This window comes from Mammaliicoccus sp. P-M58 (assembly GCF_022386165.1).
Taxonomy (GTDB): domain Bacteria; phylum Bacillota; class Bacilli; order Staphylococcales; family Staphylococcaceae; genus Mammaliicoccus; species Mammaliicoccus sciuri.
Genome location: NZ_JAJNJI010000004.1, coordinates 1 through 230,686 on the forward strand (window position 1 = coordinate 1; position 230,686 = coordinate 230,686).

At 32.0% G+C, this 230,686-nt stretch carries 213 protein-coding genes, 5 pseudogenes and 1 riboswitch; of the genes and pseudogenes, 42 read left to right on the forward strand and 176 right to left on the reverse strand.

Features of this window, described 5'->3' with window-relative positions; all coding sequences use genetic code 11:
- Nucleotides 1-105: 105 nt before the first annotated feature.
- Together LQ694_RS05220 and LQ694_RS05225 are read right to left on the reverse strand one after the other, a co-directional pair.
- The gene (locus LQ694_RS05220; RefSeq protein ID WP_070368912.1) at nt 106-831 is read right to left on the reverse strand and encodes a DUF3169 family protein; all 726 of its coding nucleotides are present in this window, start codon (nt 829-831) and stop codon (nt 106-108) included.
- Nucleotides 828-1,031 (reverse strand): helix-turn-helix transcriptional regulator, encoded by a 204-nt coding sequence (locus LQ694_RS05225; RefSeq protein WP_239771837.1) that lies wholly within the window; start codon nt 1,029-1,031, stop codon nt 828-830. Before LQ694_RS05225 ends, LQ694_RS05220 begins: the two co-directional genes overlap by 4 nt.
- 205 nt (nt 1,032-1,236) lie before the next feature.
- Between LQ694_RS05225 and LQ694_RS05230 the strand changes: the two genes are divergently transcribed.
- The gene (locus LQ694_RS05230; protein ID WP_218696572.1) at nt 1,237-2,751 is read left to right on the forward strand and encodes a Na+/H+ antiporter NhaC family protein; all 1,515 of its coding nucleotides are present in this window, start codon (nt 1,237-1,239) and stop codon (nt 2,749-2,751) included.
- Nucleotides 2,752-2,783: 32 nt separating this feature from the next.
- Here the strand turns inward: LQ694_RS05230 and LQ694_RS05235 are convergent, their stop codons facing one another.
- Nucleotides 2,784-3,920: a glycerate kinase family protein gene (locus tag LQ694_RS05235; protein WP_096791406.1), complete on the reverse strand. Its 1,137-nt coding sequence runs from the start codon at nt 3,918-3,920 to the stop codon at nt 2,784-2,786.
- A gap of 72 nt (nt 3,921-3,992) precedes the next feature.
- Nucleotides 3,993-5,264, reverse strand: coding sequence for an SLC13 family permease (locus tag LQ694_RS05240; RefSeq protein ID WP_239771839.1), 1,272 nt, complete (start codon nt 5,262-5,264; stop codon nt 3,993-3,995).
- Nucleotides 5,265-5,378: 114 nt separating this feature from the next.
- Here LQ694_RS05240 and LQ694_RS05245 point away from each other — a divergent pair, with 114 nt between their 5' ends.
- Nucleotides 5,379-6,473 (forward strand): tartrate dehydrogenase, encoded by a 1,095-nt coding sequence (locus LQ694_RS05245; protein ID WP_196968240.1) that lies wholly within the window; start codon nt 5,379-5,381, stop codon nt 6,471-6,473.
- A 108-nt stretch (nt 6,474-6,581) separates the two neighbouring features.
- Nucleotides 6,582-7,289, forward strand: coding sequence for a GntR family transcriptional regulator (locus LQ694_RS05250; RefSeq protein ID WP_058611333.1), 708 nt, complete (start codon nt 6,582-6,584; stop codon nt 7,287-7,289).
- A gap of 58 nt (nt 7,290-7,347) precedes the next feature.
- On the opposite strand, the gene LQ694_RS05255 is transcribed toward LQ694_RS05250, so the two are convergent.
- The 4 genes from LQ694_RS05255 to mqo form a co-directional block, all read right to left on the reverse strand.
- Nucleotides 7,348-7,761, reverse strand: coding sequence for a VOC family protein (locus LQ694_RS05255; protein ID WP_172965064.1), 414 nt, complete (start codon nt 7,759-7,761; stop codon nt 7,348-7,350).
- Between the two features lie 113 nt (nt 7,762-7,874).
- Nucleotides 7,875-9,095: a Y-family DNA polymerase gene (locus LQ694_RS05260; RefSeq protein WP_218696575.1), complete on the reverse strand. Its 1,221-nt coding sequence runs from the start codon at nt 9,093-9,095 to the stop codon at nt 7,875-7,877.
- Nucleotides 9,096-9,235: 140 nt separating this feature from the next.
- Complete coding sequence (locus LQ694_RS05265) at nt 9,236-9,640, reverse strand: sporulation protein (protein WP_025905962.1); 405 nt, start codon at nt 9,638-9,640, stop codon at nt 9,236-9,238.
- 127 nt (nt 9,641-9,767) lie between these two features.
- Nucleotides 9,768-11,252, reverse strand: coding sequence for a malate dehydrogenase (quinone) (gene mqo / locus LQ694_RS05270; protein ID WP_058591313.1), 1,485 nt, complete (start codon nt 11,250-11,252; stop codon nt 9,768-9,770).
- A gap of 393 nt (nt 11,253-11,645) precedes the next feature.
- Here mqo and LQ694_RS05275 point away from each other — a divergent pair, with 393 nt between their 5' ends.
- Both LQ694_RS05275 and LQ694_RS05280 read left to right on the forward strand, forming a co-directional pair.
- Complete coding sequence (locus LQ694_RS05275; protein WP_218696576.1) at nt 11,646-12,659, forward strand: cation diffusion facilitator family transporter; 1,014 nt, start codon at nt 11,646-11,648, stop codon at nt 12,657-12,659.
- Nucleotides 12,659-12,844, forward strand: coding sequence for a 2-hydroxymuconate tautomerase (locus LQ694_RS05280; RefSeq protein WP_037560206.1), 186 nt, complete (start codon nt 12,659-12,661; stop codon nt 12,842-12,844). Before LQ694_RS05275 ends, LQ694_RS05280 begins: the two co-directional genes overlap by 1 nt.
- Nucleotides 12,845-12,915: 71 nt before the next feature.
- On the opposite strand, the gene LQ694_RS05285 is transcribed toward LQ694_RS05280, so the two are convergent.
- Nucleotides 12,916-13,893: an LCP family protein gene (locus LQ694_RS05285; RefSeq protein WP_058611337.1), complete on the reverse strand. Its 978-nt coding sequence runs from the start codon at nt 13,891-13,893 to the stop codon at nt 12,916-12,918.
- Nucleotides 13,894-14,047: 154 nt separating this feature from the next.
- Between LQ694_RS05285 and msrA the strand changes: the two genes are divergently transcribed.
- Complete coding sequence (gene msrA, locus LQ694_RS05290) at nt 14,048-14,548, forward strand: peptide-methionine (S)-S-oxide reductase MsrA (protein ID WP_218696577.1); 501 nt, start codon at nt 14,048-14,050, stop codon at nt 14,546-14,548.
- Nucleotides 14,549-14,641: 93 nt separating this feature from the next.
- Nucleotides 14,642-15,259, forward strand: a complete 618-nt coding sequence (locus LQ694_RS05295; protein ID WP_204253490.1) for a DedA family protein — start codon at nt 14,642-14,644, stop codon at nt 15,257-15,259.
- Between the two features lie 99 nt (nt 15,260-15,358).
- Here the strand turns inward: LQ694_RS05295 and LQ694_RS05300 are convergent, their stop codons facing one another.
- Nucleotides 15,359-16,258, reverse strand: coding sequence for a LysR family transcriptional regulator (locus LQ694_RS05300; protein WP_231493047.1), 900 nt, complete (start codon nt 16,256-16,258; stop codon nt 15,359-15,361).
- Between the two features lie 93 nt (nt 16,259-16,351).
- Here LQ694_RS05300 and LQ694_RS05305 point away from each other — a divergent pair, with 93 nt between their 5' ends.
- Nucleotides 16,352-16,915, forward strand: coding sequence for a LysE family translocator (locus tag LQ694_RS05305; protein ID WP_058611340.1), 564 nt, complete (start codon nt 16,352-16,354; stop codon nt 16,913-16,915).
- Between the two features lie 65 nt (nt 16,916-16,980).
- Here the strand turns inward: LQ694_RS05305 and mprF are convergent, their stop codons facing one another.
- The 4 genes from mprF to glcT form a co-directional block, all read right to left on the reverse strand.
- A complete protein-coding gene (gene mprF, locus LQ694_RS05310; RefSeq protein WP_218696579.1) occupies nt 16,981-19,506 on the reverse strand; it encodes a bifunctional lysylphosphatidylglycerol flippase/synthetase MprF in 2,526 nt (841 codons plus the stop codon).
- A gap of 121 nt (nt 19,507-19,627) precedes the next feature.
- Entirely contained in the window at nt 19,628-20,833 is a 1,206-nt protein-coding gene (locus LQ694_RS05315) for an AI-2E family transporter (RefSeq protein ID WP_096791399.1), read from the reverse strand.
- Nucleotides 20,834-21,129: 296 nt separating this feature from the next.
- Nucleotides 21,130-23,196, reverse strand: a complete 2,067-nt coding sequence (ptsG, locus tag LQ694_RS05320; protein WP_058591317.1) for a glucose-specific PTS transporter subunit IIBC — start codon at nt 23,194-23,196, stop codon at nt 21,130-21,132.
- A 123-nt stretch (nt 23,197-23,319) separates the two neighbouring features.
- The gene (glcT, locus tag LQ694_RS05325) at nt 23,320-24,156 is read right to left on the reverse strand and encodes a glucose PTS transporter transcription antiterminator GlcT (RefSeq protein WP_096791398.1); all 837 of its coding nucleotides are present in this window, start codon (nt 24,154-24,156) and stop codon (nt 23,320-23,322) included.
- Between the two features lie 101 nt (nt 24,157-24,257).
- On the opposite strand from glcT, the gene LQ694_RS05330 reads away from it, so the two are divergent.
- Nucleotides 24,258-25,241 (forward strand): DUF1002 domain-containing protein, encoded by a 984-nt coding sequence (locus LQ694_RS05330; protein WP_218696581.1) that lies wholly within the window; start codon nt 24,258-24,260, stop codon nt 25,239-25,241.
- A 47-nt stretch (nt 25,242-25,288) separates the two neighbouring features.
- On the opposite strand, the gene alsT is transcribed toward LQ694_RS05330, so the two are convergent.
- The 3 genes from alsT to parE all read right to left on the reverse strand — a co-directional run bounded on the left by alsT (nt 25,289) and on the right by parE (nt 31,353).
- A complete protein-coding gene (gene alsT, locus LQ694_RS05335) occupies nt 25,289-26,851 on the reverse strand; it encodes a glutamine transporter AlsT (RefSeq protein ID WP_048543117.1) in 1,563 nt (520 codons plus the stop codon).
- An 84-nt stretch (nt 26,852-26,935) separates the two neighbouring features.
- On the reverse strand, nt 26,936-29,350 hold the full coding sequence (parC, locus tag LQ694_RS05340; protein ID WP_049318950.1) for a DNA topoisomerase IV subunit A: 2,415 nt from the start codon (nt 29,348-29,350) through the stop codon (nt 26,936-26,938).
- Nucleotides 29,350-31,353 carry a DNA topoisomerase IV subunit B gene (gene parE, locus LQ694_RS05345; RefSeq protein ID WP_058611347.1) on the reverse strand — a complete coding sequence of 668 codons (2,004 nt, stop codon included), beginning with the start codon at nt 31,351-31,353 and terminating at the stop codon, nt 29,350-29,352. Before parE ends, parC begins: the two co-directional genes overlap by 1 nt.
- Before the next feature lie 201 nt (nt 31,354-31,554).
- On the opposite strand from parE, the gene plsY reads away from it, so the two are divergent.
- Together plsY and LQ694_RS05355 are read left to right on the forward strand one after the other, a co-directional pair.
- The gene (gene plsY / locus LQ694_RS05350; RefSeq protein ID WP_048543123.1) at nt 31,555-32,136 is read left to right on the forward strand and encodes a glycerol-3-phosphate 1-O-acyltransferase PlsY; all 582 of its coding nucleotides are present in this window, start codon (nt 31,555-31,557) and stop codon (nt 32,134-32,136) included.
- A gap of 13 nt (nt 32,137-32,149) precedes the next feature.
- The gene (locus tag LQ694_RS05355; protein WP_048543125.1) at nt 32,150-32,449 is read left to right on the forward strand and encodes a HesB/YadR/YfhF family protein; all 300 of its coding nucleotides are present in this window, start codon (nt 32,150-32,152) and stop codon (nt 32,447-32,449) included.
- Nucleotides 32,450-32,502: 53 nt separating this feature from the next.
- On the opposite strand, the gene menI is transcribed toward LQ694_RS05355, so the two are convergent.
- The 3 genes from menI to LQ694_RS05370 form a co-directional block, all read right to left on the reverse strand.
- A complete protein-coding gene (menI, locus tag LQ694_RS05360; protein ID WP_058591322.1) occupies nt 32,503-32,949 on the reverse strand; it encodes a 1,4-dihydroxy-2-naphthoyl-CoA hydrolase MenI in 447 nt (148 codons plus the stop codon).
- Between the two features lie 163 nt (nt 32,950-33,112).
- The gene (acnA, locus tag LQ694_RS05365; RefSeq protein ID WP_048543131.1) at nt 33,113-35,821 is read right to left on the reverse strand and encodes an aconitate hydratase AcnA; all 2,709 of its coding nucleotides are present in this window, start codon (nt 35,819-35,821) and stop codon (nt 33,113-33,115) included.
- Between the two features lie 247 nt (nt 35,822-36,068).
- The gene (locus LQ694_RS05370; RefSeq protein WP_096791396.1) at nt 36,069-37,694 is read right to left on the reverse strand and encodes a glycine betaine uptake BCCT transporter; all 1,626 of its coding nucleotides are present in this window, start codon (nt 37,692-37,694) and stop codon (nt 36,069-36,071) included.
- A 200-nt stretch (nt 37,695-37,894) separates the two neighbouring features.
- Here LQ694_RS05370 and mscL point away from each other — a divergent pair, with 200 nt between their 5' ends.
- Nucleotides 37,895-38,254: a large conductance mechanosensitive channel protein MscL gene (mscL, locus tag LQ694_RS05375; protein WP_025905918.1), complete on the forward strand. Its 360-nt coding sequence runs from the start codon at nt 37,895-37,897 to the stop codon at nt 38,252-38,254.
- A 66-nt stretch (nt 38,255-38,320) separates the two neighbouring features.
- Here the strand turns inward: mscL and LQ694_RS05380 are convergent, their stop codons facing one another.
- The 3 genes from LQ694_RS05380 to LQ694_RS05390 all read right to left on the reverse strand — a co-directional run bounded on the left by LQ694_RS05380 (nt 38,321) and on the right by LQ694_RS05390 (nt 43,189).
- Nucleotides 38,321-38,941 (reverse strand): SCO family protein, encoded by a 621-nt coding sequence (locus tag LQ694_RS05380; protein WP_239771841.1) that lies wholly within the window; start codon nt 38,939-38,941, stop codon nt 38,321-38,323.
- Nucleotides 38,942-39,036: 95 nt separating this feature from the next.
- Complete coding sequence (gene sbcC, locus LQ694_RS05385) at nt 39,037-42,060, reverse strand: exonuclease subunit SbcC (protein WP_239771843.1); 3,024 nt, start codon at nt 42,058-42,060, stop codon at nt 39,037-39,039.
- Between the two features lies 1 nt (nt 42,061).
- On the reverse strand, nt 42,062-43,189 hold the full coding sequence (locus LQ694_RS05390; protein ID WP_218696588.1) for an exonuclease SbcCD subunit D: 1,128 nt from the start codon (nt 43,187-43,189) through the stop codon (nt 42,062-42,064).
- Between the two features lie 75 nt (nt 43,190-43,264).
- Between LQ694_RS05390 and LQ694_RS05395 the strand changes: the two genes are divergently transcribed.
- Nucleotides 43,265-43,771 (forward strand): DUF2621 family protein, encoded by a 507-nt coding sequence (locus tag LQ694_RS05395; protein WP_025905909.1) that lies wholly within the window; start codon nt 43,265-43,267, stop codon nt 43,769-43,771.
- A gap of 20 nt (nt 43,772-43,791) precedes the next feature.
- Here LQ694_RS05395 and LQ694_RS05400 read toward each other — a convergent pair whose 3' ends face one another.
- From LQ694_RS05400 to sosA, 6 genes are all read right to left on the reverse strand, one after another.
- Complete coding sequence (locus tag LQ694_RS05400) at nt 43,792-44,262, reverse strand: CcdC family protein (RefSeq protein ID WP_025905907.1); 471 nt, start codon at nt 44,260-44,262, stop codon at nt 43,792-43,794.
- Nucleotides 44,263-44,300: 38 nt separating this feature from the next.
- Nucleotides 44,301-44,987 carry a cytochrome c biogenesis CcdA family protein gene (locus tag LQ694_RS05405; protein WP_078104443.1) on the reverse strand — a complete coding sequence of 229 codons (687 nt, stop codon included), beginning with the start codon at nt 44,985-44,987 and terminating at the stop codon, nt 44,301-44,303.
- A gap of 185 nt (nt 44,988-45,172) precedes the next feature.
- Nucleotides 45,173-45,403, reverse strand: a complete 231-nt coding sequence (locus LQ694_RS05410; RefSeq protein ID WP_025905903.1) for a YneF family protein — start codon at nt 45,401-45,403, stop codon at nt 45,173-45,175.
- Between the two features lie 126 nt (nt 45,404-45,529).
- Nucleotides 45,530-47,518, reverse strand: a complete 1,989-nt coding sequence (gene tkt, locus LQ694_RS05415; RefSeq protein ID WP_058612226.1) for a transketolase — start codon at nt 47,516-47,518, stop codon at nt 45,530-45,532.
- A gap of 85 nt (nt 47,519-47,603) precedes the next feature.
- Entirely contained in the window at nt 47,604-47,840 is a 237-nt protein-coding gene (locus LQ694_RS05420) for a DUF896 domain-containing protein (protein ID WP_025905900.1), read from the reverse strand.
- A 77-nt stretch (nt 47,841-47,917) separates the two neighbouring features.
- Nucleotides 47,918-48,127, reverse strand: a complete 210-nt coding sequence (sosA, locus tag LQ694_RS05425) for a DNA damage-induced cell division inhibitor SosA (RefSeq protein WP_058591456.1) — start codon at nt 48,125-48,127, stop codon at nt 47,918-47,920.
- A gap of 144 nt (nt 48,128-48,271) precedes the next feature.
- Between sosA and lexA the strand changes: the two genes are divergently transcribed.
- The gene (gene lexA, locus LQ694_RS05430; RefSeq protein WP_058612227.1) at nt 48,272-48,892 is read left to right on the forward strand and encodes a transcriptional repressor LexA; all 621 of its coding nucleotides are present in this window, start codon (nt 48,272-48,274) and stop codon (nt 48,890-48,892) included.
- A 305-nt stretch (nt 48,893-49,197) separates the two neighbouring features.
- On the opposite strand, the gene LQ694_RS05435 is transcribed toward lexA, so the two are convergent.
- From LQ694_RS05435 to LQ694_RS05445, 3 genes are all read right to left on the reverse strand, one after another.
- Nucleotides 49,198-50,214: a CAP domain-containing protein gene (locus LQ694_RS05435; protein WP_096791392.1), complete on the reverse strand. Its 1,017-nt coding sequence runs from the start codon at nt 50,212-50,214 to the stop codon at nt 49,198-49,200.
- 18 nt (nt 50,215-50,232) lie between these two features.
- Nucleotides 50,233-51,216: a GMP reductase gene (gene guaC / locus LQ694_RS05440; protein WP_025905892.1), complete on the reverse strand. Its 984-nt coding sequence runs from the start codon at nt 51,214-51,216 to the stop codon at nt 50,233-50,235.
- Between the two features lie 91 nt (nt 51,217-51,307).
- Entirely contained in the window at nt 51,308-51,682 is a 375-nt protein-coding gene (locus tag LQ694_RS05445; protein ID WP_239771845.1) for a metal ABC transporter substrate-binding protein, read from the reverse strand.
- 160 nt (nt 51,683-51,842) lie between these two features.
- Between LQ694_RS05445 and rpmG the strand changes: the two genes are divergently transcribed.
- Both rpmG and LQ694_RS05455 read left to right on the forward strand, forming a co-directional pair.
- Nucleotides 51,843-51,992: a 50S ribosomal protein L33 gene (gene rpmG / locus LQ694_RS05450; RefSeq protein ID WP_049318964.1), complete on the forward strand. Its 150-nt coding sequence runs from the start codon at nt 51,843-51,845 to the stop codon at nt 51,990-51,992.
- Nucleotides 51,993-52,195: 203 nt separating this feature from the next.
- Nucleotides 52,196-53,638, forward strand: coding sequence for an amino acid permease (locus LQ694_RS05455; protein ID WP_058612229.1), 1,443 nt, complete (start codon nt 52,196-52,198; stop codon nt 53,636-53,638).
- A 164-nt stretch (nt 53,639-53,802) separates the two neighbouring features.
- Here LQ694_RS05455 and LQ694_RS05460 read toward each other — a convergent pair whose 3' ends face one another.
- Genes LQ694_RS05460 through LQ694_RS05470 form a run of 3 tightly spaced genes read right to left on the reverse strand, consistent with a single transcriptional unit; the run spans nt 53,803 to nt 56,366 of the window.
- A complete protein-coding gene (locus LQ694_RS05460; protein ID WP_218696590.1) occupies nt 53,803-54,741 on the reverse strand; it encodes an alpha/beta hydrolase in 939 nt (312 codons plus the stop codon).
- Nucleotides 54,742-54,772: 31 nt separating this feature from the next.
- Nucleotides 54,773-56,002 carry an NADH:flavin oxidoreductase/NADH oxidase family protein gene (locus LQ694_RS05465; protein ID WP_370688568.1) on the reverse strand — a complete coding sequence of 410 codons (1,230 nt, stop codon included), beginning with the start codon at nt 56,000-56,002 and terminating at the stop codon, nt 54,773-54,775.
- Between the two features lies 1 nt (nt 56,003).
- Nucleotides 56,004-56,366 carry an ArsR/SmtB family transcription factor gene (locus tag LQ694_RS05470; protein ID WP_058612231.1) on the reverse strand — a complete coding sequence of 121 codons (363 nt, stop codon included), beginning with the start codon at nt 56,364-56,366 and terminating at the stop codon, nt 56,004-56,006.
- 388 nt (nt 56,367-56,754) lie between these two features.
- Here LQ694_RS05470 and LQ694_RS05475 point away from each other — a divergent pair, with 388 nt between their 5' ends.
- Together LQ694_RS05475 and LQ694_RS05480 are read left to right on the forward strand one after the other, a co-directional pair.
- Nucleotides 56,755-57,069 carry a hypothetical protein gene (locus tag LQ694_RS05475; protein ID WP_049318968.1) on the forward strand — a complete coding sequence of 105 codons (315 nt, stop codon included), beginning with the start codon at nt 56,755-56,757 and terminating at the stop codon, nt 57,067-57,069.
- Between the two features lie 12 nt (nt 57,070-57,081).
- Nucleotides 57,082-58,479, forward strand: coding sequence for a phosphoribosyltransferase domain-containing protein (locus LQ694_RS05480; protein ID WP_049318969.1), 1,398 nt, complete (start codon nt 57,082-57,084; stop codon nt 58,477-58,479).
- Between the two features lie 52 nt (nt 58,480-58,531).
- On the opposite strand, the gene LQ694_RS05485 is transcribed toward LQ694_RS05480, so the two are convergent.
- The 4 genes from LQ694_RS05485 to LQ694_RS05500 form a co-directional block, all read right to left on the reverse strand.
- Nucleotides 58,532-59,338, reverse strand: a complete 807-nt coding sequence (locus tag LQ694_RS05485) for an HAD family hydrolase (RefSeq protein WP_196968233.1) — start codon at nt 59,336-59,338, stop codon at nt 58,532-58,534.
- Between the two features lie 68 nt (nt 59,339-59,406).
- On the reverse strand, nt 59,407-60,318 hold the full coding sequence (thrB, locus tag LQ694_RS05490) for a homoserine kinase (protein WP_058612233.1): 912 nt from the start codon (nt 60,316-60,318) through the stop codon (nt 59,407-59,409).
- Entirely contained in the window at nt 60,315-61,379 is a 1,065-nt protein-coding gene (gene thrC, locus LQ694_RS05495) for a threonine synthase (protein WP_218696591.1), read from the reverse strand. Before thrC ends, thrB begins: the two co-directional genes overlap by 4 nt.
- A 1-nt stretch (nt 61,380) precedes the next feature.
- Nucleotides 61,381-62,658, reverse strand: coding sequence for a homoserine dehydrogenase (locus tag LQ694_RS05500; RefSeq protein WP_048542729.1), 1,278 nt, complete (start codon nt 62,656-62,658; stop codon nt 61,381-61,383).
- 197 nt (nt 62,659-62,855) lie between these two features.
- Between LQ694_RS05500 and LQ694_RS05505 the strand changes: the two genes are divergently transcribed.
- On the forward strand, nt 62,856-64,229 hold the full coding sequence (locus LQ694_RS05505) for an aspartate kinase (protein WP_065381146.1): 1,374 nt from the start codon (nt 62,856-62,858) through the stop codon (nt 64,227-64,229).
- Nucleotides 64,230-64,277: 48 nt separating this feature from the next.
- Here LQ694_RS05505 and LQ694_RS05510 read toward each other — a convergent pair whose 3' ends face one another.
- The 3 genes from LQ694_RS05510 to LQ694_RS05520 all read right to left on the reverse strand — a co-directional run bounded on the left by LQ694_RS05510 (nt 64,278) and on the right by LQ694_RS05520 (nt 66,171).
- A complete protein-coding gene (locus tag LQ694_RS05510; RefSeq protein WP_049318975.1) occupies nt 64,278-64,871 on the reverse strand; it encodes a hypothetical protein in 594 nt (197 codons plus the stop codon).
- Nucleotides 64,872-64,952: 81 nt separating this feature from the next.
- Nucleotides 64,953-65,282, reverse strand: coding sequence for a nucleoside triphosphate pyrophosphohydrolase family protein (locus tag LQ694_RS05515; protein WP_096791387.1), 330 nt, complete (start codon nt 65,280-65,282; stop codon nt 64,953-64,955).
- 4 nt (nt 65,283-65,286) lie between these two features.
- The gene (locus tag LQ694_RS05520; RefSeq protein ID WP_196968231.1) at nt 65,287-66,171 is read right to left on the reverse strand and encodes an NAD(P)-dependent oxidoreductase; all 885 of its coding nucleotides are present in this window, start codon (nt 66,169-66,171) and stop codon (nt 65,287-65,289) included.
- Between the two features lie 253 nt (nt 66,172-66,424).
- Between LQ694_RS05520 and LQ694_RS05525 the strand changes: the two genes are divergently transcribed.
- Complete coding sequence (locus tag LQ694_RS05525; RefSeq protein WP_218696592.1) at nt 66,425-67,249, forward strand: hypothetical protein; 825 nt, start codon at nt 66,425-66,427, stop codon at nt 67,247-67,249.
- A 51-nt stretch (nt 67,250-67,300) separates the two neighbouring features.
- On the opposite strand, the gene LQ694_RS05530 is transcribed toward LQ694_RS05525, so the two are convergent.
- On the reverse strand, nt 67,301-67,849 hold the full coding sequence (locus LQ694_RS05530; RefSeq protein WP_218927047.1) for an N-acetylmuramoyl-L-alanine amidase: 549 nt from the start codon (nt 67,847-67,849) through the stop codon (nt 67,301-67,303).
- 118 nt (nt 67,850-67,967) lie between these two features.
- Here LQ694_RS05530 and LQ694_RS05535 point away from each other — a divergent pair, with 118 nt between their 5' ends.
- Together LQ694_RS05535 and LQ694_RS15630 are read left to right on the forward strand one after the other, a co-directional pair.
- Nucleotides 67,968-68,891 carry a diacylglycerol/lipid kinase family protein gene (locus LQ694_RS05535; protein WP_196968229.1) on the forward strand — a complete coding sequence of 308 codons (924 nt, stop codon included), beginning with the start codon at nt 67,968-67,970 and terminating at the stop codon, nt 68,889-68,891.
- 102 nt (nt 68,892-68,993) lie between these two features.
- The gene (locus tag LQ694_RS15630) at nt 68,994-69,098 is read left to right on the forward strand and encodes a PriCT-2 domain-containing protein (RefSeq protein ID WP_366518344.1); all 105 of its coding nucleotides are present in this window, start codon (nt 68,994-68,996) and stop codon (nt 69,096-69,098) included.
- Here LQ694_RS15630 and LQ694_RS05540 read toward each other — a convergent pair.
- The 6 genes and pseudogenes from LQ694_RS05540 to LQ694_RS05565 all read right to left on the reverse strand — a co-directional run.
- Nucleotides 69,057-69,200 (reverse strand): annotated as a pseudogene (locus LQ694_RS05540) (TM2 domain-containing protein); the annotation flags it as partial. The gene LQ694_RS15630 and the pseudogene LQ694_RS05540 overlap by 42 nt on opposite strands.
- 153 nt (nt 69,201-69,353) lie before the next feature.
- Entirely contained in the window at nt 69,354-69,563 is a 210-nt protein-coding gene (locus LQ694_RS05545) for a hypothetical protein (protein ID WP_048542719.1), read from the reverse strand.
- Nucleotides 69,564-69,717: 154 nt separating this feature from the next.
- A complete protein-coding gene (locus LQ694_RS05550; protein WP_164960624.1) occupies nt 69,718-69,882 on the reverse strand; it encodes a hypothetical protein in 165 nt (54 codons plus the stop codon).
- 88 nt (nt 69,883-69,970) lie between these two features.
- Nucleotides 69,971-70,339, reverse strand: coding sequence for a YbgA family protein (locus LQ694_RS05555; protein WP_096791383.1), 369 nt, complete (start codon nt 70,337-70,339; stop codon nt 69,971-69,973).
- Nucleotides 70,340-70,343: 4 nt separating this feature from the next.
- Nucleotides 70,344-70,817: a pyrimidine dimer DNA glycosylase/endonuclease V gene (locus tag LQ694_RS05560; RefSeq protein WP_218696593.1), complete on the reverse strand. Its 474-nt coding sequence runs from the start codon at nt 70,815-70,817 to the stop codon at nt 70,344-70,346.
- 18 nt (nt 70,818-70,835) lie between these two features.
- Complete coding sequence (locus tag LQ694_RS05565) at nt 70,836-71,576, reverse strand: sulfite exporter TauE/SafE family protein (protein ID WP_096791381.1); 741 nt, start codon at nt 71,574-71,576, stop codon at nt 70,836-70,838.
- Between the two features lie 219 nt (nt 71,577-71,795).
- On the opposite strand from LQ694_RS05565, the gene LQ694_RS05570 reads away from it, so the two are divergent.
- Together LQ694_RS05570 and LQ694_RS05575 are read left to right on the forward strand one after the other, a co-directional pair.
- Nucleotides 71,796-72,257 carry a MepB family protein gene (locus tag LQ694_RS05570; RefSeq protein WP_049318986.1) on the forward strand — a complete coding sequence of 154 codons (462 nt, stop codon included), beginning with the start codon at nt 71,796-71,798 and terminating at the stop codon, nt 72,255-72,257.
- Between the two features lie 62 nt (nt 72,258-72,319).
- Nucleotides 72,320-72,958, forward strand: coding sequence for a sugar O-acetyltransferase (locus LQ694_RS05575; protein WP_196968228.1), 639 nt, complete (start codon nt 72,320-72,322; stop codon nt 72,956-72,958).
- A gap of 39 nt (nt 72,959-72,997) precedes the next feature.
- Here LQ694_RS05575 and LQ694_RS05580 read toward each other — a convergent pair whose 3' ends face one another.
- The 5 genes and pseudogenes from LQ694_RS05580 to hflX form a co-directional block, all read right to left on the reverse strand.
- The gene (locus LQ694_RS05580; RefSeq protein ID WP_196968227.1) at nt 72,998-73,411 is read right to left on the reverse strand and encodes a CCDC90 family protein; all 414 of its coding nucleotides are present in this window, start codon (nt 73,409-73,411) and stop codon (nt 72,998-73,000) included.
- 409 nt (nt 73,412-73,820) lie between these two features.
- Nucleotides 73,821-75,161 carry a type I glutamate--ammonia ligase gene (gene glnA / locus LQ694_RS05585; protein WP_048542707.1) on the reverse strand — a complete coding sequence of 447 codons (1,341 nt, stop codon included), beginning with the start codon at nt 75,159-75,161 and terminating at the stop codon, nt 73,821-73,823.
- Nucleotides 75,162-75,298: 137 nt separating this feature from the next.
- Nucleotides 75,299-75,536, reverse strand: a pseudogene (locus LQ694_RS05590) (MerR family transcriptional regulator); the annotation flags it as partial.
- A gap of 76 nt (nt 75,537-75,612) precedes the next feature.
- Nucleotides 75,613-76,869, reverse strand: coding sequence for a methionine gamma-lyase family protein (locus LQ694_RS05595; RefSeq protein WP_096791377.1), 1,257 nt, complete (start codon nt 76,867-76,869; stop codon nt 75,613-75,615).
- Nucleotides 76,870-76,880: 11 nt separating this feature from the next.
- Entirely contained in the window at nt 76,881-78,119 is a 1,239-nt protein-coding gene (hflX, locus tag LQ694_RS05600) for a GTPase HflX (protein ID WP_196968226.1), read from the reverse strand.
- 108 nt (nt 78,120-78,227) lie between these two features.
- Here hflX and LQ694_RS05605 point away from each other — a divergent pair, with 108 nt between their 5' ends.
- The gene (locus LQ694_RS05605; RefSeq protein ID WP_231493044.1) at nt 78,228-78,701 is read left to right on the forward strand and encodes a glutathione peroxidase; all 474 of its coding nucleotides are present in this window, start codon (nt 78,228-78,230) and stop codon (nt 78,699-78,701) included.
- A 66-nt stretch (nt 78,702-78,767) separates the two neighbouring features.
- Here LQ694_RS05605 and hfq read toward each other — a convergent pair whose 3' ends face one another.
- From hfq to LQ694_RS05700, 19 genes are all read right to left on the reverse strand, one after another.
- On the reverse strand, nt 78,768-78,998 hold the full coding sequence (gene hfq, locus LQ694_RS05610; protein WP_048542700.1) for an RNA chaperone Hfq: 231 nt from the start codon (nt 78,996-78,998) through the stop codon (nt 78,768-78,770).
- Nucleotides 78,999-79,011: 13 nt separating this feature from the next.
- Nucleotides 79,012-79,941, reverse strand: coding sequence for a tRNA (adenosine(37)-N6)-dimethylallyltransferase MiaA (gene miaA / locus LQ694_RS05615; protein ID WP_096791375.1), 930 nt, complete (start codon nt 79,939-79,941; stop codon nt 79,012-79,014).
- Nucleotides 79,934-80,881: an alpha/beta hydrolase gene (locus tag LQ694_RS05620; RefSeq protein ID WP_239771847.1), complete on the reverse strand. Its 948-nt coding sequence runs from the start codon at nt 80,879-80,881 to the stop codon at nt 79,934-79,936. Before LQ694_RS05620 ends, miaA begins: the two co-directional genes overlap by 8 nt.
- Before the next feature lie 136 nt (nt 80,882-81,017).
- The gene (locus LQ694_RS05625) at nt 81,018-82,694 is read right to left on the reverse strand and encodes a glycerol-3-phosphate dehydrogenase/oxidase (protein ID WP_058612251.1); all 1,677 of its coding nucleotides are present in this window, start codon (nt 82,692-82,694) and stop codon (nt 81,018-81,020) included.
- 114 nt (nt 82,695-82,808) lie between these two features.
- Complete coding sequence (gene glpK / locus LQ694_RS05630; protein WP_058612252.1) at nt 82,809-84,302, reverse strand: glycerol kinase GlpK; 1,494 nt, start codon at nt 84,300-84,302, stop codon at nt 82,809-82,811.
- 26 nt (nt 84,303-84,328) lie between these two features.
- On the reverse strand, nt 84,329-85,147 hold the full coding sequence (locus LQ694_RS05635; protein ID WP_048542691.1) for an MIP/aquaporin family protein: 819 nt from the start codon (nt 85,145-85,147) through the stop codon (nt 84,329-84,331).
- 190 nt (nt 85,148-85,337) lie between these two features.
- Entirely contained in the window at nt 85,338-85,871 is a 534-nt protein-coding gene (locus LQ694_RS05640) for a glycerol-3-phosphate responsive antiterminator (RefSeq protein WP_058612253.1), read from the reverse strand.
- A 9-nt stretch (nt 85,872-85,880) separates the two neighbouring features.
- A complete protein-coding gene (gene mutL / locus LQ694_RS05645; protein ID WP_204190344.1) occupies nt 85,881-87,848 on the reverse strand; it encodes a DNA mismatch repair endonuclease MutL in 1,968 nt (655 codons plus the stop codon).
- A 14-nt stretch (nt 87,849-87,862) separates the two neighbouring features.
- Entirely contained in the window at nt 87,863-90,388 is a 2,526-nt protein-coding gene (gene mutS, locus LQ694_RS05650; RefSeq protein WP_058612255.1) for a DNA mismatch repair protein MutS, read from the reverse strand.
- Nucleotides 90,389-90,528: 140 nt separating this feature from the next.
- A complete protein-coding gene (gene thiW / locus LQ694_RS05655; protein ID WP_070373142.1) occupies nt 90,529-91,029 on the reverse strand; it encodes an energy coupling factor transporter S component ThiW in 501 nt (166 codons plus the stop codon).
- 65 nt (nt 91,030-91,094) lie between these two features.
- Nucleotides 91,095-91,186: riboswitch (TPP riboswitch) on the reverse strand.
- Between the two features lie 8 nt (nt 91,187-91,194).
- On the reverse strand, nt 91,195-91,626 hold the full coding sequence (locus LQ694_RS05660; RefSeq protein WP_058612256.1) for a YlbF/YmcA family competence regulator: 432 nt from the start codon (nt 91,624-91,626) through the stop codon (nt 91,195-91,197).
- Nucleotides 91,627-93,162, reverse strand: coding sequence for a tRNA (N6-isopentenyl adenosine(37)-C2)-methylthiotransferase MiaB (miaB, locus tag LQ694_RS05665; RefSeq protein ID WP_058612257.1), 1,536 nt, complete (start codon nt 93,160-93,162; stop codon nt 91,627-91,629).
- A 117-nt stretch (nt 93,163-93,279) separates the two neighbouring features.
- Complete coding sequence (locus LQ694_RS05670) at nt 93,280-93,789, reverse strand: GNAT family N-acetyltransferase (RefSeq protein ID WP_048542675.1); 510 nt, start codon at nt 93,787-93,789, stop codon at nt 93,280-93,282.
- Between the two features lie 14 nt (nt 93,790-93,803).
- A complete protein-coding gene (locus tag LQ694_RS05675) occupies nt 93,804-95,648 on the reverse strand; it encodes an ABC transporter ATP-binding protein (protein WP_049319008.1) in 1,845 nt (614 codons plus the stop codon).
- Nucleotides 95,645-97,369 carry an ABC transporter ATP-binding protein gene (locus LQ694_RS05680; protein WP_096791371.1) on the reverse strand — a complete coding sequence of 575 codons (1,725 nt, stop codon included), beginning with the start codon at nt 97,367-97,369 and terminating at the stop codon, nt 95,645-95,647. The genes LQ694_RS05675 and LQ694_RS05680 overlap by 4 nt, the downstream gene beginning before the upstream one ends.
- 67 nt (nt 97,370-97,436) lie before the next feature.
- Complete coding sequence (locus LQ694_RS05685) at nt 97,437-97,727, reverse strand: thiamine-binding protein (RefSeq protein WP_025905601.1); 291 nt, start codon at nt 97,725-97,727, stop codon at nt 97,437-97,439.
- Between the two features lie 72 nt (nt 97,728-97,799).
- Complete coding sequence (locus tag LQ694_RS05690; RefSeq protein ID WP_218696594.1) at nt 97,800-98,666, reverse strand: 2-oxoacid:ferredoxin oxidoreductase subunit beta; 867 nt, start codon at nt 98,664-98,666, stop codon at nt 97,800-97,802.
- Nucleotides 98,667-100,424 carry a 2-oxoacid:acceptor oxidoreductase subunit alpha gene (locus LQ694_RS05695; protein ID WP_058612259.1) on the reverse strand — a complete coding sequence of 586 codons (1,758 nt, stop codon included), beginning with the start codon at nt 100,422-100,424 and terminating at the stop codon, nt 98,667-98,669.
- Between the two features lie 105 nt (nt 100,425-100,529).
- Nucleotides 100,530-101,321: a TIGR00282 family metallophosphoesterase gene (locus tag LQ694_RS05700; RefSeq protein ID WP_037587854.1), complete on the reverse strand. Its 792-nt coding sequence runs from the start codon at nt 101,319-101,321 to the stop codon at nt 100,530-100,532.
- A gap of 159 nt (nt 101,322-101,480) precedes the next feature.
- On the opposite strand from LQ694_RS05700, the gene LQ694_RS05705 reads away from it, so the two are divergent.
- Entirely contained in the window at nt 101,481-101,699 is a 219-nt protein-coding gene (locus LQ694_RS05705) for a hypothetical protein (protein WP_048542667.1), read from the forward strand.
- A 74-nt stretch (nt 101,700-101,773) separates the two neighbouring features.
- On the opposite strand, the gene LQ694_RS05710 is transcribed toward LQ694_RS05705, so the two are convergent.
- Entirely contained in the window at nt 101,774-104,080 is a 2,307-nt protein-coding gene (locus LQ694_RS05710) for a CDP-glycerol glycerophosphotransferase family protein (protein ID WP_096791369.1), read from the reverse strand.
- A 209-nt stretch (nt 104,081-104,289) separates the two neighbouring features.
- On the reverse strand, nt 104,290-104,793 hold the full coding sequence (locus tag LQ694_RS05715) for a Rossmann-fold NAD(P)-binding domain-containing protein (RefSeq protein WP_218696595.1): 504 nt from the start codon (nt 104,791-104,793) through the stop codon (nt 104,290-104,292).
- Between the two features lie 168 nt (nt 104,794-104,961).
- On the opposite strand from LQ694_RS05715, the gene LQ694_RS05720 reads away from it, so the two are divergent.
- From LQ694_RS05720 to LQ694_RS05730, 3 genes are read left to right on the forward strand one after another with little or no spacing between them, the layout of a single operon-like run.
- Nucleotides 104,962-105,288: a hypothetical protein gene (locus LQ694_RS05720; protein WP_058611048.1), complete on the forward strand. Its 327-nt coding sequence runs from the start codon at nt 104,962-104,964 to the stop codon at nt 105,286-105,288.
- Entirely contained in the window at nt 105,275-105,685 is a 411-nt protein-coding gene (locus LQ694_RS05725; protein WP_065381131.1) for a YolD-like family protein, read from the forward strand. The genes LQ694_RS05720 and LQ694_RS05725 overlap by 14 nt, the downstream gene beginning before the upstream one ends.
- A gap of 56 nt (nt 105,686-105,741) precedes the next feature.
- Nucleotides 105,742-106,269 carry a GNAT family N-acetyltransferase gene (locus LQ694_RS05730; protein ID WP_218696597.1) on the forward strand — a complete coding sequence of 176 codons (528 nt, stop codon included), beginning with the start codon at nt 105,742-105,744 and terminating at the stop codon, nt 106,267-106,269.
- Nucleotides 106,270-106,341: 72 nt separating this feature from the next.
- Here LQ694_RS05730 and LQ694_RS05735 read toward each other — a convergent pair whose 3' ends face one another.
- The 3 genes from LQ694_RS05735 to LQ694_RS05745 all read right to left on the reverse strand — a co-directional run bounded on the left by LQ694_RS05735 (nt 106,342) and on the right by LQ694_RS05745 (nt 108,851).
- Nucleotides 106,342-107,076 (reverse strand): class I SAM-dependent methyltransferase, encoded by a 735-nt coding sequence (locus tag LQ694_RS05735; RefSeq protein WP_218696598.1) that lies wholly within the window; start codon nt 107,074-107,076, stop codon nt 106,342-106,344.
- Nucleotides 107,077-107,099: 23 nt separating this feature from the next.
- On the reverse strand, nt 107,100-107,897 hold the full coding sequence (locus tag LQ694_RS05740) for a Cof-type HAD-IIB family hydrolase (protein ID WP_218696599.1): 798 nt from the start codon (nt 107,895-107,897) through the stop codon (nt 107,100-107,102).
- Between the two features lie 75 nt (nt 107,898-107,972).
- On the reverse strand, nt 107,973-108,851 hold the full coding sequence (locus LQ694_RS05745; RefSeq protein ID WP_218696600.1) for an AraC family transcriptional regulator: 879 nt from the start codon (nt 108,849-108,851) through the stop codon (nt 107,973-107,975).
- A 106-nt stretch (nt 108,852-108,957) separates the two neighbouring features.
- Here LQ694_RS05745 and LQ694_RS05750 point away from each other — a divergent pair, with 106 nt between their 5' ends.
- Nucleotides 108,958-109,872 carry a DMT family transporter gene (locus LQ694_RS05750; protein ID WP_070368930.1) on the forward strand — a complete coding sequence of 305 codons (915 nt, stop codon included), beginning with the start codon at nt 108,958-108,960 and terminating at the stop codon, nt 109,870-109,872.
- A gap of 58 nt (nt 109,873-109,930) precedes the next feature.
- Here LQ694_RS05750 and LQ694_RS05755 read toward each other — a convergent pair whose 3' ends face one another.
- A complete protein-coding gene (locus LQ694_RS05755; protein WP_058611055.1) occupies nt 109,931-110,416 on the reverse strand; it encodes a GNAT family N-acetyltransferase in 486 nt (161 codons plus the stop codon).
- 473 nt (nt 110,417-110,889) lie between these two features.
- On the opposite strand from LQ694_RS05755, the pseudogene LQ694_RS05760 reads away from it, so the two are divergent.
- Nucleotides 110,890-111,890, forward strand: a pseudogene (locus LQ694_RS05760) (amidohydrolase family protein).
- Nucleotides 111,891-111,906: 16 nt separating this feature from the next.
- Nucleotides 111,907-112,740, forward strand: coding sequence for an alpha/beta fold hydrolase (locus LQ694_RS05765; protein ID WP_058611057.1), 834 nt, complete (start codon nt 111,907-111,909; stop codon nt 112,738-112,740).
- Between the two features lie 285 nt (nt 112,741-113,025).
- Here LQ694_RS05765 and LQ694_RS05770 read toward each other — a convergent pair whose 3' ends face one another.
- The 27 genes from LQ694_RS05770 to LQ694_RS05900 form a co-directional block, all read right to left on the reverse strand.
- Nucleotides 113,026-114,261, reverse strand: coding sequence for a Fic family protein (locus LQ694_RS05770; RefSeq protein ID WP_231493043.1), 1,236 nt, complete (start codon nt 114,259-114,261; stop codon nt 113,026-113,028).
- 177 nt (nt 114,262-114,438) lie between these two features.
- Nucleotides 114,439-115,998, reverse strand: a complete 1,560-nt coding sequence (gene rny, locus LQ694_RS05775; protein ID WP_239771850.1) for a ribonuclease Y — start codon at nt 115,996-115,998, stop codon at nt 114,439-114,441.
- Nucleotides 115,999-116,215: 217 nt separating this feature from the next.
- Entirely contained in the window at nt 116,216-117,229 is a 1,014-nt protein-coding gene (gene recA, locus LQ694_RS05780) for a recombinase RecA (RefSeq protein WP_049319417.1), read from the reverse strand.
- A gap of 209 nt (nt 117,230-117,438) precedes the next feature.
- Complete coding sequence (locus tag LQ694_RS05785) at nt 117,439-118,587, reverse strand: CinA family nicotinamide mononucleotide deamidase-related protein (protein ID WP_096791364.1); 1,149 nt, start codon at nt 118,585-118,587, stop codon at nt 117,439-117,441.
- A 57-nt stretch (nt 118,588-118,644) separates the two neighbouring features.
- Nucleotides 118,645-119,226 (reverse strand): CDP-diacylglycerol--glycerol-3-phosphate 3-phosphatidyltransferase, encoded by a 582-nt coding sequence (pgsA, locus tag LQ694_RS05790; protein ID WP_037587820.1) that lies wholly within the window; start codon nt 119,224-119,226, stop codon nt 118,645-118,647.
- A gap of 64 nt (nt 119,227-119,290) precedes the next feature.
- Nucleotides 119,291-119,686 (reverse strand): helix-turn-helix domain-containing protein, encoded by a 396-nt coding sequence (locus LQ694_RS05795; RefSeq protein WP_058611059.1) that lies wholly within the window; start codon nt 119,684-119,686, stop codon nt 119,291-119,293.
- Nucleotides 119,687-119,706: 20 nt separating this feature from the next.
- Complete coding sequence (locus LQ694_RS05800) at nt 119,707-120,522, reverse strand: YmfK family protein (RefSeq protein WP_025905363.1); 816 nt, start codon at nt 120,520-120,522, stop codon at nt 119,707-119,709.
- A 16-nt stretch (nt 120,523-120,538) separates the two neighbouring features.
- The gene (gene ymfI / locus LQ694_RS05805) at nt 120,539-121,243 is read right to left on the reverse strand and encodes an elongation factor P 5-aminopentanone reductase (RefSeq protein WP_065381123.1); all 705 of its coding nucleotides are present in this window, start codon (nt 121,241-121,243) and stop codon (nt 120,539-120,541) included.
- Entirely contained in the window at nt 121,236-122,525 is a 1,290-nt protein-coding gene (gene yfmH, locus LQ694_RS05810; protein ID WP_239771852.1) for an EF-P 5-aminopentanol modification-associated protein YfmH, read from the reverse strand. The genes ymfI and yfmH overlap by 8 nt, the downstream gene beginning before the upstream one ends.
- Nucleotides 122,518-123,792 (reverse strand): EF-P 5-aminopentanol modification-associated protein YfmF, encoded by a 1,275-nt coding sequence (gene yfmF / locus LQ694_RS05815; protein ID WP_204253507.1) that lies wholly within the window; start codon nt 123,790-123,792, stop codon nt 122,518-122,520. The genes yfmH and yfmF overlap by 8 nt, the downstream gene beginning before the upstream one ends.
- A 77-nt stretch (nt 123,793-123,869) precedes the next feature.
- Nucleotides 123,870-124,583, reverse strand: a complete 714-nt coding sequence (locus LQ694_RS05820) for a GntR family transcriptional regulator (protein ID WP_048542619.1) — start codon at nt 124,581-124,583, stop codon at nt 123,870-123,872.
- 9 nt (nt 124,584-124,592) lie between these two features.
- The gene (locus LQ694_RS05825; protein ID WP_058611063.1) at nt 124,593-126,884 is read right to left on the reverse strand and encodes a DNA translocase FtsK; all 2,292 of its coding nucleotides are present in this window, start codon (nt 126,882-126,884) and stop codon (nt 124,593-124,595) included.
- Between the two features lie 209 nt (nt 126,885-127,093).
- A complete protein-coding gene (gene rnjB / locus LQ694_RS05830) occupies nt 127,094-128,767 on the reverse strand; it encodes a ribonuclease J2 (RefSeq protein WP_048542615.1) in 1,674 nt (557 codons plus the stop codon).
- Nucleotides 128,768-128,910: 143 nt separating this feature from the next.
- Complete coding sequence (locus LQ694_RS05835; RefSeq protein WP_058611064.1) at nt 128,911-130,131, reverse strand: M16 family metallopeptidase; 1,221 nt, start codon at nt 130,129-130,131, stop codon at nt 128,911-128,913.
- A 440-nt stretch (nt 130,132-130,571) separates the two neighbouring features.
- Nucleotides 130,572-132,686 (reverse strand): polyribonucleotide nucleotidyltransferase, encoded by a 2,115-nt coding sequence (gene pnp, locus LQ694_RS05840; protein ID WP_058611065.1) that lies wholly within the window; start codon nt 132,684-132,686, stop codon nt 130,572-130,574.
- 120 nt (nt 132,687-132,806) lie between these two features.
- A complete protein-coding gene (gene rpsO / locus LQ694_RS05845) occupies nt 132,807-133,076 on the reverse strand; it encodes a 30S ribosomal protein S15 (RefSeq protein ID WP_025905354.1) in 270 nt (89 codons plus the stop codon).
- Nucleotides 133,077-133,177: 101 nt separating this feature from the next.
- Nucleotides 133,178-134,134 carry a riboflavin biosynthesis protein RibF gene (gene ribF / locus LQ694_RS05850; protein WP_025905353.1) on the reverse strand — a complete coding sequence of 319 codons (957 nt, stop codon included), beginning with the start codon at nt 134,132-134,134 and terminating at the stop codon, nt 133,178-133,180.
- A gap of 12 nt (nt 134,135-134,146) precedes the next feature.
- Nucleotides 134,147-135,058: a tRNA pseudouridine(55) synthase TruB gene (gene truB, locus LQ694_RS05855; protein WP_096791359.1), complete on the reverse strand. Its 912-nt coding sequence runs from the start codon at nt 135,056-135,058 to the stop codon at nt 134,147-134,149.
- A gap of 271 nt (nt 135,059-135,329) precedes the next feature.
- Complete coding sequence (gene rbfA / locus LQ694_RS05860) at nt 135,330-135,674, reverse strand: 30S ribosome-binding factor RbfA (RefSeq protein WP_048542606.1); 345 nt, start codon at nt 135,672-135,674, stop codon at nt 135,330-135,332.
- Between the two features lie 97 nt (nt 135,675-135,771).
- On the reverse strand, nt 135,772-136,938 hold the full coding sequence (locus LQ694_RS05865) for a MalY/PatB family protein (RefSeq protein WP_218696604.1): 1,167 nt from the start codon (nt 136,936-136,938) through the stop codon (nt 135,772-135,774).
- 20 nt (nt 136,939-136,958) lie between these two features.
- Nucleotides 136,959-138,524, reverse strand: coding sequence for a maltose/glucose-specific PTS transporter subunit IIBC (malX, locus tag LQ694_RS05870; protein WP_065381118.1), 1,566 nt, complete (start codon nt 138,522-138,524; stop codon nt 136,959-136,961).
- A 115-nt stretch (nt 138,525-138,639) separates the two neighbouring features.
- On the reverse strand, nt 138,640-139,413 hold the full coding sequence (locus LQ694_RS05875) for a MurR/RpiR family transcriptional regulator (RefSeq protein WP_065381117.1): 774 nt from the start codon (nt 139,411-139,413) through the stop codon (nt 138,640-138,642).
- A gap of 55 nt (nt 139,414-139,468) precedes the next feature.
- The gene (locus LQ694_RS05880; RefSeq protein ID WP_048542598.1) at nt 139,469-139,912 is read right to left on the reverse strand and encodes a hypothetical protein; all 444 of its coding nucleotides are present in this window, start codon (nt 139,910-139,912) and stop codon (nt 139,469-139,471) included.
- Between the two features lie 313 nt (nt 139,913-140,225).
- Nucleotides 140,226-141,077, reverse strand: coding sequence for an aminoglycoside 6-adenylyltransferase (locus LQ694_RS05885; RefSeq protein WP_096791355.1), 852 nt, complete (start codon nt 141,075-141,077; stop codon nt 140,226-140,228).
- An 11-nt stretch (nt 141,078-141,088) separates the two neighbouring features.
- The gene (locus LQ694_RS05890; protein WP_058611072.1) at nt 141,089-141,505 is read right to left on the reverse strand and encodes a GNAT family N-acetyltransferase; all 417 of its coding nucleotides are present in this window, start codon (nt 141,503-141,505) and stop codon (nt 141,089-141,091) included.
- 12 nt (nt 141,506-141,517) lie between these two features.
- Complete coding sequence (locus LQ694_RS05895; RefSeq protein ID WP_048542593.1) at nt 141,518-142,081, reverse strand: dihydrofolate reductase family protein; 564 nt, start codon at nt 142,079-142,081, stop codon at nt 141,518-141,520.
- Nucleotides 142,082-142,149: 68 nt separating this feature from the next.
- Nucleotides 142,150-142,650: a methylated-DNA--[protein]-cysteine S-methyltransferase gene (locus LQ694_RS05900; protein WP_231493042.1), complete on the reverse strand. Its 501-nt coding sequence runs from the start codon at nt 142,648-142,650 to the stop codon at nt 142,150-142,152.
- Nucleotides 142,651-142,782: 132 nt separating this feature from the next.
- On the opposite strand from LQ694_RS05900, the gene LQ694_RS05905 reads away from it, so the two are divergent.
- Entirely contained in the window at nt 142,783-143,346 is a 564-nt protein-coding gene (locus tag LQ694_RS05905) for an Ada metal-binding domain-containing protein (RefSeq protein ID WP_096791353.1), read from the forward strand.
- An 81-nt stretch (nt 143,347-143,427) separates the two neighbouring features.
- Here LQ694_RS05905 and arsB read toward each other — a convergent pair whose 3' ends face one another.
- From arsB to ylqF, 27 genes are all read right to left on the reverse strand, one after another.
- Nucleotides 143,428-144,717, reverse strand: a complete 1,290-nt coding sequence (gene arsB, locus LQ694_RS05910; RefSeq protein WP_218697464.1) for an arsenite efflux transporter membrane subunit ArsB — start codon at nt 144,715-144,717, stop codon at nt 143,428-143,430.
- A 113-nt stretch (nt 144,718-144,830) separates the two neighbouring features.
- On the reverse strand, nt 144,831-146,930 hold the full coding sequence (infB, locus tag LQ694_RS05915; RefSeq protein WP_058611076.1) for a translation initiation factor IF-2: 2,100 nt from the start codon (nt 146,928-146,930) through the stop codon (nt 144,831-144,833).
- A 4-nt stretch (nt 146,931-146,934) separates the two neighbouring features.
- Nucleotides 146,935-147,261, reverse strand: coding sequence for a ribosomal L7Ae/L30e/S12e/Gadd45 family protein (locus LQ694_RS05920; protein ID WP_025905336.1), 327 nt, complete (start codon nt 147,259-147,261; stop codon nt 146,935-146,937).
- Entirely contained in the window at nt 147,258-147,542 is a 285-nt protein-coding gene (rnpM, locus tag LQ694_RS05925) for an RNase P modulator RnpM (protein ID WP_049319083.1), read from the reverse strand. Before rnpM ends, LQ694_RS05920 begins: the two co-directional genes overlap by 4 nt.
- A 17-nt stretch (nt 147,543-147,559) precedes the next feature.
- Nucleotides 147,560-148,627, reverse strand: coding sequence for a transcription termination factor NusA (gene nusA, locus LQ694_RS05930; RefSeq protein ID WP_037587793.1), 1,068 nt, complete (start codon nt 148,625-148,627; stop codon nt 147,560-147,562).
- 18 nt (nt 148,628-148,645) lie between these two features.
- Nucleotides 148,646-149,113 carry a ribosome maturation factor RimP gene (rimP, locus tag LQ694_RS05935; protein WP_037587791.1) on the reverse strand — a complete coding sequence of 156 codons (468 nt, stop codon included), beginning with the start codon at nt 149,111-149,113 and terminating at the stop codon, nt 148,646-148,648.
- Nucleotides 149,114-149,234: 121 nt separating this feature from the next.
- On the reverse strand, nt 149,235-153,554 hold the full coding sequence (locus LQ694_RS05940; protein WP_370688569.1) for a PolC-type DNA polymerase III: 4,320 nt from the start codon (nt 153,552-153,554) through the stop codon (nt 149,235-149,237).
- Between the two features lie 97 nt (nt 153,555-153,651).
- Nucleotides 153,652-155,355 (reverse strand): proline--tRNA ligase, encoded by a 1,704-nt coding sequence (locus LQ694_RS05945; protein WP_065381113.1) that lies wholly within the window; start codon nt 155,353-155,355, stop codon nt 153,652-153,654.
- Between the two features lie 17 nt (nt 155,356-155,372).
- Nucleotides 155,373-156,659 (reverse strand): RIP metalloprotease RseP, encoded by a 1,287-nt coding sequence (gene rseP / locus LQ694_RS05950; RefSeq protein WP_058611079.1) that lies wholly within the window; start codon nt 156,657-156,659, stop codon nt 155,373-155,375.
- 2 nt (nt 156,660-156,661) lie between these two features.
- The gene (locus LQ694_RS05955; RefSeq protein WP_058611080.1) at nt 156,662-157,792 is read right to left on the reverse strand and encodes a 1-deoxy-D-xylulose-5-phosphate reductoisomerase; all 1,131 of its coding nucleotides are present in this window, start codon (nt 157,790-157,792) and stop codon (nt 156,662-156,664) included.
- Between the two features lie 15 nt (nt 157,793-157,807).
- Nucleotides 157,808-158,590: a phosphatidate cytidylyltransferase gene (locus LQ694_RS05960; protein WP_048542570.1), complete on the reverse strand. Its 783-nt coding sequence runs from the start codon at nt 158,588-158,590 to the stop codon at nt 157,808-157,810.
- Nucleotides 158,591-158,601: 11 nt separating this feature from the next.
- Nucleotides 158,602-159,354: an isoprenyl transferase gene (locus LQ694_RS05965; protein WP_058611081.1), complete on the reverse strand. Its 753-nt coding sequence runs from the start codon at nt 159,352-159,354 to the stop codon at nt 158,602-158,604.
- Nucleotides 159,355-159,494: 140 nt separating this feature from the next.
- Nucleotides 159,495-160,049: a ribosome recycling factor gene (gene frr / locus LQ694_RS05970; protein WP_025905326.1), complete on the reverse strand. Its 555-nt coding sequence runs from the start codon at nt 160,047-160,049 to the stop codon at nt 159,495-159,497.
- Between the two features lie 17 nt (nt 160,050-160,066).
- The gene (pyrH, locus tag LQ694_RS05975) at nt 160,067-160,789 is read right to left on the reverse strand and encodes a UMP kinase (protein ID WP_025905325.1); all 723 of its coding nucleotides are present in this window, start codon (nt 160,787-160,789) and stop codon (nt 160,067-160,069) included.
- A gap of 84 nt (nt 160,790-160,873) precedes the next feature.
- Nucleotides 160,874-161,761 carry a translation elongation factor Ts gene (gene tsf / locus LQ694_RS05980; RefSeq protein ID WP_171992080.1) on the reverse strand — a complete coding sequence of 296 codons (888 nt, stop codon included), beginning with the start codon at nt 161,759-161,761 and terminating at the stop codon, nt 160,874-160,876.
- Between the two features lie 93 nt (nt 161,762-161,854).
- On the reverse strand, nt 161,855-162,631 hold the full coding sequence (gene rpsB / locus LQ694_RS05985; protein WP_025905323.1) for a 30S ribosomal protein S2: 777 nt from the start codon (nt 162,629-162,631) through the stop codon (nt 161,855-161,857).
- Between the two features lie 158 nt (nt 162,632-162,789).
- Nucleotides 162,790-163,563: a GTP-sensing pleiotropic transcriptional regulator CodY gene (codY, locus tag LQ694_RS05990; RefSeq protein WP_025905322.1), complete on the reverse strand. Its 774-nt coding sequence runs from the start codon at nt 163,561-163,563 to the stop codon at nt 162,790-162,792.
- An 18-nt stretch (nt 163,564-163,581) separates the two neighbouring features.
- A complete protein-coding gene (gene hslU / locus LQ694_RS05995; RefSeq protein WP_048542780.1) occupies nt 163,582-164,964 on the reverse strand; it encodes an ATP-dependent protease ATPase subunit HslU in 1,383 nt (460 codons plus the stop codon).
- A 37-nt stretch (nt 164,965-165,001) separates the two neighbouring features.
- A complete protein-coding gene (gene hslV, locus LQ694_RS06000; protein WP_037560086.1) occupies nt 165,002-165,544 on the reverse strand; it encodes an ATP-dependent protease subunit HslV in 543 nt (180 codons plus the stop codon).
- Between the two features lie 13 nt (nt 165,545-165,557).
- Nucleotides 165,558-166,439 carry a tyrosine recombinase XerC gene (xerC, locus tag LQ694_RS06005; RefSeq protein ID WP_048542559.1) on the reverse strand — a complete coding sequence of 294 codons (882 nt, stop codon included), beginning with the start codon at nt 166,437-166,439 and terminating at the stop codon, nt 165,558-165,560.
- A gap of 62 nt (nt 166,440-166,501) precedes the next feature.
- On the reverse strand, nt 166,502-167,806 hold the full coding sequence (gene trmFO / locus LQ694_RS06010; protein WP_048542557.1) for an FADH(2)-oxidizing methylenetetrahydrofolate--tRNA-(uracil(54)-C(5))-methyltransferase TrmFO: 1,305 nt from the start codon (nt 167,804-167,806) through the stop codon (nt 166,502-166,504).
- A 185-nt stretch (nt 167,807-167,991) separates the two neighbouring features.
- Nucleotides 167,992-170,064 (reverse strand): type I DNA topoisomerase, encoded by a 2,073-nt coding sequence (gene topA, locus LQ694_RS06015; protein ID WP_218696608.1) that lies wholly within the window; start codon nt 170,062-170,064, stop codon nt 167,992-167,994.
- A gap of 88 nt (nt 170,065-170,152) precedes the next feature.
- Nucleotides 170,153-171,043, reverse strand: a complete 891-nt coding sequence (gene dprA / locus LQ694_RS06020; protein WP_058611083.1) for a DNA-processing protein DprA — start codon at nt 171,041-171,043, stop codon at nt 170,153-170,155.
- 1,125 nt (nt 171,044-172,168) lie between these two features.
- Nucleotides 172,169-173,077: a succinate--CoA ligase subunit alpha gene (sucD, locus tag LQ694_RS06025; protein ID WP_025905314.1), complete on the reverse strand. Its 909-nt coding sequence runs from the start codon at nt 173,075-173,077 to the stop codon at nt 172,169-172,171.
- A 17-nt stretch (nt 173,078-173,094) separates the two neighbouring features.
- Complete coding sequence (sucC, locus tag LQ694_RS06030) at nt 173,095-174,261, reverse strand: ADP-forming succinate--CoA ligase subunit beta (protein WP_239771854.1); 1,167 nt, start codon at nt 174,259-174,261, stop codon at nt 173,095-173,097.
- Between the two features lie 104 nt (nt 174,262-174,365).
- The gene (locus LQ694_RS06035) at nt 174,366-175,142 is read right to left on the reverse strand and encodes a ribonuclease HII (protein WP_058611086.1); all 777 of its coding nucleotides are present in this window, start codon (nt 175,140-175,142) and stop codon (nt 174,366-174,368) included.
- The gene (ylqF, locus tag LQ694_RS06040; RefSeq protein ID WP_058611087.1) at nt 175,123-176,007 is read right to left on the reverse strand and encodes a ribosome biogenesis GTPase YlqF; all 885 of its coding nucleotides are present in this window, start codon (nt 176,005-176,007) and stop codon (nt 175,123-175,125) included. Before ylqF ends, LQ694_RS06035 begins: the two co-directional genes overlap by 20 nt.
- A gap of 72 nt (nt 176,008-176,079) precedes the next feature.
- On the opposite strand from ylqF, the gene LQ694_RS06045 reads away from it, so the two are divergent.
- The gene (locus LQ694_RS06045; RefSeq protein ID WP_096791347.1) at nt 176,080-177,009 is read left to right on the forward strand and encodes a glycosyltransferase family 2 protein; all 930 of its coding nucleotides are present in this window, start codon (nt 176,080-176,082) and stop codon (nt 177,007-177,009) included.
- Nucleotides 177,010-177,027: 18 nt separating this feature from the next.
- A complete protein-coding gene (locus tag LQ694_RS06050; RefSeq protein WP_218696610.1) occupies nt 177,028-179,628 on the forward strand; it encodes a YfhO family protein in 2,601 nt (866 codons plus the stop codon).
- Between the two features lie 143 nt (nt 179,629-179,771).
- Here the strand turns inward: LQ694_RS06050 and rplS are convergent, their stop codons facing one another.
- The 11 genes from rplS to LQ694_RS06105 form a co-directional block, all read right to left on the reverse strand.
- Nucleotides 179,772-180,122, reverse strand: coding sequence for a 50S ribosomal protein L19 (rplS, locus tag LQ694_RS06055; protein WP_025905308.1), 351 nt, complete (start codon nt 180,120-180,122; stop codon nt 179,772-179,774).
- A 128-nt stretch (nt 180,123-180,250) separates the two neighbouring features.
- On the reverse strand, nt 180,251-180,973 hold the full coding sequence (trmD, locus tag LQ694_RS06060) for a tRNA (guanosine(37)-N1)-methyltransferase TrmD (protein WP_096791345.1): 723 nt from the start codon (nt 180,971-180,973) through the stop codon (nt 180,251-180,253).
- On the reverse strand, nt 180,973-181,473 hold the full coding sequence (rimM, locus tag LQ694_RS06065) for a ribosome maturation factor RimM (protein WP_231493041.1): 501 nt from the start codon (nt 181,471-181,473) through the stop codon (nt 180,973-180,975). Before rimM ends, trmD begins: the two co-directional genes overlap by 1 nt.
- 66 nt (nt 181,474-181,539) lie before the next feature.
- Nucleotides 181,540-181,767, reverse strand: a complete 228-nt coding sequence (locus LQ694_RS06070; RefSeq protein ID WP_025905305.1) for a KH domain-containing protein — start codon at nt 181,765-181,767, stop codon at nt 181,540-181,542.
- Between the two features lie 13 nt (nt 181,768-181,780).
- Entirely contained in the window at nt 181,781-182,056 is a 276-nt protein-coding gene (rpsP, locus tag LQ694_RS06075) for a 30S ribosomal protein S16 (protein ID WP_016910739.1), read from the reverse strand.
- Nucleotides 182,057-182,248: 192 nt separating this feature from the next.
- Nucleotides 182,249-183,613, reverse strand: a complete 1,365-nt coding sequence (gene ffh, locus LQ694_RS06080; protein WP_049319125.1) for a signal recognition particle protein — start codon at nt 183,611-183,613, stop codon at nt 182,249-182,251.
- Between the two features lie 12 nt (nt 183,614-183,625).
- Complete coding sequence (locus LQ694_RS06085) at nt 183,626-183,958, reverse strand: putative DNA-binding protein (protein ID WP_049319420.1); 333 nt, start codon at nt 183,956-183,958, stop codon at nt 183,626-183,628.
- Nucleotides 183,948-185,120, reverse strand: coding sequence for a signal recognition particle-docking protein FtsY (ftsY, locus tag LQ694_RS06090; RefSeq protein ID WP_058611092.1), 1,173 nt, complete (start codon nt 185,118-185,120; stop codon nt 183,948-183,950). The genes LQ694_RS06085 and ftsY overlap by 11 nt, the downstream gene beginning before the upstream one ends.
- Nucleotides 185,117-188,683, reverse strand: coding sequence for a chromosome segregation protein SMC (gene smc, locus LQ694_RS06095; protein WP_058611093.1), 3,567 nt, complete (start codon nt 188,681-188,683; stop codon nt 185,117-185,119). Before smc ends, ftsY begins: the two co-directional genes overlap by 4 nt.
- A 10-nt stretch (nt 188,684-188,693) precedes the next feature.
- The gene (gene rnc / locus LQ694_RS06100) at nt 188,694-189,413 is read right to left on the reverse strand and encodes a ribonuclease III (protein ID WP_058611094.1); all 720 of its coding nucleotides are present in this window, start codon (nt 189,411-189,413) and stop codon (nt 188,694-188,696) included.
- A 167-nt stretch (nt 189,414-189,580) separates the two neighbouring features.
- Entirely contained in the window at nt 189,581-190,204 is a 624-nt protein-coding gene (locus LQ694_RS06105; RefSeq protein ID WP_096791340.1) for a CHAP domain-containing protein, read from the reverse strand.
- 466 nt (nt 190,205-190,670) lie between these two features.
- On the opposite strand from LQ694_RS06105, the gene LQ694_RS06110 reads away from it, so the two are divergent.
- The 3 genes and pseudogenes from LQ694_RS06110 to LQ694_RS06120 form a co-directional block, all read left to right on the forward strand.
- On the forward strand, nt 190,671-191,543 hold the full coding sequence (locus LQ694_RS06110; RefSeq protein WP_049319129.1) for an SDR family oxidoreductase: 873 nt from the start codon (nt 190,671-190,673) through the stop codon (nt 191,541-191,543).
- A gap of 306 nt (nt 191,544-191,849) precedes the next feature.
- A complete protein-coding gene (locus tag LQ694_RS06115; RefSeq protein WP_179296632.1) occupies nt 191,850-192,503 on the forward strand; it encodes a DUF421 domain-containing protein in 654 nt (217 codons plus the stop codon).
- 551 nt (nt 192,504-193,054) lie between these two features.
- A pseudogene (locus LQ694_RS06120) lies at nt 193,055-193,262 on the forward strand (IS256 family transposase); the annotation flags it as partial.
- A gap of 101 nt (nt 193,263-193,363) precedes the next feature.
- On the opposite strand, the gene LQ694_RS06125 reads toward LQ694_RS06120, so the two are convergent.
- The 11 genes from LQ694_RS06125 to LQ694_RS06175 form a co-directional block, all read right to left on the reverse strand.
- Nucleotides 193,364-193,597 (reverse strand): acyl carrier protein, encoded by a 234-nt coding sequence (locus LQ694_RS06125; RefSeq protein ID WP_017000113.1) that lies wholly within the window; start codon nt 193,595-193,597, stop codon nt 193,364-193,366.
- An 87-nt stretch (nt 193,598-193,684) separates the two neighbouring features.
- Nucleotides 193,685-194,422, reverse strand: a complete 738-nt coding sequence (fabG, locus tag LQ694_RS06130) for a 3-oxoacyl-[acyl-carrier-protein] reductase (RefSeq protein WP_048542526.1) — start codon at nt 194,420-194,422, stop codon at nt 193,685-193,687.
- Nucleotides 194,422-195,342: an ACP S-malonyltransferase gene (gene fabD, locus LQ694_RS06135; protein ID WP_196968203.1), complete on the reverse strand. Its 921-nt coding sequence runs from the start codon at nt 195,340-195,342 to the stop codon at nt 194,422-194,424. The genes fabG and fabD overlap by 1 nt, the downstream gene beginning before the upstream one ends.
- On the reverse strand, nt 195,335-196,321 hold the full coding sequence (gene plsX / locus LQ694_RS06140) for a phosphate acyltransferase PlsX (RefSeq protein WP_049319133.1): 987 nt from the start codon (nt 196,319-196,321) through the stop codon (nt 195,335-195,337). The genes fabD and plsX overlap by 8 nt, the downstream gene beginning before the upstream one ends.
- Nucleotides 196,314-196,883 carry a transcription factor FapR gene (gene fapR / locus LQ694_RS06145; RefSeq protein ID WP_049319421.1) on the reverse strand — a complete coding sequence of 190 codons (570 nt, stop codon included), beginning with the start codon at nt 196,881-196,883 and terminating at the stop codon, nt 196,314-196,316. Before fapR ends, plsX begins: the two co-directional genes overlap by 8 nt.
- A gap of 641 nt (nt 196,884-197,524) precedes the next feature.
- The gene (locus tag LQ694_RS06150) at nt 197,525-198,145 is read right to left on the reverse strand and encodes a class A sortase (protein ID WP_206166302.1); all 621 of its coding nucleotides are present in this window, start codon (nt 198,143-198,145) and stop codon (nt 197,525-197,527) included.
- 58 nt (nt 198,146-198,203) lie between these two features.
- Nucleotides 198,204-200,243, reverse strand: a complete 2,040-nt coding sequence (gene recG / locus LQ694_RS06155) for an ATP-dependent DNA helicase RecG (protein ID WP_218696614.1) — start codon at nt 200,241-200,243, stop codon at nt 198,204-198,206.
- A 143-nt stretch (nt 200,244-200,386) separates the two neighbouring features.
- A complete protein-coding gene (sdaAA, locus tag LQ694_RS06160; protein ID WP_218696615.1) occupies nt 200,387-201,256 on the reverse strand; it encodes an L-serine ammonia-lyase, iron-sulfur-dependent, subunit alpha in 870 nt (289 codons plus the stop codon).
- 13 nt (nt 201,257-201,269) lie between these two features.
- A complete protein-coding gene (gene sdaAB / locus LQ694_RS06165; RefSeq protein WP_025904553.1) occupies nt 201,270-201,935 on the reverse strand; it encodes an L-serine ammonia-lyase, iron-sulfur-dependent subunit beta in 666 nt (221 codons plus the stop codon).
- 127 nt (nt 201,936-202,062) lie between these two features.
- Nucleotides 202,063-203,709 (reverse strand): fatty acid kinase catalytic subunit FakA, encoded by a 1,647-nt coding sequence (gene fakA / locus LQ694_RS06170; protein ID WP_218696616.1) that lies wholly within the window; start codon nt 203,707-203,709, stop codon nt 202,063-202,065.
- Between the two features lie 15 nt (nt 203,710-203,724).
- The gene (locus LQ694_RS06175; RefSeq protein ID WP_016911554.1) at nt 203,725-204,099 is read right to left on the reverse strand and encodes an Asp23/Gls24 family envelope stress response protein; all 375 of its coding nucleotides are present in this window, start codon (nt 204,097-204,099) and stop codon (nt 203,725-203,727) included.
- Nucleotides 204,100-204,409: 310 nt separating this feature from the next.
- On the opposite strand from LQ694_RS06175, the gene rpmB reads away from it, so the two are divergent.
- Nucleotides 204,410-204,598: a 50S ribosomal protein L28 gene (gene rpmB, locus LQ694_RS06180; RefSeq protein WP_017000124.1), complete on the forward strand. Its 189-nt coding sequence runs from the start codon at nt 204,410-204,412 to the stop codon at nt 204,596-204,598.
- Between the two features lie 54 nt (nt 204,599-204,652).
- Here the strand turns inward: rpmB and LQ694_RS06185 are convergent, their stop codons facing one another.
- From LQ694_RS06185 to def, 13 genes are all read right to left on the reverse strand, one after another.
- A complete protein-coding gene (locus LQ694_RS06185) occupies nt 204,653-205,297 on the reverse strand; it encodes a thiamine diphosphokinase (protein WP_218696617.1) in 645 nt (214 codons plus the stop codon).
- A 2-nt stretch (nt 205,298-205,299) separates the two neighbouring features.
- Complete coding sequence (gene rpe / locus LQ694_RS06190; RefSeq protein ID WP_231493039.1) at nt 205,300-205,947, reverse strand: ribulose-phosphate 3-epimerase; 648 nt, start codon at nt 205,945-205,947, stop codon at nt 205,300-205,302.
- Nucleotides 205,947-206,822 (reverse strand): ribosome small subunit-dependent GTPase A, encoded by an 876-nt coding sequence (gene rsgA / locus LQ694_RS06195; RefSeq protein WP_218696619.1) that lies wholly within the window; start codon nt 206,820-206,822, stop codon nt 205,947-205,949. Before rsgA ends, rpe begins: the two co-directional genes overlap by 1 nt.
- A 59-nt stretch (nt 206,823-206,881) precedes the next feature.
- Nucleotides 206,882-208,267: a sensor histidine kinase gene (locus tag LQ694_RS06200; RefSeq protein ID WP_218696620.1), complete on the reverse strand. Its 1,386-nt coding sequence runs from the start codon at nt 208,265-208,267 to the stop codon at nt 206,882-206,884.
- Entirely contained in the window at nt 208,257-208,937 is a 681-nt protein-coding gene (locus tag LQ694_RS06205; protein ID WP_218696621.1) for a response regulator transcription factor, read from the reverse strand. The genes LQ694_RS06200 and LQ694_RS06205 overlap by 11 nt, the downstream gene beginning before the upstream one ends.
- Before the next feature lie 255 nt (nt 208,938-209,192).
- The gene (locus LQ694_RS06210; protein ID WP_058612520.1) at nt 209,193-210,482 is read right to left on the reverse strand and encodes a cytochrome P450; all 1,290 of its coding nucleotides are present in this window, start codon (nt 210,480-210,482) and stop codon (nt 209,193-209,195) included.
- Nucleotides 210,483-210,557: 75 nt separating this feature from the next.
- A complete protein-coding gene (locus LQ694_RS06215) occupies nt 210,558-211,754 on the reverse strand; it encodes a hypothetical protein (RefSeq protein ID WP_096791334.1) in 1,197 nt (398 codons plus the stop codon).
- A 130-nt stretch (nt 211,755-211,884) separates the two neighbouring features.
- Nucleotides 211,885-213,885, reverse strand: a complete 2,001-nt coding sequence (gene pknB / locus LQ694_RS06220) for a Stk1 family PASTA domain-containing Ser/Thr kinase (protein ID WP_196968199.1) — start codon at nt 213,883-213,885, stop codon at nt 211,885-211,887.
- Nucleotides 213,882-214,628 carry a Stp1/IreP family PP2C-type Ser/Thr phosphatase gene (locus tag LQ694_RS06225; RefSeq protein ID WP_058612517.1) on the reverse strand — a complete coding sequence of 249 codons (747 nt, stop codon included), beginning with the start codon at nt 214,626-214,628 and terminating at the stop codon, nt 213,882-213,884. Before LQ694_RS06225 ends, pknB begins: the two co-directional genes overlap by 4 nt.
- A gap of 3 nt (nt 214,629-214,631) precedes the next feature.
- Nucleotides 214,632-215,723: a dual-specificity RNA methyltransferase RlmN gene (gene rlmN / locus LQ694_RS06230; protein WP_049319422.1), complete on the reverse strand. Its 1,092-nt coding sequence runs from the start codon at nt 215,721-215,723 to the stop codon at nt 214,632-214,634.
- A gap of 1 nt (nt 215,724) precedes the next feature.
- A complete protein-coding gene (rsmB, locus tag LQ694_RS06235) occupies nt 215,725-217,035 on the reverse strand; it encodes a 16S rRNA (cytosine(967)-C(5))-methyltransferase RsmB (protein WP_218696623.1) in 1,311 nt (436 codons plus the stop codon).
- A complete protein-coding gene (gene fmt, locus LQ694_RS06240) occupies nt 217,032-217,964 on the reverse strand; it encodes a methionyl-tRNA formyltransferase (protein WP_058612516.1) in 933 nt (310 codons plus the stop codon). The genes rsmB and fmt overlap by 4 nt, the downstream gene beginning before the upstream one ends.
- Complete coding sequence (gene def / locus LQ694_RS06245) at nt 217,957-218,445, reverse strand: peptide deformylase (protein WP_058612515.1); 489 nt, start codon at nt 218,443-218,445, stop codon at nt 217,957-217,959. The genes fmt and def overlap by 8 nt, the downstream gene beginning before the upstream one ends.
- A 163-nt stretch (nt 218,446-218,608) precedes the next feature.
- On the opposite strand from def, the gene LQ694_RS06250 reads away from it, so the two are divergent.
- Nucleotides 218,609-219,493 (forward strand): nuclease-related domain-containing protein, encoded by an 885-nt coding sequence (locus LQ694_RS06250; protein WP_058612514.1) that lies wholly within the window; start codon nt 218,609-218,611, stop codon nt 219,491-219,493.
- A 512-nt stretch (nt 219,494-220,005) separates the two neighbouring features.
- Nucleotides 220,006-220,245 (forward strand): YrhK family protein, encoded by a 240-nt coding sequence (locus tag LQ694_RS06255; RefSeq protein ID WP_096791329.1) that lies wholly within the window; start codon nt 220,006-220,008, stop codon nt 220,243-220,245.
- 132 nt (nt 220,246-220,377) lie between these two features.
- Here LQ694_RS06255 and LQ694_RS06260 read toward each other — a convergent pair whose 3' ends face one another.
- From LQ694_RS06260 to gmk, 6 genes are all read right to left on the reverse strand, one after another.
- Nucleotides 220,378-221,268, reverse strand: a complete 891-nt coding sequence (locus LQ694_RS06260; RefSeq protein ID WP_218696625.1) for a serine hydrolase — start codon at nt 221,266-221,268, stop codon at nt 220,378-220,380.
- 284 nt (nt 221,269-221,552) lie between these two features.
- A complete protein-coding gene (locus LQ694_RS06265) occupies nt 221,553-222,257 on the reverse strand; it encodes an SDR family oxidoreductase (protein ID WP_201101342.1) in 705 nt (234 codons plus the stop codon).
- A 115-nt stretch (nt 222,258-222,372) separates the two neighbouring features.
- Nucleotides 222,373-224,781 carry a primosomal protein N' gene (gene priA / locus LQ694_RS06270; protein WP_204200884.1) on the reverse strand — a complete coding sequence of 803 codons (2,409 nt, stop codon included), beginning with the start codon at nt 224,779-224,781 and terminating at the stop codon, nt 222,373-222,375.
- Complete coding sequence (coaBC, locus tag LQ694_RS06275) at nt 224,778-225,980, reverse strand: bifunctional phosphopantothenoylcysteine decarboxylase/phosphopantothenate--cysteine ligase CoaBC (protein WP_152291682.1); 1,203 nt, start codon at nt 225,978-225,980, stop codon at nt 224,778-224,780. Before coaBC ends, priA begins: the two co-directional genes overlap by 4 nt.
- A gap of 165 nt (nt 225,981-226,145) precedes the next feature.
- The gene (gene rpoZ / locus LQ694_RS06280) at nt 226,146-226,346 is read right to left on the reverse strand and encodes a DNA-directed RNA polymerase subunit omega (protein WP_048542480.1); all 201 of its coding nucleotides are present in this window, start codon (nt 226,344-226,346) and stop codon (nt 226,146-226,148) included.
- Nucleotides 226,346-226,969, reverse strand: a complete 624-nt coding sequence (gene gmk, locus LQ694_RS06285) for a guanylate kinase (RefSeq protein WP_025904573.1) — start codon at nt 226,967-226,969, stop codon at nt 226,346-226,348. Before gmk ends, rpoZ begins: the two co-directional genes overlap by 1 nt.
- A gap of 173 nt (nt 226,970-227,142) precedes the next feature.
- On the opposite strand from gmk, the gene LQ694_RS06290 reads away from it, so the two are divergent.
- A complete protein-coding gene (locus tag LQ694_RS06290) occupies nt 227,143-228,834 on the forward strand; it encodes an Rqc2 family fibronectin-binding protein (protein ID WP_048542478.1) in 1,692 nt (563 codons plus the stop codon).
- Between the two features lie 86 nt (nt 228,835-228,920).
- Here the strand turns inward: LQ694_RS06290 and LQ694_RS06295 are convergent.
- Both LQ694_RS06295 and LQ694_RS06300 read right to left on the reverse strand, forming a co-directional pair.
- Nucleotides 228,921-229,133: pseudogene (locus LQ694_RS06295) on the reverse strand (VOC family protein); the annotation flags it as partial.
- 140 nt (nt 229,134-229,273) lie between these two features.
- The gene (locus LQ694_RS06300) at nt 229,274-230,653 is read right to left on the reverse strand and encodes an SH3 domain-containing protein (protein WP_239771857.1); all 1,380 of its coding nucleotides are present in this window, start codon (nt 230,651-230,653) and stop codon (nt 229,274-229,276) included.
- Nucleotides 230,654-230,686 lie beyond the last annotated feature (33 nt).

Sequence of the window (230,686 nt, forward strand, 5' to 3'; positions counted from 1 at the left end):
CAACTTTCAACTTAAATTCATCACTATATTTTGTCATATTAAAACACCCCTAAAGTTAGTTTTTTTACTCTAACTTTAGGGGTGCAGTACCTAACAGGCAGTTTTTTATATTGTTTCTGATACTTTTTTAGAGTAATACATTGTGTTGACTAAATATAAGATAATCAATAACGACACGCTGAAGAATTGATTATTGTTTGAAGAAACTGAGAATATTGATGATAATGCTATAAATCCGATTATTAATTGTTGGTTCAGTGCATAAGTTTTTTGTAAGGCAATTAATGTAATATATTGTTCTCCACTATCCATCATATTAATTATTTTTTCACTTAATTGTTTATCTCCAGGTTTAGGATAGTTTCTCTCTGGGTATAATTTTCTCATTTTAGATAAATGTAAATATGATATTGGTGCTGTTGCTATTAATGAAACGACTGCTATTAACAGTGACAGCATACTTGGTTCTTTTGTTAAGTTAATGACGATATTTAGTATTGTTAAAGCTATTGTCATAATGATACCAAGCAATATGGGTGGATAAATTAATGTTTTTTCTAACTGTATTTCTATTTCATCTTCATTTTCAGGATTTGTTTCAAATTTTCTATATTTTTCAGCTTTTTTATAAACGTTCAATAAAATGATAACTAAAATAACTAATACAATTGCTAGAATAATGGCTGTAATATCAGTTTGCACTGTCGTAAGTTCAATTTCTAAAAAGTCATGTCCTTTTTTAAAAATACTTGTAAGTAAGCCACCTACTAGACCACCAATCAGCATATATAATATTAAGTTACCAATTAACATAATTTTATTCTTTTTCATAATTCATCCTCCTCGAATATGAAAACATCTTCAACATTTTCTTTGAGTATTCTTGCTATTCTAACAGCAGTCAATACTGATGGCATAAAGTTATTCCGTTCTATCAAAGAAACTGTTTGTCTTGAAATACATGCTTTTTTAGCCAACTCAGTTTGGTTAAATCCTTCCCGAGCTCTTAACTCTTTTACCCTATTTCTCATTTGACCACCACCTACATTTATCAATATACACGATTTTAGTCATATTGACAAATATATTTGTCATTTTGTTACATATAATTGTCACACTTATATGTATAAGAATACATATCTTTGGTAATTTATTAATATCATATTTACTTATTCGTCATTATATGTGAAGATTAAATAATTACATATTTCAGAATATTTTGAAGGGGGTAATTTTATGGATCATTTTGGCTTTTGGTCGATTATTCCTCCAATTATAGCCATTATTATGGTATTACTTACGAGAAGTGTTATTGTTTCATTATTTTTAGGATTATTTTCAGGCATACTCTTGTTAACAAGCTTTCATCCAATATCTTCTTTAAAAAAATTACTTGGAGATTATTTGTACAGCACGGTTGCTGATGAATATAATGCGGGCATACTTATCTTATTAGTTTTTATCGGAGGATTTGTTGCGTTGCTTGAGAACTCAGGTGGTGCAAAAGCATTTGCAAATCGATTTATATCCGGTGCGAAAAGTCGTATCAAAATCCAACTTGCTGCTTGGTTCAGTGGTATTATAATATTCTTTTCAGAAATGGGAACACCATTAATTGTAGGTCCAATTTATGAAAGTTTATTTGATAAAGCAAAGATATCTCGAGAAAAATTAGCTTGGATTATTGATTCAACTGCATCGCCAGTTTCTGTGATGGTACCGTTTATTGGTTGGGGAGTTTATATTATGGGCTTAATTGATACAGAATTTAAACGATTAAGCATAGATATGTCCTCATGGGATGCCTTTATAGTTTCCTTACCCTACTTTATTTATCCAGTCCTTGCGGTATTAATCGTCCCTCTTATTATTTTATTAAAATTAGATTTCGGACCTATGAAAGCAGCCGAGGATCGTATAATGAATACTGGTCAAATTTATTGGGACAATGCGAAGCCATTAAGAGAAAGTGTAGAAGTTGATAAAGATGTAGAAAATAAAAGTAAACCCATTCTAATTTGGTTACCTATCGTCATTTTAATTGTTTCATTGTTCACTTTATTAGCACCTAAAGGATTCCCGTTCCAAAGTGTAGAGGGTAAAGATTTCAGAATAGCTTTAAGTTTATCTTATTTCTTTGCTGCTATTTCTATTATCCTATTAATGTTATTTTATAAAGTTAAGACAATTAGCCAATCATTAAATATTTATACTACCGGTATGAAAAATATGACAGATATTTTAGTTATTTTAGTATTAGCATGGTCTTTAGGAAGTGTATTGGACAAATTAGGAACGGCTAACTATATCGTTCAAGTTATCGATGGCACGATACCACCTGCTATAGTACCTGCTTTAATTTTCCTTGTTGGTGCATGTATGTCCTTCGCAAACGGAACTTCTTGGGGAACATTTGCTATTATGTTACCTCTCGCAATTCCATTAGGATATCATTTAGACATTTCGTTAGCAGTTTGTATAGGAGCCGTTATTTCTGGAGGTATCTTTGGGGATCATAGTTCTCCAATATCAGATACAACCATATTATCATCAACAGGTGCTGGTGCTGATCATAAAGATCACAACAAGACCCAAGTACCGATTGCAATATTTAACGGTATTGTAACAACGATTGCTTTACTTATTACAAGTATAATTGATTTTAAATTCACACTTATTTTAGCTATCTTATTCATGATATGTGGTGTCTTTATTATAAATCAAGTTCAGAAATATCGGTATAATCTTTAAAAAGAGATGGGATAATTTCCCACCTCTTTTTATTATTTCAATTTAAGCGCTCTAAAAATTTGTTCAGTTTGTTGTTCAATGAGTTTATCACCATTATTCATAGCATCTTCTAAAGTTATAGGACCATTTGCAATACTAAATGCCGCAGTTAAACCTTGTTCGTGAAGTGCTAATAATGGCATCTCTACCGTACCACCAATTGCGATAACAGGTATGTCATAAGATTTTGCAATTTGTGCAATTCCTGATATGACTTTACCACCAGAAGTTTGACCATCTATTTTGCCTTCACCAGTGATAATCAAGTCTATTTCATTTTCTTTAATAATATCTTTAAAATTCACAAAACCTACTACAAGTTCGATACCTCTTTTTAATTCTGCATTTAAGAACGCTAACATGCCACCTGCAGTTCCACCCGCAGCGCCAGCACCTTCTATATTGCTTATTTCTTTATCTTTAAATGACTTAATAACATCTGCAAAATGAATAAATGATTGATCTAGCCTCTCTACGATTTCTGGAGTTGCTCCCTTTTGTGGCCCAAATATATAACTCGCCCCTTGTTTACCAACGAATGGATTCGTCACATCGCAAGCAATTTCAAATTTCACATCATGTATTTGTGGCATCACATCTGATTGATCTATCGTTTCAATATTATGAATATGTTTTGCACCTAATGGTATTTCTACTCCATTTTCATCTAGAAATTGATAACCTAATGCTTGTAATAAACCAATTCCCGCATCATTTGTAGCACTTCCACCTAAGCATACAATAAAATGTTTAATACCTTTTTCAATGGCATCTTTAATAAGTAATCCTGTACCATAAGTGGTCGTATGTAATGGATTAAGTTCTTCTCGTTTTAGTAAATCAATACCAGAACTTGTTGCTAGTTCGATAATAGCTGTCTTTCCATCGCCAGTTATACCATAACTTGATTGTATTGGCCTTGATAATGGATCTATACTATTAACTTCAATTACTGTTCCTTTAGTTGCTTGCACTAAATTAATCATCGTACCTTCTCCACCATCTGCCATTGGAAGAAGAACCGTTTTAGTTTCTGGATCTACTGTTAAAATGCCACGTTCTATCGCTTGCGCAGCACTGAGTGCATCAATGCTACCTTTAAAAGAATCTGGTGCAATTAAAACTTTCATGAATAACGCCACCTTCTTATGATTTCGTTCTAATTATATGTTACAGAAAAAATATAAAATTAACAGATTTAATTAATAAAATGGGAAGAATATTGGTAACAGAATCATTGAAACAATGATAGATAAAATAATAAGTGGGATACCCGCTATAGCATAGTCTTTAAACTTAAATCCACCAAGACCATAAACCATTGTATTGGCAGGCATACCAATTGGTGTTGCAAATGCTAGTGAACCACCGATTACAGTCGCCATTAATACAGCGCTAGGATCAGCTCCCATACCATTTGCAATAGAAATACTAATTGGCACTAATAATGCAGTTGTTGCTGTGTTAGACATAAAATTCGTCATCGTAGCAGATAACACGAGTATAACAAATAATAATACATACGGAGATGGATCTTTACCTAATGTACTCATTAACGAACTGGCAATTAGCTTACCTGCACCAGATACTTGAATAGCATTTGCTAAAGCAAGTGACCCTAAAAATAATAATATTGTATTCATATCAATTGATCTCATCGCTTTTTTCTCTGGAATAACTCTTGTTGCCATTAACACTAAAGCACCGATCCACGCAGAAACATGCAACGCAATACCTATTTGCTGTTCAAAAATCATTGCAATAACGGTTAAAATCAATATGCCTAAAGACATAACTTGTTTCCATTTTGGAACCTTTGAATAATCAACTTCTTGAGCATATATTGAATCTTCTTCAAGATCGACTTCTTCTCTTTTAGGTAATAATTTATGTCCAATTAAAGTGAAATATAATATACCGATAATAAGAATTGGTAACCCTACTTTTGCATATTCAAAAAATCCAAATCCATCACCTATTTGTTTAAGCGCTGACTGTGCAATCATGTTACCAGGTGCACCAATTAAACTTAAGTTACCACCCATTGTAGCTGCAAAAACTAATGGTAATAGTAAAGTAGATCTTGAAAAACCGGATTTTGCTGCGATACCAATTACAACTGGTATTAAAACTGCTGCAGTACCTGTATTAGAAAGTACCCCTGACATTAAACCAGTTATTAACATAACAGAAATAATTAATTGTCTTTCAGTTTTAGCAAATTTTGTGACGATTCCCCCTATTTTTTGAGCCATTCCTGTCTCGAAAAACGCGCCACCAACAATAAACATAGCCATAAATAATAGTACGTTACTATCAACGAATCCTGCAAAAGCTTCTTCAGGTTTAAGTACGCCTGTAATGACTAATCCAATTGCGACGATCATCGCAGTTACTGCTAACGGTATTTTTTCCCAAGCGAACATAACTATTGCAAATACTAAAAATATTAAAGTAATTATTGAACTATCCATACTAAACACCCCTTATGCCAAAAATTTGATAGCGTTTTCATTTCAATCATCGTACATTAACGTATACATTATTTAATAATGGATGTATCACAAAGAAACAGGAGGTTATTTATCATGTCAGAACAAAAAACATTTAAAATTGCTGTCATTCCAGGTGATGGTATTGGTAAAGAAGTTATTAACGAAGGGGTTCGTGTATTAAATCATTTAGCAGAGCAATCCAATCATCAATTTTCATTTGATTTTGATTACTTCCCTTGGGGATGTGAGTACTATTTAGAAAATGGTCGTATGATGGCAGAAGATGGATTAGATACTTTAAAAGACTATGATGCTATATACTTTGGTGCTGTAGGGTTCCCAAATGTTCCCGACCATATTAGCTTATGGGGATTGAGAATTGCTATATGTCAAGGATTTGACCAATGGGCGAATATTCGTCCAGTTGAATTTTTACCAGGTGTTGAAAGTAAATTAAATCATCCTGATGTTGAATCTTTAAATTGGGTACTCATTCGTGAAAATTCTGAAGGTGAATATTCTGGCGTTGGTGGTCGTAACTTTACTGGTAGAGGTGAAGGAAATGAAGTAGCCGTACAATCATCTTTATTTACAGAAAAAGGCTGTGAACGTGTTATTAGATATGCTTTTGAAACTGCAAGAAAGCGTAAACGTAAAAAAGTAACAAGTGTTACTAAAAGTAATGCGCAACAATATGGGATGGTATTATGGGATGATGTATTTAAACGTGTGAGCAAAGAATATCCTGATGTTGAAACAGATCAATGGTTAGTAGATGCTATGGCGGCACACTTTGTGTTACATCCAGAAGATTTAGAAGTCGTAGTTGCATCTAACTTATTAGCAGATATTTTATCTGACTTAGGTAGTGCATTAGCAGGTAGTTTAGGTATTGCAGCAAGTGCAAACTTAAATCCAGATCGTCGTTATCCAAGCATGTTTGAATCAGTTCATGGTTCTGCACCAGATATTGCTGGTAAAGGTATCGCAAACCCTATTGGAGCTATTGGTAGTGCAGCATTAATGTTAGATTATTTAGGATTAAAAGAAGAAGCAAATCAAGTCAATGAAGGTATTAAGAAAGCGACAGGTTCTGGCGCACTTACAATAGACATCGGTGGTAATACAACAACTAAAGAAATGGCAGATTCAATTATTGAGAACTTACATTCAAATGTGAAGCAATAATTTTATTCGTAATCATTTTATATAACCGCACGTCTTTCTGTTATAATGAGAGAAACTCATTTTAAGAAAGACGTGTATTTTTTATTATTTGAATGAGGAGGATACGACATGTCAGAAGAGCATCAAATTGAATATGATTCTTTAAAAGGAAAACTTCTAGACATCGCTAAACAGTTAGATGAACAGCGATTACCTATTCGTGCTTATCATATATTACGTATTGCGATTAAAAATTTAATATTAGAGCCGGGGCAAACAATTTTAGAAAGAGAAATTGCTGAAGCTTTAGAAATGAGTCGCACACCTGTTAGAGAAGCATTAGTAAGATTACAAACTGAAGGATTACTGACTTTAATTCCAAGGCGTGGTTTTAATATCAATCCGATAAAAAAGCATGATTTAAAGGAAATCTATGAAATCACTGAAACATTAGATGGTTTGGCAGTAGAATTAGCGACAACAAAAGTGACAGAAGAAAATATAGCACATTTAAAGCATTTAATAGAATTACAACAAGAACAACTTGAACAGAATAATTTATACAAATGGTCTATATTAGATGATCAATTCCATGCAGATTTAATTAGTTTTGCAAATAATACACGCTTAAGCAGCGTTATTAATATTCATGCAGACCAATTATTTAGAGCTAGATTATTCACAATCAATGATCGTCCTGTTCCATATCAATCTATCGTTGAACATAAAGCGATTATTGCATGTATAGAAGCTAAGGATAAGCATGCAGCACGATTAGCTATGCAATCTCACAGAAAAAGATCGTGGGGAGAAATTGTTAATTCATTAAATGACTAGATTAAAAAACCATAAACTTTACTCAAAAATTGTTTATGGTTTTTCTTTATACTTTATTTTATTGATGAGTATAAGTTAAATCCCAACCTATACCAAATTGATCGATTACTTTCGCATATGTCTGACCCCAGAAAGTTTGTCCAAGTTCCATTTGAACTTGTCCACCTTCTTTAAAGATATTATATACTTCATTAATTTGTTCTTCAGTTTCAAATTCTAAAACAATATATATATTGTGATTCTTATGAAGTGAATCATCATCATTTGGGGTATCAGAAAACATAAATAAATGACCATTAACTTCTAATTGTGCATGTATAATTCTATTTGGATCTTCGGAGGCGTCTACACCTGCGTCACCATAAGTTTGTGATTCTCTTACACTTCCATCTAATGCTTCACTATAAAATGCTAATGCTTCCTCGCAAGTTCCGTTAAAGTAAAGATAAGGTGTAACTTGTTTAATCACCATGCACCACTCCCCATATTTGATTGTTAATCAAAACAAGTATATAAATGTGCAAAGAGTTTGTCAAATGTTAATAAAGTTTACATTTTTAACACATGGTGATTATATTCTGTATTTCATCTATGATCGACTAGATTATGAATACTTTCTTCTTGTCTTCTATTTGTGTGATTTACACTCATTTCATTTGTAACCAAAGCTAATGCTTCATCACGTTCTCGCTCAAATGTATCTATAAATAAATTCAGTTCACGAGCTCGTTCTGGCACGAGTTGCGTAAGTGAAATATTTAATGCTGAATACTGCTCATGTTTATCACTTAACTGTTCTGTAAAACTCAAGATTACTCTAAATATATCCATCGTAATATTCGTGCCGTCTTTTAAAGAATAAGATTTAGAGATTGTATTGGCATTACTTTTCAGTGAAAAAGCAATTGTCTTAACTAATAAATTTCTAGATCTTAATTGTTTCGTTAAACGTTCCACTTGTTGAAGTATAATTTCTTTCATTTCATAATATTGATATTGTTTTTCAAACGCTACTTCACATTTAATATCTGGATTATAAATACTATGAGTTTCCCTAACGTTATTTGTATCTATACCATTGCTAATTAGATTCAATTCATTACCCATAGTGCCATATGATTGTGTTAATTTATTAACTGGATAGCGTGCTAAATCTCCAACAGTATATAAACCAAGCTCATTTAATTCCTTTTCTAATCGATCATTTATCCCCCACACTTTATGCAATGGATGTATCGACCACACTCTATCTCTTATATCGCTATAATTTAATACTCCTATTGATTGATCATGTTGGTAAGACTCGTTATCTAAAGCCAACTTGCTCAGCAACATATTCGGTCCAATACCTATATGACAATTCAATTGTGTTTCTTGTTCAATTTCAGCTCGGATCATAGAAGCAAATTCACTTGGACTATCAGAATATTGTTTATAATAATGTGTAACATCAATAAAAATTTCATCTACACGATGTTGCTGGATATCAACTGCATGTACATAATTTAACAATACTTTATAAATAGCATTTGCATAGTTTATATATTGTTTCAAATTTGGATTAATGATAAAAATATCATTTCTATGTGGTATTTCAAATAGTCTTGAACCCGTCTTGATTCCTAGTTCTTGTAATGGCTCAGTAGCTGAAATAACGATGGCGCCTTGCCTTTTTGTATCGGAAATAACAGCTAATTTATATTCATTTGGGTTAATACCTTTTGAAACACACGACACATTTGCAAAAAAATTATGATGACTTAAACATAAAATATATCTCTCTTGGAAATCACTGTAATTGTACATCACATCACCTCCCAGAACATTTGTTTGTATCATCATTATATACGAACACTTGTTCTATTTCAAGAAATTTATTTGTATAAATAAAAAGTCCTACACAGATTAACCCCTTATAGGTCAACTTTGTAAGACTTCATTATTAATTATCGCACTATACTTAATTTTTCTTCGTCATCAGCGCCAATTGACTGATCGATATGAACATGTGTCTTTAAAAATATTTCTTCTGGCTCGCCTTTGAATTCAATTTGTTCTAATTTAAATTCAAATTCGTATTCTTGATGGTCTTTCTTCTTAATCAAGAAGGATTGATTAACTTTATGCTTATGCAATTCATAATCAAATTCCGAAAAATCACTATCCTCGTTTTGATTATTGACACGTTCAATAAGTGACAATTCAATATATTTAACTTCTAAATCACATGAACCACCTTTAAATATTACTTTACCTTTAATGGGTTCTTCTTCATTAAAAGTCATCTTTTCTAGACGCGTATCGATTGTTAGATTACCGACACCTATAGAGGTAAGTAATTTTTCAAACATAATACAAATCCCCCTTAATCTTCATTAAAGATAGTTTAACCCGATTAAACTAAAATTTAAAGTGATTAAAGAGAATTTTTTAATTATAGTTGATAATTTTTTACAATCATCAATATTTAAAATAACCTTACTTATATAAACCTAATGCTTTCGAAGTTGATGAATTAATTTCATTAAATAAATCAGGATTATCAGATAAGTTTGTTCTAAATGAAGGTATCATTTGTTTAATCTTATCTTCCCAGTTTACAAATTCATTAGGGAAACAGTTTTCAAGTAACTGCAACATAACATGTACAGCAGTAGAAGCACCTGGAGAGGCACCTAATAACGCAGAAATAGAGCCATCTTCACTTGTTACAAGTTCAGTACCAAATTGTAATGTACCCTTTCCGCCTTCTTGAGTATCTTTAATGACTTGTACACGTTGACCAGCGATTACGATATCCCAATCTTCTAACTTCGCAGTCGGTATAAATTCTTTTAGTTCTTCTAAACGCTTTTCATCTGACAATAAGACTTGTTCTACTAAATATTTCGTTAATCCCATTTCTTTTAAACCAGCTGATAACATCGTAAAGATATTATTCGGTTTCACTGAACCAAATAAATCTAAGTTAGAGCCAGTCTTCAAGAATTTAGGCGAGAATCCAGCAAATGGTCCAAATAATAATGAACGTTTACCTTCAATGTATCTAGTATCTAAATGTGGTACTGACATTGGTGGCGCTCCAACTTTTGCTTTACCATAAACTTTAGCATCATGTTTAGCAATAATTTCTTCATTATTACATACCATAAATAAACCACTAACTGGGAAACCTCCTATATTAGAAGCTTCTTTTATGCCTGTCTTTTGTAAAAGTGGTAAACTACCACCACCGGCGCCAATAAACACAAATTGAGTATTATGGTATTCAACCTTTTTAGTTTCGGCATTATAAATCTTTAATTGCCATGAATTGTCTTCATTTCTTCGAATATTCTGAACAGAATGATTATAATTTAACTCTACACCTTGGTCTTTTAAGTCACTTAATAATGAGCGCGTTAAATTCCCAAAGTTTACATCCGTACCAGATTCAATTTTAGTTGCGGCAATTCTTTCATCTTGAGAACGCCCTTCCATCATAAGCGGCATCCAATGCTTTAACGTTTCAAAATTATCTGTAAACGTCATACCAGTGAATAATGGATTTTTTGATAATGCATCACATCTATTTTTCAAAAATTGTACATTTTTGTCTCCATAAACAAAACTCATATGTGGTACAGGACGAATAAATGATTGTGGATCTGTTAAACTACCTTTGTTTACTAAATATGTCCAAAATTGCTTTGATAATTGAAATTGTTCATTTATTTGAATTGCTTTATCAATATTAACCGAACCATCCGCCTCTTCTTTAGTATAATTCAATTCACATAATGCTGAATGACCAGTTCCGGCGTTATTCCATTCGTTAGAACTTTCTTCAGCTGGTTTTGATAATTTTTCAAATAATTTAATTTCTAAATTTGGTGATAATTCTTTAAGCATAGTACCTAAAGTAGCACTCATAATGCCTCCACCAATTAATATTACATCTGTTTTCTTATGTAAAGCATTCATAATTAACTACAGAGCCCCTTTCAATATTAACCATTTCGACTAAATATATGTCCATAAAAATATACAAATGAATAATTTGTATGAATTAATCTATGTATTACTACTATTATAAACCTTATACTTTCATTTAAAAAGTGACAACAAGTACACAATGTGTAATAAGTTAATTTTAATATTAAGTTACATTAAAATAGTCGAGAATTAGTATAACTTAATTAATATATCCATATAAATAGTATAACACATTCCTTAAATGATGGTTTGAAAAATTTCATTTAACCTTTATAGTTTACATAATATTATTATGAATTTCACATAAAAATACTTATATTATAATAAAATTGGGTATTATAGTGGTATAATCAAAACAAAAATATTTTAAAGGAGTTTTTTATGAAACCTTTCATTAATTTACTTAAAAAAGGAAGCAAGTCTTCGCTTTCTGCTGCAGTTGTTAACTTTATTTTAGGTTGTTTAAAGTTATTCGCTTTTATCTTTACAGGAAACATCGCTATGTTTGCTGAAATGATGCACTCTTTTGGTGATGCAGCAAACCAACTTTTCGTATTTTTAGGATCAGCATTTTCTAAGAGAAGTCCAAATGAAAAATTCCCTCTTGGATATGGAAGATTAATTAACCTCGTTTGTTTAATAGCTGTTATTATTGTAGGTATTTTATCTTATGAGACAGTTAAAGAAGGTTTCCACCATATTGTCCATCCAAATGAAACTGGTGGACCAATATTATTTTTCTGGATTAATATCGCTGTTTTAGCTATCGGTATTATTTTAGAAGGTAGTGTTTTAAGAAAAGCTGGTAAAGAAATCTTAGAAGAAGCTGGTGAAAGCAGTAAAGGATTACTTACACCATTTACTAAAAGTTATTTACTGATTGGTAAAGCTAAACCTGCAACAAAATTAGTATTTATGGAAGATACTGTCGCAACTGGTGGAGGTATTATTGCCGTTCTCTCAATCATTATCGCAAGATTAACAGGTTTAGGTATGTTAGAAGGTATAGCCTCAGTTATCATTGGTGTGATGATGTTTATAGTTGTGGGTATTATCTTTATTGAAAATGCACAAGGGGTTCTTGGTATTGCAGATCATGAATCTGAAATACATGCTTCACGTGTCATATTAGATGATAAAGCAATTAGTGATATTAAAAGACTTGCTGTTATTAAAGAAGGAGAAGCACTTCATATAGAATGTTTATTAGAAGTTAATCACAATCATACACTTAAAGAGTTGTCAGATATCAGAAAACGGATTATATTAAAATTGTTAGACTTATCTCATGTTGAAGATGTGAACATTGAATTCATAGAAGATGACGGTCAAACAGACTGGAATGGAGATAGTGGTCCTTCAGCAAATATTCAATATAATAAGGAGCGTTTATAATGCCAATCGTTAACATTAAATTAATTGAAGGTAGATCTGATGAACAATTGAAAGGTCTTGTAAAAGATGTTACAGAAGCTGTTCATCAAAATGCAAAAGCACCAAAAGAAAATATTCATGTCATTATTGAAGAAATGAAACCTGAACACTACGGTGTTGCTGGTACACGTAAATCTGATTCATAAGCACTACATCAATATAAAAAGCAATAAATGGTCGAAGTGACCATTTATTGCTTTTTTAGTTTCCTTAATGATTAATCGTTAAGAAATTTTTTAATTGCTTCTTTATTTTTTTCTTTGTCGATTTTTAATACTGCCCCATTTTCTATATCATTCTCATTTGTATAAGAACCTTTAACAGGGACTGTTAACGTCTTAATATTTTTATCGCCTCTAGCTAAGAAGCTAGCTCCCGTTTTGTAAATTGTTTGATCATCTAAGTTGGTATTAACATAACCTCTAGCAATACCAGCTAATTTCGGTGCTTTAACAACTGAATCCACACTCATCAATTCTGATTTTAGTGCAGTCATAACTTGTTGTTGTCTTCTAACACGACCAAAGTCACCTTCTTCATCGTGTCTAAAGCGCGCATAACCTAATAATTCTTTCCCGTTTAAATTATGTTGCCCTTGTTTTAAAGAAACACCAATTTTTGCAGACATATCTTTTTCAACATCGATTGGAACGCCTTTAGGTGCAATTTCATCGACCATTTCTTCAAATCCATCAAAATCGATAATTGCATAGTATTCCGGATCAATATCAAGGTTCTTCTTCAATGTCTTACGTAATAATTCAGGTCCGCCTAATGAATATGCAGTATTAATCTTATAATTACGATAGCCACCTGGGATTTCTGAATAAATATCTCTCATGACAGATACAATTTTGAGATCTTTTTTCAAGTAATCGTATTGAACAATCATAATTGAGTCTGTTCTAGGTTGTGAATTATCTACTTTGCGGTCCTCACCTAATACGAGCACATTTACTTTACCATCATTCCGCGTTGTACTATTGAATTTATGTAATTGCTGCTTTTTACCATTATCTGATGAAACTTTCAAACCAGATTTATAAGAAGCATTAATGTAAAATCCAAGTCCAATTAAAAGTAAGATGATACCTAAGAAAATAAAAGGTCTTTTTTTAATTCTACGCTTTTTTCTTCTTGTAGGTATATTCGTTTGACGATTATCTTCAGTTTCTGATTGATTATGCGAAGTCATTGTTACCAACCTTTTATCTTCAAAATTGAGTCTAATTATATTATAATGAGACTCATACATTAAGTTAACCAATTTATATACTAAAAATCAAGAAAAATTGCAAAGCTAACTTAAAAATAAGACTTGAGACTGAATAAAGGATGGTAAAAATATCATGAATATGAATAAAGCGTATTTTGCAGGAGGATGCTTTTGGTGTATGGTTAAGCCATTTGACCAATATGAAGGAATAGATAAAGTGACTTCAGGTTATATGGGTGGAACTACTGAAAATCCAACATACGAAGAAGTAAAAAAGGGTGATACCGGACATTATGAAGTTGTCGAAATCCAATATGATGTAGCTTTATTCTCATATAATAGACTGCTAGAAATATTTTTTGCAATTATTGATCCTACTGATGCTCATGGACAATTCCAAGACAGAGGTACACAATACGAAACAGCTATTTTCTATACAAATGATGATCAGAAGAAACTTGCTGAACAGTATATCGAACAATTAAATAAAGAATTACCAGAAGGAAAATCAGTCGTTACAAAATTATTACCATATAAACCTTTTTACAAAGCTGAAGATTATCATCAAGATTTCTATAAGAAGAATCCTGAAAGATATCAAGAAGAACAAACAATTAGACAAAGTTTAAAATAAACAAGTATAGCATAACAGTATCGTATACAATTATGCTATACTGTTATTTTTATATAACATCTATCAGTATTTAAGATATAAAAGGAGAACATTATGGAACAATGGATTACTGATTTTATGACGCATTATGGATATATAGGTGTCTTCATACTCGTATTTTTAGAATATGTTATACACCCCTTCCCTTCTGAAATCATATTAACATTTGCAGGCTTTATGACTTCACAGTCAGAGTTGAATATCATAATTGTATGTTTACTTACAATTTTAGGCGCCGTACTCGGAGCACTTGTATTATATAGCATTGGTGCTCTTATAGGAGAAGAACGTTTATATAAATTTATACATAAACGTGGCAAATATATAGGTATCAAAACACAAGACTTAGATAAGACCATTCAATGGTTAGATAAATATGGACATTGGGCTATCTTTTTAGGACGCTTTATCCCAATTGTCAGAACTCTCATTTCATTACCAGCCGGTATAACTAAAATGAACTTACCCGTATTTATCCTATTAACGGCTATCGGAACAGGTATGTGGAATATATTTCTTATCATGCTCGGTAAAATGCTAGGCAATCATTGGCATCAAATCATCGTATACGTCGGTATGTATTCTAAAGTATTTATCGTGATCATCGCGATAGCAGTACTTTACGTCTTATACTTATGGTATAAACGCATTAAGGAAACACGCGTTAATTAAATAAAAAATAAAACTTTCATAACCCCTTTTTCTAAGGATTGGTTATGAAAGTTTTTTTGTATTATAAACAACAAATTTATTACTACTAGTATTAGTTATTCAATCTATTTTTTCCTTTTTCATATTTCTACCCATATATATTTTTGCTTCTTGAATAAATAAATCGATGAGATTGTTATCCCAATTTTTCTTCCTTGTTAAAGCGAATGAATAAAAAGTAGGAAATTGATCATTTCCCTCTATGATTTTTAGCTTATTTGAATTTATTTCTTTCTCTACAGTTCTATATGGCAATACACTAAATCCCATATCATCTATTAAAAATGTCTTAATTGCATCTATACTCCATAATTCTGTTATTTTAGAAACTTCCTTTAAGTTACTACTTAAAAAGTCTTCAAACATCGTGCGGTAAGTGCTGTCTTTTTCATTTATTACAAAATGATTATATCGCTTACTTCTTAATAACTCATCTAATGTATCTGGAGCAGAATGATGTGCCACAATAACAATTTCATCATCACTTATTTTATGTTTTTTTATTGTATTATTTTGGATTCCAGTATTGATCACAAAAGCTATATCTACTTCACCATTAATGAGTAATGCTTGATTTTTACTACAAGTATTATTAAGCAAATCAAATTCAGTATTTGGAAATTTTTCTAAAAACATTTTTATAACTTCACTTAATCCTGTTGTAACTAATGATTCGGGTGCTGCTACTTTTAATTTATTAGTCATGTCCTCGTTCGATAATTTAATAATTTGATCGTGTGTCGAAATATAGTCATTAACTAAAGGCAATATTTTTAAAAGAAACTCCCTTTCAATCAATTTTTTGTTTGAGTAAATAAATAATTCATTTTTCAATTCTGCTTCCAATTGATTAATTTGTTGAGATACATTAGATTGCGTATAGTTTAGTAATTCCGCTGTTCTTGTATAACTCTTAGTTTCTATAAGTGTCTTTAAAATTTTTAACTGCTTTATATTCATTCAATCACCTATTAATTTTATTAATGCATTAATAATAACATTAATTTCACTTATAACCAAAAAGACATTAAAATTTATATTGAGGTGAAGAATATGTCTGCGTTTTTAATTTATGTTTTTGTAACATCTATTACACCAGGTCCAAGTAATATTTTTATTATGAATTCTACAAAGAAACATGGTTTATTAGGTGCAAAAAAATTTATACTTGGTATATTAGCAGGGTTTTTATTTTTAGCTATTTTAGCTTTTATTTGTTTATACTTATTTGAAGAATATATTGAAGCAGTTGAACAAACACTGAAAATATTTGGATTTGTATATTTATTGTATCTATCCTATAAAACGTTTAATGCTAGTAAATACGATGAAATTGGTGATGTATATTCTACTTTTAAAGCTGGATTTTTATTACAAATTTTAAATATGAAAACTTTATTATTTTATATCACATTACTAGGTGTCTTTATTATACCTAATTCCAATAACAAACCATTTATATATATGCTACTAACTATTATTATCGGATGGGCTTGCCTTATTGTATGGGGCGTATTAGGACACTATTTAAAAAGATATCTCAATAAATATCATTATATATTTAATGCAGTTATGTCATTATTGATCCTATATTCCGCATTAAGTATATTCTATTAATGAATAAAAGTGAGATTTTACTAAAAAAACACCAAAACCACTTTTTTACAAGTGGTTTTGGTGTTTTATTTATGATTAATTGTTAAAGATACTCTTATTAAATTCCATAATAGTGAACTATATTTACGATATACTAAATATCTTGGTTCCCATTCTGGATAAAATTTTTGTTTATAATTTCGTAATCCTTGGAAGCTATATAAACCATTCATATTTTCGAATACTTTTGCTGCAAATTTTTCTCTTAAATATGCGTATTGATTATGTCCTACATTGGATAACGTAGCCATTCCCATATTAAATTGTTTGTAGCCTTGTTCTTGTGCCCATAACAACATATGGATATATAAAGCGTCCATCATTGGTAGTTCTACTTCTTTGTTCCATCTAATTAGATCTACGGATATGGAATCATTATAATTTGTATACATTAATGAACAGAAACCTACTATTTCATTGCTATCATTTCTTATAACTGCGATTGGTGCTTTATTTAAATAATCTTCATCAAATGACCCAACTGAAAAGCTCATTTCTCTCTTCTCACCTAACCAGCCGTCACTAATGGATTTCAACATGTTGATGTCATCTTGTGCATATGGTGCTTCTATAATTTCAAATTGATAGCCTTCTGATGCCATTTTATTATGTGTTGCACGCATACCACGTTTTTTCTTACCAGATAAACTGAATGTTTCGAGGTCTATGAGTGCTTCTTCACCTAATTTGAAAAAGACATTTCCATAATCATGATATAAAGATAGTAATTTACTTTGTACTTGATAGAAAATAATATCATGCCCTAAAAAATGCATTTGATCATAAAATTCTTTTAATACTTCATGATATTTATCAGAGTTACCGACTGGATCACCTAACACGATAACTGCATTCATCTTATGTCGATACATAATAAAGACATCTTCATCTTTATTAACATAAAATGATTTATCTCCTGTAAATGCTAAGTGACTCACATATGAACCTTGATTTTGGTCGATAATAGACTGTATCGTTTCATATGTAGCATTTGTATATAAACTTTTTTGGAATCTTTTTGAGAGTATATATGTTATGCACATACCGATTAAACATAAGATCGCAAGTGCAATTAAGAACATTGTAAACACAGCATATTTATCAAATTTAGTGACTTCATGTGGATATAAATTCAAATAATTTTTAGTGACAATTCTATTGAAAATAAACATTGTTAAAATTAATACACCACTTAAAACTATTTTCATAGGTGTAACAATCTTTTTGACAACGAGCGCATTTTTGTAGCCGATAAATAATAATACTAATAGTATCGCTAACCATAAAAATGCAATGATTGTACTATTCGTTAATATAGATACGACTAACATCACGATAACAGAAATTATGCTCATGAGAATAGATCGCATCGTACCAGACATAACACCTTTAGCACAAATCAGTAACATAAGTGTAGAAGCTGTATGTAGTGCTAATAAGCTTGAATAAAAAGTATAATGATGTGAGTAAATAGCATCATATAAGATTAAAATGTGATTAAAATAAAGAACAAATCCTGTAATACCTGATAATAAACCTAGCGCCAATGTTGGTACTTTGGTCATAAAATCACTCTGTATAGACTTTATGAATGATGTTGTATCAACTGCTGGTGTATAGAATTTACTTTCTTCGATGTATTTTTTAGCGATACTACCAAATTCAAATGTAGATAAACCAAGTGCTATAATAAATGGGAAGAAGTAATAAGCAACTCTATAGAGTAACAACGCTAATAATACTTTTTCTTCAGGTACACCAAGCGACTTAATACCTAATAAGATCACTAAATCAAATGCACCAAATCCCCCGGGTATCATACTTATTAATCCTGATAAGGCTGCAACAACAAATATCCCAACTAAGTGAGCAAAGTCTACATGAATATGTAATGCTTTCAAAATGACAAATAATAAATAGCTCGCCACAATCCATTCAAGTGCAGATACAATTGTAAATTTAAGTCCAAGCAATCTATCTCGACTTATAGAAGGTTTCAAATACGACACAACTATAAATAATGGAAGAAACAAACTACCAATATATATGACAATTTTAGCCCATGAAATATCAGCTAGTAATGCATCCGCATTGAAAACACGAAATACAATAAGTGCACATAATAAACTTAAACCGCTTAACATGGATAACAATAACAATGAAACACTTTTAACTAAATCTTTCTTATCTTCAACGTCATTTCTATAAGAATAAATTCTTAAACCGGCACCTATTAATCCACCAAATCCTAAAATACTGTTAAATGTATTGATAATATAGCTAATGGATAAAACTTTGTGAATCGGTAGACTGATTTTTAAAGATTGCTTTAACATCATGTCATATAATGATAAAACAGATACGGAAAACACACCTAATATAATGATACCTACAAAATAAAATGTATTCATTTCTCTAAAAAGCACGATTGTCTTTTTAAAGTCGATTTTTCCTAATTCATTATGCAATACAAAGACAACGATGCATAATATGATACATATAAATAATACTTTTAATATTGGCAAAATTTTCTTTCGATTTAATAGTCTCATATTCCAACCTTCTTTTATTTTGTAATACTCCCAAATAATACCATATAAATATAGAAATTAAAATGTTTAAAAAAGACTGCCATTAAGCTTCAAAAAGTTAAAGGCAGTCTATAGTTATAGTTTATTCTTTTTCATATACAACTTCTTCATCTTTAAACTCGTATGGACCTGAGTCATCTTGATAATACTTATTATAACGTCGTTTAAATAATGTGAAGAGATGTGTCACTGCTACTTTAATAATAGCATATGCTGGAATACCTAAAATAACCCCTAGTATACCTGCTAAATTACCTGCACATAACAATACAAAGATAATTGTTAAAGGATGAATTTGCATAGTTTTACCCATAATATTTGGTGAAATAAAATGTCCTTCTAAAAATTGAACTGCAGCCCAAACAATTGCAAGTTTCAATAACATAAACGGTGAATCAATAGCAGCTAAAATAATTGCTGGTGAAATAGCGATAATTGGACCTAAATACGGTACAACACTAGTCACAGCAGCAATACTTGCTAAAGTTAAAGCATAGTCTAATCCAATGATTGAATAACCGATAAATAGTAATACACCAATACAGAAAGCAACAATCATTTGACCTTGAATATAAGAACCAACTTGAACATTCATCTTATCAATTAAATCATGTGTATCTTTTCTGAATTTTGGTGGCATTAATCTAATAAAGTAATTTCTGAATTTCGCGCCATCTTTAAGTAAAAAGAATAATACAAATGGGAATGTAATAATGATCACAACAACATGTGTAATTGTAGATACAAATGTTTGGAATTTATTACTGAAATCCCCTACTGAATTAGATATTTTCTTAGGAATATCGCTAAAGTTCTGTTGGAACCAATTTTGAGCTTGTGTATAGTAATCCGCTACAAATGAATTTTGAGAAAGTTCTTTTAATTTATCACTAAATTCATCGAAATATGTAGGTAAATTTTTAGATAAACTCTCAACTTGATGTTGCACAACAGGTATTAATAACGTCACAATTAGTGTAAATGCTGCGATAATCACACATAATAATATGATGATTCCCCATAATCTAGAGATGTTAAACCTTTCCATAAAATTAATTAAAGGATTAAACAAATAAAATGCAATAAACGCAACAATAATTGGGCCAATTAAAGTTGTCGTAATCGTAACGATAGGTTCAAAAATAAATGAAACATGTTGGAAAATAAATATTGTTAACCCTATCAAAATCAATAATCCTAAAATAAAATAAATATCACGTCCACCGAAAAACTGGATAAAACGTGTTGTTTTATTCAAAGAATTATTGGAATTCTTTTCTTTTTCCAAAATAAGCCCTCCTCTTAAAGATTTATAATCTATTATACCCTAATCGTTTCACTTTAAAAACAAAAATTTACAATTATAGTTTACATAATAATATTATAATTGTTTAATTTAAGGTATAAAAAGAGGCTGGGACATAAATCATGTCTCAGCCTCTTTTAGTATCTTGGCAGTAGATGACTGAATTGAAATACGCTTGTTTCAAGCTTTTTCAACTCTAGTCATCCTTGCTGGGGCGGGACTACGAAATCTTTTTATACAAATTAGATTTCTGTCCCGCTCCCTCATCCATAAAAGTCTTATTTAACGACTAATATTTTATCACCTTGTTCAACTGTACCTGTTGTTAATACTTCTAATGAAGCATCGCCAAGATTAGTCACTACAATTGGCGTAATAGTACTATCAGCATTTTCTTTAATGAAGTCTAAATCTACTTTCATTAATGGTTGACCTTTAACGATATCTGTATCAGCTTCCGCTAAAATTTCAAATCCTTTACCTTCTAATTTAACAGTTTCTAAACCGAAGTGGATTAATAATTCAACACCGTCATTAGATTCTAAACCGATTGCATGTTTTGTAGGGAATGTCATTTTCAATTTACCATCAAATGGAGCAACAACTTCACCAGTTTCAGGAATAATTGCAACGCCATCACCCATCATTTTTTCAGAGAATACTTTATCTGGTACTTCAGAGATGTTAACAACTTCACCTTTAATTGGTGCATAAATTGTTGCGCCACCTTCAGCTAAAATAGCAGCACTTTCTTGATCGCCTTCTTCAGTAACAGTTGTTTCATCAGGTTTCGTAATTTCACCTGAAATGATACGTGCCATATCGTGTTTAATTTGATCTGATTTAGGTCCAAAAATAGCTTGGATATTGTTACCAACTTCAAGTACACCTGATGCTCCTAAGCTTTTCAGTTCATCTTTGTTTACTTCAGATTTATTTAATACTTCAACACGTAAACGCGTAATACATGCATCTAAATGTTTGATGTTTTCTTTACCACCCATTGCATCTAATACATCGAATGGAAGTTCTGCTACTGAACTATTGCGTGATTCAGATTCTTTATCTTCACGACCAGGAGTTTTTAAGTTAAATTTCTTAATCGCAAATGTAAATAAGAAGTAATAAACTAACGCATAAATAATACCTACTGGAATAACAAGTAGTGCATTTGTACGATCCCAGTTTAATAAACCGTATAATACGTAATCGATAAATCCACCAGAGAATGTCATACCGATTTGAATATGTAGTAGATGCATCACTAAGAATGATGTACCTGCTAAAATAACATGAATACCGTATAATACTGGTGCTACGAATAAGAATGAGAACTCTAAGGGTTCAGTAATACCTGTTAAGAATGATGTTAAACCTGCAGATAACATTAAACCGCCGACAACTTTTTTACGTTCTGGACGAGCTTGACGATAGATTGCATATGCTGCAGCTGGTAAACCAAACATCATAAATGGATATTTACCCGTTGTGAATGCACCCGCTGTAAATGGTACACCGTCTTTAACTTGTGCCATAAATATTCTTTGGTCACCACGAACTAATTCACCTGCAGAATTTACATAGTTACCAAATTCAAACCAGAATGGTGAGTAGAAAATGTGATGTAATCCAAATGGAATTAAAGCACGTTCGATAATACCAAATATAAATGTTGTTAAAGCTAAGTTCTTATCTAATAAGAATGTAGATAAGTTATTTAAGCCATCTTGAATTGGTGGCCATGCAAATGAAAGAATAATACCTGCAATAATTGCTATTACAGATGTTGCAATTGGTACAAATCTTTTACCTGCAAAGAATCCTAAAAATGGTGGTAAGTTGATATTATAATATTTGTTGTAACACCATGCTGCAAGAGCACCCATTATAATACCACCAAACACCCCTGTTTGAAGTGTTGGAATACCAAGAACTAATGCGTTTGCTGGATCTTTAGCAGTTTGCCCTAAAGTTTTAGCGCCTTCAGCATAGCTATAAATGTCATCAATTGAAATACCTTTAACAACTCCCATTGTTGTATTCATAATAAGGTAACCAACTAATGCTGCTAATGCTGCAACACCATCTCCTCCAGCTAAACCTAATGCTGTCCCGAGTGCGAATAGTAATGGTAAATTATCAAAGATAATTTGACCAGATGATTCCATTACTGAAGCTATCATGACAATAACATCAGATTTTAACCAAGGTGCAATTTCAACGAATTGATCGTTCTGCATTGCATTACCAAAAGCAAGTAAAATACCCGCTGCTGGTAAAATCGCAACTGGTAACATTAATGCTTTACCAATACGTTGCAATTGTCCAAAGAACTTTTTAAACATAATTAATACCCTCCTAATTGTTTAACTTTATAAATCACGGCATGAAAAAAGGCATGAGCAAAGAAACTTACCTTTACGGTAAAGTCTATTTGCTCATGCCTGATCGTATCAGTAACACGCAATTTATAAGTTATTATTAAAGTGCTGGATGTGCATTGTTAAATATGCCAATTCAGATTGATATACTGGCTTCTTCAACTGTGTTTGCATCATCTTCACTATCTTTACAGAAATATTATAGCACAATGGATATTGCGCTTTCAATAGTGTTTCGATATTAGTTGCATCTGGAATTCGTTCATCTGCCAATACTCTTTGAATCGCAAAGTGAAGGTGCCGAACAAAACGACTATAATTAATACTATTTTTGTTAATATCAACTTCTAGGCCTTCTTCTATTATAATGATTGCTTTTTGAATAATCGCTTTTATATTGTGTATATCATGAATTGAATGATTCACTTCTGCAGAGTGAATATGTAAAGCAATAAATCCAGCTTCTGATTCAATAAACTGTAAATTTAATTTTTCGTTTAATGCTTTAACAGCTTTTTCTGCTATTTGATATTCTCTTGGATAAAGTAGTTCTGTCTCTTTTAGAAAAGGGTTATGAACATGTATACCTTCTTTAATACGCTTGATCGCAAATAACATATGGTCCGTTAAAGATATTAATGTCTTTTCACTAACACTTCCACCCAACTGCTTATCAATACCATTCACAACTTCTAATACAATATTAAACACTTCATCATTTGTGCCATCTAATAATTGCTTATATTTATTTTTATCATTTTCAGATTCTAATAAATATATCTTTTCGATTAAATCTGTATTAATTTCTTCACCTTGTTTTTTTCCGAAACCAATCCCCTTACCAACTAATATAACTTCTTTATCATAATAATTAGCAACTAACACATTATTGTTTAATGCCTTTTCGATAATGTATTTTCCCATATATTAAACCTCATTCTGAAGACCTATTACATATTATACATTTGATGATAATATAATGATAGATATATTTTATATCAATAAATATGAGGATGTGCAAACATATGAAAAAGACGAAACTATATATAATAAGTGTTCTTGCTGTTTTATTATTATCTACTATTCTATATCCGAAACATCAAGCCCATGCGGTAACTGAAGAGGCTTGGGATAATGCCGTTACTGTTTATGGTGCAGCATTACAAAACAATACAAGTGCTAAAGATACAACTTCAAACTTATTAGGCACTAAAAACAGTGACAAGACAACTTACGTTACTGCTGATAATCTAAATAAATACTTAAATATGCAATCATCAAATGATGTCTTAAAATCAAGTATCCGTATTACAAAAACTTCTAAAGGCAGTGGTCTTAACTTAACGATCAATCAAGACCAAGGTCAAATTACAAAAGTAACAAAAGACACATATAAAAATGCTTTAATGACTGCTGGTATTAAAGATGCTGATGTAACAATTGCTTCAAGTGAAGATGTTACAGGTGAAAGTGCATTAGCTGGTGTATACAAAGCATTTGAAGAACAAGGTGAAGAAGTAGATTCAAATAGAACACAAGTTGCTCAAGAAGAATTATCAACAATTAACCAAATAACTGAAGAAAATAAAGGGCAAGAAGGATTTTCTCAATCACAATTAAACAAAACGATTGCGGAATCTAAACAAGCTGTAGCTGAAAAATCAGGTAATGTAACAATCAATGAAATTACAAATATCGTAAATCAAAAAATTGAAGATAATGGTTTAACAAATGTTATTAATGATAACCAAATTAATATGATTGTTAATGTTATTGATAAAGCACAAAAAGACGGTGTCTTTAGCGGTGAAAATGCAAAAGACTTTATTAATAACTCAAAAGATTATGTTAATGATTTAGTTAAATCTGATGAATTTAAAGATGCAAAGAAAAAAGCAGAAGACTTAGGTAACAATATTAAAGACAAACTTCAAGACGAAGGTTTCTGGGATAAACTTGTAAATGCTATTAAAGATATCTTCAATTCAATTGCAAACTTATTTAAATAAATTGGAAACGCCATGGGCACGAGCCCATGGCGTTTTTTCGTCATATATTATTTATCTTCGTCTTTAACATCATCTTTAATATTTTCAAATGTATCTTCTTTAGGTTCATCATACTTTGTTTTTACTTCAGATGATTGTTCTGTTGTTTCTTTTTTATTTATTGTTGCATAAGGGTTTTCACCCCATGCTTCGATATTATTAAAGTTAACTTTTAAGTTTTCAATCTTAAATACTGGATTTAACTTACGCTTTCTTTGTGCACGATAATCTTTAGCAACTTCAAATACGACAGTTGCAAGACCAAATAATGCTACGATATTGATAATCGCCATTAATCCCATAAATAGATCTGCTGTATCCCATACTGTTTGAACTTGTACTACTGAGCCAACAAAAACCATTGCTACAACTAAAAGTCTGAAGACAAACATAACAAATTTATTTTTAGTTAAATATTCAATATTTGATTGACCGTAGTAATAGTTACCAATTATTGAAGAGAATGCAAACATAAATACGGCTAGCGTTAAGAATATACCACCAAATTCACCTACATGTGTTATCAGTGCTTGTTGTGTTACGGCCACACCTTGTGGCGCATCAGCTCCAAATTGTAAATCTGTGTAAAGCAACAACATAATTGCCGTTGCTGAACAAATAATCATTGTATCAAAGAATACACCTAATGATTGTATTAAACCTTGCTTAACTGGGTGGCTAACTGCTGCAGTTGCTGCTGCGTTTGCTGCAGAACCCATACCTGCTTCGTTTGAGAACAATCCACGTTTAATACCTTGCATAATTGCAAATCCCATTGCCCCACCAAATGCAGGATGGAAACCAAATGCACTTCTTACAATATTTTGAATCATTGGCCAAATTTGATCAACATTCATAAATAGGATATAACCAACTAAACCAATATATCCAACTGCCATAATTGGAACGATAAATGAAGATACTGTTGCAATACTTCTTACCCCACCAAAGATAACTAATGCTGTAATAATAGCCAAGATAATGCCTGTGATCACATTTGAAAACTCATATTGTTCATTTAAAGAAGCAGCAATCGTATTAGATTGAACTGTGTTAAATACAAATGCAAACGTTACTGTTATGAGAATTGCAAACACAACACCAAGCCATTTCTGACCTAAACCACGTTCTATGTAATATGCTGGTCCACCACGGAACCCACCTTCTTTATCTTTTACTTTATATACTTGTGCTAATGTTGCTTCAAAGAATGCACTTGCTGCACCAATGAATGCAATAACCCACATCCAAAATACTGCACCTGGGCCACCTAATACAATCGCAGTTGCAACACCTGCGATATTACCAGTACCTACACGAGAAGCAGCACTTATTGCAAATGCTTGGAAAGAAGATATACCTTTTCTTCCATCCTCTAATGTTTCAGGCTTTTCAAAAATGACTCTAAACATTTCTGGTAACCATCTAAGTTGTACTACTCTAGAACTTATTGTAAAGAATACGCCAGCTAGTAGTAATAGGAAAATTAAGTTTTGAGTCCAAATTAAATCATTACCCCATTGAACAAAGTTATGAAACCAACCTGGGATATAACTATCAAAATCCTTCAAAGAAATCCCTCAATTCTAATAATATAGTCATAATAAATCGCTATCATGATTTTACCATGTGCCATTCATTATGACTATAATTTTTTAATCTATTGCTTTTTCTTCAAAATATGCATTAATTATGTGACCGAATTCATTTTCGTCAACAACAAATCGACCATTTGTATATCGTTCACTAAAGTTAAAGTCTTTAGTATTAACTTTGACTTGATCTTTTTCTGAAATCATCACACATGTTTCATCTTCTGCTATTGTTCTAGCAAATACGATTCTATGTGCTTTAGATTTTAGTTCTTTTAAAATCATTAAGCCACGTTGAGACCTTTTAGCAGGTACAAATTGTTCTGCTTTCATTCTTTTAACTGAACCACGATCTGTCACAATAAAGACGGATTGATCATTTGGTAATTTATCTGTCATCACAACTTTATCATTGTCTTTCAAGTTGATAGATTTAACACCTGCAGCTTTTAAACCAATATCGGATAATTCATCCGTATCATAAGTTAAGCTCATACCTTTTTCGGTAATGACTGTTATAAGTTCATCGTTTACTATTTTCAGTACGGAAACAACTTCATCGTCACCTTTAAGTTTAATGGCAACGAGTGGTTTTGTAATTCTGCTCGCTTTAAATTTATCATTTGTCGACTTTTTGATCATGCCGTTTTTCGTCGCAATAATATAATTAGACGATGGCTTGAAATCTGTTTCTTTATTAACAGAAATGACGCGTTCGTCATCATCAATTGGAATCATTTGTGAAATATGTTTACCAAGATCTTTCCACTTTAAGTCTACAATTTCATGTACAGGTATAAATAAGTAATTACCTTTATTTGTGAATACAATTAACGTATCTTGTGTATTCATTTTTTCGTGCATTAATAAGTAGTCACCGTCTTTGAGTCCAACTTCTTCAACACCACTTGCGATATAACTTCTATTAGAAGTACGTTTAATGTATCCATCATGCGTGACAGAAACAATTGTTTCCTCACTCGGAACTAAAATTTCTTTTTCAATTTTAATTTCTTCGATTTTTTCTTCAATTTCAGTTAAACGTTCATCAGCAAACTCTTTACGAACTGCTCTAAGCTCATTCTTAATCACTTTTAGTAATGATTTTTCATTTTCTAAAATATCTTTTAGGCGTTCAATTGTTTGTTTAAGTTCATCAAATTCATTTTCTAAAGAAACAATATCTGTATTTGTTAATCTATAAAGTTGTAACATCACGATTGCTTCAGCTTGTTCTTCAGTAAATTCATATTTCGCAATTAAATTTTCTTTCGCATCACGTTTGTTTTTAGAAGCTCTAATTGTTTCAATAACTTCGTCTAAAATAGACAATGCTTTAATTAAACCTTCAACGATATGCATACGTTTTTGTGCTTGAGATAATTCATATTGTGAACGTCTAGTTACGACTTCTTTTTGATGTTCAATATAACTTTCTAGAATAGGTTTAAGCCCTAATAATTCAGGTCTTCTATTATTGATTGCAACCATATTAAAATGATATAGCACTTGTAAGTCTGTGTTCTTGTATAGATAATTTAGAACACCTTCGCTATTAATATCTTTCTTAAGTTCAATTGCAATTCGTAAACCTTCTCTATCCGTTTCATCACGAACCTCTACGATTCCTTCTATTTTCTTATCAGCTCTGAGTTCATCAATTTTCTTAACTAATGTACCTTTGTTTACTTCAAATGGTACTTCAGTTACGACGATTTGTTCTCTTCCGCCTCTAACTTTTTCTATTTCTACTTTACTTCTAACAACTATTTTACCTTTACCTGTTTTATAGGCTTTCTTAATACCATCTAACCCTTGAATAATACCACCAGTTGGGAAATCTGGTCCTTTGATATGTTCAATTAATTCATCTACAGTTGTACTTGGTTTATCGATAAGCTTTAATGTCGCATCGATGACTTCTCCTAGATTATGCGGTGGAATATCAGTTGCATAACCTGCTGAAATACCTGTAGATCCATTGACTAATAAGTTAGGATACCTAGCTGGTAATACCATCGGCTCCATCGCTGTATCATCAAAGTTTTGTACATGTTCAACTGTTTCTTTATCTATATCTTGTAATAACACTTCGGCTAGTTTACTTAATTTAGCCTCAGTATAACGCATTGCTGCAGGTGGGTCATTATCAATACTACCGTTATTACCGTGCATTTCTATTAGTACATGTCTCAATTTCCAATCTTGACTCATACGTACCATTGCATCGTAAACAGAAGAATCACCATGTGGATGATAATTACCGATTACGTTACCAACCGTTTTAGCACTTTTTCTAAAGTTTCTATCATACGTATTACCGTCTTTATACATCGCAAATAATATTCTACGTTGTACTGGTTTCAATCCATCTCGTACATCAGGAAGCGCACGGTCTTGAATGATATATTTACTATATCTACCAAATCTATCTCCAATTACATCTTCTAAAGGAAGGTTTTGAATTTGTTCAACCATTATTTAACTTCCTCCTCTAATGATTCTACTTCATCATCAAGTACTTGAATGTCATCACTTTCAAGTATACTTTGATCTTCTTGCATACCAAATTGAACGTGTCTTTCAATCCATTCTCTACGTGGTTCAACTTTGTCACCCATTAATGTTGTCACTCTTCGTTGTGAACGTACTTCATCATCAATACTTACTCTAATTAATGTTCTTGTTTCAGGATCCATTGTTGTTTCCCATAGTTGATCGGCATTCATTTCACCTAACCCTTTATAACGTTGAAGTGTGAAACCTTTACCAATTTTCTTCATTAATACTTCTAAATCTTCATCTGTCCATGCATATTCAACTTGTTTTGACTTACCTTTACCTTTTTCTAATTTATATAAAGGTGGTAATGCAATATATACTCTACCTGCTTCTAATAGCGGTCTCATATACTTGAAGAAGAAAGTTAATAATAATACTTGAATATGCGCACCATCAGTATCGGCATCTGTCATAATAATCACTTTGTTGTAGTTACTATCTTCAATATTAAAGTCTGCACCTACACCAGCACCTATCGTATGAATAATCGTATTGATTTCTTCATTTTTAAAGATATCTTCAAGTTTAGCCTTTTCTGTATTAATAACTTTACCTCTTAACGGTAATATTGCTTGGAATTTACGATCGCGCCCTAATTTAGCTGATCCTCCGGCAGAATCCCCTTCGACTAAATAAAGTTCGTTTTTCTCTGTATTTTTACTTTGTGCTGGCGTTAATTTACCAGATAATAAAGTTTCTTTACGTTTGTTTTTCTTACCATTTCTAGCTTCTTCACGCGCTTTTCTTGCTGCTTCACGTGCTTGAGATGCTTTTATCGCTTTTTTAAGTAATGCTTTTGATAATTGACCTTTCTCTTCTAAGTAGAAAGGAAGTTGATCTGACATTACAGAATCAACAGCTGCACGTGCTTCTGTTGTACCTAATTTAGACTTAGTTTGTCCTTCAAACTGTAATAAATCTTCTGGAATTCTTACAGAAATAATAGCTGTCAGACCTTCACGAATATCGCTTCCATCAAGGTTTTTATCTTTTTGTTTAAGTTCACCGATTTTACGAGCATATTCATTAAACACACGTGTAAATGCTGTCTTTAAGGCTGTTTCATGTGTTCCACCATCTTTAGTACGAACATTATTAACGAAACTTAGAATTGTTTCAGAATATTGGTCATTAAATTGAAAACTAATATCTACTTCGATTCCATTTGATTCGCCACTAAACATAGCAACGTCATGCAACACGTCTTTGCCTTCGTTTAAATAATTCACAAATTCTTTAATACCATCTTCATAATGATAAAATACTTCTCTAGGTTCTTCTCCCCTTAAATCCGTTACTTTTATTTTTAGTGCTTTCAGTAAGAATGCTGATTCTTGAAGTCTTTCGCATAACGTTTCAAAGTTAAAATGTGTTGAAGCTTTAAATATTTTAGAGTCTGGTTTGAAATGGACCGTCGTACCTGTTTTACGTGTTTTCCCCTTTTTCTCTAATGTTGTTACAGGTACACCACCGTTTTTGAATTTTTGTTTATAAATATGTCCTTCTCTATAAATCGTTACTTCTAACCATTCACTCAAAGCATTAACGACCGAAGCACCTACGCCGTGTAGTCCACCAGATGTTTTATAGCCACCTTGACCGAATTTACCACCGGCATGAAGGACAGTAAATATAACTTCAGGTGTTGGTTTACCAGTCTTATGTAATCCTGTAGGCATCCCCCTACCGTTATCATAAACAGAAATACTATTATCTTTATGAATGGTCACTTCGATTTCCGTACCGAAGCCATTTAAAATTTCATCAACAGAGTTATCTACTATTTCATATACTAAATGGTGAAGTCCGCGGACATCTGTTGAACCAATGTACATACCAGGTCTTTTTCTTACTGCTTCTAAACCTTCGAGTACTTGTATTGAATCTTCACCATATTGAACTTTTGCTTGTTTATTCAATATTTCTCCTCCTACAAACGTACGTTCGTTTCTTTTACTTTACAATAGTTATTTTGTTATATATCCCTAGAAAATGCAAGTCCTATCGCTAATTGTGGTACAATTTCCCTTTACATTGTAATGACAATATCATATTTTTAAATAGTAACCGATATACAGTTATGGTAAACTATTAGTACCTGCTATCAAAGGAGTGTTTCAATAATGACATTTGTTGTTATTATACTTAGCTACTTAGTTGGATGTTTCCCAAGTGGCCTTGTGTTAGGTAAGTTATTTTATAAAAAAGATATTCGACAATTTGGAAGTGGCAACCTGGGTGCTACAAATACATTTAGAGTATTAGGAAAAAAAGCTGGATTTATCGTGATGTTTTTAGACATCTTTAAAGGTTTTATTGTAGTTTTCTTCCCAATATGGTTTAATGTAGATATTCCTAGCATATTTGTAGGTATTTGTGCGGTAGTCGGTCATGTATTTCCAATATTTTTAAAATTCAAAGGTGGAAAAGCCGTTGCAACAAGTGCAGGTGCAGTTCTAGGTGTACATCCGATACTATTAATTATACTAGCTATTATATTCTTTGTAATTCTATATTTAACTAAATATGTATCATTATCTAGTATTGTAGCGGGCATAAGTTGTTTTATAGGTGCTATTATCATTGGTGATATACCATTCTTAATCGTATCTATTGCAATATTGGTTATACTACTCGTCAGACACCAATCAAATATTATAAGAATATTCAAAGGACAAGAACCAAAAATCAAATGGATGTAAAGGAGAATGCACTATGAATTTAGAAATTACTGAAAAAGCTATCGAATGGTTTAAAGACGAATTAGAATTCAATGATGATCAAGCCTTACGATTTTTCGTTCGTTATGGCGGTGAATTTCAGTTAAAACAAGGCTTCTCACCCGCATTTACTGTAGAAGAATTAAGTTCTTCTGAAGTTGGTTTTAAAGACGTGAAAAACGATATTCCATTTTTTATTGATGAAAAAGATTTATGGTACTTCGATGATAATGACTTAGTAATTGATTTAAATGACAATGGAGAAATTAAATATGAAGTCAAAGCTTCAAGATAAACTATAAAAGCAGATGTATTTCGTGTATTTAGCGAAACACATCTGCTTATTTATTATAGTTTACGATCTACACCTTGTTCAGTTTCTTCGTGAATTTTTAAATATGCATTATGCCATTCAGGGAAACTTTTATCTAGTCTAATTGGTCTGTTTGAACCTTTTTTCAAGCATACATGTGTTGTAGATCCTGTTGACACAACTTCTCTTTGTTCATTTAATATCTCGTAAGAATAAATTGATCTTATTGGTGAATAATGAGAAATCCACGTTTTAATGATAACTTTTTCTGGATATGTTATAGACTTTTTATAAGTAATATTCAAATCAACAACAGGAGAAATAATACCTGCATTTTCCATATCTGCGTAACTAAAACCTGCTTTATAAATGTAGTCTGTTCTTGCTACTTCAAACCAAATGGCATAATTTGCATGATAAACAACGCCCATTTTATCCGTCTCTGCATATCTAACATCTATTGGTGTTTCACTATAAATCATGATTCAATCCCTCTTTCTAAATTCCTTAACCTAATCATAACATAAATATAATTACGCCTGTGATTATATTCTTTTAAATACATATATTAAATGTTTATATAAAAAGCAGTAGACATTCAATTTACAAAGAATATCTACTGCTCTTATATGAATTAGCTTTATATTATTGTGCTAGTTTGTTTCTTAATACCATTTGTAGAATGCCACCGTGTCTGTAGTAGTCAATTTCAACTTCAGAGTCGAATCTTGCTAAAGCTTCAAATTCAGTAACTTTACCGTCTTCGCTTGTAGCTGTTACTTTAAGAATATCACGTGGTTTAACACCTTCATGAATATCTACTGAAATTGCTTCTCTACCTGTTAAACCTAAGCTATCTGCTGAGTCACCTTTTTTAAATTGTAAAGGTAATACACCCATCATAACAAGGTTAGAACGGTGAATACGTTCATAACTTTGAGCAATAACTGTTTTAACACCTAAAAGATTTGTACCTTTAGCTGCCCAGTCACGAGAAGAACCCATACCATAGTCATTACCAGCAAGCACACATAAACCAATACCATTTTCTTGATATTTCATTGAAGCATCAAAGATAGGCATTACTTCTTCTGTTGGCCAGTAAGTTGTGAATCCACCTTCAGTTCCAGGTGCTAATTGGTTCTTAATACGAATGTTAGCAAAAGTACCTCTCATCATAACTTCATGGTTACCACGACGAGAACCGTATGAGTTAAAGTCTCTAATTGCTACATCATGGTCTTGCAAGTATTTACCAGCTGGTGTATCTTTACCGATTGCACCTGCAGGAGAAATATGGTCAGTTGTAACTGAGTCACCAAATTTACCCATTACTCTTAAATCACTTAAAGGTTGAATATCTTTTGGTTCTTTAGATAAACCTTGGAAGAATGTAGGGTTTTGGATATATGTTGAACTTGGATCAAAGTCATATAATGGTTGATCTGTCGTTTCAATTTGATTCCAAACTTCATTAGATTCAAATACTGTTTTGTATTCTTCTCTAAATAATTCAGGTGTAACAACTGATAATACAGTGTCTCTAACTTCTTCAATTGATGGCCAGATGTCTTTTAAGTATACATCTTCACCATTAGATCCTTTACCGATTGGATCGTTTTGTAAATCGATATCAACAGTACCAGCTAATGCATAAGCAACAACTAATTGTGGTGATGCTAAGTAGTTAGCTTTAACTAATGGATGAATACGACCTTCGAAGTTACGGTTACCAGATAATACTGAAGTAACAAGTAAGTCTTCTTCAGCAATCGCTTTTTCAATTTCAGGTAATAAAGGACCTGAGTTACCGATACAAGTTGTACAACCATAACCAACTAGGTTGAATCCAAGATCATCTAAATACTCTTGTAATCCAGCATCGCGTAAATAACCTGTAACAACTTTTGAACCAGGTGCCAATGAAGTCTTAACGTAATCTGGTACTTTTAAGCCTTTTTCGATTGCTTTTTTCGCTACTAAACCTGCACCTAACATTACATATGGGTTAGAAGTGTTTGTACAAGAAGTAATGGCTGCTATTGCAATGTCACCAGTCTTCATTGAAGTCTTCGTACCATCTTGTAATTCAATATCTACAGATTTATCAAACTCTGATTTATCGAAACCATGACCTTGGTTACCTGCAGGTGCAGTCACTGAATCAACAAATGATTTTTTCATGTCGCTTAATTTGATTAAATCTTGTGGACGTTTAGGACCAGATAATGATGCTTCAACTGTTGATAAATCTAGATCTACAACATCTGTATATGTTGGTTCTACATTTTCAGCATTGAAGAACATATTGTTTTCTTTTAAGTATTTCTCTACGACATTAACTTGTTCTTCAGAACGTCCAGTTAAACGTAAGTAACTTAATGATTCATCATCTACTGGGAAGAAACCACATGTAGCACCATATTCAGGCGCCATGTTAGCAATTGTTGCTCTGTCTGCTAATGGTAATTTTTCTACACCAGGACCAAAGAATTCAACAAATTTACCTACAACACCTTTTTTACGTAACTCTTCAGTTACACGTAAAGCTAAGTCAGTAGCTGTTGTACCTTGTGGTAATTCGTTTGTTAATTTAACACCGATAACTTCAGGAACTGGGAAGTATGAAGGTTGTCCAAGCATACCTGCTTCGGCTTCAATACCACCTACACCCCAACCTAATACACCAATACCGTTGATCATTGTTGTATGTGAGTCAGTACCTACTAAAGTATCTGGGTAAGTTACTAATTCATTTTCTTCTTCTCTAATGTGTACAACGCTTGCTAAGTATTCCAAGTTAACTTGGTGAACAATACCAGTAGCTGGTGGTACAGCACGATAGTTATCAAATGATTTTGTTGCCCAGTTTAAGAATTGGTAACGCTCGATATTACGTTCGAATTCTAATTTCATATTCATTTCTAATGAATTTGGTAATGCATAGCTATCTACTTGTACAGAGTGGTCAATAACTAAATCAACAGGTACTTCAGGGTTGATTTTAGAAACATCTCCACCAACATCATCCATAGCTTTACGTAAAGAAGCTAAGTCTACAACTGCAGGTACACCTGTGAAGTCTTGTAGAATAACACGTGATGGTTTAAATGGTACTTCTGCATTAGCATCGTTAGATTTACCCCATTTTGCTAAATTCATAATATGTTCTTCTTTAATGACACGTCCGTCAAATTGTCTTAATACTGATTCTAATAATACACGAATAGAATAAGGTAGTTTATCAACATTAGATAAACCTAATTCGTCTAATGTTTTTAAGCTATAAAACGTGTATGTTTTGCCGTTCAATTCAAAAGATTTTTTAGATTGTTCTTTTAAACTTGAGCTCATTATTTGTTCCCCCTTTAAAATTGTGCAAGTTAATGCTTCATATACAATTGTATAATCAATACTTTAGTAAAACAATACATTGCACTTAAAAATGAATGTATTTATCATTCAAGTTTATAATAGGATACTATAAGTTTTTCTTATGTATTTTTAAATATACATAATTTTTAGTTATTAATTGATAATGATTATCAACTATATATAAAAATAGGCTGAGACATCAATTTGTCTCAGCCTATCACTTATATTAATCTTCCATTTCTCTTGCTAAACGACGTTGTTCTTTTAGTTCTTGTTCATATTCTCGTTTAGATTTTTCTACATATTCTTTCATACGATGTTTATTCGGTGTAATTGATAATCCAAGATATTTTCTTTCTTGGTTTGCATCTTTGTAGAAAGCGACAATCATCATAATAATAATGAAACTAAACGGGAATGCTGAAATAATTGCAGCTGATTGTAATGCATTTAATCCAGTATCTCCACCAGATAATAATAATACAAATGCAATAAGTGATTGCGCAACACCCCATACAATCTTAACTCTTCCTGATGGTTCTAATGATCCATATGTTGTCTGCATACCTAGAACGAATGTTGCAGAGTCTGCAGAGGTAACAAAGAATGTACAGATTAATGCTAATGCAATAATAGATAGAATCGCACCCATTGGTAATTCATTAAATACACCAAACAGTTGTGTTTCTGTAGTCATTTTGAAGACTTCTGGTGTTGACTTACCAACTTCAATACCTGTTACACCAAATACACTGAACCAAATAAAACTAATGATTGTTGGTACTAGCATAACACCTAAAATAAATTCACGAATTGAACGTCCTCTAGAAACGCGGGCAATAAATATACCTACGAATGGACTCCAACTCATCCACCAACCCCAATAATAAAGCGTCCATGAATTTAACCATTCACTCTTTTGAGGATTTAATGGTGCGACGTCAAAACTATTGAATAAGAATGAATCAAATAACGCACCAGTTGATGATGTGAACATATTTAATATTAAAACTGTAGGACCGATAATTAATGTAACGATAAGTAAAAGTGAAGCTAAAACAATATTTAAGTTACTTAAATATTGGATACCTTTACTAAGTCCACTCCACGCACTCATTAAGAATAAAATCGTTACAATAACGATGATGATACCTTGTATAACGATATTATTTGGAATTCCAAATAAATATTCTAATCCACCATTGATCTGTAAAGCACCCATACCTAATGATACGGCAACCCCTACAACAGTTGCGAATACTGATAACACATCAATAATGATACCTATAGGACCATCTACTCTGTCCCCTAAAATTGGTCTTAATGTTTTAGATAATAAACCAGGTTCACCTTTTCTAAATTGAGAGTATGCTAATGCTAAAGCAACTACTCCGTAAATTGCCCAAGCATGGAAGCCCCAATGTAAGAATGTAGAACGCATAGACTCAGTCATCGCTGCTTTAGTTTCTGGATCAGCATTCGGTGGTGAAACAAAGTGAGACATTGGTTCAGCTGCACCATAGAACACAAGTCCGATACCCATACCAGCACTGAATAACATTGCAAACCAAGAAATCGTATTAAATTCTGGTTTATCATGTGGTCTACCTAATTTTAACTTTCCAATTGGGCTAAATATAATGAATACACAGAAAAATACCATACCAATTGTGATAATCATGTAATACCAACCAAAGTATTTTGAAATCCATGCACTGATATTACCAGTTATTTCACCAAAGTGAGTCGGAAAAATAACACCAAGTGCAACAATGATTGCAACAACTATGGCACTAATTGTAAAAACATTTGAAACTTTTCTTCCATTTGGATATGTTGGAATATTGGCCATTATAATTCTCCTTTCAAAATAACAAACTTTAAATTATGTATTCCCGTTTTAACTTATTTTATTCGTGATATTTTCAAATAGGTGATATATGAAAACAGCAACATTCAACACTTTAACAAATATTACACCTAAAATCAAATTGACTATTTCTTTTTGTGCCATATTCATGTATGATAAAATTCGATAAGGAGGTGTTTGATATGTCATTATTAAAAGAATTTAAAGACTTTGCTTTGCAAGGTAACGTTTTAGATTTAGCAATCGCCGTTGTTATTGGTGCTGCCTTTAACAAAATTGTTACATCTTTAGTTGAGAACGTCATAATGCCACTTATTGGATTAATTTTTGGAGAAGTAGACTTCGCTGAAAAATGGTCATTAATGGGTATCAAGTACGGTCTATTCATCCAGTCTATCATTGACTTCTTAATCGTCGCATTCGCACTATTTGTATTCATCAAAATTGCAAATACTGTTATGAAAAAAGGCGAAGAAGAAGAAGAAGTTGACGAACAAACTGTATTACTTACAGAAATCCGCGACGCTTTACGCGAAAAGTAAGTTTTACATAATTAAAAAACCATCGATTATTGATTGTTCAATAATCGATGGTTTTTTATATCTTTATTAATCTTCTACTGGACCTTCTTCTACTAATGTTTTAACATCAGCTACAATTTCAGATTTAGGGAACTTCTTATCCCCAGCATCCTGTCCGCTATATGATTTAATAATCTTTCCATTCTGATCTATTAAATAGAAACTTGTACCATGTGTAACTTGTGTACTACCTTTTGGTGGTGGCGCCACAATTGATTTAAAGTTATCTTGTGCGTATTGTTTAATAAATTTGAAATCGTAATTCGTTAATAACGTCCATTTATTATCTGGTACATTATATTGTTTAACGTAATTTTTAAGTTTTTTCGGTGTATCGTTTGCTGGATCCACACTAAAACTTAATACCCCATAATTTTTAACGCCATCTTTTTCAAGTTGATCAATGACAGTACTCATATTGTATGTCATTGGCGGGCATACTGTTTCACAATTCGTAAAGATAAAGTCAGCTATATACACTTTCCCTTTCATATCTTTTTGTGAAAATTTATGTCCATCTTGATCAGTTACATTGAATGACTGCATTTTATTGCCAAATTGACTGTCCGGTTCAATTGCATTATTACTACATGCACTCATTATCATCATCATACTTGCAACCAATATTAGAAATATTCCCTTTTTCATCCTAACACTCCCATAACTCTGTTAGTTAAAATATATCAAATAAAAATCACAACTTAAATACACAATTTAATCTATTTATGTCTTTGATGTGTCATTCAATTATTTGAGAATGCTGTTGTACTTAAAAATCCATTCTTGTTTACATTTAATATTATAGGAATTCTTGTCTTTAATTCAGATACGTGAGAAATAATACCTACTAAACGACCGGACATTTGGATATTAACGAGTGTATCGAGCGCAGTTTCTAAAGTTTCAGCATCTAACGTACCAAATCCTTCATCGATGAACATCGATTCTAAATGAATAGCACCCGCTTCTTGCTGCACAACATTCGACAATCCTATCGCTAATGACAACGACGCTTGGAATGTTTCCCCGCCTGATAATGACGTAATATGTCGCGTTCTATTTGAAAATCTATCAAACACTTCTATTTCCAAACCACTTAATCCTTGTGATTTCTCTTTTCTACGCACGAGCTGATAACGATTATTCGTCATTTTAAGAAAATGTCTATTTGCATTATCTAATATATGGTTTAAATAATAAATCAGCACATAGTTCTCCAATGATAATTTCTGGCTATTCTTCCCATTCATCGTTCTCGATAAATCAATCATTTTTTCTTGTTCTTTAAGGTCTTGATTAATCTTATCACTCACATAAAGAATTGCTTTAGATTTTTGATCATTTTGTTCAACCTTCAATTGAAGTTGATTCAATTGTTTAAGTAAATTGTTTAGGGAATCTTTAGCACTTACTAATTGTTCTTCCGTATTAGCGATATCAGGCATTTCTTGATCTTTTACCTTTTTACTAAGTTCTTTAACGACCGCTTCAACTTCTATATACTTTTTGTCATATTGCTGAACACTTTCTTCTAATCGATCAATATCCTCTACTTGTAATAACAACTCATCTAACTGAGCATATGAAGAAATGTCATGTTTGTTCATTTCAGCACTTAAATAGTCTTTTGTAGATTTAATTTGTTCTTCAATCATAGATAAACGTTCTTTAACCGTAGCATGTTGCATTTGTAATGTTTGCTTATCATTTTGATATTGTTCTTGTTGTTCATTTAATATTTTCATACTTTGATCAAACTTAGATAATGTTTGTTCTAACGTATTAACTCGTTCAACAAATGATGATACTTCAGTATACCCCGTCTCTTTATTAAAGTACGCTAAATCATTTTCATATGTAGATATTTTATGGTTTAAATCATTTAATTGTAATGTATGTTCTGTTATCTTTTTATCTACAGCATTTATTTCTTTTTGTAGACGTTGAATATGCTGACGATTCTCTTGATAAGTTTTTAATTTACTTACGATTTGTTCAACACTTTCGTTTAATGATGATATATCTTCTTGTACATCCTTAACATCACTTAACTTGTTTAATTGTTCATTCGTCAAATTAATTCTTTCTTGATAAGTCGTAATGTGTTGATTTACTTCTTGTAACTGCTGTTCAACTTCTAATTGTTTCGCTTTTTCTTGTTTTAAGCTTTCAAAATCAACATCTCCATTGATTGTTTCTATGATTGATCCACATATAGGACAATCTTCACCTTTATGAACATGCTTTTGAATTTTCAATATTTCATCTTCCACATTCAATATATCAAACGTCTTTTCAGCATCCATACGTTGTTCTAGTGATGTTTTTTCATTTTCATATTCTACTAATTGACGATTATATGCTTGTATTTTCTCTTCCAACGCTTGTTTATCTGCATACAGCTTTTGTGTTGTTTCTAGACCTTGTAATGTTAACTTCATTGTTTCTTGTTCTTTTAATTGATTTTGCTCATCTTGTTCGTCATAAGTAATGTGTCCAAGTTTACTATTTAATTGCTCTGTTTCCTTCTTATCTTCTTCAATTGCATTATTTAGTGCTTTTTGTTTCTCCTTATGTTTTACCAGGTTTTGTTCTGCTTCTATATATTTATCTATATTTACTTTTATATGTTTAGTATTTTGAACAAATGCTTTATATTCTTCGATTTGTTTATGTTCTTTATGCAGATTATTTATTTGTTGTACAATTGATTCTAATTGTTGTGCATTATCACTTATTTGTTTTTGAAGTACTTCATCATTTTTTAATTCGTTTGTATGGTTAGTTTCTTTATCTTTAAGTTGATGAAATTGATATGTTAAAGACTGTACACTTTTTAAGTATTTGACTTGTTTCTTTAAATCATTGATTTCTTTTTCTTCATTTTTCAACTGATTTAATTCTGCTTCTTTAGCTTTTAATGTTTCAAAGTTTTCTTTTAATGCTTTCTCATGTTCAAAGACATTTTCAATCTCACTAACTTGTTGCTGCTGTTTAGCTTTCAAATCTGTTAGTTCTTTTAACTTTTCTTGTCCTACCGCTTCATATGACGTTAATGCATCTTGAATCACTTCATAACGATAGCCTTCAACTTGTTTATGTTCTTGTAACGCTTCGTCATCAAAATCATGCATGTCATTTAAATATTGTGTGATTTTTCGATAGTGACTTTCGATTAATGCGATTTCTTTCTTCATTTCTAGTTCTAATTGTTCTTGTAACGACTCAAAACGATTACTATCGAATAGTGTTCTTAATATACTTCTTTTATCTGTGCTGTTCGAAACGAGAAACTGTTTGAATTCACCTTGCGGAAGAATCAATATTTGTCTAAACTGCTTAACATTCATATGTAATAACGCTTTTAAATAATCATTGCTTGTATTAATACTTTTCGTTTCTAATGACCACTTATCATTTATTTTTTTATATACTTCAACAGTTGCATTCGTTGGGTTTTTATTACCTTCTTTAATGTATTTCACAGTTCTTACGACGCTATATTGTTCATTTTTAATTTCAAATTCAAATTCTACTTTTGTAGGTAACTTAGGATCAGCAAAATGGCTTCGCAAATCAACTTCTTCACGCGATTCTGTCGATGTCTTACCAAACAAAGCATAAACCATCGCATCAAAGATCATCGTCTTTCCTGATCCTGTTTTACCACATATTAAAAATAATTGTGATTTAGATAAATGTGTAAAATCAACTTCCTCATTTATAAATGGTCCAAAATATTGCATCTTTAATAATAAAGGTCTCATCTTATTCTCGTGCCCCCTTATTTAAATCACTTTCTAACAATGCGATGATTTTTTCTTTTTTTATGCCTTCTAACGGTTCACCCGCTACATGATCATAAAATGATTCAATAATTTCTAAATCCGTCAAAGTATGAACATCCACATATATTTCATCATTTGCAACTTCATAATCTTGCCTAGATATTTGAAGTGTATTAGGATATATACTTCTTATCTTCATAAGTGGATCTGTCACATGGTCCATATCAGACAATTTAAAGTGAAAATAGTCTTCACGATGTTTAATGTCTAATTTTTCATGTATGACATCTTCATAACTTGCTTGTATCACTTGAAATGCTCTTCTAGGTTCTATTGGAATAAATGACTGTTTAAATGATTTATAACCAAAATCAAATAGTCTATATCCTTTAGATTGATTTGCCTCTGAAAATGAATATTGCATTGGTGTTCCAGAATAAAATATGTAATCAGACTTTATCGCAAACGGGTGATGTAAATGACCTAATAATACAGCATCGAATATTTCAAATGTATCGGCACTGACTGTCTCTATTGTTCCGATAGATAATGGTCTTTCAGAGTCTGTCGATTCACCACCAGCAACGAATAAATGACCTATTAAAATATTCGTTTCATCTTCTTTTATAACTTCTTTCATTTTATGAACAATAAATTCAGTCGCTTCCTGATGTGTATGAATATCTTTTACTTCAAACACATGTCTAATATCAGCGGGTGTAAAGTAAGGCATTACGTATATATTGACATCATTCACTTTAATAGGTTCAAGTAACTGATCATATCCCGTAATAATATTTAAGCCTGTTTTTTCGAACCATCTCTCTCCATAGTTTAAACGTTCTTTACCATCATGATTTCCGCTTATAGCTATTACTGGCGTGTTAAGTTCTAAGTTGATTGTTGAAAGCGCATCTTCAAGAACAACCATCGACTCTTTATTGGGATAGTGTAAGTCGTATAAATCACCGCTAATGACAACAATATCTGGTTGATGTTCTTTAATTGCATCGAATAATTTTGAAAGTATAAACTTTTGATCTTCTATTAATGATTGACCATTGATGGTTTTACCAATGTGCCAATCAGCAGTATGTAAAATTTTCATTTTAAAGCTCCTTTTATAATATTTATTAGACAGGTTGAAACGCTTCATTTATACTAAATCTAAGGAGTGATTTCATTGAGTAACGCATTTATATTTTTTATTATTTTATGGTGCATCGTATTTATTTCGTTACTTGCAATCGGTGGATTCTTTATGTTTCGTAAATTCTTAAAACGTATGCCTAAAGATAATGGTATGAGTGAACTTGATTGGCAAGACTACTACATTAATAAAGCTTTACCATTATGGAATGATGAAGCACGTAGTTTATTAAACGAACTCGTTTCACCTGTTCCAGAATTATTTAGGGATGTTGCGAAAGAAAAGATAGGTGGACGTGTCTCTAAAATTGCATTAGAAGAACATGCCACAACAATCGAACTTGACCATATCATGAGAGGATATATCGTAGCAACACCAAAAAGAGATCACAAATTCATGAAGAAAAAGCTAACCGAACTTAATATAGATTATACACCATATTTAAAATTGTTCGAATTAGCTGATGATGAGAAGAATAAATTTTCTATCTTTGATCATAGAGAAGAAATTTCAAATGCAAAAACAACGCACACTCAATAATTGAGATGTGCGTTGTTTTTTTAATTTACAATTGGCATACGGTCTTTTAATTTTTTATATTTTACATACATGGCTATTCTCCAAGGTACAATCATACTAAATGCGAGTAAGAAAAACATACCTGCTAATTGACCTGGATCGATTGAATCACTTAAGAAAAATTTACCGACTGATCTAATGATTAATAACGATATTAAAATAACCGGAAATAATTTAGAACGTTTCATATAAATTTCTGATCCTTTAACTTCAAAGTTAGAAGTAAAGATAAGAAATAGAGAAAAGAACAAACCAACTAAAATTGCTTCTATAATTTCACTGCCATTTAATCTAAAGTACGGTACAACATACATCAATGCACCTGTAGCCATAAAAAATGGCGGTAATACGATCTTTTTAGCATTCGTTGGATAATTTTGTGCTTTCATTCTAACAACAATAACTGCCAATCCCATTAAAGCTGCTATTACAAATGAAAAAAGGAAATACATATCTAAAACCCCTTATAAGTACGAAATATCAATATTATTTAATTTAAACCTAATGATTGGAAGAATATCGTGATCTCCGTTAATAAATCAAAGAACAGTAATATTCCCATAATTATCATAATTATACCACCAAACTTCATGATAGCAACATTGTACTTTTTAATAATTTGTAATTTAGTTATAAAGAATGTCAGTACGAAAAATGGTATGCTGAATCCTAATACATATAACAACATATAAAGTAATGCTTGTGATGAATTAGTAGCAGCTAACGTACCAATCGCTGCAATAATCGGACCATTACATGGTGTCCATCCTGCAGCAAATGCCATACCAATAAGAAAAGTACCTATATAACCTGTGGGTTTCGTCTTGAAATTTATTTTACGGTCTTTCATTAAAAATTGTGGCTGGAATACGCCTAATATAATGAGACCAAATACAATAATAATAATGGCACCTAATTGCCTGATCAACGTTTGATAATTAATCAGCATACCAGAAATATATCCTATACCCATTCCAAGTATCATATATATAACACTAAAACCAAGCAAAAAGATAATCGTATGTAGGATTGCATTACGACTAAGTCCTTTAGTTTTGATGTCGTCATAACTCATGCCTGTTATATAAGAAATAAACGCTGGATAAATAGGTAATACGCAAGGAGATACGAAACTTAATATGCCTGCACCAAAAGCTACAAATACTGTGATTTCCACAATGATCCCCCTCTCACTCATATTCTATTTTATCAAATAACAATTAAGTTAAAACACCTTTATTTGAACAATAAGTGAAAACTTAAACAAAATAAGAAACGAGCCTTAGACTGTAGTGTACGTCTGAGACTCGTTTAAAAATATCACGGTTATACGTTTTATTTTTACTTATGATTAATATAAGATTATTTAATTTTTTGATCCATATTCTTATTCATCATTGTCATCATTTGATTAATTTTCTTTTGAGATGGTTTTTGACCCATTTGCATCATCATCATACGTAACATTTCTTCGTTAATTGGTGGATTCTTTTTCAAGTAATCCATCATATATTTACGTGCAAGGAAGAATCCAAGTGCAAGCCCACCGATTAATGCCACGACGATTAATAATATTGCTAACCACGTTGCCATTATTTCACCCACTTTCTGTATCCTATAAAAGTTTACTAAATTCATTACATTTTATCAAGATGAAACTTAATGTTTAAAATGAAAAAGCCTCAACCAAGTTTCTTGGATGAGGCTTTTTAAGATTCTTTAGAAGCTTAATACTTGGTTTAATACATTTTCTTTTGTAAATCCGTATTTTTCAACTACTAAGTCGCCAGGCGCACTTGCACCGAATGTATCAATTGTAATGACTTTTCCTTCAATGCCAATATATTTATGCCAACCTAGAGAAGATGCCATTTCGATTGCTACACGTTTAGTGATTGATGCTGGTAATACTGATGCTTTATATTCAGCATCTTGTTGATCAAATGCATGCCAGTTAGGTAATGATACAACTTGTACACCTTTACCTTGTGCTTCGATATCTTTAGCTGCATCTACAGCTAATGAAACTTCTGAACCAGATGCTAGTAGTAAGTATTCAGGTTCGATTTCTGAACGATATACAACATATCCGCCTTTACGAACACCTTCTTCTAACACTGATTCTTCAACATCTAAAGCTGTTAAGTTTTGTCTTGTTAACACTAAAGCTGTTGGTGTCGTTTCAGATTCTAAAGCTACTTTCCATGCTACTCTTGTTTCATTACCATCTGCAGGGCGTATCACATTTAAGTTAGGAATCGCTCTTAATCCAGCTAATTGTTCAACTGGTTCATGTGTTGGACCATCTTCACCAACAGCAATTGAATCATGTGTGAATACAAATGTTGAAGGTACACCCATAATTGCTGAAAGTCTTACAGCTGGTTTCAAGTAGTCACTGAATACGAAGAATGTTGCACCATATGGTTTAACACCACCGTGTACTGCCATACCATTAACTGCAGCAGCCATACCAAATTCACGAACACCAAACCAAACATTGCGTCCTTCAGGTGTTTCACTACTAAAGTCAGCTTCATCTTTAACATTTGATTTGTTTGAAGATGCTAAGTCAGCTGAACCACCAAAGAATGCAGGTACTGATTTACTTAATGCTTGAATCACTTCACCTGAATCCGCACGAGTGGCACTGCTATTTCCAGCTTCATAAACTGGTAATTCTTTATCATAATCAACAGGTAATTCATTAGAAATGGCTTGTTTAAATGCTTGTCCTAATTCTGGATAATCATTTGTATAAGCTTCGACCAATTTTTCCCATGCTGCTTCGTCTTCGTTTGCACGTTTAAGCATTGTTTCACTGAAGATATCATATACTTCTTGAGGTACATTAAAGCGTTTAGAAGGATCTAAACCGTATGCTTTTAATGCTAATTCACGTTCTTCTTCTCCTAATGGAGCACCATGCACGCCATTAGTACCTGCTTTATTAGGCGCACCATAACCGATAACTGTTTTAACTTCGATTAATGTTGGGCTTTCTAATGTTTTTGCTTCAGTAATCGCTTTATCAATAGCTTCTAAGTCATTACCATCTTCAACTAAGATATAGCTCCAACCATAAGATGAGAATCTTTCTTTAACATTTTCAGAGAATGCTTTATTTAACTCACCATCTAATGAAATATCATTAGAATCATATAATGTGATTAATTTATCAAGGTTTAAGTGACCTGCTAATGAAGCTGCTTCATGAGAAATACCTTCCATTAAGTCACCATCACTTGCTAAAACATATGTGTAATGATCTACTACATCGTATTTATCTTTATTAAATTTACCTGCTAAGTGTTTTTCAGCCATTGCCATACCAACACTCATTGCAAAACCTTGTCCTAAAGGTCCTGTTGTAACTTCTACACCATCAGTATGTCTAAATTCTGGATGTCCAGGTGTTTTAGAATCCCATTGTCTGAAGTTCTTCACTTCTTCAAGTTCTAAACTACCTGAAACGTGTAATAAACTATATAGTAATGCAGAACCATGACCAGCAGATAAAACAAAACGGTCTCTATTAAAATAGTTCTTAGATTGTGGATTGAAATTTAAATGCTTAGTCCATAATGCATATGCCATAGGCGCAGCACCCATTGGTAAACCAGGATGTCCAGAGTTAGCTGCTTCAATAGCATCTATACTTAAAGCACGGATTGAATCTACTGCAAGTTGATCTTTTTCGTTAAACATAAATGTAGTCTCCTTTATTCTTGTAATCCCTTTTCATTATACATGAAATTTTTTCAAAAATTAATTATTATTACTTAATTTATACTTACTTTCTTATATTATTATTTTTTTGAATTTCTTTTACCTTATCAGGAGTTACATCATTACCTTCTGGATCAATGATTTTAGTATTCTCGATTGTATTTTTAAAATTCCCGCGGAAAGCTTGTAAATACTCGGCGCGTAATTTTGTTTGTTCTTTAGCTTCACTATCTGTTAAACCTTCAGATTTCTTTTTGTTCGCTAATTCATTAATTCTTTCTATTTTTGCTTTATCTAGCATAATATCCCCACTTTCTTTATACATAAAAGATACCAAAAAACACGAGTAAATCCAAATGGATTTACTCGTGTTTAAATTCAATCTATTGACCCTACTAATGTATTGGAATCAGATATATGGTTATGTTGTTTATCGCTTTGTTGTTTAATTTGATGATCGGTCATTTCGTACGTTTGTTCTGTATTATAAAGATCATTAGACTGGGCTAAATATAAATATCCAATTAATAAAGTCATTAAGAATACTGCTATATACACTAATATTGTCTTCTTAATTGTAATTGTCATACTCAATTCCTCCTAGAACGTTTGTTTGTATTATTATAATAACAGAACAACTGTTCGTAGTCAATAAAAATACGAACAAATGTTTGTTCAAAGGAAACGTATGTGCTATAATAAATTTAAATAATTAATTGGGAGCGTGCGACTATGAAAGAATTAACTAAACGTCAATCTGAAATATATCAATTCATCAAACATATAGTACAAACGAAAGGCTATCCGCCTAGCGTACGTGAAATTGGTTTAGCAGTCGGCTTAGCGTCAAGCTCTACAGTACATGGTCATTTATCAAGACTAGAAGAAAAGGGCTACATTAAACGTGATCCAACTAAACCACGAGCAATAGAAATCACAGAAACAGTTGGAGAGAACATTAACCAAGAGAACACCATTCACGTTCCAGTTATCGGTAAAGTTACAGCAGGTATACCTATTACGGCTGTAGAGAATGTAGAAGAATACTTCCCATTACCAGCACATTTCACATCAACACATAATAGCAATATCTTTATATTAGATGTTATCGGTGATAGCATGATTGAAGCTGGTATACTAGACGGCGATAAAGTAATCGTACGTAGTCAATCAATCGCTGAGAATGGTGATATCATAGTTGCAATGACAGAAGATGATGAAGCTACAGTTAAACGTTTTTACAAAGAGGAAACGCGATATAGACTTCAACCAGAGAACAGTACAATGGAACCTATTTATTTAGATAACGTTACAGTATTAGGTAAAGTTGTTGGATTGTTTAGAGAAATGTAACATAACAAAAAGGAGATGCGATTGCATCTCCTTTTTTCATATTCCCTTTATCGAGTTCTTTCTTTACTTGTCATATATTTATGATACATCTTTTTTATTTAATAATTCTTTAATACGTTCTAAGACATCTAAATCTTTTCGTTTTATTTCTTTATTTTCCATGTAAAACTACCCCTTTATATGTTATTTCACCAATCAAAATTACTAGAAACAACATGTGTTAAACATTTAAGGAAATATGAAATATTGACTTTTCTCGATTTAATTATATCAACGTTGATAAGATAATATCATTTATCTCTTTTCTATTGTTGCGTGATGTAGTTCTCCGTCCAATATGGCTGTAATTCTTCACCAATATCAACACCTACACCTAATTCTTTATAATCTTTATTTAAAATGTTTTTTCTATGTCCAAGTGAATTCATAAGACCATGATGTGCATATATACTACTGATTTGACCATAAGCCAAGTTTTCCCCAGCAGTAACATAATTAAAACCATCTCGATCTAATCTATCAAATGGAGACATACCTTGTTTGTTATTATGATCAAAATAATCATTATTCACCATGTCTTGACTATGCTTTCTTGCAGTTTCACTAACACGCTCATTATAAGCTAATGTAGGTAGTCCAAACTGTACACGCTCAGCATTTACAAGGTCAAAGTTTTGTAATTCTAAAGCTTTTTTGTATTCATCAGAAGCTGCATGATACTGATTCGTTCGTTTATCTTCAGTTGATGATGCAATCTGCATGATACCTTTAATTTGATTATTTTCATGTTTATCATAAAACACGGTTGTATAGATGTTATCAAATTTGAAAACATCATAATCTTCATCATTTTGTATGAGTTTCACTTTGTCTTTTTCTATTGCTTTTTCAGGTTCGCCAAGTATAGAACGGACTTTATCTTTGTTCATTTTACTTGTGATACCTTTTTTAGAAGTTATAAGGTCTTGGTTTGTATATATACCAGTTACTTTGTCATGATCATAACTTACCATCACAAATTCATGATAGTCGTTATGATACACATGCCATTTCTCGTTATATTCATTAGCAGTTATACGCTTAGGTTTACCAAGTTTCTTTTCTACTTCATTCTTTGTTTGATTGATTTGAATATTATTAATCGCAAATTCTTGGTCATCTGGTGTCTTCAGTTCAACTTTCTTAGCTGTTTCTTCGTGTTGTAATCCTTGTTGAACATTCAATACTTTTTGCCCAATTTGTCTAGACAAATCTGATTCTGGGACTGGCTTGATAAGTGTTAAGCATAATAGCAACATAAATAAAAAGAATACTTTTCTCAAGTCGTCACCTCACTTGTTTTAGCCGCGATCACTGTCACCATTAAATATTGAATTACGAACAATTACATAGTCTACTTTTGTAATAGAATGTAGATCTTTTCCTCCTGCATAAGAAATAGAACTTTGTAAATCTTGTTCGATTTCAATTAACGTATCTTTTAGAGAGCCTTTATGTTCAACAAACATCTTTTTACCCTCTACATTTTTACGTTCACCTTTTTGAAATTCAGATGCACTACCGAAATATTCTTTATATAGTTTACCTTCTAATTCAACTGTTTCACCTGGAGATTCTTCGTGCGCAGCAAATAATGAACCAACCATTACCATACTTGCACCGAATCTAATAGATTTAGCAATGTCACCGTTCGTTCTAATACCACCATCAGCAATCATTGGTTTTCTAGCAGCTTTGCTACAAGCGTTAATTGCAGCTAATTGCCAGCCACCAGTACCAAATCCAGTTTTAATTTTTGTAATACATACTCTACCTGGTCCGATACCAACTTTGGTTGCGTCAGCACCCGCATTTTCAAGTTCACGAACACCCTCAGGCGTACCAACATTACCTGCAATTACAAATGATTCAGGAATATGTTGTTTAATATGTTTAATCATTCTAATAACTTGCTCAGAATGACCATGTGCAATATCTATTGTTATATATTCAGGAACAAGCCCTTCATTAGAAAGTTGTTCTATAAAAGTATATTCATTGTCTTTAACACCTACAGAAATTGAGGCGAATAAGTTTTGGCTTTGCATTTTTTTGATAAAAGGAATACGTCCTTCTTCATCAAAACGATGCATGATATAAAAATAATCATTACTAGCAAACCATTCAGCTAGTTCTTCATTCATGACTGTTTGCATATTTGCAGGTACTACTGGTAATTTAAATGTCTTTGGACCAAATTTTACAGTAGTATCACATTCAGAACGGCTTTCTACTATACATTTATTTGGTATTAACTGTACATCTTCATAATCAAAAATTTTCATATCAATAACCTCTTTCACAACTATTAATAATAATCCATTAGTTACTATACATGGTTAAGTAGTAAAAGTAAACGAAATAATACTATAAATATTATTTATTTAGAGCTTTATCAAGAGTTTTGATATTTTCTTCCATTAAAGACTGATATGAAATATTTTTTTGTATAGTAGAACTAATTTTTTTACCTACTGGATCTAATTCATTTGAAGAATAAATAAATAGATCACTTTTAGCGATATTGAGCATTTCTTTTTGAGTCGGCTCATAGTTATGTAAATCTGTACCGCTTGGGTAAATAGAATTGGCATCTACATATTTGCCACCAATTTGTTTAGCAAAGCTTTCATATGGAAAGTTTGTTGCATAAATTTTAATTTTGTCGTCTTTAGATGTTTGGTTGTTACAACCAGATAGGATGAGCGCCATCGTTAATAGTGCACCAACTATAATATATATTTTTTTCATATTTTAACTCCTACGTTATTATTTGTTTTAATTATAACAATATACGCTTTTACACATCATATCGCAATTATATAATACACATATTTTTGCATTGAAAACTCATTTGTATTATGCTAAAATTATAAAACGTAACGATTACTGAATAGAAAGGCTGATGAACATGCGTGTCAATATCACGTTAGCATGTACTGAATGTGGCGACAGAAATTATATTACAACTAAAAACAAACGTACAAATCCTGAACGTATTGAAATGAAAAAATACTGTCCAAGATTAGGTCGTCACACTTTACACCGCGAAACTAAATAATTTCTTATTTTATAAGAAAATATACGACAAAGAAGTCAATTCATACTTTTGAAATGACTTCTATTTTTATACATCGATACTTTATGGCTTTAAAGCATTTATGCGTTAAAAGTTTTTGTTGCTTATTTACTGAAATACTAATAAAATAATATGTATATTTTATTTACAGATAAATTGTACTATTAGAAAGCAAGGTGAATTATATGGAAGAAATGAAACGAGGATTAAAGACTAGACACATATCAATGATCGCCATTGGTGGTTCGATTGGTACTGGTTTATTTATGGCGAGTGGTGCAGTCATCACTCAAGCAGGACCTGGTGGTGCACTTATAGCTTATTCTATTATTGGTGTTATGCTCTACTTTTTAATGACAGCTATAGGAGAACTTGCAACTTTTTATCCAGTATCTGGGTCATTTAGTGCATACTCAAGTAGATTTATTGATCCATCAGCAGGATTTACTGTTGGTTGGCTTTATTGGGTGATTTGGGCTCTTGTAACAAGCGTCGATATATTAACTGCAGCAAAAATTATTACATACTGGGATATATTCCAAAATATTAACCCGTTTGTATGGAGCATTATTTTCTTAGTTATTCTATTCTTATTAAATGCATTTACTGTTAAAGCATTTGGTGAAGCTGAATATTGGTTAAGTTTTATAAAAGTCGCGACTATTATCATCTTCTTAATAGTTGGTGTTCTTGTGATATTTGGAATATTAGGTGGTAACGAACCACTTGGACTATCAAACTTCACTTATAAAGAAGCACCATTCGTAAATGGTATTTCTGGTTTCTTAGGCGTACTACTTGTTGCTGGATTTAGCTTCGGTGGAACAGAAGTAGTAGCCGTAACAGCTGGTGAATCTGAAAACCCTAAAGAATCCATGCCAAAAGCAATTAGACAAGTATTCTGGAGAATTTTATTATTTTATATTTTAGCAATCGCTGTGATTGCAGCAATTATTCCATATACTGATCCATTGTTATTAAATAAATCAAACACTGTAACTCAAAGTCCGTTTACAATCGTATTTGATAGAGTTGGTATAGCATTTGCTGCTTCCATTATTAATGCGGTTATTTTAACAGCACTTATTTCAGCTGGTAACTCAGGCTTATATGCTACAAGTAGATTACTTTACTCACTTGCTCAACATAAGCAAGCACCTAAGTTTATCAATAACTTAAATAGAAACAATATGCCGTTCGTTTCATTATGCGTCACAATCGTATTAATTTTCGCGTCTATCGTATATGCAACGATTAACGCTGATGGTTATTATAGATTGTTGAATATGTTAGGCGCACTTGTTACTTTAGTTTGGCTAATGAGTATTATCAGTCATATTCGATTAAGGATGGCCATTAAGAAACAAGGCAAATCAGCGACAGATACACTTGAATATAAAGCACCTTTATATCCATTAGGACCAATCATCGTAATCGCTGTTATAGCATTCTTATTAATCGGTCAATCATTTGATAGCATTATGACATTGAACTTCCCAGTATTAATCGAATCATTCTTACCGATTATATTAGGTTTCGTAGTATACTTTATTCATAAATTCACAACGAAATCAAAAATTATCAAACTTGAAGATATTGATTTAAGAAAACACCAATATAAGAAATAATTTTTAAAAGCGCCACTCAATCAACTTGAGTGGCGTTATTTATATCTAAAATTTTGTTCGTGCATGCTTTCCTTAGTTACAATTCTGCTGAGTGTTGTTACTATGGCGCCTCTTAGTTACAATTCCATCGACTTTTGTTACTACAAACTCTATACAAAATATCATTATTTATATTTTTTTATAAAATTATCAATAGCTTCTACTAACTCATCTAATGCAGGTTGTTCTACAGGATAGTGACCTCCATTTTCTAAATCTATAATCTCGTGTTCGACTTTTTTTAATTCGGATAAAAATGGAACACTCAAATATTTTGGTGTCCATCGGTCTAAGCTTGGTTGTGTTAATAACACGGGACAAGTATCGAACATTTCAGGTTCCACTTCTGGTTTATAATTACCATATGAATCTAAGAAAGTCATTGTTGCTAAATTTCCCGCAGACGACTTATCATCTAACATTATTTTTAGTATTGTATCATTGTTAACTAAAGTGTACATCTTAGAAGCAATTTTCATAGGAATTTTTATAAATCCAAGACCGATTTTTCTCATTAATCCTGCAGCTGGGATACCTATTCTGCTCATTAAAATATCATGAGCAGTCGCATCTCTTATCATTTGTTTACGCTGATCTAAAAATGTCATACCAATAATACCGTTAACTTTTTTATTTTTGGCAGCAACATGAAATGTTTCCATACCACCAGCACTTAACCCATATAAAAAGATAGGGCGTGCATCTTTTTTACTTTCTTCATCTATATAATCAGAAGCTAAATTTACCCAATCATCATAAGTGACAATCTCTCCCTTTTTAACCTGGGTCATGCCATATGTTGGCATATCAATTGCTATTGTCTCATAATTTTTCTTTGCTAATGGCCCTCCTGCTATTAAAGACAGTTGTCTACCATTAGTGCCAACACCATGTAATAAAATTATTTTGACATCTGCGTTTTCATTTCTAAACGTGTCCAAATGTACATGATGTCCTTTCCAATCCCACCACTCTTCATTCGGCTGATATTCTTCTGTAAAATGAAATTTTTCAGGTAATTTAGATTCAATTTTTTTCCATGCAATTTGATGTTTATAATTCATAATTATTCTCTCCTTTTTAAAATTATTAAATTTAACGTCTTTTAGTAAAGGAAATTATCCCATTTTTCTTAAAACTTATCCATAAAGCTCTCCATATTTTCAATTTAAGATTAGGATTTTTTCCATGTGCCATTAAATAAAATTGAGCCTCATACCAACTAAGTTCTAACATTGACCCTAATTTTTTATCTATAAATTTAACGTTAGTTGTAATTCTTGGTAAGTCCGGTGTTATATATGTCCCATTTATTATTTGGTTTGGTAAATCAGGATTAATTACTAAAGGTTTAGCAATACCTACCATATCAATCGAACCACTATTAATTGCAGCCTCCATACCTTCAGCCGATCGAAAACCACCAGTTACAACAATTGGTGTATTCACTAATTTTCTCGCTTTATCTGCATAATCTAAAAAATAAGCTTCACGTTTTTTGGTACTCTCACGGATATTACTTCCTTCAAACATAACAGGATTTTCATAATTACCCCCTGAAATTTCGATTAAATCAATTCCAGCTTTATCGATAGCTTTTAGAACTTTCATTGAGTCTTCTTCTGTAAACCCACCACGTTGAAAATCTGCAGAATTTAACTTAACAGCAATAGGAAATTTTTCACCTGTACGACGTCTTATTTCATGATAAACTTCCATTAAAAAACGCATACGATTTTCAAGGCTGCCTCCCCAAGCATCATTTCGTTTGTTGTGATAAGGTGATAAAAATTGATTAATAAGATAACCATGTGCGGCATGAATTTGTACACCTGTAAAGCCTGCTTTTTTTGCAATATATGCTGTGTTTCCAAAACGCTTTATAATTCCTAAAATTTCATCATGCTTTAATGCGCGTGGGTGATTAAAAACATTCGACAAACTTCCTCCTACAGGAATTGAACTAGGGGCTACTGGTTCTTTAGATAAATTTTTAGGTGATTGTTTACCTGGATGATTAATCTGCATCCACAAATGATTATTGTTTTGAGTTCCCACTTTTGCCCAATTTTTCAACAAAGTTATATCTCTTTCATCTTCTATAACAATGTTTCCTGGTTCGCCTAATGCATTACGATCTACCATAACGTTACCGGTCATCAGTATGCCCGATCCACCATTAGACCAACGACTGTATAAATTCACTATATTTTTTGTTGGACTATTATATCGATTACCTAATGTTTCACTCATTGATGCTTTATAAAAACGATTTTTAGACATAAAATTTTTCGTTTCTAATTTTGTTTCTAGTTTTTTCATCATATTAAAACTCACTTTCCTTTTTTGGAATATGATAACTCTCAATATATTGATTCATATGATTAATCATTACTTGTAATGATTTAATACTAGTATTTTCAGGGTTAATATAATAAAAATTTTTTGTACCTATTTTTTCTACAGTTACAATATTGGCTTCTTTTAAGATTTTTAAATGATACGATACTGAGGGGCGAGATAAGTGGGTTTTCTTAGTAATTTCTCCGACTCGCATCCCTTCATTACATCCTACTCCAATCAGAGCTAACACAATTGATTGACGTGTTTCATCACCAATTGCTACAAGTATGCTCTGGCATTCTTGAAACTCATCCGCTAATTTCTTTAACTCTTCAGTATTTTTCAAGATTTTCCTCCCATCTGTTTAATAAATTAAACGATTAAATGTTTACACTTTAACATAATAATGCTCTGAAATTTCATTGAGAAAGAAAGTCTAGACCAATGCGAATTATATTACTATGACCGTCCTTAGTTACAATTTTGCTGACTTTTGTTACTATGGCGTCCCTTAGTTACACTTCTGCCTACTTTTGTTACTATGGCGTCCCTTATTTGCACATCGAACTACTTTTGTAACAATAAATCCTACACAAAATATCATTCCCCCTAATGCCGAACTCCCTTGTTCAAAACGTTTATAAAAATTTACTAACTATAATCTACTTTTTCATATTGCGATATATATAGTATAATAAATATTAATGATAATTTTAGAAAAAGAAGGTGTAAATATGACAGGTCAAACTAATTTATTTGATGATGTTATGGAACAAGATGAACGCTTTGTCATTGTTGTTCAAAGTATTTATGACACACATGCTCAACTCGTTAAGAAAACACTTAGAGAATATACAAGTTTAACTCGGGAACAGATGCAATCATTATTTAATCATCTTAAAGATTTATATTTAAATGAACCATTTGAAGAGAATCAAGCATTTTTTGATATTACTGTTTATACGAACCAAGACTATGCAGCGGACCAAATTTATGCGCATATTAAGAGAAAGAAATTCAGCCATGAATGGACGCATACAAGTAAATAAAGGAGTAATCACATGTCCCAAGTAAGTAAAGTTTTTCCTTTAGATAATGAACAGCAAGTTGAAGTGAAAGTTAAAGAAAATAGATTCGAATTTGAAATAGATGAAATGCTCGCAATTACACAAGAAGAACATTCAGAATTTCCATTTATACCAGTATCTCCTTGTTTAGGATATTCTAGAGGATTATATCCAGAGCATCCTTTACTTGTTGGTTTATTATTAGGATTCTTATATCATGAGTCGTTAACAGGCGAAACGGATGAACGTATTCAAACGATCGCTAAAGCTATTAACAGTAAAAATCGCAGTAAAATGATTCAAGCCTTAAATATGGTTGAATCTAATAAACTTGGTCACTATCCACCGACAAGATTTTTAGGCTTAAGTGAACGTGCTGTCAATTTAGGACAATCGATTTTTAGTTTATTTGATGATGATGTGATGTTCTTAGCTTCTACACGAGATAAGATTATTTCTCATCCACCATTATTAGATCATAGCGATATTGTTGATCCTCAAGAACGTTTATATTTCTATACGAAAGATAAAGACTTCTTCGATAATGATGAACGTGTCGCAATCATTGATAATCATTTATTAAATGGTAATTCTGTACTAAATCTCATTAAAAAGATTTATGATAAATGTCCTGAAAGAGAAACATTCACTGTATTAACACCTATTGATTTAAGATCTCAAAGTGTTAAAGAAGCATTCTCAAGTTTGGAAAAATCTTTAAATATTCAAATCAACATCATTTCACTTATGTCGTTTGATGTAGAAATTACAGCTATTGACCATGAGACGAAAGATTTAATTCAAAATGAACTACTAGATAATCAAAAACACGATACGAAAGTTCAATATTACTCATTAAGAAATGTCATAAATGATCATTTTATTGTAAAAGCACAAAACATGCTGCGTGATGGTACTATTCACGATAATCCATATTTTATTTCAACAGGTAGATTCACTTTAAATGGTAAAGAACAACAAGTATCTGAAGATCTATTTCAACGTATGGGAGAATTATTGAATGACTTTTTAGATGATTCACCTAAATTTGTCATTGGTATAGGAGAATTCTTATACGTTCCACTTCAAATTGCTCGTTATTTACCTGGTAAAGAAATACGTGTACAAGGTACTACTCGCTTTAATTTTGATTCGAGTACATTAAGACACTCTAATAAAAAGATTAGCTTTATGTCTCCATTGGAAAGAACAATCACACATTATTTATACAATTTAGAGATTGATCAGTACGAACAAATCATCGTATTTGTTGAAAGACTGAGACATAAAACTGAAATTGATGATATTGTACAACAATTAAAAATTCTTGGGGCAAAATCAATTCTAGTAATTGAAATGACTTCAATCGCATTTAATGAAGATCGTCACTAATAATAAAAAGCAGTTCAAATCTTAAAAATTTAAGGTTTGAACTGCTTTATTTTTATGTATTTAATATTTTTTCTAACGCTGTTACAATACCATCATGGTCATGGTCATCTGTAACAACATCTGCAATACCTTTAATCGTATCGTTCGCATTTCCCATAGCAACACCAACTGCTGCTCTTTCTAACATGTCAGAATCATTTAAACTATCACCAAAAGCTATCACTTCTGAGAAATCCACATCAATTTGATCAAACAATCTTTGCAACGATTTTCCTTTAGAAACTTCACTATTCATGAATTCTAAAAAGTACGGTTTACTTATTGTTGATGACACTTGGTCATTAAATTTACCATTCAACGCTTCATTTGCACTTGCAATATTTTCCTCGAAATCAACACCCATTATTTTTGGAACGTCACCTATAATAGCTTCTTTAATATTATTAACTTTATTCATTGGAAGACCTGTTAATTCACTTTCAATGTTCATATAATCATGTGTCGTATCATGAATAATTTGGTCATTTAAATATGTTAAATAAAAGAAATTATGACTTCTACAATAATCAATAATATCGTGTGCATCTTTTTGACTAATTGTTTGATTAAATACGATACTTTGGTCTTCAGCATTTATAACAAAAGCACCATTGTAACTTACAATATAACCACCATAGCTTTTTAAATCTAGCACTTCTGCATGCTTAATCATACCTGCAGTTGGTCGCCCCGATGCAAGTATTAACTTCATGCCTTCTTTTTGTTTCTCCATTAAGTATTGATATGTTACTTCACTTATTTCATTCTTAGAAGTCAAAAGTGTATCATCCATATCCATTACGATGTATTTATATGTCATGTTGTTCTCCTTAAATATAATAATGCTTATATTCTATCATACATAGAATATAAGCATCTCACTTTTGTTTATAAGTTTATGATTTTTTGACTAATACCATAACGATTAATGGTTACCAATTCTGATTCGCAATCTTCAAATTCATCTTGTAATGCCCTTACAAGTTTACCACTCAATTCTTTTTTGACGAGCGTTAATACAGTTGGACCAGCACCACTAATAACAGTCGCATACGCGCCATGTTCTATAGCTAATGCTTTAATACGTTCAAAATCAGGGATCAAATGTTGACGATAAGGTTCATGAAAACCATCTTTCATCATCATCTTTCCAGCTAATTCATAATTATGTTGAATTAAAGCACTGATCATCGTGTTGCTTATTGCACTATATTTAACGGCATCTTTTAAAGATAGTGTTTCTGGTAATACTTTACGCGCTTTCTCTGTTGATAGCTCATACTCTGGTATTGTAGCAATCACATCGACTTTTGGTATATCTATATATGATACATCCGTATGTTTAGCTTCTGGATCATATACGCCTAAGACTAATCCACCATAAATTGTTGGGGCAACATTATCTGGATGTCCTTCAATTTCAGTTGCAAGTTGTAGTAACTCATATTTAGATAACTTTAAATTTGCAAAATAATTTGCAAGAAATAACCCTGTTACGAGCGCAGATGCTGAACTACCTAATCCTCTCGCAAGTGGAATATCGCTATACATTTTTAAATTTAATGCGGGCATTTCTTTCGAAAATTTCTCTGTAGCAGTTTGTGCAATTTTAGTAATATAATGTTCCTCATTATCAGGTAAACCTTTCAGATGAGGTCCAACATGCTCAAAATGCCATTTTCCATCTTCGGACAGATACGCTTCTACTTCTAAATATTTATCTAGAGCCATTCCGATTGAGTCGAAACCAACCCCAAGGTTAGCAGTTGAGGCTGGTACTTTAAGCTTTAATTTCTTCATTTTAATGCACGCTCAATATAATCAATAATTGCTTGTTCGTCATTTTCTAATGGTGTAATTGGCGAATCAAGTAAATCAATAGCAGTATCAGGATCTTTCAATCCATTTCCTGTTAAAATTGCTACAACAGTTTGATTTGGCTCTAATTTACCTTGTTCATGCAATTTCAACAAACCTGCAATTGAAACATTACTTGCCGGCTCACTGAAGACGCCCTCTTTACTTGTCATAAGTTTGTATGCTTTAAGGATTTCTTCATCTGTCACACTATCTATTAATCCATTTGATTCATCACGTGCTGCCTCGGCCAATTTCCAACTAGCTGGATTCCCAATTCTAATTGCAGTCGCAACTGTTTCTGGATTTGTTACAACTTTACCTTGTACGATTGGAGATGCACCTTCAGCTTGGAAACCGCACATAACAGGTAGACCTGATTGATTTAATTGATGATATTCTTTGAAACCTTTCCAATATGCTGTTATATTTCCAGCATTTCCAACAGGTATCGCAAATAAGTCTGGTGCTTTACCATCTAATTGCTCTACAATTTCAAATGCACCAGTCTTCTGCCCTTCAATTCTATATGGGTTTACAGAGTTTACAAGTGCTATTTCACCTTTTTCTGCAACTTTTTTAACGATATTTAATGCTTCATCAAAATTCCCTTTAATTGATACAATTTCAGCACCGTACATAACTGCTTGTGCTAGTTTACCAAGTGCTATTTTACCTTCAGGAATAACAACAATTGCTTTTAAACCTGCTCTAGCAGCATAAGCAGCAGCTGAAGCTGATGTATTACCAGTAGAGGCACATATCACGATTTTTTTACCTTCTTCTTTCGCTTTTGCAACTGCCATTACCATACCTCTATCTTTAAAAGAACCTGTAGGGTTAAGACCTTCAAACTTAGCGAATAAATTAATGTTCAATTTATCAGATAAATAAGGTAAATGAATTAATGGTGTATTACCTTCATTTAAAGTCAATTCTGGTGTTCCTTCGTTCACTGGTAAATATTCTTTATAATTATGAATTAATCCTTGCCATCTGCCCATATTACTTATCTCCTTCAATTGGATAATATTTCAAAATATTAATGCCATTTTCTTTTAATTGATCAACTGGTAATTCATCAATACCTCTGATGACAATACCATACGTATTTTCAGTACGTTGTTCTACTTTAACACTTCTATGAAATTCAATTGTCGCTTTAATATCATCTCTTAAGACATCTTCATCTTTGTCACTTTCAACGATAATAAAATGACTATTTTTCAGTGGGAATTTAACTACTTCATCTTCAACGATCTCTTTCGTACGTTCTGTTTTAAGTTCAAAGTGTGGAGGTAATGTATGTAAATCTGATTCAAATTGTAATGAAACATTTAATAAATCAGAAACAACAGCACTACCAGTAGCTAAACTACCAGCACCTTTACCATAAAACATTGTGTCTCCAACAGCATCACCAATTACATATATTGCATTATATTCATCTTCAACATGCGCCATTTGATGACTATTTGGTAACAATGTCGGTTTAACACTTGAAATAACACGACCATTCTCGTATTTACCTTGACCAATTAATTTAATTTTATAGCCTAATTTTTCTGCAACTTTAATATCTTCGATTTCAACATCTGAAATACCAACTCTTTCAACATCATTTAACGAAATCACTCTATTAAATGATAAATAGCTCGTAATTACAACTTTACGAGCTGCGTCAATTCCTTCGACATCGTCAGTTGGATCCGCTTCTGCATACCCTAAATCTGTTGCAAGCTGTAATGCTTCATCATAAGATTTTCCTTCACGGGTCATTTGACTAAGAATAAAGTTAGATGTGCCATTAAAGATACCCATAAATTGATTAATATTATTGGCATTTAAACCATTATTAATCGCATTCACAATCGGAATACCACCTGCTACACTCGCTTCATATTTGAGTGCAACTTTATTTTTCTCAGCTAAATCTTCTAAATCTCTTAAATGTACGGCTAATAAATCTTTATTTGCAGTAATGACGTGTATACCTTTAGAAAGAAATGCTTTCAACCATTCTACTGTTGGTTCGATACCACCCATTACTTCAACAACGATATCTAATTCTTCATCTTCTAAAATTTCGTTAATATTTTCAGTTAAATGATAGCTAGAAGTATTAATTGCACGTTTCTTGTTCACAGAACTCACAAGAATATGTTTAATATGTATAGATTTCCCAATCGTGTCTTCTATTTGCTTTTTATTTTCTTCAACAATCTTCACGACACCTGTTCCAACAGTGCCGAGACCTAATACTGCTACATTTAATACTTTCATTTCCTCACTCACCTTAAATATATTGTTCTTGTTAAAAATACAAATGTCTACTTGAAATAGACTCAAGTTTATTATAGTATAAATTCATTAAAGTTTTTTGTAAAGTTTGAATAATTAGAATTAATAGTAATATTATCATTATTTCTCGCTTTGTAAAGAGCTACAATTACATTACCCCCAGTAAAAGGACTGATAAAATGAAAGTTTCAAAATTTGGCGGAAGTTCCGTCGCTAACAGTGAGCAAATTAAAAAAGTCGTTAACATCATTAACTCTGATGATGAAAGAAAAATTGTAGTCGTATCTGCACCTGGAAAAAGATTTAAAGAAGACATTAAAACAACGGATTTGCTCATACGCTTATACGAAAAAGTTATTAATCAATTAGATTATTCAAACAAACTCAATCAAATCGTTGGTCGTTATGAAGAAATTGTGACTGAACTAAACATGAATCGTTCTATTTTAGTTGAAATTAAAAACCACTTATTAAATTTGATAAACGTGTATCATGATAAACCTGAACGCTTACTAGATGGTTTAAAAAGTTGTGGAGAAGATTTCAATGCGCAACTCATCGCACAATATAATAGTCAGTTAGGTTTCCCTACACGTTACTTATCACCTAAAGAAGCTGGCATAATCGTGACTGATGAACCAGGAAACGCCATGATATTAGAATCGTCGTATGAGAAGATTTATAAATTACGTGAATATGATGAGAAATTAATTATTCCTGGATTCTTTGGTTATTCTGAAAATGGTGATATCGTGACTTTCCCTAGAGGTGGATCTGACATTACAGGCGCAATCTTAGCTAGAGGCATTAAAGCAAGCTTGTATGAGAACTTTACAGATGTATCAGGTATCTTTAGAGCAAATCCAACAGTTGTATCTCAACCTGAAGTGATTCCAGAAATCACATATAGAGAAATGCGTGAATTATCATATGCTGGTTTTGGTGTATTTCATGATGAGGCACTAGAACCACTTTATAAAGATCGTATTCCAGTTGTCATCAAGAATACAAATAGACCAACTGATAAAGGTACTTACATTGTGAGTGAACGTAACATCTCTCATTTATCTCATATCGTTTCAGGCGTTAGCTGTGATAAAGGATTTACAATTATAAACGTCAAAAAATACTTAATGAATAGAGAAGTTGGATTTACACGTAAAGTACTTAGTATCTTAGAAGAAGAAAATATTTCAATTGAACATATCCCATCTGGTATCGATAGTATTAGTATTATTATGAGATCGACTCAAATTAAAGGAAAAGAAGAAAGAGTTTTAAGTAAAATTCGAGAAAACATACCTGTAGATGAATTAACAATTGATTATGATTTAGCTATTTTAATGATTGTAGGAGAAGGTATGAATAAAGCAGTTGGTACAGCAGCTGGAGCAACTGCAGCACTCAGCAAGAGGAATGTTAACTTAAATATGATTAACCAAGGTTCATCTGAAATTTCTATGATGTTTGGTATTGATGAGCAATATTCTGATATAGCCGTTCAAGCGATTTATGATGAATACTTCGCAAATAAAACAACACAACTCGCATAGTAACTATAAGTAACTAAAAGAAGCCAACGATTAAATCGTCGGCTTTTTTTATGTATCTGATAAAATAATCTGATTGAGTTTATCTTTTCCAATCACTTTTCTAAGCATAAAGAATTGATAATAACTTAAATGTTGAATTAACTTTTGATATTTATAAATATCATCTTGTCTCAGTTCATGATATAGCTTATACATCATTTGAATTTCCGGTCGCAAATACTTCACATCATGTTCTAAACTATGGAAATATATTTTATAATCTTCCACTTCTATATTGTGATCATGACTAAATTGCCATTTCTCATCTTTCGTTTCATATATATAAACTTTAAGAATTTTACATTCGTTCTTCTTATTATAAATATAATATTTCTTATATTCTCCAAGTTCTTCAACAGTAATTTCTTTTAGTTCATTCAATGGTGTCTCAACTACTATTTGATAATGGCGTTCTAAAAAGTAGTTTGCTAAAGTAAGCACCTCTTCTCTGCTTACTGTTATGCTCATGATTTCCTTAGTGTGCGTATATTCATTTAAAAATAAATCAATCGCACTTTGTCCACAAACAATATATTGAAATGGATAGTCAGACATTAACTGTTTTAGTTCATCTATAGATAAATATTGTTCGTTTCCTTCCAATATAGCTACCTCCTACGAAAGCGTTTTCACTCCTTTTCATTCTAACAGTTTTGTCATTATTATCCAATAGATAATTGTTTATTATTCTTTACGATTTAGTGAATCTTCTTTTGAAAATCCATTTGGATATCTATTTTTTAGTTTTTCAATATTTAATTGACCAATTTCATCTAAATCTACATCAAGAGCAGAAGCGCAACATGCGATATACCAAAGTACATCACCTAGTTCTTTCTTTAATGATTCTTTGTCTAATTCATGACCATGAAATACGTATTTCTTAACAACATCTGCAACTTCACCAGATTCTCCTGTTAACCCTAATGCACCATTAATCAAGCTTTTATCAGGATCTCTTTTAATATCAGACATTGTTCTTAATGCAAGGTTTTGATATTCATTTAAATCCATTGTATTACCCCTTTTTAATGTGATTTTTTAATAATTGAATAACAGATTGAGTACCATTATCTTCAAAACCTGCTTCACTTAGTGCATCATATACTTCTTTGGCTTTTAATAATCCAGGCATATATAAGTCTCTTTTTTCACTTTCTTCTATCGCAATTCTCATATCTTTAATGAAATGTTTAACATAAAATCCTGGTGCATAGTCTCCTTTAACCATTCTTGGCCCTAAATTGGATAATGACCAACTACCTGCTGCACCGTGTTCAATAGAACTGAACACTTTATCTATATTTAATCCCGCTTCTTCAGCATATATAATGGCTTCTGCTACACCTAACATACCTGCTGCGATTGCAATTTGATTAGCAAGTTTCGTATGTTGTCCATTGCCACTTTTACCTTGATAGACGACATTTTGTCCAATAACATTAAAAATATCTTCAACTTGATTAAATACTTCTTCATCTCCACCGACCATAATGGTTAATGTAGCATTTTTCGCACCGACATCACCACCAGATACGGGTGCATCTAAACTGTTAATATTTTTTGTTTTTGCTTCATTATAAATTCTCTCTGCAAGAGCAGGACTTGAAGTTGTCATATCTATAATAGTTGTGCCATCTTTAGCGTGGTTTATAATCCCACTTTCATCTAAATAAATAGATTCAACATCTTTAGGATAACCAACTATAGATATAATCACATCACTAGTCTTAGATAAATCTGCAATAGTGTCACACCAAGTCGCGCCGATTTCTACCAATTCATCTGCTTTAGATTTCGTTCTATTATAAACGTTTACTTCATAGCCTTTATTAATTAAGTGTGTTGCCATAGATTTACCCATAACACCTGTACCTACAAACCCAATTGTTTTTTTAGTCATTTGAATTCCTCCTGCATATTCTAATCATATAAACATTATACAGATTTATCAGAAAAATCTAAACAAACACACTTAGTCTTTTAGCTTAAATTAATCATTATAAAAAGGACATTTAACTTTTTTAATACTGTTATTAAAACGGCATAAAAAGTTTAAAAAAATTATAATAAATTTTGTTTGAGATTAATATTTAGTGGTATTGAATTATTGTTGATACATAAGTGTCAAACAAAAAAAGAAATGGGGTTTATATATGAAGAAATTTATAATCTTGTTACTATCTTCATTTTTATTCTTAGCAGCATGCGGTAACGATGATAGTGACGGCAGCAAAGATAATTCATCTGCAAATAAAGATTCTTCGAAATCTGATGATGCATCTAATTCAAAAGACAGTAAGTCTGATAAAGATTCAGATAAAAAATCTGATGATAGCTCAGACAGTAAATCAGACAGCAGCAAGGACTCCGATAGTAGTTCTGATGATGTCGCTTCAGGCGATTCTGCTAGTACAGATTCAGATAGTAATAACTCCGATGATAACGGGTCTAGTGACTCTAATTCAAATGGTACTAATGACTCAGATGATAGTAGTGGCACAGACGGTAATAGTGCTTCTAACTCTGACTCAAGCAATTCAAATGCTAATAGTGACGATAACACAAATAACAATAATTCAGCTAATTCTGATAGATCAAACAATGGTGCTAATAGCAACGCTGACCAAAACAGCAATGGCGCTTCAAATGCTGATAATTCAGCAGCTAATGACGCTAATAACGCAGCTAGCAATGATGCTAATAACGCAGCTAGCAATGATGCTAATAATGCTGCAAGTAATAGTCAGTCAAATTCAGCACTTGGTGCAGAACAAGCTCAACAAATTTACAATGAAACAGGGCAAAATCCTTACTTAAATTCTATCAATGCAGATTGGAGACAAAAATACGAAGGTGGATTAACAAATCCTGAAAAAGCTTCATTAACTGCATTAGAAAAAGGAACATATAATGGTCCTGAACAACCTGAACTATTCTATAATGCATTAGTTCAAATACAACAACAATATGCACAATAAATTAAAAAGCGTGGGATAGAAATCAAATGATTTCACATCCACACGCTTTTTTTAATTCAACATATATTGCTTAATTTGTTCAATAAAATAATCTTTCATTTCATTTATAATCCACTCATCCGGCATGCCATCTATTGTCGTCTTCCAATTCGTATGAATTTCTAATGAACGATGCGGACATTCAGTTTCACTAAACTCCAAATGTAATCTAACAGTATCACGATTAGGTGTTAAATTATAATCAATCATATCTGAAGCGATTGCTCTTAATGTTTCCTGCTCATTTAACAAAAATTCTTCATCCGTACTTGAGAGAGATTCTAATACTTCATAACCTAAATATTGTTCATTACCTATTGGATTAGCGGTATGCCATGCAATACGCTCAGTATCAATCGCTTGCCATTGTTTATTTCTATCGATGTAATAATGCGCGATACCTTGGACATATCTTTCTTCAGGTGCGTCTATTAATACTTCACGCCATTCATTAGCATTTAACTCACTTGCATCGTTATGGATCACAACACCTAGTAAAGGTTGCTTTCTTTTTTCCATTTCATAATGGATATAATCATTTTGTGAAGCGATAATAATCATCCCCTTTTCACAGTACTTTTATTTATTTTAACATATTAAATTATTTTATTTAAAATTGTTTATCAATCATCATACATGGTATTGTAATAAAAGGTACAATACAGGAGGTATTACGATTATGACACAACATTTTCATAGAGGGATTTTATTTTACCACGAAGCTGCTGGCCAAGGTAATATATACAAAGAACTCGGACAAGTTACAGAAAATTTAACCCAGCTTTGTGATGAATTAACAATAAAATTAAGTAAAGAAGAAGGACAAATTCGTTCTTATTGTAAAACATTATCTGCCATTACAAATGAGCATGCTTATGATGTTATTTTTATACTGGGCGGCGATGGAACATTAAACGAATTAATAAATGGTGTCGTAGAAAATAATCTCCAAATACCAATTGGCGTCTTACCTGGTGGAACATTTAATGATTTCACTAAGACTTTAAATTTATCTCAAAAACCAATGCAAGCTTCTCAAGACTTATTATCAAGTCAAATTAAGTCGTTTGATGTATTAGATGTCAATGGTACATATGCACTTAACTTTGCGGGTATCGGCTTAATGGTACAAAATGCTGAGAATGTAGAATCCAATCAAAAAGAATTACTAGGTAAATTCAGTTATATTTTTTCTACTATCAAAACGGTAGCTAACCCAGAAATTTATCAATATGAATTAACTGCTGATAACGAAACATATTCAGGAGAAACATCAATGATTTTGATTGCGAATGGTCAACATGTTGGTGGTAGCAGAATTCCTTTAGAAGATTTATCACCTAATGACGGGAAAATGAATATATTTATTTTCGACAAACAAAATTTCAGTATCATCAATGACTTCTTTAAAGTAAAAGATAGCATGAATTGGAATGAAATTAGTGACAGCATACAACACATATCATGTGAATCAGCAACGTTATCTACTAATCCATCAGCCAAATTAGATATAGATGGTGAAATTCTGTTCGAAACGCCTGTTGAAATAAAAATATTACGTGACCAAGTTAAATTGTTCTATGTAGATTTGAATAATGCATAAACAAACCGCTTCACTGAACATATACAGTGAAGCGGTTTTTACGAAAAATTATTTATAAATATATCTAAGGTTTAACAAAACTTAATAAAAGCATTTCACAACATGCTATGCTTGAATATTACCATGTTCATCAGATGGTCTAAACAATGCAAATATAGCACTGAAGAATGCGATAACATGTGGAATCCCTGTCCAACAGAATGCTAAGTGTAAGAGTCCAACAACTGGTTTTTGAGCATAAAATTTATGAACGCCAAAGTTTCCTAATAACACAGCTAATGCGATATAAATCCATTTATTTACGAGCATAATATCCCTCCTTCAACTATAAATATTATTATAGTCTCTCTATAGATATATTACCCAAATATAAACGAACAAAATCAGTAATAGTATGACAATTTTGTCACTTATCAATAAAAAAGCTGCCTCAAGTTTTAAACTTGATGACAGCTAAATGCATTAGTTACCTAAATAGTCATTAAAATCAGCAATAAATTGATCTTTGTTCTGTGCTGAAGGATATTGTAATCCACCTAAAATAATAGATTGGCTACTTATTGTAATAAAGTCATAATCAATGGAATGTCTCAAAAATATATTTTTTGCTTCTTCTTGATTGTATTTATTCTCTAAATTCTCAAATACGATAATCTTTTTATCAAAAAACATAACTGCCTCCAAAAAACTTAATATATAAATACTACAAAACTATATTAAGCGAATCTAGAGGGAATTGATGTAAATGCTTATTAATAATGTATTATTACATATATTTTATAGATTTACAGAACAAATTTAAATGTTTTTAAATGATTATGATTGATTATGAATTTTTGATAAACTCTTTCTCTAAATGATCTATCATGTTCTGGGCTTTTTTTAATCCTGGAGATTCGTTTTCTTCTTCCATTTGTTCGAGTTCCACTATATTAAATTGTACTTCTTTTTTTAAAGTGTCCCACATTTTTTGATATACACGTTCTTCCATTTTATTTAGCCTCCTTAAAATCTACTTTCTATATAATATTTACCCTTTTTAAAATTACACAATCATCATTAAACTTTAGATTGGTAAATCAATGTAAAATAGTAGATTCTAATAAATACTTTTGATTATATTTCACAGCAAGCTTGTATATAAATGTGATTAAACATTGGTATTGAATTTCATTTTCTTGATATTGAGATTTATACTTCAAATATTGGTTACGTTCTTCTTCAGTAGCAATTTTCTTAAAATAACCCCACATATGATCATAAGTGTTAATGATTGAACCTTTAGTTGGAACAATGTCTTTAGCACCATCAATTTTGCTTTGTAAATCGTCATATGTAATATCTCGCTTTAAAGATTCTCTTATATTTAAATATGACTTTTGACTATGCATCATGACATTATATTTTTCATGTCTCCATAATTTTTCAATATCTGACCTTTTACGCATGTTATCACCTATTTATATTACACCGAGGTGCAATTTTATCTTCTGTCCATTTCATAAATAATAATTTTTCATATTCTAAATAAGCTTGATCATTCATTAATTTCGTTTCACCAAAAACAAATATAGGTGGTAATTTTTCAGAAGAAAATGCGCCATCTTTAATACCTTTATCTATCATATCACCCATTTGAGAAATTTGATATTCAAAGTCTTTAGACCTTTTCCCACCTCTTCTTCTATGTTCTTTATCCATATCTAATAATAAGTGATAAGTGTCCTCTAAATACGGATAGCCATCATTAAAAACATGCTTTACAATAGGATGACTTAAATAACGTGTATTACCTTCAATATATTCTAGCTTCGCTAAACATACATTAATGATTTGATAAAGTTCTAATACTTGTTTAGAAAGACGGCGGTTATCTAAAAATTTTGCACTTATTTCATGATTTTCATCAACTCTAAAAATTTGCATTGCGTAATTCCTCTCTCATTATTTAACAATCATGATGATTCCGAAACAAATCAACAACATATAAATATATTTAATTAAAGCACGTTGATCAATTTTATTATTGATGATATGACCCAGCCATAGTGTTAGGATTAGAAGCGGTAAAATGGCCAATAACAAATACCAAAGTGAGATTGACCAAAATCCTGAAACACCGTGACTAAAGACAATAAAACAACCTGTAATAAAAAAGTGTACTTGTGAAATGTTTTTTAAATCCGTTACATGCCATTTTTTCAAAGTTCCATATATAATAATCGGTACACCGTGACTATTATATGCACTACCTAAAACACCTGAAACAATACCTGCAATATAGTCATAAAACTTTGGAATATTCAATTTAACTTGGTATATATTCTTATAATAATTAATAAGATTAATAGCACCGTACAATAATATAAATACCCCTAAAAATTTAATAATCACATCTTCATTCGCCCATTTAACAATTATGATTCCAATCGGTGTCCCAATAATAGAACCAATTAACAAACGTTTAATAATAGACCAATCAAGAGTTCCACGGCTTCTAATAAACACAGGAAAAGCCACTAATAACCCAACAATTGCCACCACAGAAATAGACAATTTAAAATCTAAATTTAATAAAGCGAGTAATGGCATCGTAACCAAAGCCTCACCAAACCCAAACACAATTCGTACCATAGCCCCCAGTAGAATTGAAAAAATAACGAGTGTCCAAATTGTAATATCCATAGATTCCCCTTTAATATGTTTATAAAATAAAAACACCTTCTAAACATTAGAAAGTGTCAAAGTCTCATTAATATTCAACTACTATTATACCTTTTTTAAGTACTAAAAAATATTAAAATGGTTTAAAAACAAGGGAATACTAGAATATTTCAACATCGTATTTAATAGTTCAATCTTTGTTATAATCAATTATGAAAAGTCATATAAGGAGGTTTGCAATTGTTTGATTCAATTGAATTAATAAAAAACTATTTTAATGATGAACCAATTGAAGACTACAAACTTGAAGAACTTAATATTAAATATGAAGCTTGTAGTTTTCAAATTCAAAATATTACTTATAGAAGTAGACGAGCTAAAAAGACAGCTAATAAAAAAGGTTATTTTGTCGTATTTTGGGTTAAAGATCAAAATGATCAAAACAGACCTTATACATATTCAGAAACACCGGATAAACTCATCATAGCTATATTAGATAACAATAAAAAAGGGCTATTTATTTTTCCTAAAGATATTCTACTTAAGCAGAAAATCATTAGTAATCATGAAATAAAGGGAAAAATGGCAATGAGAGTTTACCCACCTTGGGAAAATCCTTTAAATAAAACTGCTAGTCAAACTCAAAATTGGCAAAAAGAATTTTTCATAGATTTATCTAACATATCATTTATCACCTCTTAACTTGTATATACAAGTTTAACAAGATATAATATGTTCATATTCATATAAAGGGGAATTATGATATGCAGAATGATTTTGATTATATGCAAATGCTTAAAGGTGAACTATACATAGCGCACGATATTCATGAATCTAATGGTTCGAAAAAAGGAAAAATGCTAGCAGATAAAATTAATCATACACCTATTGAAAATAGTGATGAGATAATTAAGTTAGAAAAAGAACTTTTTGGTAAAACAGGTGAAAATATATATTTACATCCACCACTCTATGTTGATTACGGTAGACATATCAATATTGGTGAGAATTTTTATGCAAATATGGATTGTATATTTTTAGATGTGAATCATATCAATATCGGCGATAATGTTATGTTTGGTCCAAGAGTGAGTTTATATACAGCAGGTCATCCAATTGATCCAACAATACGAAATGAACAATTAGAATTTGGTCATGAAATTAATATTGGAAATAATGTATGGATTGGTGGAAATGCAGTCGTATTACCAGGCGTTTCGGTAGGAGAAAACTCTGTAATCGCATCAGGATCAGTCGTAACAAAAGACGTGCCACCCAATACAGTCGTAGGTGGAAATCCAGCAAAAGTCATTAAGCATATCACAAGCTCTGATTATGACAAATGGCATCAAATGAAATTAGAATATTATGAGAAAAAACGACAATCAGTAGAAAATTCATAGTCTTTAAAAGATCACCTCTATGTAGGTGGTCTTTTTGTTTTAATAAAATCCTAATATTCTTCCTACAACACCTACTATAATTAGAGTTGTGGCAATATACCATTTTATTTGAGTATGTTTCATCTCTTCCTTATTTGCCTTTTCTTTTTCATCAAATAAAGATATAAGATCAACTTTCAAATCTTTTATATCTGTTTTTAACTCTGTTCTTAAGTTATTCATATCGCCCTTAATCTCTGATTTTAAATTATTTATATCGCCCTTAATCTCTGACCTTAAATTATTTATATCGCCCTTAATCTCTGACCTTAAATTATTTATATCTGTTTTTAATTCTAATTTTGTTGTAGTTAATTCTTTCTTTACTTCCTTGATATTATCTTCGAGTGTATTAAAGCGTGAGTCCATATGATTTCTATGTTCTTCAAATTCAGGTCTTGTTACAAAGTCCATTTTTATCACCTCTTAGTTGTTAATATTATTTAAGTGTGGTGTGAGATAACTAACGATATCTCAGTCTATTTTATTCTCTATATTTTATATTATTATAAAATATATTTATTTTTAAATCAAGTTTTACTACGCCTATTTGCAGGTATATCATCTTAGTAATTTACACTTGTGTCTACTTCTGTAACTACGGGCTTCCTTAGTTACAATTCGAACGACTTTTGTTACTATAGGCACCCTTAGTTACATTTCGAGCGACTTTTGTTACTATAGGTGCCCTTAATTACAATTCCTACGACTTTTGTCATTAACTCCTCCACCATATTTTATCTTCTCAATCACCACCACACACTCGCCCATAAATCCAAACACATAAAACCCTCAAAGCTTATGCTTTGAGGGTTAATAGCAATTAGTATTGCTTCATATATTGATCTCTTTCCCATTCTGATACTTGTGTACGGTAATAATCCCACTCTAATGATTTAGATTGTATAAATTGGCGATAGATATGATTACCTAATGCTTTTTTGACAACTGTATTTTCTCTCATTGCTTTAACAGCTGTGTAAAGTGTTGATGGTAAGTCTTGTACACCTACCGCTTCACGTTCTTCTCTATCCATTTCATAGATATTTTGATCAACTGATTCTGGTGGTGTTAATTTATTTTTAATACCATCTAATCCAGCTTCAAGGATAGTAGCTAATGCTAAGTAAGGGTTAGCTGCTGGGTCTACTGAACGAATTTCAACACGAGTTGATAATCCGCGAGATACAGGTATTCTTACTAATGGTGAACGGTTTTGACCACTCCATGCAATATAACATGGTGCTTCGTAACCAGGCACTAAACGTTTGTATGAATTTACTAATGGGTTACATACTGCTGTGAATCCACGTGCATTTTTCAAGATACCAGCAATAAAGTGATAGGCATCATCCGTTAATTGCATTTCTCCATTTGGGTCGAAGAACGCATTTTCTTTACCTTTGAATAATGAAACGTTAAAGTGCATTCCACTTCCGTTTACACCAAATAATGGTTTTGGCATGAATGTCGCATGCAAGTTATGTTTACGTGCAATTGTTTTTACAACTAGTTTGAATGTTTGAATGTTATCACATGCTGTTATAGCATCAGCATATTTAAAGTCGATTTCATGTTGACCAGGTGCTACTTCATGGTGACTTGCTTCAATGTCAAAGCCCATATCTTCTAATTCTAGAACGATATCACGACGACAGTTTTCACCTAAATCTGTAGGAGCTAAGTCGAAGTATCCACCATTATCATTTAATTCTAATGTTGGTTCTCCTTTTTCATCTAATTTGAATAAGAAGAATTCTGGTTCAGGTCCTAAGTTGAAATCTGTAAATCCTAACTCTTCCATCTCTTTTAATACACGTTTTAAGTTTGTACGTGGATCACCAGGGAATGGTTTGCCATCCGGATTGTAAATATCACAAATTAATCGTGCTACTTTACCTTTTCCTGCTGTCCAAGGGAAAATCACCCAAGTATCTAAGTCAGGACATAAATACATATCCGACTCTTCAATTCGCACGAATCCTTCAATTGAAGAACCGTCAAACATCATTTCATTGTTTAATACTTTTTCTAATTGTGCAATTGGTACTTCAACGTTTTTAATTGTACCTAAAATGTCAGTAAATTGTAATCTCAAATAACGTACGTTCTCTTCGTCAGCAAAACGAAAAATATCTTCTTTTGTAAAAGTTTGTTTAGCCATGTGATTATCCTCCAGTTTTTAATTAAAAAATCTTGATAAATCTCCACGGTTAAGTGGTCCCTCTGTTTTAGAAGTTCCTCTAATTACCCGCTCTCTCATCTTCAGTTCTTCATCAGAAAGGTCATTTTCTTCTTCTAAAAGAATTTGTTTAATCCCTTTCATATTAAATCCCTTTTCGATAAGATTTTTAATTTCCAGTAATCGTTCAAGGTCATTTAAAGAAAATAACCGTTGATTACCTTCAGTCCTTTTGGGCGAAACGAGCTCATTGCTTTCATAGTATCTGATTTGTCTAGCTGTTAGCTCTGTTAACTTGATTACGACACCAATCGGGAACACGGCCATGTTTCTTCTGATTATGTCTCTTGACAGCACGACCGCCTCCTTTAGTAAGAACTTGTTATAAATTTAGCACATAAATTTTCAGAAAACAAATGAATGTCAGGAAACCTTACATCTTTAATAATTCAACAAGATTTTGCTTGATTAAATGCTGTACAGCACGCGTTATCGCAATTTTAACATGCTCATAAGTTAAGCCACCTTGAATGTATGCTTCATATGGTGGTCTTATTGGACCATCTGCTGTTAACTCTATTGAAGATCCTTGAATAAATGTACCTGCAGCCATGATGACATCATCTTCATAACCTGGCATATAGCTAGGCATCGGACTAAAATGCGCATTAATTGGTGAAGCATGTTGTATGGACTGACAAAATGCAATCATTTGTTCTTTTGTCTCAAAAGTAACAGATTGAATAATATCAGTACGTTTATCTTGATAATGTGGTGTCGTTGTCATATTTAATTTTTCTAACAAGCGAGAAGTAAATAAAGCACCTTTCAAACTTTGACTGACAACATGCGGTGCTAAGAAGAATCCTTGGTACATTTCTGGCAAACTCCCTAAAGATGCACCCGCTTCTTTACCAATTCCTGGTGCCGTTAATCTGTATGCACAACGTTCTATCAGGTTAGCTTTTCCTGATATATAACCGCCAATTTTAGCTAAACCACCTCCTGGATTTTTAATTAAAGAACCTGCTATTAAATCTGCACCTATTTCAATTGGTTCTTTATCTTCAACAAATTCTCCGTAACAATTATCCACAAATATAATTTTATCTGGATATACTTCTTTAATCGCTTTGATTGCTTGTTCAATTTGTTCAATTGTTAATGAAGGTCGTGAACTATAACCTTTTGATCTTTGTATCGCAATAACTTTAGTATTTTCATTAATATTTTCTAACACTGAATGAATATCTATTTTATTTTGTTTCAATGGTACTTCTCGATAAGCGATACCTTGTTCAATAAAACTTCCAATACCATTACCATTTATACCGATTACTTCTAATAACGTATCATAAGGTGTTCCTGTAATATATAATAATTCTTCCCCATATTTCAGTTGACTGTTAAGCGCTAATGTTATAGCATGCGTTCCTGAAATAATTTGTGGTCTTACTAAACTGTCTTCAGCTTTAAATACTTTACTATAAACATCTTCTAAATGATCTCGACCTATATCATCGTATCCATAACCTGTTGTACCGATTAAGTCTGATTCAGTGATTTTCACTTCGTGAAATGCATCAAGTACATGTTCTTGAGCGATTAAAGCATTTTGTTCGATTTGATCAAAGTATGGTCTTAATTCTTTTTCTACATCAATAATTAATTCTTTTAATTTCTGTTCCATTCATTTACCTCTTATTTCTGTTTATAACCTTTTATGTGATATGTTTCTGTTTCTTCATCAAAACTCATTTTTTCAACTAAAGTATGTGTTTTTTGCCAATATAATTTGTCAGCATCACTTGATGATATATCCATTTCATAATAATCCATTGTCTCTTTAATCATATCGACTAATTTTTCTTTAAATATAGCTTTATCATTAGAATTTTTTGCTGAAACAAATATAGATTGTCCTGATATTGCCAAATGATTAGAAGGTGCTAAATCTTTTTTATTAAAAACGACTAACATCGGAATATGGCCCATATCTAATTGACTGACTAAAGTCATAACCGTTTCATACTGTTCCATATAGTGTGGATGACTTGCATCTACAACATGAACGAGTAGTTGCGCATATTTCGCTTCTTCTAAAGTCGATTTAAATGCTGCAATCAATGTTGTAGGCAACTTCTGAATAAACCCAACTGTATCAGAAAGTATAACGTTAAACCCGTTATTTATCGTAATTGCACGAGATTTAGGATCTAAAGTCGCAAATAACAAATCTTGTTCAAATGTTTCATCATTTGATAACTGATTGAACCATGAAGATTTACCGGCATTTGTATAGCCAATTAATGCAACTTGGTAAGCTTGATTATGTTGACGTCGTTCTCTATATCGTGATCGATGAGAAACAATTGTCTCTAATTGATGTTTTATTTCATTCATTCTAGTACGAATATGTCTTCTATCTGTTTCTAATTTCGTTTCACCTGGACCTCTCGTACCAATACCGCCACCTAAACGAGATAAGCTTTTGCCGTGTCCAGATAATCTCGGCAATAAATAATCTAACTGTGCTAATTCAACTTGCAATTGACCTTCTCTACTTGAAGCTCTTTGAGCAAAAATCTCTAAAATCAATTGCGTGCGGTCTATAATTTTTGTATTAAATAATTCATCTAAATGTTTTGATTGCGCAGTTGTCAATTCATCATTTGCGATAACTGCATTCACTTTAATATCATTCAATTCGATATATTCAATGACTTCTTCTATTTTACCTTTACCAAAATAATATTGTTGATCAGGTCGTTCTCTTTTTTGAGTAAAGACTTCCATTACTTCTAGTTGACTTGTGACAGCAAGAGATTCCAATTCTTGAACTGTTGATTTGAATGTTGCTTCATCATCTTTTTTATCATGAATTGCTAACAGGATTACTTTTTCTATTTCATGTTTTGTCGACTTCATATCGTTTTTCATTTTATCACGCTCACTTTAAATATATTTTAACATATAAACATGCATGCAAATTGATATGACTTTAATAAATTTTTGATTATAATAGAATTAAGAAAAGGAGTGATGGCAATGTCAATTTATGACTTCGTTGTTGCAAAAACGAACGGTGAAGAATATTCATTATCTGAATATAAAGGAAAAACAATTTTAATAGTTAATACAGCAAGTGAATGTGGATTCACACCTCAATTTGAAGGTTTAGAAGCTTTATACCAAGATTATAAAGATAAAGATTTCGTGGTATTAGGATTTCCATGTAATCAATTTGGCAATCAAGAACCTGGTGACTCTTATGAAGCATACCAAAATTGTAAATTAAATTATGGTGTAACTTTCCCAATGCATGAAAAAATAAAAGTTAAAGGTTCTGAACAACATCCTTTATATGAATATCTTACTTCTGCTAAAAAAGGTATTTTAAATGGATCAATTAAATGGAACTTTACTAAGTTCTTAGTGAATAAAGACGGAGAAGTTGTGAATCGATTTTCTCCACAAAAAAGTCCTGAACAATTAAGAAGTTCAATAGAAGCAGTATTATAGTGAGATTCACATAAATAAACGGCTAAGACATAATAATGTCCTAGCCGCTTATTATTTCAAATACAATTATTGTTCGCTATCTTGATTTACATCATCTTGAGCGTCTACGAAAGTTGAGATAGCATGTTTGTAGATTAGATGTTCTTTCCCGAGAATATCTAATAATACAACTTTGTCGTCAAAGTCGACAATTTTCCCTTTCATTTGAAATCCATTTAATAAGAATACTGTAAGTTCAGTTCCTTCTGACTTGAATTTCTTAAGTAAAACTTCTTGAATATTTTCTTTCTCTGCCATATGACTTTCCCCTTCACTTGGATAATTGGATTACGTTGTCTGCGATTTCTGTTAAAGACTGTTTATCCCGTTGAAACCAAGTCACATTCATTTTATTTTTAAACCAAGTCATTTGACGTTTGGCATATCTTCTTGAATTTTGCTTGATTTGTTCTGTAGAGATTTCTATGTCTATTTCTCCTTTTACTACTGGTACCAATTCTTTATATCCAATTGCTTGCATACTTTGAGAATTTTGATATCCTTTCTCAACAAGATTAGACACTTCTCTTAATAATCCTCGCTCCAACATCATGTCAACGCGCATATTAATTCTTTGATATAATGTTTCGCGCGACATTTCTATCCCAATTAATATTGTACTATATTTTCCAGTAAATGTCTGGCTTTTCTTTCTTTCACTTAAAGTTTTTTTCGTATTTAAGTAATATTCAATTGCTCGTTCCACTCTTTTTCTGTTGTTTGGATGCACTGATGACGCGGTTTTTGGGTCAATTCCATGTAAATAATTGTGCAATTCAATATTTGATAATTTAGATAATTTATTTAATTTATTTTTTGTAATTTCCATTTTTTCAGAACTGATTTTCTCTTCTTCAAGGTTATAATCATATAAAACCGACTGTACATATAAACCTGTACCACCGACAAGTATTGGCAATTTTCCTCTATCATGAATATCTTTAACAATTCTTTCGAAGTCTTGTTTAAATTGATATACTGAATAAGGTTCATCTGGTTCATAAACATCTATTAAATGATGAACAACGCCCTCTTTTTCTTCTTCAGTTACTTTTGCTGTACCAATATCTAAACCTCTATAAATTTGAAAGGCATCACCATTAATAACTTCACCGTTTAAAGCTTTGGCTAATTTAATGCTTAATTCTGTTTTACCTACTGCAGTAGGGCCTACTATTGCAATTAATGGTTTTTCATTCATTTGATATTTCCTCTTTTTCTAATTGTTTAATTTGTACCATCAACCAATTATATATATGTTCATACACTGCATAACGGTTCGTCTCAAATAATACTTCATGACGTTTATTCTTATATAATTGTACAGTGACATGTTTAACGCCTGAACGTTTATAAATAGAAGCTAACTGTTTAATACCATTACCAAATCCACCAAAGTGATCTTCTTTACCTGATACCAGTAAAATCGGCATATTTAAATTTTGTTGTTTAATATAACTGATTTTCTTAGTTTGAACAGCTGCCTTTATTGTTTCAAGTAGTACTCTATGTGAAATTGGAAATCCTGAATACTTATCTTTTTCATATTGCTCACGATTTTCATCACTTTGACTTAACCATTTATGATCTTTATTTAAATCTTTATGTTGTCTATTCATTGTCTTAAAAGCAATATTATTAATAAACTTTGATTTTGTGCGACTTCCTAAAAATAAATTCACAAACTTTAATGCATATAAATTTAAATTACCTTGAATTTTAGGATAAACAACCGTCCCAGATAGTATCAAAGCATCTACATCATTAGGATAGTCATGAACATATTGCCTCGCTACTAGCGAACCCATAGAATGTCCGAGTAATATAAATGGCAATTCTGGATTCAGTTCGTTTTTAAACGTATCCCTTACTTCTTTAACGTCGTCGACTAAATCTTGTAATGCATTAAAATGACCTCTTGAAGAAGCTTCTATGTTCATACCATGACCTCTGTGGTTATGACGTAAAACATGATAACCTCTTTTACATAAATATTCTGCTACTGCATCATATCTATCTTTATGTTCAGCCACACCATGCAGTATATGTATAATTCCAAACGGTTTTTCATCCGTTTTATCGATTGTAACTTCTAAAGTTTGTTCTGTAGATAATGTAATTCTATGATTAAATCGTCTCAAAGACATGCGCCTCCCTTATAAGACATTATAGCAAAATCTATAGCGCTTAAAAATATATTCACAAATCAATCATACAATATATAAAAAAACCTACCGACAAAAAATTGTCAGTAGGTATAAATAAATGATTTATAAATTATTTAACAATAGCTGGTTGATCATTTGGATTAACCGCTTCTTTAATAGCTTGTTCTAATTCATCTTTATAAACACGTTTAGTATCATTATCATAATTTAATACTTGAGCCATTACTTCAACAATTGCATCTTTATGATCTAATACATATTGAATATCAAAGTATAAACGTCCAGAACGACGTACTAAGAAGTCAGTTGGTTTATGAACCATTTCTTTTTGAATACTGTAAATAACTTCAGCATATACTTCGATTGGAAGATTAACATCTGCAATTTGTGTAGCATGTGCAATAGCAAATACTTCATCTACGTTAGATCCGTATTTTCTAGCTAAATAACGTGCTGCATCTTCTGATAAGTTGTAGTTTTTAGCTTCTTTAACTTTGCTTTCAACGAATGATTCGTAATTTTTACTACCACCAACGTTACCACCGGAAATATAAGTTTCTTTTGTGCGACAAGGTTTGAATGATAATTTATATTCTTCTTTAAGTCGTTTACTTAATAAATCAACAATATCTTGAGCCATATGACGGTAACCTGTTAATTTACCACCAGCGATTGTAAGTAAGCCTGAATCGCCTTCCCAAATCTCATCTTTACGAGAAATTTCTGATGGATCTTTACCTTTTTCAAAGATTAATGGTCTAACACCAGCCCATGTTGATTCGATATCTTTATCTTCAACTTTAACAGTTGGGAACATATAGTGAATAGCATCTAATAAATATTGACGATCTTCTTCTGTAACTTTTGGAGAAGATTTATCATTATCATAAATTGTATCAGTAGTACCAACGTATGCTTTTCCATCTCTAGGAATCGCGAAGATCATTCTACCATCGTTTTCTGTATCAAAGTATACAGCTTGACCTAATGGGAATACGCTTTGGTCAATAACAATATGAACACCTTTAGTTAATCTAAGTTGTTTATTGTTTGTTGAATAGTCTTTACCACGTACTTCATCAACCCATGGACCTGCCGCGTTGATAACTCTTTTACCTTTAATTTCGAAAATTTCATTTTGTAATAAATCAGTTACTTCTATACCTGATACTTTTTTCTTTTTGTTGTATAAGAATTTATTTGATTTAGCATAGTTAATGATATCTGCACCAAATTCACGTGCGCGTTTCATAACTTCAATTGTTAAACGAGCATCATCTGTACGGTACTCAACATAGTAACCACCAGCTTTTAAACCGTCTTGTTTTACTAGTGGTTCTTTCTTAATTGTTTCTTCTCTGTTTAACATTGTACGACGTTCAGTTTTTTTAACACCTGCTAAGAAATCATAAACTTTCAAACCGATTGATGTTGTAAATGGACCCATGCTACCGCCTTTGTGTAAAGGTAATAACATCCATTCCGGTGTTGTTACGTGAGGACCATTTTCATAAACGATTGCTCTTTCTTTACCAGTTTCAGCAACTACGCCAACTTGGAATTGTTTTAAGTAACGTAATCCACCATGAACTAATTTCGTACTTCTAGAACTTGTACCTTGTGCAAAGTCTTGCATTTCAACTAATGCTACTTTCATACCACGTTGCGCTGCATCTAAAGCGATACCTGCACCAGTGATTCCTCCACCGATAACAACTACGTCATATTCAGTATTTTTAAGTTGATCTTTAACTTGATTACGATTTAATGCTGATAATTGTTGCATAACCATTTCCTCCTATAAAATGTAAAAAATGAGAGACCTATCCCTACAAAAAATGTACGAACAAAGCCTCTCATGTCTCTACGAAATATTAACTTAACTATATGATAACACAACTTAATCTAATTTAAAAGCTTGAGTGGCTTTTACTGCAGTTTTCCAACCTTTATAAAGTTTTTCACGTTCTTCTTCTTCAAGTTCAGGTTTGAATTCTGTTTCTAATTTCCAACGTTGTTTTATCTCATCTTTAGATTTCCAGAAACCTACTGCTAATCCAGCTAAGTATGCTGCACCTAATGCAGTTGTTTCATTTACTTCCGGTCTTTCTACTGGCGTATTTACAATATCAGCTTGGAATTGCATTAAGAAATTATTCTTAACAGCGCCGCCATCAACTCTTAATGTTTCAACATTAATACCAGAATCTTTTTCCATTGCTTCTAACACATCTCTAGTTTGGTAACATAATGATTCTAAAGTTGCTCTAATGAAATGTTCTTTTTCAGTACCACGTGTTAATCCGAAGATTGCACCTCTAGCATCTGCATCCCAATAAGGTGTACCTAAACCAACAAACGCTGGTACAACGTATACGCCTTCTGTAGATTTAACACGATTAGCATAATCTTCTGAAGCTGGTGCTGATTTGATCATTCTTAAACCATCTCTTAACCATTGAATAGCAGATCCTGATACGAAAATACTACCTTCAAGTGCGTAGTTTACTTTTCCATCTAAACCATAAGCTAATGTTGTTAATAAGCCACTTTCTGATTTCACAGCTTTTTCACCAGTGTTCATTAACATAAATCCACCAGTACCATATGTGTTCTTAACTTCTCCACTTTCAAAGCAAGCTTGTCCAAATAATGCAGCTTGTTGGTCACCTGCTACACCAGCGATTGCTATTTTCTCACCGAAGAAGTGATGCTCTTGAGTATAACCATATACTTCACTAGAAGGTTTAACTTCTGGCAACATAGAAGCTGGTACATCAAGATATTCTAATAATTCTTCGTCCCATTTCAAGTCATAAATGTTATACATTAATGTTCTACTTGCGTTTGAATAATCTGTTACATGAACGCCACCTGTAAATTTCCAGATTAACCATGTATCAATTGTTCCGAATAATAAATCGCCATTTTCAGCTTTTTCTCTAGCACCTTCAACATTATCAAGAATCCATTTAACTTTTGTGCCCGAGAAATATGGATCTAATAATAGACCAGTTTTTTCTTTAAAAATTGGTTCTAAATCTTTAGATTTTAATTCTGTACAAATGTCTTGAGTTTGTCGAGATTGCCATACAATTGCATGATAAACTGGACGACCAGTATTTTTATCCCATACAACTGCAGTTTCCCTTTGGTTTGTAATACCAATACCTTCGATTTGCTTTGGACTAATGTTATTTTCATTAAGTACACTTGAAATAACTGCTAATACTGATGTCCAAATTTCATTAGCATCATGCTCAACCCAACCGCCTTTAGGGAAGTATTGTTTAAATTCTCTTTGACTCACAAATTTGATAGTACCTTCTTTATCAAAAAGTATTGCTCTTGAACTTGTTGTACCCTGGTCAATTGATAAAATGTATTTTTCCATATTAAACACTCCTATAAATTTGTATATTACAGAATTTCTGAAACTTCGTCTTTAAGTATTGATTTATTTAAGAAAATACCAGACAATACGACAATCACAGTAAAGATGATTGAGAAAATAACGAATCCGTTTACAACCCCGTTAAAGAAAATGTTAAATAATGCAGCACCTAACATACCGCCTGAAATAGGCCCTAATAGTGGTACAATCGCATATTTCCAATTTGAACTTCCTTTACCCGGAATTGGTAATAACATATGCATGATACGTGGCCCGATATCACGAGCTGGGTTAATGGCATAACCTGTCGCACCACCTAAACTTAAACCAATTGCTACAATTAATAAACCAACAATTAATGGGTTTAAGCCATCAGTAAATTTATTTGTTCCTATAAATAATAATCCCATAACTAAGATCATAGTTCCAATAATCTCACTCATAAAGTTTGCTACATAGTTTGGATAAGATGGACCAGTAGAAAATACACCTAATTTAGCACCTTGATCTTCAGTTTTTTTCCAATGTGGTAAATAAGTAGCCCATACTAAAGCGGCACCAATCATAGCACCAAGCATTTGTGCCACAATAAATGGAACAACTTTAGACCATGGGAATGATCCATCAATTGCAAAACCTAGTGTAACAGCTGGGTTTAAATGCGCCCCGGATACATTTCCAACTGCATAAACGCCAAGCATAACAGCTAGTCCCCAACCTAATGATATAACAATCCAATCTGCACCTTTACCAAGTGTACCTTTTAGATTGACGTTAGCACACACACCACCACCAAACAATATTAAGATGGCTGTACCGATTAATTCTCCTAAAAATTCACTCATATTAAACACCCTCCTAAATAAAATATGCTAATACATAAAAAGCCCCCTACGTTGAACTACACATAATATTTATATAGTAATTTATACAAATTTAACGCATAGTTTCTTTTCGTAGAGGGTCTCATTTACTCATCTCATATATTAACTTAATTAGAAGTATAATACTTTATGAAAACGTTGTCAAATAGATTTACCAAATTGCAATATCACTAGACGTAACATATTGTGCACCGCTTTCAATTGCTAAATCAATTTCTTCTTTAGTATTAATTAAACCGCCCGCAATAATTCGCTTACCTGTTTTATCACTGATTTCTTTGATTACTTTAGTAGCAACACCTGGCAGAACCTCTACTAGATCGGGGTCTGATTGTTTAATAAGTTCAATACTTCTACTTAACGCGGTGCTATCAAGAATAAATACACGTAATATGGTTAACGTATTTAATTTTTTTGCACGCTTAATAATTTTTGATTTCGTTGATATGATGCCATGTGGTTTATATTGTTGTATAACATATTCAACAGCTGCTTCATCATTTGATAAACCTTTTATTAAATCAATATGAAGCATCACTTCTTTTTGATGCTTTTTCATTTGCTCTAAAATACCTTGCAAATGACCGATATGTGTATCTAATAAAACGCATCTTTCGTAATCCATCTTAAAGAATTTTTCCATATCTTTCATAGAGCGAATAGCTGGTAATATATGATTATTCATTTTATCCTCCTACATAACGCGTTTAAATAATTTCTCTAATTCATACGTCGTTAATTCAATAATAATTGGTCTTCCGTGCGGACAAGTAAATGGGTCGGTTGTTTCTCGTAACTCATCTATCAAATGACTCATTTCATGGTTTCTTAAATAATGATTAGCTTTAATAGATTTCTTACAACTCATCATAATTGCTGCATCTTCTCTTAATTTTTTAATATCAACTTTTTCATGATTTAACACGTAATCGATCATATCTTTAATAATTTCTTCAGCATCAACATTTGGGAGCCAAACTGGATATTCACTCACCATATAATCATGATGACCAATTGGTTCTAAAAATACGCCCGCTTCAGCAAGTGATTGTAAATACTTTTCAATAATCATGTGCTCATCTTTAGAAAAATTAAATGTTAGTGGCAACAACAAACTTTGTGTTTCGTTTGTGACTTCACCAATTTTTTCTTTGAAAAATTCATATTTAATTCGTTCTTGTGCAGCATGTTGATCAATCATAAACATGCCCGTATCATTCTGTGCCACAATATATGTTCCGTGAACTTGACCTACAACTTCCATATACGGTACACGTGGTGCTTTAGATACTTCCTTTTCAATTGGTGCTTGATTTGGTGTATCAACATGTTCTACTGTATCTTGAACTTCATAAGTTTCTTCATTATTTTCTACCTGCTCGGGTTCATCATGTGGAACTTCTATATCTCTATTAGCTTCTTGACTGATAGTATCTTCTTGAATAACCGAATGATGTTCAGTTTTATCTTTAAATTGCCAAGAAGATGAAGGTTCTCTACTAGTAGAGTCATTTGTTTTTTCAATTTCTTCAACACTTTCACTTTTATGAGATACTTGCTGCTGTTGAGTTATATTTTGATTTCTTTTAGCTTCAAAATCTATTTTTTGTTGTTCAAAAATTTCTTTTTGTGATTTTTTAGGTTTTTGCTTTTCTAAAGATGTGTCTGGAATTAATGACATTCCTCTAAATGCTTCTTTAATTTTTTGATTGATTAAATCATAAAGTAGTTGTTCTTTAGAAAGTCTTACTTCCAGTTTCGTTGGATGAACGTTAACATCTACTAAAATGGGATCCATTTCAATATTTAAATAAACGATTGGATATCTACCGATTGGTAAGAGTGTATGATAACCTTCTATAATCGCTTTGTTAAGTACAAAATTCTTAATATATCGACCATTTATAAATATAGAAATATAATGTCTATTACTTCTCGTGTGCTCAGGTTTACAGATAAAACCATTTACGACGTAATCATCTGTTTCTCCATTAATTGGTACAAGGTCTTTCGCAATTTTCATGCCATAAATTTCAGCCATTACTTCATTTGTTCTACCTGAACCATTTGTTGAAATAACTGTTTTATCATCTGATACGAGATTAAATGCGATATTTGGATGACTCATTGCCATTCTGTTCACTATATCCGTTATTTTACCCAGTTCAGTATACAAACTTTTAACATATTTTAATCTTGCTGGCGTATTATAGAATAAATCTTCAACAAGAATATCTGTACCTTTTTTAGCTTTAGCAGGTTGTTTTTTCGTGATTTCACCATTTTCAACGCGTACTTCATGACCAAGCATACCATCTGTACAAGTCTTCATCGTCACTCTACTCACTGATGAAATACTCGCCAAAGCTTCTCCTCTAAAACCAAGCGTACGAATATGAAACAAATCATAATCGTTATTAATTTTACTTGTCGCATGTCTACCGAATGCTTTCGAAATATCTTCTTCTTCAATGCCTGTTCCATTATCTACGACTCTAATAGATTGAATACCTGATTCTTTAATCGTTATATCAATTTGAGTTGCTTGAGCATCAATTGCATTTTCCAACAATTCTTTCACAACAGAAGCTGGTCTTTCTACCACTTCACCTGCAGCTATTTTGTTGGCTAAAGATAATTCGAGCTCTTTAATTTTTCCCAATGCACTCACACTTTCTATTTAAGTTGTTTTTGTAATTCATGCAGTTTTGATAATGCTTCAATAGGTGTTATATTCATTAAATCAATTGATTTAAGCTTCTTTTCAATTTCAGATTGCCCTTGTTCTTCAAATAATTGGAATGACGGTTGTTCATACTTATCTGCTTCTTTTTCTACTTTAGTATGAGATTCAAGTTCTTGCAAAATAGTATGTGCTCTTTCAATAATTTCATCAGGTAAATCCGTTAATTTCGCTACATGAATACCATAACTTTGATCAACCGCGCCTTCTTTTACTTTATGCAAGAAAATCAATTCTCCTTGGTACTCCTGTGCAGCAACGTGAATATTTTTAAGTCCAGATAATGTTTCATCTAAATGTGTTAATTCATGATAATGTGTAGAGAATAATGTTTTTGCTTTTGTATGATGATGTACATATTCAATCATAGACTGTGCAAGCGCTAGACCATCAAATGTAGATGTTCCTCTTCCAATTTCATCAAATATAATTAAGCTATCTTCAGTTGCACCAACCATAGCTTTTTCAGCTTCTAACATTTCGACCATAAATGTACTTTTACCTGATACTAAATCATCTGCAGCACCAATTCTCGTAAAGATTTGATCAAATATTGGCAATTGTGCATAATCTGCAGGCACGTATGCACCCATTTGAGCCATAATACTAATAATAGCTATTTGACGCATATACGTACTCTTACCAGACATATTTGGTCCTGTTATTAAATAAATAAAGCCTTCTTTATCTAAATAACAGTCATTTGGGACATAATCATTATGATCCATTACGCGCTCAACAACAGGATGTCGCGATGATTTAAGTGATAATGTTTTATCTTCACTAAAAATTGGACGTGTATAATGATATTTTTGAGCAATTTCGGCAAAGCTTTGTAAACAGTCTATTTCTGATAGTAATTTAGCTTGTGCTTGTAACTTTTCAGTATAAACTTTCACTTCTTGTCTTAAATCCAGGAATAGTTGATATTCTAGTTCGATTGCTTTATCTTCTGCACCTAAAATAATAGATTCTTTTTCTTTCAATTCTTCAGTAATAAATCGTTCAGCATTTGATAATGTTTGCTTACGTTGATATCCTAAAGCATCCGTGTCTATATGATTTAAATTAGCTTTTGTAATTTCAATATAATACCCAAAAACTTTGTTAAAGCTTACCTTTAATGATTTAACACCTGTTCGTTCACGTTCTTTTAATTGTAATTCTGCAATCCATTGTTTACCATTTGTTGAAGCTTCTTTATATTGATCTAGTGTTTCGTTATAGCCTTTTTTAAATATGCCACCTTCTTTAACAGATATCGGTGGATCTTCTACTAAACTTTCATCTAATAATCGTTCTAAATCATTTAATGGCTCTAAATCTTTAAATCGATCTATAGACTTTGAGTCTAATCTTTCAATAATTTCTTTAACATATGGAATTTGCTTTATTGAATAATTCAACTGTACTAAATCTTTAGCATTCACATTGCCATAGCTAACTCTTCCGACTAATCTTTCAATATCATATACCATATTTAAATAGCTTCGAAGTTCATCACGCTCAATAAACCCATTCACTAATTGTTCAACAGCATCTAATCTTTGTTCGATATCTCTTTGATTAATAAGTGGTCTATCTATCCATTGCTTTAATCTTCTTGCGCCCATAGGTGTCTTCGTATCATCCATCAACCATAATAATGTACCTTTCTTAGATTTAAGTCTGATACTTTCTGTTAATTCAAGATTTCGTTTCGCATAAAAGTCCATTTTCATATAATCTAAAGCTCTATATACGACAACTTCTTCCAAATGTGGCATATCGCGTTTACCGTTATCATAAATATAATTTAATAAATAATTTAATGACCTTTTTTGAGCGTGAGATGTGCCTGTGACAACTTCATAGTCTCGTTCTTCATAACTATCAATAACCGTGATGGTTTCAGTTATGAGTTGAATTTGTTTATATAAATTATCTGGTAACACTTTATTAACAATAATTTCATTAGGGTGAATCGTTGTAATTTCATTAATTAAAGTTGTTTCATCTACAAATGATGTTACTTTTAATTCTCCTGTTGTGACATCACAGTAACTTAAATGAAACTCTCCGTCTTCTTTTATAAATCCTAATATATAATTATTTGTTTTTTCGTCCATACCTTTTTGATCCATAACCGTACCTGGCGTTATGACTTGCACTACTTCTCTACGGACCATTCCTTTAGTTTGTGTCGGATCTTCCATTTGTTCACAAATCGCGACTTTATAACCTTTTGAAATAAGTTTTTCGATATATCCAGAAGCAGAATGATACGGTACCCCACACATTGGAATTGGATCTTTCTTAGCATCTCTTCTTGTCAGTGTTATTTCTAATACTCTTGATGCTTCAATTGCATCATCGTAGAACATTTCATAAAAATCACCTAATCTGAAAAATAATAATGTATCTTGATATTGAGATTTTATCTTTAAATATTGAGCCATCATCGGCGTTGGTTTAGACATCTTTATTCACGTTCCTTTTTTTAACTTTCGATTTATATATTTTATCAAAATTTCTACTATTAAACGAGTATGTTTATTTATTAAAAAAAGAGCATGATATAGCAATATATGCTTCACGCCCTTTAATTCATGATATAACTTTAAGTATCATTTTTTAATTTCTTTAATATGCCTCTTTTTTCAAAAGCTTTTAATAATATATAACTCGCGATAGCGCCTATTAGACTACTAAAGAAAAATGATAAAAATAACGGCCAAAATACAATTTTCCCTAATCCTAGTAACCAACCTAACGGAATACAAACGAAGCTACCTATCATACCAGTGCCTAGGACTTCTCCTAAAGATGCAATTGATAATTGTTTACGATATTTATAGAGTAAACTTGCTAATAATACGCCTATCATACTGCCTGGAAAAGCAAAAATCGTGCCTAAACCTAATAAGTTTCTAATAAACGAAGATAACAAAGCTTGTGCTAAGCCATACCATGGTCCAAGAAATACAGCTGATATGACATTAATGAAATGTTGCATTGGTAATGCTTTTATTGGACCTATAGGTATTGTAATAAAAGTACTAAACACAACATTTATCGTTGTTAATATTGCAGTTAAAGTCATTAATTTTGTCTTCTTCATTATATTTCCTCCAAATAAAAAATCATTAGTCTACGTATTGGCAGACTAATGATTAAAAGCATATATAATCTTTAGTTGCACAATCTCTACGCCAGTATTACCTGGATCAAATCTACACGTATTTTCTCAGCCTTTTTAGGCACCGTGTGTGCAATATATTAAAACTTAATTTGAACAGCTACTTGTATTTGGTGCATTTCTAACTGCTGAACCTGTTTCACCAGTAAGTTGATTACCACCTGTTGATTCAATAATTTCATTTGTAACTGTATGGCTAATTGAATGAGATACCATTTGTAAAAGTTCATTAACTTCAACTTGCGCTTCTTTAAATTCACTTACAATTGGCATTTCATCTAATTCTTTTTCAATGTTTTTTATTTTTTCTTCAACCATAGCTAAAGCTTTATCTTTACCATAGTTTTGGAAATTAACTGCTTGTTTTTGTAAAGATTTCAAGCTTGCCATTTTTTCTCTGACTGTTTGATTCTCATGAATTTGCGCTTCTGCACGTTTAAAGAAATCTACTTCTTCTGTTTCTGACATCATTTTTCCGAGTTTACGCGCTTGTTCCAAAATATCATCTTTTGTATACATTTAATGTACCACCTTTTCTTTAGATACAACATCTATAAATTCACCATTTAATGAATATTGTTTTGCTTCAGTAATTTTTACTTTTACGATTTTGCCGATTACATCTTTTGGTGCTTTAAAATTAACTAATTTATTCTTTTCAGTATAGCCTGCTAATACTGCTTCATCTCTCTTACTTGAACCTTCGCATAAAACAAATACTTCTTGTCCTTCATATGGTTTCAATGATTCTGCAGCATATTCGCCAACTACTTTATTTAATCTTTGAAGTCTTGCTTTTTTCTCTTTATCAGGCACATTATCTTTCATCTTAGCTGCTGGCGTACCTTCTCTCGGAGAATATACATACGTGTAAGCATGTTCGAAACCAACTTCATGATACAACTTTATTGTTTCTAAAAATTGTTCTTCTGTTTCATTAGGATAGCCAACAATGATATCCGTTGTCAATGCTACATCTGGAATTGCTGCTTTTATTTTTTGAACTAATTCTAAATAGCTTTCACGTGTATATTTTCTACCCATAATTTTTAACACTTGGTTATTACCAGACTGTACTGGTAAATGTATATGAGGTACGATATTACCACCATTAGCAATCACTTCAATTAAACGATCATCAAAGTCCCAAGGGTGACTTGTCGTAAAACGTACGCGCGGTATATCGATTTTAGTGATGTCATTTAACAAATCACCTAAACCATAATTTAAACCGTCAATATCTTTACCGTATGCATTTACATTTTGGCCTAATAAACATATTTCTTGGTAGCCTTGTCTTGCTAAATCTCTTACTTCAGCAATAATTTCTTCAGGCATACGACTTCTCTCTTTACCACGTGTGAACGGTACAATACAATACGTACAGAATTTGTCACAACCGTACATAATATTTACCCACGCTTTAATTCTACCATTTCTTACTTTAGGTAGATTTTCGATGACGTCGCCTTCTTTTGACCATACTTCAACAACCATCGCTTTAGACATATATGCTTCTTCTAAAATTTCAGGCAATCTATGGATGTTATGCGTACCGAAAATCATATCAACATTCTGGTATGATTTTAGAATCTTATTAACGACAGATTCCTCTTGTGACATACATCCACATACACCAATTAAACAATCTGGTCGCGCTTGTTTGAGATGCTTTAAATTCCCAATTTCACTAAACACTTTATTTTCAGCATTCTCTCTTATTGCACATGTATTAAGTAATATCACATCTGCATCTTCTACTGAGTTAGTCGGTCCAAAACCTAACGCCTGTAAGATACCAGCCATTACTTCTGTATCATGTTCATTCATTTGACAACCATATGTTCTAATATAGAATTTACGACCTTTCCCCATACCTCTATGTCGTTTGTCTATTTTAAAATCATCATGATATTCAATTTGTGATTTCCCTCTTTGTTTAGCGTCCTTTAAATTTGGAGGTTGATAAACATGTTCGAAGTACTTGCTATAATCCTTCTCTAAATTAGGTTCTGTCTTCGCTGTAGCCCCATGTTTTCTTTGCTCTTCATTCAATTTCAAAACCCTTTCTGCCCATATATTTATACCTATATATTATATTAGAGTTCAACATAAAGTGCAAAAATGTTCAGACATTTTTGCACTTTCATTTCATGTAGTCATTATTTAATTTTAAAGATGATTAATCCAAAATCTTCTCGTATTTTCTTGTTCATCTGATTTATAGGGTTCATCTTCTACACCATTATTATTTATAATGACTTTCGCACTTGCATCATTCGATTCATCACAAGTTACAAGAACAGAATTTACACCCTCATTATTCAAATTCTTAACTGCATAATTTAACAACTTTGTCGCGTAACCTTTACCACGTTCGCTTTTTCTAACACCGTAACCAACATGACCACCCTTTTTATTTAAATAGTCATTTAAGGCATACCTAATATTTACAGCGCCAACAATTTTGTCATCGTCAATGAGTACATATGTTTTTGCTTTTACAAAGTTTGCGTCAACTGGGTCTTTTGCTTCTTCTAACATGATCAACATCTTGTCAAATCCACCATGTTGACGGACATCAGTCGCCCATGGAACAACCGGTTCTTCGTTTTCATACCATTCATTTATATATTCTGTGAATAACGATTCAATATCTTTATCTAATTCTCTGAATTCCATAAACGTATCCCCTTTTAGTTTAATTCTTTTATTTGTTCATCATCATTTGTATTTAACATGTGATAATAAATACCTTGTTGTTCAATTAATGCATCTTGTGAGCCAGATTCAATCAATTCACCGTGGGATAATACAAAGACTAAGTCTGCTTTTTTAACTGTATTTAAACGGTGCGCAATTATAACACTCGTTCTACCTTGCATTAATGTATCCAATGCTTCTTGAATTTTAATTTCGGTTACTGTGTCGATACTACTTGTTGCTTCATCCAATAAAAGTATTTTAGGATCTTGAAGTAAACATCTTGCGATAGAAATAAGTTGTTTTTCACCTTGAGATAATGAACCAGATTCACCTTTCAACACTGTATCATAACCATTTTCTAAAGCTTCTATAAAGTCATGTGCATTTGCTTTTTTAGCAGCTTCTACAACTTTTTCATATGTAGCATTTGGCGTTCCATACATTATATTGTCTTTAATCGTTCCATCAAATAAATAGGAGTCTTGTAACACAACACCAATAGAACTTCTTAAAGATTCACGTGTTATTTTGTTAATTGGTATGCCATCTATTAGAATACGTCCTTTATTCACTTCATAATAATGTAGAATAAGTTGCACGATTGTCGTTTTACCTGCACCAGTGGCACCAACTAATGCAACAGATTCACCGTTATGAATTTTAAAGGATAAATCTTTTATAGTCGGTACTTTTTGGTTAGGATCATATTTGAATTCAACATGTTCAAATTCAATTTCCCCGTTAATATTTTGATAATCTTGCGCCTCTTTATCATCTTTTTCACTCGGCTCATCCATAATATCAAAGACACGTTCAGCACCTGCAATTGCAGATAATACTGTATTAAATTGGTTTGCTAAATCAGATAATGGTCTTGTAAACTGTCTCGCATATTCTGCGAAAATCACAATTACCCCAACTGTAACACCAGCAGTTTGATTAAGAGCTAATATACCACCAATACCAGCTACAATGGCAAAGCTTAAATTATTTAAATAGTTCATTACTTTTGGTATTAAACCACCAAATGTGATAGACCAAAAACTATATTCTCTCACATCTTTCGCTTTTTCATTAAATGTATCTATAACATACTTTTCTTGAGAAAAAGCTTTAACTACTGTTTGTCCATTTACAATTTCCTCGATATATCCATTCATAATACCAAATTGTTTTTGGCGTAAAGCATATAACACACTTGTACGTGCTGTAATCCATCTTAAACTTATAAACATGATTGGAATAATAATGACCGTCAATAGTGTAAGTAAAGGACTTAAATAAAGCATAATTGAAAGTGTGCCAATGAGCGTCACGACACTAGAAGTAAACTGTATAAATGATGAATTTAATACTTGTGATACATTTTCAATATCATTTTGCATTCGACTCATCAGTTCACCATGTTGCTTTTGATCATAATAAGCGACAGGCAAAGTTTGAAAATGTTTAAAGAGTTGATTTCTTAATAAATATACCGTGCGCTGGGCAATACTGACCATCATAAATGATCCTATATATGATGTAACTGAAAGCATTATATATACAATAGCAAGCAGTATGATATATTGTGGCAGCCCATTTAATTCTTTCGGTATAATTTTCGTATCAATGATATGTCCGATTAAAAACGGTCCAACTAAACTTAATATGGATGAACATATAATCATTAGAATCACGACAATTAATTGAATTCGTTTTTCGTCTATTAACTTCCATATATTTAATAATGTACCTTTCGTATCTCTTGCTCTTTTTTTCTTTTTAGTTGGATGTTGAGTACGATTTTCATCTTTGAATACTGATTTATGACCATAAGGGTTTCTTAGACTCATGATGAACTCACCGCGCTTTCTTGACTACTGGCAATTTCTTTATACAATGGTGATGTTTGTAATAGTGTTTCATGTGTCCCAATCGCTTCAATTCGTCCATCGACTAGTAACATAATTCGATCTGCTGTTTGAGCAGTTGAAATTTTTTGTGTCACAATTAATTTAGTCGTTTCTTCATCTTCCAAAGCATCCCATAAAGCAGATTCCGTCTTAATATCTAATGCTGATGTTGAATCATCTAAAATTAATAAACCTGGTTTCCTAACAAGTGCTCTAGCAATAGACAATCTTTGCTTTTGACCGCCTGATAACGTCACACCTTGTTGGCCAATCATCGTATCATATTGATGATCAAAACGTTCGATAGATTGATGTATTTGGGCTTTTTCTGAAGATAATTCTAACATTTCACTTTCAGCTGATGGATCTCCAAATTGTAAATTCTCATAAATTGTTCCTGAGAATAACAATGCTTTTTGAGGTACGTATCCAATTGCATCTCTTAAAGATTCAATTTCCCAATCGTTTACGTTTTTATAGTTAAGCAATATTTCTCCTGATGTCGCTTTATACATTTTAGGTATCAAACTGAGTAATGTAGATTTACCAGAACCAGTTGACCCCATAATGGCAAAAGTTTCCCTCGGTTTCACTTCAAATGATATATGTTCTAAAACAGGCTTATGACTATTTGGATACGTGAAAGAAACATCTTTAAATTGAATAGGATATGCATAATTGGGCTTATGTTCAATTTCATTATTGAACACTTTTTCATCTGATGGCGTAATTAATACTTCTTCAATTCGTTCACTTGATGCTTTCATTCTACTGAGTGTCATGATTAAGAAAGCAAGCATCCCAAATCCACCTTGCATTCTCATACCATAATTTAATATCGCAACTAATTTACCAACTTCTAAAGTAGAATGATCAACCATATCTGAACCAAACCATACAACAGCTAATATACTGCCATTTATAATCAATAATAATGATGGATTGATAAATTCCATGAGGCGTAATGCGTATGTATAATTGCTTCTAATATCTTTGATTTTTTCATTAAATTGATTGATTTCTTGTTTGCTCGTTTGGCTCGCTTTGATTAATCTGACCGCTTCTAAATTCTGTTGGAAAAATCTATTCATTTCATCAAATTTTCTTTGAATTTTTGTGAATAGTTTAGATCCTTTTCTAGCAATTACAAATATAATAATAAAAATAATCGGAGAACCTATTACTAAATAAATCGCTAATTTCGGTTCGACTGCAAAACTTAAAATAATGCTCCCAATAATCATTAAAGGCGCTCGTAACATGATTCTAATTGACATATATACTGCTTGATCACAATTGGTTACATCACTTGTTAACCTCGTAATTAAACTTGAAGTCTTAAATCTTTCTAATGTTGCTAAAGAAAAAGACTGGATTTTCTTAAATTGTTCAGTTCTTAAATCATAAGCAAATGCTTGAGATACATGCCCCGCAACAAAACTATTCCATATTCCTGATAAAAGGGCTACTAATCCTGTTACTAGCATAATAACTAAATACAAATATACGTGATTCAAATCATTCTTTAAAATTCCGTTATCAATGATTTCTGATATAAAAATGGGCTGAATAAGTTCAACCGCTAATTCTACTAACATTAATATTAAACCGAGTATAAACAACCATTTATACGGCCTAATAAATTTAAGTACTGTTTTCAATTTACATATCCCCTTTAATATATTTTTCTATAACATTCTCCTTTTCTTATATCTTATTATTTTGAAATTATGATTTATACTTATCCGTTAATGTATCCATTGTTATACCTTCAGGCACATGATAGAACTTAATCTGAGAAATAATGCTGTCACATTCAAGTTCAACCATACGTTCATTTATTTGTTCAATAAGAATAAGACATGCATTTAAATCTCCTTCTATCGTTGTTTCTAAAGGATGTACTTCATATTTAAGACCCGATTGATCGATGATACTAATTGCCTCATCAACTAGAGGAATAACACCTGTCTGTTGATGTTCTGGAATAATTTGAATACTCATTAATGTATTTGTCATTTCGAATCCCCCTTTTCTATGTATAAAAGCTCATAGATAAATCTATGAGCTTAAAGTGGTATTATTATATAATTATTTAAACTGAGAAACAAGTTCATCAAATTGATTTTGTTCTAGTTTAAGAGACTTTTTAACAAGTGGTTGTTCATCAAACTGTTCAATTTGTGATTCATATGATGGTGTATCTTTATCTTGATAAATAATTCCTGTAATCATTGATTCAGTATCTAATACAGTTTGCATTGCTTGAGATTTGTTTGTATGATCATAACCTTCAATATCTGCAAGTTTGGTTAAATTTTCTTTAAACCAGTCATACGTATTAATTTTATTATACGTTACACATGGTGAAAATACATTTACAAATGAAAATCCTTTATGATTAATCGCTTCTTCAATAATACTTGTTAATTCTTTAATATCACTAGAGAAACTTTGAGCAACAAATGTTGCACCAGATGATATCGCCAATTCTAAAGGTGCAATATTTTGTTCGATGTTACCTTTTGGAGTTGATTTCGTTACAAATCCTTTAGCAGAACTTGGTGATGTTTGTCCTTTTGTTAAACCATAAATTTGGTTATCCATAACGATATAAGTCATATCCATATTTCTTCTTAATGCATGAACAGTATGGCCCATACCAATCGCAAATCCATCACCGTCACCACCTGAAGCTATAACAGTTAAATCTTTATTAGCCATTTTAACGCCTTGCGCTAATGGTAAAGAACGTCCATGTATAGAATGAACGCCGTATGAATTTACATAACCGCTTAAACGTCCTGAACATCCAATCCCTGTAATAATGGCAACTTCTTCTGGCTCTAGTCCAACATTAGCTGCTGCTTTTTGAATTGCAGCTTGTACTGAGAAATCTCCACAACCTGGACACCAGTTTGGTTTAACATTATTTCTAAAATCTTTAAATGTTGCCAATTAAATCAACTCCTTCATATTACTTACGATTTCTAAAGCTTTATCTTCTATTTCATGTGGTAAGAACGGCGTACCGTCATATTTAGTTTGGTTAATAATTTTATTTTGATGATTAATATTCATCTTAATAATATTAGATAGTTGTCCTTGATAGTTATGCTCAGCTACAACAACTTTTTTAGCTTTATTAAATGCTTCTTGCACAACATCTGAAGGGAACGGATGAAGTTGTCTAATTTGAATGTGATTGACTTTCACATTTTGTTTATCCAATCTTGAAATAGCTTCTTCGATTGCACCAGCTGTTGAAATAAAGCCAACATATAATATATCCGCTTCTTCATATTTTTCATTAGATTCTACTGGCTCATTGATCAATAATTGAGCTGTTTTACGCATGCGTTTATCCATTTGTTTTTGTCTGTTTTCAGCACTTTCAGAAGGTTTTCCTTCTTCATCATGTTCAACACCTGTAACGTGATGGATTCCGCCTATTGTACCTGGTAAGATACGTGGTGAAATGCCTGAATCTGTTAAAGCATAACGTTTAAAGTACGCTTTATCTTCTTGTTTTTCTAAATCACCTTCAACCAATGCACCTCTACGAATCTCAACTTTGCTATAATCTAATGATTCTACAGTTTGTTTACCTAAAGATAATTGTAAATCTGATAATAGAATAACTGGACATTGATATTCCTCAGCTAAGTTAAACGCTTCTACAGTTAAATAGAACGCATCACTTGCACTAGTTGGTGCTAATACGATTTTAGGAATGTCACCGTGTGTACCATAAATCATTTGCATTAAATCTGATTGTTCTTGTTTCGTTGGTAAACCAGTAGAAGGACCCCCACGTTGCGTATTGACAATCACAAGTGGCGTTTCAGTCATACCTGATAAACCTATTGATTCCATCATTAATGATAAACCTGGACCTGCTGAAGATGTAAATGAACGTACACCTGCATAGTTTGAACCTATAGCCATTGTACAAGCTGCAATTTCATCTTCTGTTTGAATAACCGTTCCACCTAATGCTGGTAAACGATCAATCATATATTCCATAATTTCTGATGCTGGTGTGATTGGATATGCTGCCATAAATCTAACACCTGCTGCAACAGCACCTAAACCAATTGCATCATTTCCTATCATAAATAAATGACCTTCTGAGTCAGTTGGTTCTAATGTATGTTCGCTTTGTAAATCGTCCATTTGTTCAGACATTAAGCGATATCCTTCATTTAAAGCTTGAATGTTTAAATCTACTACACTCTCACCTTTTTTACCGAATAGATCTTTTATTAATGATTCAAATACTTTCGTATCTAAATCCATTACCGCACAAGTTGCACCAACTGCGACCATATTTTTCATAAGTGCAGTGCCCAATTCTTTTGCGACACCTGTGAATGGTAAACTAACCAATTGTGCTTTACTATCTTCTGGATTTTGTGGTTTCGCTTTTTCATCTGCAATAATAATGCTTCCTTCAAGCATTTCATGATAGTTAACTTCTATCGTCTCTTGATCAAATGCAATTAATATATCTAAATCGTCACTAATAGCTCTTACTGGTTTTGACGATACTCTGATTTTATTATTTGTATGCCCACCTTTAATTCTACTTGAAAAATGGCGATATCCGTATAAATAATATCCTTGACGGTTCATAGCAGTTGCAAAAATTTCACCTGTTGATTCAATTCCTTCGCCTTGCTGTCCGCCCACTTTCCATGAAATTTGTGATTTCATTTTATGGCCTCCCCATGTAATATCTCATGTTATATCATAACAAAAAAACCCTTTTAATCCTATGAAATTAAAGGGTTTTAATAAAAATCAGTCTAATGGACGATACTATTCAAATGGATGATCGTCATTAATTAATATACGTTGTATTTTTTTAGCTTTACCTGCACTATCAAGGTCAATAATAACACCTGACAATACTTTTCTACCTTCATCAGGTAAGTTATGACGTTGCGGTAAACTTGTTATAAATCTTTCTATAACTTCATCTTTATTAATACCTAATATGCCGTCATAATAACCTGTCATACCTACGTCAGTAATATAAGCAGTACCTTCATTTAACACGCGCTCATCAGATGTTTGAATATGCGTATGTGTACCAACCATGGCACTTACTCTACCATTCAAATACCATCCCATTGCGTTTTTCTCTGAAGTTGTTTCAGCATGAAAATCGACAAATATATACGGCGTTATTTTTGAAGCTTGTTCTATAAGTTCATCTGCTTTTTTGAATGGGCAGTCTATTGCTGGCATAAATGAACGACCTTGTAAGTTAATGATTGCGATATCTTTATCATTAACTCTAATAATTCTCATGCCAAGACCTGGTGCTTCTTCAGGGAAATTCGCTGGACGAACCATTCTATTCGCTTGACCAATAAAGTCATATATTTCTCTTTGACCATAAGTATGATTACCCATCGTTAAAAAGTCGGCACCCATTCTTAAAATATCTTTATAAATTTTCTCTGTTAAACCTTTACCATGTGCAGCATTTTCTGCATTCACAATCGTAAATGTTGGTTTGTAACTTGCTTTAATTTTTGGTAAATATGTTTCTAACTGTTCTCTTCCTAGTTTGCCTACAATATCACCTATAAATAAAATTCTCAATATTGACATCCTCTCTATTCACTCTATATTCTAATTCAAAATAAAAAATTTTAAAAGACATGATTATTAATTTTTTATTAGGGTATACATAATACGAGCGTTATATAAACACATATGTTTAGTAACGTTACAAAATCTAATAGGAGTGTTTATTTAAACATGGGAATTGAAATCCAACCAGAAAAATTTGCAGAATTAGTGGTTAGAGCAAATCCATCCGTAGAAGAAAATGCAGAAGATATCGCGAAAGACAGTTTAGAACTATACGTTACAGCATTCAAACTCGCTGAAAAATATGGCAGTTGTGGTGTAAATTCACAAGAAACATCCAACATTTTAAAAGAAGCATTAGATTTAGAACTGAACTTAACACGTTAAATTTATTATAAAATACTAATATCAAAAACCATCGCTATAGATTATGTAGCGATGGTTTTTGGTTTGTAGAATACTTACTTAAATATATAATTCACGATATTTTCAGTGGTACCTATTTTGTCATCTTGTAATAGTTGGTCTGTTATATTTTGATAATCTGGTTGTTTATTTTCTAGTAATTGTCTGGCCAGTATGCGTTCATCATTACTCGCAATTTCTATCGTGACAAGTTCGAATATATCAAAGTAAAAGCCTATTTGTTCTGAGTAAACTTCTGTATCTTCTTGCAATAAGAAAATGGGTTTATTTAAATGTGCATAATCAAATATCGTAGATGAATAATCTGTAATCATGGCATCTGAAATTAAATATAGTTCTTGAATGTCTACAAGTTCATTATAAAAACAATGAATTCGATCACTTAATTCACTATATGTTACTCTCAAATGTGATTCATTAGGATGTAGTTTAACAATAACTTCATATTCTTCAGGTAATTGTTCTAATAAGATGTTTAAATTGATTTTTGACAATAGTGCTCTTTTTTCTTTTCTCCATGTCGGACAGAACAAAACATATTTTTTATCGTTACTTTTAGTAAAGAAATATTTCGTAAGCACACGTTCTTTCTCTGTTTCATCATGATTCATTAAATATTCATTTCTCGGTGCACCGAGTTGAAGTATTTGTAAGTCTTGCTCTGGTTGAATATTAAATGATGACTCTAGTAACATTGTATTTACTGCTGAAGAAGTTAATAAGTAATCCCACTTCTTCATTCTTGGTTTAAATGCTGCTACTTGAGCATTCCTTTCAGTTTTGTCTTCTAAATCATTCAACATTCTTTTAAGAGGAAAGCCATGCCATGTTTGTACAAATATTTGATCTTTATGTTTAAATACCCTATCTAAAGTATTGCCGTTCACCACAATATATTTGCACGACCTAAATGTTTGATTATAAATATTACTACCAAACCTTACAGGAATTAAATTGTGATTTCTAATTTCCATATCTACTAATGCATTTCTAGAACTTACATACACTTCTTTTTCAGGAAAGTGTTCTTTAATATATAGTGCGATATATTTCGGATCTCCACTAAAGTTGTTCCCATGAAACGACTCTATGAACACTTTATTTTCCGAAGGTGTAATGGCGTCGTATTGCTGTTTAAGCTTATCCATTTTCCTTTTTTCGTATTTCTTTTTTGCAAAATTAAAGACTCTCTCATTATTTAATACTGTTCTAATAACTGGTTTAGTCTTATATTGTTCATACAAATCTCTGCCATAATCTAGCTTTGATTTTTTGCGGACTTTTTGTGTAACTTTCTCCTTACTTCCTGATCCTATTTTTAAACCATCCATACATGCTTTAGATGCTTCAATAAAATCAGAAGCATAGTCTCTATCAATAAATGTTGCATTCAATAATGCTACATCTTCAGCTCTTTCTTCCTTTGTATATTTATCATCAATAAACTCAATTAAACGATCACTATCTTCATGGATATCTTTCTCTAAAAATTGTACTGCATGATACGGTTCATATATACGTTTGAGTACGCCATCTTTTCCAGCATAAATAAACGTTTTATTACCTTCAGCTATAGATTCTAATATAGAATAGCCTAATGTTTCATATGGAGAAGATGATATATAAATATAATTTTTAGGTTCACGTTCATTCATATGAACATGTTCTTCTAGTTGATAATAATGAATTAAATTTTTATATAATATTTCGGATGGTCCATACCCCTTAATATATAAATGTATATCATCATATCCCTTAACATTAATGATGCGATTCATCATTTTTATAACATATGAAATATCCTTTATATTATCTTCAAATCTCGCTTTGATTAATAAATTTCTTCGTGTCACACTAGGTTCTTCATTCGCGATAATATGTGACGCATCGACATATTGATTAAAGACATTCTCTTTTCCATAACGTTCGATGAAATCACGCTTAATATCAATAGAACTCACTCTATAAGCATCAATCGCATCAAAAGCTAAATCTTGATTATCATCAATATATGCTAATGGCCCATGAATCTCCCCTACGACCATTGCATTTGGATTGATGGATTTTATTTCTCTTGCTAAATAAAAGAAGGTTTCTCTCGTTAGTATAACGAGATCTGTATTTACAAAATCTTCACTTGTTCTAAATTTTTCGAAACTTAAATGCTTATCAAATAATTGTTCATTAATCATAGTATTAAATTTCGCTGTCTTATCAAAAGTTTTAAAATTATAATAAACAACTTCATGATTAGCTTTAATAAACGATTTAATCAAATTGATATTACTTCTTGATGTTCCACCTTTAGCAAAAAGATTGAACCCTAAAATTTTAATTTTCATTCAATCTCGCCCCTTTGTAATTGTTTTTATCTTATAATTAAATTTTCATTCATATTAACACTCCTTATATACTTATTCCACAATTTTTAATTATTTTAAACAGAATTATTTGTTGGAAATAATTAATTGTATTGAATATAAAAAGAAAGGATAATCTATTTTTATATTACCTTATATATTACAATATTAAATTCACGCTCTTTTACTCATCAATCACTTACTAATATATCTTTTTTGAATTGTATAGCTTGAATTACACCCTTTGAAATTTCTTCATGATTAAGCCAAAGTTTAGTTCCATCTACATTTATTCGATGACCCAATTTTACTGTGAATACATTAAAGCCTTTATTCTTAAGCCCATTAATAAAGTCAGCATCATCATATTTATTTGTACCGACGACGTGAACATAAATTGGTTCAGCATGCTTATCCACAATTATATGTTTCTCAATGAACTTGAGATGATTGAAATAGCCATTACTATGCACCCAATTCACCATAATATTAACATCTCGTATATTCTCATCAATCAGCGCATTATCATTTTCATAATCATATTGTTTAAAATGTATATTTTTCGAATGAAGTAAGTCCTCTGAGTATTTATTTTGATTTCTAGAAAGTAGCCAAATATCAACATCAAAATGTTCTTTAATCCATTTCGTTGCATCCATCAACATACCAGATCCACCAGCAATCACAATTGTCACTTTATTCACCTACTTTAATTTTAAAATTTTTTCTTAAGTATGCTTGATATAACACAAGCTTTCAATAGATTTTCATTTATTTAGTCAAATTTATCTCTCACTTTTCACTTTACAAAAGCGAACACTTGTTCGTATAATGAAGAAAAGATTCTACGGGAGGTGTTTGTGATGAATAAGTATATTAACTTAATGATTCATAAATTTGAAACTTACATTTATATGTTAGATAGCGTTGAACCGACTAATGATACGGCGCTATTTTTAAATGGTGAAGTCATTTATAAAGAAATAAACAAAGTTGAACGTTACCTACAATCATTTGATTATCGAACTGAGAAGTTCATTTTATTTACGGGATATTTAAAGATTTTACGCGTCATTTATCGTGATGTTTATACATCTTCAACACAACGAAATACGATGATCGTTTCTTTGAATAACGCGATTCATTGCTTAAATAAAATGAATAAGGAGCTTGTATATGAAAATTATTAATCCTGACTTACCAGAACCTTATAAATATGAGACAGATTATCGCAAAATTCCTAATCATTATCTACAGCGTAATATTCCTAAAGGAAGAGGCATGATTAAATGGGCACCATTTGCAACAATGCCTCAGCAATATGAAATGATTAAACAGTTTATAGCCGATCAAACAAAAGTAGAAAAACCTATATTAGAAGAAACTGCATTAAATGATTTGAATAACGTATTAGCAGAGAAAATATTTTATAATCCACAAGCACTTATTAAATATTGGGAAGATGGTTATTTTAAAGAAATAGCATGTGAAATTAATAAATTTGATAGTGAACATAAAAAATTAGAAGTTATTGCAGAGGATAAGAAAGTACGATTGAGCATGGATTGTATTGTTAGTATTGAATAGTCTAAAACCATTTTCTTCGCTTATGCTATGATATGTAAATGGGGGTGGCATAATTTATGATAACGATTGAACGTATTACTAAAAATAATGAACATGCACTTAAATTACCTAATGAACCATTCGAATTGTTCGGTAAACTTGTCGTTACGAGAACTGCTGATGTATGGCAATATCATGAAGTGTTAACGGATTCTGATACTATGATTTTTCCTGATGAAAATTATCAGCTTGATTCAATTGATCAGAAAGGTTTTGCAATAGGTGCATTTGATGATAACAAATGTATTGGTTTAGGTATTTTTGAAAAGGATTGGAATCAATATTTGTATTTAAGTGATTTAAAAGTCTCTTCTTCTTACCGTGGTCAAAATGTTGCATCAACATTGTTAAATGCAGCGATAGAATTAGCAAAAGATGAAGGAATAAAAGGGATTTATACGATAGCTCAAGACAATAATTTAAATGCTAATCGCTTTTATTTAAAGTATGGCTTTGAAATTGGTGGATTAAATACCAAATCATATCAATTCACACAACAAAAAGGTAAATTTGATATTTATTATTATTTGGATTTTGAAGCATAACTAAAAAGCGGGACAGAAATCTTTTTATATAAATTAGATTTCTATCCCACTCTTATTATTACTATATTACATTTAGTTTATCTTCTTCGCTTTAAATATGATCATCATAGGTCTTCTCAATTCATCTTTCATACCATCTATATTCATCATATGTTGTGGTGGTATTGGCTCAACAATATTTTCAATGACAAATTGATTATTTTTAAGCGCTGCAAAATATGAAGTTAATGTATGATGATATTTTTTTATTTCGCTACCTAAGAAATGTGTATTTCTTTCCCCTTCAACAAAATAATGATCAACAGGAAAATGCTCAATTTCTCCATCTTTATAAATCCAGTCTTGAGAACCATGTGCCGTAAATATAGGATGCTCTACTGAAAATATAAATTCTCCATTATGTGATAATGCTTTTGATACTTTTTTAAACAGTGACTCAATATCTTCTATATAATGAATCACTAATGAACTTAATATTACGTCATAAGTATTAGGTTCCATAGAATACTCATCAATGAAATCAACCAAATAGGTTATTTTAGAATCATGATTGACCGCTTCTGCCTTCTCTATCATCTTTTTAGAAGCATCAATGCCAATTACTTCTTTAGCTCCTTGCTGAACAGCATATTTACAATGCCAACCATAACCACAACCTAAATCCAATACTTTTTTATTTTTAAAATCAGGTAAATTGCTTTGTAATGTTTCCCATTCTCCTGCACCTTCCAAGCCGTGCTGACTTCTCGCCATTTTAGCATATTGATCAAAAAATACTTGATCATCATATTGATTCTCCGGTTTCATATTATCACCTCATACTTATGATATCAGAATGTAAGCAATAAATTTAATGTTTTAATAACGCCACTATCGTTATGATTGATAGCGATGAGATTTGCCTCTTTCTTCAATTCTGGATAAGCGTTATCCATTGCTACTTTATATTTAGCTGATTTGAATAAATCTATATCATTAAGTCCGTCACCAAAAGCAATTGTTTCAGCGGGATCAATATTTAATATACTTTGTATTTTATGAATAGTCGTTCCTTTATTAACACCTAATTTCGTAATATCAATCCAGTAATCTTCAGATGCAATAATATAAGCTTCATTATTAAAGTAATCAATTTGTTGTGCTGTTTGTTTACATTTACCTGAAGCGTCATGAACTGTAATTTTCAAGAAATCACTTTTAATTTCTGTGAAGTCTTTAATATATGTAACATTTTGATATGACCCGTGTACAAATTTTCTTTCTTCTTCAGAAACAGTATCTAGAACATATGCTACATCTTCCGTACATGCAATAATTGTTTGCTCTGGATCTATTTTTGTTAAAGCATCAATAATATTTAATCCTAGTTCATTTTGTATCATTGCTGTGTAAAGAAATTCACCGTTATATTTTATACGTGTTGCACTATCTCCAATGATAAATGTATCTTTCGTTAAATCACCTACAATATTTTCAACTCTTTCACATTGTTTCCCCGTACAGAACACAAATCTAATATTGTGTGAATCTAAATTTTCTTTTAATATGCCAAACGCTTCTCTATCAAACTCGCTATTCCCATCTAAAAAAGTACCATCCATATCTGTGACGACTAATTTTATATCCATCTAATCATCCCCTTTACTTTATAACTGTTCAATTATATTGTATCGATATAATTATAGTTTTTCAATAGGAAGCGTTTACTTTTTTATTTGTTTAAGAAATTGTTTTGGTGTTTGGCCATACCTTTCTTTAAACTTTTGTATAAAATAACTCGTTGTTGAAAAGCCACATGCGTAAGAAATATCTGTAATCGACTTATCTGTATGTTTATTTAACATACTCACACTTTTTTCTAATCTATAATTTAAGATATATTGAAATGGCGTTTGATGAACATATTTACTAAACAGTCGAACAGTCTCAGATTTACTCATATGGATATTCTCACTTAAATCATTCAAAGTTATTTTAGATTGGTAATGATCTTGTATATACTTAATCAATGTTTTGATACGTTGATCAAAATAGTAATGTGCGTCTGTTTCAATTTGCGACATGATATTTATCAAATGTTTCAATGACTCATAATAGCAAATTGAAATATCTAGTTTAAAATGTTGTTCTTTTTCATCAAATTTATCACCCGCTTCTTTAATGATATTAATCAACATTTGATGTTCAGAGAGATTCGGTGACAAATATATATAAGGTATTTTATGTGCTAATTCTAATACTTGCGTTAAATATTCCATCTCTATCTGTTTATACATATCAGCAAGATCAATATTCCAACAAAAATATTCTGTATCAGACACACTTTCATTTATTTCATGAACAACTTGAGAATTGATAAATAACCCGTGCCCTTTTGGAATATGTATCAACTCTTCACCTATTCCAACTTTAAGTTCACCATTAATGACATAAACATATTGCAAAGCACTGTGCCAATGAATGGGGATGTAACCATATAACGTTTTGTTTAAAACAGTATGTAAAATAATGTGATGCCAATTTTTATAAGGATATTGAATTAATTCTTCTCTTGTTTCTTCAACAATAATTTCAGTATACAATCAACATTCACCTCAATATTTTGATATTATTACACAATATTTATGTATTATATCATGTTTTAAATCACTATAATCAATATATAATTATAAAATGAAGGTGAAACATATGGACAAGTATAATCGCATTAAAGGTATAACTTTAGCAATAGTTGGAGCAAGCTTTTGGGGACTAGGTGGTACAGTTTCTGATTATTTATTTCAACATCAACATATTGATATGAATTGGTATGTAACAGCAAGACTGCTTATAAGTGGTGTATTACTATTATGCTTGTTTAAATTAACGCACAAACAACATAGCTTGTTTAGTATATTTAAAGATAAGACAAGTATCATTCAGTTGTTGCTATTTTCAATTTTTGGCATGTTTCTCGTTCAATACTCATACATGGCATCCATCAATTACGGTAATGCAGCAGTAGCGACGCTTTTACAATATATAGCGCCAGTCTATATCATTATTTGGTATGTCTTAAGAAAAAAAGACACTTTTAAAGCATTTGATTTAATAGCCATTATTTTAACAATCGCCGGTTCTTTTTTATTATTAACTAACGGGAGTATTTACAACTTAATGGTTGTTAAAAGTAGTATTACTTGGGGCATTATATCTGGTTTATCATTAGCTTTTTATACGATTTATGTTGGCAATTTATTAAAAAAATATCCGTCAGTTCTCGTCGTTGGTTGGTCAATGCTCATATCTGGCATATTTATCAATTTTAAAGCGCCTATTTGGGATATTGATATTCAACTATTAAATGGCCAAACTATTTTTTATCTCTTATTTGGCATTATTGCAGGTACAACAATCGCATTCTATTTCTTTATTTCTAGTTTGAATTATTTAAGTGCTAAAGAAACCGCATTTTTCGGAACAATTGAACCTGTAATCGCAATATTAAGCAGTGCTATTTGGTTAAATGTCGCATTTTTACCTTTTCAAATATTAGGGATATTGTTGATATTAGTATTAATACTCACAATATCATTAAAAAAAGGAAATACTTCTGAAATTTAAAAATTAAAAACAACCATACTCAAACAAAAATTATTGTCTCAGTATGGTTGTATAACATTTATAAAAATATTTGATAAAAGTCTAAATCTAACCACTTATCAAATTTATATCCTACTTTTTCAATTTTACCACTATATTTAAACCCTAATTTTTTATGTAAATCAATACTGCCTTGATTATCACCATCAATTCCTGCAACAATCGTTTTATAGCCATTTTTCTTTGCTAAATCAATAATTTCTAATAATAATTTTGAAGCAATACCTTGTCTCCTGAAATCTGGATTTACATAAATAGAATGTTCAATTGTATATTGATATGCTGGCCAATCTCTGAAAGATCCGTATGTTGCAAAACCAGCAACTTGGCCATCCACTTCATACACAATAACAGGTTGGTTATTTTCCACTTTAGTATTAAACCATTTATGACGTTCTTCTAATGTTGTTTCATCATATGTGTATACAGCTGTTGTATTCTTAATTGCATCATTATAAATATATAAGATTTCTTTTAAATCTTCTTCTTTAACTAATCTAATCATCTTTCGATCCTCCTCAATTATATTTAGTATACATAAGGAATACGATGACACAAATTTATGTGAGTATAACTGACACGACTGTACAATTATTTAACAACAAAATTTGTTAACATAATATTATTAAATAAACAATTCATTACATTCAAAGTAGATATCTTACTAAATGCACTTACGACTAAAAATTATGAATTTTTAACAGAAAATAGGGAAATTTAATTATTACAGACGGTAATAAAGGTTTAGATTTTGAAATAGCTCGCGTATAGAAAGATCAAGGTTGTAAAGTATATATTGGTACTCGTGATGAATCACGTGGTAAAAAAGCAGCAGTGGATATTGATGTTGATTATGTTCACGTAGATATAACAGCCGATCAATCAGTTAAATCTGCTGACACATTGTTATCGGTATAATGCCTTGGTAATATAAACAAATTATATTTCAATTAATCAATTTTTAAAGGAGTTCTATCAATGAAAAGTATCAATTTTGAAGAACATTTTGTATTAAAAGAAGTTCAAGAACAAATGAGCAAATTATTCAACCATCAGAAAACGGTGTGCCATTAAAAGCAATGTTAGAAGCACTTGAACACCAAACTGGCTTTACGAATGAAGATGAAATTAATCAACATGATCAACGCATTAAGTTTATGGATGAACAAAATGTACAAATGCAAGTCTTATCTTATGGTAATGGCTCTCCTTCCCTACTATCTGGTGATAAAGCAATTGAATTATGCCGTTATACAAATGACACTTTAAAAAAATATATTGATCAATATCCAGATCGTTTTCTAGGATTTGCTACATTGCCTATTAATGAACCAGAAGCAGCTGCTGAAGAATTTAAAAGATGTGTGAATGAACTCAACTTTAAAGGTGCGCTCATCTTTGGTCGTCCAAATGGTAAGTTTTTGGATAGTCCTGAATTTCATACCATTTTTGAAACTGCAGAAGCTTTAGATGTACCTATTTATTTACATCCAGCACCAATAAGTGACGAAGCATATCAAGCTTATTATCAAAGTGATCAATATTCAGATGCAACTGCTGGATCATTTGCTTGTTTTGGTTATGGTTGGCATGTTGATGTCGGTGTCCATGCAATGCGTATTATTTTAAGTGGTATTATGGATAAATACCCAAACTTAAAAATGATTATCGGACATTGGGGAGAATTCACACCATTCTTCTATGAAAGAATGGATGAAACCATTTATGCACCAAAATTAAAACATAAACCTAGTCACTACTTTAAAAATAATTTCTTTATTACACCAAGCGGCATGTTAACTAAACCTCAATTTGAAATGGTTAAAAATGCTGTTGGAGTTGATCATATATTATATTCTGCAGATTATCCTTATATTCAACCGGAAGAATTAGGCACATTCTTAGATGAATTAGATTTAACAACTGAGGAAAAAGAAAAGATTAGTTTTAAAAATGCACAAAAACTATTAAAACTTTAAAAATGGAGGCAATATAATGAATACATTAAAATTACAAGGCGCAAATTTAAATTACTATAAAGTTGGAGAAGGACCTGTTTTAATACTTGTTCCAGGTGCTAACGGTACTGGAGATATATTCTTACCTTTAGCTGAACAATTGAAAGATCGATTTACAGTTGTAGCTGTAGATAGAAGAGATTATGGACATAGTGAATTAACAGAGCCACTTCCAGAACGTGCACAAAATCCAGACGATGACTATCGTGTTAAACGAGACGCACAAGATGTTGCAGAACTTGCGAAACATTTAAGTGATGAGCCAGTATATATTTTAGGTTCAAGCTCAGGTTCTATCGTTACGATGCACGTATTAAAAGATTATCCAGAAGTTGTTAAACAAATTGCATTCCATGAACCACCAATCAATACTTTCCTTCCAGATAGTCAATATTGGAAAGAAAAAAATGATCAAATCGTAGAACAAATTGCATCTGAAGGATTACAAAAAGGCATGCAAACATTTGGAGAAACATTAAACATTTCAGCAATTGATGCTAAAGACATGTCTAAACCCGTTTCAGAAGACGACGAAGCACAAAAAGCACAATATGAACGTATGATTTTCTGGGCAAATTATGAAATCAGACAATATACACATTCTGATATTACATTAGAAGATTTATCAAAACATAAAGATATTGTCACATTATTAAACGGTACAGATTCAGTAGGTTCATTCCCACAAGAGGTAAACTTCTATATAGAAGAACAAACAGGTATTAAAATCGTCGACATACCAGGTGGACACTTAGGTTACGTTCAAAAACCAGAAGGATTTGCAGACACTTTAACAAAAATGTGGTTATAAAATTTAATATGTAAAACAAAACATCGCATGTCACTCGTTAACTAATGGCATGCGATGTTTTTTTGTACAAAGTGTGATTGAGTTTATATATTTATTTACTCATGAAAATACTTAAACATAAGCTATTTCTTTACTTTTTTTCTTTTAGTAAAACTAATATTTAGTTTAGGTGAACCACTCCATACAGAGAAAATATCCATAAGAAAAGATATCAACTGTTTTAACAGATCAACCATTTTTACCACTCCTAATTAACAATTATAGTAAATTAATCATAAGGGATTTTTACTCACTAATATTCTCAGATAGTAAACTATACATAAATTGATCACTAATTTCATATATAACAGGTTTACTTTTAATTTTGATTAATTTTTCTTCATGGCTAGAAATAACATTATTAATCTTTCCTCTGGAATAACCTGAAGCTGTTTGTAGTTCTTTCAAAGTAATTCTTGAATATTTACTACCAAATACTTTATCTTGTAACAAAATATATAATATTTTATATTCATACTTATCATAATGTTTGTTTTGTAATGCTAGTTGTATTTTATTGATAATGTTTATATTCTCTTCAAAATTGTCAATTATATTTTCTTGTCCTTCGATTAAAATACTCAACATATCATCAATAAAATTAGTTAATTCACCTTTATTGAAATAATTTGAAGTATCAGCAAAAGCTTTATAATATTTAGACTTGTTATTATTTACAGAATACGAAAATGAAAGTGCTGTATATGGGTCTAATAAATCGTTTAATTTTCTAGCTATTATATATCTACCAATACGCCCATTCCCATCATAAAATGGATGTATATATTCAAAAATATAATGACTTGCCAAAATTTTAATAAGTTCAGGTGATTCATGACTTTTTATATAATCTATAAGCTTTGTTAATAATTCTATCACTATAGATTCACTATATTCATTTCTATGAACCCATTTATTTTTAGAATGATCAAATACACCTATACTACTAGCTCTAAACATCTTACCGTCAGGATGTTCATCTTTTTTGATTTCATCAGAAACAATTTCATCGTATATTTTCCTAAAATCTGCAACAGAATTTAGATCAAGTTCTCCAAATTTCATCATTAAATACTGAGTGACTAATCCTGTAAATCTTTTATCTTTCTTACTTGTATTATTTAATACTTCAGCTATTTCTTTTTTAGTACTTTTAATATTTTCAATTTCGTTCGTACTTTGTAATTCGTTAATTAATAACTTATTAATATATGCATTCGTTGCTATTCTAGGAAGATTAGCAGATAATTGTTTGATTTTAGATGAATTTAATAGAATTCTTTCATACTGCTTAAACAGACTTTTATTTATTGAATAAAATAATGGATATTGTATATCGAGTATTTGTTTCTCATCTTGCATAGGACTAATGTTTATATCTAATAAATAACTTGAATAATGTCTGATTCTCATATCATATTCTGCTTGCATAACATCTGTTCCAAATAATAGAAAAATCGACTTAAGTGGTTTATACTTCATTAATTTCACTCCTATTTAACATATATGCCGAATATGTTCATTAGATATATTCGTTATATACTCAAAATAGCTAAAATCATAGAATTAGTTCAATAGCTATAATACAAAAGTCATTTTGATAACAATATAAAAAACCCTAACCGTTTTCGGTTAGGGTTTTAAAATTTGAGAACTCTTCTACTTAGCGTATTCAGTAGCTCTCATTTCCCGGACAACTGTCACCTTAATATGCCCTGGATATTGTAATTCGCCTTCTATTTGATCTTTAATATCTCTAGCTATTCTATGTGCTTTCAAGTCGTCAATATCTTCAGGAGAAACGATTACTCTAATTTCTCTACCTGCTTGTATTGCGAATGCTTTTTCAACACCTTGATAACCTTCTGATATTTCTTCTAATCTTTCTAAACGTTTCACATAATTTTCTAAAGTTTCTCGTCTAGCTCCAGGTCTTGCAGCACTTAACGCATCTGCTGCTGCTACCAGTATAGAAATAACTGATGTTGGTTCTACATCCCCATGATGTGAGTGTATTGCATTTATGACTGTATCATGTTCATGATATTTCTTTGCAAGTTCTACCCCTATTTCAACATGGCTACCTTCAACTTCGTGATCAATAGCTTTACCAATATCATGTAATAAACCTGCACGTTTTGCTAAAGTAACATCTTCACCTAGTTCAGCTGCTAACATTCCTGAAAGTTGTGCAACTTCTACTGAGTGTTTCAGTACACTTTGGCCATAACTTGTACGATATTTCATACGTCCTAAAATTTTAACCAATTCTGGGTGTAAGTTATGAATACCTAATTCAAATGTCGCTTGTTCACCTGATTCTCTCATTAGGTCATCCACTTCTCTTCTCGCTTTTTCAACCATATCTTCAATTCTACCTGGATGGATACGTCCATCAGATACTAAATTAGTTAAGGCTGTCTTAGCGATTTCTCTACGAATTGGATCAAATCCAGATAATATAACCGCTTCTGGTGTATCGTCTATAATTAAATCTACACCTGTTAATGTTTCTAAAGTACGAATATTACGACCTTCACGACCGATAATACGTCCTTTCATCTCATCATTTGGTAAATTAACAACGGATACAGTCGATTCTGAAGTATGATCTGCTGCTAATCTTTGTACAGTAATAGACAACAGTTCTTTAGCTTTTTTATCGACATTTGCTTTTAGTTCTCTTTCTTTTTCTTTTACAAGTACAGCAATATCATGTGACAGTTCTTCTTCTACTTGTGAGAATTGCTCTTTACGAGCTTCTTCACGTGTGAGTCCGGAGATGCGTTCTAGTTCTTGTTCATGTTTCATTATTATTTCTTGAACATTACTCTCTTTTGCATCTACCTGTTGTTGTCGCTCTTCAATTTTAGCTTCTTTGTTTTCTAGAATTTCATCTTTTTTGTCTAAAAGATCAGATTTGCGCTCTAAATTTTCTTCTTTTTGAAGTAATCTTGCTTCTTGCTTTTGTAGGTCACTTCTTCTCTCTCTAATTTCACTATCAAGATGATCTCTACTTTGTTGATTTTCTTCTTTAGCTTCAATCAACTTTTCTTTCTTAAGACTCTCAGCTTCTTTATTCGCTTCACTTATAATATAGTGAGCAGACTGACGAGCTTGATCTTGCTTTTTCGTTAAGCTATTATGTGCGAAAAAGTATCCTACAACAACACCTAGAATAACTCCTAGCAAAATGAGTAAGAGGGTTAATAAGTCCACATAAACACCTCCTTCTATCTAGGTTCTACGTCTTATATATACAAAAATATGATTAAATGAAACTATGGAATCATACAACTCAATTGTACGTTTAAATTTGTACAAGTGTCAAGGACATGGACTTTAATTTTTAATTCTATTTTTATAAAAAAACATTCTATAGATTACACAATGAAACGTAATCTATAGAATGTTTAATTTAATGTCAAAATACTATTTAGTCTAATAAAGTTTCTTGTTCAGGCTCATTAGGTTTTTCTTCTTTTTTAGCTTCTTCTTTCTTCTTACCGTTAAAGCCTAATTGATCTCTTAAGATTCCATCAATTTCTTCAATAATAGCTGGGTTTTCTTTTAGGTAAGTCTTAACGTTTTCTTTACCTTGACCCATACGTTCTCCGTTATATGAATACCAAGCACCTGATTTATCTACAATATCAAATTCAACTGCTAAGTCGATTAATTCACCTTCACGTGAAATACCTTCACCATACATAATATCAACTTCTGCTACTCTGAATGGAGGCGCAACTTTGTTTTTAACAACTTTAATTTTAGTACGGTTACCAACAACTTCTTGACCTTGTTTCAATTGTTCAGCACGGCGTACTTCTAAACGAACAGAACTATAGAACTTCAACGCACGTCCACCTGGTGTAACTTCAGGATTACCGAACATAACGCCAACTTTTTCACGAATTTGGTTGATAAAGATAGCTGTTGTATTTGATTTAGAAATAGCACCTGATAATTTACGTAAAGCTTGACTCATTAATCTTGCTTGTAAACCAACGTGTGTATCTCCCATTTCACCTTCAATTTCAGCTTTAGGTGTTAATGCTGCTACTGAGTCAACAATAACAATATCAACTGCACCACTACGAACAAATGCTTCTGCAATCTCTAAACCTTGTTCACCATGGTCTGGTTGTGATAAATATAGGTTATCAATATCTACGCCTAAGTTTTTAGCATAAACAGGATCTAGTGCGTGCTCAGCATCAATAAAAGCAGCTACGCCACCTTGTCTTTGTGCTTCAGCGATAGCGTGTAAAGCTACTGTTGTTTTACCAGAACTTTCTGGACCATATATTTCAATGATACGTCCTTTAGGGTAACCACCAACACCTAATGCTTTATCAAGTGTGATTGAGCCACTAGAAACTGCTGATACTTCTCTACTTGTATTATCCCCTAGCTTCATTACTGCCCCTTTACCAAAGGATTTTTCCATATTCTTAATTACTGTATCGAGTGCTTTTTGACGTTCGTTCACGCGATAACCTCCTATATATAAAATGAATTTACTTGTTTAATTAGCTATTATTACTATAAATGCTTTTGTTCTAAATTGCAAGCATAAAGCGAATATTTGTTCGTGTTTTTGTACGCATTTTTAAAAATTAAGCGAACATAAGTACCGATTTTATGAATTATTGCAAGTTACCTTAATTGGTTCAAAAACTTTATAAGTGCTATATTGCTTATTCTATCACGTCTTCCAGCATATGATTGACTTAATGACGAAATAAATTTTTCCGTTTTTTGCATATGTGAAATATATACTGTTGATTCTTTATGATCTTGTTTTAAAACGATAACACTTTCTACGTTAAATGTTGATTTTAACTTATTAGCAATTTGTTCAATTGAATCATCTTGACTAATATTCAACATTTCATCAGTCCATGAATTTTGTAAGAGATATGATTTTAAATATTGTTTGCTGTCTTTAGAAAGCTTAAGTCGCGCATTTAATACGCCATCTGTAATGCCATCATATATAACAAGTGGTTGGTCTAATTCATTAAATACAGCATCTTCAACTGTTAAATCATCACTACCGTAATAAAATTCGCCGATTCTATTTAATATTTCTGTTTTAACAGGCTGGATTAAATCTATCGCTTGTTGTTTTGTATTCGCATTAGCTGTAATGCGGAGTGATACTTCATGTTGACCAGCAAGTGGTGCAATTGTAGGATTGGATTGATTATCTATTAAGTCAATCAACTCTGTTTCTAAGCTAGATTCACCAATTCCCATGAAATTCAATGACTCTGAAAAGATCACACGTTCTTCATTTAAGAAGAAGGATACAAGATATTGATTGACCATTGGTTGAAGTTCTTTTGGCGGACCAGGTAATAATACGACTTTTTTGTCATCCACTTCTAAATACATGCCTGGTGCCATACCAAAGTCATTCTTCAGTACTTCACTACCTTCAATAACAAGTGCTTGTTGTCTATTATTAGGTGTCATCGTACGGTTTTCATTTTTAAAATATTGTTCGATTTGATCCATAGCTTGTTGGTTTGTTTCTAATGATTTACCTAATACTTTACCAACAGTTTGTTTTGTTAAATCATCTTTTGTAGGTCCTAAACCACCTGTTAAAATCACTACGTCATGATGCGCTAATTCTTCTTTAAAAGTACGTTCTAATCTTCCAGGATTATCGCCTACAGCAACGTGTCTCATAACACTTGCACCGAGTTCATTAAGTACTTTTGAAATAAACTGTGCATTTGTGTTAGCAATTTGTCCTAATAAAATTTCAGTACCTACGCTTAAAATACTAACTTTCATATTTTTGCCTCCTACAGAAAAACCTACAAACGAAATGTTGTAGGTTAAATGTTGTTATTATTTTGATCCTTTAAATACATCTCTACCATGATAAAAATACTCTATACCAGATAGAATTGTAAAGAAAGTAGCAATATACATGAGCCATTGCCCAAGATTAATTTGCCATAAAGTAGAGAATGGTTCTTGTAATAGGATAAATACAATTGCGACCATCGTTACAGCCGTTTTAATTTTACCTAATTGACCAGCTGCACTTACAAAGCCTTGTTCAATTTGAAGTAATCTTAGTCCTGTTACAGCAAATTCTCTAGCAATGATGATAATAGCAATAACTGATGATACTTTATCAAGCTCTACCAATGCAATTAATGCACTCGCTACTAATAATTTATCAGCTAGAGGGTCTAAAAATTTCCCCATGTTTGTAACAAGTTCCCATTTTCTCGCTAAATAGCCATCAAACCAATCTGTAACAGAAGCTAAAATAAATATAATACCAGCTATAAATTGTTCTATTCTCATTTCTTGTCCAAATAAGAAATGCATGTCACCCATATTAAAATCTACAAGTAAAAATAAAACAAATACAGGTATTAAAATAACACGTAATACTGTTAATTGATTAGGAATATTCATATTCGTTCTCCTTCTTTTCTTACAACTGCATAATAATACTATTATAAATCAATACTATATATAATTAAATGATAATTATTAATAATATCCAACCGATTAAGCATACACCAAAGAATGTAACCATTTGTGTTATGAGTTTAGCTACCATTTTATTCTCTGATATTTCAGTTTGACTTCTTTTTTCTTGCGTAAGCTGTCTAAAAGCTTCTTTAGCAGAAGGTGCTGTTTTAGGCAACTCACTTTGATGTTTATCAATTAATTCTGGTGCACTCATATTGATTGCAGAAGCATATTTCGTTATGAAACCTCTTGTATAATCCGGATTTGGTAGATTTTCAAATTCATTCTTTTCAATCATCATTAAAAATGGTCTTTGTATCTTTGTTTTTTCTTCAAGTTCAACTAAAGTCATCCCTAATTGTTCTCTTTTACTTCTTAACGTTTCTCCAATATATTTCAAATATATTCACCTCAAACAATTTATTCAAAAAATCCAAATCCATCTCCAAATGCCATATTGTCATTTGTAAATAAATCATTTTTATTTAATTGCTCATATGTAATTTCTTGGTCTTCTGTTTCTCTTAGTTCAATAATATAATCAAAATCTTCAAGGCTATATTCAGAGCGTTGTACAAATAGATCAGGATGTTCTACTACTTTAATTGTTGGTAAACTCATAACTTCTCTAACGAGTTGTTTATGCTTTTCATCAGTTTGCTTAGATGTTACAGCACCATCAATAATATAAACATTTTCATCACTATATTCACCTTTTAATAAAGAGCTTCTTACTGTTTGCTTAATAAGTGTCGAACTAATAAACAACCATTTTTTATGGGCACACACACTAGCGGCAACAACAGATTCTGTTTTACCTACTCTTGGCATACCTCTCACACCAATCAGTTTATGACGGTTCTCTTTAAAAAGTTCTGCCATAAAATCAACTAATAAACCTAAATCTTTTCTTTCGAATCTAAAGGTTTTTTTGTCATCAACATCTCGTTTAATATATCTACCGTGTCTTACCGCTAATCGATCTCTTAATCCTGGTGTACGTAACTTTTTAATGGTAATATCATCAATTTCTTTAACAATATTTTCAAAGCGTTTAACTTTATTCATATCATCTGTCTTAATGAGTAACCCTCTTCGACCTTGATCGACACCATTTATCGTAATGATATTAATACCTAAAATACCAAGCAAACTAGAGATATCCCCTAATAAACCTGCTCTATTTACTTGTATATCGTATTCTAAGTACCATTCTTTTTTAATGACTTCTTCCATAATATCCACCCCAATATTAAATATACCATCCTCCGTTTACACGTAGAACTTGGCCGGTCACACTTTGAGATAACGGATTTAATAAATATCCCACCGTTGCCGCAACTTCTTTAGTTTGAACAAACCGACCTTGTGGTATTTCATCTTTTAATTGTGTTTGTGTAATTTCATCAAGTTCATCTGTCATTTTACCATGAACGACACCTGGACATATAGCATTTACTGTAATAGATGTTAAAGCAAGTTCTTTTGCTAAAGATTTAACAAAACCAAGTTGAGCTGCTTTCATTGTTGAATAAATTGTTTCGTAACTCGCACCAGTCTCTCCCCAAATAGATGATATAACGATTATTCTTCCATTTTCACTCTTTCTAATATCATCAACAAATAATTGAACAATTTTTATGAGTGCATATACATTCAAGTTATATTGAACATCAATATCATGATCTGTAAAATCTTGTATCGCACCAAATGACGATTGCCCAGCTGCATAAATTAATTGATCAATATTTCTGATTGATGTTAAAGATTGTAAATTAGCTTTGTTTGTTAAATCGGATTGTAGAAAAGTAACAGGTTGTCCGGCATATCTTTGTTTGAGTTCTTTAATATTAGAACGATTATAATGCAGTATCACTTCATGACCTAATGATAAACATTCATCAACAATCGATAATCCAATGTCACCACTACCACCAACAATGAATGTTCTAGCCATTTTGTTTCACCAAACGACTTTCTACTACATGATCAAAGTCTATTAATGAAGCCAATGTTTCTTGTACACTTTCTACTGTTATAGATTCTAAAATGTTTACAAGTTCAAATAGTTCTACACCTTCGAAATAGAATTTAGTATATTGATTTGCAATATATTCTGGAGAATTTAAACTCGATACAATTTCCCTTAAAGTTTGTTTTCTCACTCTTTCTAACTCTTCAAGTACAAATCCATTTTCAATATATTTCTTAAGTTCCGCTTTAATCGCTTCTTTAAATTCATTATGATAATCAGTTGTCACAGCTAGAATTAAATAACTATATGTCATTTCGTTAGCAAATTGATAACCAAACGTATCATCAATCACTTCTTTTTCTAAATTTGATTGATAAAATTCAGTTTGTTCACCAAACATTAAATCTAAAGCAATCATCATTTCCATATCATTTTTTACGCGTACTTTATCAGAAATAGTATTAGGCTTGAACTTATATGCCAACATTGATTTTTCTTGAACAATGTCCATTTTCGTTTCGACATATGGTGTATGGACGGATGTCGGTTCGTCTATTACTTTTCTCGTAATAGGTGGCATTTCGTGCATATTTCTTTTGTCTTCATGTTCGCGTACTAATTGTATAGTTTCTTCTGGATCGACGTCTCCAACAATGATTAACACCATATTTGCTGGATGGTAAAAAGTTTCATATGATAAATATAAATCTTCAGCTGTAATATCATAAATACTTTCAACTGAACCTGCTATATCCACTTGTACAGGATGATTATGATAGAGTGCGCCTAAAGTTTGGAACATTAATTTATAATTAGGCTGTTCTTGGTACATCTTAATTTCTTCAGCGATTATACCTTTTTCTTTTTCTACTGTTTTCTCAGTAAAATACGGACTTTCAATCATTTTTAATAAACGAATAATATTATCGTGCACATTTCCAGTCGCACTAAATAAATAACTTGTTCTATCAAATGTCGTAAATGCATTAACTTGTGCATCATTTTCAGCAAAACTTGTAAAGACATCGCCATCTTCTTTTTCGAACAATTTATGTTCTAAGAAATGTGCTACCCCGTCCGGAACAGTCACAAAATCATCTTTGCCATGTGGCTTAAATGTATGATCAAGAGAACCGAAATGTGTTGTGTATGTCACAAAAGTCTTTGAAAACCCTGCTTTTGGAATGACAACTACTTTTAAACCATTTTCTAAAGTATCTTCGAATACAGTTTCATCAATCTGTTTATAATATTGATTACGCATTGTTATCACCTTCAGTCAGTATATATATTGTATCTAATTGTCCAAGTTGTGCGGTCTTTTTAATATCTTCAATTGTGATAGATTCAATTTCTTTAATCCAATCATCATAGTTATAAACGGATTGATATCTCGCATGTGTATGCAATAAGTCAATCATTTGTCGTTGTTTATCAAACATTTCTCGTGCGTGTGAAATTAAGACTTTCTTCGCTAACGTCAGTCTCTCTGTTTCAATTTCACCTTGTTGAATTTCTTTAAAAATATTTAAAATTGTTTCTTTAGCGACATGTACTTTATCTTTAGAGATGCCACCAACTATATATAAGAATCCATTTCTTGCATCGATTTGAGAATGTATCGAATAGGCTAAACTTTGTTTTTCACGTACTTCACTAAATAAAATTGAAGAAGCATCTCCACCTAGCAACATATTTAACACTAAGAACGAATAATATTCTTTAGAATGGAATGTTATTGGGAACCTATATCCCATATTTAATTTTGCTTGATCAATCTTTGTATAATCTACTATTTCTTTTACTTCTTTAATATCTTTTAATAATGTCGTTTCGATTTCTAATTGACTATTATGATCAAAATTAAAATATTCATGACACAATGATTTAACTTCATCTAATTCAACATTTCCAATAATATATGTAGATATCGCATTCTCGTGTAACAAATCATGGTATGTATTGACTAAAGATTCAGGTGTTACGTTATCAATGTCTTCTAGTCGACCAGATGCTAAATATTTATATGGCTCATCTTCAAACATATGATTCATAAATTGAATAAATGCACGTTGAGATTTGTTGTCTTCAATTGCAGTTAATTTTTTATGTAGTAATGATTTTTCTTGCTTCGTGTATTTTTCATTAAATTTGTCATTTTCGATCAGTGGATTAAAAATCACTTCATGCAATAATTTAACGGCTTGCTCAAATAGTGGAATTTCACTATTTAAATATTTTTCATTTACGATTTCAATACCAATTGTCATGATATGATTATTAGCTTGTTTATTGACATAGCTAAATAAATGCGCACCATATAAGTCCGCAAGCAAATTATTCATTTCTTTATCAGTTTGGTATTGTTTTGTAACACGTGTAATTAATTTACTTAAAATTGACCTAGATGTAATCGTCTCACTGTTTAAAGGTGCTACAAATTTAAAAACGATAGTCGTTGTTTTAAATTTTTCAGTTGGTATCACATAAACGTCATTTGAAGATAATTGTATATGTACTGTTGTTATCATAATAGATACCTCTCTTATATGTATGTATATAGAGAAACAAAGCAACAATTGTTACTTTGTTTCTCTCAATATAATTATTATATCCTATTTCTTGTAATTCGAAACTTTACAAGACTGCTTTTAAAATAATTTAGTGAATAAAGTACAGGTGTGCCATGTTCGTTATAATGAACTTGTGTTAATAACATCATTGCATCGTCTGGCTCAGAGTTCAATATTTCACTAATATACGGCTCATAACTAATAGATTCTATAGATGTATTAGCATGTGTAATTTTAAATTCTACTTTACTTTCAATTGCGGATAAAATAGATGAATTGGATCTATAGTCACTGCATGCAAATAAATCAGTAGCAATTTTATCTAGACAATACACGACTGGTTCACCATTTGCTGTACGTACTCTTTCTATTACCGAAATAGATGCATCTTTTTCTAAGTTTAATACTTCTATATCTTTTAAAGTTGCAACTTCTTCATCTAAACTAATAAATTCTGTTCCAGCAACTTCACCATTTTTTTCAATCATTTTTGTAATACTTACTAATTCGTCTAATGGATAATAATATGGTTGTGTAGGTTTTACCACTGTTACGTCGCCTGTTTTTTGAGATAAAATTTGTTCCGTGACAAGTTCATGTATGGCTTTTTCGATTTCATCATAATTTATATTTAACAACTTTTTAATTTCAAACTCATTCGGAATAGCATCTCCCGGTTTAAGTTCAGCTGTTTGAATTTTTTCTAATATCCAATTTTTAACGAAATTTGTACTTGCATTTGTAGACATAATATCCCCCTATTCGTCTTGATAAATATCAACCAATACTTGTCTAGGTTTACTACCTGATTGAGGACCAATAACACCATTACTTTCCAAATCATCCATTAACCTAGATGCCCTATTATAACCTATTCTAAATCTTCTTTGTAATAAACTCGCACTTGCTTTTTGTTCTTCTACAACAAATAAATATGCCTCTTTGTATAAAGCATCTTCACTTTCCATTTCATTGGCTTCTGTCGGTTCGTCAGGTTCCATCTCTTTAACATAGTTCGCTGTTTGTTCTCCAACAACATGTTGAACAACTGATTCAACTTCACCATCAGAAAGAAATGCACCTTGTATTCTTGTTGGTTTTGAAGAGTCTCTAGATAAGAATAGCATATCACCTCTACCTAGTAATTTTTCAGCACCACCACTATCTAAAATTGTTCTAGAATCTGTTGCAGAGCTTACTGCAAACGCAATTCTAGAAGGTATATTAGCTTTAATACTACCTGTTATAACATCAACGGATGGTCTTTGTGTCGCAATAATTAAGTGTATACCTGCTGCACGTGCAAGTTGTGCGATTCTCATAATGGATGATTCAACATCTTTACCAGCAACCATCATTAAGTCAGCAAGTTCATCAACAATGACGACAATATAAGGTAATTGCGCTTGTTTTTCTTCCATTTCTTGATTTGTACGTTCAATAAATTGATTATATCCTTCAATATTTCTTGCACCAACGTGTTGGAACAAGTCATATCTTTTTTCCATTTCGGATACAATTTTTTGTAATGCTTGATTTGCCTTTTGAGGATTTGTAACAACAGGTGTTAACAAATGTGGTATCCCGTTATACACATTTAATTCAACCATCTTAGGGTCAATAAGCATTAATTTTACTTCATGTGGTTTAGCATTCATTAATATACTTGTGATAATACCATTAATACAAACAGATTTACCACTCCCTGTAGCACCTGCTACGAGTAAGTGAGGTAATTTGTTTAATTCTGCTGTAATTGGTTCACCTGAAATATCTCTTCCTAATGCAACTTCAAGTTTATTTGATGTTGGTTTTGCCTCATTCAGTACTTCTTTCAGCGTTACCATTGAAATATGTTCATTAGGCACTTCAATTCCAACTGCAGACTTACCTGGAATAGGTGCTTCAATTCTAATGTCTTTTGCTGCTAAATTCAGTGCAATATCATTACTTAAATTAACGATTTTGTTTACTTTCACACCTTGAGCTGGCTGTACTTCGTATTGAGTAACAGCTGGTCCAATCCTAATTTGAGTCACTTTCGCATCGACATTAAAGTTTCTTAATGTAGCTTCAAGTAGTTTCCCTTTTTCTTGAACGGTCTTTTTCGAAACTGATTGAGATTTAGGTGGATCATTTAAAATTGTAATCGGTGGTAATTTATAATTTAAGTTCTCAGTTTCATCTATTGTTGACTCATTCATTTCAGATTCATGATTATCATGATCTTGTTGAACGGGTTGTTTAGGTTGTTGTGTTCTTTTGGATGCTAACTTTTCTTGTGATTCAAAGATTGGAATTTCTTCATTAGTTTGTTGTTTGTCAATTTTAGAAAATTCTTGAACTGGTTCAACTTCTTCTAAATGTGAAACGTCTTTAGGCTGCTCTTTTTGACGCTTTTCTTTTTCTAGTTGTTTAGCTTTCGCTTTTTCTTCTCTTTTTTGTTCAAGATTTGTCATTTTTGATTTAGTTTTACTTTGCGCCATATCAAATGCTGATTTAGTAATATCACGATGTCTTTTCTTCATGATTAAAATAACACTAGATAGTAAAACGAGTATCGTTAATAAACTATATCCAAAGACGGAAATAAGCTTGCTTATGACATTAAATGCATAATAACCAATATAACCACCACCGTTAAAGTAAAATGCATTTCGTTCTAAACTTGAATATGTTTCACTCAAGGTTGTCTTAAACGTATTAAACGATGGATCTTTGAAATATAATACTAACTGCATTATGAATAGCAATGCTACTTGAAAGACGAGCAATCCGTTTACTCTTCTTGTGAATTTTAATTTGCCGTTCACTGTTATTAATAGTGAAATAATCGCTATCAGTATATAGGTGAAATATTTTGAGAATCCAAATAAGAAATGAAAGAAGCTATCAATCATTAAACCTATAAATCCTAATTGAAAAATACCTAACACGAGTAAAAACAACACAATCATCTGTATGACATATTTTAATGTATTATCTTTTTGCTTTTTCTTGCCACGTGTTGTTTTTCTTTTACGTGTTGCTGGCTTCTTCTTTTGTACCATTTTTGAAATAGCCTCCTTATCTATAATGCAAAAAGAGGCTGGGACATAAATAGATGTCTCAGCCTCATATAGTATGTAGGCAGTTAATGAACGTATAGCGTGTATGACACATTATTTGTTCATCTTTGCCGAGATGGAAAAACCCATTGTATTGATATAGAATTTAATCTCATCTCTTGACTGTTAAAAATCATCCATAAAACAATTCATTAGATTTCTGAAATAATTGGAATAATCATCGGGCGACGTTTCGTTTGTTCATATAGATACTTACCGAGTTTATCACGCATATTTTGTTTCATTTCAGACCATTCAATTTTCTTTTGAAGTAAACCTTCTTCAACAATTTCACGGACTTTTTCTGAAGCGTCGTTTAATAACTCTTCACTTTCTCTAACATAAACGAATCCACGTGATTGAATTTCAGGTCCACCAACGATTTTTCTATTTTTAGGATCTAAAGTTACAACAGCTATAAATATACCATCTTCAGCTAATAAGTGTCTGTCTCTCAAAACAATATTACCTACGTCTCCAACACCGATACCGTCAATTAATACGTTACCAGCTGTAACTTTTTCATTAGCAATCATTTTTTCGCCATCAAAATTAACAACGTCACCTTTTTCTAGTAAGAAAATTTTCTCAGGGTCTACGCCTGTTTCGGCTGCTAATTTCGCATGTGCGATTTGCATTTTAAATTCACCTTGTACTGGAATAAAGTATTCAGGTTTCATTAAATTAAGCATCATTTTAAGTTCTTCCATACAACCATGACTAGATGCATGTGTTTTTTTGTTATTAGGCATAATGTGTGCGCCAGCTTTAACTAATTCATTTAAAGTCTGACCAATAATCACTTCCATATTAGCAGAAGCTGTTGTAGAAATGTAAACATTATCGCCTTCTAGAATGTTTAAAATAGGATGTCTTTGTTGAGCCATTTGACCTAATGCTTCAATTGGTTCACCTTGCATACCTGTAGCAATAATAATTAATTCATTTTTAGGATATTTACTAATGTCATGCACGGGTACTAAAAGATTTTCTGGAATATTAAAGTATCCTAATTTACGTGCAACATTGAAAGAACTTTCTAACGAACGTCCTAAGAATGAAACTTTGCGGTTTAATTTACTAGCCGCATTCAGTACTTGTTGAATACGAATAAAGTTAGATGCATAACATGAAACGATAATGCGTCCATTTGCTTTTGCAAATTCATCAACCATATGACTTTCGATTACATTTTCAGGAACGTTATAGCCTGGCTTTTCCGCTTCTGTTGAATCACTAATCAACGCAAATACGCCATTTTGACCGATTTCAGTCATCTTAGCGATATCTGGTGCATAAGCACCTTGTAAACTTTGGTCGAATTTAAATTCTCCAGTATAAACGATTGAACCATATGATGTATGGATACATACACCTAAACTATCTGGTATTGAATGCGTCGTATTAAAGAATGTCACGTTAACGTTTTTAAATCTCATGACTGAATCTTTATTTACTGTATAATAACGTACTTTTTTATTGATTTTTCTTGCTTTCATGTGATCTTTAACTAATGCAATCGTCAATCTTGATCCGTATACTGGTGCATCAAGCTTTTCAAGTATATAACTTACTGCACCGATAGAATCTTCATGTCCGTGTGATAAAAAGATACCTTTAAGTTTATCTTTATTCTCTATAACATATTGTATGTCTGGTATAACAACGTCTACACCTAACATCTCGTCTTCTGGAAACATTAAACCAGCGTCTAACATGAACATTTCTTCGTCCACTTCAACGATATACATGTTTTTTGCAATTTCTCCTACACCACCGAGTGGTATGATACGAATTTTATCATTTTTCTTTTTTATTAAACTCAAAATTGTTCCTCCTAAATGTAGTCCCGTCCATAATATATTTATTTAATCATACCATTTATATAATCGATTATACAAGCACATACAACAGTCTTATACATATTTTAAATTAAGGAAGACAATAATTTTTATATCAGGTCATAACTTTATGATTTCTCTGTCAAAATAAACTCAGAATAAGGTGCATCTAGTAATCTTTTCGTAGCTGATTTAATATCTGCTAATTGTATTTGATTAATTTCGTGCTCGAACTGCTCATTCGTAATTAATTCATTGTGAAACATGATTGAACGTGCATTTCTCGTCATTTTATTCTGGTTAGATTCAGATGCCATTAAAAAGCTTGTGATAATATGGCTTTTAGCATCGTCTAATTCATTCTGTGTGATACCGTCATTTAATAATGACTCGAGCACTTCAGTAATAAGTTCACTAGATGCATCAACATTTTCTTTATCAGTTGCTACATAAATTGTCAGCAAGCCATCATTGTGAAAACTTTGGAAATCTGAGTAAACATTATAACATAATCCATGTTCTTCTCTTAGAACTTGGAACAATTTAGAGCTCATTGTTTCGCCCAAAATCGTGTTCAATATATTGGTTGCATAATAGTATTCGTCATTATAGCTTGGTGCATCATAACTTCTCATAAAATGCGTTTGCTCTAGCTCGTTTTTATAATATGTTTCTTTCTTCTCAATAAAAGTCATGCTTTGTTCTTGTTGATCAAGTGGTATTTCACCCCCATCAGATAATTGCTTAAGCAATGTTTCTTTCATAGATTCGCTATAGGCACCTGCAACTGAAACAATTAAACGATTACTTTGATAATATTTTTTATGGAAATCAACTAATGTATCTCTATCAATTTGATTGACACTATCAGGCGTACCAAGGATCATTCGTCCTAATGGTTGGTCTTTATAAATTTCATGTTCTAATTTATCCATTAACCACTCTTCTGGTGTATCTTCAATCATTTTAATTTCTTCTAAAATAACTTTTTTCTCACGAACAATTTCTTCTTCAAGAAATAGCGGATTTTTAACCATATCTATAAGTAAATCAATTGCTTTATGTTCAAATCTTTTTAATGTTTTACAGAAATAACAAGTATACATTTTTGTTGTATATGCATTGTTATAGCCACCAATTTTATCAAATTCGTTTGATAATTGCTGTCTTGTATAGTTTTCACTACCTTTAAACAGCATGTGTTCCATAAAATGAGCAATACCTTCAGGATAATCACCTTCGTCACCCGTTCCAGTATTGACATAAACACCTACACTAATTGTTTCACTGTTTGGGACTTCTTCAAAAATCACTGTCGTTCCATTATTCAGTCGTTGTAAATCAGCCATATTTATTCACCTCAAAATAAATAGGGACACGTCAATGTCCCTCTATTAGTAGACATATATACTTTCATAACCTCTTACAGTCTCAGCCTGTAGTCTTCGACTTGTACGATTCCCTCAGGCGTATCGGTTATAAAAGTATTTTATATGAAGCAATCATTAAATTAAAACCTTTCGTGTTATAAGTACTGAGAAGTATTATGTACATGTACGATCGCATTATTTGCACTTTTAGTCAGAACTGCTAATAACGGTATCAGTATTTGCACCTTTGGCCAGAACTGCTTATAACGGTATCCTATTCATACACCTACTAACAAGTATCATGTAACTTCTTATTCTACTTACTCATAAAAAATGCCAACAAAATCTATGACTTTGTTGACACTTTAAATTTCAGATTTTAATGATTGTCAATGTCCCTATCTGAATCATTTCATTTATTATTTTTGTTCTTTTTCTTCGTTTAACAACACTTTACGTGATGCATTTACGCGTCCTTGACGGTCAATTTCAGTTACTTTTACTAAGAATTGGTCGCCGATTTTAGCTACATCTTCAACTTTGTTAACTCGTTCGTTAGAGAATTGAGAAATATGAACAAGTGCATCTTTACCTGGGAAGATTTCTACAAATGCACCGAATTTTTCGATACGTTTAACTGTTGCCATATAAATTGCACCGACTTCAGCTTCTCTTGTAATATCTTCAATAATTTGTCTAGCACGGTCGATCATTTCTTTATCTTTAGATCCAATAAATACTGTACCGTCTTGTTCGATGTCTAATTTAACACCTGTTTCATCAATAATTTCATTGATTTTCTTACCACCAGGTCCAATAACATCTCTAATTTTATCTGGTTTAATATGCATAATTTCAATTTTAGGTGCATATTGGCTAAGTTCTTCTCTAGGTTCTCTTAATGTTTCAAGCATATGATTTAAGATATATAATCTACCAATTCTTGCTTGCTCAAGTGCTTCTTTTAAGATTTGTTCACTTAAACCATCGATTTTAATGTCCATTTGAATAGCAGTGATACCTTTTTCTGTACCTGCAACTTTAAAGTCCATATCACCTAGTGCATCTTCCATACCTTGAATATCAGATAAAATTGTGTAGTTATCATCTTTAGTAATCAAGCCCATTGCAATACCTGCAACTGGTGCTTTAATTGGTACACCTGCATCCATTAAAGCTAAAGTTGAACCACAAATTGAAGCTTGTGATGATGAACCATTTGATTCAAGTACTTCTGAAACTACTCTTATTGTATAAGGGAATTCTTTTTCATCTGGAATGACTTGTAGTAAAGCACGTTCACCTAATGCACCATGACCAATTTCACGACGTCCTGGCGCTCTCACTGGTCCTGTTTCACCAACTGAGAAGTTAGGGAAATTATAATGATGCATGTAACGTTTTTGTTCTTCTGTACCTAGACCATCAATGATTTGATGTTCACCTAATGCACCTAGAGTCGCAACTGAAAATGCTTGAGTTTGTCCACGTGTAAATAAACCTGAACCATGAGCTCTTGGTAATAATCCAACTTCAGAAGATAATGGTCTAATTTCTTCAGGATTACGTCCATCTGGTCTTACTTTATCTTCAGTAATTAAGCGACGCACTTCTTCTTTTACAAGTGCATCTAATACTTTACTTACATCTTTAAGGACTTCTTCGTTATCTGGATCTTCTTCGTTAGTAAAGTCATTTAGAACTTCTTCTTTAACTGCAGAAATATTAATATCTCTTTGTTGTTTTTCTTCAGTTCTGATTGCTGAAATAATATCTAAAGCTTCTGCTTTAGCACGAACTGTTTCTTCAAATGAAGCTTCAATTTCAACTGGTATAAATTCAGCTTTTTCAGGTTGAATATCTTCAATAATAGCTTCTTGGAATTCAACTAATCTTTGAATTTCTTTATGACCAAATAAAATAGCATTTAACATTGTTTCTTCTGTTACTTCTTTAGCACCAGCTTCAACCATGTTAATCGCATCTTTATGACCCGCTACTTGTAAATCTAATAAAGAAACTTCTCTTTGTTCAACATTAGGATTGATAACAAATTCACCATCTACTAAACCTACGTTCACACCTGCAATTGGTCTTTCAAATGGAATATCTGATACAGATAATGCCATTGAAGAACCAATCATTGCTGCCATTTCTGGTGAACAGTTTGGATCAACACTCATTACGATAGAAATAACTTGAACATCATGTCTGTATCCTTTAGGGAATAATGGACGAATTGGTCTATCAATTAATCTACTTGTTAAAGTAGCATCTTCACCAGGTCTACCTTCACGTTTATTAAAGCCACCAGGAATTTTTCCTGCTGCATACATTTTTTCTTCATAGTTAACCATTAATGGGAAAAAGTCTACATTTCTAGGTTCTTTTGATGCAGTTGCTGTTGATAATACAACTGTATCCCCATATCTTACTAATACTGCACCATTAGCTTGTTTTGCTAATTGGCCCGTTTCAATTATTAATGGACTTCCTGCCCATTCTGTCTTAAAGACTTTCTTCTCTTGAGACATTTATGAATCTCCTCTCATACACTTAATCTCTTATATCATACCATTATACACATATTTTTTATATTTATTTATAAAAAAATCGAAAGAAATCTAATTGATTTCCTTCGATTGAAATTACGATTAGCGACGTAATCCTAATGATTTAATTAAATCACGGTAACGTTGAACATCATTTTCACGTAAATATGTTAATAAATGTTTACGACGACCAACCATTTTTAATAATCCACGACGTGAATGATGGTCTTTCTTGTGAGTACGTAAATGTTCGTTTAAAGCAGTGATTTCTGCTGTTAAAACTGCGATTTGTACTTCTGGAGAACCAGTATCAGTTTCATGTACGCGGTATTGTTCGATTAGTTCGTTTTTTCTTTCTTGTGAAATTGCCATTGTCAATTCCCTCCTATAATTGTATTCACCATAAACCTGAGCTGATCGTCGGAGTGTCGATAAGCCAAGGATTAGGCACTCAAATCATTATACATAACTCTTTATGTTCTTTCAAGTGATAATAACGCTTTTGCTTCTTCTTTATCTTGCTTAATTTGATTAACAAGTGCATCAATGCCATCAAATTTTTGTTCTGGTCTAATAAAATGGTGCCAATATACTTCTACACGCTCACCATATATACTTTCTTCAAAATCAAAGATGTTAACTTCAATACTTATTTGAGAAACAGATGGATCATGGAATGTTGGTTTCACACCAACGTTACACACACCTTTATATGACTTATCTCTTGATTTAATGAGTAATGTTACGGCATAAACACCTTTTCTCGGTAATACATAGTCATCACTAGGTTCAACATTAGCTGTAGGAAAACCAATCGTACGCCCTCTTTTTTCACCTTGAACAACCATACCTTTAATAACATATGGACGTCCTAAAGCTAAATTACAAGCTTCTATTTCTCCTAGTTCAAGTGATGTTCTAATATTCGTAGTTGAGATTTTTTCATCCTCATGTAATGTTTGCTTAGATACGACAAATACATCAAATGGATAATCATTCTCTTGTAATGAAGCCATATTACCTTTTCCATATTTACCAAAACTAAAATCATAACCTGCAATAACAGCTTTCACATGATTTTGAATAAAATATTGGTCAATAAAATCATCTGCAGACACATCTGCAAATGTTGATGAAAAGTTAACGACGAAACAGTAATCTACGCCTAACTTTTCAATTGCTTCAATTTTGTCAGCAATAGGTGTTAAATACGTTGTTCTTTTCTTTTCAGGATTTAAGACAACTGAAGGGTGAGGATCAAATGTCATAACAGCTTTTTTTAAATGTTTATCTTTAGCTACTTTAATCATTTTTTTAAGAACTTGTTGATGACCTAAATGTATGCCATCAAAAAAACCGATAGCTAAAGCAATATTTTCATTTACAAATTGTTTAGATTTAATTGGGTGTGTAATTTCTATAACTTCCATCAATATACTCCTTTAAAGAAAAACTTTTTTAGGTTTATAAAGTGTTTCATTTTTATCGTAAGTATCCATAATAGCAATTGCTTTGTCTTTATACCAAACAACAAATTCGCCATCATGTTTACTTTCATCTATTAAAGATTTTTCTATTTTTTGTCCGTTTTGAATACGCGTTACGATATTTTTATCATGTACGGTAATTTTTGTTAAACCATTCAATCCATATTCTAATGGAAGAATCACATCTTGTAACTTATCTTGCTCAACTATTTCTCTTAAGTCATCTAATTTAATAGCCTGTTCTAAAGAGAAACCGCCACTTTTCAACCTAATTAAATGAGACATATGAGCAGGATAATTAAGTAAAGCACCAATTTGAGTTGCTAACGTTCTAATATATGTCCCTTTGCCACATTCAACTTCAATTTCAAATTTACAAGTATCATTCTCATAAATAATATCAGAAATTAAATCAATACTGTTAATATGTACCCTTCTGACAGGACGTTCAACTTCAATATTTTGTCTAGCATATTCATATAATTTCTTACCATTAACTTTAACAGCAGAATACATAGGTGGAATTTGTTCAATGTCACCTTCTAATTGTTTTAAAGTCGCAATAATTTCATCTTTGTCCCATAAATTTTGATCAACACGCTTCTGATCAACTATCTCACCAGTTTGATCTTCAGTCGTTGTACTCATACCAATCGTTACTTCAGCTCTGTAGGATTTGCCACTTTCCATCACATAATCACTCACACGCGTCGCTTTCCCAACACAAATTGGTAGTACACCACTTACCTCAGGATCTAAAGTTCCAGTATGGCCAACTTTTTTTGTTTTTAAAATTTTACGAAGTTTAAATACGACGTCATGACTTGTCATACCAACTTCCTTATGAATTGCTAGAATGCCATCCAAATTTACGACCTCCATAATGTTTCTATTCTTTTTAATTTTACATGAAAATATTCATAAAAAGAAGAAATAACTCAATTCGCATAAAAAAACGATGGTGTTAGAGACAGAATTACGAGAAATGTCCCTAACAAGGGCGCTTACGGACACAATTCTGAGTAATGTCCCTAACGAAGACGTTTTCTTATTACCACAATTCGGAATTATGGTATTTACACTCCCTCTAATCAAAAAAAGACCAAGACACCTTATAGTGTCTTAGCCTAAATTTGGATTAATCATTACGATTTAAATCTTGAATCATGCGTTCAATTTTATTACCGTAATCGATTGATTCATCATATTCAAAATGCAATTCTGGTAAAATACGTAATTTCATACGATTACCTAATTCTGATTTAATAAAGCCTTTTGCTTTTTCTAAACCTTTAAATGTATCTTCTTTTTCTTTATCAGAACCTAATACAGTTAAATAAACTGTAGCGTGTGATAAGTCTCCTGGAAGTTCTACATCTGTAATTGTTAAAAATCCAACTCTTGGATCTTTAAGTTTATTGTTGATGATATCCATTAATTCTTTTTTCATTTGTTCGCCTACTCGTTCAGAACGAATACTCATATCTTTCACCTCTTAACATTCTCATCTCTCTATATACATTAGTACATTATAGCACATGCTTGAATGCTTAAAAAGATAATCACTCGATATAAATATATTATGTTTCAATACTTAACTTTAGTCGCTCTAATCCTTCTAATACTTTAGACTTTGGGCATCCAACATTGTATCTCAAAAAGTGCTGACCGTTACCACCATATGTCTGACCATCCATTATGGCAACTTTTCCTATGTTAATAAGTCGGTGTTGCAATTCATCCATCGTCATATTTAGATCTGAAACATCTAACCATATAAGATATGTTGATTCTGGATTGACAACTTTAATTTCTGGTATGTGCTCTTTTAAGAATGATTGAACTACATGTATATTGTCATCTAAATATACGTTTAAAGCATCTACCCAATCACTCGCTTTTTCATATGCTGCTATTGTAGATTCCATCCCCATAATGCTTGGTGATGATAAACCGTCTTGCTTTTTCAAATGATTTAAAAATATATCCCCATCTTCTTTATTTGGAATTAATGTATACGCAAAAATTAGACCCGGAAAATTAAAAGTCTTGCTACCACTTGTCACAATTGCTATATCATTTTTACTTTTATCTAGTATTGGAATGTGGTTGTTTCCTTTTCGAACAATATCCATATGAATTTCATCAGAAATGATATAAACATGATGTTCCTGACATAGTTTAATGATTGTAGTCAGTTCATCTTCAGTCCATACTCTACCTGTTGGGTTATGAGGAGAACATAATAACAAAATTTTATTTTCAGGTTCCGCTAATTGCATCTCTAATTGTTTAAAGTCAATTGTATAATAACCATCTTCGTAGAAAAGTTGATTCTCTACAACTGTACGATGATTCTCTTTAATCACATTGTAAAATGCGTCATATGCTGGTGTTTGAATGATCACACCATCATTCAAATTAGATTTCATATGAATTAACTGTGAAACTGCATATATCACAGTTGGTGTATAATAAATCCAATCTTCATTAATTTCAGTATTAAAACGTTTTTTATACCAATTCGTAACGGTTGATTTAAAGTATGTATGATTCCATCTCGTATAACCGAATATAGGATGCTTCATACGATTATTTAAATGTTCCATAATTGTATCTGGTAGCGCGAAGTCTGTGTCTGAAATCGTGAATGGCAACAAGTCACTTTGCCCAAAACGGTCTTGGACATAATCCCACTGAGTACAATTTGTCCATGTTCTATCAATCACCTTATCAAAATTATACATTACAAAAATCCCTTCTTAACTTAAATAATGGCATCTAATTGTTTTCGGACAGTTGTTACTCTCGTTCCGATGATAATTTGTACATTTTGTTTGTCTAAATGTACGACACCTAATGCACCGAGTTCTTTTAACTTTTCATCATCAACAATTTCCGCATCTTCCAGCACTAATCTTAAACGTGTAATACAGTTATCAATGCTTATAATATTACTGGAACCGCCAATCGCTTGAAGCATATCAGAAGCCATATCGTCTGTATGATTTGTACGATTTTGTGTCGCATTACTTTCATTATTATCGTTCTTTTCAACTGTTCTACCTGGTGTTTTTAAGTCGAATTTCAAAATAACTGTCTTGAAGACTAAATAATAGATAACAAACCATATTAATCCAACAATTATGACGAGCCACCATTTCGTATAACTACCTTGCATGACGCCAAATATTAGAAAGTCTAGTACGCCGCCATCTGTATTACCAATTGTCACACCTAGAATATTCATAACCATAAATCCTAATCCTGTCATAATGACATGGAAGATCCAAAGTAATGGACTAATGAATAAGAATAAAAATTCAATTGGTTCAGTAATACCTGTAACAAATGTTGCTACAAATCCTGAAATTAATAGACCTTTAATTTTATGTCTATTCTCTTTAGGCGCCGCATGATAAATTGCTAAAGCCGCAGCAGGTAAACCAAACATAAATGTAGGCATTTTACCTTGTGATAAAAATGCTGTTACATTTGGAGATATTGGTAAATTATTTTGTAACTGTGCATAAAATATATTTAATGCGCCAAATACATCTTTACCTTCAATAATAGAATGTCCACCGACTTCAGTAAATCTAACCATAGATACTAAAATATGATGTAAACCGAATGGTAATAATAACCTTTCACCAGCACCGAATAAAAATGGTCCAAATACACCAGAATGTTGAATTAGTGCACCAACACTTCCAATGATCATACCGAAGAATGGCCAAACAATCGGTATAATTAACCCAACTACTGCCAATACGAGAGATGTTACAATTGGCACAAATCTTGAACCTGAGAAGAACGCAAAGCTGTCAGGTAACTGTGTATAACTAAATTTATTATGTAATTTATAAACGATAAGACCAGAAATAATACCACCGAGCACACCCATTTCGAGTGTTTGAATGCCTAATACCATACTTTGTCCAGCTTGTTGTAATTTATCTGTATCTGCTAATTGATGCGTCTCAGTTAAATAGAAATTAATCGTTAAATTCATAACTGTATAACCTACAAATCCTGAGAAGGCAGCTACACCTTTTTCATGTTTAACAAGTCCGATTGGTATAGCGATCGCAAATAGTACAGGTAAATATGTAAAAGCAAATCCCCCAACTGTTGCTAGAAACTTCAATACTAGCTGTATCATGTTATTCTCTAAAAATGGAAAGACATCAATCATTGATTCACTTGTAAATGAACTCCCTATTCCTAAAATCAATCCCATAAAAGCTAATAAAGCTACAGGAAGCATAAATGTCTTCCCCATATTTTGAAGAAAATCCCACACATTACTTTGCTTCTTCTGTTTACTCATACTTAATAACACCCCTTTAATACATTTATGTTATTTAAATATACAAATGTATTAAAGGGGCATCAATAGTATATAATCATTTTGGTCGCGCTTACATCTTATGAATGTCGTTACATTATAATTGTTTACCATACATCATTAATAGAAAATCTATTATAAACATAGCAGCGTGCCTTGAACTTAAATCTACATTTCCAATATAAATACTATTCGTTTTAGCAATCAAAGTTATAGTCGATAACTGTGCCAACTTAGAATGTCTATTACTAACAATAGAAATAATTGGTACTTGGTTATCTCTTAACTGCTGTGCATAACGAACAATATGTGAGGTTTCACCACTTGAACTTACACAAATTGCTAAACTTTCCTGATCTAAATTATGCGTTACCGCTTCTAATTCATCCCAATCAGTTCTCGCATGTGCTACTTTACCTAGAAACGTTAACTTTCTACTCAAATCAATCCCATTTACTAAACTTGCTCCCACGCTAATGACTTCTATTACACGTGCATCACGTATAAAAGCTACTGCTTTTTCGATATCTTGGATATTGATTTCATTCATTGTATTCTGGAGGTTCGCCAAATTTTCATTCATAAAATCATTCATTTCAACATCAAAACTTTGCACATTGTGTACTTTATTTAAATCAGGTTGATTTTGTAATAAAGCATATTTCAGTTCTCTATAGCCTTGATAACCTAATTTTTGAGAACATCTACTGACAGTTGCAGTCGACACAAACAACTTTTCAGCAATATCATCTATGTTCATATTTGCTATCGACGTATAATCATTCAAAATAAAATCCAGTACCCTCTTCTCTAATTCACTTAAATCATTTCTTCTTTTTTGTAATTTTCCTACAAGTGCATTTTGTTCCATTTTAACCCCTCTTAATATCTTCACTTTTACATCATTAACTTCACTATATACCATCTCATGCATGCTTAAAGATGATAATAAATGAAACAATAAATAATATTTGCAAGAATGCTCTTAAATAAATATTTGTTGGTGCTTTGCTACCTAACGATATATTTTTGGCATGTGCTTTTATATTGCCAGGGAACAATACAAAGCATAAAATAATACCAATAACACTGAATACAAAATTAACTTTAGGAATAAACACACTTATCGCAATGACAAATTCTAACCATCCCGTTACATACACAATCATTTTCGGATTTGGAATATTACTCGGAACCATTTTAATAAGTGAATTTCGAATAGAAGGCATAAATCTACCAATAAATGTATACATAAACGCAAAAAATATTGAAAATTGAGCGACATTCATCCACATACTTTCAGTTTGAAATATACGATGTACAATAAATCCGATAAAGCAGCCGACAAAATAAACAATCATTGTTTGCATAAGAACCACTCCAATACGTCATATTTGTAGTTCATGAATAACTTTACTGCATCTAATCTATTTACTTACCTATTCCCTTATTAAAGTGTAAATATACATCAAAAAAATGATTCGTACTTTAGTGAATGTCATTAACTGTCACATAGCAAGTCATCATCCATAACACAAATTTCACTTTTCTCAATAAACGGTTATGCTATATATATCAAGTATATTTATATACTTGAAGAGAATCCGTATTCTCGACTCAACAATAAAAGTGCTTATCTTCCAAAAATGGGAAGTATATCTCCAGCTAAGGTATACTTCCCATTTACATGTCAGTAAATCCAGTTATTTGATTATGATTATACTTAATAACCTTATTTGCTTCCGCAGTTTCTAGTTCCATATTTAAATCTTTGGCTATTTCAACTGATAAAATATAAAATTGCTTTGTAATACTTAATAATGAATTTGTTATATCTACAACTTCACCATGTGGATATGATTCCAACAATTTATTCCATTCAGACTTAGAAATGTATTTTTTTAATAATTTATGATTTTTTCCCGTTGAGATTTGCCAATTAAATTTGTTACCGACTTTCCAGTCATACATAGTCAAAAGTAAATCACGCATCATATTTAAATGATCGATAGCATAAAAAATTTCTTCTCTTTTAATGCCTTTAACAACATATGTTGATAACCACCAAAATTCATTACAAACAAAATCAAATCGCTTCTGGTTAGGTTTCTTAATATGATATTTTTTATCACTTAGTTCAATTTGTTCACTAAAATAGTTATCCTTATCAATTAATACCTTCAGTAAATAATCTTCATGTCTATATGCTTCTATACATTCAATTGGTATAAACCTGAAATCTACTCGCATGTGATTTTCAAACAACACCATATAAAATAATTGATCCTTTATACCACTATCAGAACGCTCTCTATTACACTGAGAAATAATAGGCTCTCCAAAATTTTTAATAAATGATAAATGTTGAATAAACGACTCATAATTCTTTACGATAAATGCAATATCAAAATCTTGATATTCATCCGGTTCAATAAATTTATTAACCCTAGATCCATTCATGCAAACTGCTCTAATATCATCTTCAATCGAAGCATTATTAAAAATTTCTTCCAATACCTCACGTTCTGTTTTCATGATTTCACCTACTATTCAGTATACTCACTATCTAATTTTATAGATTTATATATTGCCATTCCAGTTTTTAATTTTTTAAATCCGAGCTTTCTATATAACTCTTCATTACCGGTCGTAGATATTAAATGAATACATGATATTTGTTTTAAATCTTCTAATAAAATTTCAATCATTTTTCTTGAAATACCTTTTTGTTGATATGTTTTCTTTACAACTACATCATATATAGCAGCATTAAACACTCCATCTGTTAATGCCCTCGCTAATGCAATAACTTCATCGTAATTTTTAACTATTACAACATGTGAACTATTGAGAAATATTTTTTCTATTTTTTCGTTATCATGACCTAACCAACCAACTGATTCATATACTTCTTTTATACTATCAATATTTTCGCTTTTAAATTCACGTTCAAAAGTGTACATAAACATCACCTACTACTCATTATGATAAATTAATTGTATAACACCTGATTTAAATTTTCTTGAATGTACTAGTTTAAGTTGTTGTCTATCTTCAATATCTATAAATAGTGGTTTTCCTTTTCCTAAAACTATAGGATGTATGGATAGTCTATATTCATCTACTAATCCATAATTTACAAATGTCGTGATTAAGCTAGATCCACCATATAACCATATATCTTTACCTGGCTTACTTTTTATTTCATTTACATGTTCTACGATATTATCTTTAATAACATTGACATGTTTATCTTCAAACTTAAATTTTTTTGAAAAGACATATTTTTCTTTGGCATGTATGTTTTTCCACATTAATTTATCATCTTCTGAATCTTCTAAACTCGGTTGAAAATCTCCCCATGCTTCGTAACTTTTTCTTCCATAAAAGATTGTATCGACTTGATTTAAAAAATCATCAAAATTCATTTCAGGATCCATAATACACCAGTCAATCTCGCCATTTTCACCTTCGATAAGCCCATCTAATGTAACAGCTAAATCTAAAATGACTTTCCTACTATTATCATCACTACTCATATATTGACCCCCAATCATTTCTTTCTATTATCATACACGAAATGATAATAGAAAACACACCTCATTATTTATGGTAAATGGGTGTGTCTTGATTCTAACTCTAATAATGATTGCTTCATTTCAAGTCCGCCTCTATAACCTCTTAGTTGTCCGTCTTTGCCTATTACACGATGGCAAGGTATCACAATGTTTAATGGATTTTTACCGATTGCTGATGCAACGGCTCTAACTGCATTTGGTTTATTAATTTTATTGGCTAAATCTGAATAAGTTGTTGTTTCTCCATATGGTATTTTAGTCAATGCTTGCCACACAGTTTCGTTAAATGGGCTGGAATTTATATCTATTTTTAAGTCAAAAGAATTTCTTGTTCCATTAAAGTATTCATTCAATTGGTCGATATATGGTTTTACTTTGTCTTGATTGTCTTTAATTTCTATATTTGAAATAAACTGATGTATTTCATTTTCTTTATCAAATGAGCCTACAAATACGAGACCTTCATCACTTGCATAAATATCGAGTTGTTTATTAAGATGCTTAAGAATACCACTATAAATTATTTTCATCATCTTCCTCCTTTGGTGAAAGTTTAAACGAATTTATTTGTAAACTCAATATAAATAGACGTTATCATAATTAGATAGCAATATCAGGATATTTTTATATGTTATGATGTTTTTGAGGTGATAGAATTGGCAATGTATTTAACTGAGAAAAGATGGCAAGACATTAAAACAAACAATAAATTAGCGAATGATGATTTTGTATATGCAGTTAAGACGACAATGATATTCTGTAAACCTTCATGCAATGCTAAATTACCTAATAAAGAAAATGTTTCAATATATCGAGACTATCACGAGGCTATAGATAATGGTTATCGTCCTTGTAAAAAGTGTAATCCAACAGGTCAATTATTAGAAGATGAAGAATGGGTATTACAAATAAAAAATTTCGTTCATCGATATTATCATTTAAATCTTACATTAGATGAAATATGTAACCAATGTCACGGTTCAAAGTTTCATTTATCAAGACTATTTAAACAAGTAACACAACAAACAATTATGCAATATTTACATGAAATAAGAATCGAAAAAAGTATCGCATTGCTTAATGAGAATATAATGACAGTTGAAGACATTAGTAGAAAAGTTGGTTATAAAACAACATCACATTATATCAAAATATTTAAGCAATTCTATTTTATGACGCCTTTACAATTTCGCAAACGGAGGGAGCGGGACAGAAATCTAATTTAGATAAAAAGATTTCGTAGTCCCGCCCCGGCAAGGATGACTAGATACTAAAACAAGCTGAGACATTATGTCCCAGCATGTTTTTTAAAAGATTAACAATGTTACATACAATCCTACTAATGTAATGAATAATACAGGTATCGTTATGATAATACCTGTTTTAAAGTATGTGCCCCAAGGTATTTTAACACCTTTTTGTGACAATACATGTAGCCACAATAATGTTGCTAAAGAACCGATAGGTGTAATTTTTGGACCGAGATCTGAACCGATAACATTTGCATAAACCATGCCTTCTTTAAGGGGACCAATAACATCTGATTGATGGATAGCGAGTGCATCTATAAGAACGGTTGGTAAGTTATTCATAATCGATGATAGAAATGCTGCTATAAATCCCATTCCCATAATACTTGCAAATAATCCATGTTGAGAAATGTCTGTAAGTATATGACTTAACATTGTAAGGATACCTACATTTTTTAGTCCAAAGACAACTAAATACATACCAATTGAGAATACGACAATATTCCATGGTGCACCTTTGAGCACTTTTTTAGTATGAACTGCAGTAGATTTTCTAGCAAAGCATACAAATATAATGGCTACTATACATGCAATAATTGATACGGCTATGTGTACAAACTCACTGATAAAATAGCCGATGAGTAATATGGATAGTATAGCCCATGACATATGAAACAGTTTCAAATCTTTAATTGCTTCTTTTGGTTGTTTTAAATGACGATCGTCAAAAGTACGTGGTATTGACGATTTAAAGAATAACCACAATACAGCAATACTAGCCAATAACGAGAATATGTTCGGTATGAACATATGTAAGAAATATTCAACAAAGCCAATATTAAAATAGTCTGCAGAAACAATATTAACTAAATTGCTCACTGTGAATGGTAACGAAGTAGTATCTGCTATAAATCCACTTGCTATCACAAAAGGAAAAATGATTTTCTTATTAAATCCTAGATGACGTACCATTGCCAATACAATAGGCGTAAGTATCAAAGCTGCGCCATCATTCGCAAAAAATGCCGCAACAATTGCACCTAATATCATGATATAAACGAACATCTTTACACCATTTCCACGAGAGGCTTTAACCATATGAATCGCAGACCATTCAAAGAAACCAATTTCATCAAGAATAAGCGAAATGATAATTATCGCTATGAATGTCAATGTTGCATTCCAAACAATGCTAGTCACTTCAAATATATCTTCTATTTGTACAACACCAGTTATAATGGCAATTAATGCACCAATAAAAGCTGTTACACCGATATCTAGTCCTTTCGGTTGCCAAATAACGAAAGTCAGTGTTAATACAAAAATAATGATCGCAAGTATGGTCATCATAATTTCCCTCCTTTCGTGAAAATCTCAAAATTATAAACAATATCAAAAAAGACTGAGACAATAAATAAATAATGTCCCAGTCTCTTAAGATTTATATTAAAGTATTCACTTTATTTTCTTTCAATTTCAACCATTTTGAAAGCTTCGAAGATGTCGCCTTCTTTAATGTCGTTGAATTTTTCAATTGTGATACCACATTCATATCCAGCTGCTACTTCTTTAGCGTCATCTTTGAAACGTTTAAGTGTATCTAATTCACCTTCAAAGATCACAATGCCGTCACGAATAATACGTACACTTGCATCTCTTGTAATCTTACCGTCTGTTACGTAACTACCAGCGATTGTACCGACTTTAGATACTTTAAATGTTTGACGTACTTCAGCTTGACCAATAACTTGTTCTTCATATTCAGGGTCTAATAGACCTTTCATAGCTGATTCGATTTCTTCGATTACTTTATAAATAATACGATGTAATCTCATGTCAACATTTTCTTCTTCTGCAGCACGTTTAGCACCTGCATCTGGTCTTACGTTAAATCCAATAATAATACCGTTTGATGCTGCAGCTAATGTAACGTCTGATGCATTAATCGCACCAACTGCTGTATGAATAATACGTACATTAACACCTTCAACGTCTATTTTCATTAATGATGCTGCTAAAGCTTCTACTGAACCTTGAACATCACCTTTAATGATGATATTTAAATCTTTCATTTCACCTTGTTTCATTTGTTCAAACAAGTTATCTAATGAAACGCTCTTACTATCTTGACGTTGTTTTAAGATATTTTCTTGTTGACGTTTTTCACCGATTTGACGAGCTTGTTTTTCATTTTTGAATACAACAAATCGATCACCAGCTTGTGGTACATCATGTAAACCAGTAATTTCAACTGGTGTTGATGGTCCAGCTGTTTTAATTCTTTTACCTAAGTCGTTAACCATTGCACGTACTCTACCGTATGTGTTACCCACTACTAATGAGTCACCTACTTCTAAAGTACCGTTTTGTACTAATAGAGAAGCTGCAGGTCCACGTGATTTATCAAGCTCAGCTTCGATTACAGTACCTACTGCAGCACGGTCAGGGTTAGCTTTTAGTTCTTCTACTTCAGAAACTAAACCAATCATTTCTAATAAATCATCGATTCCGTCACCTTGAATTGCTGAAAGTTGAACGAAGATTGTATCTCCACCCCAGTCTTCAGGATAAAGACCATATTCACCTAATTCTTGCATAACGCGATCAGGATTTGCTGTTGGTTTATCAACTTTGTTTACCGCAACAATAATTGGTACTTCTGCTGCTTTAGCATGGTTTATTGCTTCAATTGTTTGAGGCATTACACCATCATCAGCTGCAACAACTAAAATTGTGATATCTGTTACTTGAGCACCACGCGCTCTCATTGTTGTGAAAGCAGCATGTCCTGGTGTATCAAGGAATGTAATTTTCTTGTCGTTGTTAACAATTTGGTATGCACCAATATGTTGTGTAATACCGCCTGCTTCACCAGCTGTAACACGTGTATTACGGATTGAATCTAGAAGTGTCGTTTTACCATGGTCAACGTGTCCCATGATTGTAACAACTGCAGGTCTTTCGATTAAGTCTGCATCATTTTCATCAACTTCAAAGTAATTTTCTAAGTCAGTTGCATCTACATGTACTTCTAACTCAGCTTCAATATCATAATCTGCACAAATTAATTCAACAGTTTCAGTATCTAATGCTTGGTTAATATTAGCTACAACACCAAGTAAGAATAACTTCTTAATAATTTCAGAAGCATCTTTGTTGATTTTATCAGCTAATTCACCAACTGTAATACCTTCTTCATACGTAATTAAAGATGGTGTTTCTTTAACTTCCGGTTTAGGTTGTTGCTGTTGTTGATTATGTTGTTTTTTGTTATTTTGCTTTTTATTCTTTTGATTCTTTTGTTGATGATTAGGTTTATTGTTTTGTTTGTTATTCTGTTTGTTGTTATTTGATTTATTTGTATTTGCGTGAGTAGTTGTTTGTTCTTTTTTAGCAGAATCCTGCTTTTTAAATGCTTTATCTAAAATTTTAATGTCATTCTCCTCTAATGCTTGCATGTGATTTGATACTTCTATGTTATTCTTTTTTAATTCGTCTATGATTGCTTTACTCTTTACATCGATTTCTTTTGCATACTCATATATTCTCTTTTTACTCATATACTCACTCCTCATGAAAATCATGAATCATCGTTTTTAGCTTTTTGCTAAATCCAATGTCAGTTATGCCCAACACCACTCTGCTTTCTTTTCCAATTGCGTAGCCTAATTCATAGCGTGTAGCAAAAGTTAAAAGTGTTACATGATAAGTTGCACATTTATTTTTTATTGTTTTTGTAACATTTGCTGCAGCATCTTCTGAAAGTATGACAAGTTTAACATTGCCTTTTCTTAACTCACTTATGACAATTTCTTCGCCAGTCTTAATCTTTCTAGCTCTTGTTGCCAGACCAAGAAGATTTAAAATTTGATCTTTCTTTTCTATACTCATTTAGGTATACGCTCACGGTAAATTAAACGAATGATTTCTTTATAGACAGGTTCAAGTGTTTCTTTATTACTGTCAAAATAACGTTCTAACTTTCCTTGTTTCTGTGCAGTTTCAATAACTTCTAAATCTTTAGAAACATATGCACCGCGACCTGGTGCTTTACCTGTCGCATCTGCTGTTATTTCGCCTGCTTTATTTTTAACGACACGAATCATATCATTTTTAGGTTTCATTTCATTTGAAAGTATACATTTACGCATTGGTATCTTTTTCTTTTTCATGATAAAAGCACCTCACTTTATGATTCTTCAGTTGAAATAATGCCTGCTTCTCTTGCATCAGTTTCTGATTTAATATCAATCTTCCAACCTGTTAATTTTGCAGCAAGTCGTGCATTTTGTCCACGTTTACCGATTGCTAATGATAATTGGTAATCTGGTACAACAACAGTAGTTGATTGATTTTCTTCATCTACGATAACTTCTACAACTTGTGAAGGACTTAAAGCATTTCTTACGAATACTTTTGGATCTTCGTCCCACTCAACGATGTCGATTTTTTCGCCACCTAATTCATTAACAACTGCTTCAACACGAACGCCTTTAGCACCAACACATGCACCTACAGCATCGATATCGCCATTTTCTGAAGTGACACTAATTTTAGAACGGTCTCCAGCTTCACGTGCTACAGATTTAACTATAACAGTACCGTCATAAATTTCAGGAACTTCTTGCTCGAATAAACGCTTTAATAAACCAGGATGTGTACGTGATACAAAGATTTGAGGACCTTTAGTCGTTTGTTCAACTTTATTCACATATACTTTAATACGTTCATTTGGTAAATATTGTTCATTTGGACTTCTCTCAGCTTCAGAAAGTACAGCTTCAGTACGGCCTAAATTAACATATACATAACGATGATCGACTCTGTCGATAACACCTGTTACAATGTCATCTTCTTTATCAATAAACTCATCATAAAGAATGCCTCTTTCAGCATCTCTTAAACGTTGCATAACTGCTTGTTTAGCTGCTTGAGCACCAACGCGACCGAAGTCTTTAGGTGTAACGTCTTCTTCAAAGACATCTCCAATTTCGTATGCTGGATTTGTAACTAACGCTGTATCTAATGCTACTTGATCTCTATAATCTTCAACATCTTCTACAACGTCTTTTCTTGAAATAACTCTATAAGTACCTTCATCAAGATTCAGTTCGATTCTAACATTTTTGGCACTGTCATAGTTCTTTTTGTAAGCTGTGATTAAAGCCGCTTCTATTGCATCAATAAGTACCTCACGAGGTATTCTTTTTTCCTTTTCAAGGTATTCAATTGCAAGTAATAATTCATTACCTTTCACAATGTATCCTCCTTTATATTATAACATTACTGATCGACGTGCTTTAGCGATTTTCTTGCGTGGCAACGTGACATTCTTAGTTCTTGTTTTAATTTTCACTTCTAGCGTTATAGATGTTTCAGTAACTTCTTTTAAAACGCCTAACCATTCTTTATCTCCTTCAACAGGTTCGTATAACGAGATAAATACAGGTTGTTCAATTGCATTTTGATAGTCTTTTTCTTTTTTCAATGGGCGTTCTGCACCAGGTGAAGATACATCCATGAAATAAGGTTCTTTAATAGGATCTTCTTTGTCCATAACTTCACTAATCTTTTCAGAGGCAATTGTGCAGTCGTTCAAATCAACGCCACCGTCTTTATCAATTGCAATACGTAGATAATAGTCTGATCCCTCTTTGACATATTCGACATCTACAAGTTCATAATTTAAATCTTCAAGTATTGGTTGAATAATTTCCTCAACGTGTGCTGCAACTTTACTCATAATGACCTCCCTCTTAATACAAACAGAAAAGAGCGGGAAATGTCCCACTCTTTAAACGTCAGAGTATTATTTTAAGCAATAACAGTATATCACATAATGGCGCTATGCTCAAGAACATGCATTATAAATCAAATATTGAAAGCTGAGCTTTATCAGGCATATTTGGTAATGATCCAAGTTCATCGAGATATTCGATGATTTTTTGAGATACACCTGCTTTTTTATTAAGGTCTTCTTTAGCTAAGAATGGACCTTCTTCTCTTGCTTCAACGATACGTTTCGCAACGTTTTCACCTAGTCCAGGTACTGCGATAAACGGTGGAATAAGAGAATCACCTTCAATTTTGAATTCAAACGAATCACTTTTCTCTAAGCTAACTGGTTGGATTTTGTATCCTCTATGTGCCATTTCATTTGTAATTTCTAAAACTGTTAATACATCTTTTTCTTTTTTAGCTAATTCATGGAATCGGCTATAATATTCTTTCACCGTTGCTTTAATAGACTCTTTATCTTTTGTCATTGTTTTTAAATCAAAGTCTGTCGCACGTACTGTAAAGTAACTTGCATAATAGAACAACGGATGATGAACTTTGAAGTATGCAATTCTTAATGCCATTAGAACGTATGCAGCAGCATGGGCTTTAGGGAACATGTATTTAATTTTTTTACATGAATCTAAATACCAATCTGGTACATTATTTTCTTTCATAGCTTCTTCGAATTCATCTGTTAAACCTTTACCTTTACGAACTGCTTCCATAATTTTAAAGGCAAGCGATGGTTCTAAGCCGTTATACATTAAGTAAACCATAATATCATCACGACAACCGATAACACTTGATAAATCACATGTACCTGTTTTGATTAACTCTTGTGCGTTTCCTAACCAAACGTCTGTACCATGTGATAACCCAGAAATTTGAACGAGTTCAGAAAAAGTAGTTGGTTTCGTATCTTCAAGCATTTGTCTAACGAAACCTGTACCGAATTCAGGTACGCCGAATGTTCCAGTCTTACAAAGAATATCTTCTTCTGTAACACCTAATGATTCAGGTGTACTAAAGATTTTCATTGTTTCTTTATCATCTACTGGTATTGTCTTAGGATCAATGCCTGATAAATCTTGTAACATTCTAATCATTGTTGGATCATCGTGTCCTAATATATCCAGTTTCAAAATATTATCATGGATAGAATGGAAGTCGAAATGTGTTGTTTTCCATGGTGATTTTTGATCATCGGCAGGGTATTGGATTGGTGTGAAATCATAAATATCCATATAATCTGGAACAACAATGATACCACCTGGATGTTGCCCGGTTGTTCTTTTAACACCTGTACATCCTTTAACAAGTCTATCAACTTCAGCTGCTCGTTTATGAATACCTTGATCATTTAAATATCCTTTAACATAACCGAAAGCTGTTTTTTCAGCTACCGTACCGATTGTACCTGCTCTAAACACTTTATCTTCACCAAACAGTACTTTCGTATAATTATGGGCTACTGGTTGATATTCACCACTAAAGTTCAAGTCAATATCCGGTACTTTATCTCCTTTGAAACCTAAGAATGTTTCAAACGGTATATCTTGTCCTTCTTTAATCAAATCAACATGACATTTTTCACATTGTTTATCTGGTAAGTCGAAACCAGATCCGACTGAACCATCATCAAAGAAATGGCTTTCTTTACATGATGGACAAATATAATGTGGCGGCAATGGATTCACTTCAGTTATTTCAGTCATTGTCGCAACGAAACTAGATCCTACCGAACCACGTGAACCAACTAAATAGCCATCATTCAATGATTTCTTAACTAACCTTTGCGAGATTAAATAAATAACCGCAAAACCATTCCCGATAATACTTTCTAATTCTTTTTCAAGTCTATCAATTACGATTTGTGGTAAATCTTCACCATATAATTTTCTAGCATTCTCATAACTCATTTCACGAATTTCTTCATTCGCACCTTCCATATTAGGTGTATATAATTCGTCCCTAATCGGTATTACTGTTTCGAGCCTATCTGCTAGCTCGTTCGTATTTTTCACAACGATTTCATATGCTTTTTCTTCACCTAAGAAGTGGAATTCATCTAACATTTCATCTGTTGTTCTAAAGTGTGCTTCAGGTAATGTTTGTCTATTCAATGGATTACCTGGTTGAGAGGCGATTAATATTTTTCGTGCAACAGCATCATGCTCATATAAATAATGGGCATTTCCTGTAGCGATAACTGGAATGTCAAGTTTCTCACCAACGCTTAATATACGACTATATATTTCTTCCATCGTTTCATTATCTTTAATCAATTCTCTATCAATTAAATCTTGATATAACCCTTTTGGTTGAACTTCTATATAGTCATAATATTTCGCAACTTTTTCAACTTCATCTTGGTCTTTTTGCATAACCGTTGTAAATACTTCACCTTCATCACATGCACTACCTACTAGAATACCTTCTCTATATTTGTTTAATAACGAGCGTGGTATACGTGGTGTACGATAAAAGTAATCAACTAATGAGGCACTGACAATTTTGAATAAATTTTTCAGTCCAACTTGGTTTTGTACGATTAGCGTTACATGAGATGGTCTTGCACGTTTATATGCTTCATCATTTGATAGCTTCTCGTTTATTTGATTATGATTATGAACATTGAGTTCTTCTAACTGTTTTAACATCTTAATAAAGATATGTGCTGTTGTTTCCGCATCATAAATCGCTCTATGGTGTTGTGTAAGTTCTACACCATATTTTTTAGCTAAGAAATTCAAACCATGTTTACCATATTCAGTATTCACTGTACGTGATAATTCAAGCGTATCGATAACACCATTTGTCGTAGCACCAAGTCCGATACGTTCAAATCCTGTATCTATAAAGCCCATATCAAATGATGCGTTATGCGCAATATATATTGCGTCTCCAACCCATTCATGGAAATCTTTTAGAACCGTTTCGATATCAGGTTGTCCACGTAACATTTCATCTGTAATACCGGTTAAATTTTTAATTGTTTCTGATAAACGTTCTCCTGGGTCAGAAAAACGTTCAAATGTGTCAATTACTTCGCCATCTTTAACCTTAACGGCAGCTAATTCTATAATTTGATCATATTGACTTGAAAGTCCTGTTGTTTCGACGTCAAATACAATATACGTTGCTGTCTTAAGCGGAATATCTTGTGACTTGTAGGCAATCGGCACACCATCATCTACAAGCATACCTTCCATACCATAAATCATTTTAATACCATTTTTAATTGCTGCTGCATGCGCATCTGGATATCCTTGAACACCATTATGGTCTGTTATCGCGATTGCTTTATGTCCCCATTTAGCAGCCTGTTCAACATACTTACCAATATGTGTAATGCCATCCATTTGACTCATAGATGTATGTAAGTGAAATTCCACTCTTTTTTCATCTGCTTTATCAAGTTTAGGAGACTTCTTAATTTCATGGATATCCGTCATCATCATCACTAAATCACGTATAAATTGGTCTTGTTCAATTCTACCTTGTGCTCTAACCCAAGTACCTACTTTTAAAGCCTTAAAATGTTCAAGATCATCTTTACCTTTTCTCGTAAACATCTTAAGTATGAGTGAATCGGTATAGTCCGTAATTTTTAATGTGACAATATGTCTACCACTTTTAAGTTCTTTCATTTCAATATCAAAAATAACACCTTCAAGTGCTACTTTGAACTCTTCTTCAATAATATCTTCTATTTTGCGAATAGAATCTACTGGAATGTCTTTACCAATTTGACATCGTGATACAGCATTTTCATTATCACTAGATTCTGCTTTTTCTTTTTTCATACGTTCCATTTTTTCTGATGCAATACGTGCAGCTTCTTCATCTTCTTGTTGAATGTGCGCCTCAAATGATTCAAGTTCTCTTCTCATTTGTTCTTCATTATCCATCGTTTCGAATATAACACGACTTATTTGAAAGCCACATTTCTGGAGCGCTTTTACTAATGAACCATTAACACGCTTATCGAAATAATCGCGTTCAATATCATTGTTCACTTGAACTTTCACGATATCATCAGCAAATATAATAGGCTTTTGTTTAAGTTGATGTTTCACTTTATCACTTAATTCAGTACCATCAATACAATGTGGAATATATTTCAGTATATGTTCATCTATTTGTTCTTTAGTTGTCACTTCAATTGTCCAATCAACTTGCGCAATACTACTAAAAGCATTTTTCAGTTGATTTGTAAAAACAAGATACATTTCACTTGATAAAAAATATGGCAACTTAATGTAGAAATGCCACAATCTTTTTGATTGGGACACATCAATTCTTGTAAGTTCACCTTGTTCTACGACATCTTTATCAAGTTCATCTGTTATGTTCATTTGCGTGAGAAGCGTTTGGAATTTCTCTTGCCCTGTCATTGACACTTATACGACCACCTTCATCAAAATGAAAAAGAGGCTAATCATTAAATAGCCTCTTTAAATATCTTATATTATATCAGATTTAGTTGTTTTTATCAGTCTATTTTAATGCATCATAGAAAGTAGCAAGTACTTCGTCTAATTCATCAATATGGACTTCTTTACTTTCTGAATTATCACGACGTTTCACTTCTACGATACCTTCTGAAGCTTTTTTACCAACCATAACGCGTACTGGTAAACCTATTAAATCTGCATCATTAAATTTAACACCAGCACTTTCTTTACGGTCATCATACAAGACATCATATTTATTTTGCAATTGTCCATATAGTTGATCTGCTAGTGCTTGTTGTTCTTCTTTTTTAGGATTAATCGCAATTAAATGTACTTCATAAGGTGCAATGGCTTTTGGCCAAATAATTCCTTTATCATCATGATGTTGTTCAATTGCTGCTGATAATGTTCTAGAGATACCAATACCATAACAACCCATAATAAGTGGTTGTGCTTTACCTTGTTCATCTAAGAATGTCGCATTCATGCTTTCAGAGTATTTCGTTCCAAGTTTGAAGACTTGACCAACTTCGATACCTTCAGCAAATTTCGCAGTACCTAAATCACCTGGTAATACTTCTCCTTCAAGAATAAATCTGAAGTCTCCATATGCTTCAACCTTAAAGTCTCTATCTACGTTCGCATTAATAAAATGATAACCTGTTTCGTTTGCACCAACAGCTAAATTATTAATATCTTGAACGAAATTGTCTGCATAAATTTTGATTTGGTCTACGTTAACTGGTCCTAGACTACCAGGTTTAGCACCTAAAATATTAACGATTTCAGACTCAGTTGCCATTTCGATATTATCAGTTTTGAAATATGATTTTAATTTAACATCATTTACTTCATGATGACCTCTAATTAATATCATGACATACTCATCATCAACTTTAAGAATCATTGATTTAATAATCTTATCTAAAGTCACATTTAAAAAGTCTGCTAATGCTTGTGCTGTTGTCACATTAGGTGTTTCTACTTTTTCTAAATCTTTTAATGGTGTATGTTCATGATTAGGTGTGTAAGCTACTTCAGCTTTTTCAATATTCGCAGCATAGTCACTTGTTTCACTATAAACAATTGTATCTTCACCAATATCAGCTAAAGCCATAAACTCATGTGTATGGTCTCCACCGATAGCACCAGAGTCTGCAAGTACTGGTCTAAAGTTTAAACCTACTCTTGTAAAGATATTATGATAAGCATGATACATATCTTGGTAAGTATCATCTAATGAATCTTCATTAGCATGGAAAGAATAAGCATCTTTCATAATAAATTCACGGCCACGTAATAATCCAAATCTTGGACGTTGTTCGTCTCTAAATTTAGTTTGAATTTGGAATAAAGTGATTGGTAAACGTTTATAAGATTTCAATTCATCTCTTACAAGAGAAGTCACAACTTCTTCATGTGTTGGTCCTAAACTAAATTCACGTTTATTACGATCGTGCAATCTCATTAACTCTGGACCGTATGCATCCCATCTACCTGATTCTTTCCAAAGTTCAGCTTGTTGTAACACTGGCATAAGTACTTCTACGCCATCTATTTTTTCCATTTCTTCACGTACAATTTGCTCAATTTTATTAAGTACTCGCTTTGCAGTTGGTAAATAACTATATATACCTCTTGCATTTTGTTTAATCATACCTGACTTTAATAAAAGTTTATGACTAATTGCTTCCGCTTCTGCAGGAACTTCTCTTAATGTTGGTATAAATATTTTCGACTGTTTCATAAGTTTCCTCCTATAAGCTACATGAAGTACCTTTGAATATCATTCCATGTAACCATAATCATTACAAATATTAAAAATACAGCACCAATTGAAAGCATAACCATTTCTGCTTTTTTATTAATCGGTCTTCTGAAAATCATTTCATAAATAACAAATAATAATCTTCCGCCATCTAAAGCTGGAATAGGTAGCAAATTCATAATACCTAAGTTAACACTTAATAACGCTGTGTATCCCATCAATGTAATAAATCCTTGCTTCACAATAGAATCTACATTGCTATATATACCAACAGGTCCATTTAACATATCAAAGGAGAATCCGCCCGTGAATATGCTCGTAATCAAGCCAAGAACTGCTTGGAATATTAATTGACCTGCCACTATTGTTTTTTCAATACCCGCAATTAATGGACCAAACACAGTGTGTTCTGTCGGTTGTGCAACACCGATAATGTATCGTGTTTCATATTTACCTTTACTAACTTCTAGTTTATCTTTTTTAGCTGCTACTTTGAAAGTCTTTTCTTGACCATCACGATCAACTTTAATTTCTACAGGCTCAGTTTTCTTCTCTTTAAAAATAGGTTGTAAATCTGTAAACTTTTGAATTTTTTGTCCATCTACTGATAGAATTTCGTCACCTTTTTTGATACCTGCAGTTTGTGCAGGAGCACCATCTTCTAAATCTCCAAATACTGGTTCATTCGTTGGTACACCATTCCAATAAGCAAGCCCAATAAAAATAACAAAAGCAAGAATAAAATTAAATAACGGACCTGCAAATAAAGTTAAAAATCTTTGATATGGTTTTTTAGACATTAATTGTCTATCTTTAGGTGCAATTTGTATTAAATCTCCACCTTGAACAAAGTAAGCTTCTCTCGCTATTTTAAAATGATGTCTTTCTTCATCGCTTGCTGTAATACCTTCAATGAAAATATCATTTTCGAAATCACTATCTTTAATTTCAATATGTTCAATTTGTTGGAATTTATGTTGATCATCCATAATAACATGTGTTATTTCGTTTTGATCGTTTAATTTAATTGCGATATGCATACCTGGTGTTAATGGATTTTGTTCTAATCCATCTCCAGCCATTCTGACATAACCACCTACTGGAAGTAGTCTAATTGTATAAAGTGTTTCATTTTTCTTATATGAATAAATTTTAGGTCCCATACCTATGGCAAACTCTGGGCACATGATACCTGCACGTTTCGCAAAGAACATATGTCCATATTCATGTACTGTCACTAATAGTCCAAATACAAAAATAAATGCTAATATTGTATAAATCACGCCTACACCCCGTAATCCTTAGATTTATATGTAGCATCAATTTTTAGAATCGTTTCTAAATCTGGATGCTCAATAACTTTATGGTTTTTCATTGCTTCCCCAATCATGTCTTCAATTTCCAAAAATGTAATTTCATTGTTTAAGAACTTATTTACAGCTACTTCATTCACAGCATTTAAAACGACTGGCATCGTGCCACCTATTTTAATGGCTTCATAAGCATACTGTATACATTTAAAGCGCTCGAAATCCATTTCTTTAAAATTTAACTGTCCAATTTGAGCTAAATTTAATTTTTCTGCATCTCTTGTATATCTTTCTGGATATGTAAATGCATATTGAATGGGTGTTCTCATATCTGGTGTACCCAATTGTGCAATCACACTTGTATCCTTAAATTCAACCATAGAATGAATAATACTCTCTTTATGTAAGACAGTTTCAATTTGGTCAATATCTAAATCAAATAACCATTTTGCTTCAATGACTTCTAAACCTTTATTCATCATTGTTGCAGAATCTATCGTAATCTTTTGCCCCATAGACCAGTTAGGATGGTTGAGCGCTTCATCACGTGTTACAGACTTTAATTCTGCTCGTGTTAAATCACGAAATGATCCACCACTCGCAGTTATGATTAATTTATTAACCTGCTCTTTCTTCTCACCATTTAAACATTGAAATATTGCTGAGTGTTCAGAATCGACAGGTAGAATGTTAACATTATGTTCTCTAGCTTTTGACATCACAAGTTCACCAGCTGCAACTAATGTTTCTTTATTCGCTAGACCGATATCTATACCAGCTTCTATAGCTGCAATAGTAGGTCGTAAACCTACACTACCGACGATTGAATTTAATAATATATCAGTATTTTGACAAGTTGCAACTGCTAATAAACCTGCGTCCCCATGTACAATTTCAATATTTAAATGTTTAAGTTTATCTATATCTTCTACATTTTGAACAGATACGAGTTCTGGATGAAATTCTTCAATTATATTCTGTGCATAAGCAATGTTTTTACCAACTGAAAATGCAACTAAATTAAATTGTGATGCATGTTCTCTTATAACATCTAATGCTTGCTGTCCAACAGAACCACTAGCTCCTAAAATAGCTATATTTTTCAAAGACTTCACCCCAATTTACAATTGAAATAGGAATAGATTTAACAATGGTAATACAAAGATAAAGCTATCAAATCTATCTAATATACCACCATGTCCTGGCATAATATTCCCTGAATCTTTCACACCGAAATGTCTTTTAAGCCCTGATTCTACTAAGTCACCTAATTGTCCAAACATACTTAATAACATCGTTAATGGAATTAATAACCATAATGATACATCCATATCAAAATATTGTCCAAAAATAACTGCAACGATTAAACTTGAGAAAATTCCTCCAATAAATCCTTCAATCGTTTTGTTCGGACTAATTAATGGCCAAAGTTTATGTTTACCGAATAATCTACCAAATATATATGCACCCGTATCAGTTAACCACACTAATAATAATGCGAATAAGATAAATTGTAAGCCATGTTCTCTTGTCTCATAGAAATACATAAAGCCAATTCCGATATATGTAACGGACATGACACAGAAAGAGGCATCCATAAAATTAAATCTATTTTTAGACATTACTGTATAACTCAACATTAAGAAACTCATAACGATTAGAAGTCTAAGTTGAACACTTATATCGTTATTAATGAGTTCTTGAGGCAATAATATTATACATAGTGAAACAACGGACAAAAAACCTGGTATAGAAATAATTGATAAATTATTCATATTTAAAATTTCTTTTAAAGCAATAATCGCTAATAAATACGCTAATGCTATTACGGGTAATCCACCATATATAACGACTGGAAGAAATACAGCCATAGCAACAATTGCCGATATTGTTCTCGTCTTCATTTTTATCTCCTTTACAGCCCACCAAATCTTCGTTGTCTCGACTGATATATTTTTAAACAGTCTATAAGTGATTGTTCATCAAAATCTGGCCATAATGTCTTAGTAAATATAAATTCACTATAAGATGATTGCCATATTAAAAAATTACTTAATCTTTCTTCACCTGATGTACGAATGAGCAACTCTGGATCTGGTATATCTGAAGTGAATAAATATTTCTTTATATTATCTTCACATAAATCATCAATTGTTAAATTGCCTTCTTCAACTTCATGGTAAAGTTCTTTTACAGCATTTAGAATTTCTGCTCTACCGCCATAGTTCAACGCAAATACAAGATTGAGTCCTGTATTATGTTTCGTTTTTTCGATAGCTTCTTCAATTGCATTTTTAGTATGCTTAGGCAAAGCTTCAGTAAAACCAATTGTTGTAACTTTAACGTTTTTTTCGATCAATTCTGGTAGAAAAGTCTTTAAAAAATCAACCGGTAATTTCATTAAATATTTCACTTCATCTTCTGGTCTCGACCAATTTTCCGTAGAAAAAGCATATAAAGTCAAATATTTCACACCTAAATCATTTGCTTTACGTGTTATTTTTTTTACCGTTTGCATACCTTCATAATGTCCTTTTATGCGAGGCATTTTTCTATTTTTAGCCCATCTACCATTTCCGTCCATAATAATTGCTATATGTTCAGGTATCGATAATTCATTGTCTTGATTATTTATTTGTTGTTTTTGCTTTATAAACTTTTTTATCATAGCGTCCTCCATCAAACAAACGCGAATTTATATGTAAAATTAATTAAACATATCGTAATACATTTTATCACAAAAAGAGTGATTCTGTTATATATAAAGAAAAAACCGTACCAAAGTCTGATTTGGTACAGCTCTTATCTTTAAACTTCCAAAATGTCATTTTCTTTTTGAGTCGTTAAATCATCTATTTGTTTGATGAAATCATTTGTAATGTTTTGAACTTCTTCAGTTTGATTTCTTAAATCATCTTCTGTAATTTCGCCATTTTTTTCTTGTTTCTTCAAATCTTCATTTGAATCACGACGAACATTACGAATTGCAACTTTAGCATTTTCAGCTTCTTTTTTAGCTTCTTTTACTAATTCTTTTCTGCGTTCTTCAGTTAATGCTGGTACTGAAATTCTAATAACTGTACCATCACTTGTTGGATTAACACCTAAATTAGCTGCATTAATTGCTTTAAGTACATCTTCAACTGATGATTTGTCATATGGTTGAACAACTAACAAACGCGCTTCAGGTACTGAGATACCTGCTAATTGTTGAATAGGTGTTGGAACACCGTAGTACTCAACATTTACTCTTTCTAAAAGATTTGCATTTGCATGTCCAGTTCTGATTCCAGCTAAATCTCTATTGAAACTTTCAATAGTTTTGTTCATTTTTGACTTCGTTTCTTGAATAACATCTGCCATGGAATTACACCTCAAGTTTATTTTGTAATAATCGTACCGATTTCTTCACCTTGAACAGCACGTTTAATATTTCCTTCTTCCATAATTGAGAATACAACAAGTGGGATATCATTGTCCATACAGAATGATGAAGCAGTTGAATCCATAACTTGTAATCCTTCTTGTAACATTTGAATATATGTCAATCTTTCGTATTTTTCTGCTTTAGGATCTACTTTAGGGTCAGCAGAATAAACACCATCAACATTGTTTTTACCCATTAAGATAACGTCAGCCTCAACTTCAGCTGCTCTTAAAGCTGCAGTCGTATCAGTAGAGAAGTAAGGATTCCCTATTCCCGCTGCAAATATAACGACTCTCTTTTTCTCTAAGTGACGAATCGCACGTCTTCTAATATATGGTTCAGCAACTTGTTTCATTTCGATTGAAGTTAATACACGAGTATCACAATCTAATTGTTCTAAACTATCTTGTAATGCTAAAGCATTCATTACAGTGGCTAACATGCCCATATAATCAGCAGTTCCACGATCCATACCTAAATCGCTTCCAGTTTTACCTCTCCAAATGTTTCCGCCACCAACGATTACAGCAACTTCACAATCCATTTGAGCAACTTCTGACACTTGTTGAGCGATACTTTTAATTACGACTGGGTTAATGCCAAAGCCTGAATCTCCTGCTAAAGCTTCACCACTTAGTTTTAATACGACGCGTTTATATTTAGAATTCTTAGTCATCTTGATCCCTCTCTATGCTTATAATTAGGTCTTTATATATAACGAAAGAAGACACAAAGCGTGTCTTCTTCCTAAAAAGCAATCTTAGTTGCCTTTCATTTGTCCTTTTACTTCATCAGCAAAGTTATCAGAACGTTTCTCGATACCTTCCCCAACTTCGTAACGAACGAAATCTACAAGCACGCCACCGTCTGTTTTTAAGAATTCAGCAACAGTTTGGTCTGGATTTTTAACGAATGCTTGGTCAACAGCACAGATTTCTTCTAAATATTTACGCATTCTACCTTCAACCATTTTTTCAACGATATTTTCAGGTTTACCTTCATTTAAAGCTTGTTGTTTTAAAATTTCTTTTTCGTGCGCTAATTCTTCATCAGATACTTGGTCACGAGAAACAAATTTAGGGTTTAATGCAGCGATGTGCATAGCAACGTCTTTAGCTGCTTCTTCATTAGTTGAACCTTCAACAACAGTTAATACACCAATACGTCCACCCATGTGTAAATACTCACCGAATGAATCGTTATCAGTTTTTGTTTTTAATGTAAATCTACGTAAAGTTAATTTTTCACCAATAGTAGAGATAGCTTCGTTCATTTTTTCTTCAACAGTTTGACCGTTAGCTAATTTTGAAGCGTTTAATGCATCAACGTCAGCTGGTTTAACATCAAGAATATGATCAGCCATTTCTTTAACTAAGTTTTGGAAACCTTCGTTACGAGCAACGAAGTCAGTTTCTGAGTTTAATTCAAGAATTACTGCATCATTACCTTTAGATGCAACAAAAGTAGTACCTTCTGCAGCAATACGGTCTGCTTTCTTAGCAGCTTTAGCGATACCTTTTTCACGTAAGTAATCTACCGCTTTATCGATGTCACCATCAGTTTCTGTTAAAGCTTTTTTACAGTCCATCATACCTGCGCCAGTTTTTTCACGTAGTTCTTTAACAAGTTTAGCTGAAATAGCCATAATCTAATTCCTCCATTTATTTAAATAATATATTATTTATCTTAAATCTTTCTAAAAAAAGGTGATAAGTTATAGAACCTTATCACCTTTTTGAAATTATGCTTCAGTAGTTTCAGTTGATTCTTCTTCAGGTGCTTGTTCTGTTTCGTTTAAGTCGATGTTTTGCTCTTCAGCAACATCTTCATTTGAAACGCCTTGTTGACCTTCTAAAATAGCATCAGCCATTTTACCAGTTAACAATTTAACAGCACGAATAGCATCATCGTTCGCAGGGATAACATAGTCGATTTCATCTGGATCACAGTTTGTATCAACAATACCAACGATTGGAATGTTTAATTTACGTGCTTCAGCAATCGCATTACGCTCTTTACGAGGGTCTACTACGAATAATGCTTGAGGCATTGATTTCATATCACGAATACCGCCTAAGAATTTGATTAAACGGTTATATTCTTTTTTAAGTTCTACAACTTCTTTTTTAGGTAATACATCAAACGTACCGTCTTCTTCCATTTTTTCAATTTCAGAAATACGTTTTACACGTTTAGAGATTGTTTTATAGTTAGTTAAGATACCACCTAACCATCTTTGGTTAATGTAGTAGTGTCCAGCACGTTCAGCTTCTTCTTTAACTGACTCTTGTGCTTGTTTTTTAGTACCTACGAATAATACTTTACCGCCTTCTTCAGAAACAGATTTAATAAAGTTGTAAGCTTCGTCAACTTTTTTAACTGTTTTTTGTAAATCGATAATGTAGATACCGTTTCTTTCTGTGAAAATGTATTTTTTCATTTTTGGGTTCCAACGGCGTGTTTGGTGACCGAAGTGAACACCTGCTTCAAGCAATTGTTTCATTGAGATAACTGCCATGATAATTCCTCCTAATTGGTTTTATTCCGCCATAAACACTTATTATAGAAACAACTTATTTAAGTTGCACCAATCCCATAATTTCCGTGATTATGTGTGAATTTGGCTTTTATAGCCGTTTTCAAATATATCATATCTTATACTGTTCATCAAGTATTTTATTTAGATAAACCTAACTCATCTAAGAATTTTTCTTTTTTAATTCTAATAAATGTACCTTTCATTCCTAAAGAACGAGATTCAATTACGCCAGCACTTTCCAATTTTCTTAATGCATTGACGATTACAGATCTTGTGATACCTACTCTATCAGCAACTTTTGAAGCAACTAATAAACCTTCAGGTGCACCAAGTTCTTCAAAGATATGTTCAATTGCTTCTCTTTCTGAATATGAAAGTGAGTTAATTGCCATATTGATTGCTGCTTTGTCTCTTGCTTCTTGTTCAATTTCATTATGTTTTTCTCTTAATATTTCCATACCAATAACAGTAGCTGCATATTCACCAAGTACTAAGTCATTGTCATTGAAATCTTGAGATACACGTCCAACAACTAATGTACCTAAACGTTCACCACCACCAAGAATTGGGAAAATAGTTGTTTGACTATCTACGAATAATTCTTTGTTTTCTGGTGGGAATACTGTTAATACTTCTTCAATTCCGATATTTGATTTAGTTTGTTCTACATGCATTAATTGATCAGTATATTCTTTAGGAATATGTCTATCTTCTAACATTTTGATAATACGTTCATTGCTTAACAATTCATTTAAGCTTGAACCTAAAATTTTACCTCTTCTTGATACGATGAATACATTTGTCACCGTTACATCACTGATAGTTTTAGCCATATCTTTAAAATCTACAGCAATACCTTTATGCTTTTGTAATAACGTATTTAATTCTCTTGTCTTTGATAATAAACTCATTTAATTTTTTCTCCTTTTTTATAGAATAAATGCGCTTAAGTCTTTATTTGTCGCAATAGATTCTAATTTTTGATTAACATATTCAGGTGTTATATCTACAACTGCATTTGGCATATTCGATGCTTCGAAAGAAAGATCTTCTAGCATTTTTTCAAGTATAGTATGCAGCCTTCTTGCTCCGATATTATCTGTCTCTTGGTTAACTTGAAAAGCAATTTCAGCTAAACGATTAATGGCTTCATCTGTAAAGTTGATTGTCACCATTTCAGTTTCCAACAATGCTTTGTATTGATCAAGAAGTGATTGTTTCGGTTCTTTTAATATTTTAACGAAATCTTCAGTTGTTAAACTATCTAATTCAACACGAATTGGAAATCTACCTTGTAACTCAGGTATTAAATCACTTGGTTTAGACATATGGAACGCACCTGCGCCAATAAACAAAATGTGTTCAGTATTAATTGAACCATATTTCGTTTGAACGACACTACCTTCAACAATTGGTAAGATATCTCTTTGTACACCTTGTCGAGATACATCTTGACCACCGTTACTGTTGCTCACAGCAATTTTATCGATTTCATCGATGAATACCATGCCCATTTGTTCAGTTAATTGAATCGCTTCTTCATTAACGGACTCTTGGTCAATCAATTCATTCGCAATCTCATCTGTTAAAATTTTTCGCGCTGACTTAACTGGCAAGTTTCTTTCAACTTTTTTCTTAGGCATCATTTGACTAAGCATATCTTGCATTTGAGGGTTGTTTTCCATTCCCATCATGCCAAGTGTTTGTTGTTCTTGTTCTACTTTTATTTTGACGATTTCTTCTTCAAGTTCACCGTTTAATAATTGTTTCTTAATATCTTCACGCTTTGTTTTTATTTCTTCGGTTGGTGTTTCTTCGACTTCTTCTTGTTGATTGAAGTTTGGGAATTGTCCACCAAACAATGACTCTAATGGATTATTACTATTACTTTGTGCTTTTTTCTTCATACTTGGCACAAGCAATTTCACTAATTTTTCATTAGCTTTTTGAGTTGCCTCATCAAGAACGCCTTTTTTCTTTTCTTCTTTAACAAGTCGACGACCAACTTCAACAAGGTCACGTATCATACTTTCAACATCTCTACCTACATAACCTACTTCAGTAAATTTAGTAGCTTCTACTTTTACAAAAGGTGCACCAACTAATCTAGCCATTCTTCTAGCTATTTCAGTCTTACCTACACCTGTAGGACCTATCATTAGAATGTTTTTAGGTATGATTTCGTTTCTAAGTTGTTCATCTAATAAACTTCGTCTATAGCGATTTCTTAAAGCTATTGCTACTTTACGCTTAGCATCTTGTTGACCAATGATATGATCATTTAATCGATCAACGATATCATGCGGTGTCATTTTTAATTGATTTTGTGACAACCTTAAACCCCTCCAATTATATTTCTTCAACTTTTATTTCATGGTTTGTAAATACACAAATATCTGCAGCCGTATTAAGTGAAGCTTCTGCAATTTCTTTAGCCGATAAATGAGGTGCATATGATTTAAGCGCTCTACCAGCACTTAAAGCGTAATTACCACCAGAACCAATTGCAATGATACCATCATCTGGCTCAATTACTTCTCCAGTACCACTTACGACTAATAAATCTGTTTCGTTCATAACAATGAGCATCGCTTCAAGTTGACGTAACATTTTATCTCCACGCCATTCTTGAGCAAGCTCAACTGCAGCTCTCGTTAAATTACCGCTATATTCTTGTAATTTAACTTCAAATTTTTCGAATAAAGTAAATGCGTCTGCAACACTGCCAGCGAAACCAGCAACAACTTTATCATGATATAATCTTCTAACTTTTCTTGCTGTTTGTTTCATGATGACTTGCTCACCTAATGTAACTTGACCGTCACCTGCCATTGCAGAATGACCATTATGTCTTATTGCAAATATAGTTGTAGCATGTAATGAAGAACTCATTATCAAATCTCCTTTACGCACGTGGATGTGCTGATAAGTATACTTTTCTTAATTGATCTTTTGTAACATGTGTATATTGACTTGTCGTGGATAAACTTTCATGTCCTAATAAACTTTGAACACTTCTCATATCGGCTCCTTGATTCAACAAATGTGTTGCAAAAGTATGCCTTAATTTATGAGGGTGAATATGATACACACCTTGCGTTCTCTTTACGATTTCGTTGAGTGCATATCTTACACCACGTTCAGTTATAGGTTTACCTCTCATGTTTACTATCAAGAAATCATGATCTAAACGCATTTGACTTCTAAATTGTTCAATATAGTCAACGATTGCACTTTGACAATACTCTCCAAAAGGAACAATACGTTCTTTATTCCCTTTACCTAGCACTTTGACAAATGCATAATTCAAATCAATATCACTTATTTGAATATGAACTAATTCTGACACTCGAATACCTGTTGCATAAAGCAACTCAAGTATGACGCGATCTCTTATATTCGTTTTTTTACCATCATCTAGTGTCTTAAATAGCTTTTCCATTTCTTCTTCATAGAAAAAGCTTGGTAAATGATGTTCTTTTTTTGGATGTACAAGTTGAATAAATGGATTCTGAATATCACTATCAACACTCATCCAATATTGATATAAAGATCTTAATGTAGAAATTTTACGCGAAACACTCGTCCTTTTATGTCCTTTATCATACAAAAACGCAAGGTATCTCCTTGCATCTTTATATTCAAATGATTCTAAGGATAAATGTTCTGATTGTAAAAAATCATTAAATTCATTCAAATCAAGTTGATATGCATTTAAAGTATGGGTGGAAAAATGTTTTTCATAAGTTAACATATCAACAAACTGTTGTTCAATTGTATGTACCATAACTCATTCCTCCCATTTTATCTGAATTGTATCACAATTCTAAAAAATCTTAAAATAATTTACTAAAGCATTACTTTAAATGAATCTAAATGTTTTAATGCACGATTTGCAAGTGTTTCATATCGTTCTTTCTTGTCTTTAATACGTTTTTCTAATGTAGGTAATAAACCAAAGTTCGCATTCATCGGTTGGAAGTTCTTATTATTATTCGCATGTGTAATGTAATAAGCCATACTTCCGATTACTGTTTCTCGAGGGAAAACGATTGGATCAAGTCCAGAAACGAGTTTACTTGCATTAATTCCTGCAATCAGTCCACTCGCTGCACTTTCAACATATCCTTCTACACCAGTCATTTGACCAGCAAAGAATAAATCTTCTCTTGATTTTAATTGATAAGTTTCTTTAAGAGCATTTGGTGAATTAATGAAAGTATTTCGATGCATCACACCGTAACGTACGATATCAACATTTTCTAATCCAGGTATAAGTGAAATAACTTCTTTTTGCGCGCCCCATTTTAAATGTGTTTGGAAACCTACGATATTATATAAAGTTCCAGCTGCATCATCTTGTCTTAATTGAACAACTGCATATGGTCTTTTACCAGTTTTAGGATCTTCTAAACCTACAGGCTTCATAGGACCAAATAATAAAGTTTTCTTACCACGTTCTGCCATAACTTCAAATGGCATACAACCTTCAAAATAAATTTCTTTTTCGAATTCTTTTAAAGGCACAACTTCAGCATTTATAAGTGCATCATAAAAAGTATTGAATTCTTCTTCAGTCATTGGACAATTTAAGTATGCTGCATCACCTTTGTCATAGCGTGATTTCAAATATACTTTATCCATGTTAATAGATTCTTTTTCAATAATTGGTGCAGCTGCGTCATAGAAGTACAGTTGTTCTTCACCCGTAATGTTCATAATTTGTTTCGTTAAACTTTCTGTCGTTAAAGGACCTGTTGCAATAATTGTTGGCCCATCAGGTATCTTTGTAATTTCTTCGTTCTTTACTGTAATATTCGGATGATTTTTTAGCGTGTCTGTAATATATCCCGCAAAATCATGTCGATCGACAGCTAGTGCACCTCCCGCTGGTACACGCGCATTATCTGCTGCTTTTATAATTAATGAATCTAATTGTCTCATTTCTTCTTTTAAGACACCGACAGCATTTGTTAATTGATTACCTCTTAGTGAATTAGAACATACAAGTTCTGCAAATTTATCTGTATGATGCGCTGGTGTTTGTTTTACCGGTCTCATTTCATATAGATTAACATTGAATCCTCTCTTGGCAATTTGATATGCCGCTTCCGAACCTGCTAATCCAGCACCGATAACATTAATTGAAGTCATTATTTATGCCTCCTTGATTTTCGAATTTTTTATTCCATATTGAATTGTATAACAAATCTGAATTTAATCAAATGATAAAGTGATGATAAATTTTAAAAATTAGTGACGTTTTACTATTAAAACAATAAATCAAAAAACAAGTGCAAAAAGTTATGTTAAAAATAACTTTTTGCACTGTATGATAACTATTTTTGTTCTTGCTCTTTATAGTCACAATTTGGACATATAACTTGAGCTGTTTTTCCTTTCTTACGTTCAACAAGTACTGTTTCACATTTAGGACATGAACGATCTAAAGGTTTATCCCATGATGTATAATCACATTCTGGGTATCTTGAACAACCATAGAACACTCTGTTCTTTTTAGATTTACGTTCGACAACTTCTCCCTCTTTACACTTAGGACATTTAACGCCAATCGTTTTAATGATTGCTTTTGTATTTCTACAATCTGGGAAATTTGAACAAGCCATAAACTTACCATATCGGCCCATTTTATAAACCATTGGTGAACCACATAATTCGCAATCCTCACCGGCAGGTTCATCTTTAATTTCAATTTTCTCCATTTCTTCTTCTGCTCTTGCTACATCGATTTTAAAGTTTTCATAGAACATATCTATGACTTTCTTCCACTCAATTTCACCATCTGCTACTTTATCTAGCAATGTTTCCATATTAACTGTAAAGTCAACATCGATAATTTCAGGGAAGTATTCTTTAACTGACTCATGTACGATTTCTCCTAACTCTGTAGGCACAAATCGTTTCTGGTCTAATTTTACGTAGTTTCTTTTTTGAATCGTATCGATTGTAGGTGCATAAGTTGAAGGTCTACCGATTCTTAATTCTTCTAAAGTTTTAACTAAACGTGCTTCAGTGTATCGTGGTGGTGGTTGAGTGAAATGTTGCTTTGGATCGATTTTCTCAGCCGTAACGATGTCACCTTTTTCTAACGGTGGTAATTTACCTTCTTTTTCTTCATCAGTATCATCTTTAGCTTCAACATATACTTTCATGAAACCTTTAAATTTGATTGTTTGACCATTTGCTCTGAATTTTAAATCGCCTTGTGTAATATCTGCTGCAACTGTATCAGCAATAGCAGGTGCCATTTGACTTGCCATAAAACGTTCCCAAATCAATTTATATAATCGATACTGATCTCTAGATAAGAATGTTTTCATTTGATCTGGTGTACGTTCCACACTTGTCGGTCTAACTGCTTCATGGGCATCTTGTGCGCCTTGTTTACCTTTTGTTGCTTTTGCCTTAGATAAATACTCTTTACCGTACTCTTTTTCAATAAATGATGCTGCTTCAGCTTGAGCACTATCAGCTATACGTGTAGAGTCCGTTCTCATATAAGTAATCAAACCAACAGTACCTTGTTTTTTCAAATCTATACCTTCGTATAATTGTTGTGCTAACATCATCGTTTTTCTAGCTTTAAAATTCAACTTACGTGATGCTTCTTGTTGTAAAGATGAAGTTGTAAATGATTTCGCAGGATATCTTAATTTTTCTTTCTTAGTGACTTGTGTAACTTCAAATTTATCTCCATCTAATTGTGTTGTAATTTTTTGTACGTCTTTTTCATTTTTTAATTTAACGGGTTTACTTTTCTCATGTAAAAACTTCGCACTAAATGTTTTAGTTTTATGTTTAAATAAACCTTCGATTGTCCAGTATTCTTCTGGATTAAAATTATTAATTTCGTTTTCACGATCTATAACGAGTCTTAATGCAACAGATTGTACACGACCTGCTGATAAACCTTTTTTAACTTTCTTCCATAACACTGGAGAAATGTTATACCCAACAAGTCTATCTAATACACGTCTCGCTTGTTGTGCATCAACTAATTCATGTTCAATTTCTCTAGGATGCTTAAAGCTATCTTTTACTGCATCTTTTGTTATTTCATTAAATACGACTCTTGATTTTTTATTTTCATCTATATCTAATATATGTGCTAAATGCCACGCAATTGCTTCACCTTCACGATCGGGGTCACTTGCGAGATAAACGTTTTTTGCTTTTTTTGCATAGCGTTTTAAATCTTTAACAACTGGCCCTTTGCCGCGAATCGTAATATATCTAGGTTCATAATTATTTTCAACATCTACGCCCATTTGACTACGAGGTAAATCTCTAACATGCCCCATAGATGCAACGACTTTATATTTTTTTCCTAAATATTTTTCAATGGTTTTTGCTTTTGCGGGCGATTCAACGATGACAAGATTTTCTGCCAAAGTAAGTCCCCCTTGCTATTCTATTGATTACAAATGTAAATGATAAACTGATAAATTCAGCTTTGTCAATTAAAACATTTTATAAAATTTATTTTTGTTCAGTAAATATACAATAATCCTCAACGATATCTTGAGCATTTTGTACGAGCTTAGCACCTTCTTTTATTCTATTATTGCCACCTTTGCTTAAAGATTGAAAAATCGTGCCCGGGCAACAATAAACATTTCTATTTTGTTCCAATGCCAAGTCTATCGTGATTAAAGAACCACTACGTTCATTTGCTTCAGTTACTAATACACCTTGTGACAATCCACTAATAATACGATTTCTTTCTGGAAAACGCCATTTTTGAACTTTCGTTGTTGGATAATACTCAGATATGACGAGGTGATCTTTACGCATCAGTTCACTAATATATTGTGTCGCCTTAGGATAATGGTAATCTAAACCAAATGCGGCAACGCCTATTGTTTGACCACTATACTCTATCGTTTTTAAATGCGCAAAATAATCTGCACCCATTGCCATACCAGAAACAATTGTAATATGCGACTTAACAAGTTCTGGCACGATGGCATCACAAATTTGTTCTGAATATTGTGTAGCCTTCCTTGAACCGACTATAGCCAATTTTTGTTTATTTTGCAATAACGACATTTTACCCATTCCAAAAAGTACAAGTGGATAATCATAAATTTCCTTTAATAAAGTTGGATAACAATCCTCATCAGAAAACACCATTTGAATATTTCTTTTCTCTAATGAAGAACGTATTTTATCTATATTACTATCATTATATTTGTGATACATCGTTAATATTGTTCTCTCTTTTAAACCACTTTTATATACAAAATCAATAAACGCTGTTCTATATGAAAGAAAATTTAACTCAGGATCATAACGAATCATCTTGTGAATTTGATTAGTCGTAAAACCACTGTAAATTAATTTCAAAATTGATTGTTGATAATCATTCATAAATATACACCTCTTATAATGTAGATTTTTTCTATTTTTGGCGGGCGGCTAACGATCTTGTTTTGGTTTCTTGAGTGTTAGAATTTCTAACGATCTTGTTTTACACTCTTGATCGTTAGCGCAGCGTTCACTCCTCATTTTTAAAATTTTAAACGGCTAACGATCTTGCTTTACTTTCTTGGACGTTAGAATTTCTAACGATTTTGTTCCTCACTTTTGATCGTTAGCGTCGCATCACCTACTAAATTCTTCTAAATAATAAGTCTTATACCTTTGACCTTTACTCTTAAAATGTTGATTGCATATTCTTTTTACAGTTTGAACATTATTTGCTTCACACCATTCAACTGCTCCCGGTATCGTAAATCCTTCTTTTTCTTTTATTATGGCTAGTTCCATTATGTTGAAATAGTAAAGTTCCACCCGTTTAAATTTTTTCAAACAATTTGTACAAGGTATAATCTTCTTCTTTTCTTCAATTATAATAGTATGTAACTTTTTACAACCTGGACATTTTATACCTTTCGCAATCTTATTAAAAGCAACCCTTTCGACTGGTTTAAATCTATGAGTAAATATTTGCTGCTTACCTATAATTTGCTGAATTATTTGCTTATCTTTATGGATGGATTTGCTGTGATCTAAATAGTTTTGGAAATTTATAAAATTCTGAGTGCAATAGTACTTGCGAGCGGTTTGGTATGTGGTTTCTAAATGTAAATGTGGGATTTGAAAATACTATATAGTGATTTATTGGTAGGTTTAGATTCATTTCTTGAAGTATTGATTGGAGGGTGTTTTTAGCTTTGTATAATTGTACAAATGGTGATGTGTAAAGTTTATTATAAGAACCCTTTAACTTTATTCATAATCTCAAAATCATGAGCTTCTTCATTTAATCTTGATGTTAGTGTATTTACATATACTGCTTCATTGTTGTGATTCATGCCTCACTCCTGTTTGTTAATATTTTACATATATTATAGTTTATGCATTTAATATTGTCTACAAAAAAACCACTAACAAACTAAAAATTAGTTCATTAGTGGGATATATAAATTTAAACACCAAATAAGCACAGTGCTTTTCTATTGAAGAAAGACACTGTACTTATATATATGGTTATTATTTAACTGTTAGACATTTTTCATATAAACCGTCTTCTTTTTTAATACGGTTTATAAGTGTTTCAGCGATTACAGATGGTGTATCTGCTGTATCAATACCACAGTCATTTAAAGTTTTGATTTTTTCAGATGCAGTACCTTTACCGCCTGAAATGATTGCTCCAGCATGACCCATACGTTTTCCTGGAGGTGCTGTTTGACCACCAATGAATCCAACTACTGGTTTTGTCATGTTAGCTTTAATCCATTCAGCTGCTTCTTCTTCAGCTGTACCACCGATTTCACCAATCATAACAACTGCATATGTTTCGTCATCTTCATTAAATGCTTTTAATACATCAATGAAGTCTGTACCATTAACTGGGTCCCCGCCAATACCAACAGCTGTCGTTTGACCGATACCTGCTTGAGTTAATTGATGAACCGCTTCATATGTTAATGTACCTGAACGTGAAACTACGCCTACGTGACCTTTTTTATGGATGTAACCAGGCATAATACCAATTTTACATTCGTCTGCAGTGATCACACCAGGACAGTTTGGTCCTACTAAGCGCGTTTTCTTACCTTCTAAGTATCTCTTAACTTTAATCATATCAATAACAGGAATATGTTCAGTGATACAAATAGCTAAGTCTAATTCAGCATCTGCACTTTCAATAATTGCATCAGCCGCAAATGGAGCTGGTACATATATTACTGAAACAGTTGCGCCAGTTTCAGCCACTGCTTCTTCTATAGTGTTAAATACTGGTACACCTTCAACCACTTGCCCACCTTTACCAGGTGTTACCCCAGCAACGATTTGAGTACCGTATTCTAGCATTTGTTTAGTATGGAAAAGTGCTGTTGCACCCGTAATACCTTGAACTAATACTTTTGTATTTTTATCGATGTATACACTCACGTAACTCTCCGCCTTTCTTATCGTTCTTGAACTAATTTAACAATTTTTTGAGCACCATCAGCCATGATAGATGCTGGCTCGATTGCTAAACCAGATTCTTTTAAGATTTGTTTACCTTGTTCAACATTAGTACCTTCAAGTCTTACAACTAAAGGCATATCTAATTCAACTTCTTTAGCAGCAGCTACAATACCTTCAGCAATGACATCACATTTCATGATTCCACCGAAAATATTTACAAAGATACCTTCAACTTGTGAATCACCTAAGATGATTTTGAATGCTTCAGTAACTTTTTCTTTTGTTGCGCCGCCCCCAACGTCAAGGAAGTTAGCCGGATTACCGCCAAAGTGATTAATTGTATCCATCGTAGCCATAGCTAAGCCAGCTCCGTTTACCATACAACCAATGTTTCCATCTAGTGCGATATAAGATAAATCGTATTTAGAAGCTTCGATTTCTTTTTCATCTTCTTCTTCTAAATCACGCATTTCAACGATATCTTTATGTCGGAATAAAGCATTATCATCGAAGTTTACTTTTGCATCAAGTGCTAATACTTCACCACTACCTGTCGTAACAAGTGGGTTAATTTCAACAATTGAGCAGTCTTTTTCTACAAACACATTATATAAAGACATCATTAATTTAACAGCTTTGTTAACTGATTCTTTAGGGATGTTAATATTAAATGCTATTCTTCTAGCTTGGTAAGGCATTAATCCAGTAACAGGATCAATCACTTCTTTGAAGATTTTTTCAGGTGTTTCTGCAGCAACTTCTTCAATTTCAGTTCCGCCTTCTTCTGAAGCCATTAAAGTAATTCTATCTGTAGCTCTATCGATAATGAACCCAATGTAATATTCTTTTTGAATATCGCATCCTTCTTCGATAAGAAGACGTTTTACTTCTTTACCTTCAGGGCCAGTTTGATGTGTAACAAGTACTTTGCCTAATAATTCTTTAGCATATTCACGTACTTCATCAATTGATTTAGCAATTTTAACGCCACCAGCTTTACCACGTCCACCAGCATGGATTTGCGCTTTAACAACATATACATTTGAATCTAATTCTTTCGCTTTTTCTACTGCTTCAGCAGGTGAAAAAGCCACTGAACCATTAGGTACAGCTACGCCCATAGAGCGAAAAATCTCTTTACCTTGATACTCATGGATATTCATTCTCCATCCTCCTAATACATACAATAATGTTTGCTTACTTCTCAATTATAGAAAATGTAAGCGTTATTGTAAACAAGGAGAGTCCAATTTTACGAATTGTTAGACTAATATTTCACTTTTGATTTGATAGGTTCGAAAGTTTTACGGTGTATCGGTGTAATACCATAATTTTCGAGCCCTTCTAAATGTGATTTTGTGCCGTAACCTTTATTTTTATCAAAATCATATCCAGGATACTCAATATGGTATTGGGACATTAACTTATCACGATATTCTTTAGCAATCACACTCGCTGCTGCTATAGAAACACTATTTAAGTCTCCTTTTATAATAGATGTTTGTGGAATGCCATTATCTAACTTCATCGCATCAATCAACAAGTGGTCTGGTTTGATTGACAATTGATCTATCGCTCGTTGCATCGCTACCTTTGTTGCTTCATATATATTGAGTTCATCAATTTCTTCTACCGTTGCAATGCCAATACCTACCGCACGTGCACGATTATATATTTCTTGTTCGAAATAAGAACGTTTAGCTTGTGATAAAGCTTTCGAATCTGTAATGCCTAAATATTGATGATCTTGTTCAAGAATGACCGCGCTTGCTACGACTGGACCTGCAAGTGGACCTCTCCCTACTTCATCAATCCCACAAATTACAGCATCTTTGTTTAAGTCTAATACTTGTTTTTCATATTGATTCATTTGAATATATTTAAGATGAAGTTGTTCTATTTTTTCTAACTGCTTGATTCGCTTGCTTAAAGCATTTTGAACTCCTTTACGTTCATCTTCGTTATAAGGTGATGCTTCAACTTCTTGAATCTTTAAATATTGATTAATCTCTTCAACAATTTCTTTAATGCTCTTCTGTTTCATGCATGCCATCCTTCATTTCTTCATATATATCGAAGCAGTAATGACCAATTTTAGCATTACGTAAATCTCTAATGATTAACTCAGTAACAGACTCATAATCCACTTCATTACCACGTTTTAACATGCCTCTTCTTTTACCTATTTGATCGAACAATCCGATAACATCACTATCTTCAGGTAATTCTATTTGATAAAATTGTTTTAATTTTTCTGGATCATGATCGATTAAAAAGTTTAATCCATATATCGCAACTTCATCTAAATGTACAATACTGTCTTTAATTGCGCCTGTTAAACTTAGCTTTTTACCGATTGTTTGGTCTTCAAATTTTGGCCATAAAATCCCTGGTGTATCTAACAATTCTAATTCTTTTCCTACTTTAATCCATTGTTGTTTTTTCGTTACACCCGGTGTATTACCTGTTTTAGCAATTGATTTTTTGGCTAATTTATTGATAAGTGTGGATTTACCTACATTCGGAATACCAACAATCATTGCTCTAATTGCTCTCGGACGAAGACCTTTACGTTTTTCTCTATCAAATTTTTCTTTAGTGGCAGCTTGTGCAGCTTTCATAAGCTCGCCTAAATGCTTACCATGTTTCGAATCAATTTGAACTGGGAAAAAGCCTTGATTTTTAAAGTATTGCGTCCATTTATCTGTCTCACTTTGTTTTGACATATCTTTTTTATTAAGTATTACAACACGAGGTTTTTGTTTAACAATGTCATCAATCATTGGATTTCTTGAAGATAACGGAATACGTGCATCGACTAATTCGAATACCACATCTACCATTTTTAATTGTTCTGTTACTTCGCGTCTCGCTTTGGCCATATGACCTGGAAACCATTGAATTGTCATTTATATTTATCCTTTCTTATCTTAAACTATCGAAATATGATATATTAACCATATCTATATAGGAGGTTTGTTATGTTTATTTCAATTATAGTTCCTCTTTATAATGAGGAAACTAACATCTCTATTTTACATGAAAAAGTATCAAACGTCTTTTTAAATTTGCCACATCAATTCGAAATCATTTTTGTTGATGATGGTTCTACAGATGCTTCTTTAAATTTAATTCAATCACTATCAGAAAAAGACAAGCATGTTAAATACATATCTTTCTCTAAAAATTTCGGCAAAGAATCTGCTATGTATTGTGGACTTGAGCACAGTATAGGCGATGCTGTTATTATTATGGATTCAGACCTTCAACACCCACCCGAGATAATCCCTCAAATGATTGAATTACATCTTGAAGGCTATCAACAAGTTGTCGCATTACGCAATCGCGACAAAGAGTCATTTTTCAAAAGAATTCCAGCTAAAATATTCTATAAATTATCTAGAAATATGATTGATGTTAAGTTAAAAAGTGGTGAAGGTGACTTTCGATTAATCTCTAAAGAAGTTGTACAATCTATCATTAAAATGACTGAGTATAATCGATTCTCTAAAGGTATTTTTGAATGGGTTGGCTTTAATAAGACAACGATTACATATAATCATCAAGATAGAAATCAAGGACGTTCTAAATATTCCAGCTTTAAATTAATCGATTACGCAATTGATGGTATCGTTAGTTTTAATAATAAACCGCTTCGACTATGCTTTTATTTTGGTGGTATTACAATGTTTATCTGTCTTCTATATATTTTAATTACATTTATAAATATTATGATACATGGCATCGAAGAACCCGGTTATTTCACAATTATTTCTGCCATTTTATTCCTAGGTGGCCTTCAATTATTTAGTTTAGGTGTTATAGGTGAATACATTGGTCGAATTTATTATGAAACAAAAGATAGACCAAAATATATTATTCAACAAACAAACCTTAAATCTCACGAATAACACATATAGGTGAATCAAATGATAAATAAAAGCAAAACATTTTTGAATAACAACACTATTTTTAAATACATTTTACTTTTCGGTATTTTAGCCATTTTAGGTCATAGTTACATACTTTATCGCTATTTTAAAGATGGTATTATTTTTACTGGTCCAAATGATGGCATCGAACAAATGTTGCCAATTCAAATGTATTTATATGAACATTGGACACATGGAACATTTTTCTATTCAACTGATTTAGGTCTTGGTGGAGATATGTTTATGGATTTGTCTTATTACTTCTCTACAAATATTTTGTTCATTATAAATGTCATTTTTGTTTGGTTAGGCTCATTTATCTTCCATTTTAATACGAATCATATGTTATTTTGGGCTCAGAATGCCATTGTCATATCAATCGTAAAGTCATTTTTAATTATGAGTTTTACCTTTTTGTATGTTAAGAAGATTGGCTTAAATCGAACTGCTTCAATAGTTGCTGCTTTTCTATTTGCAGTTTCTCCTATTTATTTTAGATTTACTGTATATTGGCCATTCTTTAGCGATGTCTTTGTACTATTACCATTATTATTATTCAGTATTGAAAGATTTTTAAAAGATAAAAAGATTGGCATGTTTATCTTAATCGTTGCCTTAACGTTTATCAATAACTTTTATTTTGCATACTATCAGTTTTTAACAGGGCTCATTTACTTTTTCTATCGATTTATTTTTCAACATAAGGCTGATATCGTACCAAGAATACAACAACTCAAATTACTTGTAGTAGCAAGTATACTTGGTCTTGGAAGTAGTTTATTTATTTTCTTCCACTCTGCCAATGGTTTCATTGGGAATAATCGTGCAATTTATAATGGAACGATTCCATTACTGTCTAACTTTAATAAACATGACAATATATTCTATGACAATTATTTAATTGTTGTACTTTTTATAGCCATTCAGGCACTTTTAACAATAAAGCTTTACAAACATTATTATTATAGATTATTTAGTATTTTCACAATCATCTTAATGATTGCGAGTTTTATACCTTATGTAGATAGTATTTTTAATGGCTTTTCTGCTCCACAAAAAAGATGGCATTATTTATTAACGTTCTTTTCTAGTGGTTTAATTGCAAGTTACGTATATTACTTTAAATCGATCAGTATCAAGCAATATATCATCACGGCGATACCAGGTTTTGTTGTCATTTTTTCAAGTTATTTCGTAACTAAAGATTATGTCAGTTGGATTTGGATGGTACCTATTCTATTTATAATAGGATTACTCGTATTAACCATAAAGCGTTTTACACGTTTATTAACAATTGTATTTGCGACAATGATTTTGTTAACTTCTTTCTTAGTCTCAAAAGATTATAGTAAGAACCAAATCTATCACGATGATCATGAAAGACGTGCGAATAAATTCTTTATTCAAGCTAGTACGTTTGATAGTGGTTTACAACGCAGTCATGTATCACATTTAAATCATCAATTGAATCCTGATGAAAGATTAGGATGGCGCGTATTAACACAAGACAATACACCTATGTATCAACATTTTAAAGGTCTTAGTTTATACTCTAGTATTTTTGATGGCAGTTTGAATCAATATCTATTTGAAGATGCAAAAGTTAATCTACAGAATGAATCATTAAGTCGTTATAGCGATATGCAAGATCGATCAAACTTATACAGTCTTTGGTCAACAAAGTATATAATGAAGAAATCATACCAGAAATCATCACCAGCAAACTTTAAATTGATTCAAGACGATGGGAAATATCAAATATTGGAAAATGAGCAACCGTTACCTGCAGTTAAAGTAACCGATCAATATTATGATGCCAATGATATTGATAATCCATTAGATCTTGAACATGCCATGATAAAAGGTGTTGTTACAACAGATAAAGATAAAGTTAATTCAGAAATAAACAAAACACCGAATCTTTTAAATCAAACTACCATTACAACACGTGATGCCGATTATCAACACAATATGTTGACCGTGCCTCGAAATGGAGATGGTTTAACGATTCAGCTACCTAAAAAGTTAACGAATCGATATCAAGATTTATATTTAATGTTACATTTAGAACGGGAATTACCACAATCAAACTTTACAATTCAAGTAAATGATTATCCAAATAATCGTCTCTTCCAAGATTCAAAATATCGCATGAATCAAGATGATTTACTTTATCGTGTGCCAGTACCTAAAGATGGTAAAATATTTATCTCATTAACGAATGGGAAATATAAATTACAATTACAAGGTTTATATGGTGAAAATTATCAAACGTTGAAGCAAGCTCATAAAGAGAAACGTTATACTTACCATGAAAAAAACAGGAAAATTAATATATCTTTAAAAGAACACAAAAAAGGAACAGCAGTCATCAATATACCGTATAGAGAAGGCTTAAAGGCTAAAGTAGACGGTAAAGACAAAGCCATTCACAAAGTCAATCACATTATGTCAGGTATTGATGTAGAACAACAAGACAAAGATATAGAAATCACTTATCAACCACCCTATTTTAAAACGATGATTTTGGTTTCATTTGTTTCAATTATTTTAAGTATCGTCTTCACAAGAAAAGTGAATAGGAAGCTGCAAACTTAAATATATTCGACCCTTATTAGTCAATAAAAAATAAGCATATCACCAGCAACTGAGTAATCAGTTCAGTGATATGCTTATTTATTTTGTGTCGGGATATATGTCCCAATCACTTAAACGCTTAGCAAGCAATGCCAAGGTTTATATTATCTAATTTCTTTAATACGAGCAGCTTTACCACGTAGGCTACGTAAGTAGTAAAGTTTCGCACGACGTACTTTACCGCGACGTTTAACTTCGATTTTCTCGATTTTTGGAGTGTGTACAGGGAATGTACGCTCAACACCAACACCGTAAGAAATTTTACGAACTGTAAACGTTTCAGAAATTCCGCCACCACGACGTTTAATAACTACACCTTCGAACACTTGGATACGTTCGCGGCTACCTTCAACGATACGTACGTGTACAGTTAAAGTGTCACCAGCACGGAATGTTGGAATATCCGTACGTAATTGGTCTTTTGTTACTGCTTCGATTAACTTATTATTACTCATTATATTCTCTCCTTCTGACTATGTTCTTGCCCAATGTAATTGTTTCATATAAATGCTAGCAGCGGATCATAGTGAATTTGTGCTCACACACTTATATTAATATATCACATTGTACAAGTTGATTCAATCTATTTTTTGTTATCATTTAAGAAACGTTTATCCGCTTCTGTTAATGGATAACTTTCTAACAAATCTGGTCTTCTCTGTTGTGTTCTTAATAATGATTGTTTATGTCTCCATTTTTCAATGTTTGCATGATTCCCAGATAATAATACATCTGGTACTTTTAAACCTTCATAATCAGCTGGTCTTGTGTACTGAGGATGTTCTAGCAATCCAGATGAAAATGAATCATCTTCATGTGATACTTGATTACCAAGAACACCTGGTATTAGTCTTACGATTGCATCTGTCATTGTCATGCTCGCAAGTTCTCCACCTGTTAATACAAAGTCTCCAATTGATATTTCATCCGTTACACAATGTTCTCTAATACGCTCATCATATCCTTCATAATGACCACAAATAAAAATAATATGATCACTTTCTGATAAAGACTCCGCTTTCGCTTGTGTGAATGGCTCACCTTGTGGACACATTAAAATCACGCGCGTATTTTCATCTTTATCTAATGATTGAAGCGCATTGAATACAGGTTCTGGTTTAAGGACCATACCTTGTCCGCCACCATAAGGGTAATCATCAACTTGTGAATGTTTATTATTCGCAAAATCTCTAAAATTCACTGTATTAAATTGAACAATTTCTTTATCTTGTGCTCGTTTCATTATGGAATGATTGAGTACACCTTCATACATTTCAGGAAACAGTGTTAAATAATCAATCTTCATCAGTCTAATAAACCTTCTAATGGTTCAATTTTAATAGTCTTCAGATCAACATCAACATGTTTAACAACATCTTCAATATAAGGAATTAAATATTCTTTATCTCCCTTAACGACCCATACATCGTTAGCACCTGTCTCCATTATTTCGATTACTCTACCTAACGCTTCTTCATCAACGAACACTGTACAACCAATAATGTCTGAATAATAATATTCATTTTCTTCAAGTTCAATCGCTTCATTTGATTCTTCTTGGTAAATTTTAGAACCTTTTAAATGTTCGATATCATTAATGTTATGAATACCTTCAAACGTTAAAAGATGAAAATTCTTATGCATTCTATGTGATGCTATAGTAAATGAAAATGATTCATTATTTTTCTTAACTGTAATAAGTTGACCTTTTTGAAATCGTTCATCGGTAAAGTCAGAATCTGATAATATTTTCACTTCACCTTTAATACCATGTGTATTAACAATTTTGCCTATTTCAACATTCATTGAGCCGTGCCTCCTCAACTGTTTCATTAATTATTAACATTAAAAAAGAGCACCAATTAGGTACTCTTAATTAACTTCTACAAACACTTTCTTGCCTTGCTCGTTCATTGAACCAGACACAATTGTACGAATTGCTTTAATCATTCTGCCCTTCTTACCAATAATTCTGCCAATGTCTTCTTCATGAACGTCTATATTGAACGTAATGCTAGAATCTTGTTCATCTTTAGATATATTGATGTTCTCCGGATAATCTACGAGCGGTACTATAATTGTTTGTATTAATTTTTCCAATATAATCTACGCTTTACTTAGAAAGTTTAGAATTATGGAATTTCTCCATGATACCTTGAGTTGATAAGATATCACGAACTGTATCAGTAGGTTTTGCACCGTCAGCTAACCATTTTAAAGCTAACTCTTCGTCAACTTTGATTTCTGCTTCTGGTTTAGCAACTGGATTGTAAGTACCGATTGGTTCGATAATACGACCATCACGTGGAGAACGTGCATCTGCTACTACTATACGATAAAATGGGTTTCTTTTTGACCCTTTACGTGTTAAACGAATTTTAACTGCCATGTTTAAAAAACTCCTTACTCATTTATAATTTCTTTTCTACAAGTAAATACTATAACAGGATATAAATTGTTTGTAAAGTGTTTTCTCTTTACCAATTTAAATTTCATGCAAAATAAGAGAGCAAAGCTGGCATTATCACTTAAAGATAGCTGCCATAACTTTGCTCTATATTATAGATGCGTCACGCTTCTATTAGAACGGTAAGTTCATGCCTTGGAATGGATTTCCGCCACGTTTACCTTTTTTACCTTTTTTATTGCTTCCTGTAAATTGTTTCATCATTTTCTTCATATCGCCAAATTGTTTGATCAATCTATTTACTTCTTGTAAAGAACGACCTGAACCTTTAGCAATACGACGTTTTCTAGAAACATTTAAAATGTCAGGATTATTTCTTTCTTCTAAAGTCATAGAACGAATAATCGCTTGAACATTATCGATTTGTTTAGGATCCATGTTAGCATTTTTCATGCCTTTCATTTTGTTAGCACCTGGAATCATATTCATCAGATCATCTAACGAACCTAATCCTTTAACTTGTTCTAATTGTTCTAAGAAATCATCAAACGTAAATGAAGATGTTCTCATTTTCTTTTCTAATTCTTTAGCTTTTTCTTCATCGACACCTTGTTGGGCTTTTTCAATTAAACTTAATACGTCACCCATACCTAAAATTCTAGATGCCATACGTTCTGGATGGAACAATTCAAGTCCATCTAGCTTTTCACTCATACCAATAAATTTAATTGGCTTTTCAGTAACAGAACGGATTGAAAGTGCTGCACCACCACGTGTGTCACCATCTAATTTAGTTAATGTTACACCTGTTACATCTAATGTATTATCAAATGATTCTGCAACATTTACAGCATCTTGACCTGTCATAGAGTCTACAACAAGCATAATTTCATCTGGTTTAGATACTTCTTTAACGTCTACAAGCTCATTCATTAATGCTTCGTCAATATGCAGACGACCTGCTGTATCGATAATAACAAAGTCTAAATGTTCTTCACGTGCATATTTCAACGCATTCTCAGTAATTTGTTTTGGACTTACTTGATCGCCTTCAGTATATACAGGTATATCAATTTGCTTACCAACCGTTTGTAACTGTTGAATCGCAGCTGGTCTATAAATATCACATGCGACAAGTAATGGCTTTTTGTTATATTTTTTTCTCATTAATAATGCTAATTTACCTGCAGTTGTTGTTTTACCTGCACCTTGTAAACCGACCATCATCACAACAGTAGGTGGTTTACTGCTCATGTTAATTTTACTATTTTCTCCACCCATTAAAGTTGTTAATTCATCTTGAACAATCTTGATGACTTGTTGTCCAGGTGTTAAAGATTGCATAACATCTGCACCTAACGCACGCTCAGATACTGTGTTTACAAAAGATTTAACAACTTTAAAGTTAACGTCTGCTTCTAATAATGCTAATCGTACTTCACGCATCATTGCTTTAATATCTTGCTCTGTAACTTTACCCTTACCTTTGATGCGTTGCATCGTGGCTTGAAGTCTTTCGGATAACCCTTCAAATGCCATAAATTTCTCCTCCTATTCAAGAATTTCTAAGCGTTCTATCGCCTGATTAAGTTCTTGATTATCTCCTGACAATCTTTTTAATTCATCAATAATAGATTGTCTTTCTTTAAATTTTTTAAAGAGCTGTAATTTCGTTTCGTACTCTTCTAATAATTCATCTGTTCGTTTTATATTATCATATACTGCTTGTCGACTCACATGAAATGTCTCTGCAATTTCACTTAGTGCATAATCTTGTAAATAATATAATTCTAAATAATTGCGTTGTTTTTCAGTTAATAACCCTTGATAAAAATCAAATAAGTAATTCATTCTCATTGTTTTTATAAGTTCATTATTTTCCATCATTTTGATCAGCTTCTTCAGTAGTATTTTCAACAGATTCATTCGCATCTATCATATCTGCAAATAATCCATAAACATAGCTTTCTGCATCAAATGGTTGTAAGTCATCAAGTTTTTCACCGAGTCCTACAAATTTAACTGGAATTTGTAATTCATTACGTATCGCTAACACGATACCACCTTTTGCTGTTCCGTCAAGTTTCGTTAATACGATACCTGTAACTTGTGTCACTTCTTTAAATGATTTAGCTTGTGACAATGCGTTTTGACCAGTTGTAGCATCTAATGCTAATAATACTTCATGTGGTGCTCCAGGTACATTGCGATCAATAACTTTTCTAACTTTTTGTAATTCATTCATTAAGTTTGCTTTATTTTGTAATCGTCCTGCAGTATCACAAATTAAAATATCAGCACCTCTATTTTTAGCAGCATTTACTGCATCATACATAACTGCTGCTGGGTCAGAACCTTCTTTTTGACTAATTACTTCTACGCCAACACGTTCTCCCCAAACTTTCAATTGTTCAATAGCACCTGCACGGAAAGTATCTCCAGCTGCTAACATAACTTTTTTACCTTCTTGTTTATAACGGTGTGCTAATTTACCAATTGTCGTCGTTTTACCAACACCATTAACACCAACCATTAATATAACATTTAATCGGTCATTTTCAATATTCATTCGATCAATATCTTCATCATCTTGTACATAAATTTCGACTATTTTTTCAACGATGACTTCTCTTAATTCAGATGTTTCACTAATATTTTGGCGTTTTGCTTCCATACGTAATTCATCAACAAGTTCCATAACTGTGTTAAATCCAACATCTGCTTGAATTAACATTTCTTCTAATGCTTCAAAGAAATCTTCATCAACTTTACGATAAACAGCTAATAAATCATTTAATTTATTTTGGAAGTTCTCTCTAGATTTTTCTAATCCTTGTTTGAACTTAGCACCAAGTTGTTCTGATTCCCATTCTTCAAACTCATCTAATGACATTAATCCATCATCAAACTGAACCGCTTCAGGATTTTCTTTTTCATTAGACTCAGGTTCTAAGTCTTGTACTGGTTGTTCTTCTTGGTTTTCAATCTCTTTGTTTTTTTCTTCACTAGGAGAGAATTTATCCTTTAATCGTTTAAAAAAACTCATGATTGTAATGCCTCCAATTCTTCTTCTTTAATTGATTTTAAGTTAACACTCACAAGTTTAGAAATGCCTGCTTCTTGCATTGTAACACCATATAAGCTATCCGCGTATGACATTGTGCCTTTTCTATGTGTAATGACGATAAATTGAGTTTCTGATTTAAGTTGATCTAAATATTCTGCATATCTTATCACATTTTGTTCATCTAATGCAGCTTCAACTTCATCTAGAATAACAAAAGGCGCTGTACGTGCTTTTAATATTGCAAAGAGTAAACTGATTGCAGATAGCGCACGTTCCCCACCACTAAGTAGCGATAAGTATTGTCGATTCTTACCTGGAGGTTGTACGACAATTTCAACACCAGCATCTAAAATATCTTTATCTGTAAGTTGTAACTCAGCACGTCCACCATTGAAGAGTGATTTAAACACATTTCCAAAATGATGATTCACTTCATCAAAGGTTTCTTTAAATCTAGTAGATACTTCGCCATCCATTTCTAATATGACTTGTTCTAATGTTTCTTTTGCTTCTAATAAATCCGTTCTTTGGTCACTTAAGAATGTATATCTTTCATTAACTTCTTTAAATTGTTCAATCGCATTTAAATTTACATGTCCAAGTTCATCTATAGACATTTTCGTTAATTTAACTGTTTTTCTTGCTTCTGAAATATCTTCTGGCATTTCATACAATGATTGTGCTTTTTCAAAAGTTAATTGATACGTTTCATTTAAGTGTGTCAATTGATGCTCAATCATAATATCTATTTTCGAGTGCTTACTAACCATATCTTGTAAGCCTGTTTCTAAACCAGAAATGCTTTGATGCATAGATTGCGTATCGCGCTCAATTTGCTCAATTTCTTCTTGAATAGATTTATATTTATCTTGATTATCCATCATTTTCGTTTCTATTTCTTGCTTTTTATCTGTAAACAGTTGAATTTGACTTTCGACTTTTTCAAATTGACCACTACCCATATAATCATCGGAATTGATTAATTCAATTTGGTCATTAATCTTAGTTAACGTATGTTCATATTCATTTAAATCTTCTTTAAGACGTTTCTTGTCTTGTTCTTTCAAACGATTTCGTTCTTTTTCAACTGCGAGATTTGAACGTTTTTCATTTAATGTATTTTGAATCGTTTTTTCACTATCTTTGCTATGTGAAAGAGATGCATTTAATTGATTGATTTCGTTATCAATTTTCTCTATATCTTGTTTAATCGTTACAAGTTTATTTTTCTTTTCTTGTAATGTTTCTTGACCTTTCACAAAGTTATAGCCATCATTCTTTTCAAATTCAAACGTTTCATTTTCGTCTTTTAATCGCTTTTCTTTAGCTAATACTGCATCTAATTGTAACGTTACTTCATGCTCTTTAGCTCTTAGTTCAGTACCTTTTTCTTGTGTTTCAGTTAAGGACTGTTCGATATTTTGAACTTCTTGTTTTAATGCTTTTACATTCTCTTCGATTTGAGTTGTTTGTTGCATAAAGTTCTGATACTTATCTTCAGTCGTTTTCAGTTCATCTTTTTGTGATAACAAACTTACTTTCTTTTCTTTGCCACCACCGGTCATAGCACCACCAGGCGTAATCACATCACCTTCAAGTGTCACAATTCTATGCTTGAACTGAATTAACCTCGCAAGTTGATTGGCAGTTTCTAAATCTTTAGCAATAATTGTACTACCTAACAAATGCTCTACAATATTTCGATATTTCTCATCATATTTAACGCCTTCAGAAGCTACTGTAATGAAGCCTTGTTGATCATTAATTTGCTCGATAACAGATTGTGGTATAAATCGTTTTTTAACCACATTCATTGGTAAGAATGTAGCACGACCTAGCTTTTTATCTTTTAAATATTTAATCGCTAATCGTGCATCTTTCTCTTCTTGTACAATAATATGTTGCAAGGACGCGCCCAGCGCTATTTCAATAGCTGTTGTCAATTTCGAAGGTGTATCGATAATTTCTGCAACTGCACCTTCAATACCATTGAGTGACTTTTCTTTCAGCACATGTTTCACACCAGAATAAAATCCAGAGTATTCATCTTGCATACTCTTTAACGTATTAATCCGCGTCTTCATTTGTTCTGTATAACGGTACGCTTGATACAGTTTTGACTCCGTATCTTTATATGCTTGTTCTTTACTTTTCAACAACTTATGATCAGATTTATATTTTTCAGTTGTTTCTTGAAGTTCTTTTTCAACAGATTGTAGCTTTTCGGTATAAGTCGATTTATCTTCCCAAACACGTTGAAGTTCTTCGTATACTTCTTTTTGTCTGCCATCTAATCTTGATTGTTTTTCTTGATGTGTTGCTAATTTGTCTTCTAAAAATCTAATATCATTATTAATGTCTGATTGTTCTGTCATGAGTTGATAATAACGATCTTTCAATTGTTCAATTTTCTCTTCAAATGTACCTTCTTGATTTGATAATTGACCTTCAAGTCCATTAATTTCTTGCACTAATGCTTGATATCTATCTTTAAATTCTTTCAATTCCACATCTATTTCTTTAATTTGTTCCGTAATTTTGTTAATTCTCATTTGAGAAGCTTGCTTTTCTTCTTCTAGTCTTTCATTTGTCGCATCACTATTTTTTTGACGTTCTTTTAAGACTTCTAATTGACCAGTAAATCTTTCTAATGATTCAGTCGCTTCAACTAATGCCTTGTTATCATTTTGAATTTGATTAGAAATCTGATCTCTCAATTTTTTCTTTTCATTTAATTCAAATGTCATAGCGTCTAATTCATTTGTTTTTTGTTCTTTTTGATATTGAAAATGCTCGATCTCTTGTTCAAGCTTTTTAAAATCTTTATTTAAACTTTCAATATCATATACCGTTACAGTAATATCACTCTTTTTCATTTCTTCTTTTAAAGCAATATACTCTTCAGCAATCGCAGCTTCTTCTCTTAGAGGCTCAACTCTTGCCTCTAAATCGAATACAATGTCTTCAACACGATTTAGATTTTGTTCTGTTTCGTCTAATTTTTGTGTCGCTTCTTTTTTACGTTTTTTATATTTTAATACGCCAGCTGCTTCTTCTATTAGATATCTTCTATCACTAGGTTTAGCATTTAATACTTCATCAACTTTACCTTGAGAAATAATACTAAAAGCTTCTTTACCAAGACCTGAATCTAAAAATAGATCTAGGACTGATTTTAAGCGTGTTCGTTCTTTATTTAAATAATATTCACTGTCACCATTTCTATATAAGCGGCGTTCAACTGTTATTGTATCTTCATCTATATTTAATTTTCTTGAATGATTATCCAATGTTAATTTTACTTCTGCATATTGGCACTTTTTACGTTCTTTCGACCCATTAAAGATGACATCTTCCATCTTAGATCCACGTAAACTTTTTGCTGATTGCTCACCGAGAACCCATTTTATAGCATCCGTAATATTACTTTTACCACTACCATTTGGACCTACAATAGCTGTCACACCATTATCAAAGTCTACATGTGTATGTTCAGCAAAAGATTTAAATCCATATGCATCTATTGATTTTAAATAAACCATAAACTACCCCTTATTGACCATTATTCAACGCTTTTTTAGCAGCATTTTGTTCTGATTCTTTTTTCGTTCTACCTTTTCCTGTTTCTAAAGGTTTGCCATTTAATAGTACTTCAGAAGTAAACATCTTGTGATGTGCTGGACCACTTTCATCTAATAAATGATACGTAATATTACCTTTATTATGACGATGCATATATTCCTGCAATTCTGTTTTATAATCACGATTTGCAGTATAATTTTCATCAACGACATGTGGAAATACAACTTTTTCTAAAAATTGCTCTACAATTTCAAGTCCTTTATCTAAATACAAAGCACCAATAAATGATTCGAATGCATCGGCGATTAATGATGGACGTTCACGACCACCTGTTTTTTCTTCACCTTTACCAAGTAAAAGTAATTCGTTCATATTTAAACTCATTGCAAATGTTACAAGTGATGGTTCACATACAATTGATGCGCGCAGTTTAGTGAGCTTACCTTCTGGAAGTAATGGAAATTTCTTAAATAAAAACTGTGACACCGTCAATTCTAACACCGCGTCTCCTAAGAACTCTAAACGTTCATTGTGACTTAATTTATCTAACTTAAAGTCGTTTATAAAGCTTGAATGCGAGAATGCTTGAACATAAATATCATACTGTTCAAATTCGATATTTATGTCTTTCATAAAAGCATCGAATTGAGCTTTAAATTGTGCTATGATTTGTGCTTTATTTTTAACCATGCCTGTCCTCCCTAATATTATGTTTCTTATCTATTTTACGTTATATTTCATAAAAAAAAAAGAATATTATCATAAACGACAATATCCATTGACACAATATATAAAACGTCTGAACAAATTGCATTGTTCAGACGTCTATTTCACTTTAAGTAATCATCATTGATTACTTAATTTGGTCTTATAAACCACATTTCAGTTTCATAATCATGCGTGATACGTTGTGCAACTTCTGTCTTGTCAGCGCCGCCACCATACCAATTTTGATCTAAACTTGTAAATTGCATTACGTTACCGTCTGCATTACCGTTTAATACAATTGCTGTATGTCCGGCACCTGATCCGAAATCTTCATTAAATACAACAACGTCTCCAGGTTGTGCTACAAATGATGGTGTATTTTTGTACACTGTTGCTTCACCACTAAAATTATTAGCAGTTGGAATATCTTTTGCATAATCACCGTGTAAACCGTGACCATATAAATAATTCCAATAATAATTCACTAAATCAAAACATTGCCAACCGTAGTAGCCATCAAAATCCCAACCCTTGCCTTCCAATGAATAAACATAATTCATGGCAGCCGTTGAAGATTTCGCAACTTCTTTTTGGACCTTGCTCGATTTCTTATTATAATCTCTATGTTCAACCTCTACGTTCTGTATCTTAGGTGTCTTATCTTTAGATGTATCACTACCTCCGCCATCCTTAGCGTCAGCATGCAAATTCAAATTTAATGCAGTCAAGCTCGTAAATGCAATAGCTAACAATAATTTGCTTTTAATCTTCATACATCCCCCTAATAAATATGTATTATATATATTCATAAATAATATATTAAAACATTTTATCATATATAAAGTATACTGGATAGGTTATAAAGATTAAGTATTGATTACAAATGATGAGTCACTTCTCATAGGTTTTGTTCAATGTTTATTTCATATCAGTTCATATAAAAATAAACTTTTTATCCCTTTTACATCTATTCACATTACCTCTTAACAAATCAGAATATTTGTTCGTTTTAATTTTAAATTAAAAGCAAATCTAAATATTAGTTTGAGCAAAAATTACAAGGGTATATTTACACTATACCATCTTTAAAAAATTGGTTCACATGAATTAGTATGATAAGCATTAATAGTTTGAACAAAAATTGGTTTGAGTTAATTCGCTTATACTACTGCGATTATTTGAGTGGTTATTTAGTAATTGTAGTAAATAAATACTATAATTAAGGAGATGACTAAAACAATGAAAGACAAATTCGAAAGAATTCATGAAGAAATTAAAGGTTATACACAAGCTAGTCAACCTGGTGTAGAACACGAAATGTTACCTAAACCAATAGAGGAAGACGATGAATATCATTCAGCTGGTAAATTAAAAGGCAAAGTTGCATTAATAACTGGCGGTGATTCTGGTATTGGTAAAGCTACAGCAATTCTATATGCAAAAGAAGGCGCTAATGTCGCTATCTCCTATTTTGATGAGGATAAAGATGCATTAGAAACACTTGAAAGATTAAAAGACATAGGGGTAAAAGTAAAAGCATACAAACATGATTTAAAAAGTGAAAAAGATGCTTATAATTTAATAGAAAACGTAGTTAATGATTTTTCTACAATAAATATATTAGTTAATAATGGTGGTATTCAATATCCCAAAAATCAGTTTAGAGAAATAACTTCAGAACAGTTAAAACTTACATTTGAAACAAACTTTTTTGGAATGTTTTATTTAACTCAAGCAGCATTACCACACTTACAAAAAGGAGATACTATTATTAATACGACAAGTATCACCGCTTATAACGGATCAGCTGACCTTATAGATTACTCTGCTACTAAAGGAGCAATAGTTTCTTTTACACGTTCTCTAGCACAGTCTTTAGCAAAAGAAGGCATTAGAGTTAATGGTGTTGCTCCCGGGCCGATATATACGCCATTAATTCCAGCAACATTCGATGCAGAAAAAGTTGAAAAGCACGGCGATTCTACCCTAATGGGAAGAAGAGGACAACCTAGTGAAAATGCCCCTGCATATGTCTTTCTTGCTTCGCATGATTCTTCCTATATAACAGGTCAAGTTATACACATTAATGGTGGAGATTATATATCTAGTTAAGATTGTTACATTTAATTCCTTTAGAACATGTAAAAGATGCTTATGGTAAATTTGATCAGAAAATAGATAACAATATTAACATCATTTTAAAACCATGATATATAAAATTAAATTTATTTAAGCGTTTCTATATTTCTAATAACACTATATAGAAACGCTTTTTTATTATATAAATAGATTTTTAATAATTAATTCCTAACATTATCAATTTTATGCATGCTATTCATCGTAATTTAACATACATAACATTTCTTCTCTTTTAAAAAATGTAAGGAATAGACAATATATAAAATTGGAGTGATAATGATGGATATCTTATCAATGATTATAAAATTATTTCTAGGATTTATCGTATTATTAATCATCATGAGATTAATGGGTAAACGAAATTTAGCGCAATTAAATGCTGGAGATGTAATTTATTTATTAGTTTTTGGTGGTATTCTAGAAGGTAGTATATACGATGAAAAAATTAAGTATTGGCATGTGATTTTAGCACTAGTATCTTGGAGTTTAATCATATTTTTGTTTGAATATTTAATTTATAAGTCAAAAAAGGCTAGATTTATATTAAAAGGAGATACAGATGTTTTAATGACTGAAGGTGATATTTATACAAAAATATTAAAATATAATCGCTTAGAATTAGATCAAATTCATTCTATTGCAAGAAATCAAGGTATTTTTGACTTAAGTGAAATAAAAAATATGTATATTGAAAGTGATGGTGGCTTCACTATCGAAAAGTATGATAATAAATACCCCCTTAAAGAACATGATTATGAAATATATGAACTAGTTAAAAACAAGTCCATAAATGAAAATATATTAAAGGAAATCAATCAAGATGAAGATTGGTTATATAATCAATTAAATAAAAGAGGTGTGCATGATATAAATAATGTCTTTTATGCTGATTGGTCTTTCGATAGAGGTATTCATATTATCAAATATAAATGAATTAATAATGGAAGTTATATTCATTGGCAGTACGAGAGTATATTTTATTTTTGATTAATGGAGGGATTATTGTTAGTGAAGAACAATATAAAAAATTATATTTAGAACGTAAATGATTTCTAAAAAATTTGCTTAGTAATCCTAAAATAACCAATGAAGAATATGAAATAAGTTTAGAAAACTATAAATTATTCTTTGATAAAGTGCGACAGATAGAGTAAGTCAAATTTGTTAAGTATATTTAAACTTAATTCTAAAGACCCATGTATTATGTCTCAATATGTTTTAAACTAACATTTACTTTTTAAAAGCGGAATTATTATTGCATTATGTGTTTTTGTAATAAATCAAATTTTTGATGTCATAAAAAATTAAAGTTAAAAAAATCACCAATTAATATAGGCAGTTCATTTTAATAACAATGCTTTTAATGCTAGATTTTTATACTCAGCTTACTATTTTGCTTTAAAGCTATCGAAAATCGAATTTTCAGGCAAAGTCTTTTCAAATATGAACTCATATAACTCTTCTTCTATGTAATTAAAATCGTTGCGGTAGAAAGTATTCATTCTAGTTACAGTAAGGTCACAAGAAAAGTGCATTCTCTGATGAGAATGCACTCTTGAAATTATTATTTATTTGAACGAAAGAACTTCAAAAAAGTGGTCCACTGGTTTCATTCCAAATTGGTCCATGGCTATGAATAAGCTTCTTTTGCATAATCAAATTAAGGATAGAGTTATTAAATATCTTGAATAATTTAAACACTTAATTTGACAAAGCCCTTTTTTGCCCCCTTTTCATAAAAAGACATAATAAAAAGCCCGCAACCATTGGTATACGGGCTTTTGTAATATGAATTATTTTTCTAATGATTCAATATATTTTACAGCGTCACCAACTGTGTTGATTTTTTCTGCTTCCTCATCAGGGATTTCCATATCAAATTCATCTTCTAATTCCATTACTAATTCAGCGATATCTAAAGAATCAGCACCTAAATCATCTTTAAATGAAGCTTCAGGCGTTACTTTTTCAGCGTCTACACCTAGACGATCTACAATAATGTCTTTAACTTTGTCGAAACTTGCCATTCCATTCACCTCCTTTAAATGATTTAAATCTTATATAATAAGAAATTCAATTTCTCTTACTATCCTATTCTACTATAAAAGTAGCTTTTATTGCATATACATTCCGCCATTAACGTGAATTGTTTGGCCAGTAATATAGCTTGCTTTATCACTTGCAAGAAATGCTACTGTATGTGCAATATCACTATCTTCTCCAAATCGTGCAAGTGGAATTTGTGACTTCATTTGTTCTTTTAATTCATCAGATAATTGATCTGTCATATCTGATACGATAAATCCTGGTGCAACTGCATTACAAGTAATGCCTCTAGATGCTAATTCTCTAGCAAATGTTCTTGTCATACCTTCAACACCTGATTTAGTTGCTACATAGTTCACTTGTCCTGCGTTTCCTAGTGAACCTACAACACTTGATAAGTTAATGATGCGACCAGATTTTTGTTTTAACATAGGTCTAGTTACTGCTTGAACACAGTTAAATACACCTTTTAAGTTTGTGTTGATCACGTCATCCCATTCGTCTTGTTTCATACGCATCAATAAATTATCTCTAGTAATACCTGCATTATTAACTAATACATCGATAGTACCAAATTGAGATGTTGTTTCTTTAATCATAGCTTTTACTTCATCTTGCTCACTTACGTTTGCTTGAAACGCAAATGATTCTACACCAAATGATTTGATTTCAGAAACGACTTCTTCTGCTTTTTCTTTATTTCCTGCATAGTTCACAACTACATTGTAACCTTCTTTACCAAGTTCTAATGCAATTTTACGACCAATACCTCTAGAAGCACCTGTAACGATAGCTGTTTTTGTCATTATTCATTCCATCCTTTAATATCATCAATTGTTTGAATTGATGTTATTTTAACATCACGACTAATTTTCTTAACTAATCCAGATAATACTTTGTTAGGACCCACTTCGATAAAGTGATCTACACCTTGATCAATTAAATACTCAACAGATTGACTGAATTCAACTGGTGAGAATAATTGTTTAACCATGTTTGCTTTAATAATTTCATGATCTGTTTCAGGTTTAGCATATACATTTTGTACAATTGGGTGTCCAGCATCTTTCCATTCAAATTGATTAATGTAGTTTTCAAAATCATCTGCTATAGTTTTCATCATTGAAGAATGAAATGGACCTGAAACTTTTAATGGCATCACGCGTTTAGCACCTAGTGATTTACCTTCAGCCGCAAGTTTATCAATGAGTTCTGCATGACCAGATACAACGATTTGACCTGGGCAATTGATGTTTGCTGGTTCAATAAGTTTGTCCTCTGTTGATAATTGTTCACAGATTTCTCTCACTTTTTCAATATCTAAACCTAATACCGCAGCCATAGAACCTACACCTTGTGGAAAAGCTTCAGACATTAATGTACCACGTTTATGTACGATTTGAACGGCATCTTCAAACTTTAATACACCTTCTGATACTAATGCTGAATATTCACCTAAACTATGTCCTAATGCGTAGTCATAATTTAAATCTTTTAAAGCATTCATTAAAGCTGAACTATGCGTTAACAATGCTGGTTGTGTATATTCAGTTAATCCAAGAATTTCTTCTGGATCTTTAAACATAATTTCAAGTAAATCAAATGATAAAGATTCATTTGCTCTTTCTAGAATTGATGTTGCATTAATTTCTTCTTGATATAAATCTTCTGCCATTCCTACTTTTTGTGACCCTTGACCAGGGAACATGATTGCAACTTTACTCATTTATTTCACCTACTGCTTTCTTCATTTTATCTACTATTTTAGTATCTGCAGCTAGCTTAGCTTGTTTAATTGCATTATAGAATGCACGTTGATCTGATGATCCGTGTGCCTTAACAACAACACCATTTAATCCTAATAGAACTGAACCACCGTATTCTGCATAGTCCATTTTATTGCTAATTTTTTTAATATCTTTTTTCAATGTTAGTGCAGCAAGTTTATTTTTAGTTGAAGCAGTCATCGCTTCTTTTAACATTTTAAATATACCTGTTGCTGTACCTTCTATTGTTTTTAACACCATGTTACCGTTATAACCATCTGATACAACGACATCACATGCATCTAACAATAAAGATTTTGCTTCAACATTACCAATAAAGTTATCAAATTGTTCTTCTTTAAGTAATTGGTAAGTCTTTTTCGTTAAAGCATTACCTTTTGTTTCTTCAGTACCAATATTTAAAAGTGCTAATGAAGGTTTTTCAATACTTCTAATTTGTTTGGCATAAATTTCACCCATTTTAGCATATTGCACAAGATGTTCAGGTTTAGCATCTGAGTTTGCACCAATATCTAAAAATACAAATCCTTTACCTGTCACTGTCGGGAAAGTCGCAACTAATGCGGGTCTTTCAATACCTTTTATTCTGCCGACAATAAATAAACCACTACTCATTAGCGCACCAGTATTACCAGCTGATACACATGCTTCAGCTTTACCTTCTTTAACAGCATTTGCCATTAAAACCATTGAAGCATTTTTCTTTTTCTTAATTGATCTAACAGGTTCGTCATCCATTGTTATCTTTTCATCAGTATGATAAAAAGTGATACGTTCATGTTTGTAATCAAATTGTTTTTCATCACCATATAACAAAATCTCTAAATCTGGAAAATCATTAACTGCTTGTTTAACCGCTTCTATTACGATACCTGGCGCGTCATCTCCGCCCATCATATCTATCGCAATCTTAACCATTATTTTCACCCTCGCTCGAATAATACATTTCAAATTGTCCTTGGAAAACAGTTTCTCCATGAACAGTGCTTGTGACATCTACTTTAGCTATATGTTTCGATTTATGTATCACAGTAGCTTTAGCAATGACTCTTTCATTTAGTTTTACTGATTTTTTGAATTGAACATTACTTTTAGTTGTTAATGCTAATTCATCATTAATCAATGCTACACATAATGAGTTAGCTTGGGCAAATAAATAGTGTCCTCTAGCAATACCGTTACGTGTAAAAACATGTTCTTCCTTAATATCTATAATAGATATTGCTGATTTATCTAGTTCAATATCTATAATTTCCCCAATGACATCTTCAATGGGTAATGATTTAATTTCATCATGATTTTGTGTTGCTACATCTTTGATGCGGCGTCTTAATTCTGGAATACCTAGCTCCATTCTATCCAGTCTAATAGTTTGGATGCTTACTTTAAAATATTCACTTAAAGTTTCGTCAGTTATGAAAGGTTCAGCTTTCAAACGATTTGTTAATTCCCTCTGGCGATCTGCTTTTGTTAATTTCATTTCATCCAAATCCATTCTATTATGTACTTATAGCTAAAATTAGCACCTGCTATCATGACCTACCTTACTTATACTAACACGGGTATAACAATATACTCAACAAATTATACAATAAAAAAAACGAAATTTACAAATTTGGTCATAAGACTTACATAATAAGATGTAAAGACTAGGTGGAATGAGTGAAATTGGGGAGATCGGGATTATTTAGGTGTTGGGGGTGATTAGACCTTGGATTCGAGGGGATTGGATTGGAGAAACTCATGGCTTAATGCAGTACTTAAGCCATGACTTGGGCAATCTCTTGGCTTTATTAAGAAGTTAAGCTACGACTTGGACGTTTTTTTATGTAATCAAAAATGTTCATTTCTAAATAATCATTTAATTTTTGATAAGATGTGAGTTTATTACTTCTTTAACATACATCTTTCCCAATCTTGTGAGTTTATTACTTCTTTAACTCACATGTTTCTCAATCTCGTGTGTTTATTCCAAATTTAACTCACATCTTTTCAAATATCTCGAATCCTCCACACCAAAATCTTGAATCCTCCCTCCGATCTCTCATACCCACTTCATCCAACTCATTTCTCCCAACAAAAAAAGAGCAAAATTTGAAATTTTGCTCTCCTCTATCATAGTTATGCTGCTTTTTCTTCTACTGCTGTAAATATCATGCGCTCTTCGAACAATAATGAATCTGGATTATAATTATCACATGTTATTAATGTTAATTGATTCGGTTTACCTTTATGTTCATCTAATACTTCCACTTGATTTGGTTTAACATTTTTAATGTTTTTAATTTTATATGTCTTTTTACCTTTTAATGTGATAAGTTCTACTTTATCACCAACTTTTGCGCGATCGAGATAGTTAAATCTTATTCCTGCGCCTTCTACACGATGTCCGGCGATTGCGACATTCTGCTCACTTAATTGTTCGTTCTCATCTACTAATGACAATCCGTTTTTTAAATTTTGTTCTGTTGCTGGTCCTTTAAAAATAGGCTCTGATATATCTGCTGCTGGTACTTTTAAATAACCAACCATATGCTCATTTACTTTTAAGTTATCTGTTTCTGTTTTAGTAATCCACGATTCTATTGGATTTATTTTAACGTTGTCATCATGATTTTCATACGACTCGATGACTTTATCATTAACACGGTCTGTAAAATACGTTCTAATATCATTCCAGAAGAAAATAGATATTGCCGTCATGATTAATAAGATACCTATAATTTTATATAACCATCTCATGTTTCTAACCTACTCTCAAAATATGGTAATTCAAATTTATACAATACCTGTACCAATGTCAATCAAAATTTTGTTCTGACATAGATTCTTGTACTAATAATCTCAATTTATCATATTCAGGTTTGAAAAATTCACCTGATTGAACTAATTCACTCGCTTCGTCTCTTGCGACTTCTAACATTCTATAATCCTCTACGATATTTGCAACTCTGAAATCAGGCAAACCACTTTGTTTAACACCAAAGAAGTCACCAGGTCCTCTCATTTCCAAATCTCGTTCTGATAAATAAAAGCCATCTGTAGATTCAGTCATGATGTGCATACGTTCTACACCACTCTCAGTTTTGGGTGATGCTACTAACGTACAGTAACTTTGATGATGACTTCTACCAACACGTCCTCTTAATTGGTGTAACGTAGATAAACCAAATCGGTCTGCATCATATATAATCATAAATGTTGCATTAGGAACGTTCACCCCAACTTCAACAACTGTTGTAGAAACTAATATCGCAATTTCATTATTACTAAATTTATTCATGATTTCGTCTTTTTCATCTGCATTCATTTTACCATGTACAAGTCCAACTTTATCCGCACCGAAACGTAACTGTAATTGCTCATAGATTGCGACCACATTTTGAACATCTAACGCTTCACTTTCTTCTATTAATGGACAAATGACATATGCTTGTCGACCTTTTGATATTTCACTGTTTAGTTGATTCAGTACATGATCAATTTCTTCATGTTTAGCCCATGAAGTCAAAATTTCTTTTCTACCTTTAGGCATTTGCTTAATCGAGGTTACATCCATTTCCCCGAACGCAGAGATAGACAGTGTTCTTGGTATTGGTGTTGCTGTCATAAACAAGACATTTGTATCTGCACCTTTTTCACGCAACTTCTTACGTTGATTTACACCAAATCGATGTTGTTCATCAATGATAACTAATCCAATATCATTGAATGCAACATCATCTTGTATAAGTGCATGCGTACCTACAATAACGTCAACTTCTCCAGCTTCTAACTGTTCAAGTAATAATTTTCTTTTTTTACCTTTAACTGAACTTGTTAATAAAGCGACATTTAATTGCCCATCAAACAACTCATCTAAACTGATTGCATGTTGTTCAGCTAATATAGCTGTCGGTACCATAAGTGCACTTTGCTTACCAGCATTGAACATTGCATAAATCGCAATAGCTGCAACAACCGTTTTACCCGAACCCACATCACCTTGTAATAATCGATGCATTTTAATAGGTGCTTTTAAATCTCTAAAAATTTCATTCACACTATTTTTCTGAGCATCTGTTAATTCAAATGGTAATGTTTCGATAAAAGATTTCACCGCATTAACATCATAATTTAAACCTTCTATTTTATTAGATTCTTTTTCTAATTTGCTTAACCATTTCATTTTTAACTGAAATAAGAATAATTCATTAAATGAAAATGTACGACGTGCTAATTTAAGGTGATTAAATTGAAGTGGTTTATGTAAAATTGGAATGACATCTTTTAATGGCATTAATTTGTACTTATCCATTAAATTTGGAGATAACCATTCATCAATTTCAACAAGTTGTAATGCTTGTTCAATATATTTATTAAGTTGCTTTTGTTTTAAGCCTTCTTTTAATCGATAAATAGGTGTTAACGCGTTTCCACCGTCTTCTTTTTCAGCCATTACTTTTTGACCAGCAATAATTTGTTTCTTTTGATCCCATTTACCTTTGATTGTAACTGTTTCACCCATAATGAGTCTTTTTTTCAAATATGGTTGATTAAAGAATGTGACTTTAACGGCAATTTGATCAATTAGCATGTGACACGCTAATTTAGATTTATTTCTACCAAAAAATGCAACAGTCGGACTAGAGTACACTTCTCCAGTAACAGTGACAACATCACCATCAGTTGCTTCATTTAAATTAATGACAGATTCATCTTCATAACGTGTTGGTAAATACAACACTAAATCTTCTAATGTATAGATATTTAATTCATTTAATAACTGTAAACTTTTTGGTCCAACACCTTTAAGTTCTTGCAAAGTTCGCTCTGTATATATCAGATGTTGCTTATTCATTTTTATCACCTATATTTATTAATACTCTAATTATAGAACAAATACATGATATAAACCAATCGAATTCACCGAAATGAGATTTATACAAAAATATAAAGGCTAGAACAATTAATCATGTCCCAGCCTTTATATTGATGTTTTAGTTAATTTCCAAATATCTCTTGTTTTAATCTTTCACCTGTTGGCGTACCTGCTAGACCACCACGACCTGTTTCACGTAGTGCTGAAGGCATTGTTTGGCCAATTTTATACATAGCTTCTATTACTTCATCAGTAGGAATTCTTGATTTCACGCCTGCTAATGCCATATCTGCTGAAATAATTGCATTTGACGCACCTGCAGCGTTTCTCTTAACACAAGGTACTTCTACTAAACCTGCAACTGGATCACAAACAAGTCCTAACATATTTTTTAAGCTAATTGCAAATGCTTCTGCAGATTGTTGAGGTGTACCGCCAGCCATTTCTACTGTTGCAGCAGCGCTCATCGCAGCAGCTGAACCAACTTCAGCTTGGCAACCACCAGCCGCACCTGATATAGATGCGTTATTCGCAACAACAAATCCAAATGCACCTGTTGTAAATAAGAAATGTAACATATCTTCTCTAGTTGGATTTAGTCTTTTTTTCAGCGCAAATAATACACCTGGCGCAACCCCTGCAGAACCAGCAGTCGGCGTTGCACATATTTTACCCATTGCTGCATTCACTTCGTTCGTCGCAACAGCTTTACTTACCGCATCAATCATTAAATCACCTGAAAGTGATTGACCACTTTCTAAATAATCTTGTAAAAGTACTGCATCCATTCCAGTTAAACCAGTTGTTGAAGTTACACCATTGATACCACGTTCAATGGCTTTTTCCATTGTATCTAAATTACGTTCCATATTTTGATAAACTTCTTCTTTAGAGAGTTTAGACACGCGCATTTCTTGTTCAATCATGACTTCATATATTTTTTTATTTTCTCTTTTACAAATTTCAATAAGTTCTTTTACACTTTGAAACATGATAACCCTCCTTTTATGATTCCCCCATTAATGTGACTGTTTGTACACCATCAATTTCTTTAATTTTATTTAAGACTTCTTGTGGAATATCATCATCTAATTCACACGTCATTAATGCAAGTTCACCTTTCTCTTTACGGGCCACTTGCATACTACCAACATTAATACGGTAATCACCAAAGACATTGGTCACTTTCCCGATCGTGCCAAAAGTATCTTTATGAAAAACAAGTAACGCAGGATAATTCCCACTAATGGCAATTTGGAATCCGTTGATCGCAACGATTTCAACTTTACCGCCACCAATAGAAATACCTTCAACTGAGATTTCCATTTCTTTATTTCTCATGTTGATAATTGCAGTGTTTGGATGTGATCGCTCTTCAAACATTTCGATAAAGTTTACATCAATCTGTTGTTGCTCAGCATCTTGAAGACTTGTTTTGATTCGATCATCGTCTGTATCATATCCTAAAATACCGCCAACTAATGCAACATCAGTACCATGGCCTTTATAAGTTTCCATAAAAGACCCATATAAATATATATCAATATGTTCAGGTTTACCATCAAATAAACCTCTAGCTATTAATCCAATTCTTACTGCACCAGCAGTATGTGATGAAGATGGCCCGACCATTACTGGACCAATAATGTCAAAGACACTTCTATATTTCATCAATAATCACTCGTTTCTCTTTTAATTTCACCATACCATTATAACAACTTTCGTTCGTTTTGTAAGCGTTTTACAACACAAAAGACAACAACGCTTTTGTTTAACATTGTTGTCTTTTATCTTGAGATTATTCTACTGAGAATAAGAATGAGTAAATTGGTTGGTCACCTTGATGTACTTCTACTTCTACTTCATCATAGTTCTCTTCAACATATGATACTAATTGATCGACTTCTTCATCAGTAGCGTCTTCACCTTTAATAATTGTTAAAATTTCACTATCTTCATCAATCATTTCATCGATAAGCTTTTTACTAGCTGTTAAGTGGTCAGCATCACTTACTTTAATGCTGCTTTCATGGATACCCATGAACTCACCTTTTTTAATTGTAATACCATCTATATTTGTATCTCTAACAGCATACGTTACTGAACCTGATTTTACAAAACGCATTGCGTCTTCCATATGCGCTTTATTTTCTTCAATAGATTGCTCTAAGTTAAGATTTAACATTGCTGAAAGACCTTGTGATACTGTTTTTGATGCTACAACAGCTACAGGTATATCAACTAAATGTTCAACTTGTTCAGCTGCCATAATAATATTTTTATTATTTGGTAAGATGATTGCATTTTTACAACCTGATTGTTTTACAACTTTTACAATATCTTCTGTTGAAGGATTCATTGTTTGACCACCACTGATGACATGTGTTGCACCAAGTGATTTAAATAATGTCGTAATTCCTTCACCCATTGAAATTGTAATAACTGCTGTGTCAATTGCTTCTTGTTCTTGTTTTATCTTTTTATCTGCGCTTTTACGAAGTACTTCTCTATGTTGTTCACGCATGTTTTCGATTTTAATTTTAATCAGTTCACCATATTGGCTTCCGTATGATAATACTTCACCTGGTGTTTCAGAATGAACATGTACTTTTACAATTTCATCGTCAGAGATTACAAGTAATGAATCACCGAATTGACTCATATCTTCTCTAAATTGTTCTTCATCGAATGCTTTTTTATCTTTTCCAAAGCGAACCATAATTTCTGTACAGTAGCCGTAGACGATATCTTCAGTATTCATGACACCACCGAAATCATGGTCATCATTGATAAATTCGTCTGTATCTACTTTTTCTTTAGCTGGTTGAATTTTTTCGCCTTTTAATGTTGCTAAGAAGCCTTCATAAACAAACATTAAACCTTGTCCACCACTATCCACTACACCTACTTCTTTAAGTACAGGTAGTTGGTTTGGTGTGTTTTCTAATGCTTTTTGACCTTCTTCAATTACAGCTTCCATAACTTTAATAACATCTTCAGTTGATTCAGCTGCTTTAACTGCCGCTTCTCCAGCTACTCTCGCAACTGTTAAAATCGTTCCTTCAACTGGTTTCATAACAGCTTTATATGCTGTATTTACACCTGATTGGAATGCTTTAGCGAATTGTTGAGCATCAATTTCTTGTTCATTCTCAATCGATTTTGAGAATCCTCTAAATAATTGAGATAAGATAACGCCTGAGTTACCTCTTGCTCCCATTAACAATCCTTTAGAAAATATTTTACCAACCTCACCGATATGTGCATTGCTATGAGATTTAACCTCTGCTGCACCTGATGACATTGATAAATTCATATTTGTTCCTGTATCCCCGTCTGGTACAGGAAACACATTTAAAGAATCTACAAAATCTGCATTGTTTGATAAACTATCTGATCCTTGTACGATCATATCAGCAAACAATTTGCCGTCAATCTTATTCATACTGTATTTGCCTCCCTATGCTTCCTCATCATCATTAATAACTCTAACACCTTGGATATATATGTTAACTGCGTTGACTTTTAAATTTAATGATTGTTCTAAAGTATATTTAACAGCAGATTGGACATTGTTTGCTATTTCTGAGATTTTCGTACCATAACTCACAATTATATACATATCTACATCAAGAACACCTTCATTTTGAGATACAATAACACCTTTGGCATAATTATCACGCCCAAGAATTTCTGCAATGCCATCTCTAACTTGATGTTTACTTGCCATACCAACGATACCATAACATTCTACGGCAGCTCCACCAGCAAGCGTTGCAATAACGTCATTTGAAATATCGATACTTCCATACTCATTTGTAATTTCTAAAGTCATGATTACGTCCCTCCTACACATTTAAATTTTTCGTTTTATTACCTACTTTTATATGTTCTGTTTAATTATACTTAATATCACATTCACATCGCAAGAATTCATCATTTTAATCACGTTTTTTATACAACGTTTTCACAAGATATTATTATAACAAATAAATTGAACTTTAAAATACTTTTTGCGAAATTTGTTATTATTTTTTCGCTAATTTGCAAAAAATCCGTTGAATAAATCATAAGTGCGTGTTATATTATTAAGGTGTGTAAACGTAAATAAATGTGTATTTATATTTCATTAAAGGAGGATATTTATGGCTAAAGAATGTTTCGTAACAGGTCGTAAAGCTAGAACTGGTAACCACCGTTCTCACGCATTAAATGCTAACAAACGTCGTTGGAACGCTAATTTACAAAAAGTTAGAATCTTAGTTGACGGTAAACCTAAACGTGTATGGGTTTCAGCTCGTGCGCTTAAATCAGGTAAAGTTACACGCGTTTAATGAATATAAGTCACATATAATAAAGAGAACCTTTGTGTGGAAGGTTCTCTTTTTTTATTTATCTTTACTTTGTACCATCAATATATTACCAAGTTCAACTGTCACTGATGGGTGTTCATGACCCGCTTTAAATTCATTACTAATGGTTAATGTTGAGCCTTGTGCTAATGTTGTAAATGGTAAATCATATTTAAATTCTTCTAATTTTATTCTAATATTCGTACTTAACGGAATAAACGACACATATTTCATGCCTTCTACTTGTGAAATCCGATGATTTCCTGCTTTTAATACTGTAATTTCATTCTGCACATCTACGAGCGTGATTTGAATATTATCTTCCAGAAATTCTGGTTTCGTTAATATTTGAACAGCACCCATAAAATGATCTAACCTACCACCAGTTGCCCCATATATTCTAATTTCTTCATATCCGAGTTCAACTGCTAAGTTAACCGCTAATGCAAGATCGGTATCATCCTTTTCTTTCTTAACCGGATCAATATCGATATGTTCAATGATTTGTTGATACTCTTCATCTGATACAGAATCAAAATCTCCTATAGCAGCAACAGGCTTAATATCATGTTTAATTAATTCAATTGTGCCTCTATCTACACCTATCCAATCAATGTACTTTTCATCTTGAAGTATATGTTCATTGATATGACGCATACTACATAATAGATTTACTTTCACGATTAATCACCCTTTAATTTGTGTACAGGTTCTTTGTAGTCTTCATGTTTGAAGTAATAAGATCCCGCAACTAATATGTCTGCTCCTTGTGCTTTACATAACGCACCAGTTTCTTCATTAACACCACCATCAACTTCAATTTCAAAGTTTAAGTTATGTTCATTTCTATATTCGTCTAACCAAGTAATTTTATTTAACGTAGATTCTATGAAGCTTTGACCACCAAATCCTGGATTCACAGTCATAATTAGAACGAAGTCCACGTCTCCTAAAATTTGCGATAATGATTCTACAGGCGTTCCAGGATTGATAACAACACCTGCTAATTTATCATGCGCTTTGATTTGTTGTATCGCTCTATGAATATGTGGTGTCGCCTCGAAATGAACAGATACCATGTCACTACCCGCTTCACAAAATGCATCAATCATTTGTTCTGGGTTCTCGATCATTAAATGTGTATCAATCGTCATATCTGTTACTTTTCTTAATGATTCTAAAATAGGTAATCCAATCGATATATTTGGTACAAACTGACCATCCATTACATCAAAATGTAAAATGTCTGCGCGAGATTCCTTAACGCGTGTTACTTCTTGTTTTAATTCTGCAAAATCACAAGCTAAAAGTGAAGGTGCTATTTTTACCATTAATATCTTACCTTTCTATTTTGAATTTCTTCGAATAATGTCAAATAGTGCTTATATCTCAACTGATAAAAATGATTATCTTGAATTAGTTCTTTAACTGCACATTTAGGTTCGTTAATGTGCGTACAATTTCTAAATTTACACTGTGATTTAATAGCTTCAAATTCTGGGAACAAATCTGCAAGTTCTTCCTTTTCAATGTGTGAAAAGTCTAATGCACTAAATCCTGGTGTGTCTGCTAAATAACCACCATCTAACTCATACAACTCAACATGTCTTGTCGTATGTTTACCACGATTAAGCGCTTTTGAGATTTTATTCGTTTCTAAATTCAAATCGTCGAACAATCTATTCATAATCGTGGATTTACCAACACCAGATTGTCCACTTAACACGATGATACCATCAATTAAAGGTTTAATCGCATTTGATACATCATCATCTTCACCTATAAATAATGTTTCATATCCAATTGAATGATATTGTGCTAATTTATCTTGAATTTGTTGAATTTCATCATCAGCAGCGAGATCTTTTTTAGTTACACATATTATTGGTGTAATATTGTATGAATGAACGACTACGAGAAATCTATCTAATAATTGTTGACTAAATGCTGGCTCAGATGCGCTCATCACGACGATAACTTTATGAATATTTGAAACAGGTGGTCTTAATAATAGATTCTCACGTTCATGAATATGTTGAATATAGCCACCCGTTTCATTTTCAACTTGAAAATCAACGATATCTCCAACAACTGGAGATGTCTTCTTCTTTCTGAATAATCCACGAGCTCTCGTTATATATATACCATCGTCAGCTTGTACTGAATAATCTCCACTTATTGATTTAATAATACGACCAGTTTTCAATATAACACCTACCTCATTTTATTTTTAATTATACCAAATCATATTGCTTAAATAATCAATTATTTATGTTGCTTAAACAAAATCGTTACTTCCGTCCCTTTATCGACTTCACTTTCGAAGAAGATTTGAGCATCATGATGTTCAACAATTGAATCAACAATCGATAACCCTAGACCGTTACTATCAACATGTACATTATGAGATTGGTCACCTTTATAAAATCGATCTTTAATATGTTTCAGCTGTTTCTCAGTCATACCATAACCTTCATCATTAATCGAAACTTGTACAAATTCATTTTGTTCTTTTAGATCAATTTGTATCATACTATGTTCTGGTGAGTATTTAATAGCATTGTTTAATATATTATAAAGTGCTTGATAAAGTAATTTATGATTACCTTTAATAGTTAAATCATCCATATCAAATAGAACTGAGATTTCATTGTCTTCTAATAAGAAATTCAGATTTTGAACGACTTCTTTAATGACTTTTTGAACATGTACTGTTTCATTAAATGATAAATGCTCACTATTATCTAACTCAGATAACAACAATAATTGTTTCGTTAAATTACTCAAACGATAAGCCCTAGCATATATATCTTCTATAATTTGTGTTCTTTTATTTTCATCTTGTTCATGTTCAAGTTCTCTTAATAAACTTAAAATAGATTGAAGCGGAGATTTAATTTCATGAGATACATTTTGAACAAAGGATTGTCTCATCATTTCTAGTTGTTTAAGTTCATCTCTCATCTTAATAAATCGATGTTGTAATATACCTATTTCATCGTCACGTGTTACTTTAATCGCGACATCAAAATCACCTTTACGTAATGATTCAGTTGTCTTCATAAGTCTTCTAATTGGGTTTGCTAATGAATAACTTGAGAAGAGAACGAGTACTAATGAAATTACGACAAGCAATACAAGCAATATCGCTAAAAATATTCTAAATTCGCCTAACATGGAACCCACACTAGGTCTCAAGAATAACGCATACTCAGCACCTTGATGTTGAATCTTTATTCCGACAGTGTTTCTCGTTTCATTATCAAAGAATCCTGTAATAAAAATATTAAACGGTCTATTTTTAATACCATGATACGTTTTACCGTCTAATACATCTTCAACAGCTTGGTTGTCTAAATTATATTTTCTGAAGTTATCACCATAATAAGTCGGTTTCAACTTATCATTATACAATACAGCTTGATAATGTAGCTCGCTTAAGTGATTTAAATAATTATCCAACGACATTTCATTATCATGATCAATATAATCTTGAACATCTTTTAAAGTATTAAACACTTTGTGGTCATTTTTTTCTTTTAAATCTATATGATAATAAATATTTGTAAGAATGAAACCTAAAATAGCACTTACGAGCATCACAACTATTGTATAAATCGTTATTCGTTGCGCTAAAGACTTAAACCTCATGTGCAAGCACCGCCTTGTAACCAACGCCTCTAACGGTTTTAATCAAGACATCGCTCTCTAACTTCTCTAATCGCTTTCTAATACGTTTAATGTGTACATCTAGCGTTCGTTCGTCTCCTTCGAAATCAATACCCCATACAACTTCAATAATTTTGTCTCGTTGCAATACTTTATCTTTGTTACGCATTAAATAATCTAGTAATGCAAATTCTTTCTTTGGTAAAAGCATTGTTTTCTGATTAATGGTTATTTCCATATCTACACTATTAATATGTGTATTACCTATTTGAAGTTCATTGGAAGAATTAATCTTAAATCTTCGTAGAACAGCTTTTATTCTAAATATTAACTCTTTAATTTCAAATGGTTTTGTTACATAATCATCTGTTCCAGCTAGAAATGCATTTTCTTTATCACTCAACTCATCTCTTGCAGTTAACATGATAACTGGAATATCAAAACTATCCTTAAGTATTTGACACAATTCAAAACCGTCCATACCAGGCATCATAATATCTACAACAGCAATATCAATATATTTATGTTCTACAACTTCTAAAGCTTCTTCACCGCTGAGACTTGTTATAACACTTATATGTTCATGTTCAATTTCTCGCTTCAAATCATTTAAGATAAATTTATCATCATCTACAACTAAACAAGTTACCATGTCATCACCTCTTTACCTATGATACCAAATATCTTTGAAAATTTTCATATATACATGAATTCAGGGGAGCGGGACAGAAATCTAATTTGTAAAAAAAGATTTCGTAGTCCCGCCCGAGCAAGGATGACTAGAGTTAAAAAAGCTTGGTACAAGTGCATTTCAATTCAGTCATCTACTGCCAAGATACTAAAAGAGACTGAGACATTAGATTATGTCCCAGCCTGAATAATATTATTATGATGAATCATTTAATGATTAAACTGATTCTACGTTACGGTTTACTAATGCATTAACATTTTCAATGATTGTACCACTTACGACACGACCTGGTAATTTATTTAAATTAACAGATAAATCTTGATCTTTTTTAACATCATATGAAATGTTTCTAGCGAAGTATTTCATAGATTCTTCCATGATGATAATTGTCATCCATTCACCTGCGCAACGGTGGTTTGTATAATAATCGCCACCACCTTGAGGAATTAAATCAAATGGACTTCCGTCCCAATCGCTGAAGCGGTTTGGATAGAATCTTTCTGGATTCTCCCATAAGCCGTCTCTATGCAATGTTCCGTAAATATCTAATACTAAGAAAGTATCTTTCTCAATCGTATAACCATCAAATTCGATATCTACTGCTGCTTTACCTGGTAAATAAGGTACGAATGGATAGAATCTTCTAACTTCTTGTACAAATTTATAAGCATAGTCATTTTCATTATTGAAGACTTTTTCTGCTTCTCCTGGATAATCATGTAATGCTTTCACACCGAAACTAATAAAACGGTTAATTGCGACTAGAGGACGCACAACGTTCATTAAATCGATCGCACACAATCTAGAATCCATTAAATTACCTTCAAAATCTTCCCAATGACTAAATTCATGTAATGCTGTACCTTGTGGAGGTGTTAATTTACCTTCACGTACTGCAATAATTTGATTTTCTAGGAATGTTTCCACTCTATCTCTTGCTTTTTTAGCTTCTCTATATCCTTTGAATGCAGTACCGATATTTTTAAATGAATCAATCATTGTATCCATATCTTGTGCGCAGCTTTCAATTTCTTCAGGAGAAGCGATAACGCCTGCCCATCTAAATCCAACTTTAGTCAATAAGATAATAGATTCTTTATAAACGTTAACTTCGTCCATTCTTTCCATACGTTCAGTATTCATGAACCAAGTACTACGTGTAAGTTCTCTCAAATATTCTAAGTTTTCTTCAGTCATTAATGACATAAATAGAGCTTTACGGTCTATGTGTTTTTTACCACCAGTAGTATGTATAGCGCCTTTACCGAATAAAGTATTAACAACACGTTTAGGTAACGTACCTTGTCTTTCAATTAAATCGTTATTATAAAAAAGCTCTGCTGCTTCTTTACCGCTAATTACAACTGTTCTTCTTCCGCCTAATGCTCTTAATTCAAAAATATTTGTATCAAATTTCTCTAGTCTATTTGGTACATATTTATAGCCTTCTTTCAAAACTTTAAATGTACTGTCTAGACCTCTATCTTTTGGTATTTGCTTACCCATAAAGTTAATGCCCCCTAGAATTTTTGTAAATTTCATATACTTACATATTATTTCATTTTCTGTGAAAATAATCAATCAACTACTATTATCAATTGAAAATTTTATATCTTTGTCAACTAATGCATGTCTTTTTGACCACTCAATTAGCGTATCTGGATAAACGACATCATCTTGAATCGATTGATTTAGATTTTCAACTGGAAAACTGAGTATAAATCGTTGATCAATAATTTCATCAACAATATTAAAAAATGCTAAATTTCCATTCGTTGGTCTTCCGACAAGATTGACTATTCCCGATTTTGCTACTTTATAAACGAGCCATTCAGCTGCATAAGATGTATCTTTATCAATCAAGATCATAATTTCTTCAAATCGACTTAATCCGATAAAATCAATTTTATCATCATCAAAGAATTTCCAATCACCAACAGGTTGATCTAAAATATTTTGATAAAAAGCTTGTTCATTCATTTCACTGCATGCTTTATACAAACGTTCTAATTTTTGCTTAAATAATGACTTATGACGCTCTCGCTCAACCTTTACATATGTATCTCTCGTTAATATTGTTTCTTGATTACCAATCTCGTAAAAATAAGGGATAAGAAACTCTGCAATACTCAAATTTTTAAATTGTGCATTTCTAAAATCAAAAATGACTTTTTTAGATGATTCTTGAATTTTGGATAATTTGTATAACGCTTCAACAGCTTGTTCAAAACGAATATCACCGTTAAATTCTAATATTGGTACATCATCCTTAACCGTCACATCAATCGTATGTTCTGTACTCACCGGATAATGTCTCAATTCAAAGTGATAAGTTTGATTCGCTCTTTTTACTTCTACTTCATTTTGGAAAGTTAAAATATGTCCCCATTCTTCTCTATGGTATGGTTCATCTTTTAATAAACGATGATATCTCATTCTACAATATTCAATAGAATCCCCTGATAACTGTGTAATTTCATCACCAACAACAAAGCGTATATCATCCAGCACTTTCGTAACAACTAAAGCATCTTTAGTAGATCTTACCTTAATTCCAACTTGTTTGTCAGGAATTTTCAATGCCTTAATAGATGTACTCAACAAGCCTATATCATAAAAGAAATTATTCATAACTTCTATAAAGACTTGATCAGACAGATGAGATGAGGTCACAATATTTTTATACTCTTCATAAATAGCGTGATTTTGATTAGCATCTACAATAGCATGTTCTGTTTGACGATATACATATTCATATAAAGACACATAAGGAAGCATATTTTTCACCCCAGACTCATTTTCTAAATTTTACTAAGAACTAAACATTAAATCAATAGTGTATAAAAATAGAGACTGAAACACTGTTTAATGTTTCAGTCCCTCAAATAGCTATATACTTTTCATATATTTAGAAATCATCGTAATCAATTGTGTTACTTTCAACCTCTTTACCATCTACTTCAACGCGATATTCAGCTGATTCGCCTTTTGGAATCGTGAAATTAATGCTTCTTGTTGTATCTTTTTTAATCGTAAAGGAATCTGCAACTTTTTTGATATCATTTGATTTATCTTTAACAAAGATCTCTACTTTCTGACCTTTTTTACTATCAGAACCTGTAAATGGTATATAAACGGATTGTGTATATGTTTTATCTCTTGCGTTATCATCACTGTCATCTTTTTTATCTTTATCATCTGATTTATCTGAGTTATCTGAGTTAGAGTCTTTATCTTCACCTTTAGATACATCAAAATAAATCGTTGATTCGACTGGCAATTGTCCATCTTTAAATGATTGTTTAACGATTGTATCTGCTGGTTCATCACTTTCAACTTCAGATTGTTCTACTTTAAATCCAAGCGCTTCAAGTTCAGAAGTTGCTTTACTGATTTCTTCACCTGTATAATCTTTAACGTATTCTTGTTTTACGCCGATTGATTTTGTCAAAATAATCATCGTATCTTTAGGTACAACTTTAGAACCTGGTTCGATATTTTGATTAATCACTGTGCCATTCTCCGCTTTATCATACTGTTCTTTTATACGGACAGATTCAAAGCCTTGTTTTTCTAATTGCTTTTTCGTTTTGTCTGCTGATTTTCCAACATAATCTTCTACGGTAAACGTCTTAACACCTTGAGATATCACTAAATCAACTTTAGTCATTTCTTTAACTTTACTACCAACTTTAGGTGTTACTTTCATAACTTCACCTTCTTTAAAGCTATTACTATAGGCTTCTGTTATTTTACCTTTACTTAAACCTTTTTCATCTATTAAAGCTAAGGCTTCACCACGTGATTTACCTAATAAGTTAGGCACATCTACGTATTTAGGTGCCGTTAAGGCAAAACCGATTGCACCTACTAACATACATAATAGTAAAATGGGTACAAAAACGATTAACCATTTATTACGCTTGCGTTTAGGTTTATTTGTTTCCATATTTTGTTGTTGTGCATTAGCATTTTGTTGCGTCGTTGCAATTGGAACAGTCTTTGTATCACTTTCTTCTTCATCAGCTTTTATAACGGGCATTGTTTTAGTATCTGAATCAGAATCATACCTAGGTAATTCATCTTTACGTTCATCATCCAATGCTGTTAAAAGGTCATAATACATTTCATTTGTATCACGGTACCTTTGTGACTTTTCTTTACGCGTTGCTTTCATAATGACATTTTCTATACTTTGAGGTATAGATGGTCGTTCTTTTCTAATAGATGGCAACTCTTCTTGAATATGTTTAATGGCAACACTCACAGGCGTTTCCCCATTAAATGGTGGGTGTCCTGTTAATAATTCATACAATACAATACCAATAGAATAAATATCTGATGATTCATCTGTTGATTGACCTTTAGCTTGTTCAGGCGATAAATATTGAACAGATCCCATAACATGATTCGTTTCTGTTAGAGCTGTTTCACTTAATGCCCTTGCGATACCAAAGTCTAATATTTTTAACGTCCCATTTTTAGTCATGAGAATATTTTGCGGTTTAATATCTCGATGAATAATTCGATGATGGTGTGCATGTGCAATACCTTTTAAGATTTGAAGAGTCATTTCAACCGCTTCATCTGCAGATAACTTACCTTCTTTACATAGATATTCCTTTAATGTTGGGCCTTCTATATATTCCATAACAAGGTAATAACAATTATCATCTTCTTCTACATCAAGTACATTCACAACGTTACTATGACTTAAAATCGTCGTATTTTGAACTTCTCGTTCGAAACGTTCAACTGCTTTTTCTTTTTCATAAGGCGGTATGTTGATTACTTTCACTGCTACATCACGGTTCAAGATCTTATCTTTCGCTAAATAGACGTTACTCATACCACCGCCACCAAGATACTTCACAAATTCATAGCGACCGGCGATTATGCGACCTATCATATTTTTCCACCTTCAAATGGATATAATATTAACGAGATATTATCTTTACCTTCGACTTCAATTGTTTCTTCGATAAGTGTTTCTCCAATATCATCAACCGTACCTTTATGAGACATCACAATTTGTTGAACGTCACCTTCATGTAAATAATCTGTTAAACCATCTGAATTTAAAAGCAAATAATCATAAAATTTTGTATTGTAGTAAAAAATATCTGGGTTAACGCGTTTATCTGTTCCCATAACTTTTGTAATAATGTTTCTTTGAGGATGCGTGAAAGCCTCCTCTTTCGTAATTTCTCCAATCGTAACAAGATGATTAACAAATGTATGATCATTTGTTAATTGCATCATTTCACGACTGTTCATCAAATAAGCACGTGAATCACCTATATTAGCTACAACGATATCTTTTTCATAGACTAGAGCACAAACACAAGTTGTACCCATGCCTCTATACATCTCATTGTTCATAGACTCGTTATATAATTGTCTGTTTATATCAGCTAAGTTAGATTGCAACCAATCTTCAGCATGATCATATTCAATATAATTTTCATCTTCGAATCTATCTTTAAGTGAATCATTCACAAATTGACTTGCAACTTCACCAGCAGCATGTCCACCCATACCATCACAAATCACTAATAAAACTTGACCTGTTTGATTTGTATAGATACCACCTGCATCTTCATTTTGTTCTCGAAATTGACCGACATCTGTAAAAAACCGTGCTTCCATGATTTGTTACCTCGTTTCTTCTTTTCGCTCTTTTGCTCTTAGTTGTCCACATGCAGCATCAATATCTGCACCTTGATTACGTCTTATTGTAGCATTTATCCCGTTTCTTTTTAATTCTTTTTCAAATTTAAAGATATCTTCTTTTGATGTTTTTACATAATCACGTTCTGGTACGTGGTTAACTGGAATTAAGTTCACGTGACAGTTTAAATGTTTAATTAATTTTGCCAATGCTTTTGCATGATGAACTTGGTCATTCACGCCTCCGAATAAACCATATTCAAATGTGATTCTTCTATTCGTTTTATTGACATAGTATTCAATAGCTTCCATTAATTTATCTAAATCATAAGCTCTGTTTATAGGCATCAATCTTGAACGTGTTTCATTATCAGCTGCATGTAAACTTAATGCAAAGTTTATTTGTAGGGATTCATCAGCAAAATCGTAAATTTTAGGGATGATACCTGATGTAGAAACTGTAATATGACGTGCACCGATGTTTAAACCTTTATCATGATTAATGATTTTTAAGAATCCCATCATTTCATCATAGTTCTCAAATGGTTCACCAATACCCATAATAACGACTTGACTGACACGCTCATCCGTAGCATCTAAAGCTTTTTGAACTGTTAATACTTGTGCAACAATTTCACCCGCTTCAAGGTTACGTTTCAAACCACCGATTGATGAGGCACAGAACGTACAACCTATACGACAACCTACTTGAGTTGTCACACAAACTGAATTCCCATATTCATGTCTCATTAATACTGTTTCAATCGTGTATCCATCTTGTAATTCAAAAAGAAACTTGATTGTTCCATCTTTACTTTCTTGTTTAACAGCTACTTCTAACGTTGTAATTTCAAATGATTGTACAAGTTTTTCTCTCAATTCTTTTGAAAGATTTGTCATTTCGCTAAAAGCGTCTACTCTTTTAACATATAACCAATCAAAAATTTGTTTAGCTCTAAACTTTGGTTCTGATTGATCGATCAACCAATCTTCTAATTCTCCTAATTGTAATGAATATATTGAAGGTCTTTCGAAGTTTGGCATAAATTTATTGCGTTTTTTCTGTATCGCTGGCATATTAACTTTCCTTTCTCTTAATTTTAGTAATAAAGAAACCATCTGAATTATAATCTTGAGGTAGTAGCTGTAATGTTTTAGTTTCTTGATTTGTTCTTGGATCTATAAATGGCGCGAATTCAAATTCTGGATTTGCTTTTAAGAATGAATAAACAACATTTTCATTTTCCATTTGTTCGATTGTACAAGTTGAGTACACAAGTTCTCCATTAGGTGCGAGAGATTTACTCGCATTTTCAAGGATTTCTAATTGTAAGTGCCATAATGATTCAACATCCTTTGACGTCTTGTCATACTTAATTTCAGGCTTTCTTCTCATGACACCAAATCCACTACACGGTGCATCTACAAGGATGTAGTCATATGTTTGATCAAAAGGCTGAGTGGCATCATGTACAGCTGCTGTTACATTTTTAAGTCTTAATTTTTTGATATTAAAATCAATTAAATCTATTTTATGTGGGTAAATGTCAAATGCATCAACATGACCAGTTTGATTCATGATTTCAGCGATATGACAAGTCTTACCACCTGGTGCACTACATGTATCTAACACTGTACTATTCGGTTTCGGATTCAAAATTTCTGCTACAAACATTGAACTCTTATCTTGTACAGATAATAAACCATCTTTAAATAATCTATCATTTACAATAGCTTCACCTTTAACATGTAAACATCTTTCTATGTCTTTATCTATTTCGACAGTATAACCATTACTTTGTAATCTTTCAACTGCATCTTCAACAGATATGCGTGTTGTATTCACTCTTACTGTTGTATCTGGCGGTGTTAAACTGAGTAAACACATTTCTCTCGTCTTTTCATATCCAAAATGTGTAATCCAATGTTTTGTTAACCATAAAGGTACACTACCTTCAATTGAAAGTTTCTTATCATCATGTTTGATTTCATCTAATGTTCTTAATGGTGTAGACATGAAATTTCTAAGAATCGCATTGATTGCTTTACTATTGTGTAAATCACCGCGTACTTTAGCAATATTAACAGCTTCATTGATAATCGCGTGATTTGGAACTTTATCTAAATATACATATTGATATGCACTCATGATTAATAGACGTTTCATCCAACCTTTTAACTTCGTCTTAATAAAAGGCTCAATTAAATATTCTAAAGTGATTTTTCTTTGTAAAGTACCATATACAAGTTCCGTTAATAATCCAACATCTTTTTTAGATACGGCTTCGTTTTTTATCGCTTCATTAAGTTGTAGATTACTATATGCTTCACCTGTCAGTACATCATCTAGAATCGTTAATGCAACGTTTCTTACATTGTTTTTCATCATATTAATTTAGTCCCATCAATTTTTGATTGTAATCCGCTTAAATAATCTCGTGTTTGCACACGTTTTTTACCTGCTAATTGTATTTCAGTTAAAGCAACACCATCTTCACTACCTGTTGCTACTATAATAGCTGATTTAGTTGTTTCAACAATTTCTCCTGGATTACCTTTAACATTTCTTACAATTTCACTGCGCCACAATTTCATATTTTTATCATTCATCGTTGTATAAGCAACTGGCCAAGGTGATAGCCCTCTAATATGGTTATGAATTGATTCAGCATCTTGTGTCCAATCAATTCTTTCATCTTCTCTTGAAATATTAGAAGCGAAACTTACTAGAGATTCATCTTGAGGAATGCTATCATTTGTTCCATTAAAAATAGTAGGTAAAGTTCGTTTCAATAATGCTGTACCGAGTACTGCTAGTTGATCATGAACATCTCCTACTGTGTCGTTCTCTTTAATGTCGATTTCATCTTGGCTAATAATATTACCTGCATCTAATTTTTCTGCCATATACATAATTGTTACGCCAGTCTTCTTCTCACCATTCATAACTGCATAATGAATCGGAGCACCACCGCGATATTTAGGTAGCAATGAAGCATGTACATTGACTGCTTTATATTTTGGCGCATCTAACAATGATTTTGGTAATAGCTGTCCAAATGCTGCAGTTACGATTAAATCAGGTTGTAAATTAATAATTTCTTCTAATTCTGGTGAATGATTTAATTTTTCTGGTTGATATACTGGAATATTGTGTTTGACTGCTACTTTTTTAACTGGAGGTGGTGTCAGTACTTTTTTTCTACCTACTGGACGATCAGGTTGAGTAACAACTGCAATCACTTCATGTTCTTCGATTAGCATTTCCAGAATGCCTGTAGAAAAATCTGGTGTACCCATAAATACAATTTTACTCATCCTTATACATCTCCTCTAGTTCTTCTTCGCTAATTTCTCTAGTCATCTTATCCGTGAATAACTCACCATATAAATGATCCACTTCATGTAAAATAATGCGTGCAATATCATCATAAGCTGTTAGTTCAACTTCATTACCATTTAAATCATTACTTTTCACAACAATCATCTTACTTCTGTTCACTTCTCCAAAGACACCTGGTACACTGAGACAACCTTCTACATCAGCTTCAGTTTCTTCAGATTGAGAAACAATCGTTGGATTGATCAGCTGCAAAATACCTTCTTGCTCCATATCAACAATCGCAACTTTAAGATCAACGCCAATTTGAGGTGCAGCTATACCCACCCCATCATTTTCAAACATTGTATCCTCTAAATCAGCAATTAATGCTTTTATAGACTCATCAAAAGTCACAACATCTTTAACTTCTCTATTTAACATTGGATTTGGTACCGTAACAAGTGGTTTTACAGCCATATTTATCGCTCCTTTTTAAAAACTCATCGTATAATTATAACGTAAATCAATATAAAAAGCGACAGAGAAAATTAATCTACAGTCGCTTACATTGATTTGATAGAAATTTTTGAGTAATCGAAGTAAAATTGAATTACTAATAAATAACAGAAAGGAGTCCTTTATGAACGCATCCGATTACTATCAATATTTACTCGCACTTGAATCACGGAAGATTTTATCGAAAGAAGAGAGGAATAATCTTCTAACTTGTTACAACGGTAAAGAAGGAGAACGCTATTTCAAATCGTTTTTAAACACGATACCTAACATCAGCTATATTTACGACTTCGAATTCGGCGATCAACATCATATCCAAATTGATTATGTAGTCGCAACAGATAATACACTTTTCTTATTTGAAATTAAACATTATAGAGACGAGTGGCATTTCGAACAAGATTACTTAAAAAGTAGTTACGGATTAACTACGAAATCCCCCATTAAACAAACCAAATTTATGAAATCCGAATTAGAAAAATTACTGTATCAAAATGGTATACATACAGATATTCAGTCTTATATCATTTTTACGAATCCTCATTTTATACCCGTTGGAAACTGGCCACATAATCAGAATATCATCTACTTCAATCAATTGAATCAAATCAAAGAAATTTTACAATCTCCTTCATCAAACTTTAACCCCGCACTATTAAACTTTTTATTACAACACAAGAAAATTCACTCCACTTATTATCAAAAAGAAATCACACCATACTTCGATCTCAGTTTAGCAGGTATAAAATGCCCGAGTTGCAGAAAAATGCACACTATCAATATAGTAGAAAGTAAAATCTACTATTACTGCACGTATTGTCACTCTAAAATTAAATCCGAAGAAATCATTCTGTACAATTTGAAAGAACTCTATTATTTAAAAAGAGACGGCTTTACATTTGAAGAAGCCATCCAGTGGTGTTATCCGGTTAGGTCACACACTATAAAAAGAGTTTGTAATAATCATTTTAAGTCTGAGAAACTTCGTAATAAAAAATTCTATTTATAACGCGGGCTTATGAACACTTCTTGCCAAACTTGTTCATAATGGAGGTCTTGTGAACACTTCTCGTCAAACTTATTCATAACGATGGCCTTGTGAACACTTCTCGTCAAACTTGTTCATAACGCAGGCTTTGTGAACACTTCTGGCTAAACTTGTTCATAACGGAGGTCTTGTGAACACTTCTCGCCAAACTTGTTCATAACGGGCGCCTTGTGAACACTTCTCGTCAAACTTGTTCATAACGGGCGCCTTGTGAACACTTCTGGCTAAACTTGTTCATAATGGAGGTCTTGTGAACACTTCTGGTTAAACTTATTCATAACGATGGCCTTGTGAACACTTCTCGTCAAACTTGTTCATAACGCAGGCTTTGTGAACACTTCTGGCTAAACTTGTTCATAATGGGCGGCTTATAAAACAAAATTCCCCCCACATACATCAATCTCTTGAATTTAATCTATTTATTGATATTATCAACTTGAGGTGAAGATTATGCACACAAAAATAAAAATGAATTGGAATTCACCATATTCAATATTGATGTTAAAGTTGTTACTTTTTATAAATTTCTATACCAAATAAACGATATCATTCTTGCGATGATATTTATAACGGGTAGTTTTCTATTTTTTAATGAGTCAACTACTTTTGCAGGAACTGTTCTATTTGTAATCGGTAGTTTCCAAATGCTCATTCGCCCTTTGATTGCAATTTCAAGAGATATTCATATAAGCAAAATTAGAAAAGAGAACTAGTATTTGCTCTCTTCATATGAAAAACCCGTGAAATCTTCACATTTCCCGGGTTTCTTACATTACTAGATCATCAATATTTAATACCAAATCAAATTCCAGGTGATACCATTGTTACTTCATGTGATCATCTACTTAAGAGAATATATTTTTCATTCTATTATAATTAATTGTATGTCCAATTGTTCTTGCAACTGCTTTTGCAGTATCGTTAGATGATGATAATAACATTGTATGTAAAGCATCTCTCATTGTTATTTTGTCACCGACTTTCAATTTCACACCAGATCCTCCAACAAAATCACTTTCTTTTAAAGTTAATGTATTGTTGATGTTTTCCATGTTTTCTAACATAACGATTGCTGTTACAACTTTCATCATACTTGCAGGATTTTGCTTAACTGTCTCATTTTTCGACAATAAGATTTCTGGTCTAAAATTTGTTAACAATACTGGATTTACTTTTGGATATTTGATAATTGAAAACGAAGAATTGGCATCTCCTATTTTTGTAACATCATAATTTTCGTTACTATCTTTCTTAATAGCTTCATCAATTGCTATTTTCAAATCATTAAATCGATCCGAACTACCTCTCATAATAGTAGCAACAAATATTTCATTATTTGTATATATAATCGCTGTTAAATTTTTTATAAAACCAACTGTTCCCGTTTTACCACCCAAAATTTTGTAATAATTATCAATAGATGGACTTGCTACTGTAGTTTCTACTATCAAACTTCTAGTATTTTGTCCTAATACATGAAGATTGTATGATTTTTGCCCCCAAACATTTGCTATTTCTTGATATGCACTCGCTTGTAAAGTAAAAATATTAAAATCATATGCTGTAGATAATTGACCAACAGCAGTTAGACCAGTCGAATTAAATATTTTTGTATCGTGGCATCCTAATTGTATTGCTTTTTTATTCATTTCTTTAATAAAAATCTGTTCAGCTTGTTCATCATTTATATCAGTGTCATTGAATTTTTTTATTTCTTTATCGTTATGTATAGTCATTACATCACTCCTCATTTTTAAAGATGATTGTAAATACAGTAATTCATCGAATTGTATGAACGAAACTTGAATTTATTATACCAATGAGTTGTATTATTTTAACTTTTGATTATTAACACATTATAAAGAGATACCATCTCGTTATTTGCATCTTTGGCTAAAACTGCTTTTAACGGCACCTTACTTACGCAACAACCTACAATTTCATCTAGTGACATACAGGAAACCCGTGAAATCTTCACATTTCACGGGTTTCTTACATAACTAGATTATCATTTCTGTTGTTAACTTGGTCTGACTAAAATTTCATTTACATTCACATGACTAGGTTGCGTTGTAGCATATACAACAGCTTCTGCGATATCATCAGGTGATAATTTTTTTCTTCCTTCTTCAAATGGACTTTCGGAACTTAAAGGTGTTTCTACCATACCTGGAGAAATATTGGTTACTTTTACCCCCGTATTAGAAAGTTCTTTTTCTAATCCTATTGATATTGCTCTTACAGCAAATTTTGTTGCACAATATACAGTTAATCGTTCTATTACTTCAAATCCAGAATCAGATGCAATATTAACGATATGTCCTCTACCTTCTTCTCTCATCTTAGGTAAAACTGCATTTATACCATACAATACACCTTTAATATTTATATCTATCATTTGTTCCCAGTCTTCAACATTACCTTCTAAAATACGACTAGACCCCATTTTTCCAGCATTATTTACAAATATATCTATCATTCCAAAATGGTCTTCTGCTTTTTTTACCGCATTTTCAATATCAGTTTTCGAAGTTACATCTACTTCAATACATAATAATTTATCATCGTATGACAATGTTTTTGCAAAGTCATTTAATTTATCTTTGCTTCTTGCAGCTAAGACTACATTAGCTCCATTGTCCAATAATTTTTTGACGATACTTTTACCAATTCCACCAGTTGCACCAGTAACAAAAGCTGTTTTTTCTTTTAGTAAAAATTCCATTACAAGCACGTCTCTGTTTAAATTGTATAAGCCTCTCCATATAAAACAAAAATTACTTACTTTTGATAAACATATTACATCTCCACATTCGACATACAGTAGCAAGAAGTTCTATTTACATCATCATTTGCGGGTTAATGTCTATCTCTAGTGATAGTTTATCTTTTAAATACTGCTCGTGATAATAATCATCTAAATATTGTAAGGCTGTTAATAAATCGGGTTCGTTCTTAAATTTAATTAATATTTGGAATCTATGTTTATTATTAATTCGTGATAACGGACTTGGTGATGGTCCTAATACAAAGGATTGTGTTGTGACGTGTTGCAACAATATACCATGTATATGTTTGGACGCTTTTAATACTTTCTTAATATCTGTATGACTAATGGTCAAATTCACAAGATAGTAATATGGTGGGTACTTACCAATCTGTCTAAATTTCATTTCTTTTTGATAAAAGGACATATAGTCATTGCTTGTGACATCTAAGATAGCGTAATGATCCGGGTTATATGTTTGAATCATGACTTCACCTTGTTTCTCGTGTCGACCTGCTCTACCTGCAACTTGAGTCAGTAATTGGAATGTCTTTTCACTTGATCTGAAATCTGGCAAGTTTAACATTGTATCTGCATTAAGTACGCCTACTAATGTGATATTTTCAAAGTCCAGTCCTTTAGCAATCATTTGTGTCCCTAACAGAATATTTGCTTCTTGATTTCCGAAAGCTGTTAATAATTTTTCGTGGGCACCTTTTTTCGAAGTCGTATCGACATCCATTCTAATGACTTTAGCGCGGTCGAATGTGTCGTATATAATTTCTTCGACTTTCTGCGTGCCAACACCCATTTGTCGTATATGTTCACTTTCACAACTTGGACATCTTTGAGGCATAGGTTCACTGTATCCACAATAATGACATTTTAAATCATCATGTGTTTTATGATATGTAAGCGAGATATCACAATTTGGACATTGTGGTACGTGCCCACAATCTCGACATAATACAAATGATGAATGTCCTCTTCTATTTAAGAACAATACAATTTGTTCACCTTTATCAATGCGATCTTGAATGGCTTTTGTCAGGTCATTAGAAAACATCGAACGATTACCTTCTTGAAGTTCTTCCCTCATATCAATTAGTTCAATTTCAGGCATTTTCTGTTGATTCACACGTTCTGGTAATCCTAAATATTGATAAACATTTTTCTCTGCACGTGCAAATGTTTCAAGACTTGGTGTAGCTGATCCTAATACGACTGGGCATTTGTGATATTCACTTCTCCATATCGCGATTTCTCTTGCATGATATCTCGGATAATCTTCTTGCTTATACGTTGCTTCATGCTCTTCGTCAATTATAATGAGACCTAATTTTTCAAATGGTGCAAACACACTTGATCTCGCACCGACTGAAACACTTGCTTTACCATCTCTTATTTTTTGCCATTCATCATATTTTTCACCTTTAGATAAACCGGAATGTAATACAGCTACTTCATCACCAAAGCGCGCTTTAAATCGGTTAACCATTTGCGGTGTTAATGCAATTTCAGGCACAAGCATAATCGCCTGTTCGCCTTTTTTGAGTACATTCTCAATAGTTTGTAAATATACTTCTGTTTTTCCTGAACCCGTCACACCGTGTAAAAGAAACGTCTTCGATTCATTATTACGAACCGCTTCATCAATCTGTGTAAAAGCTTCATGTTGGGCTTCAGTCAACGCTTTATTATGTTCTTTTTCAAAAATACGATGCTCATACGGATCTCTATTCATGATGCCATCGTATTTTTCTAATATTTGATTTTTAACAAGTGTATTGATACTCGATTCTGAGAAGCCTTCTTCTTTTAATGTTCTGAGCATGACATCTTCTCGTCTATGCTCAATTAAATAGTTCATGACATCAAGTTGTTTTTCTTTTTTACTCAATGACATTAAAATCTCATCTAATCGATTTGTAGGTACGATTCTTACGCAAGTTACATATTTTCTTGTGAGTTGTTGACCTACGATTGTATCTTTTATAATCGCATCATTTTCTACAAATTCTTCTAAAATAGAAACAATTTGAAGTTGTTGCGCTTGTTCAAATGTTAAAATACCTTCTTTATTAAAATGATTTAAATATTGTGCAGGAATCCCTTCTGGATCAGCAACACAATATACTTTCTGATATTTAGCTTTGACAGCACTCGGTAACATAATTTCTAAAGCAGAGATACGCTTTACTAAGTGAAAGTTAGACATCCATTCACTCAATTCAATGAGTTCCGCTGTTAGCTCTGGTTTAAAGTCTTTAACACGTATAATTGATTTTAATTTAGATTGATCAATGTCACTTGTTAATTCTTCACTTATGCCAATGACAAATCCTTGAATTTTACGTGGACCAAAAGGCACTTCAACTCTAACACCGACTTTGACGATATCTACAATATCTTGCGGAATTAAATAATCAAATATTTTGTCGACATTTTTAGCTGGAATATCTACGACTACATTTGCAATCAATCTTCCCACCTACTAGTAATTTCATTTAAAATTTTAATGGCAACTTTTTGTTTAGAAGCTTTAGCAATTGGTACTTTATCTCCATTTGCAAAATACATATCTACTTCATTATCTGAAGATCTAAAGCCAATTGCCTCATTCGCGACGTGATTGGCAACGATGACATCTGCATTTTTCTTTTTCAATTTACCCATCGCATATTCTTCAACATTATCCGTTTCAGCCGCAAATCCAACTAAATATTGCTTATCTTTATGTTCCCCTAAATATTTAAGGATGTCTGTCGTTCTTTTAAATGTTAGCTGTAAGTCGCCATCTTTCTTTTTCATTTTATGTTCAGAAGTTTCAACTGGTGTATAATCAGCGACTGCTGCTGCTTTAATAATCATGTCCATATCATTCATACGTGATTTAACAGCTTGGAACATATCTTCAGCACTTGTTACTTGAACAAATTCTACGCCAACAGGTTGCGTTAAATTTGTCTCTCCACTTACTAACGTAACGTTCGCCCCTAAATCTCTTGCAGCCTCAGCTAATGCATAACCCATTTTTCCACTTGAACGATTTGTAAAATAGCGTACAGCATCTACTTTTTCAACTGTTGGTCCAGCAGTTACAAGTACGTTTTTACCTTTTAAAGCAAAAGTTTGTGGTTGTGCTTGTTCTTTAAAATAATCATCAATAATTGTCAAAATGGTAATCGGTTCTTCCATTCTACCTCTTGCAACATAACCACAAGCTAAATAACCTTCCCCAGGCGCAATGAATTTATAACCATAATTTCTTAAACGAGACATATTTTCAACGGTAGAAGGATGTTCAAGCATATGAACATTCATTGCTGGTGCGATAAAAACAGGTGCAGTCGTAGCGAGTAATGTTGAAGTCACCATGTTATCTGCTAAGCCATTTGCTAATTTACTAATTGTATTAGCTGTTGCAGGCGCAACGATGACTGCATCAGCCCAGTCAGCTAACGTAATATGTTGAATTTCACTGACATCTTTTTCGTCAAAAGTATCTGTATAAACGTGATTGCGACTTATAGCTTGAAATGCCAATGGTGTCACAAATTGTTTCGCATGTTCAGTTAACATGACGCGCACTTGATAGCCGCTTTGTGTTAATTTGCTCGTTAAATCTATAGCTTTATAGGCAGCTATTCCCCCAGTTACAGCTAGAAGTATATTCTTCATTTGTGTAGTCCTCCGATTAATTCGATTCTTAAACTTTATACTTATTATACATTCTTTAAAAAAGACTGTCATGAATCTAAATTCCAATATACATATTCAATAAAAAGACCTTTCATGTATGGATTGGTCGTCCAAACATAAAAGGTCTTTCGTTAATTCAAATGATTAGTCTTCTAATTTAGCATATACTTTATGTGCTGCTATTTCTTCTAGTGCTTGACCTACATTTTTTAGTGAACGATATTCATCTAATAATAAACTGTCAGGGTTTTCTTGTAGTTCACGTGCTCTCTTAGCTGCAGTTGTTACAACTAAATATTTAGAATTGATGCTGTCTTTTAATTCGTTTTGTGGTGGGTATAACATTATTTTTTTGCCTCCAATATCATTTTTCTGTAACGTGCTTCAACGCGTTCTCTTTTTAAGTGTTCAGCTTCTACGATGGCTTGAATACGCTCTTTCGCTAATTCAACTTCATCGTTTACAACAACATAATCGTAAAGGTTCATCATTTCAACTTCTTTACGTGCTTCAAGAATACGGTTCTGTATGATTTCATCTGATTCAGTTCCACGACCGACAAGTCTTTCTTTTAAATGCTCAAGACTCGGTGGTGCTAAGAAAATAAATAATGCTTCAGGAAATTTCTTTCTAACCTGTTTAGCACCTTCTACTTCAATTTCTAAAAATACATCATAACCGTTATCCATCGTATCTCTTACGTATTGTACTGGCGTACCATAGTAATTACCAACATACTCAGCATACTCTATAAATTGGTCATCAGCAATTAAAGCTTCAAATTCTTCTCTTGATTTAAAAAAATAATCTACGCCATCCGTTTCTCCTTCACGCATGTTTCGAGTAGTCATAGAGATAGAATATTTAAAATCCGTACTCGGATCATCAAATATTGATTTACGTACTGTTCCTTTACCAACTCCAGATGGGCCAGAGAGCACTATCAGTAACCCTTTTTCTATGTTCATGTCAAACGACCTTTCCTAATGAATACTAACGATTTATTATCATTTTGTTTTTTTATATCTTACCATATTTCAATTCTATATGGCTAGAGACGTTTAAAGATTAAACAGAATTATACTCATTTAATCCCTTACATGTTACAATAAATTGACTTTTGATAAAGGTGTGAATGCAAATGGCTTTTGATGGCTTATTTACTAGAAAAATCGTTGAAGATATACAATCGCTCGTAACTGGGCGAATTCATAAAATTACTGAACCGAGTAATGACACAATTATATTAACAATTCGAAGTGAACGAAAAAATAAACAATTACTATTGTCAACACATGCAAATTTCAGTCGTTTTCACTTAACTGCTGAAAAATTTGATAATCCTTTCGATCCACCTATGTTTCTTAGAGTACTACGTAAACATTTAGATGGCGGTATTATTCAAAGTATTACACAAATTGGTAATGACAGATTAGTAGAAATCGATGTTCATTCTCGAGATGAAATTGGTGATTTAAGAAAACGAACAATTGTATTAGAAATTATGGGTAGACATAGTAATATCATTTTAATTGATGGAGACCGTAAAATTATCGACGGCTTTAAACATCATACACCTAATACCAATACCGCTCGTACAATTATGCCAGGTTTCAAATATGAATATCCACCTACTGTTAAGAAATTAAATCCATTCGAAGTGGATGATATCAATAAATATATTGATTTTAATTCGGGTAAAATTGACCGACAGCTCCTTCAACAATTTGAAGGTTTTAGTCCACTTATAACGAAAGAAATTACATCTAGACGACCATTTATGAATCAAGAAACATTAGTAGAAGCTTTTAATGAAGTGATGGACGAAGTACAACAATCACCTAAACCTGTTATTTATAGTGATGATTCGACTGGAAAAGAAATTTTCTATTTTATGCCGTTACATTCATATGGGAATGACTATATGTCCTTTAATAGTTTACATGAATGTTTAGATAGATTTTATGAATCACGTGGTGAAAGAGAGCGTGTTAAACAACGTGCATTAGATTTAGTTAAGATTGTTGACCAACATCTTCAAAAAAATCGCCATAAACTAGAGAAATTAATTAATGAGCGAGAAGCGGCTCGTAACAAAGATGAGCAACAATTATTTGGAGAATTAATAACGGCAAATATGTATCAAATTAAACAAGGTGACAAATCGTTAGAAACTATTAATTATTATAACAATGAGCCTATTACGATACCTTTAAATCCAACAAAATCACCTTCAATGAATGCACAATATTATTACAAACAATATAACAGACTTAAGACACGTGAAATAGAATTAGATAAGCAAATCAAATTGACACAATCTAATATCTTATATTTCGAATCATTAGAACAACAACTTGCCCATATTTCTGTTGATGATATTGATGACATTAGAGAAGAATTAGAAGATCAAGGTTTTGTGAAGAAACGTAAAAATAAGAAAAAGAAAAATTCTAACAAAATTACGTTAACGACATTTATTTCTACAGATGGTCAAACGATTTTATTAGGTAAAAATAATAAACAAAACGATTACTTAACACATCGTGTCGCAAGAAAAAATCAATTGTGGTTCCATACGAAAGATATTCCAGGTTCACATGTTGTCATACAAGAAGATGAACCGACGCAAAAAACAATCGAAGAAGCGGCAATGATTGCCGGGTATTATTCTAAAGCAAGTCAATCAGGTCAAATTCCTGTTGACTACACTGCTATAAAGAATGTCCATAAACCGAGTGGTGCTAAACCAGGATTTGTCACTTACGACAGTCAAACAACACTTTATGTAACGACTGATTATGACGACATTAAAAAATTACTTAAAAAATAACAAAAACTTTCATAACTTGTTTGGCCAGAAATCAGTTTCAAAGGCTTATCAGTTATGAAAGTTTTTTCTTTTATATATTGCATTTATTACTGTTGTTCAGGTAAAGCAAGTTGGAAATTCACGCCAAATTTATCTTGAACCCATGCAAACTCTCTAAATGTTGGCGGTAATTCTGTTTTCGGCATGAGAATCGCGCCACCAGATTTAAGTTTAGAATATAAATGTTCCATTTCCATTGCTGATTCACACGTTATATATAATGACATTGCAGGATTCATCTCAATTTCAACACCATTAAGTTAATCTTTTTGCTACATGAATAAATAAGCATAAAAAAATAACCCTACCTAGTTTCCTGCTAGATAGGGTATTTTGATGTCTATGAAATTTGAGAGAGTAACCAAGTAATTACTCTATGATTTTATTTTATCATAACTTATTATTTAAATGTACCCCATGCATTACCTACTCGTTGACCTTTACCGTTTGACTTACCAATTGGCATATAAACAGTTGCACCACTGTATACTTCCCAACTAATCCAGATATAACCTTCATAGTCTTGTATTTCATTGTAGTTAACAGATTGATTATATTCTAATCCACCAGCAATAGGATTATGAATACTTGGTCCTTTATATCTTGTAACGATTCCATCTTTAGCTTTGCAAGTAAATGTACCTTTTTCTTTTTTCCAAAGAATATCGTATTTGTTTTTCTTCCAACCATTTCCAACATTTTTAGAAACAACTGTATTTGTTTTAGCTTGATTTGGTTTAACAGTTGATGGTTTTGTAGCTTTCACAACTGCATCAGTTGATGGACTACCTGCAGGTAATGATGGATCGTTGTAATACTTTGTAATTTCCTTAATGAAATAATCCTTTAACTGATTAACAATATTAGATGGTGCAGCACCTTTTGTAACTGGATTCCAACCTGTATGAATTGTCATACTTCTATGTGGACATGCAGTTGGTACAAATTCACAATGTAATCTAACTGTAGAACGATTAACAGGTAAACCGTAATATAGTAAATCAGCAGCTGCTTTTTTAAACGTTGCTTGTTCGTTTGCTAAGAAATTCTTGTCACTAGCATTTAATGACTCATTCACTTCATAGCCAATATAACTATTGTTACCGTCTTGATTAGCAGTATGCCATGCAACACTGAATGTATCAATCGCACGCCAAACTGTGTTTCTATCAATATAGTAATGCGCAATGCCTGCTTCATAACGAGCAATTGAAGTGCTTTGGAGATTATTATAATCTTGCTTAGCTGTAGCACTACCTGCCGTATTATGAATGACTACACCCTTTAAATCGCCTGAACGATTAGCCATTTTATAGTTGATCGTTTTATTAATTGTTTCTATTTTAGTCGCTTTCTTAACTGCACCTTTTTCAGCATCTTCATATGGTGGTCTGATAACACCTAAAAAGTCTGTATATTCATGGTCTTCTACAAATGCTGCCGGACTACCTTTTGTTAAGCTTTCGTTATACCAGTTCTGGTCAATACTATTAAAATACTTAGCATTTGCCTCAGTAACAACACCTGTATGTCCGTACGTTCCACCAAACACAAAAATATCTCCTGGTTGTGGTATTTGATTTTTACCTTTAATCACTTGGAAACCTTTCGGCCATTTAAAATTAATGAAGTCTTTTGCGTTGCCTTTAGGGTGTACGTCCCAATATTTTTTAGTAAACTCAATTATAAAAGTCGCACATTGTGCACCATATGGTTGACCATCTGTAAGCCTATTACCTATATTAGTAACTGCCCATTTAACACCGTCATTTTTTTTCATTATTAATAACACTCCTTTTATTATATTAAAAAA

What these genes read in the sequence shown, in the direction of transcription:
- LQ694_RS05220 (WP_070368912.1), bottom strand. Translation starts at nt 831, where the DNA reads ATGAAAAAGAATAAAATTATGTTAATTGGTAACTTAATATTATATATG.
- LQ694_RS05225 (WP_239771837.1), bottom strand. Translation starts at nt 1,031, where the DNA reads ATGAGAAATAGGGTAAAAGAGTTAAGAGCTCGGGAAGGATTTAACCAA.
- LQ694_RS05230 (WP_218696572.1), top strand. Translation starts at nt 1,237, where the DNA reads ATGGATCATTTTGGCTTTTGGTCGATTATTCCTCCAATTATAGCCATT.
- LQ694_RS05235 (WP_096791406.1), bottom strand. Translation starts at nt 3,920, where the DNA reads ATGAAAGTTTTAATTGCACCAGATTCTTTTAAAGGTAGCATTGATGCA.
- LQ694_RS05240 (WP_239771839.1), bottom strand. Translation starts at nt 5,264, where the DNA reads ATGGATAGTTCAATAATTACTTTAATATTTTTAGTATTTGCAATAGTT.
- LQ694_RS05245 (WP_196968240.1), top strand. Translation starts at nt 5,379, where the DNA reads ATGTCAGAACAAAAAACATTTAAAATTGCTGTCATTCCAGGTGATGGT.
- LQ694_RS05250 (WP_058611333.1), top strand. Translation starts at nt 6,582, where the DNA reads ATGTCAGAAGAGCATCAAATTGAATATGATTCTTTAAAAGGAAAACTT.
- LQ694_RS05255 (WP_172965064.1), bottom strand. Translation starts at nt 7,761, where the DNA reads ATGGTGATTAAACAAGTTACACCTTATCTTTACTTTAACGGAACTTGC.
- LQ694_RS05260 (WP_218696575.1), bottom strand. Translation starts at nt 9,095, where the DNA reads ATGTACAATTACAGTGATTTCCAAGAGAGATATATTTTATGTTTAAGT.
- LQ694_RS05265 (WP_025905962.1), bottom strand. Translation starts at nt 9,640, where the DNA reads ATGTTTGAAAAATTACTTACCTCTATAGGTGTCGGTAATCTAACAATC.
- mqo (WP_058591313.1), bottom strand. Translation starts at nt 11,252, where the DNA reads ATGAATGCTTTACATAAGAAAACAGATGTAATATTAATTGGTGGAGGC.
- LQ694_RS05275 (WP_218696576.1), top strand. Translation starts at nt 11,646, where the DNA reads ATGAAACCTTTCATTAATTTACTTAAAAAAGGAAGCAAGTCTTCGCTT.
- LQ694_RS05280 (WP_037560206.1), top strand. Translation starts at nt 12,659, where the DNA reads ATGCCAATCGTTAACATTAAATTAATTGAAGGTAGATCTGATGAACAA.
- LQ694_RS05285 (WP_058611337.1), bottom strand. Translation starts at nt 13,893, where the DNA reads ATGACTTCGCATAATCAATCAGAAACTGAAGATAATCGTCAAACGAAT.
- msrA (WP_218696577.1), top strand. Translation starts at nt 14,048, where the DNA reads ATGAATATGAATAAAGCGTATTTTGCAGGAGGATGCTTTTGGTGTATG.
- LQ694_RS05295 (WP_204253490.1), top strand. Translation starts at nt 14,642, where the DNA reads ATGGAACAATGGATTACTGATTTTATGACGCATTATGGATATATAGGT.
- LQ694_RS05300 (WP_231493047.1), bottom strand. Translation starts at nt 16,258, where the DNA reads ATGAATATAAAGCAGTTAAAAATTTTAAAGACACTTATAGAAACTAAG.
- LQ694_RS05305 (WP_058611340.1), top strand. Translation starts at nt 16,352, where the DNA reads ATGTCTGCGTTTTTAATTTATGTTTTTGTAACATCTATTACACCAGGT.
- mprF (WP_218696579.1), bottom strand. Translation starts at nt 19,506, where the DNA reads ATGAGACTATTAAATCGAAAGAAAATTTTGCCAATATTAAAAGTATTA.
- ptsG (WP_058591317.1), bottom strand. Translation starts at nt 23,196, where the DNA reads ATGTTTAAAAAGTTCTTTGGACAATTGCAACGTATTGGTAAAGCATTA.
- glcT (WP_096791398.1), bottom strand. Translation starts at nt 24,156, where the DNA reads ATGGGAAAATACATTATCGAAAAGGCATTAAACAATAATGTGTTAGTT.
- LQ694_RS05330 (WP_218696581.1), top strand. Translation starts at nt 24,258, where the DNA reads ATGAAAAAGACGAAACTATATATAATAAGTGTTCTTGCTGTTTTATTA.
- parC (WP_049318950.1), bottom strand. Translation starts at nt 29,350, where the DNA reads ATGGTTGAACAAATTCAAAACCTTCCTTTAGAAGATGTAATTGGAGAT.
- LQ694_RS05355 (WP_048543125.1), top strand. Translation starts at nt 32,150, where the DNA reads ATGAATTTAGAAATTACTGAAAAAGCTATCGAATGGTTTAAAGACGAA.
- menI (WP_058591322.1), bottom strand. Translation starts at nt 32,949, where the DNA reads ATGATTTATAGTGAAACACCAATAGATGTTAGATATGCAGAGACGGAT.
- acnA (WP_048543131.1), bottom strand. Translation starts at nt 35,821, where the DNA reads ATGAGCTCAAGTTTAAAAGAACAATCTAAAAAATCTTTTGAATTGAAC.
- LQ694_RS05370 (WP_096791396.1), bottom strand. Translation starts at nt 37,694, where the DNA reads ATGGCCAATATTCCAACATATCCAAATGGAAGAAAAGTTTCAAATGTT.
- mscL (WP_025905918.1), top strand. Translation starts at nt 37,895, where the DNA reads ATGTCATTATTAAAAGAATTTAAAGACTTTGCTTTGCAAGGTAACGTT.
- LQ694_RS05380 (WP_239771841.1), bottom strand. Translation starts at nt 38,941, where the DNA reads ATGAAAAAGGGAATATTTCTAATATTGGTTGCAAGTATGATGATGATA.
- sbcC (WP_239771843.1), bottom strand. Translation starts at nt 42,060, where the DNA reads ATGAGACCTTTATTATTAAAGATGCAATATTTTGGACCATTTATAAAT.
- LQ694_RS05390 (WP_218696588.1), bottom strand. Translation starts at nt 43,189, where the DNA reads ATGAAAATTTTACATACTGCTGATTGGCACATTGGTAAAACCATCAAT.
- LQ694_RS05400 (WP_025905907.1), bottom strand. Translation starts at nt 44,262, where the DNA reads ATGTATTTCCTTTTTTCATTTGTAATAGCAGCTTTAATGGGATTGGCA.
- LQ694_RS05410 (WP_025905903.1), bottom strand. Translation starts at nt 45,403, where the DNA reads ATGGCAACGTGGTTAGCAATATTATTAATCGTCGTGGCATTAATCGGT.
- tkt (WP_058612226.1), bottom strand. Translation starts at nt 47,518, where the DNA reads ATGTTTAACGAAAAAGATCAACTTGCAGTAGATTCAATCCGTGCTTTA.
- LQ694_RS05420 (WP_025905900.1), bottom strand. Translation starts at nt 47,840, where the DNA reads ATGCTAGATAAAGCAAAAATAGAAAGAATTAATGAATTAGCGAACAAA.
- sosA (WP_058591456.1), bottom strand. Translation starts at nt 48,127, where the DNA reads ATGACAATTACAATTAAGAAGACAATATTAGTGTATATAGCAGTATTC.
- lexA (WP_058612227.1), top strand. Translation starts at nt 48,272, where the DNA reads ATGAAAGAATTAACTAAACGTCAATCTGAAATATATCAATTCATCAAA.
- guaC (WP_025905892.1), bottom strand. Translation starts at nt 51,216, where the DNA reads ATGAAAATTTTTGATTATGAAGATGTACAGTTAATACCAAATAAATGT.
- LQ694_RS05445 (WP_239771845.1), bottom strand. Translation starts at nt 51,682, where the DNA reads ATGAAAAAAATATATATTATAGTTGGTGCACTATTAACGATGGCGCTC.
- rpmG (WP_049318964.1), top strand. Translation starts at nt 51,843, where the DNA reads ATGCGTGTCAATATCACGTTAGCATGTACTGAATGTGGCGACAGAAAT.
- LQ694_RS05455 (WP_058612229.1), top strand. Translation starts at nt 52,196, where the DNA reads ATGGAAGAAATGAAACGAGGATTAAAGACTAGACACATATCAATGATC.
- LQ694_RS05460 (WP_218696590.1), bottom strand. Translation starts at nt 54,741, where the DNA reads ATGAATTATAAACATCAAATTGCATGGAAAAAAATTGAATCTAAATTA.
- LQ694_RS05465 (WP_370688568.1), bottom strand. Translation starts at nt 56,002, where the DNA reads ATGATGAAAAAACTAGAAACAAAATTAGAAACGAAAAATTTTATGTCT.
- LQ694_RS05475 (WP_049318968.1), top strand. Translation starts at nt 56,755, where the DNA reads ATGACAGGTCAAACTAATTTATTTGATGATGTTATGGAACAAGATGAA.
- LQ694_RS05480 (WP_049318969.1), top strand. Translation starts at nt 57,082, where the DNA reads ATGTCCCAAGTAAGTAAAGTTTTTCCTTTAGATAATGAACAGCAAGTT.
- LQ694_RS05485 (WP_196968233.1), bottom strand. Translation starts at nt 59,338, where the DNA reads ATGACATATAAATACATCGTAATGGATATGGATGATACACTTTTGACT.
- thrB (WP_058612233.1), bottom strand. Translation starts at nt 60,318, where the DNA reads ATGAAGAAATTAAAGCTTAAAGTACCAGCCTCAACTGCTAACCTTGGG.
- thrC (WP_218696591.1), bottom strand. Translation starts at nt 61,379, where the DNA reads ATGGGCAGATGGCAAGGATTAATTCATAATTATAAAGAATATTTACCA.
- LQ694_RS05500 (WP_048542729.1), bottom strand. Translation starts at nt 62,658, where the DNA reads ATGAAAGTATTAAATGTAGCAGTATTAGGTCTCGGCACTGTTGGAACA.
- LQ694_RS05505 (WP_065381146.1), top strand. Translation starts at nt 62,856, where the DNA reads ATGAAAGTTTCAAAATTTGGCGGAAGTTCCGTCGCTAACAGTGAGCAA.
- LQ694_RS05515 (WP_096791387.1), bottom strand. Translation starts at nt 65,282, where the DNA reads ATGGATTTAAATGAATATCAAAACCTTGCATTAAGAACAATGTCTGAT.
- LQ694_RS05520 (WP_196968231.1), bottom strand. Translation starts at nt 66,171, where the DNA reads ATGACTAAAAAAACAATTGGGTTTGTAGGTACAGGTGTTATGGGTAAA.
- LQ694_RS05525 (WP_218696592.1), top strand. Translation starts at nt 66,425, where the DNA reads ATGAAGAAATTTATAATCTTGTTACTATCTTCATTTTTATTCTTAGCA.
- LQ694_RS05530 (WP_218927047.1), bottom strand. Translation starts at nt 67,849, where the DNA reads ATGATTATTATCGCTTCACAAAATGATTATATCCATTATGAAATGGAA.
- LQ694_RS05535 (WP_196968229.1), top strand. Translation starts at nt 67,968, where the DNA reads ATGACACAACATTTTCATAGAGGGATTTTATTTTACCACGAAGCTGCT.
- LQ694_RS15630 (WP_366518344.1), top strand. Translation starts at nt 68,994, where the DNA reads ATGCTATGCTTGAATATTACCATGTTCATCAGATGGTCTAAACAATGC.
- LQ694_RS05545 (WP_048542719.1), bottom strand. Translation starts at nt 69,563, where the DNA reads ATGTTTTTTGATAAAAAGATTATCGTATTTGAGAATTTAGAGAATAAA.
- LQ694_RS05550 (WP_164960624.1), bottom strand. Translation starts at nt 69,882, where the DNA reads ATGGAAGAACGTGTATATCAAAAAATGTGGGACACTTTAAAAAAAGAA.
- LQ694_RS05555 (WP_096791383.1), bottom strand. Translation starts at nt 70,339, where the DNA reads ATGCGTAAAAGGTCAGATATTGAAAAATTATGGAGACATGAAAAATAT.
- LQ694_RS05560 (WP_218696593.1), bottom strand. Translation starts at nt 70,817, where the DNA reads ATGCAAATTTTTAGAGTTGATGAAAATCATGAAATAAGTGCAAAATTT.
- LQ694_RS05565 (WP_096791381.1), bottom strand. Translation starts at nt 71,576, where the DNA reads ATGGATATTACAATTTGGACACTCGTTATTTTTTCAATTCTACTGGGG.
- LQ694_RS05575 (WP_196968228.1), top strand. Translation starts at nt 72,320, where the DNA reads ATGCAGAATGATTTTGATTATATGCAAATGCTTAAAGGTGAACTATAC.
- LQ694_RS05580 (WP_196968227.1), bottom strand. Translation starts at nt 73,411, where the DNA reads ATGGACTTTGTAACAAGACCTGAATTTGAAGAACATAGAAATCATATG.
- glnA (WP_048542707.1), bottom strand. Translation starts at nt 75,161, where the DNA reads ATGGCTAAACAAACTTTTACAAAAGAAGATATTTTTCGTTTTGCTGAC.
- LQ694_RS05595 (WP_096791377.1), bottom strand. Translation starts at nt 76,869, where the DNA reads ATGGAACAGAAATTAAAAGAATTAATTATTGATGTAGAAAAAGAATTA.
- hflX (WP_196968226.1), bottom strand. Translation starts at nt 78,119, where the DNA reads ATGAAAAACGATATGAAGTCGACAAAACATGAAATAGAAAAAGTAATC.
- LQ694_RS05605 (WP_231493044.1), top strand. Translation starts at nt 78,228, where the DNA reads ATGTCAATTTATGACTTCGTTGTTGCAAAAACGAACGGTGAAGAATAT.
- hfq (WP_048542700.1), bottom strand. Translation starts at nt 78,998, where the DNA reads ATGGCAGAGAAAGAAAATATTCAAGAAGTTTTACTTAAGAAATTCAAG.
- miaA (WP_096791375.1), bottom strand. Translation starts at nt 79,941, where the DNA reads ATGAATGAAAAACCATTAATTGCAATAGTAGGCCCTACTGCAGTAGGT.
- LQ694_RS05625 (WP_058612251.1), bottom strand. Translation starts at nt 82,694, where the DNA reads ATGCAACAATTATCAGCATTAAATCGTAATCAAGTTAAAGATCAACTT.
- glpK (WP_058612252.1), bottom strand. Translation starts at nt 84,302, where the DNA reads ATGGAAAAATACATTTTATCAATTGACCAGGGTACAACAAGTTCAAGA.
- LQ694_RS05635 (WP_048542691.1), bottom strand. Translation starts at nt 85,147, where the DNA reads ATGAGTGAATTTTTAGGAGAATTAATCGGTACAGCCATCTTAATATTG.
- LQ694_RS05640 (WP_058612253.1), bottom strand. Translation starts at nt 85,871, where the DNA reads ATGAATAATCATATATTACCAGCTATTCGCTCTATGAAAGATATGGAA.
- mutS (WP_058612255.1), bottom strand. Translation starts at nt 90,388, where the DNA reads ATGTCTAAACCAACGCCGATGATGGCTCAATATTTAAAGATAAAATCT.
- thiW (WP_070373142.1), bottom strand. Translation starts at nt 91,029, where the DNA reads ATGAAGAAGACAAAATTAATGACTTTAACTGCAATATTAACAACGATA.
- LQ694_RS05660 (WP_058612256.1), bottom strand. Translation starts at nt 91,626, where the DNA reads ATGTATACAAAAGATGATATTTTGGAACAAGCGCGTAAACTCGGAAAA.
- LQ694_RS05670 (WP_048542675.1), bottom strand. Translation starts at nt 93,789, where the DNA reads ATGGAATTCAGAGAATTAGATAAAGATATTGAATCGTTATTCACAGAA.
- LQ694_RS05675 (WP_049319008.1), bottom strand. Translation starts at nt 95,648, where the DNA reads ATGAGTCTAAGAAACCCTTATGGTCATAAATCAGTATTCAAAGATGAA.
- LQ694_RS05685 (WP_025905601.1), bottom strand. Translation starts at nt 97,727, where the DNA reads ATGACAAATACATTAATGAGTATTCAAATTATTCCAGAACATCAACAG.
- LQ694_RS05695 (WP_058612259.1), bottom strand. Translation starts at nt 100,424, where the DNA reads ATGAAATCACAAATTTCATGGAAAGTGGGCGGACAGCAAGGCGAAGGA.
- LQ694_RS05705 (WP_048542667.1), top strand. Translation starts at nt 101,481, where the DNA reads ATGGGAATTGAAATCCAACCAGAAAAATTTGCAGAATTAGTGGTTAGA.
- LQ694_RS05710 (WP_096791369.1), bottom strand. Translation starts at nt 104,080, where the DNA reads ATGAAAATTAAAATTTTAGGGTTCAATCTTTTTGCTAAAGGTGGAACA.
- LQ694_RS05720 (WP_058611048.1), top strand. Translation starts at nt 104,962, where the DNA reads ATGAATAAGTATATTAACTTAATGATTCATAAATTTGAAACTTACATT.
- LQ694_RS05725 (WP_065381131.1), top strand. Translation starts at nt 105,275, where the DNA reads ATGAAAATTATTAATCCTGACTTACCAGAACCTTATAAATATGAGACA.
- LQ694_RS05730 (WP_218696597.1), top strand. Translation starts at nt 105,742, where the DNA reads ATGATAACGATTGAACGTATTACTAAAAATAATGAACATGCACTTAAA.
- LQ694_RS05735 (WP_218696598.1), bottom strand. Translation starts at nt 107,076, where the DNA reads ATGAAACCGGAGAATCAATATGATGATCAAGTATTTTTTGATCAATAT.
- LQ694_RS05740 (WP_218696599.1), bottom strand. Translation starts at nt 107,897, where the DNA reads ATGGATATAAAATTAGTCGTCACAGATATGGATGGTACTTTTTTAGAT.
- LQ694_RS05750 (WP_070368930.1), top strand. Translation starts at nt 108,958, where the DNA reads ATGGACAAGTATAATCGCATTAAAGGTATAACTTTAGCAATAGTTGGA.
- LQ694_RS05755 (WP_058611055.1), bottom strand. Translation starts at nt 110,416, where the DNA reads ATGATTAGATTAGTTAAAGAAGAAGATTTAAAAGAAATCTTATATATT.
- LQ694_RS05765 (WP_058611057.1), top strand. Translation starts at nt 111,907, where the DNA reads ATGAATACATTAAAATTACAAGGCGCAAATTTAAATTACTATAAAGTT.
- LQ694_RS05770 (WP_231493043.1), bottom strand. Translation starts at nt 114,261, where the DNA reads ATGAAGTATAAACCACTTAAGTCGATTTTTCTATTATTTGGAACAGAT.
- recA (WP_049319417.1), bottom strand. Translation starts at nt 117,229, where the DNA reads ATGGAAAAATCCTTTGGTAAAGGGGCAGTAATGAAGCTAGGGGATAAT.
- LQ694_RS05785 (WP_096791364.1), bottom strand. Translation starts at nt 118,587, where the DNA reads ATGAAAGTTAGTATTTTAAGCGTAGGTACTGAAATTTTATTAGGACAA.
- pgsA (WP_037587820.1), bottom strand. Translation starts at nt 119,226, where the DNA reads ATGAATATTCCTAATCAATTAACAGTATTACGTGTTATTTTAATACCT.
- LQ694_RS05800 (WP_025905363.1), bottom strand. Translation starts at nt 120,522, where the DNA reads ATGGAAGAAGTCATTAAAAAAGAATGGTACTTAGAATACGATATACAA.
- ymfI (WP_065381123.1), bottom strand. Translation starts at nt 121,243, where the DNA reads ATGGCTAGAACATTCATTGTTGGTGGTAGTGGTGACATTGGATTATCG.
- yfmH (WP_239771852.1), bottom strand. Translation starts at nt 122,525, where the DNA reads ATGCGTAATCAATATTATAAACAGATTGATGAAACTGTATTCGAAGAT.
- yfmF (WP_204253507.1), bottom strand. Translation starts at nt 123,792, where the DNA reads ATGATAACAACAGTACATATACAATTATCTTCAAATGACGTTTATGTG.
- LQ694_RS05820 (WP_048542619.1), bottom strand. Translation starts at nt 124,583, where the DNA reads ATGTCTACAAATGCAAGTACAAATTTCGTTAAAAATTGGATATTAGAA.
- LQ694_RS05825 (WP_058611063.1), bottom strand. Translation starts at nt 126,884, where the DNA reads ATGGTACAAAAGAAGAAGCCAGCAACACGTAAAAGAAAAACAACACGT.
- LQ694_RS05835 (WP_058611064.1), bottom strand. Translation starts at nt 130,131, where the DNA reads ATGGCTGATTTACAACGACTGAATAATGGAACGACAGTGATTTTTGAA.
- pnp (WP_058611065.1), bottom strand. Translation starts at nt 132,686, where the DNA reads ATGTCTCAAGAGAAGAAAGTCTTTAAGACAGAATGGGCAGGAAGTCCA.
- rpsO (WP_025905354.1), bottom strand. Translation starts at nt 133,076, where the DNA reads ATGGCAATTTCACAAGAAAGAAAAAACGAACTAATCGAACAATACCGC.
- ribF (WP_025905353.1), bottom strand. Translation starts at nt 134,134, where the DNA reads ATGGAAGTTATAGAAATTACACACCCAATTAAATCTAAACAATTTGTA.
- rbfA (WP_048542606.1), bottom strand. Translation starts at nt 135,674, where the DNA reads ATGAGTATTCGTTCTGAACGAGTAGGCGAACAAATGAAAAAAGAATTA.
- LQ694_RS05865 (WP_218696604.1), bottom strand. Translation starts at nt 136,938, where the DNA reads ATGTATAATTTTGATAAGGTGATTGATAGAACATGGACAAATTGTACT.
- malX (WP_065381118.1), bottom strand. Translation starts at nt 138,524, where the DNA reads ATGAGTAAACAGAAGAAGCAAAGTAATGTGTGGGATTTTCTTCAAAAT.
- LQ694_RS05875 (WP_065381117.1), bottom strand. Translation starts at nt 139,413, where the DNA reads ATGGAACAAAATGCACTTGTAGGAAAATTACAAAAAAGAAGAAATGAT.
- LQ694_RS05880 (WP_048542598.1), bottom strand. Translation starts at nt 139,912, where the DNA reads ATGCAAACAATGATTGTTTATTTTGTCGGCTGCTTTATCGGATTTATT.
- LQ694_RS05885 (WP_096791355.1), bottom strand. Translation starts at nt 141,077, where the DNA reads ATGAAAACAGAACGTGAGGTATTGGAAGAAATTTTTAATAATGCTTCG.
- LQ694_RS05890 (WP_058611072.1), bottom strand. Translation starts at nt 141,505, where the DNA reads ATGTACACTTTTGAACGTGAATTTAAAAGCGAAAATATTGATAGTATA.
- LQ694_RS05895 (WP_048542593.1), bottom strand. Translation starts at nt 142,081, where the DNA reads ATGAGTAGTGATGATAATAGTAGGAAAGTCATTTTAGATTTAGCTGTT.
- LQ694_RS05900 (WP_231493042.1), bottom strand. Translation starts at nt 142,650, where the DNA reads ATGAAAATAATTTATAGTGGTATTCTTAAGCATCTTAATAAACAACTC.
- LQ694_RS05905 (WP_096791353.1), top strand. Translation starts at nt 142,783, where the DNA reads ATGTATTTAACTGAGAAAAGATGGCAAGACATTAAAACAAACAATAAA.
- arsB (WP_218697464.1), bottom strand. Translation starts at nt 144,717, where the DNA reads ATGACCATACTTGCGATCATTATTTTTGTATTAACACTGACTTTCGTT.
- infB (WP_058611076.1), bottom strand. Translation starts at nt 146,930, where the DNA reads ATGAGTAAAAAGAGAATATATGAGTATGCAAAAGAAATCGATGTAAAG.
- LQ694_RS05920 (WP_025905336.1), bottom strand. Translation starts at nt 147,261, where the DNA reads ATGAGTATAGAAAAGAAAGATCAAATTTTAAATCTTCTTGGTCTGGCA.
- rnpM (WP_049319083.1), bottom strand. Translation starts at nt 147,542, where the DNA reads ATGAAAAAGAAAAAGATACCAATGCGTAAATGTATACTTTCAAATGAA.
- rimP (WP_037587791.1), bottom strand. Translation starts at nt 149,113, where the DNA reads ATGAGTAAAGTTGCAGCACACGTTGAGGAAATTATTCAACCAATACTT.
- LQ694_RS05945 (WP_065381113.1), bottom strand. Translation starts at nt 155,355, where the DNA reads ATGAAACAGTCGAAAATATTTATACCAACATTAAGAGAAGTTCCTGCA.
- LQ694_RS05960 (WP_048542570.1), bottom strand. Translation starts at nt 158,590, where the DNA reads ATGAAGACGAGAACAATATCGGCAATTGTTGCTATGGCTGTATTTCTT.
- LQ694_RS05965 (WP_058611081.1), bottom strand. Translation starts at nt 159,354, where the DNA reads ATGATAAAAAAGTTTATAAAGCAAAAACAACAAATAAATAATCAAGAC.
- frr (WP_025905326.1), bottom strand. Translation starts at nt 160,049, where the DNA reads ATGGCAGATGTTATTCAAGAAACGAAGTCAAAAATGAACAAAACTATT.
- pyrH (WP_025905325.1), bottom strand. Translation starts at nt 160,789, where the DNA reads ATGACTAAGAATTCTAAATATAAACGCGTCGTATTAAAACTAAGTGGT.
- rpsB (WP_025905323.1), bottom strand. Translation starts at nt 162,631, where the DNA reads ATGGCAGTTATCTCAATGAAACAATTGCTTGAAGCAGGTGTTCACTTC.
- codY (WP_025905322.1), bottom strand. Translation starts at nt 163,563, where the DNA reads ATGAGTTTATTATCAAAGACAAGAGAATTAAATACGTTATTACAAAAG.
- hslU (WP_048542780.1), bottom strand. Translation starts at nt 164,964, where the DNA reads ATGACACCGCATGATATCGTTGATCGATTAAATGATCATATCATTGGT.
- hslV (WP_037560086.1), bottom strand. Translation starts at nt 165,544, where the DNA reads ATGAGTTCTTCATTACATGCTACAACTATATTTGCAATAAGACATAAT.
- xerC (WP_048542559.1), bottom strand. Translation starts at nt 166,439, where the DNA reads ATGGTACATACAATTGAACAACAGTTTGTTGATATGTTAACTTATGAA.
- trmFO (WP_048542557.1), bottom strand. Translation starts at nt 167,806, where the DNA reads ATGACTTCAATTAATGTTATCGGTGCTGGATTAGCAGGTTCGGAAGCG.
- dprA (WP_058611083.1), bottom strand. Translation starts at nt 171,043, where the DNA reads ATGAATGATTATCAACAATCAATTTTGAAATTAATTTACAGTGGTTTT.
- sucC (WP_239771854.1), bottom strand. Translation starts at nt 174,261, where the DNA reads ATGAATATCCATGAGTATCAAGGTAAAGAGATTTTTCGCTCTATGGGC.
- LQ694_RS06035 (WP_058611086.1), bottom strand. Translation starts at nt 175,142, where the DNA reads ATGAAACAGAAGAGCATTAAAGAAATTGTTGAAGAGATTAATCAATAT.
- ylqF (WP_058611087.1), bottom strand. Translation starts at nt 176,007, where the DNA reads ATGACAATTCAATGGTTTCCAGGTCATATGGCCAAAGCGAGACGCGAA.
- LQ694_RS06045 (WP_096791347.1), top strand. Translation starts at nt 176,080, where the DNA reads ATGTTTATTTCAATTATAGTTCCTCTTTATAATGAGGAAACTAACATC.
- LQ694_RS06050 (WP_218696610.1), top strand. Translation starts at nt 177,028, where the DNA reads ATGATAAATAAAAGCAAAACATTTTTGAATAACAACACTATTTTTAAA.
- rplS (WP_025905308.1), bottom strand. Translation starts at nt 180,122, where the DNA reads ATGAGTAATAATAAGTTAATCGAAGCAGTAACAAAAGACCAATTACGT.
- trmD (WP_096791345.1), bottom strand. Translation starts at nt 180,973, where the DNA reads ATGAAGATTGATTATTTAACACTGTTTCCTGAAATGTATGAAGGTGTA.
- rimM (WP_231493041.1), bottom strand. Translation starts at nt 181,473, where the DNA reads ATGAATGTTGAAATAGGCAAAATTGTTAATACACATGGTATTAAAGGT.
- rpsP (WP_016910739.1), bottom strand. Translation starts at nt 182,056, where the DNA reads ATGGCAGTTAAAATTCGTTTAACACGTAAAGGGTCAAAAAGAAACCCA.
- ffh (WP_049319125.1), bottom strand. Translation starts at nt 183,613, where the DNA reads ATGGCATTTGAAGGGTTATCCGAAAGACTTCAAGCCACGATGCAACGC.
- LQ694_RS06085 (WP_049319420.1), bottom strand. Translation starts at nt 183,958, where the DNA reads ATGGAAAATAATGAACTTATAAAAACAATGAGAATGAATTACTTATTT.
- ftsY (WP_058611092.1), bottom strand. Translation starts at nt 185,120, where the DNA reads ATGAGTTTTTTTAAACGATTAAAGGATAAATTCTCTCCTAGTGAAGAA.
- smc (WP_058611093.1), bottom strand. Translation starts at nt 188,683, where the DNA reads ATGGTTTATTTAAAATCAATAGATGCATATGGATTTAAATCTTTTGCT.
- rnc (WP_058611094.1), bottom strand. Translation starts at nt 189,413, where the DNA reads ATGGTTAAAAATAAAGCACAAATCATAGCACAATTTAAAGCTCAATTC.
- LQ694_RS06105 (WP_096791340.1), bottom strand. Translation starts at nt 190,204, where the DNA reads ATGAAGATTAAAAGCAAATTATTGTTAGCTATTGCATTTACGAGCTTG.
- LQ694_RS06110 (WP_049319129.1), top strand. Translation starts at nt 190,671, where the DNA reads ATGAAAGACAAATTCGAAAGAATTCATGAAGAAATTAAAGGTTATACA.
- LQ694_RS06115 (WP_179296632.1), top strand. Translation starts at nt 191,850, where the DNA reads ATGGATATCTTATCAATGATTATAAAATTATTTCTAGGATTTATCGTA.
- LQ694_RS06125 (WP_017000113.1), bottom strand. Translation starts at nt 193,597, where the DNA reads ATGGCAAGTTTCGACAAAGTTAAAGACATTATTGTAGATCGTCTAGGT.
- fabG (WP_048542526.1), bottom strand. Translation starts at nt 194,422, where the DNA reads ATGACAAAAACAGCTATCGTTACAGGTGCTTCTAGAGGTATTGGTCGT.
- fabD (WP_196968203.1), bottom strand. Translation starts at nt 195,342, where the DNA reads ATGAGTAAAGTTGCAATCATGTTCCCTGGTCAAGGGTCACAAAAAGTA.
- plsX (WP_049319133.1), bottom strand. Translation starts at nt 196,321, where the DNA reads ATGGTTAAGATTGCGATAGATATGATGGGCGGAGATGACGCGCCAGGT.
- fapR (WP_049319421.1), bottom strand. Translation starts at nt 196,883, where the DNA reads ATGAAATTAACAAAAGCAGATCGCCAGAGGGAATTAACAAATCGTTTG.
- LQ694_RS06150 (WP_206166302.1), bottom strand. Translation starts at nt 198,145, where the DNA reads ATGAGATGGTTATATAAAATTATAGGTATCTTATTAATCATGACGGCA.
- recG (WP_218696614.1), bottom strand. Translation starts at nt 200,243, where the DNA reads ATGAATAAGCAACATCTGATATATACAGAGCGAACTTTGCAAGAACTT.
- sdaAA (WP_218696615.1), bottom strand. Translation starts at nt 201,256, where the DNA reads ATGTTTCAAAGTGTAAAAGAACTTATTGAAATTTGTAAAAGAGAAAAT.
- sdaAB (WP_025904553.1), bottom strand. Translation starts at nt 201,935, where the DNA reads ATGAAATATAGAAGTGTCTTTGACATTATTGGTCCAGTAATGGTCGGG.
- fakA (WP_218696616.1), bottom strand. Translation starts at nt 203,709, where the DNA reads ATGAATAAGATTGACGGCAAATTGTTTGCTGATATGATCGTACAAGGA.
- LQ694_RS06175 (WP_016911554.1), bottom strand. Translation starts at nt 204,099, where the DNA reads ATGACTTTAGAAATTACAAATGAGTATGGAAGTATCGATATTTCAAAT.
- rpmB (WP_017000124.1), top strand. Translation starts at nt 204,410, where the DNA reads ATGGCTAAAGAATGTTTCGTAACAGGTCGTAAAGCTAGAACTGGTAAC.
- rpe (WP_231493039.1), bottom strand. Translation starts at nt 205,947, where the DNA reads ATGGTAAAAATAGCACCTTCACTTTTAGCTTGTGATTTTGCAGAATTA.
- LQ694_RS06200 (WP_218696620.1), bottom strand. Translation starts at nt 208,267, where the DNA reads ATGAGGTTTAAGTCTTTAGCGCAACGAATAACGATTTATACAATAGTT.
- LQ694_RS06205 (WP_218696621.1), bottom strand. Translation starts at nt 208,937, where the DNA reads ATGGTAACTTGTTTAGTTGTAGATGATGATAAATTTATCTTAAATGAT.
- LQ694_RS06210 (WP_058612520.1), bottom strand. Translation starts at nt 210,482, where the DNA reads ATGGGTAAGCAAATACCAAAAGATAGAGGTCTAGACAGTACATTTAAA.
- LQ694_RS06215 (WP_096791334.1), bottom strand. Translation starts at nt 211,754, where the DNA reads ATGCTTCCTTATGTGTCTTTATATGAATATGTATATCGTCAAACAGAA.
- pknB (WP_196968199.1), bottom strand. Translation starts at nt 213,885, where the DNA reads ATGATAGGTCGCATAATCGCCGGTCGCTATGAATTTGTGAAGTATCTT.
- rlmN (WP_049319422.1), bottom strand. Translation starts at nt 215,723, where the DNA reads ATGCCAGCGATACAGAAAAAACGCAATAAATTTATGCCAAACTTCGAA.
- rsmB (WP_218696623.1), bottom strand. Translation starts at nt 217,035, where the DNA reads ATGATGAAAAACAATGTAAGAAACGTTGCATTAACGATTCTAGATGAT.
- fmt (WP_058612516.1), bottom strand. Translation starts at nt 217,964, where the DNA reads ATGAGTAAAATTGTATTTATGGGTACACCAGATTTTTCTACAGGCATT.
- def (WP_058612515.1), bottom strand. Translation starts at nt 218,445, where the DNA reads ATGGCTGTAAAACCACTTGTTACGGTACCAAATCCAATGTTAAATAGA.
- LQ694_RS06250 (WP_058612514.1), top strand. Translation starts at nt 218,609, where the DNA reads ATGAACGCATCCGATTACTATCAATATTTACTCGCACTTGAATCACGG.
- LQ694_RS06260 (WP_218696625.1), bottom strand. Translation starts at nt 221,268, where the DNA reads ATGACTATACATAACGATAAAGAAATAAAAAAATTCAATGACACTGAT.
- LQ694_RS06265 (WP_201101342.1), bottom strand. Translation starts at nt 222,257, where the DNA reads ATGGAATTTTTACTAAAAGAAAAAACAGCTTTTGTTACTGGTGCAACT.
- coaBC (WP_152291682.1), bottom strand. Translation starts at nt 225,980, where the DNA reads ATGAAGAATATACTTCTAGCTGTAACTGGGGGAATAGCTGCCTATAAA.
- rpoZ (WP_048542480.1), bottom strand. Translation starts at nt 226,346, where the DNA reads ATGTTATACCCACCACAAAACGAATTAAAAGACAGCATCAATTCTAAA.
- gmk (WP_025904573.1), bottom strand. Translation starts at nt 226,969, where the DNA reads ATGAACATAGAAAAAGGGTTACTGATAGTGCTCTCTGGCCCATCTGGA.
- LQ694_RS06290 (WP_048542478.1), top strand. Translation starts at nt 227,143, where the DNA reads ATGGCTTTTGATGGCTTATTTACTAGAAAAATCGTTGAAGATATACAA.
- LQ694_RS06300 (WP_239771857.1), bottom strand. Translation starts at nt 230,653, where the DNA reads ATGAAAAAAAATGACGGTGTTAAATGGGCAGTTACTAATATAGGTAAT.